Annotated in this window: 190 protein-coding genes, 1 pseudogene and 1 riboswitch (2 of these 192 cut by a window edge); of the genes and pseudogenes, 58 read left to right on the forward strand and 133 right to left on the reverse strand. The window is 39.6% G+C overall.

Annotated elements, in window-relative coordinates; genetic code table 11:
* From R2R35_RS03190 to R2R35_RS03225, 8 genes are all read right to left on the reverse strand, one after another.
* On the reverse strand, positions 1–395 hold the 5' end (the start) of the coding sequence (locus R2R35_RS03190; RefSeq protein ID WP_317733049.1) for a DUF5605 domain-containing protein. The gene continues 1,138 nt to the left of window position 1, outside the view; the window shows 395 of its 1,533 coding nt (coding positions 1–395); its start codon is at positions 393–395; its stop codon lies beyond the left edge, outside the window.
* 15 nt (positions 396–410) lie between these two features.
* Positions 411–1,730 (reverse strand): MGH1-like glycoside hydrolase domain-containing protein, encoded by a 1,320-nt coding sequence (locus R2R35_RS03195; protein ID WP_317733050.1) that lies wholly within the window; start codon positions 1,728–1,730, stop codon positions 411–413.
* Positions 1,727–2,560, reverse strand: coding sequence for a carbohydrate ABC transporter permease (locus R2R35_RS03200; protein WP_317733051.1), 834 nt, complete (start codon positions 2,558–2,560; stop codon positions 1,727–1,729). The genes R2R35_RS03195 and R2R35_RS03200 overlap by 4 nt, the downstream gene beginning before the upstream one ends.
* A gap of 5 nt (positions 2,561–2,565) precedes the next feature.
* Positions 2,566–3,450, reverse strand: coding sequence for a carbohydrate ABC transporter permease (locus R2R35_RS03205; protein ID WP_317733052.1), 885 nt, complete (start codon positions 3,448–3,450; stop codon positions 2,566–2,568).
* 278 nt (positions 3,451–3,728) lie between these two features.
* Positions 3,729–5,105, reverse strand: coding sequence for an ABC transporter substrate-binding protein (locus tag R2R35_RS03210; RefSeq protein WP_317733053.1), 1,377 nt, complete (start codon positions 5,103–5,105; stop codon positions 3,729–3,731).
* Positions 5,106–5,281: 176 nt separating this feature from the next.
* Entirely contained in the window at positions 5,282–6,343 is a 1,062-nt protein-coding gene (locus R2R35_RS03215; protein ID WP_317734736.1) for a response regulator transcription factor, read from the reverse strand.
* Between the two features lies 1 nt (position 6,344).
* A complete protein-coding gene (locus R2R35_RS03220) occupies positions 6,345–8,189 on the reverse strand; it encodes a sensor histidine kinase (protein ID WP_317733054.1) in 1,845 nt (614 codons plus the stop codon).
* A 224-nt stretch (positions 8,190–8,413) separates the two neighbouring features.
* Positions 8,414–9,406: a LacI family DNA-binding transcriptional regulator gene (locus tag R2R35_RS03225; RefSeq protein ID WP_317733055.1), complete on the reverse strand. Its 993-nt coding sequence runs from the start codon at positions 9,404–9,406 to the stop codon at positions 8,414–8,416.
* A gap of 633 nt (positions 9,407–10,039) precedes the next feature.
* Between R2R35_RS03225 and R2R35_RS03230 the strand changes: the two genes are divergently transcribed.
* The 4 genes from R2R35_RS03230 (at position 10,040) to R2R35_RS03245 (ending at position 14,818) form a co-directional block, all read left to right on the forward strand.
* On the forward strand, positions 10,040–11,446 hold the full coding sequence (locus R2R35_RS03230; RefSeq protein WP_317733056.1) for an L-fucose/L-arabinose isomerase family protein: 1,407 nt from the start codon (positions 10,040–10,042) through the stop codon (positions 11,444–11,446).
* A 142-nt stretch (positions 11,447–11,588) separates the two neighbouring features.
* On the forward strand, positions 11,589–12,410 hold the full coding sequence (locus R2R35_RS03235; RefSeq protein WP_317733057.1) for a transketolase: 822 nt from the start codon (positions 11,589–11,591) through the stop codon (positions 12,408–12,410).
* Entirely contained in the window at positions 12,403–13,344 is a 942-nt protein-coding gene (locus tag R2R35_RS03240; RefSeq protein WP_317733058.1) for a transketolase family protein, read from the forward strand. The genes R2R35_RS03235 and R2R35_RS03240 overlap by 8 nt, the downstream gene beginning before the upstream one ends.
* The gene (locus R2R35_RS03245; protein ID WP_317734737.1) at positions 13,334–14,818 is read left to right on the forward strand and encodes an FGGY-family carbohydrate kinase; all 1,485 of its coding nucleotides are present in this window, start codon (positions 13,334–13,336) and stop codon (positions 14,816–14,818) included. The genes R2R35_RS03240 and R2R35_RS03245 overlap by 11 nt, the downstream gene beginning before the upstream one ends.
* Before the next feature lie 165 nt (positions 14,819–14,983).
* On the opposite strand, the gene R2R35_RS24470 is transcribed toward R2R35_RS03245, so the two are convergent.
* Positions 14,984–16,174 carry a pyrimidine/purine nucleoside phosphorylase gene (locus tag R2R35_RS24470; RefSeq protein ID WP_331670211.1) on the reverse strand — a complete coding sequence of 397 codons (1,191 nt, stop codon included), beginning with the start codon at positions 16,172–16,174 and terminating at the stop codon, positions 14,984–14,986.
* A gap of 54 nt (positions 16,175–16,228) precedes the next feature.
* Positions 16,229–16,990, reverse strand: a complete 762-nt coding sequence (locus R2R35_RS03260; protein WP_317733059.1) for a TrmB family transcriptional regulator — start codon at positions 16,988–16,990, stop codon at positions 16,229–16,231.
* 282 nt (positions 16,991–17,272) lie between these two features.
* On the opposite strand from R2R35_RS03260, the gene R2R35_RS03265 reads away from it, so the two are divergent.
* Positions 17,273–18,076, forward strand: coding sequence for a phosphotransferase (locus tag R2R35_RS03265; RefSeq protein ID WP_317733061.1), 804 nt, complete (start codon positions 17,273–17,275; stop codon positions 18,074–18,076).
* Positions 18,077–18,213: 137 nt separating this feature from the next.
* On the opposite strand, the gene dapA is transcribed toward R2R35_RS03265, so the two are convergent.
* Positions 18,214–19,101 (reverse strand): 4-hydroxy-tetrahydrodipicolinate synthase, encoded by an 888-nt coding sequence (gene dapA / locus R2R35_RS03270; protein ID WP_317733063.1) that lies wholly within the window; start codon positions 19,099–19,101, stop codon positions 18,214–18,216.
* 1,096 nt (positions 19,102–20,197) lie between these two features.
* Between dapA and R2R35_RS03275 the strand changes: the two genes are divergently transcribed.
* Together R2R35_RS03275 and R2R35_RS03280 are read left to right on the forward strand one after the other, a co-directional pair.
* Complete coding sequence (locus R2R35_RS03275) at positions 20,198–21,040, forward strand: AraC family transcriptional regulator (protein WP_317733064.1); 843 nt, start codon at positions 20,198–20,200, stop codon at positions 21,038–21,040.
* Positions 21,041–21,207: 167 nt separating this feature from the next.
* Entirely contained in the window at positions 21,208–24,750 is a 3,543-nt protein-coding gene (locus R2R35_RS03280) for a glycoside hydrolase family 2 TIM barrel-domain containing protein (RefSeq protein WP_317733065.1), read from the forward strand.
* Between the two features lie 218 nt (positions 24,751–24,968).
* Here the strand turns inward: R2R35_RS03280 and asnA are convergent, their stop codons facing one another.
* Complete coding sequence (gene asnA / locus R2R35_RS03285; protein ID WP_317733066.1) at positions 24,969–25,973, reverse strand: aspartate--ammonia ligase; 1,005 nt, start codon at positions 25,971–25,973, stop codon at positions 24,969–24,971.
* Between the two features lie 270 nt (positions 25,974–26,243).
* Between asnA and R2R35_RS03290 the strand changes: the two genes are divergently transcribed.
* The 6 genes from R2R35_RS03290 (at position 26,244) to R2R35_RS03315 (ending at position 32,912) form a co-directional block, all read left to right on the forward strand.
* Entirely contained in the window at positions 26,244–26,915 is a 672-nt protein-coding gene (locus R2R35_RS03290; protein ID WP_317733067.1) for a response regulator transcription factor, read from the forward strand.
* A 43-nt stretch (positions 26,916–26,958) separates the two neighbouring features.
* The gene (locus R2R35_RS03295; RefSeq protein ID WP_317733068.1) at positions 26,959–28,230 is read left to right on the forward strand and encodes a HAMP domain-containing sensor histidine kinase; all 1,272 of its coding nucleotides are present in this window, start codon (positions 26,959–26,961) and stop codon (positions 28,228–28,230) included.
* A gap of 109 nt (positions 28,231–28,339) precedes the next feature.
* Positions 28,340–29,158: an AraC family transcriptional regulator gene (locus tag R2R35_RS03300; protein WP_317733069.1), complete on the forward strand. Its 819-nt coding sequence runs from the start codon at positions 28,340–28,342 to the stop codon at positions 29,156–29,158.
* A gap of 1 nt (position 29,159) precedes the next feature.
* Positions 29,160–29,582 (forward strand): DUF2000 domain-containing protein, encoded by a 423-nt coding sequence (locus R2R35_RS03305; protein ID WP_317733070.1) that lies wholly within the window; start codon positions 29,160–29,162, stop codon positions 29,580–29,582.
* Between the two features lie 224 nt (positions 29,583–29,806).
* Positions 29,807–30,565: an ABC transporter ATP-binding protein gene (locus R2R35_RS03310; protein ID WP_317733071.1), complete on the forward strand. Its 759-nt coding sequence runs from the start codon at positions 29,807–29,809 to the stop codon at positions 30,563–30,565.
* Between the two features lies 1 nt (position 30,566).
* The gene (locus R2R35_RS03315) at positions 30,567–32,912 is read left to right on the forward strand and encodes an ABC transporter permease (protein WP_317733072.1); all 2,346 of its coding nucleotides are present in this window, start codon (positions 30,567–30,569) and stop codon (positions 32,910–32,912) included.
* On the opposite strand, the gene R2R35_RS03320 is transcribed toward R2R35_RS03315, so the two are convergent.
* The 7 genes from R2R35_RS03320 to R2R35_RS03350 form a co-directional block, all read right to left on the reverse strand.
* Entirely contained in the window at positions 32,886–33,470 is a 585-nt protein-coding gene (locus R2R35_RS03320; RefSeq protein ID WP_317733073.1) for a histidine phosphatase family protein, read from the reverse strand. The genes R2R35_RS03315 and R2R35_RS03320 overlap by 27 nt on opposite strands.
* Positions 33,471–34,102: 632 nt before the next feature.
* A complete protein-coding gene (gene hcp, locus R2R35_RS03325; RefSeq protein WP_317733074.1) occupies positions 34,103–35,758 on the reverse strand; it encodes a hydroxylamine reductase in 1,656 nt (551 codons plus the stop codon).
* Positions 35,759–35,894: 136 nt separating this feature from the next.
* Positions 35,895–36,305 carry a GNAT family N-acetyltransferase gene (locus R2R35_RS03330; RefSeq protein ID WP_317733075.1) on the reverse strand — a complete coding sequence of 137 codons (411 nt, stop codon included), beginning with the start codon at positions 36,303–36,305 and terminating at the stop codon, positions 35,895–35,897.
* A gap of 71 nt (positions 36,306–36,376) precedes the next feature.
* Positions 36,377–36,799, reverse strand: coding sequence for a VOC family protein (locus R2R35_RS03335; protein WP_317733076.1), 423 nt, complete (start codon positions 36,797–36,799; stop codon positions 36,377–36,379).
* A gap of 109 nt (positions 36,800–36,908) precedes the next feature.
* On the reverse strand, positions 36,909–37,109 hold the full coding sequence (locus R2R35_RS03340) for a hypothetical protein (RefSeq protein WP_317733077.1): 201 nt from the start codon (positions 37,107–37,109) through the stop codon (positions 36,909–36,911).
* 123 nt (positions 37,110–37,232) lie between these two features.
* Positions 37,233–40,439: an ABC transporter permease gene (locus tag R2R35_RS03345; RefSeq protein ID WP_317733078.1), complete on the reverse strand. Its 3,207-nt coding sequence runs from the start codon at positions 40,437–40,439 to the stop codon at positions 37,233–37,235.
* An 11-nt stretch (positions 40,440–40,450) separates the two neighbouring features.
* Positions 40,451–41,125, reverse strand: coding sequence for an ABC transporter ATP-binding protein (locus tag R2R35_RS03350; protein ID WP_317733079.1), 675 nt, complete (start codon positions 41,123–41,125; stop codon positions 40,451–40,453).
* Between the two features lie 654 nt (positions 41,126–41,779).
* Here R2R35_RS03350 and R2R35_RS03355 point away from each other — a divergent pair.
* Complete coding sequence (locus R2R35_RS03355; RefSeq protein ID WP_317733080.1) at positions 41,780–42,613, forward strand: AraC family transcriptional regulator; 834 nt, start codon at positions 41,780–41,782, stop codon at positions 42,611–42,613.
* Positions 42,614–42,911: 298 nt separating this feature from the next.
* The gene (locus R2R35_RS03360) at positions 42,912–43,631 is read left to right on the forward strand and encodes an NAD-dependent protein deacylase (RefSeq protein ID WP_317733081.1); all 720 of its coding nucleotides are present in this window, start codon (positions 42,912–42,914) and stop codon (positions 43,629–43,631) included.
* Here R2R35_RS03360 and R2R35_RS03365 read toward each other — a convergent pair.
* Positions 43,620–44,399, reverse strand: a complete 780-nt coding sequence (locus R2R35_RS03365) for a cyclic nucleotide-binding domain-containing protein (protein ID WP_317733082.1) — start codon at positions 44,397–44,399, stop codon at positions 43,620–43,622. The two genes, R2R35_RS03360 and R2R35_RS03365, sit on opposite strands and share 12 nt — an antisense overlap.
* 128 nt (positions 44,400–44,527) lie before the next feature.
* Here R2R35_RS03365 and R2R35_RS03370 point away from each other — a divergent pair, with 128 nt between their 5' ends.
* Both R2R35_RS03370 and R2R35_RS03375 read left to right on the forward strand, forming a co-directional pair.
* Positions 44,528–44,950 (forward strand): DMT family transporter, encoded by a 423-nt coding sequence (locus R2R35_RS03370; RefSeq protein ID WP_317733083.1) that lies wholly within the window; start codon positions 44,528–44,530, stop codon positions 44,948–44,950.
* Between the two features lie 15 nt (positions 44,951–44,965).
* Complete coding sequence (locus tag R2R35_RS03375) at positions 44,966–45,418, forward strand: DMT family transporter (RefSeq protein ID WP_317733084.1); 453 nt, start codon at positions 44,966–44,968, stop codon at positions 45,416–45,418.
* Positions 45,419–45,512: 94 nt separating this feature from the next.
* On the opposite strand, the gene R2R35_RS03380 is transcribed toward R2R35_RS03375, so the two are convergent.
* From R2R35_RS03380 to def, 3 genes are all read right to left on the reverse strand, one after another.
* A complete protein-coding gene (locus R2R35_RS03380; RefSeq protein WP_317733086.1) occupies positions 45,513–46,934 on the reverse strand; it encodes a phosphoglucomutase/phosphomannomutase family protein in 1,422 nt (473 codons plus the stop codon).
* 41 nt (positions 46,935–46,975) lie between these two features.
* Positions 46,976–49,456, reverse strand: a complete 2,481-nt coding sequence (locus R2R35_RS03385) for a GH36-type glycosyl hydrolase domain-containing protein (RefSeq protein WP_317733087.1) — start codon at positions 49,454–49,456, stop codon at positions 46,976–46,978.
* A 220-nt stretch (positions 49,457–49,676) separates the two neighbouring features.
* On the reverse strand, positions 49,677–50,075 hold the full coding sequence (def, locus tag R2R35_RS03390; protein WP_317733088.1) for a peptide deformylase: 399 nt from the start codon (positions 50,073–50,075) through the stop codon (positions 49,677–49,679).
* A gap of 217 nt (positions 50,076–50,292) precedes the next feature.
* Here def and R2R35_RS03395 point away from each other — a divergent pair, with 217 nt between their 5' ends.
* Positions 50,293–50,640: a YmaF family protein gene (locus R2R35_RS03395; RefSeq protein WP_317733089.1), complete on the forward strand. Its 348-nt coding sequence runs from the start codon at positions 50,293–50,295 to the stop codon at positions 50,638–50,640.
* 226 nt (positions 50,641–50,866) lie between these two features.
* On the opposite strand, the gene R2R35_RS03400 is transcribed toward R2R35_RS03395, so the two are convergent.
* The 10 genes from R2R35_RS03400 to R2R35_RS03445 form a co-directional block, all read right to left on the reverse strand.
* Entirely contained in the window at positions 50,867–51,553 is a 687-nt protein-coding gene (locus R2R35_RS03400) for an ABC transporter ATP-binding protein (RefSeq protein ID WP_317733090.1), read from the reverse strand.
* Positions 51,553–52,662 (reverse strand): ABC transporter permease, encoded by a 1,110-nt coding sequence (locus tag R2R35_RS03405; protein ID WP_317733091.1) that lies wholly within the window; start codon positions 52,660–52,662, stop codon positions 51,553–51,555. Before R2R35_RS03405 ends, R2R35_RS03400 begins: the two co-directional genes overlap by 1 nt.
* 86 nt (positions 52,663–52,748) lie before the next feature.
* On the reverse strand, positions 52,749–53,636 hold the full coding sequence (locus R2R35_RS03410; protein ID WP_317733092.1) for a VIT1/CCC1 transporter family protein: 888 nt from the start codon (positions 53,634–53,636) through the stop codon (positions 52,749–52,751).
* Between the two features lie 440 nt (positions 53,637–54,076).
* Positions 54,077–54,883, reverse strand: coding sequence for an SDR family NAD(P)-dependent oxidoreductase (locus tag R2R35_RS03415; RefSeq protein WP_317733093.1), 807 nt, complete (start codon positions 54,881–54,883; stop codon positions 54,077–54,079).
* 54 nt (positions 54,884–54,937) lie between these two features.
* Positions 54,938–56,053, reverse strand: a complete 1,116-nt coding sequence (locus R2R35_RS03420; protein WP_317733094.1) for a GerMN domain-containing protein — start codon at positions 56,051–56,053, stop codon at positions 54,938–54,940.
* A gap of 156 nt (positions 56,054–56,209) precedes the next feature.
* Positions 56,210–58,312 (reverse strand): DUF6449 domain-containing protein, encoded by a 2,103-nt coding sequence (locus R2R35_RS03425; protein ID WP_317733095.1) that lies wholly within the window; start codon positions 58,310–58,312, stop codon positions 56,210–56,212.
* Positions 58,287–59,189: an ABC transporter ATP-binding protein gene (locus tag R2R35_RS03430; RefSeq protein WP_317733096.1), complete on the reverse strand. Its 903-nt coding sequence runs from the start codon at positions 59,187–59,189 to the stop codon at positions 58,287–58,289. Before R2R35_RS03430 ends, R2R35_RS03425 begins: the two co-directional genes overlap by 26 nt.
* Before the next feature lies 1 nt (position 59,190).
* Positions 59,191–59,556, reverse strand: coding sequence for a GntR family transcriptional regulator (locus tag R2R35_RS03435; RefSeq protein WP_317733097.1), 366 nt, complete (start codon positions 59,554–59,556; stop codon positions 59,191–59,193).
* A gap of 210 nt (positions 59,557–59,766) precedes the next feature.
* Positions 59,767–60,525, reverse strand: a complete 759-nt coding sequence (locus tag R2R35_RS03440; protein ID WP_317733098.1) for a radical SAM protein — start codon at positions 60,523–60,525, stop codon at positions 59,767–59,769.
* A gap of 267 nt (positions 60,526–60,792) precedes the next feature.
* On the reverse strand, positions 60,793–62,793 hold the full coding sequence (locus R2R35_RS03445; protein WP_317733099.1) for a methyl-accepting chemotaxis protein: 2,001 nt from the start codon (positions 62,791–62,793) through the stop codon (positions 60,793–60,795).
* Between the two features lie 312 nt (positions 62,794–63,105).
* On the opposite strand from R2R35_RS03445, the gene R2R35_RS03450 reads away from it, so the two are divergent.
* Positions 63,106–64,680: a helix-turn-helix domain-containing protein gene (locus R2R35_RS03450; RefSeq protein ID WP_317733100.1), complete on the forward strand. Its 1,575-nt coding sequence runs from the start codon at positions 63,106–63,108 to the stop codon at positions 64,678–64,680.
* A gap of 52 nt (positions 64,681–64,732) precedes the next feature.
* Here R2R35_RS03450 and R2R35_RS03455 read toward each other — a convergent pair whose 3' ends face one another.
* The 3 genes from R2R35_RS03455 to R2R35_RS03465 all read right to left on the reverse strand — a co-directional run bounded on the left by R2R35_RS03455 (position 64,733) and on the right by R2R35_RS03465 (position 69,458).
* Positions 64,733–65,716, reverse strand: a complete 984-nt coding sequence (locus tag R2R35_RS03455) for a D-isomer specific 2-hydroxyacid dehydrogenase family protein (RefSeq protein ID WP_317733101.1) — start codon at positions 65,714–65,716, stop codon at positions 64,733–64,735.
* 694 nt (positions 65,717–66,410) lie between these two features.
* The gene (locus R2R35_RS03460) at positions 66,411–67,598 is read right to left on the reverse strand and encodes a serine hydrolase domain-containing protein (protein ID WP_317733102.1); all 1,188 of its coding nucleotides are present in this window, start codon (positions 67,596–67,598) and stop codon (positions 66,411–66,413) included.
* A 603-nt stretch (positions 67,599–68,201) separates the two neighbouring features.
* The gene (locus tag R2R35_RS03465; protein ID WP_317733104.1) at positions 68,202–69,458 is read right to left on the reverse strand and encodes an Nramp family divalent metal transporter; all 1,257 of its coding nucleotides are present in this window, start codon (positions 69,456–69,458) and stop codon (positions 68,202–68,204) included.
* 239 nt (positions 69,459–69,697) lie between these two features.
* Between R2R35_RS03465 and R2R35_RS03470 the strand changes: the two genes are divergently transcribed.
* The 3 genes from R2R35_RS03470 (at position 69,698) to R2R35_RS03480 (ending at position 73,123) form a co-directional block, all read left to right on the forward strand.
* Positions 69,698–70,846 carry an aldo/keto reductase gene (locus R2R35_RS03470; protein WP_317733105.1) on the forward strand — a complete coding sequence of 383 codons (1,149 nt, stop codon included), beginning with the start codon at positions 69,698–69,700 and terminating at the stop codon, positions 70,844–70,846.
* Positions 70,847–70,988: 142 nt separating this feature from the next.
* On the forward strand, positions 70,989–72,389 hold the full coding sequence (locus R2R35_RS03475) for a TrkH family potassium uptake protein (protein WP_317733106.1): 1,401 nt from the start codon (positions 70,989–70,991) through the stop codon (positions 72,387–72,389).
* 89 nt (positions 72,390–72,478) lie between these two features.
* On the forward strand, positions 72,479–73,123 hold the full coding sequence (locus R2R35_RS03480) for a potassium channel family protein (protein ID WP_317733107.1): 645 nt from the start codon (positions 72,479–72,481) through the stop codon (positions 73,121–73,123).
* Positions 73,124–73,127: 4 nt separating this feature from the next.
* On the opposite strand, the gene R2R35_RS03485 is transcribed toward R2R35_RS03480, so the two are convergent.
* The 3 genes from R2R35_RS03485 to R2R35_RS03495 all read right to left on the reverse strand — a co-directional run bounded on the left by R2R35_RS03485 (position 73,128) and on the right by R2R35_RS03495 (position 76,589).
* Complete coding sequence (locus R2R35_RS03485) at positions 73,128–75,197, reverse strand: Na+/H+ antiporter (RefSeq protein ID WP_317733108.1); 2,070 nt, start codon at positions 75,195–75,197, stop codon at positions 73,128–73,130.
* Between the two features lie 247 nt (positions 75,198–75,444).
* On the reverse strand, positions 75,445–75,978 hold the full coding sequence (locus tag R2R35_RS03490) for a hypothetical protein (RefSeq protein ID WP_317733109.1): 534 nt from the start codon (positions 75,976–75,978) through the stop codon (positions 75,445–75,447).
* The gene (locus R2R35_RS03495) at positions 75,969–76,589 is read right to left on the reverse strand and encodes a J domain-containing protein (RefSeq protein ID WP_317733110.1); all 621 of its coding nucleotides are present in this window, start codon (positions 76,587–76,589) and stop codon (positions 75,969–75,971) included. Before R2R35_RS03495 ends, R2R35_RS03490 begins: the two co-directional genes overlap by 10 nt.
* 480 nt (positions 76,590–77,069) lie before the next feature.
* On the opposite strand from R2R35_RS03495, the gene R2R35_RS03500 reads away from it, so the two are divergent.
* Positions 77,070–77,561 (forward strand): DUF1836 domain-containing protein, encoded by a 492-nt coding sequence (locus R2R35_RS03500; RefSeq protein WP_317733111.1) that lies wholly within the window; start codon positions 77,070–77,072, stop codon positions 77,559–77,561.
* A gap of 69 nt (positions 77,562–77,630) precedes the next feature.
* Here R2R35_RS03500 and vanT read toward each other — a convergent pair whose 3' ends face one another.
* The 6 genes from vanT to vanR all read right to left on the reverse strand — a co-directional run bounded on the left by vanT (position 77,631) and on the right by vanR (position 83,861).
* Positions 77,631–78,794 (reverse strand): serine racemase VanT catalytic subunit, encoded by a 1,164-nt coding sequence (gene vanT / locus R2R35_RS03505; RefSeq protein ID WP_317733112.1) that lies wholly within the window; start codon positions 78,792–78,794, stop codon positions 77,631–77,633.
* Positions 78,795–78,998: 204 nt separating this feature from the next.
* On the reverse strand, positions 78,999–80,021 hold the full coding sequence (locus R2R35_RS03510) for an acyltransferase (protein WP_317733113.1): 1,023 nt from the start codon (positions 80,019–80,021) through the stop codon (positions 78,999–79,001).
* Entirely contained in the window at positions 80,011–80,772 is a 762-nt protein-coding gene (locus R2R35_RS03515; RefSeq protein WP_317733114.1) for a M15 family metallopeptidase, read from the reverse strand. Before R2R35_RS03515 ends, R2R35_RS03510 begins: the two co-directional genes overlap by 11 nt.
* Positions 80,769–81,830, reverse strand: a complete 1,062-nt coding sequence (gene vanG, locus R2R35_RS03520; protein ID WP_317734739.1) for a D-alanine--D-serine ligase VanG — start codon at positions 81,828–81,830, stop codon at positions 80,769–80,771. The genes R2R35_RS03515 and vanG overlap by 4 nt, the downstream gene beginning before the upstream one ends.
* A 254-nt stretch (positions 81,831–82,084) precedes the next feature.
* Entirely contained in the window at positions 82,085–83,179 is a 1,095-nt protein-coding gene (locus R2R35_RS24525) for a sensor histidine kinase (RefSeq protein ID WP_317733115.1), read from the reverse strand.
* Positions 83,172–83,861 carry a VanR-ABDEGLN family response regulator transcription factor gene (gene vanR, locus R2R35_RS03530; protein WP_317733116.1) on the reverse strand — a complete coding sequence of 230 codons (690 nt, stop codon included), beginning with the start codon at positions 83,859–83,861 and terminating at the stop codon, positions 83,172–83,174. The genes R2R35_RS24525 and vanR overlap by 8 nt, the downstream gene beginning before the upstream one ends.
* Before the next feature lie 323 nt (positions 83,862–84,184).
* Here vanR and R2R35_RS03535 point away from each other — a divergent pair, with 323 nt between their 5' ends.
* Both R2R35_RS03535 and R2R35_RS03540 read left to right on the forward strand, forming a co-directional pair.
* Positions 84,185–84,499: a DUF6442 family protein gene (locus R2R35_RS03535; protein WP_317733117.1), complete on the forward strand. Its 315-nt coding sequence runs from the start codon at positions 84,185–84,187 to the stop codon at positions 84,497–84,499.
* A gap of 1 nt (position 84,500) precedes the next feature.
* Positions 84,501–84,713, forward strand: a complete 213-nt coding sequence (locus R2R35_RS03540) for a helix-turn-helix transcriptional regulator (protein WP_317733118.1) — start codon at positions 84,501–84,503, stop codon at positions 84,711–84,713.
* Positions 84,714–84,918: 205 nt separating this feature from the next.
* Here R2R35_RS03540 and R2R35_RS03545 read toward each other — a convergent pair whose 3' ends face one another.
* From R2R35_RS03545 to R2R35_RS03570, 6 genes are all read right to left on the reverse strand, one after another.
* A complete protein-coding gene (locus tag R2R35_RS03545) occupies positions 84,919–87,717 on the reverse strand; it encodes a glycoside hydrolase family 3 protein (protein WP_317733119.1) in 2,799 nt (932 codons plus the stop codon).
* A 435-nt stretch (positions 87,718–88,152) separates the two neighbouring features.
* Positions 88,153–88,905: an endonuclease/exonuclease/phosphatase family protein gene (locus R2R35_RS03550; RefSeq protein ID WP_317733120.1), complete on the reverse strand. Its 753-nt coding sequence runs from the start codon at positions 88,903–88,905 to the stop codon at positions 88,153–88,155.
* A 328-nt stretch (positions 88,906–89,233) separates the two neighbouring features.
* A complete protein-coding gene (locus tag R2R35_RS03555; protein WP_033165820.1) occupies positions 89,234–90,259 on the reverse strand; it encodes a LacI family DNA-binding transcriptional regulator in 1,026 nt (341 codons plus the stop codon).
* A 206-nt stretch (positions 90,260–90,465) separates the two neighbouring features.
* Entirely contained in the window at positions 90,466–92,028 is a 1,563-nt protein-coding gene (locus R2R35_RS03560; protein WP_317733121.1) for a DUF3502 domain-containing protein, read from the reverse strand.
* 81 nt (positions 92,029–92,109) lie between these two features.
* Positions 92,110–93,021, reverse strand: coding sequence for a carbohydrate ABC transporter permease (locus R2R35_RS03565; RefSeq protein WP_317733122.1), 912 nt, complete (start codon positions 93,019–93,021; stop codon positions 92,110–92,112).
* 10 nt (positions 93,022–93,031) lie between these two features.
* The gene (locus tag R2R35_RS03570) at positions 93,032–93,967 is read right to left on the reverse strand and encodes an ABC transporter permease (RefSeq protein ID WP_317733124.1); all 936 of its coding nucleotides are present in this window, start codon (positions 93,965–93,967) and stop codon (positions 93,032–93,034) included.
* Between the two features lie 441 nt (positions 93,968–94,408).
* Between R2R35_RS03570 and R2R35_RS03575 the strand changes: the two genes are divergently transcribed.
* The 4 genes from R2R35_RS03575 (at position 94,409) to R2R35_RS03590 (ending at position 103,556) form a co-directional block, all read left to right on the forward strand.
* Complete coding sequence (locus R2R35_RS03575; RefSeq protein WP_317733125.1) at positions 94,409–97,759, forward strand: GH36-type glycosyl hydrolase domain-containing protein; 3,351 nt, start codon at positions 94,409–94,411, stop codon at positions 97,757–97,759.
* 130 nt (positions 97,760–97,889) lie between these two features.
* The gene (locus tag R2R35_RS03580; protein WP_317733126.1) at positions 97,890–100,460 is read left to right on the forward strand and encodes a glycoside hydrolase family 3 protein; all 2,571 of its coding nucleotides are present in this window, start codon (positions 97,890–97,892) and stop codon (positions 100,458–100,460) included.
* A 433-nt stretch (positions 100,461–100,893) separates the two neighbouring features.
* Positions 100,894–101,259 (forward strand): BlaI/MecI/CopY family transcriptional regulator, encoded by a 366-nt coding sequence (locus R2R35_RS03585; protein ID WP_317733127.1) that lies wholly within the window; start codon positions 100,894–100,896, stop codon positions 101,257–101,259.
* Between the two features lie 20 nt (positions 101,260–101,279).
* Positions 101,280–103,556, forward strand: a complete 2,277-nt coding sequence (locus R2R35_RS03590; protein ID WP_317733128.1) for a M56 family metallopeptidase — start codon at positions 101,280–101,282, stop codon at positions 103,554–103,556.
* A gap of 239 nt (positions 103,557–103,795) precedes the next feature.
* Here R2R35_RS03590 and udk read toward each other — a convergent pair whose 3' ends face one another.
* From udk to R2R35_RS03630, 8 genes are all read right to left on the reverse strand, one after another.
* Positions 103,796–104,416 carry a uridine kinase gene (udk, locus tag R2R35_RS03595; protein WP_317733129.1) on the reverse strand — a complete coding sequence of 207 codons (621 nt, stop codon included), beginning with the start codon at positions 104,414–104,416 and terminating at the stop codon, positions 103,796–103,798.
* Positions 104,417–104,698: 282 nt separating this feature from the next.
* Positions 104,699–106,549 (reverse strand): heavy metal translocating P-type ATPase, encoded by a 1,851-nt coding sequence (locus R2R35_RS03600; protein WP_317733130.1) that lies wholly within the window; start codon positions 106,547–106,549, stop codon positions 104,699–104,701.
* Positions 106,550–106,717: 168 nt separating this feature from the next.
* Positions 106,718–107,362, reverse strand: a complete 645-nt coding sequence (locus R2R35_RS03605; protein WP_331670213.1) for a hypothetical protein — start codon at positions 107,360–107,362, stop codon at positions 106,718–106,720.
* A gap of 489 nt (positions 107,363–107,851) precedes the next feature.
* Complete coding sequence (locus tag R2R35_RS03610; RefSeq protein WP_317733131.1) at positions 107,852–108,127, reverse strand: metal-sensing transcriptional repressor; 276 nt, start codon at positions 108,125–108,127, stop codon at positions 107,852–107,854.
* 136 nt (positions 108,128–108,263) lie between these two features.
* Positions 108,264–109,457 carry an MFS transporter gene (locus R2R35_RS03615; protein WP_317733132.1) on the reverse strand — a complete coding sequence of 398 codons (1,194 nt, stop codon included), beginning with the start codon at positions 109,455–109,457 and terminating at the stop codon, positions 108,264–108,266.
* Between the two features lie 457 nt (positions 109,458–109,914).
* Positions 109,915–110,835 carry a GNAT family N-acetyltransferase gene (locus R2R35_RS03620; protein ID WP_317733133.1) on the reverse strand — a complete coding sequence of 307 codons (921 nt, stop codon included), beginning with the start codon at positions 110,833–110,835 and terminating at the stop codon, positions 109,915–109,917.
* A gap of 13 nt (positions 110,836–110,848) precedes the next feature.
* Entirely contained in the window at positions 110,849–111,319 is a 471-nt protein-coding gene (locus R2R35_RS03625) for a helix-turn-helix domain-containing protein (RefSeq protein WP_317733134.1), read from the reverse strand.
* Positions 111,320–111,818: 499 nt separating this feature from the next.
* A complete protein-coding gene (locus R2R35_RS03630; RefSeq protein ID WP_317733135.1) occupies positions 111,819–112,484 on the reverse strand; it encodes an NAD(P)H-dependent oxidoreductase in 666 nt (221 codons plus the stop codon).
* A 346-nt stretch (positions 112,485–112,830) separates the two neighbouring features.
* Here R2R35_RS03630 and R2R35_RS03635 point away from each other — a divergent pair, with 346 nt between their 5' ends.
* A complete protein-coding gene (locus R2R35_RS03635) occupies positions 112,831–113,190 on the forward strand; it encodes a winged helix-turn-helix transcriptional regulator (RefSeq protein ID WP_317733136.1) in 360 nt (119 codons plus the stop codon).
* Between the two features lie 4 nt (positions 113,191–113,194).
* On the opposite strand, the gene R2R35_RS03640 is transcribed toward R2R35_RS03635, so the two are convergent.
* A complete protein-coding gene (locus R2R35_RS03640; RefSeq protein ID WP_317733137.1) occupies positions 113,195–113,539 on the reverse strand; it encodes a cupin domain-containing protein in 345 nt (114 codons plus the stop codon).
* 547 nt (positions 113,540–114,086) lie between these two features.
* Between R2R35_RS03640 and R2R35_RS03645 the strand changes: the two genes are divergently transcribed.
* Together R2R35_RS03645 and R2R35_RS03650 are read left to right on the forward strand one after the other, a co-directional pair.
* The gene (locus tag R2R35_RS03645) at positions 114,087–114,743 is read left to right on the forward strand and encodes a Crp/Fnr family transcriptional regulator (protein WP_317733138.1); all 657 of its coding nucleotides are present in this window, start codon (positions 114,087–114,089) and stop codon (positions 114,741–114,743) included.
* 111 nt (positions 114,744–114,854) lie between these two features.
* Complete coding sequence (locus R2R35_RS03650) at positions 114,855–115,961, forward strand: SLC13 family permease (RefSeq protein WP_317733139.1); 1,107 nt, start codon at positions 114,855–114,857, stop codon at positions 115,959–115,961.
* Between the two features lie 361 nt (positions 115,962–116,322).
* Here R2R35_RS03650 and R2R35_RS03655 read toward each other — a convergent pair whose 3' ends face one another.
* The 9 genes from R2R35_RS03655 to R2R35_RS03695 form a co-directional block, all read right to left on the reverse strand.
* Positions 116,323–117,171 carry an alpha/beta hydrolase gene (locus R2R35_RS03655; protein ID WP_317733140.1) on the reverse strand — a complete coding sequence of 283 codons (849 nt, stop codon included), beginning with the start codon at positions 117,169–117,171 and terminating at the stop codon, positions 116,323–116,325.
* 70 nt (positions 117,172–117,241) lie between these two features.
* Complete coding sequence (locus R2R35_RS03660) at positions 117,242–117,718, reverse strand: hypothetical protein (protein WP_317733141.1); 477 nt, start codon at positions 117,716–117,718, stop codon at positions 117,242–117,244.
* Between the two features lie 64 nt (positions 117,719–117,782).
* Positions 117,783–118,151, reverse strand: a complete 369-nt coding sequence (locus tag R2R35_RS03665) for a nuclear transport factor 2 family protein (RefSeq protein ID WP_317733142.1) — start codon at positions 118,149–118,151, stop codon at positions 117,783–117,785.
* Between the two features lie 65 nt (positions 118,152–118,216).
* The gene (locus R2R35_RS03670) at positions 118,217–118,681 is read right to left on the reverse strand and encodes a metallophosphoesterase family protein (protein ID WP_317733143.1); all 465 of its coding nucleotides are present in this window, start codon (positions 118,679–118,681) and stop codon (positions 118,217–118,219) included.
* Positions 118,682–118,814: 133 nt separating this feature from the next.
* A complete protein-coding gene (locus R2R35_RS03675; RefSeq protein ID WP_317733144.1) occupies positions 118,815–119,315 on the reverse strand; it encodes a hypothetical protein in 501 nt (166 codons plus the stop codon).
* A gap of 191 nt (positions 119,316–119,506) precedes the next feature.
* A complete protein-coding gene (gene pfkB / locus R2R35_RS03680) occupies positions 119,507–120,442 on the reverse strand; it encodes a 1-phosphofructokinase (protein WP_317733145.1) in 936 nt (311 codons plus the stop codon).
* Positions 120,443–120,980: 538 nt separating this feature from the next.
* Complete coding sequence (locus R2R35_RS03685; protein WP_317733146.1) at positions 120,981–123,929, reverse strand: glycoside hydrolase family 9 protein; 2,949 nt, start codon at positions 123,927–123,929, stop codon at positions 120,981–120,983.
* A 169-nt stretch (positions 123,930–124,098) separates the two neighbouring features.
* On the reverse strand, positions 124,099–127,161 hold the full coding sequence (locus R2R35_RS03690) for a glycoside hydrolase family 48 protein (protein WP_331670214.1): 3,063 nt from the start codon (positions 127,159–127,161) through the stop codon (positions 124,099–124,101).
* Between the two features lie 516 nt (positions 127,162–127,677).
* Positions 127,678–128,079, reverse strand: coding sequence for a winged helix-turn-helix transcriptional regulator (locus tag R2R35_RS03695; RefSeq protein ID WP_331670215.1), 402 nt, complete (start codon positions 128,077–128,079; stop codon positions 127,678–127,680).
* Between the two features lie 380 nt (positions 128,080–128,459).
* Here R2R35_RS03695 and R2R35_RS03700 point away from each other — a divergent pair, with 380 nt between their 5' ends.
* On the forward strand, positions 128,460–128,852 hold the full coding sequence (locus R2R35_RS03700) for a pyridoxamine 5'-phosphate oxidase family protein (RefSeq protein ID WP_317733147.1): 393 nt from the start codon (positions 128,460–128,462) through the stop codon (positions 128,850–128,852).
* Between the two features lie 47 nt (positions 128,853–128,899).
* Positions 128,900–129,781 carry an SDR family oxidoreductase gene (locus R2R35_RS03705; protein ID WP_317733148.1) on the forward strand — a complete coding sequence of 294 codons (882 nt, stop codon included), beginning with the start codon at positions 128,900–128,902 and terminating at the stop codon, positions 129,779–129,781.
* Positions 129,782–130,256: 475 nt separating this feature from the next.
* Here R2R35_RS03705 and R2R35_RS03710 read toward each other — a convergent pair whose 3' ends face one another.
* Positions 130,257–130,802 carry a beta-class carbonic anhydrase gene (locus tag R2R35_RS03710; RefSeq protein ID WP_317733149.1) on the reverse strand — a complete coding sequence of 182 codons (546 nt, stop codon included), beginning with the start codon at positions 130,800–130,802 and terminating at the stop codon, positions 130,257–130,259.
* Between the two features lie 252 nt (positions 130,803–131,054).
* Between R2R35_RS03710 and R2R35_RS03715 the strand changes: the two genes are divergently transcribed.
* Positions 131,055–132,482: an extracellular solute-binding protein gene (locus R2R35_RS03715; RefSeq protein WP_317733150.1), complete on the forward strand. Its 1,428-nt coding sequence runs from the start codon at positions 131,055–131,057 to the stop codon at positions 132,480–132,482.
* Positions 132,479–134,596: a GGDEF domain-containing protein gene (locus R2R35_RS03720; RefSeq protein WP_317733151.1), complete on the forward strand. Its 2,118-nt coding sequence runs from the start codon at positions 132,479–132,481 to the stop codon at positions 134,594–134,596. The genes R2R35_RS03715 and R2R35_RS03720 overlap by 4 nt, the downstream gene beginning before the upstream one ends.
* A 233-nt stretch (positions 134,597–134,829) precedes the next feature.
* On the opposite strand, the gene R2R35_RS03725 is transcribed toward R2R35_RS03720, so the two are convergent.
* From R2R35_RS03725 to R2R35_RS03745, 5 genes are all read right to left on the reverse strand, one after another.
* Positions 134,830–135,507, reverse strand: a complete 678-nt coding sequence (locus R2R35_RS03725) for a TetR/AcrR family transcriptional regulator (RefSeq protein ID WP_317733152.1) — start codon at positions 135,505–135,507, stop codon at positions 134,830–134,832.
* 19 nt (positions 135,508–135,526) lie between these two features.
* Entirely contained in the window at positions 135,527–137,128 is a 1,602-nt protein-coding gene (locus R2R35_RS03730; RefSeq protein ID WP_317733153.1) for a xylulokinase, read from the reverse strand.
* 11 nt (positions 137,129–137,139) lie between these two features.
* Positions 137,140–138,303: a class II aldolase/adducin family protein gene (locus R2R35_RS03735; protein WP_317733154.1), complete on the reverse strand. Its 1,164-nt coding sequence runs from the start codon at positions 138,301–138,303 to the stop codon at positions 137,140–137,142.
* A 77-nt stretch (positions 138,304–138,380) separates the two neighbouring features.
* Complete coding sequence (locus R2R35_RS03740; protein WP_317733155.1) at positions 138,381–139,796, reverse strand: aspartate aminotransferase family protein; 1,416 nt, start codon at positions 139,794–139,796, stop codon at positions 138,381–138,383.
* Positions 139,797–140,778: 982 nt separating this feature from the next.
* Positions 140,779–141,714: a helix-turn-helix transcriptional regulator gene (locus tag R2R35_RS03745; protein WP_317733156.1), complete on the reverse strand. Its 936-nt coding sequence runs from the start codon at positions 141,712–141,714 to the stop codon at positions 140,779–140,781.
* 92 nt (positions 141,715–141,806) lie between these two features.
* Here R2R35_RS03745 and R2R35_RS03750 point away from each other — a divergent pair, with 92 nt between their 5' ends.
* Complete coding sequence (locus R2R35_RS03750) at positions 141,807–142,421, forward strand: peptidase E (RefSeq protein ID WP_317733157.1); 615 nt, start codon at positions 141,807–141,809, stop codon at positions 142,419–142,421.
* Between the two features lie 239 nt (positions 142,422–142,660).
* On the opposite strand, the gene R2R35_RS03755 is transcribed toward R2R35_RS03750, so the two are convergent.
* Positions 142,661–144,199, reverse strand: a complete 1,539-nt coding sequence (locus tag R2R35_RS03755) for an ABC-F family ATP-binding cassette domain-containing protein (RefSeq protein WP_317733158.1) — start codon at positions 144,197–144,199, stop codon at positions 142,661–142,663.
* 819 nt (positions 144,200–145,018) lie between these two features.
* On the opposite strand from R2R35_RS03755, the gene R2R35_RS03760 reads away from it, so the two are divergent.
* Positions 145,019–147,679, forward strand: a complete 2,661-nt coding sequence (locus R2R35_RS03760) for a calcium-translocating P-type ATPase, PMCA-type (protein WP_317733159.1) — start codon at positions 145,019–145,021, stop codon at positions 147,677–147,679.
* Positions 147,680–147,835: 156 nt separating this feature from the next.
* Here R2R35_RS03760 and R2R35_RS03765 read toward each other — a convergent pair whose 3' ends face one another.
* A complete protein-coding gene (locus R2R35_RS03765) occupies positions 147,836–148,969 on the reverse strand; it encodes a toxic anion resistance protein (RefSeq protein ID WP_317733160.1) in 1,134 nt (377 codons plus the stop codon).
* 16 nt (positions 148,970–148,985) lie between these two features.
* Entirely contained in the window at positions 148,986–150,335 is a 1,350-nt protein-coding gene (locus tag R2R35_RS03770; RefSeq protein WP_317733161.1) for a 5-bromo-4-chloroindolyl phosphate hydrolysis family protein, read from the reverse strand.
* A 467-nt stretch (positions 150,336–150,802) separates the two neighbouring features.
* Between R2R35_RS03770 and R2R35_RS03775 the strand changes: the two genes are divergently transcribed.
* On the forward strand, positions 150,803–151,408 hold the full coding sequence (locus R2R35_RS03775) for an Ig-like domain-containing protein (RefSeq protein WP_317733162.1): 606 nt from the start codon (positions 150,803–150,805) through the stop codon (positions 151,406–151,408).
* A 15-nt stretch (positions 151,409–151,423) separates the two neighbouring features.
* Here the strand turns inward: R2R35_RS03775 and R2R35_RS03780 are convergent, their stop codons facing one another.
* From R2R35_RS03780 to R2R35_RS03855, 16 genes are all read right to left on the reverse strand, one after another.
* Positions 151,424–152,053 (reverse strand): DUF2812 domain-containing protein, encoded by a 630-nt coding sequence (locus R2R35_RS03780; RefSeq protein WP_317733164.1) that lies wholly within the window; start codon positions 152,051–152,053, stop codon positions 151,424–151,426.
* Entirely contained in the window at positions 152,050–152,292 is a 243-nt protein-coding gene (locus R2R35_RS03785) for a PadR family transcriptional regulator (RefSeq protein ID WP_442872264.1), read from the reverse strand. Before R2R35_RS03785 ends, R2R35_RS03780 begins: the two co-directional genes overlap by 4 nt.
* Positions 152,293–152,680: 388 nt before the next feature.
* Positions 152,681–152,944: a CD3324 family protein gene (locus R2R35_RS03790; RefSeq protein ID WP_317733165.1), complete on the reverse strand. Its 264-nt coding sequence runs from the start codon at positions 152,942–152,944 to the stop codon at positions 152,681–152,683.
* A gap of 399 nt (positions 152,945–153,343) precedes the next feature.
* Entirely contained in the window at positions 153,344–155,956 is a 2,613-nt protein-coding gene (gene xdh / locus R2R35_RS03795; protein WP_317733166.1) for a selenium-dependent xanthine dehydrogenase, read from the reverse strand.
* Between the two features lies 1 nt (position 155,957).
* Positions 155,958–156,770 (reverse strand): selenium-dependent molybdenum cofactor biosynthesis protein YqeB, encoded by an 813-nt coding sequence (gene yqeB / locus R2R35_RS03800; RefSeq protein WP_317733167.1) that lies wholly within the window; start codon positions 156,768–156,770, stop codon positions 155,958–155,960.
* Positions 156,754–157,653, reverse strand: coding sequence for a nucleotidyltransferase family protein (locus R2R35_RS03805; protein WP_317733168.1), 900 nt, complete (start codon positions 157,651–157,653; stop codon positions 156,754–156,756). Before R2R35_RS03805 ends, yqeB begins: the two co-directional genes overlap by 17 nt.
* Complete coding sequence (gene yqeC, locus R2R35_RS03810) at positions 157,650–158,369, reverse strand: selenium cofactor biosynthesis protein YqeC (protein ID WP_317733169.1); 720 nt, start codon at positions 158,367–158,369, stop codon at positions 157,650–157,652. Before yqeC ends, R2R35_RS03805 begins: the two co-directional genes overlap by 4 nt.
* A gap of 94 nt (positions 158,370–158,463) precedes the next feature.
* Positions 158,464–158,799 carry a sulfurtransferase-like selenium metabolism protein YedF gene (yedF, locus tag R2R35_RS03815; protein WP_317733170.1) on the reverse strand — a complete coding sequence of 112 codons (336 nt, stop codon included), beginning with the start codon at positions 158,797–158,799 and terminating at the stop codon, positions 158,464–158,466.
* A 70-nt stretch (positions 158,800–158,869) separates the two neighbouring features.
* Complete coding sequence (gene selD, locus R2R35_RS03820) at positions 158,870–159,949, reverse strand: selenide, water dikinase SelD (RefSeq protein WP_317733171.1); 1,080 nt, start codon at positions 159,947–159,949, stop codon at positions 158,870–158,872.
* Between the two features lie 87 nt (positions 159,950–160,036).
* Positions 160,037–162,637 (reverse strand): xanthine dehydrogenase molybdopterin binding subunit, encoded by a 2,601-nt coding sequence (gene xdhB, locus R2R35_RS03825; RefSeq protein ID WP_317733172.1) that lies wholly within the window; start codon positions 162,635–162,637, stop codon positions 160,037–160,039.
* Positions 162,627–164,084 carry a xanthine dehydrogenase small subunit gene (locus tag R2R35_RS03830; RefSeq protein WP_317733173.1) on the reverse strand — a complete coding sequence of 486 codons (1,458 nt, stop codon included), beginning with the start codon at positions 164,082–164,084 and terminating at the stop codon, positions 162,627–162,629. Before R2R35_RS03830 ends, xdhB begins: the two co-directional genes overlap by 11 nt.
* A gap of 167 nt (positions 164,085–164,251) precedes the next feature.
* Positions 164,252–164,355, reverse strand: a riboswitch (purine riboswitch).
* A gap of 43 nt (positions 164,356–164,398) precedes the next feature.
* Entirely contained in the window at positions 164,399–165,448 is a 1,050-nt protein-coding gene (locus R2R35_RS03835; protein ID WP_317733174.1) for a glycosyltransferase, read from the reverse strand.
* Positions 165,449–165,563: 115 nt separating this feature from the next.
* Positions 165,564–166,166, reverse strand: coding sequence for a TVP38/TMEM64 family protein (locus R2R35_RS03840; RefSeq protein ID WP_317733175.1), 603 nt, complete (start codon positions 166,164–166,166; stop codon positions 165,564–165,566).
* A gap of 534 nt (positions 166,167–166,700) precedes the next feature.
* A complete protein-coding gene (locus tag R2R35_RS03845) occupies positions 166,701–167,195 on the reverse strand; it encodes a DUF6985 domain-containing protein (RefSeq protein WP_317733176.1) in 495 nt (164 codons plus the stop codon).
* Between the two features lie 196 nt (positions 167,196–167,391).
* Positions 167,392–168,576, reverse strand: a complete 1,185-nt coding sequence (locus R2R35_RS03850; protein WP_317733177.1) for an MFS transporter — start codon at positions 168,574–168,576, stop codon at positions 167,392–167,394.
* A 160-nt stretch (positions 168,577–168,736) separates the two neighbouring features.
* On the reverse strand, positions 168,737–169,321 hold the full coding sequence (locus R2R35_RS03855; protein WP_317733178.1) for a TetR/AcrR family transcriptional regulator: 585 nt from the start codon (positions 169,319–169,321) through the stop codon (positions 168,737–168,739).
* A 385-nt stretch (positions 169,322–169,706) separates the two neighbouring features.
* Here R2R35_RS03855 and R2R35_RS03860 point away from each other — a divergent pair, with 385 nt between their 5' ends.
* Together R2R35_RS03860 and R2R35_RS03865 are read left to right on the forward strand one after the other, a co-directional pair.
* Positions 169,707–171,653 (forward strand): oxidoreductase, encoded by a 1,947-nt coding sequence (locus R2R35_RS03860; protein ID WP_317733179.1) that lies wholly within the window; start codon positions 169,707–169,709, stop codon positions 171,651–171,653.
* Positions 171,654–171,791: 138 nt separating this feature from the next.
* A complete protein-coding gene (locus R2R35_RS03865; protein WP_317733180.1) occupies positions 171,792–172,478 on the forward strand; it encodes a DUF6198 family protein in 687 nt (228 codons plus the stop codon).
* Between the two features lie 119 nt (positions 172,479–172,597).
* Here the strand turns inward: R2R35_RS03865 and R2R35_RS03870 are convergent, their stop codons facing one another.
* The 26 genes from R2R35_RS03870 to R2R35_RS04000 form a co-directional block, all read right to left on the reverse strand.
* Entirely contained in the window at positions 172,598–173,437 is an 840-nt protein-coding gene (locus tag R2R35_RS03870; RefSeq protein WP_317733181.1) for an RnfABCDGE type electron transport complex subunit B, read from the reverse strand.
* A gap of 14 nt (positions 173,438–173,451) precedes the next feature.
* On the reverse strand, positions 173,452–174,027 hold the full coding sequence (rsxA, locus tag R2R35_RS03875; RefSeq protein WP_317733182.1) for an electron transport complex subunit RsxA: 576 nt from the start codon (positions 174,025–174,027) through the stop codon (positions 173,452–173,454).
* Positions 174,027–174,779: an electron transport complex subunit E gene (locus R2R35_RS03880; protein WP_317733183.1), complete on the reverse strand. Its 753-nt coding sequence runs from the start codon at positions 174,777–174,779 to the stop codon at positions 174,027–174,029. The genes rsxA and R2R35_RS03880 overlap by 1 nt, the downstream gene beginning before the upstream one ends.
* Complete coding sequence (locus tag R2R35_RS03885) at positions 174,776–175,402, reverse strand: FMN-binding protein (protein WP_317733184.1); 627 nt, start codon at positions 175,400–175,402, stop codon at positions 174,776–174,778. Before R2R35_RS03885 ends, R2R35_RS03880 begins: the two co-directional genes overlap by 4 nt.
* Positions 175,392–176,387 carry an RnfABCDGE type electron transport complex subunit D gene (locus R2R35_RS03890; RefSeq protein ID WP_317733185.1) on the reverse strand — a complete coding sequence of 332 codons (996 nt, stop codon included), beginning with the start codon at positions 176,385–176,387 and terminating at the stop codon, positions 175,392–175,394. Before R2R35_RS03890 ends, R2R35_RS03885 begins: the two co-directional genes overlap by 11 nt.
* A gap of 116 nt (positions 176,388–176,503) precedes the next feature.
* The gene (rsxC, locus tag R2R35_RS03895) at positions 176,504–177,820 is read right to left on the reverse strand and encodes an electron transport complex subunit RsxC (protein WP_317733186.1); all 1,317 of its coding nucleotides are present in this window, start codon (positions 177,818–177,820) and stop codon (positions 176,504–176,506) included.
* Between the two features lie 494 nt (positions 177,821–178,314).
* Positions 178,315–178,956 (reverse strand): V-type ATP synthase subunit D, encoded by a 642-nt coding sequence (locus tag R2R35_RS03900; RefSeq protein WP_317733187.1) that lies wholly within the window; start codon positions 178,954–178,956, stop codon positions 178,315–178,317.
* A gap of 45 nt (positions 178,957–179,001) precedes the next feature.
* Positions 179,002–180,378, reverse strand: a complete 1,377-nt coding sequence (locus R2R35_RS03905; protein WP_317733188.1) for a V-type ATP synthase subunit B — start codon at positions 180,376–180,378, stop codon at positions 179,002–179,004.
* On the reverse strand, positions 180,375–182,093 hold the full coding sequence (locus tag R2R35_RS03910) for a V-type ATP synthase subunit A (RefSeq protein WP_442872284.1): 1,719 nt from the start codon (positions 182,091–182,093) through the stop codon (positions 180,375–180,377). The genes R2R35_RS03905 and R2R35_RS03910 overlap by 4 nt, the downstream gene beginning before the upstream one ends.
* A gap of 77 nt (positions 182,094–182,170) precedes the next feature.
* Complete coding sequence (locus tag R2R35_RS03915; protein WP_317733190.1) at positions 182,171–182,497, reverse strand: V-type ATP synthase subunit F; 327 nt, start codon at positions 182,495–182,497, stop codon at positions 182,171–182,173.
* Entirely contained in the window at positions 182,490–183,413 is a 924-nt protein-coding gene (locus tag R2R35_RS03920; protein WP_317733191.1) for a V-type ATPase subunit, read from the reverse strand. The genes R2R35_RS03915 and R2R35_RS03920 overlap by 8 nt, the downstream gene beginning before the upstream one ends.
* Positions 183,410–184,006, reverse strand: coding sequence for a V-type ATP synthase subunit E (locus R2R35_RS03925; RefSeq protein WP_317733192.1), 597 nt, complete (start codon positions 184,004–184,006; stop codon positions 183,410–183,412). Before R2R35_RS03925 ends, R2R35_RS03920 begins: the two co-directional genes overlap by 4 nt.
* Positions 184,007–184,039: 33 nt before the next feature.
* Positions 184,040–184,522: a V-type ATP synthase subunit K gene (locus tag R2R35_RS03930; protein ID WP_317733193.1), complete on the reverse strand. Its 483-nt coding sequence runs from the start codon at positions 184,520–184,522 to the stop codon at positions 184,040–184,042.
* Positions 184,523–184,542: 20 nt separating this feature from the next.
* Positions 184,543–186,504 carry a V-type ATP synthase subunit I gene (locus R2R35_RS03935; RefSeq protein ID WP_317733194.1) on the reverse strand — a complete coding sequence of 654 codons (1,962 nt, stop codon included), beginning with the start codon at positions 186,502–186,504 and terminating at the stop codon, positions 184,543–184,545.
* On the reverse strand, positions 186,494–186,814 hold the full coding sequence (locus R2R35_RS03940; RefSeq protein ID WP_317733195.1) for a hypothetical protein: 321 nt from the start codon (positions 186,812–186,814) through the stop codon (positions 186,494–186,496). Before R2R35_RS03940 ends, R2R35_RS03935 begins: the two co-directional genes overlap by 11 nt.
* Positions 186,815–187,096: 282 nt before the next feature.
* A complete protein-coding gene (locus R2R35_RS03945; protein ID WP_033165754.1) occupies positions 187,097–187,348 on the reverse strand; it encodes a dihydroxyacetone kinase in 252 nt (83 codons plus the stop codon).
* On the reverse strand, positions 187,349–187,507 hold the full coding sequence (locus R2R35_RS03950; RefSeq protein ID WP_317734867.1) for a hypothetical protein: 159 nt from the start codon (positions 187,505–187,507) through the stop codon (positions 187,349–187,351). It abuts the gene before it with no gap.
* Positions 187,508–187,700: 193 nt separating this feature from the next.
* Complete coding sequence (locus R2R35_RS03960; RefSeq protein WP_317733196.1) at positions 187,701–188,048, reverse strand: hypothetical protein; 348 nt, start codon at positions 188,046–188,048, stop codon at positions 187,701–187,703.
* A 40-nt stretch (positions 188,049–188,088) separates the two neighbouring features.
* On the reverse strand, positions 188,089–189,063 hold the full coding sequence (locus tag R2R35_RS03965; protein ID WP_317733197.1) for an ABC transporter ATP-binding protein: 975 nt from the start codon (positions 189,061–189,063) through the stop codon (positions 188,089–188,091).
* Complete coding sequence (locus R2R35_RS03970) at positions 189,053–190,099, reverse strand: ABC transporter ATP-binding protein (RefSeq protein WP_317733198.1); 1,047 nt, start codon at positions 190,097–190,099, stop codon at positions 189,053–189,055. The genes R2R35_RS03965 and R2R35_RS03970 overlap by 11 nt, the downstream gene beginning before the upstream one ends.
* Positions 190,100–190,110: 11 nt before the next feature.
* Positions 190,111–191,028 (reverse strand): ABC transporter permease, encoded by a 918-nt coding sequence (locus R2R35_RS03975; protein WP_317733199.1) that lies wholly within the window; start codon positions 191,026–191,028, stop codon positions 190,111–190,113.
* 63 nt (positions 191,029–191,091) lie between these two features.
* Positions 191,092–192,048: an ABC transporter permease gene (locus tag R2R35_RS03980; protein WP_317733200.1), complete on the reverse strand. Its 957-nt coding sequence runs from the start codon at positions 192,046–192,048 to the stop codon at positions 191,092–191,094.
* Between the two features lie 89 nt (positions 192,049–192,137).
* Complete coding sequence (locus tag R2R35_RS03985; RefSeq protein ID WP_317733201.1) at positions 192,138–193,925, reverse strand: peptide ABC transporter substrate-binding protein; 1,788 nt, start codon at positions 193,923–193,925, stop codon at positions 192,138–192,140.
* Positions 193,926–194,241: 316 nt separating this feature from the next.
* Positions 194,242–196,899, reverse strand: coding sequence for a translation factor GTPase family protein (locus R2R35_RS03990; protein ID WP_317733202.1), 2,658 nt, complete (start codon positions 196,897–196,899; stop codon positions 194,242–194,244).
* Positions 196,900–197,310: 411 nt separating this feature from the next.
* Positions 197,311–198,681, reverse strand: a complete 1,371-nt coding sequence (locus tag R2R35_RS03995) for an immunoglobulin-like domain-containing protein (protein WP_317733203.1) — start codon at positions 198,679–198,681, stop codon at positions 197,311–197,313.
* The gene (locus R2R35_RS04000; protein ID WP_317733204.1) at positions 198,674–199,162 is read right to left on the reverse strand and encodes an RNA polymerase sigma factor; all 489 of its coding nucleotides are present in this window, start codon (positions 199,160–199,162) and stop codon (positions 198,674–198,676) included. The genes R2R35_RS03995 and R2R35_RS04000 overlap by 8 nt, the downstream gene beginning before the upstream one ends.
* A 394-nt stretch (positions 199,163–199,556) precedes the next feature.
* On the opposite strand from R2R35_RS04000, the pseudogene R2R35_RS04005 reads away from it, so the two are divergent.
* The 7 genes and pseudogenes from R2R35_RS04005 to R2R35_RS04040 form a co-directional block, all read left to right on the forward strand.
* A pseudogene (locus R2R35_RS04005) lies at positions 199,557–199,763 on the forward strand (TnpV protein); the annotation flags it as partial.
* Positions 199,764–199,950: 187 nt separating this feature from the next.
* On the forward strand, positions 199,951–200,541 hold the full coding sequence (locus tag R2R35_RS04010; RefSeq protein ID WP_317733205.1) for a TetR/AcrR family transcriptional regulator: 591 nt from the start codon (positions 199,951–199,953) through the stop codon (positions 200,539–200,541).
* 91 nt (positions 200,542–200,632) lie between these two features.
* Positions 200,633–201,478: an ABC transporter ATP-binding protein gene (locus R2R35_RS04015; protein WP_317733206.1), complete on the forward strand. Its 846-nt coding sequence runs from the start codon at positions 200,633–200,635 to the stop codon at positions 201,476–201,478.
* Entirely contained in the window at positions 201,475–202,158 is a 684-nt protein-coding gene (locus tag R2R35_RS04020) for a fluoroquinolone export ABC transporter permease subunit (RefSeq protein ID WP_317733207.1), read from the forward strand. Before R2R35_RS04015 ends, R2R35_RS04020 begins: the two co-directional genes overlap by 4 nt.
* Complete coding sequence (locus R2R35_RS04025; protein WP_317733208.1) at positions 202,155–202,868, forward strand: ABC transporter permease; 714 nt, start codon at positions 202,155–202,157, stop codon at positions 202,866–202,868. Before R2R35_RS04020 ends, R2R35_RS04025 begins: the two co-directional genes overlap by 4 nt.
* Positions 202,869–203,561: 693 nt before the next feature.
* On the forward strand, positions 203,562–204,227 hold the full coding sequence (locus R2R35_RS04035) for an MBL fold metallo-hydrolase (protein WP_317733209.1): 666 nt from the start codon (positions 203,562–203,564) through the stop codon (positions 204,225–204,227).
* Positions 204,228–204,245: 18 nt separating this feature from the next.
* A complete protein-coding gene (locus tag R2R35_RS04040) occupies positions 204,246–205,181 on the forward strand; it encodes a helix-turn-helix transcriptional regulator (RefSeq protein ID WP_317733210.1) in 936 nt (311 codons plus the stop codon).
* Positions 205,182–205,209: 28 nt separating this feature from the next.
* Here the strand turns inward: R2R35_RS04040 and R2R35_RS04045 are convergent, their stop codons facing one another.
* From R2R35_RS04045 to R2R35_RS04100, 12 genes are all read right to left on the reverse strand, one after another.
* Positions 205,210–206,544: an AAA family ATPase gene (locus R2R35_RS04045; RefSeq protein WP_317733211.1), complete on the reverse strand. Its 1,335-nt coding sequence runs from the start codon at positions 206,542–206,544 to the stop codon at positions 205,210–205,212.
* A gap of 12 nt (positions 206,545–206,556) precedes the next feature.
* The gene (locus R2R35_RS04050; protein ID WP_317733212.1) at positions 206,557–207,420 is read right to left on the reverse strand and encodes a tetratricopeptide repeat protein; all 864 of its coding nucleotides are present in this window, start codon (positions 207,418–207,420) and stop codon (positions 206,557–206,559) included.
* A 53-nt stretch (positions 207,421–207,473) separates the two neighbouring features.
* Positions 207,474–208,103, reverse strand: coding sequence for a tetratricopeptide repeat protein (locus R2R35_RS04055; RefSeq protein ID WP_317733213.1), 630 nt, complete (start codon positions 208,101–208,103; stop codon positions 207,474–207,476).
* A gap of 287 nt (positions 208,104–208,390) precedes the next feature.
* Positions 208,391–209,470 carry a hypothetical protein gene (locus tag R2R35_RS04060; RefSeq protein WP_317733214.1) on the reverse strand — a complete coding sequence of 360 codons (1,080 nt, stop codon included), beginning with the start codon at positions 209,468–209,470 and terminating at the stop codon, positions 208,391–208,393.
* Between the two features lie 510 nt (positions 209,471–209,980).
* Complete coding sequence (locus R2R35_RS04065; RefSeq protein ID WP_317733215.1) at positions 209,981–211,120, reverse strand: alpha/beta hydrolase; 1,140 nt, start codon at positions 211,118–211,120, stop codon at positions 209,981–209,983.
* A 15-nt stretch (positions 211,121–211,135) separates the two neighbouring features.
* Positions 211,136–211,753, reverse strand: a complete 618-nt coding sequence (locus tag R2R35_RS04070) for a TetR/AcrR family transcriptional regulator (RefSeq protein ID WP_317733216.1) — start codon at positions 211,751–211,753, stop codon at positions 211,136–211,138.
* Positions 211,754–211,837: 84 nt separating this feature from the next.
* Complete coding sequence (locus tag R2R35_RS04075; protein WP_317733217.1) at positions 211,838–212,482, reverse strand: 4Fe-4S binding protein; 645 nt, start codon at positions 212,480–212,482, stop codon at positions 211,838–211,840.
* Positions 212,483–212,829: 347 nt separating this feature from the next.
* A complete protein-coding gene (locus R2R35_RS04080; RefSeq protein ID WP_317733218.1) occupies positions 212,830–214,089 on the reverse strand; it encodes an MFS transporter in 1,260 nt (419 codons plus the stop codon).
* A 100-nt stretch (positions 214,090–214,189) separates the two neighbouring features.
* Positions 214,190–216,478, reverse strand: a complete 2,289-nt coding sequence (locus R2R35_RS04085) for a xanthine dehydrogenase family protein molybdopterin-binding subunit (RefSeq protein ID WP_317733219.1) — start codon at positions 216,476–216,478, stop codon at positions 214,190–214,192.
* The gene (locus tag R2R35_RS04090; RefSeq protein ID WP_317733220.1) at positions 216,478–216,981 is read right to left on the reverse strand and encodes a (2Fe-2S)-binding protein; all 504 of its coding nucleotides are present in this window, start codon (positions 216,979–216,981) and stop codon (positions 216,478–216,480) included. The genes R2R35_RS04085 and R2R35_RS04090 overlap by 1 nt, the downstream gene beginning before the upstream one ends.
* A gap of 8 nt (positions 216,982–216,989) precedes the next feature.
* Positions 216,990–217,778: an FAD binding domain-containing protein gene (locus tag R2R35_RS04095; protein WP_317733221.1), complete on the reverse strand. Its 789-nt coding sequence runs from the start codon at positions 217,776–217,778 to the stop codon at positions 216,990–216,992.
* Between the two features lie 456 nt (positions 217,779–218,234).
* On the reverse strand, positions 218,235–219,032 hold the full coding sequence (locus R2R35_RS04100; RefSeq protein WP_317733223.1) for a suppressor of fused domain protein: 798 nt from the start codon (positions 219,030–219,032) through the stop codon (positions 218,235–218,237).
* Between the two features lie 292 nt (positions 219,033–219,324).
* Between R2R35_RS04100 and R2R35_RS04105 the strand changes: the two genes are divergently transcribed.
* Positions 219,325–220,788, forward strand: a complete 1,464-nt coding sequence (locus tag R2R35_RS04105) for an FAD-binding oxidoreductase (RefSeq protein ID WP_317733224.1) — start codon at positions 219,325–219,327, stop codon at positions 220,786–220,788.
* Positions 220,789–220,964: 176 nt separating this feature from the next.
* Here the strand turns inward: R2R35_RS04105 and R2R35_RS04110 are convergent, their stop codons facing one another.
* The gene (locus tag R2R35_RS04110; protein WP_317733225.1) at positions 220,965–222,020 is read right to left on the reverse strand and encodes an ABC transporter substrate-binding protein; all 1,056 of its coding nucleotides are present in this window, start codon (positions 222,018–222,020) and stop codon (positions 220,965–220,967) included.
* A gap of 337 nt (positions 222,021–222,357) precedes the next feature.
* On the opposite strand from R2R35_RS04110, the gene R2R35_RS04115 reads away from it, so the two are divergent.
* The 9 genes from R2R35_RS04115 to asrB form a co-directional block, all read left to right on the forward strand.
* Complete coding sequence (locus tag R2R35_RS04115; RefSeq protein WP_317733226.1) at positions 222,358–223,320, forward strand: helix-turn-helix domain-containing protein; 963 nt, start codon at positions 222,358–222,360, stop codon at positions 223,318–223,320.
* Between the two features lie 219 nt (positions 223,321–223,539).
* Positions 223,540–224,025, forward strand: coding sequence for a MarR family winged helix-turn-helix transcriptional regulator (locus R2R35_RS04120; RefSeq protein WP_317733227.1), 486 nt, complete (start codon positions 223,540–223,542; stop codon positions 224,023–224,025).
* Between the two features lie 118 nt (positions 224,026–224,143).
* Positions 224,144–225,874: an ABC transporter ATP-binding protein gene (locus R2R35_RS04125; RefSeq protein WP_317733228.1), complete on the forward strand. Its 1,731-nt coding sequence runs from the start codon at positions 224,144–224,146 to the stop codon at positions 225,872–225,874.
* 3 nt (positions 225,875–225,877) lie between these two features.
* Positions 225,878–227,722 carry an ABC transporter ATP-binding protein gene (locus R2R35_RS04130; RefSeq protein WP_317733229.1) on the forward strand — a complete coding sequence of 615 codons (1,845 nt, stop codon included), beginning with the start codon at positions 225,878–225,880 and terminating at the stop codon, positions 227,720–227,722.
* Positions 227,723–227,902: 180 nt separating this feature from the next.
* The gene (locus tag R2R35_RS04135; protein WP_317733230.1) at positions 227,903–228,136 is read left to right on the forward strand and encodes an alpha/beta fold hydrolase; all 234 of its coding nucleotides are present in this window, start codon (positions 227,903–227,905) and stop codon (positions 228,134–228,136) included.
* On the forward strand, positions 228,109–228,561 hold the full coding sequence (locus R2R35_RS04140; RefSeq protein ID WP_317733231.1) for an alpha/beta fold hydrolase: 453 nt from the start codon (positions 228,109–228,111) through the stop codon (positions 228,559–228,561). The genes R2R35_RS04135 and R2R35_RS04140 overlap by 28 nt, the downstream gene beginning before the upstream one ends.
* Before the next feature lie 17 nt (positions 228,562–228,578).
* Complete coding sequence (locus tag R2R35_RS04145; RefSeq protein ID WP_317733232.1) at positions 228,579–229,268, forward strand: Crp/Fnr family transcriptional regulator; 690 nt, start codon at positions 228,579–228,581, stop codon at positions 229,266–229,268.
* 68 nt (positions 229,269–229,336) lie between these two features.
* Positions 229,337–230,356, forward strand: coding sequence for an anaerobic sulfite reductase subunit AsrA (asrA, locus tag R2R35_RS04150; protein ID WP_317733233.1), 1,020 nt, complete (start codon positions 229,337–229,339; stop codon positions 230,354–230,356).
* Positions 230,349–230,686, forward strand: the 5' portion of a protein-coding gene (asrB, locus tag R2R35_RS04155; RefSeq protein ID WP_317733234.1) for an anaerobic sulfite reductase subunit AsrB. 490 nt of this gene lie beyond the right edge of the window; only the first 338 of its 828 coding nucleotides appear in the window; the start codon lies at positions 230,349–230,351; its stop codon lies off the right edge, out of view. Before asrA ends, asrB begins: the two co-directional genes overlap by 8 nt.

Below are 230,686 nucleotides of genomic sequence, written 5' to 3' on the forward strand. Positions count from 1 at the left end.
TCAAGGGTTTCCAGCTGCATTGCATCTGGCTGGTGCGTCCATGCATAACAGGTCGTACCCATGGAATAATAAGGTGTTCCGTCCTCGTATGCAAAATGATAGGTATCACATACCCTGACTGGCCCATGATTATTGTCCATGGCTGCCGTAACTTCAAATTGTCCTTCATAGACCGCTTCTGTAAAGCTTCCTTTAACTCTATATGTATAGATACCTTCAAAGGAGGGCATGAATCTGATAACGTATCGGCTGTCTCCGTCATAGAAACCAAACACCTTCTTATTCTCCTGCTCACCGCTAAAGTATCCGTAGATTTCATAGTCTGTATAGGGATTCCCCTCCTCATTTCCTGTGAATACCAGTTCGAAGACTCCCCATTTTTCTATCTTTATCATTTCCTCCCTCATTGGCTACCTCTCTTCACTTCCAAAGAAACATTCATAGTTCCTCATAGGTGCCTTCCCCCTTAACTCATCTGCCATATTTAACACCAGTATGTTCCAGTTGATAAAACCACCGTTCATGATCGGCTCACCGTCAAAGGGATTGTAATATTCATGAAGGCTGCCGGTTTTCGTAATATCCTCACCAAGCAATCTGAGGGTTCTCTCATACATACTTTGTGCTTCTTTCACATATCCGTAATTTAAAAGCCCTCTAAACACAACATAGTTTGCAACCAGCCAGATGGGTCCAAGCCAGTTCGAGGGATTATTGGTAACAGATAAATCAAACATCTTCTCATCTTTTGCAAGAGTAGTGATTCCAAAATCACTATAGAAGGTATCTTTATCGAACATATGCTTCACCAGGCTTTCTGCCTGTTCCTTTGTGGCAAAACCTGCCCACATAGGTAGGAAGCCGGACCAGACACGGATTTTAATCGGCAGGGTATTCCAGAATACTCCTAACCCCTGATGGAACCAATCGAATTTTCTGGTCTTTATATCCACATCGGCTGAATAAAAGAATCCGTCTCTCTTATCATAACACTCTCGTTGTATGGAAGCGATCAGCTGGTCTGCTTTCTGCTGGTACCAGACTGCTCTTTCCTCCTCCAAACCAAGTTCTCTTAGAATCTTTGCTGCTGCCTGCAGTTCAGAAACCATAAAACTATTTAAGAAGATATTTGCAGTAGAGAACTTAGGACGACCAAAGGTAGCGGGGTCATTATCCATTCCTATCATGATGTCATCACACCAGACAAACAGTCCGGGAATTTCAAAAAAGTAATTTTTGTAGTAGCACATAAAATATTTATCCAATTGTTCTACATAAGGTAATATCCAGTGATAATCTTTGATGTAGTCACTGATCAGGCATATCTGGCTGCATAAAAAGGGCTTATGCATGTTCATCATAACACCTTCCTTATGCTTTAAATTCAGGTAGGGCTCTGACCATTTACCCACTTCAATCATCATTGGAATATACCCGTCCTCCAGCTGATGATCCAGGAAGTTATAGATATTTCCTTTGGCATGCTCTACAACCTTATCCTTTACACGGCTATCCTCTTCCCTCTCAAAGAGGTTCAAGAGTCCGTAAACGGACCAGTAGGTATCCCAATCCCAAACATTTCCGTCATAAACTGAGCCGGGATCTATAAAGGGATATTTTATAAAACTCACCGGACTTTTTAACACACCGGGTATATTCTCTGTTATAAAGTCCCTGATTTTTTTTTCGAAATCTGCCATATAAACAACCATACCTTTCTCGTGAATCATCCTTTAACAGCACCTGCTGTCATACCTTCGATAACTGCTTTGTTCAGTATCATATAAACAACCAGCATAGGCAATACGCTCATGGATACAGAAGCAAAGATCGCTCCCCAGTTCTTGGCACCGAACTCATCCTGGAAATACAATAGTCCCGTCTGTATCGTCTTTAACTTTGTATCATTTATAAAAGTCATGGAGAACAACAGATCATTCCATTTAAAGAAGAACTGTAACACCAGTACGGTTACAATGGCATTTTTCATTAAAGGCACTACAATGGTCCACATAAGCTTATAGATTCCGCAGCCATCTACAACGGCAGCTTCCAGGATTTCATCCGGCAGAGATTTTAAGAAACCTGTTACCAGATAAATGGAAAGGGATAAACCAAATGCAATATAGGTAATGATAAGGCTGGTTCTTGTATTTATCAGGTTCATTCCATTGTATATCTGAAAGAGGGGAATCAATGCGGTTGCTACCGGAACCATAATGCCGATTCCAAAATAGGAAGCCACCTTATTTTTATATTTCCATTCCATTTTGGTTAGAGCAAAGCCGATGGTTACAGAGAAAAAGACGATAAATACCAGGGCCGCCAGTGTGTTTATCAAGCTGTTCTTAAAGAAGGTTGCCATGTTTCCTCTGGTCCAGGCATCAATATAATTCTGAATATAAAAGCCATCATTTAATGCATATGCCGGTTTGCTTACGAATTCTGCCGGCTTTTTAAAAGACGCTGTCAGCATCCAGAACAGCGGATAGACCTCCAATATAACAAGACCAGCTGTCAATAATGATATAATAAGTGGTTTTATTTTAATTTTTTTCATAGCCCTTATGCTTTTTCCTTTCTGTCAAAGAGGTTAATTAATCTGGAACCTACCACACATAACAAGAAAATAAATACCGCGATAACACTTCCGTAACCTACCTTACCATAGGTAAAGGATACACTGTACATGAACATGGACAAGGATTTGGTAGCGCTTCCCGGACCTCCTTTTGTTAAAGCAAGAGCAGATTCAAACATTTTTACCGTTCCGGTAAAGCTAAAGATCATACAGGTTATCGTAATGGGTTTTAAGAGAGGCGAAAGCACTCTTCGGAATAAATTAAAGGCATTACAGCCATCAATTTTTGCTGCTTCGATAATTTCACCCGGTATATCTAATAAAGCACCATAAAAAATTACGGAATAGAAACCCATGGCAACCCATATATCCATGGCAGAAAGTGCTCCGAGTGCTGTGGAGGATTGACCTATCCAGGGTTGTACCAGGTGCTGTAATCCGATATTGGAAAGGATGCTGTTTAACAAACCATAGTTAGGCTGAATTTCATAGATCTTAACAAAGAGCTGACCAACCGCTACCGTGGGCAATACAACAGGGAAAAATACTAAGGTACGAACCACATTTTTGAATTTGGTAAGCCAGAATCGGAAGAACAAAGCCAATAAGAGTCCTAACCCTACCTGTCCTATCATAACAATAGCTATATATTTTAAATTCACAATCAAAGCATTATGAAAATTCTTATCGTGAAACAGTCTTTCATAATTCGCAAGTCCTACGAAATTCCATTTCAATCCGGGCGTTCCTTCATAGACGGAATAGTACACCGACCATATTACCGGAAGCATAACAATTATTGTGTAAAGCAGCAGCCCTGGCAGTACAAATAAAGCGATTGCTTTCTTATTTCCTAGTACGTTTTTCATTTTTAACTCCGATCTGCAATTGAATATGCGTAAGTCATCTTATAACCCATGTCTGCCATGACTAAGGTGACATGTAATTTATTCTTAACTCAGGTCATGCAATTGTATATATATTTTCTACAATAATGTGTATATTTCTATTATTATGTTCATTATTTTTATATTCACTGTATTTACATTCGTTTATCTTAATTTGTCAGTCATTTATTTCCAAAAATATGGAGCAATAGAAAAACACTTAACTATTGCTCCATATGTACCTTATAGATTAGAGCCGATTAATACTGGCTTCCGTCGTAAGCATCCTGAATAAACTGCATGTATTCTTTTGCTGTCATATCACCGTTAATCAATGTCTGAACATAATCCTGTGCAACTGTTGATGTCTCGCTGTTCATACCGGCTTCATACCAGGTTGTTGCCTTTGTAACCTTGCCTAATTCATCCGCTACAATCTTGGAATAGGAGCTTAAATCTCCTGCTACATCGTATTTATAACCTTTAACAGCACCAAACTGTGTCATAGCTTCATTACCAAGATTCTGTACCATATATTTCAGCCAGCCAGCAGTTCCTTCATCATACTTATCCTGTGCCAGAGCGAGAATATTTCCGCAGTTCATGGAATATTCCGTGATTGGACTGATGGACTCATCAACTACAGGAATATTAAAGAATCCGATACCGTCTTCACCTGCAGGGTTTGTATCTGCTGTAAGAGCTTCTGTAAACCAGCTGCCATTGTAAAAGATAGCCGCTTTACCGGATAAGAGCATGTTGCCTGCTGTATTTTGATCAACGGTTGTGATACCTTCACCAAAATAACCTTTTGCTGCAAGATCCTGCAGCTTCTGTGCTGCTGCTACATAACCGTCATCTGTATATTTTGCCGTACCATCGGCAGCTTTCTTCATTGCATCACCACCCATGCTTCGTACAACATAAGAATTGACTAAACGTGTAAGAGGCCATTTGTCAGCACCACCTGCAGTCAGAGGTTGAATGCCTGCTTCCTGTAATTTTGCACATACAGCTTCAAAGTCTTCCCAAGTGGTAGGTACTTCTACGCCAGCCTGCTCAAAAAGAGCTTTGTTATACCAGAAACCTTCAACGTTCATACCAAGAGGCAGATCATATAAATCATCCGTTCCGGATAAGGTCTTTAAGAGTGATACAGCACCTTCATCCATCATATCGGACACACCAAGCTCTTCTAAAGCTTTACTGATGTTTACAAGTTTATCATTTTCAATGAGATCCACAATGGGTTTACCGGATTCATATACGAATACATCGGGTAAATCATCAGAAGCTACTAAGGTAGCAATTTTTTGCTTTAAATTATCAGAGGAAACAAGTTCAAATTCATATTTGAAGTTTGGATTAACCTCAGCAATATATTTTTTTGTTAAATCCGTTATTAATTTACCGTTATCTTTATCTTCCGCCCAAATAGATAAAATCTTAATGATTTTAGCAGGCTGTGCATCACCGGTCTCAGAATCTCCGGTTTTTGCTGTATCTGTATCTTTGCTTGTATCTTCTGTCTTATTTCCGCTGTTTGCACCAGCGTTTTCTGCTTTGTTGCCACATCCAGATACCATTGCCATAACCATCACTGCTGCCAATATTACAGCTAATAAACGTCTTTTCATGTCGTTAGACCCCCTGTAATCAAAATCCTTCTTGAGTTTTGTTTAAATCTTATAGAATTTTCCGGAATTCACTCTATATGTATACAATATCACAATCCAGATTCTTTTCTAGTCACATATTTCTTATAAAATGTATACTTTTTTTATATTTCTATAATTTTAGTATAATATTTTAACTATTTCTTGCGGATGGAGCCTTTTAATTCGTTAGGCTTTTTGCCGGTATGCTTCTTAAAGATACTGCAAAAATAATGGTAATCATTGTAGCCAACCATTTCACTGACCTGGGTAACCTTATACCCTTCTGCCAACAATTCTCTGGCATGATTTATACGTAACTGAGTCAGATATTTGATATAGGTCATGCCGACCTCTTCTTTGAAGAGAATACTAAGATAAGCAGGATTCATGTTAACCATATCCGCTAATTCATTCAGTCCGATATTTTCATTATATTTTTCCTGAATAATGGCCAGCAGCTTTAATATGATTCTGTGATTACTGCCGGATTTGACCGCTTCCATCTTTTCTGCTATCTTCCCGGTAATATCTCTTACATACTCATCTACTTCTGCATAGGAAGAAAGTATTTCCACTTCCTTGTAGGATGCCATATCCTCTAATTCATACTGCCTTTTCTTTTCCAGAAAAATTCCGTTTGCTACACAGAGAAATTTATAGCATTCCTGCTTGTATACCGCAAGCGTATAAGACTGTGAAGCCAATGCCTCCAGGATCTTTTCTGTCTGAATCTTAATTTCCCCTGCGGATTCATTCATAATACCTTTGATCAGCCTGTCCACGAACCCATTAACCTGCTGCATTCCCTCGTTCTGATATCCTTCTTTTCTCTCTGAGGCTTCTTCTTCTTTTGTATGCAATTCCTTTTCAATCCGGTTTAGGACCTCCGTAATTTTTTCAATGGTTATAGGTTTATCCAGATAACCTTTTACCCCCAGGGAAAGAGCCCTTTTTGCATATTCAAATTCACTGTATCCGCTGATAACGATGAAGGAAGTCTTTGGTGTAAATTCTTTTGCCTCCTCAATCAGGGATAATCCATCCAGCCCCGGAATACGAATATCTGTAATCACTACATCTGGTTTCGTCTGCTGTATCACTTCCAAAGCCTTAATACCGTCATATGCAAATCCCACAATTTCATAATTCAGTTTTTCACGGCTTATCATTGCCTTAATACCCTCAACAACAATAAACTCATCGTCAATCACCACCATACTATACACTGATATTACCTCCTTTGCTTAAAACTGGAACAACGATTGTTACCCTTGTTCCAACACCAGGCTTACTCTCAAAGGATACCCCATATTCTTCTCCGTAAAATAACCTGATTCGTTCCTTCACATTGTTGACTCCATAACCTTTTTCCAGTACTGATAGATCTTCTATGCCTATTCCATTATCACGAATGGTAAAGTATAGCCTGTCCTCCAAACGTTTGCCTTTTATCGCAATCGTACCTTTCCCGATCTTTGCTTCCAGTCCATGATACATTGCATTTTCCACAAAGGGTTGAATGATAAACGTAATTATCTTTAAATCCTCTACCCCTTCAAAATCCAGTTTAAGCTCGAAGCGGTCATTGTAACGCATATTCTGTATCAGCATATACTCCTGTATCCTTTTTGCCTCATCCCTCACGGTTATGGTATTATCCCCTTTGTTCAGGCTTAATTTGAAAGTATTGGACAGGGCTTCTACCATCCTGGCTATATCATCCTCCTGTTTTATAATAGCCATAAAATACAAGGAATCCAGAGTATTGTATAAAAAATGAGGATTAATCTGGGCCTGCAAAAGAAGCAGCTCTGCCTCTTTTTCATTCAGTTCTGCCGATAATAAACGTTCTCTTAGCTCCAGATTGTTATTTACCATCTCTTTAAATTTATTTCCGATTTCTCCGATTTCACTGTTATCGAACTCTTCTTCTATATGCCGGTTCCCTTCTCCTACTTCCTGAATGGTCTTCTCCAGCTTATTAAGAGGTTTGCTGATTCTGTTGGAAAATAACCTGGAGAAATAAACACTAAAGAGAATCAATATAAAAAATACCAGCAGGATAATCTGTCCGATATACAAACTATCACTGCGAAGCTCCTTCCGCTCGATGACATTTACTGCCATCCAGCCGGTGGATTCATTCAGGTAACTGCTAAACAGATATTTTCCCTTATGGTTACCGTTGATATAGTCTTTTAAAATTGAAGCTTTTGCCCCCATATCACCATTGAAATAAACCCCCGGATAGATGCTGTCTTCATCAATTATCATATAGCGATTGGTGGAGTACCCCTCTTTCAGGGTTCCAAAAGCCCTGTCTAACAGCTTTTTATCAATATTAACTATCATAAAACCCATGGATTTACTGTTTTTGGTATTGATCAGATTTTTTACGTAGGATATGGTATCTCCTTCCAGGTCAGGAATCAGCACATTATAGCCATAAAATACTTCCTTTCCTTTCGCTTTTCTGGCCAGTGTCACCCATTCCTCTTCCAGGATGTTGTCATTGGAATAGTACTTCTTATAATAATCAGATGGGATTCCTCCCTTAGAATAGAATAATATATTGCCTTTTTCATTTACAATGGTGACGCCTTCTATAAGAGGATCGTGAGAAGCAAAATCACCGATTGCACGATTAATAGTAAGGCTGTTGATACTGGAAAAATATCTCCCGCTCTTATTGTTTTCATCATCTGCTATCGCTTTGATAAAATTATGGTTCACCAAAAGGCTCCGCCCCTGCTCGATTATACTACTCAGCTGGATATCGATAATATTACTGGAAACCTGCAGGTTATAAGTATGTGCATATCTGTAATTGTTCTGGATGGTTACCCTCGACACATTGTAGACAGTAACTCCGAGAATTGCAGCAGAAAGCATAGAACCTACCAGCATGGCAAAAAGAATCTGATCCTTTATTTTCAATTGTTTTATAAATCTCATAAGTCTTCTGACCTTCCCCTTAAACCCTGTCATAGCTTTGACCCCTGTTAACATCATAGTTTCTTTTCGTCTTATTACATACTTTCCAGTCTGCTGGCCTGTTGTCATTTGTATTAAGTCCGCCTTATCAATTACCAGTTATTTTAGCAACTATTTAAAACCCCATTCAGTTGTGATAGTATTACATTTATGCATAAGTGTCAACAGATTATGTGTTTTTTTATAGATTAATGTAACATTTTGATATTTCTTGTCTTATTTAAAAGAGAAGCCATATATAAATTGTGAATCATACAATTCATATATGGCATAATAATACTTCTCAAGGAGGATTATTTCACGCTGTTTCTCTCAACAAAAGCAGTACATACCTGTAATTTCGTACGTACGCCATCATCGCCCTTCATCATTTCTATTACTTTTCTTACTGCCATTCTGCCCATTTCCTGCTTGGGAACACGGAGACTTGTAAGTCCCGGGGTTGAGATTTCGCTAAAGGGAAGATCATCAAAACCGATGAGGGAAACATCCTCCGGAATTTTGTACCCCTTCTCCTGTAATGCTTTCATGGCACCCAGAGCTATCATATCATTGTCCGCAAAATAAGCGGTTGGCAAGGAGGGGGTATCCTCCAGATATTTTAACATATCTCGGTAAGCCCCATTCATAGTAGTATCAAGTTCTACACAGAATTCCTTCTTATCTTCCAGTTCATTTTCAACCAGTGCCGAATGATAACCTGACTGCCTCTGACGAAATCCCAATATCCGGAATCGTCCTTTTAGGTAGCCAATCTGTTTATGTCCTTTATGAAAGAGATAATTAACTGCCATTCTGGCGGAATCCGCATTGTTGATCATAACAGCATTGAAATCCATATCAAAGCTCCAGTAGTCCAGTAACAAAATAGGGCTGACCGTATTACGGTATAATTCCAGATCCTCCGCTTCCAGTTCCGTTCCCAGCAGTATTATAGCCGTTCCCGGCTCACTGACCATCTGTCTCGCCTGCTCTTCGTAATCCGGCTGTCTGGCATCGACATTCCCGATAGCCATCTCAAAGCCTGCTTCACGGCACTCTTGTTCAATACCATTTATCAGCAGTGTAAAGAAAGGGGTATCATCAATAATCAGCCCGTTTTTCTTATAAATCAGTAATTTAATTTTTGTAATTTCCTCTGAACCCAAATATCCTATTTCTCTGGCAACACGAAATATCTCATCCGCAGTCTTTTGATTTACACCCTTTTTCTGATTCAGCGCATTGGAAACAGTCGCAGGTGAAAATCCTGTTATTTCACAAATCTGTTTTATTCCTGGTTTCAATTTGTCACATCCATTCTACGTTGTTCTAAAATTTTTATATAAATAATTATATAAATTTTTTAATATATTTTTCCGTTTCCATTTTCAGATTATCTAACGGAATAGTCTCTTTTTCTCCTATTTCATCGGACTTTTCCACCGCTTTAAACTCCTTGATAACACTGGATGTCCCACGATTGCTTGTACCTCTGTATTCCTAGACCTGCAGGAGTCCTGCTTTTTTTATATTAACTGATAATACTTTAGAAATCAATATAAAATTCAAATTTCCTCCCAGATTTTCTGCTTATATTTTTGATTGTTTTTATATTTTATACGAATATTTTATATTTTTACATAAAATGCACTTGTTTTTTTATATAAATAATTTATAATATAGATGTAAATATTTTATTTAATACTTTAAATCCAAATCACAAATCCAAAAAGTACCAAAAAGCAGAAGGTTTCTTCAACAGAAACTTCAGAAGCACAGAAGAATTTTGAAGCGAGTATAACCTACTCATTTCAAGCTCTTCAAATTCCCTATTATGATTACTTATGTTCCCTAACGAGGGGTTACATAGCAGTAATGCACACCAAGTGTTTTCAAGCACTATTTATATGCCGCCAAGCGGCAGATGGAGGTCAGGTATGAAAAAAGTAAGATTAGGCTTTGCTCCAACCAGAAGAAGTATCTTCAGCGCACCGGACGCAATAAAGTATGCTAATTTAACGAGAGAAAGGTTAACGGCGCTGGGGATTGAATTTGTTGATATTACAGATATCAATGAAGAGGGGCTTTTCTATGATGAGCTGGACAGAGAAAAAATAGCAGAGAAATTCAGACAGGAGAAAATTGATGGTCTTTTCTTTCCACACTGTAATTTCGGTACAGAATACGTTGTGGCAAGGCTGGCAAAAGAATTAAATGTTCCTGTACTGCTGTGGGGTCCCAGAGACGAAAGACCCGATGAGAAGGGAATTCGTTTAAGAGACAGTCAATGCGGATTATTTGCAACCGGTAAGGTGTTAAGGCGATTTCAGGTCCCCTTTACCTATCTGACCAACTGCCGGTTAGAAGATGCAGAATTTGAAAAAGGAATCAAAAATTTCCTCGCCGTATGCAATGTTGTTAAGACCTTCCGTCATACAAGAATCTTACAGATTGCTCCCAGACCTTTTGATTTCTGGTCCACGATGTGTAATGAAGGGGAATTGCTGGAGCGTTTCAACATACAGCTCTCTCCTATTCCCATGCCTGAACTGACTGCAGCAGTCAGAAAAGCAAAAGAAGAAAAAGAGGAAGTAGCCGCTGTAGTGAAATACTGCCGGGAAACCATGAACATAAAGATCAAAGACGAGGAACTGGAAAGTGTTGCAGCTTTAAAAGTTGCCATGAAGAAACTGGCGGAAAGCTATGGCTGCAATGCCATTGCCATTCAGTGCTGGAATGCCCTTCAGACCGAAATCGGAATTATGCCCTGTGCTGCCAACTCTCTCCTTAATCAGGAAGGGATTCCAGTAGTCTGTGAAACCGATATTCACGGTGCAATCACCTCTTTGCTGGTAGAAGCATCTACCCTTGACGATACCAGAAGCTTTTTTGCTGACTGGACAGTAAGGCATCCCGATAATGAGAACGGTGAACTATTACAGCATTGCGGTCCCTGGCCCCTCTCCGTTGCAAAAGAAAAACCCACCATCGGTTATCCTCTTGCCTTTGAGCATCCAGGTGCAGTAGAAGCTGAGGCGAAACACGGAGATATGACCCTGTGCCGCTTTGACGGTGACAATGGTGAGTATTCCCTGCTCCTGGGTCATGCAAAAGGCATCGAGGGACCTTATACCAAGGGAACCTATGTTTGGGTGGAGGTCGAGAACTTAAACCGTCTGGAGGAGAAGCTGGTCTATGGGCCATATATTCATCATTGTGTGGGAATACATAAGGATGTTGTACCAGTACTCTATGAAGCTTGTAAATATATCAATGTCAAACCGGATCTTTATGACCCCATTGAAGAAGAAGTAAAAGCAAGCATCCGTGGAGAAATCCGGTAGTCTATAAGAATTCTCCCTTCACACCACAAAAATTACGAACAATGACAGAACATTTTCACTTCGATAGAAGTTAAATAGCCGCTTTCTCCTTTTAACTTCTATCGGATTAAGGCCGATAGAACGGCGGATTGTGAGGTACAAAATGAATTTAACACAGAAATCCTTTCAGCTAAGAAAAGATGTACTGGATATGATTTACCGTGCAGGAACCGGACATATGGGCGGGGACTTTTCAGTAATGGATATCCTGGTAACCCTTTATTATAAACAGATGAATATATCCCCTGAACTAACACAGGACCCTTTAAGAGATTACTTTATCCTGAGCAAAGGTCACTCTGTAGAAGCCCTTTACGCGGTGCTTGCCGACAGAGGCTTCTTTCCGAAAGCAGACCTGCTCTCCTATTCCCAGTTTGGCAGCAAGTATATAGGCCATCCCAATAACAAGATCAATGGAATTGAGATGAATTCCGGCTCCTTAGGCCACGGTCTTTCCGTCTGTGTCGGTATCGCCTTAGGTGTGCAGAAATCCGGCGGCGGCAACCGCGTATATACGGTAATGGGTGACGGAGAGCTGGCAGAAGGTTCCGTCTGGGAAGGTGCTATGGCAGCAGGTCATTATAAACTGGATAATCTTTGTGCAGTAGTTGACCGTAACCGTCTGCAGATCTCAGGAAGCACCGAAAAGGTTATGTCCCAGGATTCACAGGATTTAAGATGGGAAAGCTTTGGCTGGCATGTAATCCATGCAACCGGCAACGACATTACAGCTCTTGACAGCGCCTTTAAAGAAGCCAGAAATACAAAAGGCAAACCTACTGTAATTATTGCAGATACCATAAAAGGTTATGGTGTATCATTTATGGAGAACAATCCTGCCTGGCATCATAAGATTCCCACCAACGAGGAGTATGAAAAAGCAGTAGCAGAATTAGCAGCAAAGGAGGCAGAAGCAAATGAATAAGATTCCTAATAGACAAGCAATCTGTGACGTTTTAGTAGAAAAAGCCGCTGGGGACAAGGATATCTTCGTATTGTGCAGTGACTCCAGAGGTTCAGCTTCCCTGGCTGAATATGCCAATACCTATCCGGAGCAATTCATAGAGGTAGGTATTGCAGAACAGAATCTAGTCAGCATCAGTGCAGGTCTTGCCAAAACAGGCAAGAAAGTATTTGCAGCTTCTCCCGCCTGCTTCCTCTCAACACGAAGTATGGAACAGGCAAAGGTTGATGTTGGTTATTCCAACACCAATGTAACCCTTATCGGCATCAGCGGAGGTATCAGCTACGGCTCTCTTGGTATGACCCACCATTCCAACCAGGATATCGCTTCTATGGGTACCATCCCCAACATGAGAGTCTATCTGCCCAGTGACAGACATCAGACGAAAAGCCTGATAAAGGCACTATTGGAAGATACCAGACCTGCCTATGTACGCGTTGGCAGAAATCCTGTTGCAGACATTTATTCAGAAGAAGAGACCCCTTTTATATTAGATAAAGCGACGGTACTGTCAGAAGGAACAGATCTTGCAATTATCGCCTGCGGTGAAATGGTGAGTATTGCCTTTGAAGCTGTTAAGGCATTAAAAGAACAGGGAATATCCGCAACGCTTCTTGACATGTACTGTATAAAACCCCTTGACAAAGAAGCTCTTTTAAATGCTGCAGCCAATGCAAAAGCTGTAATCACCTTAGAGGAACATTCCATTTATGGAGGATTAGGCTCCCTGGTCAGTCAGCTCATTTCTGCTAACTGCCCTAAAAAGGTAATAAACCTGGCTCTTCCGGATGAACCTGCTATCTCTGGTAAATCCAAAGAAGTATTTGACTACTATGGACTTAACAAAGAAGGTCTCATAAAAACTGCAATGGAGTTAATGAATGATGTCAAATAAATATATATTAAGTATAGATCAGAGTACCCAGGGAACAAAAGCCCTGCTTTTTGACAAAGATGGCAAAGTACTGGGACGAAGCGATTTTTCTCATGACCAGCTGATTAACAGCATTGGATGGGTGGAACATGATCCTGTTCAGATCTTTAACAATACCCTCTCCGCCGTCAAAGCTGTCGTAGAAAAAACAGGTATCAGTAAATCCGATATTTTATGTATTGGTATCACCAATCAACGGGAAACAGCCGTCGCCTGGGATAGGGAAACCGGAAAACCGGTCTGTAATGCCATTGTCTGGCAATGTGCCAGAGGTGCTGGAATCTGCGAGGCATTGAATACCCGGAGAGAGTTCATACAAAGCCGTACAGGTTTGCCACTCTCCCCCTACTATTCTGCAGCCAAAATAGCGTGGATACTTCAGAATGTAAAGGATGCAAAAGAAAAATCCGAAGCCGGAACTCTCTGCTACGGAAACATGGATAGCTGGCTCATATACAATCTTACCAAAACCCACAATTTTAAAACAGACTATTCAAACGCCTCCAGGACTCAGCTTTTTAATGTCAACACCTTAAAATGGGATGAAGAAATCTGCGGATTGTTTGGTTTAAACAGCAAGTGTCTGGCAGAAGTCTGTGACTCTGATGCATTCTTTGGAGAAACCGACCTTTCAGGTTATCTGGATACACCTGTACCTATTCATAGTGTAATGGGCGATTCCCACAGCGCTCTTTTCAGCCAGTTCTGCCATCACAAAGGCATGGCAAAAGCCACCTATGGTACCGGCTCTTCTATTATGATGAACATAGGAATAGAACCCGTCTTTAGTCAAAAGGGGATTGCAACTTCCCTGGCCTGGAAAAGAAACGGTAAGGCTGAATATGTACTGGAAGGAAATATCAATTACACTGGAGCTGTAATAGCCTGGTTAAAGAATGATTTGAAGCTGATACAAGAAACTTCCGAAGCAGAGTCCCTTGCAGTCCTCGCCAATCCTGCCGACCAAACCGTTCTTGTTCCTGCTTTCTCAGGACTTGGTGCTCCTTATATGAAAAACGATGTTTCCGCCATATTCTATGGAATGACCCGTACCACCGGTAAAGCGGAGCTGGTAAAAGCTGCTTTGGATTCCATTGCTTATCAGATTACGGATGTTGTAAAAGTCATTCTGGAGGAATCCTCAATAGAACTCAGAGAACTAAAGGTTGACGGCGGTCCCACCAGAAATGCTTTTCTCATGCAATTTCAAAGTGATATCGCCAACCTTCCTGTCCGTGTATCGGATACGGAGGAATTATCAGCAGCCGGAGCTGCTTATATGGCTGGAAGTTCTTATGGCTTTTATGATTTGAAGGACCTTGAAGAAAAAAGCAACGGAGTGTATTACCTGCCGAAAATGGAGGAAGCAGAAAGAAGCTTGAAATACCAGGGGTGGAAAAAAGCTGTTGATATGCTGTTAAATAGCACAACTTAAAAGCTCGTAAAATCTGTCGCTGCATTTAAACAATGTTGCTGAAATAAGTTTCAAAAATACATACCAATTTTGTGTGCTATAACTGCATAAAATATAGTTTGCTTTTAGCACACAAAATCGGCAACATTTCCAAAGGATCATCCCGCACTGACTGCCAGATTTTTTCTATTTATTCCTTAGGTAGGAACAACAATAGTCAGAAACGTCCTCAACAGTAATTTCGAATCTACAGTTTGCAGGAATCTCAAAGCTTTGCCCTGCTTCATAAGAGGTCCATGTTTCGCTGCCGGGGAGCAGTACATTTATTTTTCCTGCCAATACCTCCATGCGTTCTTTCTCCTCTGTGTTGAATTCATATTTTCCAGGTAAAATAATCCCAAGTGTTTTTCTTGTACCATCCTCAAATAAAACGGTCCGGCTTGTCACTTTTCCCTCGAAATATACATTTGCTTTCTTTACAATGGTTACATTTTTCAGCTTATCCATTTTTAGTACCTCCATAAATTGTTTTGATACCAGACATTCCGTTTGTAAATGATTAGTGAGGGACTGTTGGATATCTTTTGAAATCTCCTGTGTCTGTTTCATCCCTTTTTGCAAGGCAATATCAAGGGGTTCTCCCTCTAACAGGCTATTGGTAATTGCCTCTGTTATTCCCCCTTTTGTAATCATACTGGCGACATAATCTTCTTTCTGAATATTATTCTGAAAACAAGGCAGAATCTTTATAGCCCAAAGGTAAAGTTCAGAAAACAGGGGATATTCTTTCCCAATTTTATCAATAGCTTCCTGTTGCTGCCCTGGGTTTTTTGATGTTAAAATTGCCGCAGGCATACAGACGCCAGCAGTAAAGACATTTAAATCGTCTTCTGTTATTGTTTTAATATGTGTTAAATTCATACATCGCAGCAACATCTCCAAATGTTCATGCTCAGGATAGATGGTCGCTACACCCTTTTCAGACACTATAGTATCTGGACCACTAAACATCATACGGTATACGTTTCTGCCTAATATTTGATACAACAATTCTGTGGATACACCTGCCATACAGGAAACAACAAGTGCTTTTTCCGATATGGGAAAATTCATCAATCCAGTAATATCTTGAGGCCTTATCGTAATTAAAACAATCCCCGCTTTCTGGAATATTTCTTGGTTTGTTGAAAGACATGAGGTTAATCCCTGCGTATTGAGCATTTCATAAGTACGAGGATTAGCTCTGTAGGAAATTAACAGATTTTTCCTCTCGAGTCCCTTGTCAATCAGTGAGTGCGCAATTGCTTGTCCTAAATGACCGCATCCTACAATTCCGATTTTTAAATTATTCAGCATAATCCAATCATTACTTAACAAAATACACAACTCCTTTCATCGAGTATGCATTAAACAGGATATCATTTCATTCCTTTAGCACATTGCATCAAAACGTTCTTTCCCTAATTCGTCGATAAGAGCTTTCCCCCAAATATCATGTTTGATGTATTCTTTCGCAGTCAAAATAATACAAGGCGTGGAAGCCCAAATCCCCAAAGTTTCATTATCCGTTTCCGCCATTTCACCAATTACCACTTCATTTGAATCACATGCTGCGACATTTAACCTTTTGCCAAGACGTTGCTGTGAGCTAACCCCGCAGGATTCCAGATTAATAGTGTGGATACAGCCCGGATTGTATTCTCCAAATATCCCCACAATCACTTGTACTCCCCGATGCTCCGCAGATAGAAGATGTTCTCTTACTTTTTTTGCTTCCTGCGGCCATAGGGATACCAATAAATCCTTCCTGGCGTTTTGAATAACATTTGCTATTTTTTCTATTATAGTTTGGTATCCTGACAGATTCCACGTTAAATCAACATCTGGTAATGGTGCTATATTCGTCAGCAATCCATTCAGACTTTCCATTTTTTCATCAAATTCCTTATAAATTCTTTGAAGAAGTACCTTAGGGTCAATAGGGCAATATTGCACCGGTTCTGATGAGCTGGAGAGGATGGTACCTTTATTTTTTAAACTCGTCAGTGTTTCGTAAATCTTTGCAGTTGGGATTTTCGCAATTTTGCTCACTTCATAGCCGATAGCCGGATTTTTTTGGAGAAGAGCAAGATAGGCTTTTGCTTCATAAGTAGAAAATCCAAACTGTGTTAATTTAAGTATTATATCGTTCATAATAGCTCCTTTAAATATTTATCTATATACTACCTTAAGAGTAAGAAACAAGTCAATGACTACCAATATTAAGTAGAATAACTTTTCTAAATACTCTTATACTTTTTGCATTTACAGTAAAGGCAAACACTACTATAGACCTAAAAACCTGCAAGACGGTCGTCCTGTCTTCCTTAATTTAACAGTAAAAAAATATGGCGTAGTTCTATGTTTTAATTTAATATTAAATATGGAAGAAATTTTAAACCGTATTATCAAAAAATATAACTTGTTGAGGTATTTATGGAAAAGCAGATTGGGAAACTAATAGGAAGCGGCGGTACGTCAGATGTACATGAATGGGGTGATAATGAGGTGATAAAGATTTATAAAACTCATATATCCGATGGTACTATAAATCACGAGGAGTATATAGGAAAATTATTAAATAAAACTTTCTTAAATATCCCAAAACTCATTGATTCAATAACTATAGACGGTAAAAGTGCATTAATATATGAGCGTAAACCAGGCAATATACTAGCCGAACCGCTGTTAAAAGGACTTTATGAGAAAGAATTAGCTCAGAAATTTGCTAAGATGCATTATGATATACATATGGAAACCATAATTGAACTGCCAAAACAATATGAATTCTTTTATAACCGTATTACAGATTTAAGTAGCATTTTAGGATCTAAATCAGATGCTTTATTGGAGCTGCTGGATAGCATTCCTAATGAGACCAAGCTTTGCCATGGTGATTATCAACCACTGAATATCATCGGTGAAGCTGGTGACTATACCGTCATAGACTGGAATGGTGCCTGTTCCGGGAATCCTGTACTGGATGTTGCCTGGACATACCTGACTCTTAATTCTCCTGTGGTCAAGCATCTGCTGGGAAAAGAAGCTTCTGAACTATTTACCCTGTTTGTAGAGGATTATTTATCTCATTATTGTCAACTAGCAGGCATCAATAGCTCGCAAGTCCTAAAGTGCCTGCCTCTGGTTGCCGCAAGAAGATTATACGATAACAATTTAAGTGATACAGATGTATCGAAACTTGAAAAAGACTGGCTGCATCAGCTATTGTCAGACTTTTAAAACAAAAGTGATAGCCTATAGAACTGCATAAAAAACCGCAAACAGCCTATCCATAAGATTAACCTTCTTGTGTCAGACAAAATGAGTCTATTTAAGAGGAGTTAACTTCACTTACTGGTTGTTTGCGGTATATTTTATTAAGCTATTTTTATGGAACTGTCTTTTTTAAACACCTTGTCAATCTTAACCTTTAACTCATCAGAGATTTCTGTTAGGGGAAGTCTAAGTTCAGGAGAATCAATCAGACCGATTTGATTTAAGCAATATTTAATAGGTGCAGGATTAGGCTCTTCAAAAAGCAGTGGAATCAACGGATAGATTTCCTTCCAGGTATTCAGCGCTTCTTCTGCATTATTAGCTTTGATGTCTTTGAATATTTTCACAAACTTTTCTGTATTAGTATGTGCGGAAGCCATAATACCGCCAGCGCCGCCAAGGGTTAAGGTAAGATAAAACAAAAGGTCCTCTCCTGTCAATATAGAGAAATCCTTTGGCGGATTCAGCAAAAGGTTCATAGTCTGCTTAATGTCTCCGCAAGAGTCTTTCAGACCTACGATATTCTTGATCTCAGCCAGCTTATAAAGCGTATCATTGGTAATATTAACACCTGTACGGTATGGGATATTATAGATGATAATATTTAAAGAAGTTTCCTCTGCAAGGCTTTTGAAATGAGCATAAATTCCATTTTGGTTCGGTTTGTTATAATAAGGACAGACGGACAGAATGCCTTCAATCTTATATTTCTCCGCCAGTTTCGCTCTTTTCGCCACATTAGCTGTGCAGTTACCTCCTATTCCGGCGTAAATCGGCAGGCGTCCTCTATTATACTCCAAAGTCTTATCCATCATTTCCTCAAATTCATATTCGCTGATCGTTGGTATCTCACCTGTAGTACCAAAGGGGATAAAACCGGAGATTCCGGTTTCTGCGTAATGATTGATGAGCCTTTCATAGGATTTATAGTCTATCTTCCCTTCAGAAAAGGGTGTTATAATGGGCAGCCATACACCGTTAAGTGACATAATTATACCTCCTGATTTGAATATCGTTAAGTTACTTCAGTTGAAAAAACAAATTACGCTTTCCCATAACCTAATCCTTTCATTCATAAATCACATGGAAAAGTGGCAAAATCTATTTCAACCTATATGTTTATTCTATCGAAATTTTCTGTATGTGTTACTTAAAACAGGTCATTTATTCACCTTTTTATACATTATACAAAACATTATTTTATGAAAATATTATTATAATGCTTTCAATATTGCAGATAGTGCTGTATACTATAAAAAATCATACACTGGGATTATGCCCTTGATTTCTGGTGTCCTTTAACCTATCAATAATGATATATCCTGCTTAACCATACCTATGTATACACGCTATATCCTGTTACGCTGCCTAATCTCTACCTTTATGCTGAAGTTTATACTTTGTAACCAAGCTAACACCATCTACAATAAAATCGTACCACACTAAGGCTCATTGCAAAATCAGAGATTAAGTCCTATAAGCAAAAAATATACATAAAATAACAATAGATATTATAAAAAAGCAATAGATATCATAAAAAGCAATATACATAATAAAAAGCAATATACATAATAAAAAGCAATAGACATCATAAAAAGCAATAGATATCATAAAAAAGCAATAGACATCATAAAAAGCAATAGACATCATAAAAAGCAATAGACATAATAAAAAGCAATAGACATAATAAAAAGTAATAGACATCATAAAAAGCAATAGATATCATAGAAAAGCAATAGATATCATAAAAAAAGCAATAGATATCATAAAAAAAGCAATAGATATCATAAAAAAGCAAGGTGACACTACCGATTTCAGGCAATCTGTGCAAAACAGAAAGGATGAATGCGCCTATGGAAATGTATTAGAAGTCCTTTTCCCGGAATCGTTTGCGCTATATAATCAAGCAGATTGTTTGAGCGCAGCGAGTTATCTGTTTGATTATATGCCAAGCGCAACCGATTCCGGGAATTAGGACTTCTTATACATTGGAATGAAGCATTCATCCTATCTGTTTTGCACAGACTGCCGTCCGTCCCCCCACCCTTCGCTACTGCATATCTCACCCAATAAAGGAGTACAAACATGGGCACCTTCGAAAAGCTAGGATACCTAAACGATGATTTTCGGATCTTCCACCTGATGGACAACGAGAAAAAAGAATTTGATTTTCATTACCATGACTTTAACAAAATAATGATCTTCCTCTCCGGAAACCTTAATTATTCCATCGAAGGCAGGAATTACCATTTAAATCCCTATGATATTCTTCTGGTAAACGCTGGTGAGGTACACCGCCCCGTCTGTCTTGATAATTCCGTTTATGACAGAATTATCGTATATGTATCCACGAAATTTTTAACCTCCTACAGCAGCGAGGAATATAACCTGATGCACTGCTTTGACAAAGCAAAAAAGGAGCATTCCAATGTACTTCGGATTCCCTCCCTGGATAAAAGCAAGCTCTATCATGTCTGCAAAGAACTTGAATTATCCTTTAAAGACAATGACTTTGCAAGAGAGCTGTATCAAAAGATTTTGTTTCTGGAGTTTATGATACAGTTAAATCGCACGGTTATCTCCAATCATGTAAACTACCTGGACAGTGATATGGCAAATGATAAACTCCTCGCAATCCTTGACTATATCAATACCAATCTTACCGAAGACATAACCATCGATACACTGGCAAATACCTTCTTTCTAAGCAGATACTATCTCATGCACTTTTTTAAAGAGCATACGGGATATACCGTAGGCAATTACATCACAGAGAAACGGCTGCTGCTGGCCAGACATTATGTTCAAGCCGGTTACACCTCAACTCAGGCCTGCTATATGAGTGGTTTTAAGAATTACTCCACCTTTTCAAGGGCTTTTAAAAAAGCCTTTAAAACCATGCCTAAAAATGCCCCTTACATAGATTAACATGTAAAATACTATCCCTTTCATGGATTTTCGTATATACCCTTAAGCATTCACTGGAATATCCACTTGAAATCAGTTATGATACTTATAGTTCAGTGTTTTAACTTTCATAAAGTCTTACAAGAGCTTAAGAATATTATGAAATAACAGCAGAAAGGATATCATCAATGAGCCAAAAAGCACTATTTAACGATAACTGGCAATTTATTAAAATGCCGGTACATTCCTCCATAGAGGAACTCCCTAAAAGCGAGGCGAATTTTTCACCTGTCAGTCTGCCTCATGACTGGTTGATTTACAATACCAATGATCTCTATGAAACCGGTGACGGCTGGTATAAGAAAAGTTTGTTTCTGGAAGAGAGTTCGGAAATAAAGGAACTGATAAATCGCAAAACAACAGAAGGAACCCTGCCATCCCATTACCTGTACAAGCCCGGTACGAAATTCTCTCTTTCTTTCGAAGGTGTATATATGGACTCTTCCGTCTATGTAAACGGCACCTTTGCAGGGAATTGGAAATATGGGTACTCCTCTTTTGAATACGATATTACATCATTTTTAAAAGCCGGTGAAAATGAAATCCTTGTTCAGGTATGCCACGAGGCTCCCAACTCCCGCTGGTACTCCGGCGCTGGTATTTACAGAAATGTATGGCTCAAGGCTTCAACTGACAGTCATCTTATAACAGATGGTATCTATGTTTCCACCAAAGAGCTGGGCAGGAACTGGGAGGTAACGATAGATACCGAAGTTTACATATCCCCTGATAACAAACCAGATAAATTTACACTTCGTCACAGCATTATAGATGTTAAGGGTAATATTACTTCTGAAAAGCAGATTGACCTTACTGAGACAGCAGATCGTTCCTGCTGCAAAAGCACCACATCTCTGAATGTAAATGAGCCTGCGCTTTGGGACCTTAATTCTCCAAATCTCTATTCCTTAAGGACTGAGCTTCTCTCAGAAAATATCGTGATTGACACAGAAACCCTGAACTTCGGTTTCTCAACAAAGAAATTTGATACGGAAAAAGGCTTCTTCTTAAACGGAGAACACATAAAAATAAACGGTGTATGTGAACATCATGACCTTGGCTGCCTGGGTGCCGCTGTCAACAAAGCTGCCTTGCGCAGAAAAATCCTGCTTTTAAAAGAAATGGGCGTTAACGGTATCCGAACCTCCCACAATATGCCGGCGGTGGAGCTGATGGAGCTGGCAGATGAAATGGGTATATTAATTGTATCCGAAGGCTTCGATATGTGGGAGCGTTCAAAGACTACTTATGACTATGCCAGATTCTTCCCGGAATGGTCACAGAGAGATGTTGCCAGCTGGGTACGCAGGGATAGAAACCATCCAAGCCTTCTTATGTGGAGCATCGGCAACGAAATCCCTGATACCCATGCCGATGCCAGGGGGCAGGAAGTGACCAGCTACCTAAAAAAACAGGTAGAGAAACACGATTACAGGGGGAATGCTCCTGCTACCATCGGTTCCAATTACATGCCTTGGGAAAATGCAAGAAAATGCGCGGACATCCTAAAATATGCGGGTTATAACTATGCTGAAAAATATTATGAAGAGCATCACAAGGAACACCCGGACTGGTTTATTTACGGCAGTGAAACCTCCTCAACGGTACAGAGCAGAAGTATATACCACTTCCCTCTTTCCCAGCCCATCTTAAATGATGATGACGAACAGTGCTCCTGTCTTGGTAACAGTACTACCAGCTGGGGTGCGAAAAATACAGAATATGCAATAACCGCTGACAGAGATGCAGAATTCTCCATGGGACAGTTTATCTGGACCGGTTTTGATTACATTGGAGAGCCTACACCTTACTCTACAAAGAATTCCTATTTCGGACAGATTGATACTGCCGGCTTTAAAAAAGATACCTTCTATATCTATCAGGCAGAATGGACAGAATACAGAACAACCCCCATGGTGCATATCTTCCCTTATTGGGATTTTTCCGAAGGACAGTTAATTGATGTCAGGGTATGCTCCAATGCACCTTCTGTTGAGCTGTTCTTAAACGATGTTTCACAGGGCATATACCACATTGACCACCAAAAGGGCAAAGAGCTCCTGGGGCATTTTAAGATTCCCTATACAAAAGGCGTGTTAAGAGCAGTTGCATACGATGAACAAGGTAACATTATAGCAGAGGATGTGAAAACCTCCTTTACCGATGCGGCTTCCCTTCAGTTAGACTGGGACAAAAGCGAGATTACCGCGGATGCTGCCGATTTGATTTTCTTAGAAATCTCAGCGGTGGATAAAGACGGAAATTTCGTATATAATGCCAGAAACCGTGTTCAGGTAAGTGTAGAAGGTGCTGGTGTTCTTGCAGGTCTTGACAATGGTGACAGCACCGATTATGACCAGTATAAGGGTACAAGCAGAAGACTCTTTGGCGGCAAACTTCTGGCTGTGATACAGAGTACCTTTCAAGAAGGGGCTATCAACGTAACAATAACATCAGAAGGTCTTCCTGCTGAAACCATAAGCTTTACTTCTCTGCCCGTTTCAGATAAGAAACTATTAGAAGGAGTAAGTGAACCACTTCCCTTTATAAAGAACCAGGAAGAAGATACGTTAAAAGAGATTCCCATACGAAAATTAGAAATCCTTGCGCCAAAGGGTACCCAATTAAACGCAGAGTGTACTGCGATTCCCCTACAGCTTAAAATACATCCTGAAAATGCTACTTACAAGGATATCTCCTGGCGTTTAACTACTGTAACAGGTTCTGATACCAGCATCGCTTCCTTTGTGATTCCGGATGACTCACATCCTGAGTCAGTACTGCTAACTGCACTGGGGGATGGCTTTGGATATATCAGATGCCAGGCAATGAACGGCGGCACCAAAGTTAATCTGTATTCTCAGCTGGAATTTAACATAGACGGAGTGGGTATTGCAAATATCAATCCTTACAGCTTTGTAGCAGGCAGCAATTATTCCTCCGGCAGCAGTAACCTGACAAATGGAAATGAACGTGGTGTAGCAACCACCAGAGAAGAGACCAGTATCATTACTTTTGAAAGACTGGATTTTGGTACATATGGTTCCAGAGAGCTGACTCTCCCCATATTCGCTACCGACCAAGGTGTCTTTGATATCAGTATCTGGTCAGGGATTCCAGGTGAAAGAAGTGCAAGACTCATAACCACCGTTATCTATGACCTTCCGCAGATATGGGGCTTATTCCAGGAAAAGACCTATATCTTACCGGAACTTTTAAGTGGAATACAGACAATCAGCTTTTCCTTTAAGCATCCGCTTCATCTAAAGGGTTTTACCTTTACAGAAGCCAGAAAAGCATTTGACAGATTGGAGTTAGTAAACCATGATTCTATCTATGGCGATTCCTTTATCCTTGGAAATGAGGCCATTGAAAGTATTGGAAATAACGTATCCATCGAGTTCCTGGCTATGGATTTCGGTGAAACAGGCAGCAGCAGCCTTATGATCTGCGGCCACTCTCCTCTGGATATGAACACCATCCACATTCATTTTACTGATGATGAGGGCGACTATACGGAGCTTGTTGAATTCTCCTACTCCGAGGATTACTGTGAGAGGGAATATAAAATAAAACCGGTAACCGGCAAGAAAAAAGTGACCTTTGTATTCCTTCCGGGTTCTAACTTTGATTTTAAATGGTTTCAGTTTTCAGAAATAAAGGATAAATAGCAGAAGGAAGACCAGGGCTTTGTAAGTTAATTTACAGCCCTGGTCTTATATTTTTAGAGTAATTGCAATTTGAAATGCAGGGAACCAGATAATTATGATTTTCTCTGAAGACAAAGCCAGATAAGAATATCAATCAGGGCAGTCAGTAAAATAGCTTCCCTTATAACTATCATTTTACTTTCAATATCAGCGCTTCTAAAACAAATATTGACAGTTTATTATAAAATTACCACACCTTTATCAGCCATATACTCTAACATCTCATCTTCCCATACCGATGCCTGAACCTCACCAATATGTACCTTATCCATAAAATACATACAGATTCTGGACTGTCCGATTCCGCCTCCTATTGTAAAGGGCAGACGGTCGTTAAGAACATCCTGATGATAGGGCAATTTTCTTCTCTCCTCCGCCGCTGCTTCGGTCAGCTGTTTATCCATGGCTCCGGCATCCACCCTGATGCCCATGGAGGATACTTCAAAAGCAATATCCAGCAATTGGTGATACAGAATAAGGTCACCATTTAAATTCCAATCATCATAATCCGGTGATCTTCCGTCATGCTTTTCTCCGCTTTTTAACTTACCGCCTATTTCCATAATAAATATGGCTCCCTTTTCCCTTACAAGGGCTGCCTCTCTCTCTTTGCCTGATAACTCAGGATATAGGTCTGCAAGCTCCTGACTGGTTATAAAAGTTATTTCCTTTGGTAGTTTTGCTTCAAACTTTGTAAATCTGCTTCTTACGAATTCTTCTGTCTCTAAAAACACCTCATAAATTTTATTGACAGCACTTTTTAGAGTCTGAAGGTTTCTGTCTTCTCTTTGTATCACCTTTTCCCAATCCCACTGATCCACATAGATGGAATGAATATTGTCAAGAGTCTCGTCACATCTGATTGCATTCATATCAGTATAAAGGCCTTCACCTACGTCAAACTGATATCTCTTTAAGGCCATCCTCTTCCATTTGGCAAGGGACTGAACCACCTCACATTTTCTGTTCTGGGTTCCGATTCCAGCGAAAGAAACCGGCTGTTCTACACCATTTAGATTGTCATTTAGTCCTGTCTCCGGCAGCACGAACAATGGTGCTGAAACTCTGGTCAGATTAAGTTTTTCCGCCAGGTTTTTTTCAAAATAATCTTTTATCAGCTTGATTGCTGTTTCCGTTTCTCTTAAGGTTGTCTTACTTGTATAACCCTCCGGTATATAGTGCATGTATTACCTCCACCTTTTCATCTTAAAAATTGTATATTTATGTACTATTATAGGTATAAATAAAGATATTTCAAGAACAATTTTAAATTGCCTTATTTCATACCAGTGATTAACCAGATGATTATTGCTGGTTTTCGATGTAGCGAAATCTTTAATCCATATAATCGAGATCTCATAAGGTATTATCATAGCATCGATAATTAGCTATGCTTTCTTATTCTTTTTGTGTTAGAATAAAGTCTAAATCCATTAAACTTGCGGAGGTCCCATATGAAATACGACTGTCTCATAGTCGACGATGAAATTCCCTTATCTGAAAGTACCAGTGAATATTTCAACATGTTTGATATAAAGACTACCTGGGTGGCAGATGCAGCTGCCTGTCTGGCGTTTTTTAAAGAAAACAAGACGGATCTAATTCTTCTTGATATAAATCTCGGAACAGATTCCGGTTTCTCTCTTTGCAAGAAAATAAGAGAGAATTTAGATGTTCCTATTCTTTTTATCAGTGCCAGAAACAGTGATGATGATATTCTGCTGGCTCTTGGCATTGGCGGGGACGACTACATCAGCAAACCTTATTCCCTAAATGTGCTACTGGCGAAGGTTAAAGCAGTATTAAAACGTTATCAGAACAAAGAATCAGAGGAAATAAGCTTTGGAAGGTACACGATTAACTTCCATCTGGAACGAGTTTTCTGTGACGGAAATGACTTAGGTCTTAAAGCCATGGAATACAAACTTCTCTCCTATCTTGTCCGAAACAGCAGCAGGATTATTTCAAAGGAGGAGCTCTTTGACAAAGTCTGGGGTGATTCCATCACCGGTGACGGCACCCTTAATGTTCATATTCGAAGATTACGGGAAAAGATTGAAGATGACCCAAATAATCCCAAATATATCCGTACCATCTGGGGAACCGGTTACATCTTTGAGGCTTAAAGGATAACCATAATCAACTTTATTCAATGGAAAAGAGGATTAAATGAAGATAAAAAGCTTCAGCCTTATCCTGGCTGTGATATTATTACTGGGCATCTCAGGTGCTGTAATTATAGCTGTACAAGCACCGGATAATCAGCTGGATACAGTAGCTGTTAATGATATTGTTTATAATTTAAAAGAAAACTGGAAATCTCTGAAAGCACCGGATTATCCCCTGCCCGGCATTTCTTATGGGATTGATTATACCGTTCTTGATACCGAAGGCAAACTTCTTAGAGCTACCAAACCAGGTATTACAGCAGATGAGAATTCGGCTGTCAGGCACAGAGATACCATACTTTCTATCTATGGCACTGATGACAGTTACCTCGGAAAACTCGTCATCTACAATGATTCCAATAAACACTGGCAAAATTTCAGGAACCGCCTGCTTACGGACTTTCTGCTTATGTGCTTTCTGTTCATATCGGCTTTGTCAGTCTTTCTTCTTATCATTCAAAAGAAAATTTTAAGACCCTTTGAAATCCTGAACAGATTTGCAAAAAATATTGCCGCCGGTAATCTTGATATTCCCCTTTCTATGGATAAAGAGAATGCCTTCGGAGCTTTTACCGAAAGCTTCGATCTGATGAGAACAGAACTTGCCACCGCCAAAGAAAATGAATACAGGGCGAACACCAGCAAAAAAGAGCTTGTGGCCTCCTTAAGCCATGATATTAAGACACCCGTGGCATCAATAAAAGCAATTGCAGAACTTATGTCTGTTACCGCCACAGATAATAAAATGAAAAAACAGCTGGAGACAATCAATGCAAAAGCCGATCAGATAAATCTGCTGATCAGCAATATGTTTCATGCTACCTTAGAAGAACTAAACGAACTAAAGGTTACCAATTCCACCATATCCAGTCATCAGATTTCAGATATGCTCCATCATGCAGATTATCAGAAAACGGCAGATATTGACCCGATACCTGCGTGCCTGATTCTGGCAGATCCTCTCAGGTTATCACAGGTTCTTGATAATATCATCAGTAATTCCTATAAATATGCCGGAACCAGGTTACACGTGACCTTTCATCTGGATGCCGCTTTATCAGTTGATATAACCGATTACGGACCGGGTGTTCTTTTGGAGGAAATACCCCTCCTGACCCAGAAATATTTCCGTGGCACGAATAGCAGGACGGAACAAGGTACAGGAATTGGTCTTTATATTTCTGCGTATTTTATGGACAAGATGGGTGGTTCCCTTGAATTTTTCAACAGCAAAGAAGGCTTTACGGCAAGGCTTCTATTAAAACTCGTGTAATCCGTAAAGCAGCAATGTAGCAATGTGACGTTCAGAGCAATATCATACAAGAATGCCCTTACGGCTTGTGATAAACTAACTTTCAGATTCAGGAAAGGAGACGCAAGTAATGAAGCAGGAAACAAGAACTGTAAAATACGATTCCAGGCTAAAAGTAGAGGCCTATCATTTTCAAGGAATCATGCAGAAATTCCCGAACCATTTTCATGAATACTTTGTAATTGGTTTTATAGAAAAAGGTAAACGTTATCTCTCCTGCAAAAACAGGGAGTATACCGTCGAACCCGGGGATTTGGTAATATTTAATCCTCTTGACAACCATACCTGTGAGCAAATCGATGGAAAGACACTCGATTATCGATGCCTTAATATCCAGCCGGAGGTTATGAAAAAAGCTGTCTATGAAATAACCGGCAACGAGATTATTCCTTATTTTACTACTCATGTAATTTTTCATAGTGAACTGGTTCCATTATTAACGGATCTGCACCAGATGATAATGCAGGAGGAAATGGATTTTAGAAAAGAGGAGCTTTTTCTCTTTCTGCTCGAGCAGTTATTGGAAGAATATACAGAACAGGGTGTATCAAAGCCTGCGGCAGAACCAAGTGCAGAAATAAAGGCAGTCTGTGACTATTTGGAAAAGCATTTTGCAGACAGTATCAATTTAGATGACCTCTGTTCATTAACAGGATTCAGTAAATACTACCTGCTGCGTTCCTTCACCAGGCAGAAAGGGATTTCTCCTTATAGTTATCTGGAAACCATACGTATCGGTAAAGCCAGGAAACTACTAGAACAGGGTATACTGCCGATTGAGGTTGCTCTGCAGACTGGCTTTACCGACCAAAGTCATTTCTCTAACTTCTTCAAGAAGTTTATAGGCCTGACTCCCAAGCAATATATGAATATATTTAAGGAGATTTGAAATGCTTGATACTAATATGAAATGTGTTATGGTTATAGATTCTGAACTTCCCACCGGAATTATAGCTAATACAGCCTCCATTCTTGGGATTACACTTGGGAAACAGTTTCCGGAACTGGTAGGGGAAGATGTTGTTGACGGATCAGACCAGGTACATTTAGGTATCACCACAATACCTGTCAGCATGCTTCGTGGTGATAATATGCTATTGAAAACTTTAAGGAAGCGGTTATATGACTCAGAATTTAACGATCTTTTAGTAATAGATTTTTCCGATGTTGCGCAAAGCTGCAATATTTACAGTGAATATGTTTCAAAAGCAGCTGTTACCGAAGAAGAAAACCATAATTACTTTGGTATTGCAATCTATGGAAACAAGAAAAAAGTAAACAAACTCACAGGCTCCATGCCGCTTTTAAGATAAGCAAGGGATACCTATGCATATTTTTATACGCAGAATTTCCACCCGTGAAATAAGATTCACAGCCTTCCTGGCTGGGTTAAGTAAAATTTAGTCATATACAAAAAAGACACTGTTATTAAGAAAATACTCGTGCCAGAAATTTAAGAACTGGTTAAGGATTGGATAAAGACTGGTTAAAAGTCCATGTGCTATTATAAGAACAGAAATTAACAGGAGGATAAAATATGCAACGGGCTGTTTTGAAAACCAGCAAACTTAGTAAGACCTTTTCCAACGGAGGAATGCAGCAACATATACTTAAAAATCTGGATTTAGAAATATATGACGGAGATTTTACGGTTATAATGGGTTCCTCAGGTGCCGGTAAATCCACTCTTCTATATGCTCTTTCCGGCATGGATAAACCCACACTTGGAGAGATATATTTTGGTAACCAGGAAATAACCGGGCTAAACAATGACAAACTGGCAATCTTCAGGCGTAAGAACTGTGGTTTTGTCTTTCAGCAAATCTATCTGCTGGATAATATGAGTGTAATGGATAATATCATTGCCTGTGGCCTGCTGCTGTCAGACAATAAAAAGGAGATTGCAGAAAGAGCCGGGAAACTGCTGTTGGCAGTGGGTCTGAAGGAAAATGTGTGGCATAAATTTCCTTCCCAGCTGTCAGGCGGAGAAGCACAAAGAGGTGGTATCGTAAGGGCTCTGATCAATACCCCGGGGATACTTTTTGCCGATGAACCCACCGGTGCTTTAAATTCTTCTTCTGGTAATGCCGTTCTTAATGTATTAACAGAAGTAAATGAAAAAGGTCAAAGTATTATAATGGTTACCCACGACTTAAAATCAGCTTTACGCGGAAGTCGTATCCTTTATCTGAAAGACGGTTCTGTCTGCGGTGAATGCAAGCTTGGAACCTACAAGGGAGAAGATGAGAACCGGAATGCAGCCTTACTCTCCTTCTTAAAGAAAATGGGGTGGTAGGATGAAAAAGGTCTTAATGCTCGCTTTTTCTCATATCAGAAAGAACAAGAGTCAGGCAGTAAGCCTTCTTTTGGTTGTATTTCTGGCAGGTTTTCTTCTCAATGCAGGGCTTCTGCTGTTGTTTAACTTCAGCAAATTATTTGATGAAAAAAGTGAAGAGCTCTATGCTCCTCATGCTGCTTTTTTAGAAGTCCCAAACCCTTATATAGAGGAAGAATTGGATTACCTGAAGAAGTATCCAGACGTTACTGCTACCGAAAGCCATGAGCTGCTGGCAGCAAATGCAGATATCAAATTTAATGGTGATGTTATACCCGGTCTGTTTATGATGGTAAAGGTCAGTGAGCAGCAGCTAATGAACCCGCTCAAATTAATAGGCGAATCCTTACCCCTTAACGAGTCCTCTATCTATCTCCCATACATTATGAAAACCGGTGGACTAATGGAACTTGGAGATGATTTTTATGTTACGGTACAGGGTCATGAGTATCATTACAAGGTTGCAGGTTTTACGGAAGAAGCCTATTTCGGTTCAAGTACGATTCAGTGGTACCGCTTTTATCTGTCCGACGAAGGTTATGATAAATTAAAGCAGCTGTTACCTTCGTCAGTATCTGTTCTGCATAGTGTTCGTCTGAAGGATCCGAAATCATCCGGCACGCTCATAAAGGATTATACCAATCGATTCTATTATGAAAAAAGCGGAAATAATAACATCTTCAATAACAACATTTCCTATGAAGCAGTAAAGAACAGCAGAACTTTTCTCTCGAATATAACCTCCATGATCCTGGTGGCACTTGCTGCTGTTATCCTTTCTGTCAGTCTTATTGTAATACGCTTTCGCATACACAGCAGTATTGAAGAAAGTATTGTTAATATTGGTGTACTAAAAGCTATGGGTTATTTAAGCAGGCAGATAATACTTTCCATGATTTTGCAATTCGGGGGAATATCCGCAGTCGGTGTTCTTCTTGGTGTCAGTACCTCTTATTCTGTCCTGCCTGCAATTTCAAATCTCCTGGAACCGCAGACCGCTTTTGTCTGGAACCAGGGATTTGATCTGAGCTCCAGTGGAATTACCGTGTTAATCATTGTATGCGCAGTACTTTTTGATACGGCCTTTACCTCCCTAAGAATAAGAAAGATGCATCCTTTGACAGCACTAAGAGGCGGTATTTCCACCCATAACTTTAAACGCAATCCACTGCCTCTTGACCGGTCCCCCGGCAAGGTAACCCTTCTGCTTGCAATGAAGAATATTTATCATAATCTTAAGCAAATGATAATGGTAGCTGCTGTTATTGCAGGTATAACTTTTGCGGCAGCTTCTGTCCTTTCCATCTATTTCAATGTAGGGCTTCACCCGGGAGCTTTTGCAGGTCTGATTGCCGGTGAAGTGCCGGATGCAACGTTTGTTATGAAGACCCCGGAAGACTCTGCAAAGGTTCTTTCAGATTTAAAAGACTCCGACAAAGTAAGAAAGGCTATCTTCTATTCCTCACGCTCCGTTCTAATTGATGGATACAATGCACAAAATTACATTAGTGAGGATTTCTCTCTGACGGAAGGTAAGCTGTTATACAAGGGACGTTACCCGAGACATGATAATGAGATTGCTTTAAGCGGAGCCTCCTCCCGACAGTCCGGTAAAACCATTGGCGATAAGGTTACTGTGACCTATAACGGGAAGAAGCGGGAATATCTGGTTACAGGTTTGATTCAGAGTCTGAATGATAATGGTTATGGGCTGGCAATGACTACAGAAGGTATGGAACAGCTGTATCCTGCCTTTGTTCCCGACCGTATCTATGTCTATCTTAAAAATACCGGAGATACTGCTAGGCTTATTGATGAATTCAAAGCAAAAGACGGCGCACTCTTTTCCAATATTCTTGATATGCCAAAGCTCATTGAAGTACAGCTGGGCGTCTATGGCTCTGTGTTAGCATCTATTTCGGTGGTCATAACCATCATAACCTTCCTGGTTGTAGTGCTGGTATTGTACCTGGTATTAAAGACCTCCATACTTCGCAGGAAGCAGGAATTTGGTATCCAAAAAGCTGTCGGCTTTACATCCCTTCAGTTAATGAACCAGATTGCAATAAGTTTCACGCCTGCTATTATTTCCGGTGTTGTTACAGGCTGTACCCTGGGCATTGTGGGCTTTAACTCACTGTTTGTAGCTTTGGTGCAAAGCATGGGCATTATGACAGCCTCTATGCCCCCCTCCTATCTCTTCACCAGTTTGCTGGGTGTTGGTATCATTATCTTCTCCTATGTTATCTCTTTGGTTATTGCTTTACGTATAAGAAAGATATCACCTTATATGCTGGTTAGTGAATAGCTGGCGGCTGTCAATTTCAAGAATACAGGTATTCTTAGCTTTAAATTTCCTCATTTCATCAAAAGGTGTATCTGTAAGATAACATTGTAAACACATAATTACACCGCCATGTGTTACCACCGCCGCACTTTCCTTATGGGTGGTGGTAATGCTATGCAGAGCAGAAAGAACTCTCTTCAGCATCTCATCATAGGATTCTCCTCCCGGTGCTTTGGCATATCTGCGGTTTTCAAACCATTGACCATATTCCTGCGGATATTTAAGCTTTACTTCTTCCCAGGTCAACCCTTCCCATAACCCATGACTTATTTCCTCCAGTCCCTTTATGGGTATTACAGGTTTATCTGTAACACTGCCTATCAATTCCGCTGTTTTATATGCTCTTTTCTGTGGGCTTGTATAAATAGTCGATAGTTGAATTTGAGACTCAAGAATCGTTTCTCCTAATTTTTTGGCCTGTTTTCTTCCATTTTCATTCAATTCACTGTCATGACTGCCCTGTATTCTTCCGGCAACATTCCAATCTGTCTGACCATGTCTGATTAGATATAATGTCATTTGATAACCATGCCTTTCTTCCAGCCTGCATACTATGGATAGCAGGCCCAAATCTGCGTGTGGGATATCTTCTTATTCACAAGCACCATATAGTAGTCAACTGGTTACTAAAGAGAAATGCTCTTTTACGAAAATAATTATTCATCTAAAAGTTGTCCGATTACATAATGGTATTCAATGCATTCTACATTTCTTCTGTCCCATTTTACGTTCCTCCATACACCTCCACACAAAATCAATTGGTTGAATTGAAAGCTTATCTTTATTATACAATAACTGGTGGGATATTGCCATTCACTTCACCAATTATTCGCCTCCCTAAACACATCTTCCAAAGCATTCATCCTTCTCTTCTCACCAACTACCCTTTGTATCTTTTGAGTTTATTAGCTGTATACTAAAAAACCTGGCAAGCTCAATGGGTTACCAGGTTTTTCTATGAATCCATATATTGTTGTATAACGCTGAATTTTTTTAAGCTACAGCCTTCTGAAAAAATATTTAAACGAAATACATAATGACAGAGCATAAATCCGAGCTAATATTTTCACCAGGGGTAATGTGACAAGAATATTTTATAGAGATACATTACCTCTAAAGCCTGACTGCTTACACCTGTAAATCTTTCATTTTTATGATACAGCCTGCTTTAAAGCAGATTTCAAATCATCCTCCGGAGTACTGATCGGTCTTATATTAAATGTATCGGCTAAATACTGGAATACATTTGGTGATAAAAAGGCCGGTAAGCTTGGCCCTAAGAATATTCCTTTTACACCCAGAGATAATAAGGCCAGCAGATCTGCTAACGCTTTTTGTTCATACCAGGAAAGTACAATGGTTAGAGGTAAGGCATTTACATCTGTTTCAAAGGCGTCTGCCAATGCCGTGGCAATTCTGATAGCCGAAAAGGTATCATTGCACTGCCCAACATCTAGCAGCCTGGGCAACCCGGCTACTGTGCCGAAATCCAATTTATTAAAACGGTATTTGCCACATGCCAAGGTGAGTATAACAGAGTCTTTTGGTACTATCTGAGCCAATTCCGTGTAATAGCTCCTTCCAGGTCTTGCTCCATCACATCCGCCGATAACAAAGAAATGCCTTATTACCCCATCTTTTACCGCCTTCACAATTTCCGGAGCATGGGATAAGGTCTCATGATGTCCGAAACCAACCAGTATTTCATGTTTCTTTTCATCTTCTTTAAACCCTCCCAGCTCCAAAGCTTTCTCAATAATCTGACTGAAATCCTTGGTTCCATCTGCTTTCAAATCAATGTGTTCTACTCCGTCCCACCCAACTACGCTCGTAGAATAAATTCTGTCTTTATAGCTGTCTCTGGGTTTCATCAGGCAATTAGTGGTCATCAAGATACAACCTGGTATTGCATCAAATTCCTTCTGCTGATTCTGCCAGGCTGACCCATAATTGCCAACCAGATGTTTATATTTCTTGAGTTCCGGATATCCATGGGAAGGCAGCATTTCTCCATGGGTATAGATATTGATTCCTTTGCCCTTCGTCTGCTCCAGAAGCATTTCAAGATCATGGAGGTCATGACCGGATACAATGATAAAAGGTCCTTTTTTTACATTTACATTAACCTTATGAGGGGTAGGATTCTGAAATCTTGAGGTGTTTGCCTCATCTAAAATATTCATGACCTGTACACTCATTTCTCCAATACGCATTGTCATACGGATAAGATCCTCAACTGTCAGCTTGCTGTTCGTCGTTGCTTCCAGACCCAAAAAATAGATATGGTCAACCTGGTCATTCTGATACCCGATAAATCTTGCCTGGTGTCCATATGCACTGATACCTTTTAAGCCATATAGGATGGTGGAACGCAAGGAACGGATATCTTCATCCAGATCCTGGTCATACATAATTCCAGCTTTTACAGAATCCTTCAGCATATCTTCCTTGGAGGCGCTAAGATTATAGGTCGCTGAATCATGATATTGACCTTGGGGGGCCTGCTCTCTGATTGCTTCCTTTATCTGCTGTGATTCCTTAAGGAGTTCCACATGTGACTGCACATCAAAGTTTACATTGGTTAAGGTGGTAAACAATGAGTTCTCTACAAATTTTACTATTGCTTTGTCGATCTTTTTGCCTTCTTCAATTAGAGGCCTGGCATAACAGGAAATTCCTTTTAACTGATAAATCAGCAGATCCTGCAGATTAGCTATCTCCGGTGTCTTACCGCAGACGCCTCCTTTTGTACATCCTTTCCCGCCAAAGGTCTGCTCACACTGATAACAAAACATCAAATTATCCATTCTGATACTCCTTACAAAAATACTATTTTCAACCTAGTATTTCCTGTAATCCATTGGAATATGCTATTTGTTCTTATTGCCAATTGATTTACTGACAGAATCAATATTATTGGATTGTCTATATCTTGTATAAAACTTAAATTCTCTTAAGGAAAAAGTACTCTGAGAATCCGTCGATATCGTTGGTATAACTTCCCACCTGTTCATACCCTAAAGCCAGGTAAAAATCCCTGCCCTGCCAGTCAAAGGTATCCAGACGAATCATATTGGCTCCAAGTGCTTTCGCCTGCTTCTCGGTTTCCTGAAGCAGTGCCTTTCCTATACCTTTTCCTCTATGGGCTTCCTTTACGAACAAAGTGGATACATAGAGGATATGAAACGCCGTCATGCAGGCATCAATTCCACCTATTAATTCATCATCTGCAAAGGCTCCCAGATGAATATCACCATCCAGCTTATAGGTTATGTAGTTTTTATCATAGGACTCAAGGTTATTTTCTATAACCTCAAGCTGTTCCTCGTTTAGTTGGTCGATACTGAACTTCATATTATTTTGCCTCATTTCTTTGTTTGATTAATAAATGCACCTGCTCTAAACAATTTATAATTATATTATTTTTATTTAACTCTGCTGAACATAGGATGCCCTTCTTTGAATTGTACCAAATCCCACAGATTTCCATACAAGTCTTTGAACACTGCAACAATGCCATAAGGCTGTTCCTTGGGTTCTCTGACAAACACAATACCCTTTGAGTTCATTTCCTCATAATCACGCCAAAAATCATCAGTTCCAAGAAACAAATAAATTCGCCCGCCTGCCTGATTTCCGATAAACGGTTCCTGTTCCGGTTTGGAGGCTTTGGCTAATAACAGTGTACAGCCAGTAGAGCCGGGAGGTGCTATCACCACCCAGCGTTTATCCTGTTCCGGCTGGTAGGTGTCCTCAACTAAAGTAAAATGCAGTTTCTTTGTATAAAATTCAATAGCCTCGTCGTAATCCTTTACAACTATTGCAACATGTACTAATGATTGCAGCATAATGTTCCTCCTTATTTCATTAACCAACTTAATATTTCAAGACTTACTCTTACAAAACTGAAAACACCAGGACTAAGATATTAAACTTAGATGTTACGATAAAAACTATCTATTCGTTCTGTTTCTTGCCAGTGTACTCCTTGATTATTTTCTTAACCACATGTTTTACAATTACATGACCTGCAGCCCATACACAAACCATAAGAAGCAGACCTTTTGTATGAAAAACATTAAGCTTTAATTTATCAAATATATACACCATAATACAAAAGCCCCAGGCTTCCAACATATAAGCAATATAATTTTTCATGATACCTCCATATTTCTAAGACTGTCCTGCAATATATGCAAATCAGCTATTTTCCCTGGTGATTCTAAGGTATCAATATTCATTCAGATACCCTGTTAATACCATTTAAATTGGTTACAAATACTATCTTCCAAGACTTCTGATATTATCAACCGGATACTGCTTTGCAATTGCCATAGCAGGAATCAGCTGAAGTATCGTTACCAGCGCAATAAAAATTACACTTACTGCCCCATAAAGCTTCCAGGGATATAACCATAACCTGCCTGCAATTACCTGATTAACAAGTTCTTTCAGATTACGCAGCGGGATATCCGATGTTATCAAAGTAACTGTACCTAATAACAGCAGCATGGCGGCACTGGTAACTATTACGGCGGCAGTTCCTTGAATAATACCCTGGAAGATATATTGTCTTGCAAACTGGCCTTTGGTAACCCCCATGGATTGTAAAATACCAATCCGGTTTCTTTCCTGTTCCATTTTAGATACAGAAGTATTATAAAAAGCGATAAATGCTATCACAGATGATATCAATCCCAATAAACTTATAATCATGGTATTATTCAGTGCCTCTGCCAGCATTCTTTCACTGCTCTCCCTGTAATTGTACAAGGTAAAGCCCTTGTTATTAGCAAATGCCAGCAGTGCCGCATCCAATACCTCCGGGTTCTCCTTATCTTCTGCGGTTATATTCCATAAGGTTCTTCCGTAAGCTGTAGGGTACAGAATCTTTATCATTTCTGTCATTTGCTCCAGATTCACCCGGAATAGTCCCATTTGGGAATTTGGATACATAACCTCCATTCCATCCATAGAACCAATTACAGTGTAGTAAGGGACTAAATCAGAAAAAGGCCAGCTACCGCCCTCCGGGAAATAATGAATGATACCACCTACTTTTACCTCCGCTGTATTAAAGCTGATAATTCTTTCTTCCTCCCCTATCTTTTCCCGATCAGTGGACAAGTACAGAGTATCACCGGGTTTTATTTGGCTTTCTGATAGGTAAAGTTCTTTGTATCTTTTATCCATGGAAGTATAATAAATCTTATTCTTCTTAAGCAGCCAGGACATTCGTTTATCCAACCCAACTGCTGTTTTGACCTTCTCATATTCCGTAAGCCGCTCCGCCGAATCCTTTAACTTCCCTTCCATTGTCAGAGGAACCATCAGAATCACTTCTTCCCCCGTCTTAAACTTCTCTATATCCACAGAACCTTCTGTTACAGCCGCCAGCAGGTTTTTTCCGCTTTCTGATTCTGTATCTACTCCATAATAATAAGAGTAATAAGCGTCGCTGATATACTCCGGCTGACCAGCTGTTCCGGAAACATATTTACTAAAATGCTCCTGTTTCAGCTCATTGGGGAGTTGGTCTTCAAAGGCCTTTAATATAACATCCTCTTTATACCCCTCATACCAGAATAACAATTTCTTGCCAAACTTGAAGTTCTCAACTGCTTTTACTCCTTTTATCTGCATAAGTTCAGCTTTTATATCCGGTAATTTATTCTGATTCTCACCATATACCGCTCTCATGGTATAATCCGGTCTTCCGTTTTCCCGGACACTATCCCGGTACCTGGAAAAGGAATTATAAGAAAGATAGAGAGAGGCAGATAAAATACTTATGATAAACACAGATATTGCAAAAGCAAGCAAACCTCTACCTCTGTTGTTCTTGAAATATCGGAGGGTTATATGAAAGAAATTCTGTTTTACCGGTTTTCTTCGTTTCTGCTTTCCATGGTAGACGGCCTTGCTGTGCTTTTGTTTCTTAGCCAGAGTTCCCGTTAATGGTACATTAACGGCACTGACTGCTGGCAGTAAAACACCAGCAAATAGTGATATACTCCCCACTAATACCCCCAATATCAGGAGCTCAGAAGGAATATCAATCACAAGCCTCTCATTGCCAAAGAGTTTTATTCCGCACAATATGAGAATTGACAGCAGGGAACCGCCCAGTACCCCCATTAGTAGTCCTGTTCTCCATAGATATACTGCTTCCCAGAACAGGATTTGAAACAGCTGTCCTCTTGTGGCACCAATTGATTTTAACAGAACCAGTTTTCGACTCCTTCTTCTGATCTGGGTTAAAAAAATCTGGAATACCGCACATACAGTGGTAACAAAGATAATGCCAAGAACAGCAAAGGTAATCAGGTGTTCTACTGAGTTACTGGTATCCGGATAAGTAAAGCTATTTCTTCTGAAATTAGAGGTAGAATCTTCACTGACCGAATCCTTGGTAAGACCGGTATCCTCCTGGGAGGGCTCAATCTGTAAATTGCTGTAATATTCTTTGATCTTATCCCTGTCCTCCGGTGTAATGACTTTCTTGATATTTAACCATACCCTGTTGTATAATGCTGACACATCGTCGCTTTCTTTCACCGGACTGGGATACTTCTCAGACATTTTACCGACAGTCTCAGCAGTAAGATGTTTCAGGTTAAAAAACAGATCCATGGGAATCTTATAGGCACTAACATCAATAAAGCTATTATTTCTAAAATCCTCGAACAATTTGTCCCCGGCTGCTTCTGTGACAAAAGCACTTGGAACACTGTGTCCTCCCAGATCCCACTTATCCGAATAGGTGTTAATGATACCTGTAATCGTAAATTCTTTCTGGAGCACAACCTCCTGATGCGTGATAAGTCCTTTCTCTTTTATGGTCTTTTCATCGGAAGGCTCACCTCTTCGAAAGTAAAATACATAATCTGTTGAAACAATTACATTGGTATCTCCTATCCTCCTGCTCGGATTATCATGATAGCCATATCGAATAAGGGCATTCGGTTCAGAGTAAGAATTATAATACTCTGTTTGTAATTTGTCGTTGATTTCTTCGTTTATATTCTCATTTATTGTTACCACCGCAATGTCCAGCAGCAGCTTCTGCCCCACTTCAAGCTCTAGTCCAGCACTGCTTAACTGGTTTAATTCTACTGCAATTTCATTATCTGCCTCCGGCAGCGTTCCTTTATAAAGTGAGAAACCTCCCATCCCGATAAAATCCTTGCTCATTGTTCCGATAGTACCAAGTTTGGTGGTGGTTCCTATCTCACTGGTAAAGGTGAGATCCCTGACTTCCTTCTCTTTTTTAAGCTTTTGATAAGTATCTTCGTTACCATCCAGATAGGCCGCCTGCCAGCTGCCATATAACTGCTTTCTCTGTTCTGTTTTTGTTGCTTCCATACTGGCCTGAAATATCAGACCTGCTGTTATGAATGCAAAGGACAAGGATACCACCAGCTTTAACAGCAGGGAATCCCTCTTTCTTCCTTTCATCCCATTTCTAGCAATTTCTCTTATATTCATTGTAATACCTCCTATTCAATTGAGGTAATACTGCCATTACTGATTGTAATAACACGTTCTGCATTGGCGGCTATTTCCATGTCATGGGTTACAAGCACCACCGTCTGACCGAATTCTTTTGCAGACTGTTTTAACAGGCGTATCACTTCTTTTCCGGTATTCTCATCCAGATTCCCTGTAGGTTCATCAGCTAACAGAATTGCAGGTTTTGTAGCAAGTGCTCTTGCTATAGCTACTCTTTGGCGTTCACCACCTGAAAGTTCATCGGGATAGTAGGGAAGTTTTCCTGTTATATCCAGTGTTTCCAACACTTTATTAAGATACTCCCTGTCTTCTTTGCGGTTATCCAGGTGAACCGGCATCAGGATATTTTCGAGTACTGTATGTTCAGACAGGAGATTAAATGACTGAAATACGAAGCCTATTCTCCTTCTTCGAAGGACCGCCAGTTCCTTTTCCTTCAGCTCGAACATGCTCTGCCCCTCCAGATATACTTTACCGCCTGTCGGTTTGTCCAATCCTCCAAGGATATGTAAAAGAGTGGATTTACCGGAACCACTTTTGCCTATAATTGCGTGAAAGACGCCTTTTTCGATTTCTAAATCCGTGGCCTTTAAGGCTTTCGTTTCAAGCTCTCCTTTCCCATAGGATCTTTCGGCCTGTACTGTTTTTAACACTATTTCCACTGTTTACACTCCTTTTTGTTTATTCCTATAAATCGATGTAAATACCTGGTTCAAAAGTAAGAATTTAACACTTGTACTATTTTACATATTAATAGTCTATTTATCAAGTTATATAAAGCAAAATGTTATTTTTTAATCAATCTCTAATAATTTGAGAATAAATGTACATTAAGGCTCCCCCTATACCAGTCCCTGCAGCAGATATTGAGAGGTAAACAGATGCCTGGTTACTAGAAGTGCCTTAAAATTCCGATTGCTTCTTCTCCTGCTTCATTTTTGATACTACCGTATAATTAGAAAGCATTGTACAAAGTAAAACCATATTTATTAGCAAAGGCAAGCAGGGTAACTTCCGATATTTTCTGATTATCGTTATCTGAGGCAGCTTGTTTCATTGATAGCCCAACCCCTTGTACGAAGCCAGAAAGAAATCGAGCAAATGAATGTGCTTTTTATTTTTAGCTCTGTTAGACAATAATATTGATATTAAACAAATATGTAATGTATAATATTACCACATTCATGATTTATAATCGTTTACAAAAATGAAACAAAAAATATATATTACGGTAACTAATCCGTCAATTTCTCTTAGTAGAATAACGGGCAATAAGATATCTAATCTTTTATAATTGTTATCAAGGAGATGCGAAAATGGATTGGGTAGATAGAATGAATAAAGCAATTGATTATATAGAAGAACACCTGACCGAAAAAATTAGTGAAAAAGAAATAAACAACATCACAGCGTGTTCATTCTCAATGTTTCAAGGCTCTTTCACACAAATTACAGGGGTGACTCTTTCGGAGTATTTACGTCGTCGTAAGCTGACCTGTGCCGCATATGAGTTACAAAATACAGATGAAAAAGTAATTGATATTTCGTTAAAATATGGCTACAATTCTGCTGATGCATTTACAGTTGCTTTTAAGCGATTGCATGGTGTTACTCCAACCGAAGCAAGATTTTCAGGTGTAACTCTCACATTCTATTGTCGTATTCGCTTCTCACTTAAAATTGAAGGAGTTGATAAAATGGACTATACCACTATTGAAGGTTCATCATTCAAAGTAATTGGAATAAGACGTACAACACCATATGGCGGTGGTACGTGGGCGGTGGTAAAAAGTGATGGGAGCAACGAGAAAATCAAAGAAATCAGTGGAAAATTTTATGATTTAGGTCTATGCTTTGGATTTGGTGCTGACGGAAGCAATGACTATATGTGTGGTATTGAATGGGATAAAGAAGATATTGCAGGTTTGGATACATATCAATATCCGAGTGTTACTTGGCTCAAGTTTGAAGCTAATGGTTCTATTGCGGGTCAAACTCTTGGCGGTGTATGGAAACGTATTCATGAGGAGTTTTTACCACAAAGCAAGTACAAGCTATCCGGACTGCCTACTATAGAAAAATATGTCAAATGGGATGCTGCGGATGATATGTGTATTGTTGAGATTTGGCTTCCTGTTGCTTTAAAGTAGTATTATTCCTGATAAGCATCAGGCTAAGTTCAATTGGTTTGTTGTCTTTAGAAATTGCATCGCTGCCATTACCTCAATGTAATTTTACAAGTTACAAATGTCATATATCTTTATGTGAAAGTCATGTGTATGGACATTTCTGATATAAGTGTTATAATTTTAAGTAATAAGTTTGATTTAGTGGGCAGAGTACTTTTTCTCTGCTCACTGTTAAACAAAGAATCCACAATAAGTTGGGACAGAGCCTAAAATTAATATCCTGCCAACAACAACTTTATGAAACTGAGGTATATTATCAATGAATCTGATTGAAGAATTGAATGAACTTATAAATGGCAGTAATAATATTGTATTTTTCGGCGGTGCAGGTGTTTCTACCGAAAGCGGAATTCCGGATTTTCGTAGTGTTGACGGTCTCTACCACTTAAAGTATGACTATTCGCCGGAACAGATCTTAAGCAGGAGCTTTTTTCAGAAGAAACCGGAGGATTTCTATCGTTTTTATTATGATAAGATGATTTATCAGGATGCCGTTCCCAATATTACCCATAAAAAGCTTGCAGAATTAGAAGCTGCCGGTAAATTAAAGGCCGTGATTACTCAGAACATCGATGGTCTCCATCAGGCAGCTGGAAGTAAGAATTTGATAGAACTTCACGGCAGTATACTTAAGAATCATTGCACCAGCTGCGGAGCCTTCTACACTTTAGAGGAAGTGTTAAAGAAAGCTCCCCTTCCACGCTGTTCTTGTGATGGTATTATAAAACCCGAAGTGGTTCTGTATGAAGAACCTCTGAAGGAGCGAAATATCAGAGCGGCCATTAAGGCAATTTCTGAAGCAGATTTACTTATTATCGGTGGTACTTCCCTCAGTGTATATCCGGCTGCCGGTTTTATAGATTATTACACGGGAAACAAACTCGTCCTGATCAATAAATCTGCAACACCGATGGATTCCAAAGCAGATCTGCTACTTTCTCTGCCTCTGGGTGAGGTTATGAGTGCTTTACTTGTATAAATCGGCAGACAGCTCCATTAAGGTCCTCTCATCCGTGACGATATAGGAGCTGCCTTCTTTTTTCAGAATACCTTGATCGCATAATTCTGAAAGGGTGCGCAACAGATGTCTGTAACTGGTTCCCAGTAATTCTGCAATCTCCGTTAGATTTTCATGAAAGCAGAGAATTTCTTTGCTGCTAGCATCCCCTTTGCCACTGTTATATTCTATAGCACTTCCATTCTTTCTAATACTTTTCTCTTTCTCCTTTATCCTGCTCTCTGAATTCTGTACTCTCTCTCCCGCTGTATAGATATAACTTGCCAGCCGGTTTTCAAGCGGATATAGAAGATTAATGGAACTGTTCTTTGAACAACGGTTCAGTTTTCCCCCCAGAGAAGTGCAGATATATCGTAAGAATTTAGCATCCTCTAACAGGTACCTTCGGACAGAACGATAGGGTATGCCAACACAGTATGTGTCTGCAATCGCCTGAACATTGGTCAAAGCTTTCACAGAATCCACCGCCTCCAGATCCCCCAGTACCTTGAAGCCCTGATAGAAACATAGCAGCAGAGATTTCCCGTTACTTAACGAGGTAAATACCTTCGCTTTTCCTTCTATCAGGAATAGCAGATAGGATATCTCCTCCCCCTCTTTTGCTATAAATTCGTTTTTTCTAAAATATAATAATTCCATATGCATTGTCATATCTGCTGTAAAGATACTCTTTATGTCATACTGCCTGATATATTCTTTCAGGCGTTCTTCGTCATTTATCCTTACCATCTTTCTCCTTTTATTGCATTTCCACAGAAATCTTATATAATTAAATTATTATGACATATGTCATAGTATATTTCAATTAAAATATGGTACATTTATCAGGAAGCAAAATCTTGTTGCAAGGAGGATGTATGAATTATATTATTTCACTTATTGTGGGGGCCTTGACTTCCATCATGATATTCTTTAATGGCAGTTTGTCGGAAGGGTATGGTAATACCCTGTCTACCATTCTTATTCATCTGGTGGGACTAATTGCTATTGTATTGGTATCCTTTCTGACCCGCTCCAAATTAAAGCTTAAGAAAGGTCTTCCTTTGTATCTATACAGTGCAGGTCTTGTAGGTATTGGAACAGTAATGCTTACTAATATAAGCTATATGAAGCTTGGTGTCTCACTTCCCCTTGCCTTAGGGTTACTGGGGCAGACTATCTTCTCTCTTTTGACGGATCATTTTGGCCTTCTGGGTATGAAGGTTGTAAAAGTTAATCCCAAGAAACTCATTGGCCTTGGGATTATCGGTATCGGTATTTTTATTATGGCATTACAGTAAACAGGAGGAAAAATTATGTTTATAATCTATTTGATAATTTCTGTACTGGCAGGTGTTTCCGTGGTACTGGGCAGAATCCTGAATGCCAAGCTGGCAGAGCAGATTGGTACAGTACAGGCAACTGTAATTAATTATGTTGTAGGAATCTTTTTCTCCATTCTTATTTTTTTATTTCTGGAAAGAGGAATCTCCCTAACAGCACCTTCCATTCATATTCCTATTTGGGCTTATCTGGGTGGTATATTGGGGGTTGTAATTATAATGGTTTCTAACTACACTACTCCCAGAGTTCCCGCCTTCTATCTTACCCTTTTAGTATTCTTAGGACAGCTTGCTGTTGGTATTCTGATTGACTGGCTGGTAGCTAAGGAATTTTCTGTGTATAAACTTATCGGAAGTCTTTTTGTAGTATGCGGGTTCACCTATAATCTGCTCTTAGACCGAAAACCGGCAAAAGAAGTCAAATAAATTGATTGCATTTCTGCCTATCCTGAGCGTATAGGTTAAATTTAAAACAACGTTTACGCATGGACAGGCAGAGGTAATTCAGTCTATTCGTCTGTTAAAGACTCAGATATTCTTCTACCACTTCACAGACTAACCTTGCCTGCCCTGTTTTAGGCATTTCACAGAATATACGCAGTAAGGGTTCCGTGCCGGAGAATCGTATGATAACCCACCCACCGTTCTTAAAGTATACCTTACAACCATCCAGGTAAGATACCTTTTCTATATCAAAGGGCATGGGAGGTAAGCTTCTCTCTACCATAAGGGTATGATAAATTTCCTCTTTTCTTTCCTGGCTGAATTTATAATCCTTCTCATCCAGATAGTAAATTCCGTATTCCTCCTCTATTTCTTTTGCAATTTCTGAGAGCTTTTTACCCGTTACACAGATCATTTCCACCAGCAACGCTGCCGCATAGATTCCGTCTTTCCCGTTAATATGACCGGCTACCGTAAGTCCTCCGGAGGATTCACCGCCTATAATTGCACTGGCTTCCTTCATTTTGGCTGAGATATATTTAAATCCTACAGGTACTTCATAACACTGTTCTCCAAAACTCTCTGCGACACGGTCCAGCATATGAGTGGTTGCAAGATTTCTTACTGCCGGCCCTTTCCAGCCTTTATACCTGACAAGGTAATAATACAGCAATACCAATATATCATTTGGGTGCAGGAATTTTCCCGTATCATCAATTACACCGATTCTGTCTGCATCCCCATCTGTTGCAATTCCAATATCAGCACCTTTATCCAGTACTGTATTTTGAAGACTTCTTAAAGTCATGGCAGTAGGAGAAGGCAGCTTTCCTCCAAAGAGGGTATCATGCCTCTCATGTATGGTACTCACATCGCATCTTGCAGTAAGCAATATGGTCTTTAAGGAGGTTTCACTTACCCCGTACATAGGATCCAGCACTACTCGTAAGCCTCTTTCTCTGATAGCTGCCATATCCAATGTACTAATAATATTATCCAGATATTCATTTAGGGGATTTATTTCCACTGCCATTCCCAAGGATAAAGCATTATCATATTCCAGAGCTTTAAGGCTATTTCCTGCCGCACCTTCCAAACTCTCTATGTATTTTTCAATATCAGCCGTCTGTACCTCATCTGCATCCCTGCCCCCGTAGGTAAATACCTTGATACCGTTATAGATAGCCGGATTATGACTGGCAGTGACCATCATTCCATAATGATACTCATGTTTCATACAATAGTACATAATCAAAGGTGTCGGTGAGGATCTGTTTATTAGAATAGTTTTAATACCTTCCGCAGTTAAGACTTCTGCTGCCCATTTCATCGCTTCTTTTGAAAGAAACCTCCTGTCATAGCCTAATACGATGCCCTCTGAAGCTACCCCTTCGGCCTTCATTTTATCTGCCATTGCATGGGCCAGAATCTGTATATTTGCTTTTGTAAAATCTTCCCCTATAACAGCTCTCCAGCCTCCTGTACCAAATTTTATCATTTTCTCCTCACATTCCACCGCTTACAGCGGCAATACATTTCTTATCCCATCACTACTGTGACATAATTTGTGCTGCCCTTTTCCTGCAGGGGTATTTCCATTCCCTGGTTGCTTTGCATCTCAGAATAATCAGCAGTCTGTAATATTGCCTTTCCGGATATATGATGTTCTATTTCTTCTCCCTGCTGTTTTATGGCAACATCATTGATCCGTATTTCCTTCACTCCTTTCATAACTCCATCAGGGTTCTTAACCGTAATATGATAGAGAGCTCCTCTCCATTCACGGGTCACCTTAAACTCCTTCCAGTCCGCCGGAATACAGGGATCCAGGATTAAGCCATAAAATCCTGGTCTGATGCCCAGCATATATCTGGTGGCAGAAAAGTATGCCCAGCCGCCGGTGCCGGTCATAAAGGGATGTCTTGCCCTTCCAAAGGCAGTATGTTCCTTGCCCATAATAAACTGGCAATAGGAATAAGGCTCTGCTTCTCTGATTTCTATCTTATCATTCTGATTATAGGGAGATAAGGCATCATAGAATTTCATTGCCCTGTCACCTCTTCCAAGACGGCACTCAGCTGCCCAGGCCCAGGGATTGGGATGAGAAAAAATTGCACCATTCTCTTTTACTCCCGGATACACTCTGGTGATAAAGCCGATATCTTCATCGGGAACCGTATAGGAAGGGCCATTAAGCATTATGCCATAAGGTGTGAACAGGTATTTATCCACGGAATCCATGGCTCTTCTTCCCTTTTCACCATCGGCGGCTCCGGATAATACTGCCCAGGCATTGGATTCCAGATGGATTTTTCCTTCTTTGTCCTCTGAGGTACCGATCTTTCTTCCTTTGCTTGTTATTCCTCTGATATACCATTCTTTATCCCATAATACTTCATCACAGGCTTTCTTAACCTGTGCTCTCATCTCCGAGTATTTCTGAACATCTTTCGTTATCTTGAGATAAGCTGCTGCTTCCAGAAAATTACCCAAAGCCCAGTAATGCAAAAAGGATACCATTGCGCTTTCTCCACCGCCTAAATTCAGGCAATCATTCCAGTCAGCTCTTAATCCTTTGCAGATTCCGGAAGCTCCTATCTGCTCATGAGAGAAATCGAGTATGCGGGTCATATGCTCATATACTGTTCCGCTGCCGCCGTCCGCATAGCTTAATTCCTCTGAAAAGAAGGTATACTCACCTGTTTCTTTTACATACTCAACAATGGAACTGACAAGCCACAGCGCATCATCGGAGCAGGCATCTTTTATTCCATGCACGATACTGTTCTTATCCGGTGCCGGTATTACTGTGGGTGATTTAAAAGGCTTAACCTGCGTATCCGGGTCAAACCACTCCGGTTGGAACAGATGCAGTCCGTACCCTGTGGATACCAGACCTCGTAAAAGCTCCACCAGCCTTTGACGGCATTTAGTAGGATTTGAATGCGGAACGGTCATGGCATCCTGGGCAGTATCTCTGTAGCCTAAGCCAGTCCTTCCTCCCACTTCTATAAAGGAGGCAAACCTTGAGAACATTACATTGATTTCCGCCTGATACAGATTCCAGATATTAATCAGTGTATTCATCCCTTCATTGGGTGTTTCAATTTGAAGTTTCTTCCGTTTCATCTCCCAGAAGGCAGCGAGTTCTTGAAAAGCCCTATCAACCTCTGCCAGGTCCGAGTATTTTTTTCTCATACTCCTTCCGGTTTCCCTGTTTCCTTCACCTAGCATAAATATCAGTCTTTTGGATTCGCCGGGTTGTAAACTAATTTTTTTATGTAAGGAACCACAATGATTTCCGCCTTTTTCAAAGCTTCCCTGACATTTGCCCTTTTCAACTGCCAGCGGATTTGTCTCTGTCCGGTATAAACCGATGAATTGATCTCTTAAGCAGTCAAATCCGTCAGGTTCAAAGCTTCCGGTAAAATACTGATATCCATATTCTTCATAGAACAGGTCGTGTTCTATGATTCCGTCTTCATAAGAGGAGCCAGCCGCATAATTGCTCATCTGGTAATTCCGGTTATCCATATCAATGTGGTGATAGGAGAATTCCAGATAAGAAAATACACTTAATTCCCGTACTTCTGCACCGGTATTTTCTATGGTTACATCCCACAGTTCAACACTGTCTTCCAAAGGAATGAACAGCTTTTGCTCTGCTTTGATTCCCTTGTATTCACACTGATATCTGGTGTAGGACAAGCCATGGCGGCAGGTGTAGGCAGCTTCCTCCAAGGGTTTACCCACCGGCTGCCAGGAGATACTGAAATAATCTCCGGTTCTATCATCTCTGAGATAAACATAATGTCCCGGTCTGTCCATTGGTATACTGTTGGCACGAAAGCGTGTAATTCTGTGATATTCCGGTGTTTTGTAGAACATATATCCGCCTGCTGTGTGATTTACCACCGCGCACAAATCCTTTACCCCTAAGTAATTTGTCCAGGATGTGGGTAAATCCACACGCTCAATAACATACTCCCTGTTCGCATTATCAAAATAGCCATACCTCATAAAAACCATACCTCCTGATTTTATTACCTATTATTATATTGCAAGGCTGATGGAATCGGTATTGTCAGGAGTGCGAATATTTGTTTATAATTGTCCAGTATAAAAAGAAAAAAGAAGGATACTCCTATCGGACATATTCCTTCTTCTATGTTTGCTTCATATCTTATAATGTGACATATTCTATTACCTTATCCTGAAAAACAATACCGTCCAGATGATCCTATTCATGACACAGGCATTTAGCCAGTTCCCCCCTGGCTTTGATTTCAATTTCTTCTCCATACTCATTGAAAGCATGTACAATTACTATCTCTGGTCTTTTAAGTTTCCCCCATATTCCCGGAAAGCTCAAGCAGCCTTCAGTCACAAGCTGCTCTCCTTTTTTCTCGGTAATTACCGGATTCACAAGTTTTAATAACCCTTCTCCCATATCAGCAACCAACAGCCTTCGTAGAATACCGATTTGACAGGCCGCCAATCCGCCTCCGCCAGGCGTATGATACATGGTTTCTGCCATATCATCCAGTATTTCTCTGATATGGTCATTTACTTCTGTCACTGGTTTACTGACTTTACGCAGGATATCATCCTCAAACATTCTAATTTCCCTTAATGCCATATTGCTGCCCCCTGCTTATATCCGCTCTTGATTTACGCACACTTTCCTCAAACAAAAATACATTTTCGATTGGCTCATGAAACACCAGCTAATAAGTTTCATTCGTCCAACCTTCAATTGTCTTTTAATGTCATATTTTGTAACAAGGACAAGCACTTAGTCATATTTATAAATAAGAATTGAGATAATTCTAAATCTTTTTCAGGGGGTATTACTTGTGAGTTATAATAATGAAGATTACAGGAGACAGAAACATGTTCATGAAATCCAGGGAAGTGTTGAAATAGCTGAACCCCGCGAAGAACCACACAATCATAGATTTGCAACAGTATCCGGCGAAGCAATTCCTTATGGTGCTGGCGATCATTATCATGAGGTTGCATTCAGAACAGATTTTTATGAAGACCATTATCACGAATTCTGTGGAAGAACCTCAGGTGCTATATGCGTCGGAGGAGGAAGACATGTTCATTTCCTTGAATCCGTAACAACTGTAAACGATTGTCACAGGCATAAATTCAGAGTGGCAACTTTGATAGAGAATCCAATCGGCAAGAACTGTTAATTATAAGACATTAACGAAATGGGCTGTTTTAAAAATGAATGGAAAGCGGTAAGAAGTCTCTTGGTATCCTGTTATACGCAGCCCGAAGACAGGTTGCCGAATTTGTGTGTAAAAATAATGGGTAAAATTATAACACACAAATACAGTAAGGCATGTTTCAATTCGTGTAAAACAAAACCAAGAAGCTTCCTACCGTATCATTTAATATACAGCAGCTTTTGTAATATTATTTCTCTTTTGTAATAATACCATTTTCGATCCGATACACAGAATCCACAAGATCGAGAATCCTTTCATCATGAGTTACCATAAGTGCTGCTTTTTTATATTTTTTTGTTTCTTTCCTGATCATTTCCACTACCTGCCTGCCTCTGTCTTTATCAAGGCTGGCGGTAGGTTCATCAGCCAACAGTACGTCCGGGTGGTTCATAAGAGCTCTTGCAATGGCAACTCTTTGTTTTTCGCCTCCTGAAAGCTTGTCAGGATAATAGGCGGCTCTGTTATTCAGACCAAAGTCCTCCAATAGCTTTGCAGCATGCTCCTCCTGCTCTTTTTTGTCTTTACGGGAAGAAAGCCAGGTAATTAATTTTAACTGGTCCATCACTTTCAAATAGGGAAGTAATTGATGGGATTGAAATACAAAACCGATCTGTTCTCTTCTTACCTTATCCCAATGCTTTTTATTCCTGTCAGATAATAAAGTCTTACCGATTCTTACCTCTCCTGAGGTTGGACTCAGCAAAGCCCCTGCTATGGATAACAGTGTGCTCTTACCTGAACCAGAGGGTCCCACGATTGCGGCAAATTCACCATATTCAACAGAAAGGGATACGTTATTTAATACGATATTTTCTTCTTCCCCATCATGATAACTCTTTGTTATATTATTTAATTCTAAAGCATTATTCCCCATTAATCATTCCCTCCTATTGCTGTAAGCGCATCGACCCTTGCTACTTTTGCCATGGAAAACAGGCTGGTGAGCAGAGATATTAATATAAACAGGACGGATACAAGTGCTGCATTGGCCGGTGCCAGAACAAAAGGCATCGTAGGCGGAAGTGCACTTGCCATCGCAAAGGTAAGAATATTTCCAATTATCATACTAATTCCCGCTAACAACAACACCTGTGCTGTTAATGACCATACCAGCGTACTCATCTTAGCACCTACCGCTTTTAATACTCCGAATTGAGGAATCTTCTGCATGGTAGTAACATAGAAAAATACTCCAACAATAAAAGAGGATATCAATAGCAGAAATACAAGCATCATTAATATGGTGGATTGCTCCTGTGAGTGTCCGGGGATATTGCTTATAATTTCACTTTTTGCTAATACAATGGTATCTTTCAGGTCATTTTCTACGACATCTTTTAATTCCGCCGAATTTATTTCAGAATTGCTTATTTTGATGGCAGCCGCTTGATTGAATATGATATCTCTGCCCGTTGAGAGCTTTTGCAGCTCTTCATAAGTCTTTAAAGAAATAACACCTATGGAAGAATGACCATACATCTGATTCTTAGTAAAACCAACAACCTCCATTTCATAACCTGTTTGTGCATCCTTCAGCCGATCACCTATTTGGAAATCTTCTTCCAGAAACGAATTGTTTAGTACAATCTGACCGTCGCCTGTTATTTTATTTCCCTCAATAACCTCAGGCATCAAAAAAGCTTCTGTATCAATGCCCATATAGGTAATATCAAGTTTCGTTGTATCCTCGTTTCTTGTAGCTGCTGAACGGTTTATATTAATTGGTGTTGCATTGCTGGCAAATTCTTTTATTTTATTGAATTCTTCTTCTGTCAGTGATGATCTGGGTATCAGATTATCAGCTGAGTCCTCCAGAATATAATAATCAGCAGAAGCATTATCTATTGCAGAACTTGTTGCTGCCGACAATCCCTTTGCCAGACCGGATAGAAACAATACCAGGAATATCATCAATGTCAGCAATACCATAATAAGTGCATACCGCACCTTGTTGTGTTTTAATTCTTTCCATGCCAGAAACATTAGGCTCTCCTTCTCTTTAGGTTACGTTTTCTTTTTATACACTCATATCATATTTCATCTTTGTGGCCTCAATATGACCAGACCTCTTATATATCAATTCCAATAAATCTCTTGACCAGCAGTCCGATAATAAAAGAGGCCGCCGCTACGGATAAACTTATGACGCTCATCTCTGTAAATTTCTTTCGGAAGGAAATTGTTTTCGCCACTGAAATATAGTAATTAAATGCTGCAATTATAATTATTACAGCAACCAGCATGATAAACAAAGCAAGGATATACTTATTATCCGGCAGCAGCAGATAAGGAAGTAGTAACAAGACCACCGTAATAAAATAAGCAGCGCCTGTATACAAGGAGGATTTTAAAGGACTTTCTCCTTCTTCATTCTTAACGGAAAGATATTCAGAGGAAGCCATGGATAATGTTGCAGAAATTCCTGTAATAAGTCCAGCTAAAGTAATTAAGCGATTACTCTGCATTGCAAAAGTCCATCCTGCCAGGCTTCCCGTAAATTCAACCAATGCATCATTAAGTCCCAACACCATAGAACCGGCATATTTAAGCTTTTCTTCATCAATCATGGAAATCAGCTCTGTCTCATGTTCTATTTCATCCTCCATCAGTATTTTAATGTCCGGAATCAGTTCTGTCAGATCCTTTTCCAGTTTTTCTCTGGTACTTCCCTTATATTCCGTAAGAGCATTCTCCATCTTCTTTATTATAAAAGTATACCCCAATAACCTGGCAAGTAAGACATACCAGCTGACAAGAAACATATTGACTTTCACATCACGTTTCGTGTATTGCTTCCATATTTCATAATGCTTCTTCTCTTCCTCTGCAATTTTAAGTAAGGTTTCTTTGTCCTTTTTATCCTTTACAAAAGCTACTATTTTGGTGTACACGTAATATTCCATTTTTTCATCAGCCTGAAATTTCATTATTCTCTTCATCAACTGAATATCGCTCATACGAACTCCCTTCCCATTAATTCATTTTAAATGTGTTATTTGATTTATTTTATTGATTTATCTCTTCACATATCTTTTTGATCTGTCTATTCATTTATCTTTTATATTTATCTTTTTCAATTATCTTTTTTCATTTATCTTTTTCAAGTATCTTTTTCAAGTATCTTTTTCATTAATCTTTTTGGTATCTTAATTTGCAATTATCTGTCTGACAAAGAATTCATAAAATCAAAATACATATTTCATGTTTTATTATCATTTTACACAATTTAATTTTACTCTATTTTAATTCAGTGTCAATAGTAAATTGCATTTTTAAGTAAAAAAAAGAGGTATCGCAAGGCTTATGTCCTGCTGATACCTCTAGTTATAGAAAAGCAAATAAAGTTTAAATAGCTGTTACCTGTATTAATTGAACCTTCCCCATGACCGACCGCTGTTTACTTAAGCTGCTCCTTTGCCGGTTTCCCGCTTCTAAGCTTTGACTGGATCTGATTAATCATATTCAGTGCAAGTCCTCTGGGTGAAAGCTTAATGCCTAACACCAGCAGCTTATTTGCGATTCCCTGAACAGCAACCGGTTTTCCTTTCATCAATGCCTTATAGCCATAAACTGCCACCTCTCTTGCTCCTGCTACTTTAAGGGAATGAAAGAGCCTGGAGTTCATAAGCCCGGCTGAATCTTCAAAATTTGTTGCTGTGGGTCCTGGACAAAGTGCCGTTACAGTTATTCCGCTTGTCTCAAGTTCTTTTGATAAAGCCTGAGAGAAGGACAGTACAGCTGCCTTAGAGGCATAATAAACAGACATATTAGGCCCTGGCAGAAATGATGCGGTAGATGCAAGGTTTAGGATTTTTCCTTCTTTTCTCTCATGCATATCCGGAAGAAACAATCTGGTCATATGCATCAGGGCAGTAACATTAAGCTGTATCATAGCAGCTTGTTTGTCCCAGTCAGAATGGAGGAACTCCATATAATCACCAAAACCTGCGTTATTCACAAGGATATCAATTTTTCTGTCCTTTAATTCGTTATATATTTCTACTGGCGCATCTTTTAGGGTCAGATCCTTTTCCAGTATGGTTATATTTGTCATATACCTTTTCGTTAATTTCTTTCCCAGGTCCATAAGCAGCTCTTTACTTCTTGCAACAAGCACCAGGTCATAGCCTTCTCTGGCAAACAGAATCGTCAATTCCCTTCCGATTCCCTTAGAAGCTCCGGTTATCAATACAGTTTTAGACATATATACCTCTTTCTGCAATAAAATACTATCTTGTTCTTATAATATTACTGCTGTTTACCGATTAACCTTTAAGGTCTCTCCTTCTTCCATAAGCACATGGCCGGATTCGTAAGGTTTCTGATTCACTGTCAGGTATACTTCACTGGCATCATAATAACTTCCAAGGGTATCTGCTACTGCTCTCAGAATATAGGACTCAAAAGCTACGCCTGCATTCATTTCCGTAACAAATTCCCCTGAAAAATCCACATAAACAACACCGTCATCCCCCTTATACAGGCTGTTTATTTTCGTATTTTCACTGATTAAGCCCACATTATCCTTATACTTTGCCCTGAACAGCTCCTGCATCTTAAGTCTTGTAATATCATTTGTCTGAAAGCTTATTGATTTGGATTCTTCTATCTGCTCTTTGTCAATATCAGGGTAGTATACCGTGATATTTTGAACCAAAGGTGTTTCTTTTATTTCCTTAAGTACTGACGTTACAGTCATACTGCTATCCGCACTCGTATATACTCTTTTTAACAACCCAATATCTTTTGCATAATACTCTTTGGTAGAACCTTCTGATTCTTCTGTAGTAACCTCAATTGTATTATAATCCCCATAAGGTGTGCTGATATTCTTACCGGTTTCAGAAATAAAACGTTTTCTTCCGTCAGGTAAAGTCCATTCCGTTCCTTTAACAAGTGGCTCTTTTAGCAAAATCTCAGGCTCTTTGTCACTATTGTATTGCAGCAGGTTGTCTCTGTAATAACTTTCTTCCTTCGATGTAATAACAGCCAGTGTGCCATTGCTGATTTCCAGAACCTGAACTACTTCTGTTCCCCCATTGTCAGTACGCAGCTGCAGCCTTTTGCTGTCCTTATCCTGATAATCGGGATAGTTCCAAAAAGAGGCGTACTCATTTCCTTCCCCTTCGTAGAAATACTGCTTATTTTCCCGAAAAGGAAAAAAATCGCTTAGGGAAGCCTCTGTTGCCGGCGCCGCTTCCGTGACCTCCGGAGTTACCGATACTTCCTCCTCGCTGGTTGTGGGTGTTACTGTCTCTGTAACCGTTCCTTCCTGAACCGGATTATTATTATCGTTTCCTTTTCCTTTGCAGGCTGATAATAATACTACCATGCAAAGCAATATGAAAATGATTGAAGTTTTCTTTTTCGTCATATTAAATCACCTGTTTCCTTTCCCTTAACGTGCACTAAAAGATGCGGTTAGAACGTGCGCCTACTGGAGCGTACTATAAAACTAGAGTGGAAAAGCTTCTCCACTCTAGTATTATACCATATTTTATAAATTAAAACACTTAAAGGAATTTTTCTGTTAATTTTTCCCTGACTCTGGATTATAACCGATGTCTTTTGAAATAAAATCCGGTATATTATCTTTGGAAAAATAACTGTAAACATAGGTTTCATTACCGTATTCATCAACACCTAATACTATATTGACCTCCAGATTATATTCCGGCTTAAACATTATACTATAGCTGTTCAAATAATTGGAAGGGATCGCTTTATCCAATATTTCCTGTATTTTTGTTTTCTCTTCATATACGTAAATATTTTCTTCCCCATTGTATGATTGTTCTTTCTCATAAACTTCCTTGGCAGAATCATATCCCTTGGTTCTGTCATATACAATTACTTTCTTCACCTGTTCTGCATTTATTGCTCCGTCTGCCTTAAATCCATGTGCCTCCAGGAATTTAAGTGTTTCGGTAAAGTTAGGGAGTATAAAATAATCAAATTCCCGGTTATTCGTAAATTTTAAGTTAAGAGTCGCTATTGGTTTATTTGCCTGAATATCTTTCAGAGAGAGTGAAGTCAGCTCATTTCTATAGATATCCAATAAATTGTCTATTTCCTCCTTGGTAAGAGTCAGACGCTTCTCCTCCAGAAATGTATTAGCGGAAACACTGGATATAGAAGCACTCTTCCATTGATATATAGGATAATAACCGGTCTTAAACTCTTTATTTGTATAAAGCTCAGAAAGCAATGAAAAATCATTGTCCTGAACGAACTGATAATTACGAGTTACCTTCTTCCCATTTTTCAGTTGGTAGGCAACTTGAACGCTGTAGTTCCCTACTGCATCTGCTGACTGCTCTTCATCAATGCCTTGAATACCAAGTTTTGCTATTTCATAAGCTGCATCAAAGGATTTCATCCGCATATATTTTTGCTGATAGTCAAAATTATTATAGTAATAGTCATAGGTTAACCCGTCTTCATTAATTTGCACATATCCCTTATCACTATCAAGTCCTGAGATCCAAATGCTCATCGATTCAACCTTGTCTTTCTCAGGTAAATAGGTATCATAATGAAATACATCAAATCGGAATATGCATACAATCAGAATAATTGTACCAGCTGCTGCTGCAAGCCCTTTTTTATGTGCGAAGGCCTTCTTTAAGTCAAACTGATAGATAATTTCTACGATTCCACCAAAAACGATGAAGACAAGTATCAGACCAAAAATCAGCCAGCCGTCTGTATTCATACTGGATACCTGCATAAAAATCAGCCCGCCTGCCAAAGTAACAGGTACCAGCATCAGAAATTTTATAATAGGTTTCGCAAGTTCAAAGGCCATTGCCTTTCCAGCTGCTTCAGAGGGGCGTTTCTTGTAAAGGAACAGAGCAAGAGCAACTAACAGCAATATTACGACCATAGTAAAGAATATACTTCGGCCAAAACCATCCGTATCTCCTCTGAGAAGCTGTATTGTCCTTTGAATGTATTTACCGATAGGAGATAAAAACACCAAAATGTTTCTCTCTGACAGATTCTTTTCTATAAAAGTATCAAAGAAACTGCTGTAATACATGCTCCGAACCAACATTAATAGTGGTCCGTATGCCAGAAAAACACAGGTACCAAGTATACTAACCACTCCATTACCAGTCAGCATTACCGCTATAATTGTTATCGTATAGATCAAGAGAAAATAAAGCAGATTCATTCCGAGTGCCTGGAGGCTGTTTATAAACACATCCATCCCCATATAACTTTTTGCAAACAATACAATATAACATAAAAACATATTAAACACATATGGAATCAGATACAATAAAACTCCATCCACAAATTGAACCGCGAAGAATCTCTCTCTTTTTACCGGCATACTGTGGTAAAAATCAACCTTCTTTTTGGAGTGAAGATAGAAAAATCCACTATACGCACAAATAAGCGCACCAATTATAGTAATAAAAAAATGCAAGGCATATCCGGGAGCCATGGATTGCAGAATATATGCTCTGGTGACATATATGTTTGTACTATCTGAATACCCTTCTATGGTTAAAGCCAGTAATACCGGTCCAAGGAGAAAGAACACAAGTAAAGACAAGGCTACCGACCACAATCTTCTCTTAAAATCTTCTTTTTGCAAATTAAAAAATGAGTTTCTTGATATCATAACCTGCCACCTCCGTCTCACTTATAAATATTTCTTCCAGCGATAAAGGAAGAACCTCTGAGAACACCGGATTCTTTCTCTCGATTTTAGCTATAATTTCTTCTCTGTTCCCTCTTGCTGTAATCGTATGAAGGGACCCTCTCTTCTCAGCTTTGATAATTTCAATTTCAGTCAGAATTTCTTCAATAGGTGTTTCTTCCTTAAATACACACTGAATTTTATGAATGCTGAGTTTCATATCAAAGAGGTCCTTCGATAACAGAATACCTCCTTTGTGAAGCACCCCCACATGGTCACAGATATCCTCAAGTTCCCGTAGATTATGGGATGCAATAACAGGTGTCATTCCTCTTTCGGAAATTTCTCTTGCAAACAGGCTCTTGACTGCCTGCCGCATAACCGGATCAAGACCGTCAAAGGTCTCATCGCAGAGAAGATATTTTGTGCCGGAGCAGATACCGCATAAAACCGTAAGCTGTTTCTTCATTCCTTTTGAAAAGGTGTTGATCTTTCTATTTCTATCCAAACCAAATTGATTTACCAGTTCTTCAAAACGAACCGTATCGAAAGCCGGATAAATAACCTTATAGTAATTGCTTAAGTCCTTCGGTGTACTGTTACTAAAAAAGTAAGTGTCATCCGAAATATAGAAAACAAGCCTTTTTGCATCCAGATTTTCAAAAACCGGGTAACCATCGATTTTAATCGTTCCTTCATCCGGTTTAATCACTCCCGCAACCATTCGAAGAAAGGTACTCTTCCCTGCTCCGTTGGTTCCTACCAGACCAAATACTTCCCCTTCCTTGATAACGGCTGTTATATTGTCTACAGCTTTAATGGTATCAAATCGTTTGGTTAGGTTATTTGACTCTATCATTTTATCCCTCCTTATATACTTCTTCAATTTCTGATATTATTTGTTCTTTTCCAATCCCCAAATCCTTTGCTTCTTTCAGAAAAAGATGTAAATCCTCAATAATCTCATTCTTCTTAACATCCAATAGATGTTCCGTATCTGATATAAAGCTGCCTCTTCCCTTAACCGTATAGATAAAGCCCTTTCGTTCCAATTCCATATAGGCTCGCTGTATGGTATTCGGATTTATTGACAGTTCTATTGCAAGATTACGGACAGAAGGAAGCTGTTCCTGGGGTTTTAACCCGCCTTTTAAAATTAAGTCCTGAAATCGTTCTTCCACCTGCTCATATATTGGCCTGCGATCTTTGTAGTCAATAATTATCATTAGGCTCTCCTTTCTTCTCAATTACACCAAGTGTACTATCACTATTAATACACTTAGTATAATTAAATAGAAGCCAGTTGTCAACCGGCTTCTATTAGAATGTATTTTATTATTTTATTTGAGTTTATTTTATTACCTTACTTTATATATCTGAATAAAGTCAAGACACTACTCCCCCACTTTATGAGTAAGCGTTGTTTCTATAAGTACTCAAACCTCACCTGAGTATGATTTTATTATATCCAAAATACAATTTTTATATATGTTTCCATTCAGAACATCTCCGTTAGGTTTAAAACAGAGAGACCAGACATCTCTTGGATCATCACTATACGGATTAACATACTCTATATTTTCATCGAAATACTCACTTAAATACTTCTTTGCATTTCCTTCAGGCCAAATAACATTGCCTGATGACACTGCAAATCCCTTTTCAGTAAAATTCAAAAGAATCTCTCTTGTCCTTTTATTATATAGATTATCATCCTCGTTACTCACAAGCCATGCGGGATGAAGCTTAATCAATATCCCCTCATCTTTTGCGCAATCGGCAAAGAATCTGACAAACTCTAAAGGTATTGTTTCCTCATGGAATGCATCCACCGAAAGCATGATATAATTCAAACCACTTTCAGCCAACATATGTGCAACTTCCTTTATTCTTTCTTTACTTTTGCTAAAGAAACCATTCGTAATCATTTCTCTTTGGGGTATTCCGGCTTCAGTTGCAGCTGCATGAATCTTGCAAACCTCCTCTGGATATAACAACGGTTCTCCTCCAAATGTCATTAAAGATTGTATCTGATAATTAGAACATATATCTCTTATTGCTTTTGAGACACAATCACCCTTAATATGATCTCTAAAAGCACGAGGTTCACCTTGGGAACAATGCTTACAGCGACCTGTACATGCCATTGTTACTACAAACTCAATTCTATTTAAATTCTTAAAATATTCATTCATTATAAACGCCTCACAATCAAAAATATTTTTTTATTTTTATATTCTTGAAGGATGCAGTTCTGACAACATCAGCAAAGCCTACAATTAATCTCGATACAACCTGCTGTCAATTTTAGAACTGCATCGAGTAATTAATTCGTTTTCTCATCTGAATTCTCCTTCTGTATTAATATTCATAAATTAATTATTGCAATATAATACATTATATATCAGCATCCATATATATCCAATACCAAAATGAAATCTTTTTCTTTATTTATCGTACAATTACACCTTAAACTGATTCACCAATTCATTTAACTTCTGCGCCAGATCAGACAAACTGCTTCCGGCTCCAGCGATTTCTTCCACCGAAGCACTCTGTTCCTCCATGGCGGCTGCTGCCTGTTCGCAAGCAGCTTTATTCTCCTGGGCAATACTTTCAAGCTGGTGTATTACGACCCCGATATCTTTTGTTGCGTTATCCATATCTGCTTCCGAAGTCTTTAAATACTTAACAGCTGTTTTGGATTGTTCCATCTCTTCTGCTATGCTGCTGTATTTAAGCCGGTTACTTTCCACACTCTTTTTCTGTTCATCAAAGATTTCTTTGACTTTTGCCATGGTTTTTACCGCATTATCAGTATTGTTCTGGAGTTCCTGAACAATCTCAGATATCTGATTGGTGGAATCGGCTGATTCCTCAGAAAGTTTCTTAATTTCTTCTGCCACTACAGAAAATCCCTTTCCGGCTTCTCCGGCTCTTGCGGCTTCAATGGAAGCGTTTAAAGATAAAAGACTGGTCTGTGCTGCTATCTCCTTGATGACATTACTGGCTTTGTCTATTTTGACAGAGCTCTCATTGGATTTTAGGATTACTTTATAGATTTCTATAAGAGCTTTCGTTGCAGCGGCAGTTATAGCATCCAGCTGCTGTATTTCTGTAACGCCTTCTTCAACCACTTTTGTAATTCTAGCAGAAGTTTGATTAACATTATCAATACTGGTCATTACCTGACTGATACTTGATTTTAATAATTCTGCCTTCTGATTACCTTCTTTGGTAATACCTGCCTGATTGGCTGCTTCATCCGATATATCTTCTATGGTCCTGTTTATCTGCTGTGAGGATGCGGCTGTCTCTTCTGAGGTTGCCATCAATTCCTCTGAGGCAGCGGACATATCCTGCGCAGCAAGATGGATATCCTTTATAACATACCTGAGTCTCTCTCCTATATTTTGCATAGCCTTTGCCAATTTTCCAGTCTCGTCTTCTTTGCTTAATAACTTTGCCGGTACGTTCTGCGTAAGGTCCAATTCTGCAATTCTAGAGGAATATTCAACGGCCGTTATTATCGGCTTTGTTATTGTCTTGCCTATTATATATGATATTACCATACTTACAGCCACGATAACTAAAATGATACTAATCATTAGTTTATATAATAAGGGTAATTCAGCCAGGAAATCACTTTGAGGAGAAGCCATAACAAAGGTCCAGTCCGTACCCTCGATGGCGGCATAACCACTATGTATGATTCTTCCATTGTAAGCATAGGAATCCACTCCTGTCTTATGACTGAGAGCTGTCTGAAAGAAAGCGGCTACCGATTTCAGACTACTATCTGTTTCTGACTGTTTGGCAGGAGTGAATTTATCCTTTACCATACTTTCATCGGGATGTCCTACAATCGTTCCCTGTTCGTTTATAATATAGGCATAACCATTCTCTCCATAGGCTATATCTTTGACCATTGTACTTAATAGTCCACCTTCAGCAACTCCTAAAATGCCACCTTCCGGTTTGCCGGCTTTCATTATAGGAACCAAAACATACAGTAGCTGCTCTCCGGTTCCGGAATCTTCCTGAAAATCAATCTTTCGTTCTCCGGCTGTTACAGCCTTCCCAATGGAACTGTCAGATTCCAGATTAACACCAGAACCATCCTCATAGGTTAGAACGCCGTCTGCTCCAACGATACCAAGTCTGATAAATTCACTATTCTCCTGCTCTTCTTTCAGGTACTCCTGCTGTTCTGCACTGTTCCCATTTATGGCAGGAACTCTGGACATTGCTTGAAGAGATGTTATCAAATTTCCAAATCTGGCGCTTTCTACCTTGGCTCCTTCAACAGCAAGGGCTTCCAGTGACTTTTCGGCCTCTTTGATAATAAGGTATTTTGCCACATTTTCAGCCATGAATCCCAATGTGGTACATGAAATAATAATCAAGATTGTATAATTCAAAATCAACTTTGTCTTGATGCTTTTAATAACCAGCTTTTTCATATGTTGCCTCCTTTTATGTATATTTATCTTGTCATAATAAAAGTATTTTTGATAATTATATAAATTATTTGTAATATTTGGTACTATTTATAACATTTTGTCATTGACCTGGCATTGACAGTTTACCGAACTGATAATAGTATGCCTGTTACTCCCTTGACAAAGAATACCCCAAAGGCTAGAATAGGTAAGGATAATCGCACAGGAATAGAACAACAAATATGCCACCATAACGAAGACTATTCAACCTTCTTATGATGGCATTACTTTTTAAAACAGACGGAATATTTTTTGTTGAAGGAAGGTTTTTATATGACGAATGATATGACTTTTGGCAAATGCCTGAAATCACTACTGGCGGTGTTAGACATCAGTATGAATCGGCTGGCCAAAGCATTGAACGTGGATAGTTCCCTTGTTAACCGATGGGTGCATGAAGTCAGGGTCCCTTCCTATAATACTTTGTATATCGAAAATATTGCAGAATATTTATCCAGATATACAATGAACACAGTTCAACTGGAGCGGATAGAAGAATTATACCAGCAATTTTCCTTCGGCCTGGTTCCTGATATATCAACAAAAGAAAAAATCAAAAAAATGCTTCTGGAATCTCAGGGTGTCAGCCTGGAAAAAAAGAAAAACAATAGTAAGTCAGATAAAACACAAAAGGAAGAGCCACCCTTGTCTCTTAGCAGCAGTACCATCAAGGATCCTACCCTGTCCTTTTCACCGGAAGACAGAATAATAATCGGAACAGAAAATATACTGATAACCATAAGCACGCTATTCGAAAAGGCCAGCAGATCAAAGAAAGCATCTGGAAAACGTATAATATATATAACATTACTAAATAATTTATTTTCCAGTAGAGACACTCCCTACAATGATATTTTATTGGAATTCAGGGAAAATCTGAAAAAAGCAGCATTAAGCGGCTGGCAAATAGTTATATCCTTAAAACTTAGCCTGAATCTGAAGCAAAATACAGACTTTATTCTCTTCCTGTTTCCTGTTATTGCAACGGGAAGAGTACGCCTCCTTTATTCGCCGGTTAATTTGATTTCTTTGGAGCGAGATATGTGTGTTGTTACCGGCATTGCTGCTTTGTCCAGCTTTCCAACCCAAACAGACTCCCTGGTGGAGACTTGTTTTTATTTGGTAAATAAATCAGCTATCGAGATTTATTCTGATTATTGCCATCATCTTGCTGAAAACCGTATGGAAGAGCTGTTCACTTATTACAATGCCTCTCAAACTCCTCAGTTTATGAAACAGTTATATGCTGTCAACAAATATTGCACCCTGTTGTTAAATTATAACTACGGTTTAAGTTTGTTCCTTCCTCTTCCTATACTAAAGAAAATCCTAACTAGAAATAACGTGACACCGACAAGCCGCCAGCAGGTTATAGAACTCTTTACGAATAACCTCAAAGAACGAAAGCAGCTCAATAAAACGATCAGCTACCGTAATATATTTGATGCTGAACTGTTATTACATATTATATCCACCAGAACACTGTGTATTTATACAGAAAACGGAATACTGAAGGCAGAACTGGATAAACAGGATATTCTTCAATTCCTTGAGAATTTTATAGAATTTCTAAGAAAATCGGAAAGTTATGAAATAGCTGTTCTATATGATAAGCCCCTGACTGTTAATGAGAAACCCCTTTATTTTTCTCTGAAAGGGAATGAAACATTATGCTTTGAAATGCCTGGTTCCAAAGACAGCATAAAAGGTATTGTGACGGAACCTCTAATGATTAAATCTGTTGAAATGTATTTTCAAAATTTATGGTCGGAAATATCTCCCCTGAACAAAGACAAAGATACTATAATTGCCTGGCTTCACTCTCATATGAAACAACTCCTTTTGTAAGAACAGGCTAATGGGTTACTTATCCCTTAGCCTGTTCTTATAATTTGCCCTTTTATCCTATTTCCTGGGTGCAGCAGCCGGTCAGGTGTAAGTCTAATATCCCTTCAATTCCCCAGGTCATCATACTATCAATATTAGCTCTGGTATAGAAAGCCATATGCTGAGTCATTACAACATTGGGAAATTGTCTTAAGTACACCATATCCCTATTCTTTAATATATCATTTTTTCTGTCTGCATGATAAATTCCCTCTTCTTTCTCAAAGACATCAAGCCCCAGTGCTCCAATCTTCTGAGATTCAATTCCTTCAGTAAGGGCTTCTATATTCATCAATTCACCTCTTGCCGTATTAATTAAGATAACTCCCGTTTTCATATTGTTTATCGCCTTTTTGTCAATGAAATATCTGTTTTCCTCTGTCAGCGGAACATGGAGGGAGATAATATCAGAAAGTCTGTAAAGCTCCTCAAGCGTTACATATTCCACGTATTTTTTCAGTTCTTCTTTTTCAGTTCGATTATAGGCTATGATTTTACAGCCGAAACCTGACAGGAGCTTTATTACCTCCTGCCCGATACAACCAGTTCCGATAATCCCTACCGTCTGGTTACCAAGTTCCTGTCCGGTAAGTCCCTGCAGTGAATAGTCATTCACATTCTGCCTCCACATGGCAGGTTTGTAGTTTCTTAAAGTCAGAAGCATGAGCATAACTGCAAACTCTGCAACGCCTTTGGGCGGATAACCGGCATTACACATCTTAAGTCCGATTTCTTTCCCATATGCCACGTCAATATGATTATATCCAACCGTTCTTGTGGATATGTATCTGACCCCCAAGTTCTTCAGTCCTAGCAGTAAACTTTTATCTAATTTACTTCTCCCAAGTATTGTTACCCCCTCACAACCGGCTGCCAGCTTTAAGGTTTGCTTGCTTAAGGCTTTCCCTGTAGTGACCAGCTCCAGCCCATGCCTCCCTTTTAAATCCTCCAGCTTCTTTTTCTCATCCTGTCTAAGTTCAAATACTGCTATTTTCATACTAACACCAATTGTATATCCCTGGTAAACAAAGGATACTGCCACAGATAAAAGAGAGTGAAAGAAGCTTTACATGGCAGCCTTTCAATTTTTATTTTCTATCACTCTTAGTCATGTCTTCTCTCCCTCGAAATATTGAGCTGAAAGCATATATTATGTGTAAAAGATGATTCTCTTTACCGAGTTAAAGCCAAAAAGAAAGACGGGCTGTTTTAGCCCGTCTTAATTAAATACAACTGTATTAATTTGTCTCATGGAATAGATCAAAGGAATCACCCTTTATATTTTTTATAACTTCATTATACATGGATTTGAATTTTTTTCAACTTTTTATTTTGTGTATTAAAGTAGGTTATCACAAGGGGACGGCAAATTGTACAAACCAGAAAGAACTCATGCTTCCATTACAAGGTATAAGAAGTCCTAATTTCTCTGAAGATTTTGTGCTTGTCATAATGTAAGACAGATAACTCGCTGTGATACGCTCAGACAATCTGTCTTACATTATAGCACAAAATATTCAGAGAAAAGGACTTCTAATACCTTTCCATAGGCGCATTCATTCTTTCTGGTTTGTACTATTCACCTGAAATCGGATAAAACAAAGTTTTTGATACCTGGTAAACAATACTCGTATAAGAATAAATATGAAATATATTTTCTATATTATCACAAGTGTTTTATAAATAGAATGTTATTCACTGCAGCTGCTTATAATGATATTACGTAATTTCCTTGTAATCTCCATGGTTCCGGCGTCCTTCTTCTGTATCATGAACAGAATCGTCAGATCATCAGCAGGACAATTGCAGAAATAACAGCCAAGCCAGCCATCCCAGCCATATTCTCCGGGACTTCCAATGGTTCCGGCTTTTGTGGTGTCTGTCATTATCCTCATAAGATTTCCATAACTGTGGCCTTCTAAGGTTGTCCAGGGAACCAGCCCCTCATACTGTATTTCGTTCAGGGTCTTGGTGGTGAGATACTCAACGGTTCTTTTTCTTAGTATCCGGGTTCCCTCATAGGAGCCTCCGCTCATTAACATCGCTGCAAATTTTGCGTAATCATCTATTGTTGATACCAGTCCCGCACCGCCGGATTCAAAAGCCGGTTTTCGATCCATCGGCTGAATAATCCCCAAATTATTATCGGTATAAAGGGTTAAGCCGCCTGCTTCATCAGCTCCATATGTACATACCAGCCTGTTCCTCTTTTCCTCTGGTACGTAAAACCCGGTGTCCTTCATCCCAAGAGGAACAAATATTTCTTTCTCCAGAAATTCACCAAAAGGCATTCCACTTACGACTTCAATAACTGCACCTAAAACATCTGCACTGGTACCATAGCTAAAGAAGGAGCCAGGATGATAAGCCAAGGGACATTTGCCGAGTTTATTTGCAATTTCTATGGTACTGAGGGCATTTTCGGTAAATAACTTTTTATCGATTTCAGCAAATACCTTACTGGTAGCTATTCCCGCCAGATTCTCTCCTCCGTAAAGCAGCCCTGAGGTCATATTTAACAAGTCCTTAACGGTAACCTCACTTTCAGCTTTTACAAGAGTTCCATTGTCATCTACCATCTGATTACGAAATCCCTCAAGATACTTACCTACGGATTCATAGAGATCAAGTTCCCCTCTCTCAACTAAAATCATTGCAGCCGCAGCTGTTACAGGCTTTGACATGGAATAAAGTCTGAAAATAGTATCTCTTTTCACAGGACGTTTCTCTTCAATGGAAGCTAATCCGTCTTCATGATAGAAAATCTCCTTACCGCCTTTTACTATTAACAGGTTTCCGCCTGCGATTTCTTTCTTCTCGATTGCTTTTAAGATGGCCTTCTTTACCTGTAAGGTTTCTGCTTCACCAAACATATCCATAATCCTCTTCTCTTCTATTGTTCAGTTTACACTAATAACCAATAAGCTCTGTTAATAAGCTGTAAACCCTTCTGTTACTACATAGAATTATAACTTTGCCTTCTATTTATTGCAACAGTATTATTTACGACAAAATGAAGTATCCGAATGATATTGTCATTAAGTTCCTACCCTATATAACACTCACTCTGACTTAAACCTCTTTAAATAATCAAATCTCCTGTTTACAAGACTTTCATTATTATAGGATTTTTATATCTAATTTCTATAACTAAATAAGAATTCTAATAAAATATCAAGCAGTACTATCAACATAGCTTTAATTAATTTTCAGGCAGTTGTATAAAATAGATAAAATTCATACGCCTATGGAAATGTATTAGAAGTCCTTTTCTCTGATGCTTTTGTGCTATAGTCTCAAACAGATTGTCTGAGCGAAGCGAGTTATCTGTTTGAGGCTATTTCCAGCACAAAAGTATCAGAGAAATCAGGACTTCTTATACATTGGAATGAACGTTTGAATTTTATCTATTTTATGCAATTGCCGTCCCCTTTAAAAAAACTACCCATTATATCCTTACAATCCCCCCAGCAACTTCCCTTTTACAGATAACTAACCAGCAGCATTACATTCAAAACCGTCAGTACGAAAGCAATTAACCACAATACAATATTATTCAGAAAACTGTTCTTATAATTCCCCATAACCTTCTTTGAGGAAGTCAGGTATACTTGTGTAATTACAGTAATCGGCAGCTGAATGCTTAGCAGCATCTGACTATATACCAATCCTTTAAAAGGATCCTTTATCAGAAAAATAACAACCGCCGCCAGTGTCAGTATTCCTGCAACTCCAATTTTGGTATGTCTGTCCCTGATATCATATGGCTCTCCGAACATCCCTGCAAATATGGTTCCCCCTGCCATTCCGGCAGTCATGGTTGATGATATTCCCGCAAACAGTAAGGCTACACCAAATAACACGGCTGCAAAGCTTCCAACCAGAGGTACCAGCATCTGCTGTGCCTGACCAAGCTCAGACACCTTGATTCTCTGGGAAAAGAAAGTAGTAGCGGCAAGTATAATCATTGCACTGTTAATTGCCCACCCGATTATCATGGAAAATAAAGTATCCAAAAACTCATAACGCAGCTGTCTTTTTATAACAGCCTCTTCCTCTAAATTCCACTGCCTGCTTTGTATGATTTCCGAATGAAGAAATAGATTATGGGGCATTACAACCGCACCTAATACTGCCATAATAACGGGCATGGAGCCATGGGGAAATTGTATGACTGTCCATCCCCTGACAGCTTCTCCCCAGCTGATATGTACCACACTTAATTCATATAGAAAGGATATACCGATTATGGATACAAACCCAACAATAACTTTTTCAAGCTTTTTATAGGAGTTGGAGTATAGCAATAGAAGGATTACCGCTAATATGATTACCGCTCCTGCTTTAACCGGAACACGAAATAACAGATTAAGTGCAATTGCACCTCCTAAGATTTCTGCCATGGCCGTAGAGATTGCAGCCACCAGCGCAGTGGTAAGTACTGTCTTTGATAACCAGGGTTTTAAATGCCTGTTGGCGGCCTCTGACAGACAGTCACCGGTAACAATACCAAGGTGAGCAACATTATGCTGCAGCAGAATCAACATTATAGTAGACAAGGTAACCATCCATAATAACTTATATCCATAATCAGAACCTGCTGCTATATTGGAAGCCCAGTTTCCCGGATCGATAAAACCTACAGTAACCAACAGTCCCGGGCCGATATATCCCAGCAATTCCTTTAAACCAAAGGAAGGCTTATGACCTTTTGTATTTAATAAATTCTTAAATTTCATATTTATTACGCCTCTTTTCTAAATGTCACCTGAATCTATGACTAATGTAATCCTCTGCAAAGTTAATGTCAATCCTTCTTCTGTAAGAAAGCCTAAAATTACTCTTGACTATGGCTATCATTAACCTATAATACAGTTATACTGTATATATTTAGCTTTAGTTCTTCCTTTGCTGCGTGTAAAGGATAGTTGGTTTAATTAACATTGAATATCCAAGGATATCAAGAAAAGAGGTAAGCATGCAATACCGTATTAACCCGAAAAACGGAGATGAAATTTCTGTCCTGGCATTTGGCTGTATGCGTTTTAAACGAGACGAAAAAGAAACAGAACAACAGATAATAAAAGCAATTGAAATGGGTGTAAATTACTTTGATACTGCCTACATATACCCTGGCAGCGAAGCCACTCTGGGCCGTATCTTATCAAAGGGCTACCGCGATAAAGTGAAAATCGCAACCAAACTCCCACCTTATCTAGTTAAGAAAAAAGAAGATTTCGACAAAATATTTCATACCCAGCTGGAAAGGCTGAAAACGGATTACATCGACTATTACCTTATACATATGCTTCCCAATCTGGATGTATGGCAAAGGATGATAAGCCTTGGAATTGAAGAATGGATAGAGGAGAAAAAAGCGAAGGGCCTGATTCGAAATATCGGTTTTTCTTATCATGGCGGACAAGAGGAATTTGTTAAAATCGTTGATGCATATCCCTGGGAATTTTGTATGCTCCAGTACAATTACTATGATGAATTTAACCAGGCAAGCAAAAACGGACTGCTCTATGCAGCGGATAAAGGACTTCCTATTATGATTATGGAGCCCTTAAGAGGAGGCAAGTTAGTCAATCTTCCCAAGGAGGCTTTACAAGTATTCGACGAATCCGAAGAGAAGCATTCACCAGCTGAATGGTCCTTCCGCTGGCTGTGGAATCATCCCCAGATATTAACGGTGCTCTCCGGTATGAACTCACAGGAAATGCTTCAGGCCAATGTTGCTTCTGCCTGCCTGGCTCAGGCTGATATCATCACTGACAAAGAAAAAGAACTGTATAAAAGAGTAAAGGATGTCTTAAACCGCTCCTTTTTAGTTCCCTGTACCGGATGTGCTTATTGTATTCCATGTCCTCATGGGGTTGATATCCCTATGTGCTTTACCTGCTATAATGAAACTGCTGTAACCAGAAAAATCTCCGCCCGCTTCAATTATATTGTACGAACAGCCGGACATAATTCCTCCAAATGTGTGGGCTGCGGATTATGTGAAAAGCACTGTCCTCAGAGCATTGCCATACGTAAGGAATTAAAAGCCGTCACTGCTTCCCTGGAGAGCTTTCCCTATAAACCCATGGCCGCCTTTATGAACCGTTTTATGAAGCATTAATTCTCTCGTCTCATCTTAATAATTTTTAAACTTGTTTTAATTATAATATAATGGTAAATAGATATTATGGATTTGACAAATATATTCGCACAACATATAATAACTAACATTGAACAATTGATAAATGATAGGAAGAGACGTAATGAAAATTAAAACACTTGTACTACGGTTTAACAACAAATTATCACCATCACAGACTATTGTTATCAGCTTTGTACTGTTACTGTTGGTTGGTTCAATTTTATTGTATTTACCAATTTCCAGACAAAGCGGTGTCGAGGTATCATATCTGGATGCTCTCTTTACAACCACTTCAGCTGTTTGCGTAACCGGATTGGTAACCCTTACCACCTCTGCCACCTGGAGTATTTTTGGAAAAATAGTTATACTGTGCCTGATACAGTTAGGCGGGCTTAGTTTGATAACCATTTTTACCTTTTTTCTTATTCATATAGGAAAAAAAGTTACTCTAAAAGATAGATTGGCAGTACAATCAGCTTTTAATATTCAGACGCTTAGTGGCATGGTTAAATTTGTAAACCTTGTAATCCGTGGTACATTCATCATAGAAGGAATAGGAGCCGTTTTCTTATTTGTATTTTTCTTACAGCAGAAAATGGTATGGTATCAAGCCTTGGCATTTGGTATTTTTCATTCTGTCTCTGCCTTCTGTAATGCTGGATTTGATATTATCGGAGAGTTAGGTATGATACCTTATGTGGACAGCATCATACTAAACCTTACTATTATGTCCCTGATTATCTTGGGAGGTATTGGTTTTTCTGTCTGGAGAGATATTCACTTAAAAGTCCAAGCTATGCTTTCACGCAATAGCAGAAAAAAGTTATATCTTTCTCTCCATACAAAACTGGTTCTAATCAGCACCGTTACTTTGATTATTGCCGGAGCTTTGTTGATTTATTTCTCAGAATATTCCAATCCGGGAACACTTGGTAATTTAAGCCAGGGTAAGCGAATACTAGCAAGTTTCTTTCAATCTGTTACATTAAGGACTGCAGGATTTGCTACTATTCCTCAGAACGAATTAAACGACACCTCTAAGATGATTTCTTGTATACTTATGTTAATCGGAGGGTCACCTGGTGGAACAGCAGGCGGCATAAAGACAATAACTGTGGCTATCATTATATGTAGTGTCATAAGTACCATAACAGGCTGTAGAAACATTACATTGTTTCACCGTACAATACCAGTTGTTACATTGCAAAAAGCGATAGCTGTAGTCGTAATCATGTTGATACTTTGGCTGAGCGGTACTGTCCTTTTATCTTTCACGGAAAGATATTCGGCTTTTGACCATACACCGATGGATATATTATTTGAAGTAGCCTCAGCACTCGGAACGGTTGGATTAACAACGGGAATAACGCCATATCTCTCGGCTCCGGGAAAGCTTATACTGATTGTATTTATGTTTATAGGAAGACTAGGTCCTATTGCTCTTCTATTATCCATAGCCAGCCGTAATAGTGAGATTAACGGACGAATAAACTATCCTTCTGAGGATATTATGATTGGATAGCTTTGTAATAAAATGATATACATTAGATGGTTTTTAACAACTGATTAACGAATATCTACTTGAGATTGATATTCATGAAAGAGGATATTATGAAAAAATTTAGAATTAGCCATAATACGCAATTTGCTGTTTTAGGCTTAAGCAAGTTTGGAAAAGGACTGACACAAGCTCTTACTGACAACGGTTATCATGTACTATGCTGTGATATAGATGAACAGATTGTGCAGGAAAATCTTCACATAGCAACCCATATTATACAGGCTGATGCCTCTGATAAAGCCGTTTTAGAAAAAATAGGTATCAGCAATTTTGATGTTGTAATTATTGCTTTCGGCAGAGATTTTGAATCTGCTGCAGTTACCGCAACTATACTAAAAGAATTAAAAGTAAATTATATTATTGTAAAAGCCAATGGAATAAGGCAAAAACAGATTTTTGAGTCGATTGGTGTAGATAGGGTAATCCTGCCTGAAAAAGAGATGGGCGAAAGAGTTGCTTATAGTTTAATTACCAATGATTTAATGGATTCCATACATCGATCAGATAAATACGATATCATTGAAATGAAGCCTCTCCCTGAATGGGAGGGGAAAAGTCTTGATAAGCTAAGGCTCAGGCAGACAGAAGCCATTAATGTGATCGCAATTATCAGGGAAAACGAAGTTATGGCAGTTCTGGATGCGAAGACCGTCCTGCTGCCAAAGGACGATCTGATCGTCTTAAAATCCAGGTAAGCCTTTATAAGTCCTGGTTTTTAATCTGTAATTCCATTAAAGCTATATTATTCCGAAGTTTCCTGACGGTATCTCTGGATATCCTCCCTGCTTCAAACATTGCCTGGATACCATCCCTTTCTATTTGAAAGCCTAAGGACACCAGATCTGTCATATCCCCCGCCTCCGAAACAGCAAGCTGGTCCTCGGAGGCGGGCAGTTCTTTCATATGATTTCCTTCTCCTTCCAGCTCCGTTTTATCCATAAATGCTGCTATTTTTTCTAACATCATAGCTTCCAGTCGTTCATACTCTGCAATTAGTTTGTTAATGCTCAGGTTCTTCTCCTGTTTTTTCTTCTCATAAAGCTTTGCCAATACATATTGGCTGTTGAGCTTACGAAGTTTGGCAATCTGCAAGCGGTTCTCATAAATAATTTCTCTTTTCTGGCTAAAGGCTTTCATACGTTTGAAGTTACGTATAAGCTGCCTGAGAAACGCCACCTTAAAGCCTCTTCGCTTTGTGGTATTTCTCTCTTTGATTTCACCTAAAATCTGAAGATATTGATATGCAGTCTTATCTTCTATTACTTTATTCTGAAGTAGCTTATTGGTATTCTCAATTTCCCAATTAAGCACCTGGTCTCTTAACTGTATTTCTTCTTCAAACAGCCCGTTTCCTGCGTAATTTCTATTTCTTAGCTCTTCTGCTCTCAGGATATAATTCCTTGTCACTTTGCTCATTTCAAAACGGTTATTTTCGTCCACCAGATTATTTAGCTGTTTTATTACACGCTCAATAATCTCAAGGCATGCCTCTCTCTCCTCCTCATCGCTTTCAAGGGGTACCTCTTCTTTGAAGAAAAGCGGCAACAGAAAATTTGCTATCAGCAGGGAAAGAAGGATAACCCCCGCTGCCAAAAAGATAATAAGATCTCGTTGCGGAAAATTACTTTCATCCTTAAGGAAAAAGGGTAGCGAAAGTGTTGTTGCCAGCGTTACACTTCCTCTGACACCTGACATACTGATTACCAGGCTTTCTTTTATACTGCCAAGTTTCTTTTCCCCGTTCCCCTCCTCCCGCTGACCTTCGCTTACTATAAAATAAGACCATAAGAAACGAATAAGCATCATCGCTAAAGTTATAACCAGAATGTAGCCAATAATTTTTAAATTATCAAAAGAAATATCATACCAGATGGTATTAATGATTTCTGGAAATTGCATTCCTAATATAACAAAAACTAACCCGTTTAATATAAAGGTCAGTGTGGACCATACACTTTGGGAAGCAATCTTAAGGGTTGCCAGTTCAGGATTTAATCTTCTGCTTTCAATAGAATGGATGACACCGGAAATTACAACTGCAAGGATTCCGCTTACATGAAGCTCCTCAGCAGCCATAAAGATAAGAAAAGGGGTAAGTATACCAATCAGTAGATGGAAGGTAACATTCTCCATTCCCAGTATGCGAACCCACTTTACGATAAGGTATTTTAAACCCGTAAGAACAGCACCTACCATTACTCCCCCGAGCGCTACATATAGGAACTCGATTCCTGCGTGAAGCAATGAGAAGGAACCAGTAACCATAGCAGCTACCGCAAACTGAAAGCTTACGATACCAGAGGCATCATTAATAAGTGCTTCCCCCTCCAGGAGATTCATAATAGAATGCGGTATCTTTATTCTCTTGCCAAGAGAACCAACAGCCACTGCATCTGTTGGTGCCAAAGCTGCTGCCAGTGCAAAAGCTGCCGGCAGCGGAATTGACGGAATCATAAAATGAATCAGATAACCGGCTGCCAGCACTGTAAAGAACACAAGGCCCAGACCCAGCATAATAATTGGCTTTCTTAGCTCCCAAAGTGATTTCTTATCTGCCTGCATACCGTCATGGAACAATAACGGTGCCAGAAACAGTATTAAAAAAAGCTCGGGGTCAAGGGTAAAATGATACACGGAAGGAAATAAGGATATTATTACACCTAATATGATTTGAATTACTGGAACAGAAAAAGAAGGAAGAAATCGATTCAATATATTCGATAACAGTATTGCTCCAAGCATCAGGAGCACACCATAGAATAGTTCCATATTAATACCATGCCTTTCTCACCACGTACAACCCTTCAATATCAGGAATAAAGCCGTGTGTGAAATGTTCTTATGTGCTTGCTTATTTTTCTTGAATCTTTTATGAATTTCATCTATAAAGAAAATTCCCTTTTAAAAATAGTACTTCCCCCATTCATATGAGAGAACAATTTAGATTAAAATGAAAAGAGGCACCTTAGCTGAGCTGCCGCTTCAGGCAGTCGCTCAAGTACCCCATATATCCAGTTTACAGCTTCAGCTTTGTTCTCACTCTTTCCCAGATATTCCCTTGAAAGTATCTGTATCCTTTATCATATAAAAACAAAAGTATCTGTCCGCCAGCAAACATTAAAAGCAGTAATCTGGTGTCAATTTTCCCAGTATAGATAAGGCTTGGAAATAATAACAGCATCGGTATAAAAAGCAGGTTAAAAATCAGATACTTTAAAACCCACAGCAGTTTACCCCGTACTGCCGTACTATTAACCACAAGAAGTTTATCATAGATGCACTCTGCCGCAAGTAAATAGATTGCCATAGCTCCATAAGTTATACAATACAATTTATTGGGAGCCAGAAAGAAACCAAGTGCTATACTTCCGATTAAATACCCAAATCCCATAGCTGCACCGGCTTCTCTTACGGCTATGCCAACCCCAAAGGACGCCGCTGCCAGTAGAAAAAGGGTGTTAAATTCTAATATACCGCTTAATACTATCAGCAATACGGTGACTGCCAGCAGCAGTCCGAGAAAAGTCAATTTCCTCGTGCTTAGAAACATCCGCACAAATCCCCTCCCATACATTCACATAAGGAATCCGCAATACATAAATCACAGCAAAAATTACCGCTGCCACAGCCGCCTCCATAACCGCCATAGGACTGCTGTCTGGTATTGTCATAACGTCTGCCCTGCCAATCCATCTGATTCAGCAGGTTTCTGTATTCTACATTATTCGGTTCCATGTTAACGGCTTCTCTTGCATGATTTAAAGCCACATAATTATTACCCGTCTGGGCATTGGCAATAGCACTGTAATAATACCATCTTGCCGTTCTTGGATAAATATTGCTTAAGGTATTAAGTGCCTCTCTGTAACGTCTTCCGTTCAGATAATTGTATACCGTATTGAGCTCTGCTGAATCACCGGAGCTTCCTTCAGGTCTTCCGTAACCGGAACTGCTGCTGCTGTAACCACCTTCTCTTTCCTTCATGATCTGATCATAGGCAGCCTGCACTTCCTTGAATTTCTCTGCGGCAAGATCTGACAATGGATTGTCCACATTGGAATCCGGATGGTATTTTCTGCTTAATTCCCGGTACGCTCTTTTTACTTCATCATTGGATGCATTTGGAGATACTCCTAAGGATTTATAAGGATCTGTTATCATTTTATTTACACCTGTAGCTTGCTAATAGGAAGCAACCTATTCCTTTGTTTATGATTAAATTATAAGTTTTTATTATTTTACCATTTCAAAGCACATTTGACAACTTTTATGAAAGGCAACATTATTAAATCTTTCTTAACAAGTTTATTTTATTTTTAGAGACACTCACTGGTTTTTTATTATTATATCATGTGTTACTCAATAATTTGTATAATTGTTTTATTGCGTTGACTTATAGTATTTGATACTATATACTATTATTGTTCTTACTATATAAAAGCAATTTAAATAAGCTGAATTCAGTTTATGGTATCATTTCTTACACCGGTTCAATTCCTTTTATAAACAATTAACCCGGTAAAGAATAAACGAATTCAACTTATATATTATGCTATATTTCATGATTTCATTTATGTTAATATATCTTTATTTTATATTGGCATCCATCGCATACTGACCTGCCTGTAAAGGAGTTTGATTATGTTTACTGTAAAGGATATCCTGAATTATCGCTGTCCAAGATGGAAAGAATGGCCAGCCATTGAATTGTATATGGACCAGGTTATCAGCCTTTTGGAGGAGAATGTTTCTTTCTTTTATGAAGATTCTTCCGTTAAGCCCGTTACTTCAACTATGATAAACAACTATGTGAAGCAAAAAATTATTGTCCCATCAAAAAATAAAAAATACCAAAGAGAGCATCTGGCTTATCTTTATGTGCTCTTTTTGCTAAAGCCAGTGTTAAGCCTGACGGATATCAGCCGTAGTATTTCTTTGTTACAGAACAGTGACAATTACGAAGAGGCCTACAACTTATTCTGCGATGAGCTTGAAGCCGCTCTTGCTATGGCTTTTGGCAATAAGGAGGAGACAATTGTTCATAAACCAAATGATATCATACAGACAATGGCTTTGTCCTTTTCTTATACGCTTCTTGCCAGATACTATATCTCTGCCCAGGAGTTAACCTAAGGTTATTTTGCATTCAACTGTCTGTTGGCACTTCGCCTCCCAGTATTCTGTAAACACACGAAATTGTCATCAGGTATATATACGAGGCAGCCTGTTTCCCAGTCTGCTGAGAAGTTCATTTGCAATGGTTCCTGCACTGTCAGCAACTTCATCAGCCGGAATCATTTCATTTGCACTGCCTCCAATAAGTGTTCCTATATCACCTCTCTTAATACCCGGTAACCCTGTTATGTCAATCATAAGCTGATCCATGCAAATGCGGCCGATTACCGGTACCTTTACGCCTTTTATAAGAACCTGTCCCTTACCCTCTGAAAGTTCTCTGGGGTAACCGTCCCCATAACCTACTGCTAATATTCCAATGGTTCTATCCTCCGACGCCTGATAAACTCTTCCGTATCCGACGCATTCGCCTGCCGGTATATTTCGTGTGAGCACCAATCTTGACTGCAGGCTCAATACTGGTTTTAATTCCGGCATTATTACTGTCTTGTCTTTTGCAGAACTTAAGCAGCCATACATTGCAATTCCAATTCTGGCATAGTCACAGGACAGTTCCTGGTAGTTTAATAAGCCATAGGAACTTTGTATGTGAACCGGTACCTTAATTCCTATCGCCTTTAGCTCATTCACAAGCTGATGAAAGCGTTCTATCTGCTTTTCCGTAAAATAAATATCTTCCAGGCTTCTGCTGTCGGCAGCACACAGGTGCGTAAACATACCGGTAACATTCAGGTACTTAAAGGAAAAGATTTCTTTTATTCTTTCCATATCCTTCGCTTCCATTCCCAGCCTATGCATACCGGTATCTATTTTTATATGAACATTTACAGGTATCTTTTTATTTTCCAGTTCCATTCCATAGGTGTAATCAACTACGGTCTGTGTAAGACGGTATTCCTTAAGTTCTCTGGCATAGGAAACATCGGTGTAACCCAGCACCAGAATATCTCCACGGATACCGTTTAAGCGAAGCTCAATGCCTTCGTTTAAGGTGGCTACTGCAAAATTTTTTATTCCGGCATTATTTAATGAAACTGCTGTTTCAACACTTCCGTGTCCGTAAGCATTGGCTTTCACAACTGCCATCATTTTACAGTCACCTTTCATTATTCCCTGAAGCTCCTTTACATTATGGAGCAGATTGTTGGTATCTATGGTAAGCCAAGCTCGGTTCTTCTCAGAAGTCTGCGGTTTCATCACTGAAATTGTATTATTTATACTTACATTCATATATATTCACTCAATGCCCACTACAAGTTTCCCTGTAATAATCACCGCAGGTCTAATTTCTGGAATGCGTTAGCCTGTGGCAAGGCATCCTTTCTGTTAAATTATTCATTTCACTACCGTGGCTCAGTCATATTCCCGTGGCTCAGTCATATTCCAGTTACTGAATATTCGCTGGTATGTGGTATCAGCTGGCATGGTGTTATATTAAGTTGAGGATTTCAAGCGAAGTTTCTGCAAAACATTTGTAATGACCAATCCTGCCAGAAAAGAAAAAATCGCCGTCAGGAGAAAATGAAGCAAGCTGTTATAAACCGTCCACCTTTCAATCCCTGCGATTTTCGATGCACCTCTTATGAGTATGATAATTAAGGGGTGGATAATATAGATGATTAAGGAGATATCACGAAATCCTCGTTTTTGTGTTCCTCTTCGCTGCAAAAGCATTGAGAATAGAAAATACATTAGTGGTACCAGCAGCAGATACATGCTGTCATGTCTCATCAGGTTATTGCTTTTCAGAATTGTTCCCTCTAACGCCATTAGTAACAAACAGACAACAGTAAAGATAAGTGACTTCTTAAATTCACATCGCCGTTTCTTTGACATTGCCCCCAGTACAAAAAACACCGGTGCAAAGAATATTCCATTTCTGGTATAATCCATAACCTGAAACAAATTGTTGTACAATCCATTTAAAGCCGGAATTGATTTGGTCAATCCATAGTAGCTGTCCCCCAGCATTCCAAGAAGGTAAAGAACAAATGTCAGCGCAAAGGCCCCTTGCAGTGACAGGTACTTCAAGGCATAATAAGCGATGATACTTCCTATAACCGCTGCCGGCAGGTACCAGAGATGATACATGGTTCCATCCAAAAGTACATCACGTATAATTTTACTTCCCAGCTTTTCGCTATTAAAATAACCGGAATACCAGTTAATGGGCAAATATAATAGTATGGCTCCCATATAATAAAGCGATGTTTTTTTAAGAAAAGCATTTAGCTTATTTCTTTGTATTATCACTTCATCATATAAAAAGAACCCTGTTACCATAAAAAAGAAGGGGACCGCCACTCTCCCCACTACTCTGGTAAGCAAAAAGTCAGCATAACCATTGTAGGAGGTCAAGGGTGAGGTATGGATAGCAACTACCAGAATTGCTGCCACTATTCGAAAGACATCTATATCCGGGTAAGCTTTCTTGGTATCTGACAATTCATTCTTCACCGTTTTGCTCCTTCCAGAGTGTTATGATTACACTTTTTCGATTACTGCCTGAAATCTGATATATGATATCTTCACGGAGAGTAATTTCCTGTTCCTCTTTCTCCAGTTTGAGGCAGCCAATCTCAAAGCTCTGTTTATTTCCATGAAAGACAAATGGATTTACCCCATAAGGATGCTCCTCCATAAGTTCCATATATTCCTCCAGGGAAAGGTGATTATCCTTCATAATTCTGGAATGAGGATATCCTACATAGCGGAAATGCCAGGGTTCATGACCAATCTTTGTGACGCTTTCCTTCTCTTTCTCATACCGCTGTATAAAACCATAATCTGCCGCTTTATCCCGAAACTTCTGAGGTGTGCCCGCATAAGGAAAATCAGGACAGAGAAAATTAATTTCCTCTGCAGTTTCTCCAAGATCGATGGCATATCCGGTCTGATGCTCACTGCATCCTGGATATGCTACATACTTTTCCGTAAATTCTCTTCCGTTTTCCTGGAGGGAATCTTGAAAGATTTCCTCTTGCTCTTTATAACTGCGGTATCCGCTTACCGCTGTTATATCTTCTTCCCCCCTGATATCCTTTAACAGCTGTGTCAGCATAGCGGCAGCCCTGCTTTCAAGTAACACTCCCTCTACGCCAATATTTATCAGCTTTCCTGAAGTTTCACCTTTTATGGGATGATCTCTGTTAACCAGGATAAGACACCCTTTTTCGGTATCAGACATCGTTATCCTTTTATTATTCATAAGCCCAGCTCCTCTCCTATTAGCCTGTCAAGAATTTCTTCATAAGATAAACCGATACCCTTCATCATACCCGGATACCTGCTGTGAGACGTAAAACCCGGTATGGTATTTACTTCATTGAAGACAATACCTCCCTCTTTTGTTAAAAACATATCAACTCTGGCAAAGCCCTTACATCCAAGGGTTTTGTAAATCATCGCAGCAGCTTTTCTGATTCTCTCCCTGGTCTCTTCGTTAATTCTGGCAGGCATATGGATAACAGCACTTTTTAAGGTATATTTCTCTGTATAATCAAAGAAACCGTCTGCCAGCTGAATCTCATCTACTTCACCAATTAGCAGTTCTTCTTTTCCCATAATGGCACAGCCTACTTCAAACCCCTCAATATTTTCTTCAATCAGAACTTCCGAATCATGTTTAAAAGCTGCTTCAACAGCTTCCATCAGTGCTTCTTTCCTGGTTACTTTGGTTATTCCAAAAGAGGAACCGGCTTTTACAGGCTTTACAAAGAGGGGACAGGTTAGTTCTCCCAGTGCCTTTAATAAATCATCTTCTTTCTCTGCTTTTGTAAGGAGTACTGCTTTTGGCACTGTTATACCTGCTTCCTTGACTAATTTGTGTGCTCTGTCCTTATCCATACAAAGTGCGGAAGCTTCCGTACCGCAGCCAATAAGCGGTATGCCTGCCAGTTCAATCAGTCCCTGAACTGTGCCGTCTTCCCCGTTCTTTCCGTGAAGCACGGGAAAGACACCATGAAGTGTGGTAGTTTTCATTCCTTTTTTTCCGAATTCTATCATACCTTTTACTCTTCTATCCGGTGATATCAGAGCGGGACTTAAAAATTCTGTATTCTTCCTCCATTCATCAGTCTGAAGGTCTTCTAATGGCCCATTATAGCGATACCATTCGCCCTCCCTGGTTATCCCCAGACGAATAATATTGTACTTATCACTATTCTCTAATACCGAAAGAATGGAATACGCAGATTGAAGGGATACCTCATATTCCGTAGAATTACCTCCAAATAATACTGCTATATTTTTTTTGAATTTTAACATTTTCTTCATTCTTAGCTCCTATCTGCATGCTTTTGCACACTACCATATTCAGGAGAGTGACCTGCTTTATTTTCACTTTTCTCCTCATTTGTGCGGTTATAATTGTATTACTATGTCTTACACCCGCAATAAAAAAGCTGTCCGCTTGTCTGATAACATCTTATCAAAACAACGGACAGCTTTTTTTCGTTTTCTATATGAACTTTCCTACTTTTTTATACGGAAATTCTTACAATTTTCTTACATTGATGAACTTATAGCATTGCCGGCATGGTTATTTCAAAAGTAATGACCTCATCTTTACTGGCGGCAGTAATCTTTCCCTGGTGTAATTCTACGATTTCTTTTGCAATCGCAAGTCCTAAGCCTGCACCACCGGTTTTTGATTGTCTGGAGGTATCCAGCCGATAGAATTGCTCAAATATCCGGCTCAGCTTCTCCTCCGGGATTGTATTTCCATGATTGATGAATATAAAGTGTATATCATTTGCTTTCTGTTTCACCGCAATGATTATGGTATCTTCTTCAAAGCTGTAGTTAATGGCATTTCGCAGTAAATTATCAAATACCCTCTGCATTTTACCTACGTCACAGCGAATGTAAATATCACTCTCTGCATTTAGTCTGCAGTTAAGGTCTTTCTCCTTTAAGGCCGGCCCGGCTTCAAATACAATTTGCTCCAGCATCCTGGTAATATTGACCCTACTTAATTCCAGTGTTAAATTGGTCAGATTAAAGCGGGTTATATCAAAGAACTCATTGATAAGCTCTTCCAATTTTTCTGCTTTACTTAAGGATATGGCAAGATATTTTTCTTTCAGGACTTCTGATATTTCCTTCTCATCCCTAAGAAGCGTCAGATAACCGATTACTGAAGTAAGAGGCGTCTTCAGGTCATGAGCCAGATATACCACCAGATCGTTTTTTCTCTGCTCGGCATCTCTTGCTGCACGTTCGTTCTTCCTGTATTCAAGCTTACTCTGGTTCAATCGGTTCTCCAGTTCCTTTAACTCCTCGGGAAGGTTTATAAGCTCCTCTGAAGAACTGTATATCTGACTGGCAGCTTCTGTGACTTTCTCCAGATATCCCAGAGTCTTAAACCAGAAAAAGAGAAAGATTACAATGGCACCAATTACCCAGAGTGTACCCAAAAAAAGCACATCTCTTCTGCTAATAGCCGAAAATAACCGGTACAGCAGGTCATCTGAATACCAGGTCATGCTGCGCAGAATTTCGCCGATTAGAACAAAGGATCCCAGCAATAAAAAAGTATAGACCATCAGCCATATGATAAATCTGGTAAAGATATAAGCAGTCAGCTTCCTTTTGATATCAAATTTCTTATTCAATCTTGTACCCCACTCCCCAAACAGTTTTAATAAACTTTGGATTCTTCGGATTCTCCTGCATCTTTTCCCTGAGTCTTCCGATATGAGCCATCACTGTATTATTATTGTCCAGAAATTTTTCCTTCCATACATTCTCAAAGAGTTCTTCTGAGGATACAACCTTTCCTTTGCGTTCACACAGATACCAGAGAATGGAAAATTCAATTGGAGTCAGGGCAAGTTCTCTGCCAAACAGCTGACACTCATGATTGTCTTTGTTAATGGTTAGCCCTCTTATGTCAATAACAGTGCTTTCCTGTTCTTCTGCATTGTTATATCTCATATATCTTCGGAGCTGAGTCTTAACCCTTGCCACTACCTCCAAGGGATTAAATGGTTTGGTAATATAATCATCCGCCCCCAGTGTCAGTCCCATAATTTTATCCATATCTTCCACTTTTGCCGTCAGCATAATAACAGGGAAGAAATATTTTTCACGAATCTTCTGGCAGATACGAAAACCATCAATATCCGGAAGCATTACATCCAATACCGCCAGACTTAACTTATTAGAATCTACACATTCCAGCGCTTCTTTCCCCGTGTAATATTTGTATACATGAAAGCCTTCATTCTGAAGATAGAACTCCAGCAAGTCGGCAATTTCTTTTTCATCATCTACTATTAGAATTGACTCTCCCATTCCTGTCCTCGCATTTCATAACATATTTCCTTCGCATTGCCGGTCCCTAGCAATGCCGTTTCGATATTTCCCGGTGCCACCTTGTAAAAATACGCACCTAGTAGCATAATATACCAAAATTAAAAAGTGTTCAAGGTGTCATGGCCTAGAAAGAATAAAATGAAAATTATTAATGTGCTAAAAATAAACTAGAATAAATCCTTCTTATCACCAGGCAGATAAATAATTCCAAGTAAACTTTGCAAATACTATTGACAAGTAAACTTGGTACTGTTAAAATATATTTGACAAGAAAACTTGGTATAATCATATGGAGGTATTTCATGAATAAAGAAGCAATACTTGAAAAAAGCAGAAAAGAGAAACCTGATGAGGGGATGTTACTTGCAGAAAATCGTGGAAGGAAGCTTGGAATAAGTGTGTTTTGCGGTTTCTATGTCGTAATTACCGTATTTAATTTATTTACGGATCAATCCAACAATATTCCAACAGCTATGTTCTGGGCTTATATTGCTGCTGAAGCCCTTCCCAAGTACCAATTCACCAAAAACAAAACATATCTTATTATAACGATTTCAGGTTTCATTGCTGCTTTAGCTGCCCTGTTAAACTTTATAATAGAATATTTAGGTAGATAATATGAATGATGAATTAATCTTAAAAAACAATCTCAAAGAAGCACGGGCTGAATTGAAGCTCTCTCAGACTCAATTAGCAGAAATGGTTGGAGTATCGCGCAATACGATTAGCTCTATTGAAGTAGGTCAATTTAATCCCACTGCAAAATTAGCCCTGATATTATGTATTGCCCTGGATAAGAAATTTGAAGATTTATTTTATTTTGAGGACTGACACCTAATACATCTAAGAAAAAAACATCAATATTGCAGTAAGAAGCCGCCTGGCTTTCCACTCCCCACCGGCTGAAAGACCTATTACCCTTCGGTGTGCTATAATCGTACAAAAATCCTTCGCTTTTAGCACATAAATTGGCAGTGTGTCTTTCAGACAATGTATTGCAGGAAACCTGGCGGCTTCTTACCACTTTATATGAAAATTATATTTTCTTAAATTCCACCCATTCAATATCCATACCTTGCTTCAGCTCCTGAAGCTCCAGCTTGTACAAGCCCTCACTCAGTTCAGCTTTTACGAGCCTCTGTTTCATCCAATGACCGTCTGTTCCGCCAGTCTGAATCGTGGCAGCCTGAATATTGTTTATGAACAGACCGCAGGAAGTCTGCGCAAGTTCACTGCCAAAGGACCTTACGCTTATCATGAGTCTGTAAGTACCTTTAGCCTTTACTCTTATGAGTGCCTTTGTATCAGGATGGATTGTAACAAAGGTATCCTCCTCAACAACAATTGCATTATCATCGGCTAAAGTTGAATCTGCTGCAACCACCACAGCCTCTTCCTCAAAGCTTTCTTCTTTGTTAAAGGCAGGAGCCTTTATAAGGAATTTGCAGATATTCTTTGCACAACGCTGTAATTCACCTCTGGTCAAGGTTCCCTGCTCCAGCGCTTCCATGGTAAGATCTTTGTAGGCATTTACTTCCGCTCCAAAGTTACTAACAACCATATAGAGATCATTCTGAGCACTTACCATGTAATGTGTATTCTTTCTGTCCGCAGGGGTACCAGCCTGTCTGCCCATTGCCACATCGTTCATGATAGCCCACCAGTCTGTCATTACAATACCTTCAAAGCCCCATTCGCCTCTTAGGATTGTAGTGTTCAGATCATAATTAGAAGCTGACCAGTGCCCGTTCACAGGATTATAAGAAGTCATAACTCCGTTGGCTCCACCTTCTTTTACTGCTATTTCAAAGCCCTTCAGATAGATTTCCCTTAAAGCACGCTCAGATACTACCGCATCTACTTTCGCACGGAATTTCTCCTGATTGTTGCAGGCAAAGTGCTTTAAGGTTGCATTGGAGCCACCTTTCATAATCCCTTTAACCACCGCACTGGCAAATTTACCGGTAATGAGAGGATCTTCTGAAAAATACTCAAAATTACGTCCATTTAATGGACTTCTGCGGATATTCATACCTGGTCCTAACAGCATATCGATGGAGTTGCTTAAAAGCTCCTTGCCTTCCAGTACATACAGTTCTTCAATTAACTCAGTATCCCAGGTAGCTGCAAGCAGGGTGCCTATTGGTACCTGGGTAGCCAAATAACCGCCGTCCATACGGATACCTGAGGGTCCGTCAGAGGTGCAGGCAAGAGGTATGCCATATCCTGTCAGGCTGTCTGTTACACCGCCAAAAGCAGAAGCAGTTCCAGGTGTAACGAGGGGATGACACATACCTTCTCCTCTAACCAGCGCTGCAAGATCCTCATTGGTAAGCTGTGCTAAAAATTCAGCCATGGTATTCTTTCCGGCTGCTATATCCTTTAGCGTTATACCGTTATTGCCTGTATAGCTGAATTCCTCCGGAAGATTCTTTTTGATTCTTTCTTCTAAGGAGTAGGCACGTGTTGGTACCTCCTCATATGCAATCTCATAAGTACCATTTTCCTTCTTCTTGCCTGGTTTGATTCTTGTAAAACCTTCTACCGGTGCCATAGCCTGCTGCAGACTTTCCACCACAATTAAATCCTGCAGGATAAAGTTCTCATTTCCATTAACCGTAACCAAGGTGGTATTTCTAAGGCTGTTACCGGCATAGATACGGTACTCACCGGCCTCTAAGACATAGGAATAAGCATGTCCGGTAACACCACTGTCATCATAAGCCGCCATAACAGATACAGGCATTGTAATGGTTACCACTTCCTCTTCCCTGGGCTTTAGCAGACCCGTCTTAGCAAAGGCTCCAAGGGCTCTCACAGGACGTCCAAGCTTTCCCTGTGGTGCTTCATAATACACCTGCACAACTTCCTGACCCGCATAGTCTTCTCCGATGTTCTTAACCTTTGCCTGGATGGTAATATAATCCATCCCGTTAATTTTGCTGGTTTCAGCTGTTAAGTCAGAAATAGAAAAATCAGTATAGGATAACCCGTAACCGAACTCGTAATGTACTTTTTCTGGACAGAAGGTCTCAAAGTAACGATACCCTACATAGATATCCTCCTGATACAAATTACTGATTTCACCGCCATAATTTCTGGTAGAGGGATAATCTTCTATGGAGTATGCAATGGTATCTGTCAGCTTACCGCTGGGAACCACATCACCTGCTAGAACGTCAGCTATCGCATTACCGCCTTCCATACCGCCCTGCCAGGAATAGATAACGGACTTAATGGGATATTTGTAATCTTTCTGATCAAGCCAGTTCATATCGATAATATTTGATACATTCAAAACCACGGAAACCTCTTCAAAATGTTCGGTTACAGCCTTAAGCATTGCCAGCTCATCAACCGTCAACTCATAACTGCCAGGTGCGGCGGCATTATCTTTATCCTCTCCCGCAGTACGTCCGATTACGATAATTGCTTTATCGGATACTTTTCTCGCTTGAGCCACCAGTTCACTGGAAAGCGGCATTTCTGTCTGATTCCAGGGCTCTCCTGCCCAAACACCTCCGCCGTTATCAAAAGGGTTACTCTTAATCCAGTTCTCATAGACCGCTGCCAGTTCTTCATTTATATGAACATGTTTTTTACTTCTCAGACCGTCAAGGAGATTGGTGGTATAAGCTACATTTACACTGCCTCCTGACCCTGTTCCGCTTCTGTAATAATTCTTCTGAATTCTTCCGAAAACAGATACTCTCTCACCAGTCTTTAATGGGAGTACTTTTCCTTCATTCTTAATAAGAACGGCTCCTGCTCCTGCTGCCTTCCTGCTAAATTCTGCAAATCCTTCCAAAGGGATTCCGGTCTTCTTCTGACTCATTCGTATTCCTCCTGCTGTAGTAACAATCGTCATTTTATACATTTTCTGTTTTTGAAACCTTGGATTCCACTGCACGAACACCCTTTGCTGCTGCATCTGCTTCCAGCGTTTCCTTGCCATAAATCTTGGTATGATTTATGTTTTTATAACACACACCAGCTTCTGCATGAAGTAATCCAAAGTATTCTTACTTTTAGACTCAACGTTTATAATAATTTATCACTCAAACGAATGTCAATATAAGAAACAAAAAAATTTAAAATGCAGCTTTTTGTCGTTTTCCTTTATCATAAAAGAAGGGTGCTCTTATAAAAGCAAAAGAGCACCCTATTCAAACATGCATCTGTTATCTTAATTCTCTATAAGTAATTTTATCCCTCAAGTTAAATCGCCAATCCCTCCAGCCTTATTCACTGAAAAGTCGAAAACAATTTATCAATACAGTACTACACTTACGGGATAATGATCCGATAAATATACCCCATCCACACAGTCCGTCCATCTGACGGATTCCTTGCAGCAAAAAGCTTTATCCGCAATAATATAATCTATCTTTTCTTCGTCTTTTATTCTGCCATAATCATGAAAAGTACCGCCAAGACTCTCCGTACAGTCATAAAGATTATCATAATTCCTTAATACAGCCAGCTCTTCTGAATCAGGAAGAGCATTAAAGTCTCCGGTCAGAATGAAAGGAACCTCGCCAAGATAATCTGCTTTGGTTATTCTCTCCATAATAAGGCTTAATCCCTGGCTTCTGGCATCACTGCCGATATGATCCAAGTGAGTATTGTATACGCGGAATACTTTTGCGCTTTTGATTTCTTGTAAATATAATACAGTACAGGTTCGTGGACACTCACTTTGATTAAAGTAACGGCTGCCGGGAATATCCGGTGTATCCGATAACCAAAAGACCTCCATCTTCACCATATTAAACAGCTCCTTACGATAGGCAATACAGGTCTGTTCATTTTCAAGTTTACTGTCTCTGCCGCAGCCAATTACATAATAATCTGTCAGATTGCTTTTCAACCAATCAGCCACATGAGGAAGTACCTCCTGAAAGCAGAGTATGTCCGGCTGTTCCTCTTTTATTTTCTTCTCTATCAGATCTTTTCGGTTCACAAAATTATTTTCACCGTCCTGACCATAATCACAACGTATATTAAATGTTACTATCTGCATTCTCGCACCTACTTTTATAATCTTATCAGATTTCTCTTATTATTGATATAAATGTAAAATCGTTAGCGTTCCTAAAGAGTCAGGCAAAGTACTCAAAGCAGGAAAGCAAATGCACCTATGGAAAGGTATTAGAAGTCCTTTTCTCTGAATATTTTGCGCTATATGCTAAAACAGATTGTTTGAGCGAAGCGAGTTATCTGTTTTAGCATATGCCCAGCGCAAAGTATTCAGAGAATCAGGACTTCTTATACCTTGGAATCGAAGCATTGGTTTTCCTGCTTTGAGTACTTTGCCGTCCCCTTGCCAAAAACTACCACCTTACACCAAATCATTTATGCACTACAATACAGGAACCCCTTTTTAATAACGAAGAGTCAAATACCATATGCTTGGTCTCTCCGCCCTGAAGCATATCAAAAAGCACCTCAACACTGGATAATGCCATCTGTTCCGCCGGCTGTGATACCGTATCGATAGAAGGATGATAGAATTCGGCCTCCTCGATACCATCAAAACCAATAATGGAAATGTTTTCCGGTATCTTTAACCCGCTGGTTAGTATTGCTTTTGAAGCACCGATAGCAACGATGTCAGCAAATGCAAAAACGGCTGTCATATCTTTATTCTGTGCCAAGAGCTGTTTCATCATTTTAAATCCGAAATCATAACCTGAAAGGGATGAAAATTCCGATGCCACCAAAGAGGAGTCAAAAGGAATATTATATTGTTCCAACGCCCTTAAATAACCCTTAAAACGCAAAGAGTTTGGTGTCATCTCATCACCGGGGGCATTCATGATAAATCCGATTCTTCTGTGACCTAAGGAAATAAGGTATTCCACTGCTTTAAAGGCTTCCAGTTCATCATTGATACGAACACTGGAATAGCTTTCAAGCGGAATTTCTTCTCCTGCAGAAACCGTCAGAAAAACACAAGGAATCTTTAGAGCTTTGAACTTCGCTTCTGTATAGCTGAAGGAACCTCCCATTATTATTACACCCTGCAGATTTCTGTCTTTTGTTTCAGAAATTGCAATATCAAGCTCATTTTGGAGTCTTGTTACATTTTGGATGATCAGCTGATAGCCACGTAAGGAAACTTTCTGTTCAATCACATTGATCATTTTCTGAAAAAAAGGATTAGTGATTGATTTTACCAGAAGAGCAATACTTTTTGACTGATTGGACTTTAAGTTTCTTGCACTGTTATTGGGAATATAATTGTATTCCCGAACTACTGCCATGACTTTTTCCCTGGTCTTTGGACTTACCGGTCCTGAATTATTTATAACCCTTGATACTGTTGTTATTCCTACCCCTGAAAGCTTGGCAATTTCTTTAATCGTTACTTCCATAATCCTCATCCCATTTTTTATTATTTATCATTTCTAAACGAAATCAACCTAATGCCCACAAATTTTTACATAATTATTAATTATACACAACATTAAAAGCTTTGTCATTAAAAGAATAAATAACTTCTTATTAGATAACAGAAAATCGGCAGGAAGAGCATCCCTGCCTTTTTTCCAGCTATTAACTTTTACGAAGCATAAACCTCTTACTTAGATGCATTGTAAGCAGACCACTGCTTATTTACTTCATCCAGTACTGTATCAATTCCAGCTGCTTTTAACTGTTTCCTGTACTCAGCAACTGCTTCTTTAGGATCTTGTGATGTCTTTCCTAAAAGAATCTGGATACCAAGCTGAGAATCAAGAGTGGAAATAATAGATAACTCTGTTGTTATAGGTGTGCTGTCAAAACTAAATCCTACAAATGGATCATCAATAGCAACTTTTGACCATTCATCATTTAATGTATAACGACGGGGATCTTCAGCAGCCTGAGGAATATTTAAAGCATCTGTACGGAATGCCCATGCAGCAAATCCACCACCATTTTTAGTAGCATCAAAGCCTTCTGGTTGAGTAATCTTACCATCTTCTAAAACATATTGGCTACCTTCAATACCATACTGGAATAAATCATAGCATTCTTTGTCTGTCATTAATTTTTCTATTACAAGTAATGCTCTTTCAGGATACTTGGAGTTCTTGCTGATTGCTGTAGCAGCACCAACACCAGTAGCTTTTACAATCTTTCCACTTTCTTCAGGGAAGCAGTAAAATTCAGAATCAACACCTGGTAATTTTTTTAACTGATTTCCGTAATTACCAGTCCAGTCAGGCTGATGACTGATGTAGCCTGCAGATAAACCGTTATAGAAGTTATCCTTGTCATCCTGTGATGCGGATAAAATATCCTTTGACCAGTAGCCTTTTTTAGCCCACTCATTCATCTTAATTGCAAATGCTTCAAATTCATCTGTAAATGCTGGGTGTATAATCTTACTGGTGTCCGCTTTATCAGCTACTAAGTATAATTCTGAGGTAGGAATTCCTGGTGCATTAAGCCATCCTCCGGTAGTTGCGATAAACATTCTGTATAAATCATTTGCTAAGTTTGAACTTCCGTTTAAAGGAGTCCAGCCGTCAGCTACTGCAGCATCCATGTATTTCTCCATGTCTGCAATGGAGCTGATAGAAGTAACTCCATATTTGTCCATTAAGTCTTTACGGCTTACAAAACCATATGCAGTGTACTCTGAATAATTGTTTGGAACGGCATAGATTTTTCCGTCAACTTTCACATTATTCCATTTTTCTTCCAATTCTTCATTTAAGGCAGGTGTGTATTTAGAAACCAGGTCGGTAATATCATAGAGCGCATCCTGCTTAACAAGTGTTGAATAAGGTACATTTGCAGTAGAAGATACATAAGCCATATCAAACTGCTCTCCTGATGACCACAGTAAGGGATATTTCGTTGCGATATCGCCCCAATCGATATACTTAACTTCAATGGTGGTATTGATGCTTGCTTTTAACTTTTCATTTAACTTAGCAAGTATATCCTTATTAGCAACACCTTCGCCGCCCCATAAGTAAAGAACCAGATTCACTTCCTTTGAGGTATCCACGGTTCCGTTATCTGTTGTTTGTGCCCCATTGTTTTCTGTAGTGCCGGAATTGCTGTTATTGCTATTGCTGTTCTTACCGCAACCTGCAAGCATTCCAATTGACAAAACTACCACTAATAACATTGCAATAATTTTCTTCATGTTATTTCCTCCTAATATTTTTTAAATATATAATAAGCTACTAAAGCAGCATATTATCAAAAATATATCTTTCTTAATGAATTACCCTTTAACAGCACCTATGGTTAGACCACTTACAAAGTATTTTTGTACAAATGGATATACCAAAATTATTGGCCCTATTGCTGCTACTGCTGTTGCCATCTTTATAGATTCCGACGGCAGATCTGCTGTGTTAATACTTAATCCCTGCTGAACAAGGAGCTGAACATTAGCCTGGCTAACTATCTTTTGTAAGAAGTACTGCAAAGGATACTTATTGGTAGACTGTATATAAAGCATAGCATTGTACCATTCATTCCAGTAACCAAGTGTTAAAAATAATCCGATAGTTGCCAGGGAAGGTTTTGATAGGGGCATAAATATCTTCCAGTAAATCCTGAAATCTCCGGCACCGTCAATGGCTGCTGATTCATAGAGGGAATCCGGAATTGACTTCATAAAGTTTCTCATAAGAAAAATCGACCATGGTCCCATAAGTCCAGGTAATATCATAGACCAGATATTATCCTTTAATCCAAGTCCATTTACCATCAATATATAACTTGGGATCAAACCTCCGCTGAATAGTGTTGTAAAGTAAATAAAGAACGAAATCTGATTACGGTATTTAAAATCATTTCGGCATAATACATAACCTGCCATAGACATTAGAAATAATCCAAGTGATGTTCCAACTACTGCAAGGGTAATTGTCGTCTTATAAGCATTCAGAAGGTTTGTTATATTACCACCTAAAAATTCATAGGCGCTGAAACTGATATGCTTTGGTATTAATTTGTAGCCTTCAGTCAGGATTTCTTTTTCACTCATAAAAGAGGAGGATATTAACAAAAGAAAAGGAAACAGGCATACTAAGGAAAAAACTGTGACCAATATATAAAAGACTACTTTCATTACTTTTTCATCTCTACCCATTGGTTTTCTATTGGTTATCTTTTTCGAATCACTCATTTGACACCTCCTAAAACAACGCGCTGTCTGGCTCTATTTTCTTAACGACAGCATTTACCAACAGTACGAGTATCAATCCGAAAATTGACTGGTAGAAACCAACTGCTGCACCCTGGGAGAAATTAAACTGACCTACCAGGCTTCGGAATACAAATGTATCAATAATATCTGTTTGTGGGAATAATACTGAATTATTACCAATCAGGTTATAGAACAAATCAAAGGAACCCTTTAAAATTCCACCTAAACCGAATAGGAAGAGTAATATAACCGTAGCCTTTAATAATGGTATGGTGATATATCGAATCTTCTGCATAGGGGATGCACCATCAAGGGCGGCAGCTTCATAAATATCTGCACTGATACCGGTAATCGTCGCAAGGTATATTATCATACCGTATCCTGTTTGATTCCAAACCTTAAAAAATACAATGATGTATTTCCAGATTCCCTGGTCTGAATAAAAATCATGTTTCTCTAGTCCTATATTCATCAAGAATGTGTTTATAAAACCATGATCATAATTAAATAAGTTATATGCAAAAAAACCTACAATAACCATGGATATAAAATACGGCAACAGAATAACAGACTGTGATATCTTTTTAAACCATTTGCTTCCAAGTTCAGATATCATAATAGCAAAGGCAACTTGGAACAGGTTGCAAAAAGCCAGAAACGCAAGGTTATACACTAAAGTGTTTTTTGTGATTCGCCACAAATCACCTGTCTTTGCCAGAAATTCAAAATTCTTAAGTCCGACAAAATCACTGCCGAAGATCCCCTTACCTATACTGTAGTCAACAAATGCGATGTACGCACCCGGCATAGGTATGTAGGCAAAAATAATAAAGTACACAATAACCGGTAAAATCATTAAGAACAAAATACGCTTACGCCTTAATTCGCGAAAGAAGTTCTTAAAATGGATTGTTAATTTTCCCATATAAAATCCACCCTTCAATTCTTTTTTTAGATATACTTACTATTGTAACCAATTAATCAACGAAAATTACTCCAGGCTTTGTAGCTTTCTTTCATGGAATCGTTTCCATTAACAAGTCAAATTGTAATTTATGTGAAAATTATAATATTACATTTGCTCTTTGTCAATATATTTTGCATTATTATTTTTATAAAATATTTTAGTTTTTATAAGATATTGTTTACACTTTTGGTGTTACTTCATTATAATGTCTAAAAATTTGTATAAATAAAATTATAGAATTGTTGACTTTTCATTGACAATTATACATGTCAACGATATAATATTTTCAACAATCCATTATTTATGGTAACGTTTTCATTTTCAGTGACAACAGCTAATTTTGCTGAAAATTGATCATAATAAATGCAGTAATTGCTTAAGTAGAAAGGACCTGACTCTATGAAGTTATTTGAAAACCTATATGTGTTTCAAAAGGGTAAAACAACCTATCGTTTTCTGCCTACCGGTGATATTTTTGATTTCACCCATCAAGGCACTATGTTAAATGAGTTTCGTGGAAATGCGAAAGATGGCTCACCAAACAACATATATTTGAGAGTCTATAAAGATAATACTGTCAGCGCATATCCTCTTTTAGGAATCCGCTCAAGTTCTATTCTGAAAAAGGGAGAAAATTCCCTTATCCATACAGGCACAGTGGAGGGAATCCATTACGAAGTGACTTTCCATGGTCTTGAGGGAGTTTGGTTCTGGGAAGTTAATCTGAAAGGTAACGGAGAGCTTGTAGACTTATTATATGGCCAGGACATTGGCGTATCTTCTGTAGGCGGTGTTCTGACCAATGAACTCTATGCCGCACAGTATCTTGGTCACAGTATTTTTCACACAGAAAAAGGCTATACCATATGCTCCAGACAGAATCAGGATCAAGGCGGCAAATACCCCTATTTGCGACAGGGATCAGCTGGTGTTCCAATCCTGCATTACGCTACAGATGGTATGCAGTTCTTTAAGACTTCTTACAAAGACACTGATATACCCGAGGCGTTAACAGAAGATCTCCCCGATGTTAATTACCAGTTCGAATTTTCCTATACTTCTCTTCAGACAGAGAAATTCGACTTAACTTCTCCTGTTAAGACTGCTTTTTACGGCCTTGCAAAAGAGGATCATCCAGAAGCTATTGTAGCTGTCGAGTTCGAAGAAGAAATAGCAAATGCATATGACAGCCTTACGGCAGAGGCAGTAAAACCCTGCCCTGTTGTGACCATCAAACCTGCTTTTGGCACTCCCTATTCCTCTCCTTCTCTTACAAAAGAGGAAATAGCTTCTATTTTTCCTGAACGCGTATTAGAGGAATATGAAGAAGATACGCTTCTTTCCTTCTTCACAAAGGATCACAGTCATATTGTAACCAAGGCGAAAGAGCTTCGTACAGAGCGTCCTCACGGAACAATATATATGACCTGCCCAGATGTACTGAAGGAAACTAACACTATTAGCAGAGAAACTGAAATAAACCACAACAACATGGCCAGTACAGCCTATATGTATGGTTTGTTCAATGGACAGACAATTCTTGGAAACACATCCTTTCATAAGCTCCTCTCTACCTCAAGAGGCCTTTTGAATATTCAGAAAAACTGCGGCCAGCATTTGTATATCAAGCTGTCCGGTACTTATCGATTACTAACTTTGCCTGCTCTCTTTGAAATGGGTATGAATTATGCGAGATGGTATTATGTTCTCCCGGATGATATGTTAAGAATAACGTCCTATACAGCTGCCCATAGCCCTAATGTGGTTCTTGAGGTTTTAAGTATTCAGAAGAAAGCCTATGATTTTATCCTGACAAACCAATTGGTATTGGGTGAAAATGAGCACTCCAGAGAGGTAACCTTTGACAAACTTAAAAATGGTATACGTTTTAAGGATATTTCAAAGGAATACCCTGAACTTCACTTTGACATGCTCTTTCAAGGTGCCGATTGGGAAATCAGTAACGATGGTATTTTCTTTCATGACGGGCTTACCAGAGATGAGAGCTTCCTGACCGTAAGCTTAAAAGATACTTCAAACTTTAATTGCATCATAAAAGGTATAACAGACGGTAACTTCACAGAAGAAATACCAAGTCTGTCTTTTGAAGAGGAGAAGGCAGCTACCATAGATTATTACAGTACACTAAACAGAAGTTTTCAATTAACCACTGATAACAAAGAGATTGCTGCACGTGTGGAGATACTGAATCAGACCGCCTGGTGGTATACCCATAATGCCATGATTCATTTTGCTTCTCCGCATGGTTTAGAGCAGCCGGGCGGTGCAGCCTGGGGAACCAGGGATGTCTGCCAGGGCCCCATGGAATACTTCCTTATGACACAGAACTATGAGCTTGCCGGCAAGGTACTTTTAAACATCTTCTCTCACCAATATGCTTCTACCGGTGAATGGCCTCAGTGGTTTATGTTCGACCGCTATAATATCGATGCCGGTGAGTGCCATGGCGATGTTGTATTCTGGCCACTCAAGTGTATAGGTGACTACCTGGAGGCTTCCGGTAATTATGATCTGCTACAGGAAGCCATTCCTTATACAGACGAAAAGACTTCGAAGGACTCTCTGCTCTTACACATAAAGAAAGCATTTGACGCTATTAAGGAACGTTTTATAGCTGATACCGGCCTTATCACTTATGCAGGCGGAGACTGGGATGATACCCTTCAACCGGTGGATCCTGATATGCGCGAGCATCTGGTAAGTTCCTGGACAGTTGCACTCGCCTACCAGACGCTTAGACGCCTTGGCAGGGCACTGGTTGCTGCAGACAGGAAATTTGCTGATGAACTTACAGAAAATGCAGACAGGATTGAAAAAGATTTCAATACCCTTTTGATTAAAGATGAAATTATTCCTGGATTTGTACGTTATGATAACGGAGAGATCAAATACATGCTCCATCCTGTTGATAAAGAAACAGGCATTCAATACCGTCTGCTTCCCATGACTCGCAGTATCATAGCGGAACTGGTTGCCCCTGATCAGGCTCAGCATAATATGGAGCTTATAGGCAGAGAACTGAAATTCCCTGACGGTGTACATTTAATGAATCGTCCCGCCAGCTACAAAGGCGGTGTCAGCAAGCTCTTTAAGAGAGCGGAACAAGCTGCCAATGTAGGAAGAGAAATAAGCCTTTTATATACCCATGCTCATATTCGTTACCTGGAGGCTTGCGCAAAACTTGGCGACGGAACCACTGCCTGGGACAGCTTATTTACCATAAATCCTGTTCTCATAAAACAAGCTGTTCCTTCCGCCTGCTTAAGGCAGAGCAATATGTATTTCAGCAGCTCAGATGGTATGTTTATGGATAGATATGATTTTGCCGAAAACTTCGACAAATTAAAGTCCGGTGATATCCCTGTAAAGGCAGGCTGGAGATTATATTCCAGCGGTCCAGGAATATATTTGAACCAGCTGGTATCCAATATAATAGGTATTCGCTTCCTTCCGGATGCCCTGGTCCTTGACCCGGTACTGCCAGCAGCACTTAATGGTTTAAAGCTTAAGCTTGATTGCTTTGGCAAGGAGATAACATTCCATTACCATATAAATACAGAAAAATCCTCCGATACCAGTTCTTACCAACGCTTAACGGTGTATGCAGATGAAACCCTTATTGCCGGAGAGGAAATACCCAATCCTTACCGTAAAGGCGGAATTAAAATAGATAAGAACGCACTGGAAAAGGAGTTTTCCGAAATTAATATTTTTGTAAGGCTTCCTTAAATCCGAAGTACCTTATACAAGTTGAACAGGTTTTTCTGTCCTTTCAGCTGTAAAAGTCACCAAAGGATAATCCCAAATTTGCAGTTGGAAGGACTAACACAAAATTCAGCTTATATAGAAAGGAAATTCAATGAAAATCTATGATACAAAGGAATCCAGGCTGCTTCTTGCAAAAAAGCTGGCCGCCGAAGGAATTGTACTTTTAAAAAATGATAATTCTCTGCTTCCTCTTAAACCCGGCACTCCCGTTGCAGTATTCGGACGTGCACAGCTGGATACCCTGATTGGCGGAAGCGGCTCAGGTGCCTCTTCCTCAGAAGATACCACACTGATACTCGACGAATTCATAAAAGCAGGTCTTAAAGTCGACTCCCGTCTGGAAGCATTCTACCGCAGTTCCCTGAAAGCCGAAAAAGAGAAAGCCCCTGCGCCCGAAGAAGAACGCGCAAAGTTCACCGAACTCTTAAACAGCGGTATGATATATGAGATATTCGGAAAATATAAGGCTCCTGCTGAGGAATACTCCGTTCCACCGGAACTGATTGCCGCAATCCCCTCCTTTCACACTGCCGTTTTGATTCTCGGCAGAGGTTCCGGCGGAGAAGAATGTGACCGCAGAATTGATGAAGATTATTATCTCACTGCATCAGAAAAAGAGTTGCTGCATAAAGTAGCATCTCATTTTCAACAGGTAGTGCTGGTCTTAAACGTAAACGGTTTTATTGATTTAAGCCAGATTCAGTCCTGCTCTTCTATTAACTCCCTCCTCTTTCTTGGTACTGCCGGAGAACAGGGAGCTGCTGCACTGGCAGAGGTTGTAACCGGAAAAGTGACTCCAAGCGGAAAGCTCCCCTCGACTATGGCCTATTCCTATGAAGAATATCCTTCCGCAGAGCTTTTCTTCACTGATAAGGATAGAGCAGCTACGATTCTGACCTACGAGGATTTTGGACTGTCGGCAGGTGATAATCACAGTACAGGCTTTGAAAAGAGTCCGGTTGCTTTTTACAAAGAAGGAATTTATGTGGGTTATCGCTATTTTGATACTTTTAACGTCCCTGTTATGTATCCTTTCGGACATGGATTATCCTATGCAGCGTTTCTTATAGAGAATACTTATGTAAGCCGTGAGGGTAATAGTTTCCTGGTAAATGTAAAAGTAACCAACCAAAGTGACAGTTATTCCGGTAAAGAGGTCCTTCAGCTCTACGTAAGTGCTCCCTCCCTTCTCCTTGAGAAACCTTATCAGGAATTACTGACATATATTAAAACCGACAAACTTAAGCCGAAAGAAGCAAAGGAGTTTGCCTTAAGTTTCTCCTTAAAAGAACTGGCAAATTATGATGAAGCTTCTGCTGCATATATAATTGAGAAAGGCTCCTACTTTCTTCGGCTGGGTAATTCCTCCCGCAACACACATATTATTGGCAGGATACAGGTAACAGAAACAATCGTAACGGAGCATGTTGCCAATAGACTGGGAATTTCTCCTGTTAATAAGGAGAAGCTTACCTTCTTAAGCAATAAAGAGGCGGCCCCTTATACCTATGAAGGTGAGGCTGAGGAAAAAGAAAAAGCTCCTTGCCTGCTTACACTTAATCAAACGATATTTGATACGAATATATCCGCCCCTGAAAATTCCACTACTGCTAAAGACTCTTCTTTCCTAGAGAATGGGCAAAAGCTTCCTACCTTAAAAGATGTCCGCGACGGTCTCCTTTCAATGGAAGCTTTCGTAAAACTTCTATCTGTTGAGGAACTGGCAGTGCTGCTAAATGGCTATGGACCCGGGCTGCCCTTTGGTGGTATGGGCGGTAAATACTCCTCAACCATTCAATATGAAGATGGCAGTGACATTGGAGTATCCACTCATCCAACCGGTTTTCCAGGTTATATTTCTCCGGCTCTTGCGAAATACGGAATTCCCTCTGTCTTTTATAAGGATGGCCCTGCAGGCGTTCAAATGACTGCCTGGCCCACAGGTATATCCATGGCCTGCACCTTTAACAACGAACTGTTACAGGAATTTGGAGCTGCCTGTGCCAGTGAAGCTTTGGAATTACAGGTTGACAGCTGGCTTGCACCAGGAATCAATCTGCATAGAAACCCCATTGGTGGCCGTAACTTTGAATATTACTCCGAAGATCCAAGACATACCGGCTTTTGTGGACTCCACATTACTTTGGGCGCTGAAGAAGCAGGCGTAACCACCTGTCCGAAACACTTTGCCTTAAATGAACAGGAAACTTACCGGAGAGGCAGTACGAAGAATTCCTTTGATGCACTTGATTCCATCGTAGAGGAACGCGCAGCCAGAGAACTTTATTTAAAACCTTTTGAAATGGTAATTAAAAACAGCAAGGTTTCCACTATTATGACTTCCTTTAATAAAATCAACGGAATTTTTGCGGCCGGAAATAAAGAGCTCTGTGAAGGTATCTTAAGAGAAGAATGGGGTTACGAGGGTATTGTCGTAACTGACTGGGGGGATATGGACATTGTAGTGGATGGTGCGGATGCTATTGCCGCAGGAAACGATATTATTATGCCCGGAGGTCCTCCGGTTATAGACCAGGTAATAAAAGGTTATAAAGAAGGTCGAGTTACCCTGGCAGACCTGCAAACATCAGCTATGAGATTCCTTCGTTTTGTAATGAACAGTAACAGCTGTAAGAAATACTGGGAAGAAACAAATACCTGATTCATTTATTAAATATTTTATTTAAACGCTTTTGTGGTTAAAGATTATTTTGTATTGCCCACAATACTTTATAATACAAATAACTTTTATATGTTTATGCAAAACCCCGAAATATTTTAATCGCTTTATTTTAATCAAGGTAATTTTATTTCATCCGGAAAAATGACCCATAGCATCTTAATGCTTTCTGGGTCATTTTTTGTGTAACCGGCTATTTTTTATAAGATTTATCTACAGTCTAATTTCTCCACTACCTGGTCTCTTCTACTTTGTCTCCACTACTTAGTCTCAACTACTCTGTCCCCAAATAGTGCTTTTCCAAAAATACGTTATTTTACCAAATTACCTTGACCTATGCTGTCTATTGTGATAGACTACATATATAATCAGTCTATCGCAATAGACAAATCATTCATAAAGTGAGGAGAATAAATTGGAAAAAGACTTGAAGCTATATGATGCTGAATACCGTTTCGCCTGTATTGTCTGGGATCATGAACCCATTCAATCGGGGGAACTGGCTAAGCTAACAGAAAAGCTATTAGGCTGGAAACGTACAACTACCTATACTGTATTAAAAAAATTATGTAACCGCAATATCCTTAAAAACGAAAGCTCCATTGTGTCATCCCTGGTTAAACGGGAAGAAGTTGAGCAATATGAAAGCCGTGAAGTAATGGAAAAAAACTTTGGCGGCTCCTTACCCCGCTTTATCTCAGCTTTTCTTGGGACTGGAAGTCTCTCAGAGAAAGAGGCGAACGAAATCAAGGAACTCATAGACCGTTATAAGATGAAATAACCAGAGGAGGTAAGAACTGAATGTCAATTTTTAATGAATCTCTGTTTCACATTATCCTTAATATGTCCATTACTTCTTCTGTTGTAATCTTTTCGGTCCTCTTAATCCGTGTTTTCTTCAAAAAGCTGCCGAAGGTGTTCTCTTATGCTCTATGGTTTATCGTTTTGTTCCGGCTTTTATGTCCGGTAACCCTCGAAAGCTCCGTTAGTATCTTCAGCCTTTTCGTAAAAGAGAACAATACCGCTTCCATCATGGAACCCGTTCCTTACAATATTGGTTATCAGAAAACCCCAGAGGTTAATCTTTATATTCCACCTGTTACTGCTTCCGTGAACAAAAGCCTGCCAGCGGCTACACCATATGCAAGTATAAATCCCATGCAGTTTTTGATGTTTCTTACGGAGCTTCTCTGGTGTATTGTAATTGCTTTCATGCTGCTAACAGGAAGCTGGTCTGCACTGCGTTTAAAATTAACCTTGCGCACTGCCTGCCGTTTAAAGGATAATATCTACACTACCAACGCTTTATCTTCGCCTTTCGTATTTGGCATCATTTCACCTAAGATCTACTTACCAGCTAACCTTTCTGAAACGGAAAAGGAATATATTATCCTTCATGAACAAACCCATATTAAGAGGTTCGATCATGTTATTAAACTGCTATGGCATATTGCCCTGTGCATCCATTGGTTTAATCCATTGGTCTGGATATCCTTTCGGTTTATGGAACGGGATATGGAAATGAGCTGCGATGAAGCAGTGATAAAAATAATGGGTGAGGAAATCAAAGCAGCTTACTCAACCTCTCTTTTTCAGATGAGTAACAGAAAAAAATCCATTAAGACTTATCTTACTCCTTTAGCTTTTGGTGAGACCGGTTTGAAAACAAGAGTAAAGAATATATTATCTTATAAGCGTCCTGTACTTTGGATTACTTCTGTTTCCGTTACAATCATATTACTGATTGCTGTTACTTTGCTAACGAATCCAAAAAATGATACCAAAACAAAGCTCACTAAGAAAACCACCGAGCAATCAGAATATAATCAGAATGCCACTGAGGTTACTGCTACAACTGCTGAACCTTTATCTGATAGCAGTTCTGATATTATAGATAATAATCGAAGTCAGGCTGCTGAGAACAAGCTGGCTTCAAATAATATGGATAACACAGGCAAAACCACCTATCAAATAACAGCTGTCAACAGTTCAGAAGGTGCTCCACCAGCAGATATTACAATATTAAATTCTGATGATACCATAGATTATATAAACCGTTTAATCTTACAGCTATATGCTAGTTCCTATTACAGTCAAGGTACCGACCTAGAACTCCCGGAGCATTATTATCGTATAACTGCAACCTTAGAGGATTCTTCTACGGATTATTACTTTTTTGCAAAGGAAGGCACTGCTTATATTCAAATTGGAAAATCAGGCAGACAGATTCCACTCCCCCTAAAGGACTACATGATTCTTTCTTATCTGCTGCAGCCAAATTTAGAAGCCGCACAAGTGGTAGAGGATAATCTGGAAACTATGCTTGCTGCACCTCTTCCCTACAGTAACACTGCCTTAGTGGTACAAAAGCTTATCGATAAATATTCCTTGGAATATGATAATATATTAAAATGTGGCGATGTAGCTCTCTCCTATATGCTGATCTGCTTCCAAAAAGGTGAAGGCGATAGCTTAAAAGGTGAGCTAATGATGCTGTTATGCAACGAAATACTCGGAGACAGATCAAATTCCGCTGCTGCCAGTCTTACACCAACGGAATGGTTCCGTACACTTACGATTATGCCTGCATCCACACTTCCAAATTATACCTACGAGGGAGAAGATCCCATTCTAAAGCTTGTATATGAATCAGAAACAGAAATACGCAAAAACAAGGAGTTAGGGTTTCTTATCCTTGCTCCATATATTTGGGATTATTATTCCGAAGGTACCAGAATAAAGGTTTTTGCAACCATATACTATTCCTATTATAATCTTTATGGTTTAAATCTATCTGTCAACGGCAGTAGTATCATTCCGGTTGCAATCACTTACCGTAAGAACACTGATGGCAATTATTATCAGGAAAATTATAAGGAAGCTGCAGATGGAAGTTACTTTAACACATCCATCAGAGATTTCTGCACAACCCCCGAATCCAATAAGGAGATACCAGGGTTAGCCGATAAGATTATTAACAACTATAGCGATAATAGTGAATTACAAAAGATTATGGAAGCTAATTTAAAAGAGCATCTTAAGAAATATGGATTAGAAGATGTAACCATACAGCAATAAGAAGGTAAGAAAGGATTAGGAGCCGCTAAACTTCATTCCTTCACCTTGCCTCAGCGAAAATAGCAAGCATTGATTAAACAAGATTTATGCAAGAACGTACCATTATTTACGCAAAGAAATCAGAAATAATAAGCTTTATTTTTTTATGATTTATACTAACCCATCGGATTTATAAGCTCACCCCTTTGTCGTCAGAGGACACAGCTTATAAATCTGATAATATATTTACGGGATTTTAATTAATCCTCCATTGCTATTGCTTCTATACGATGCACCAGCATATCAATTGCTATGTCATTAAGGCCGCCTCTGGGGATGATAATATCCGCATACTTCTTATAAGGTTCTACGAAAAGTTCATGCATGGGCTTCACTGTTTCTGTATACTGTGTTATTACGGAATTAAGGTCTCTTCCTCTCTCATTTACATCCCGCTTGATTCTACGGATCAATCTTTCATCCGCATCGGTATCCACAAATACTTTTATGTCCATCAATTCTCTTAATTTCTCATTTTCAAATATCATGAAACCATCCAGTATAATAACTTTTGCCGGATTAACTCTCTCGGTTTCCTTTAAACGGGTATTCTCAATATAGGAGTAAACCGGTCTGTCAATCCCCTCACCTCTTTTAAGTTTCTTAATATCCTCTATTAAAAGATCTGTGTCAAAAGCATCCGGATGATCATAGTTAATCTTAGTTCTTTCCACCGGTGACAGCTCAGAAAATGGTTTATAATAATAATCGTGGCTGAGAAGTACCACTCTATTGTCGCAGATATTCTGCAAACGGTTAACCACGGTGGTCTTTCCGGAAGCTGAACCTCCTGCAACACCGATAACAACAATGTTTTTCATTTGTTCCTCCAACTAATACATCACACAAACGTGAATAATTCCTTTTATCAGAATATAGTACTACAACCTCCTATATAAAATCAACCTTCTACGGAGAATTTCAATTATTTTCTGATAGCATTATTTACCTGTTTCTGAAAAAAGGTCAGCAGCCTCCCTATACTCATTGAAGTATAGGAACCTATCCCCAAATGAAGCCCTTAACTGCTTGTCAAATACAGGTTGTTTGTTTAAACTGAACATTGTATCAGCTTGTCAGATACAGCTAGTCGTTTGTTTGTATCAGCTCCTCCATTTGAGTAGCAGCGAGGAGCTGGTAATTACTGCAACAGAACCGACATTATGTACTAAGGCACCTAACACGGGATTCAATATTCCTGTAATTGCAAGGGCAATTGCCAGGAAATTAAGTGCCATGGATGCAACCAGGTTAACTTTGATTGTTTTCATCATCTGCTTTGAAAGTTTTAGAAGATGGGGCAACTCCTTTATATCATCACTGATAAATGCCATATCTGCTGCTTCAATCGCAACATCGCTTCCAATCCCTCCCATAGCAATTCCTACATGGGCGGTCTTTAACGCCGGGGCATCATTGATTCCATCACCGATCATACAGACAGGCTCTCCATTCTTTTCATACTCCTTTATAACGGATAATTTATCTTCCGGAAGACAATTGGTATGTATTTTTAAAATCCCCGCCCTGGTTCCCATATGAACTCCTGCGTTTTTTTCATCTCCGGTTAATAGTAAGGTTGTTATCCCTGTTTTATGTATCTCACCAACAATATCTGCTATCTGTGGTCTCAGGGTATCGGATAGAACTATTAGTCCGACCGCTTTCCCTTCTATGGCCAGGTATATAACGGTTCCGCCATTCTCTCTTGCAGCTTCGCTTTCTTTCTTTAAACTCTCCGGCATTACAATGGCATATTCCTTTAACAGGTTCTCATTACCAGCGTAAACACGTTTCCCTTGCCATACAGCCGTGACTCCCATTCCGGTATTCATTCGAAAGCCTTCTGCTTCCGGGGGAGCAGTTTCTGAAAGATGATTGTAATGTTTAACAATCGCTTTGCCTAAGGGGTGTTCTGAACGCTGCTCCAACGCGGCTGCCATTTCCAATAACTCTTTAGCCGATATATCCTCAATTGGCACAACTGCACTTACTGCGGGTTTACCATAGGTTATGGTACCGGTCTTGTCAAAAGCTACGCATTTAACCTTTGAGAGTCGTTCCAGTGCATCCCCTTCTCTGACTAAAATTCCGTATTTTGAAGCATTTCCGATGGCTGCCATAATTGCCGTGGGGGTAGCAAGTACCAGGGCACAGGGGCAGAATACAACCAGTACAGTTACAGACCGAATAATCTCCCCAGTTACAAACCAGGTTATAGCTGCTGATAATAAAGCAATTACAACAATCCAGGTCGCGAAACGGTCAGCCACTCCTACAATTTTAGCCTTCCCGGCATCTGCAGATTCCACTAGCCGCACCAGCCGCTGAAAAGAGCTGTCTTCGCCAACCTTCTCGGCCTTCATGTCGAAGGAACCAAACTGATTGACAGTACCAGAGGATACCTTGTCCCCTTCTTTCTTATCTACGGGCAGGGATTCTCCAGTCATTACAGACTGGTCGATGGAGGTCTGTCCTTTCAGGATAATACCATCGACTGCTATGGTTTCCCCTGGCAGAACCCTTAATATATCACCGGCTAATACCTCAGCTGCAGGTACAACGGATTCTTTTCCATCCTTTAGGCGTCTCGCAGTTGAAGGTGTCATCTTAATTAATCCTTCTATTCCGGCTCTTGCTTTTGCAACTGTACGTTCTTCCAGATAAGCACCAATGGTCATAATAAATGCTACTTCACCTGCTGCAAAGGTTTCCCCTATTATAACAGATGCAACCAATGCAATTGATACCAGTACATCGGCTTTGATATCAAATTCTGTTACGAAACCGGTTACCGCTTCTTTTACAATAGGTATGCCGCATAACAGAACTGCAATCCAGGCAGCATCAAAGGCAAAACCACCAATATTAAAAAAGCTGATAATCAGGGCTGGCAGGGATATCATTAGAAATAAGACAGTTCGTTTCTCCCCATCTTTTAGAATGTTTATCACGGAATTGCTCCTTTCTTTTATATACCCTTAGGGGGTATAAGTATATAAGCATTATACCTATAGGGGTATACCCTGTCAATCATTAATTATGAGCCTTGAAATGTTTATTGCCGGGTTGTGAAATAATACCAACCCGGCAATGATATAGTTGCGTGTTATTTATGCTTTTTAAATTGAGTCCTTAAGGCAGGCATATTGAAAAGGCGGTTGCGTTTGCAGATAAAAACCGTTTCTTACCTGTCCAACCCAGTTCTGGAATATTGATTTCCAATCATTCTGGGAGAAGAAACTTGCTATAGGATCTGATGCAGTTGAATCCCATTCAAGAATTAAAAATGGTCCGATACCAAATGACCAGATTCCATTTTGCTCTACTCCTGTTTCACGAATGAGCAACAGGGGTAATCCATATTGATAAGCCATTGCGGGTTCTATCTGCGCAAAGGGACTGCCCTCCCAGGTAGACCCTACAAGGGGTTGATTTAAGTTATTTATTACAAAATCCACATTACGTTGTCTTAAATTCAAGGCTACCATTCCATAACTGGATAATATCATACGCCTGATATTAGTAAGCGGTGTCTCCGGATACTGCTCTGTTATAGGCAGTGTTCTTGGGAATAACAAAGCTTCTTTGATTTGCAGGATAATATTATCTACAAACAGCTGCTGTACAGAATTCAGTCTGCTGGGATGGCTTAAAAACACAGGAATACGGTATAAAAGGCTGGATGCTTCTATCATTAACGCTGTTGGTTCGGTGTACTCACTATAATCAACTTCTTTTATTTTTTTAGAGCTGTCAACACTCACAGCATTCACCTCCTTTCATATTAATTTATGAAAAGAGGTGAATGTATGTTACATATTTCGACATTTATAAGGAGACAAGAGTGTTAAAGATTAGACTTACACAAAGGGACGGCAGCTTGCAGAAGCCAGAAAGAACTCATGCTTCGATTCCAAGGCATAAGAAGTACTAATTCTCTGAATATTTATGTGCTTGGCATATTATACAACAGACAACTCGCTTCGCTCAAACAGTCTGTTGTATAATATAGCACAAAATTTTCAGAGAAAAGTACTTCTAATGCCTTTTCATAGGCGCATTCGTTCTTTCTGGCTTCTGCAAGCTGCCTGTTTTCATATGAAATTTTGGTGTTGATAGTTAAATCAATTTTCGACTGTTAAAAGTTGCTACTAATAGATAGTTGTATTGTATTGGAAAAGCTATTACCATATAATGAAATTGCCGTATTTGCAGTAGAAGCAGATGCTTCCCTTGCAGATACGGCAATACTATTAAGACATTCTGGAGAAATGCTCCACTGCCTTTGAGAAATTGGCTATGGTCTTATCCGCATCTCCATGTTCTATCCCTTCTTTCACACAGTGATTTAAATGACCCTCTAATACAATCTGCCCTACCTTGTGCAGCGCACTTTTGGCAGCATTGATCTGAATCAGGACATCTTCACAGGGAATATCTTCCTCTACCATTTTATCAATTGCTTTTATCTGACCCATTATCTTATTTAAACGTCGATGCAGATTATCTGAATCCATGCATTGTTTCATAACAACCTCATTTCTGAATATCAAATCTATTATAAATTGACATTCCTTGTCTTCTCTGATACCTATAGGGGGTATCTAAAAGTATAGCATGGAACCTTTTTCCCGTCAAGAAAACACGATGCTGCTCGCTTTCACTTTAAGCACTCTTCTTCTGCTTCTGCATTACCATCAAGATACTATTCAGCACACCAAACCCCAATGCAATTGCGCCTAATACCTGATATCCCTTAAAAATGCTGCGATCTGCATACATACTAAACAACAACCCCACAAATATAGCAACGATTCTTAACATTAGTGAAAAAACTGACTCCATCGTAGCCCTAACACTGCTCTTGGTATGATGCTGAATACATCCGCTTAACAGCGGTTCAACAAAACCATGCCAAATCCCTAAAAAGATGAAAGGAAGCAAAACCAGATAATTTCTCAAATAGCCGATCAGAAGAAAGCCTCCTCCATATAAGAAAGGTATCAGACCAAAAAATAAAGTATAATTTATCTTTCCTTTTATACGCTGCACCATAAGATTACCGGGTATTGTAAAAATACTGTATAGAACCATTATCGCTCCAAAATAAAGAACCGGCACATCTACTTCCTGCATTAGCAGCTGCCAGAACTCATCCACATAATTCCAGCAGGCCCCAAGGACCAAGCCATTCATGCAATAAAGAGACAGCAAACGGTTTTTCTTGAAAAAAGCTCTTACTTCCTTATAGTAATCCCTGAGAGTTCGTCCTTCCTTTCTCTCTTTACTTACTCCTGTTGGTACTTCTGTCAAAAATAACAGCAGAATAAAAGCTGCAAACTTACTGCCAATTGATATCTGATAATTCAGTTCCATGCCTGCATTATATGCTGTAAAAGCCCCAAGAAAAGCAGCTATAACAGAGCCCGCCGTATCTATTGCTCTGAATCTGCCATAAACAGCCTCATAATTATCCTTCGCACCCTCTGCTGCAAGAGAATCATACATGATAGCCTGAAGACTCCCGCTCTCCATAGCTGTACTGATTCCCCCTAAAAATACTGCAGCGGCAAACCACCAATAATCCTGGGCATTATATATTAATATCATTTCTATTACTGACAGAAACCCTGCCGTAGCAAGCAGCTTCTTTCTGCCAAACTTATCCGCAAGCAGTCCTGAGGGTAACTCAAATACTGCTACAGATATTCCATAAATAATCTCTGTAGCAACTACCATAGTGATGGACATTCCTCGTTCCGCCCAGAAAAGCCTTTCAATCATATAAGCCAGTATAAACCCATCAAAAAAGGTAAAGGCATAGAGTAATACTATATTCTTTTTATATTTTCTATTCATTTTTTCCTCCTTTGAAATCCTTCTGATTTAGAAGAATGCTGTAGGAGGCGGTCGTATATCAGGTAAGCCTCTGGCTTATCTGGGAGGTCTTAATATTATCATCTTTTTTCTTTTCCTTTCAATCGGTTCGAAACAATTGGTAATACTGTTTTGTATAAATTTCTTAATATCAGCTGCCGTATCAAAGGAAATCTATACATGGAAGTGAAATACGGCAGTACTATTATTATTGATTATACAATAACCCCCTGAAAAATTCCATGAATTTTACAGAGGGCAAAGATAATAAACTTTTGGAAGATAATAACTTTTTGAAAGATAATATACCTTTTAAAAGATAATATACCGTTTAAAAGATAATATACTGTTTAAAAGATAATATACCGTTTAAAAGATAATATACTGTTTAAAAGATAATATACCGTTTAAAAGATAATATATCGTTGTTAAATGGGAGTTATATCGTCGCTAGTTTTCCGTATATTAGCCTGTCACAATATCTTTCCTCTACCAGATAGTGATCCTTAAGCCTGCCCTCCAGTAGAAAACCATTCTTTAACAGTATCTTACCGGAACCTACATTCTCAGCTGCGACATTGGCATACAGCCTATGAAATTTCAGAGTATTGAATACAAAATCACTGATTAAGGCAATGCTTCTGCTTCCATAACCTTTCCCCCATGCATCTTTTCGGAATACATATCCTATTTCGGCATTCGCTGCTTCCAGCTCCATATGAAAGAGCATTACAGTTCCAATGATCTCACCTGTTTCTCTTAAATAAACAGAAGCATACAATTGGATTAATTCTGTTTCTCTCTTTATCATTGTTTCCACATGTTGATATGTCTCATCCTGACTTTTCATTAACCTCCAGCCAATATATCGTGAAACCTCTGGATCAGAAGCATATTCATGGATAGCTGCTGCATCAGCTGTATTAAGAGCCTTAAAGCCTATTGTATCGTCTCCTAATCCATGAAATTTTCCCGCATTTAATCTGACCGGATTAAAAGCTTGCGTAAATTTATCAATAGCCTCCTCTATTGTGGATAAGAAGAAAATATCCTTACCATTATTGCATTCATAAATAAAATCCTTCAACGGTTTACTGGTATAGCCGGAGTAATCTCCTGTTATTGCCACCTTAATATTATAATTAATGAATTTCTGAAGTATTTCGCCTGCTAGCCGGGTACTTAAGACAAAAAAATCTTCTGTTATGGATTCCTTGGTTATAATCAGATAATTGCTGCCGGTTTCATACCACACAGTAGCAAGGAGATCCAATGCACTCTGGATATCTTTAATAACGATCTCCTTTTCCTGTACGAAAGCTATCAGTAAAGAATTTCTTCTAATTGTTGTTATCTCCATTATTCTGCTCCTTTTAAACAGTTTCGTTCAACATCTTTATAGTTTCCAGCATGTCTTGAATAAAGCTAATACTGCCCCAGAGAAATATCTTTACGCTTCTATCCTGTTCGTAGTATTTAACATTCAGCGTACAGCCTCTCAGCTTAAAGCCTCCTCCATTCATATTAGCCAGGAGGGTATTGGATAATCGCATGAACTGCTCTTTATCCTGTTGTATGATGTCAAGCACTGCTGACACCTTTATGTGATTCTCCGTTCCCTCAGAGGGTAATTCAAAAGAGATATTGTTAAGCGATTCTTTCGGTTCATCTTCCGTACTTTCACCTTGATGAACGAAAGACTGAAGCTCTGCTTCTGTTATTCGCCATTGTTTGCCTACCTTGGAAGCCTTTAGTCTGCCATCTGATATAAAACTCCTGATGGTTTTATGGCTCATTCCCAATTGATCTGCTACCTGATATATTGTATAAAAATTATCCTTCAAAAAAATGTTCCTTTCATTCCTGAAATTATGTCCTTATCATAGCAGATGATTTTCTTTTTGTCAATTTTATTTTGCTTTTTGTATCCGTTTATTACCCTTTGTTTCTTTTTGTATCTTTTTTATACTTTGTGGTTTATACCTTTATTTGTCTATACGCAGGAAATGCGCCAAAGCATGAATCAGATGGATAAGATGGATTAACAGGAGGACAGCCGGAAATCACTGAATCCTGATTTCCAGCAAATATCTTCTTGTTAATAGAAAAAATTTGAATTTTGAAGAGCATGGAACATCAGTGGGAAAACTTAACATAAGAGCTTCCAGGAATAATCGAAAGCTTGCGGGAGCACATGACAAGATCACTAGAACTAGAACATTGAGCATTCAGGTATATTTTTTCATGAATCAAATTTTTAGATAAATCAGAAGTGCAGAAACATATTGCCGAATATGAGAAAAAGCTGCAGGATACAGCAGCTTTTTCTCATCTCTGCTATTCTTACACCCATTGAACAACTTCACTTTGAGGACGTCTGGTCTTAACACCTGGCTCCTGCGCTCTGTAACCAAAACCTGCCATCAAAGATACACCGAAATGTTCTGAATCAAGAATATTCTCTTCTTCTAACAGCTTTTCTACTGCTTCTATGTTAAAACCTTCAATAGGACAGGAATCAATTCCTAAAAATGCTGCTGTTGTAAGCATATTGGCAAGAGCTATATATGTCTGTTTGGAAGCCCAGTCATAAGCAGTCCTTTCATTCTCCAGAAGCTTAAAATCATTTTTCTGAAAATTTCCAAAGAATTCTTTCTTCTGCAAAGCGATATTTTCTGGTAATCTCTGTACCTCAGTCATTATATTCCAGATATAATCTGCATCAGATACCACATCTTTTCCACGACGTGCCAGTAAAATAACAAAATGGCTGGCTCCCTTTAAACTGTTCTGAGCTCCCCAGGCAACAGGTAATAATTTGTTTCTTACTTCTTCCTTCTGTATTACAAGGAATTTCCAGGGCTCAAACCCAAAGGAACTGGGAGATAATCTTCCTGCTTCTAATATGGTATTAAAATCTTCTTCAGAAATAATCCTGTCTTTGTCAAACTTTTTACAGGCATAACGATTTTGGATTGCATCCAGAATCTGCTGGTTCTTATCATTCATTATAATTACCTCTTTCTTTTATGAATATTTTATGAGGACACTATAACACATTCAAATACCATATTGAAGTACGCACATTTTTGATATATAATATACAACAAGTAGCCTTAGTATACTTTTTATACTATTAACATAGAAAGAACAAGTACTGTCTAGCCTATATTTTACTTATTATAAATCAGATGCTTTATCCTGAGGTTCGGCATAGGAACACCTAGTGGATTCCAATACCAAATGATGACAATAAGTATCCGTGCAAATAGCTGATACTTAATCAAGTGAACCGTATGTTTGGCAGTATGTAAGCATTGAGATGTGTGCTTTCGTTCAGAAAAGAGGAGTAAATATGTTGCAGTTTCAAGCCGGGGAATGTTCTGACAGACCCTGCCCTGTAGAAACCACCTTAAATATTATAAGCGGTAAATGGAAAGGAATTATTCTTTTTCGTTTATTGGGGGGTAAAAAAAGATTCAATGAGCTTCAGAAGCTCATGACAAAGGTAACTCACCGCACTCTTACGCTACAACTACGTGAGTTAGAAAAAGACGGTATCGTAAAGAGAACGGTTTATGCAGAAGTTCCGCCAAGGGTGGAATATGAATTGACTGAGCTTGGTTTGTCCATGACCCCGATTATTAAATCCATATATGATTGGGGATTAAACTATCAGAATAATGTAATTCCTTCACCAAGCCCAGCGGACTGATATTTTATTGGTATGGGAAAATTACTGTAAGCAGCATCTTAAATTGTTCTTTGGCATATACGGCATGAGGTATATTGTTTGGCATAACAATGGTCTCTCCGGCAGACAGACTATATTCCTTTTCACCTATTGTAATGAGGGCTTCTCCGGTGAGGATACTGACCATCGCATCTCCAGTGGAAGCATGGGTGCTGATCTGCTCTCCTTTATCAAAAGAAAATAAGGTGACGCCTACAGATTTATTCTGCACCAGCGTACGGCTTACTACCTGTCCTGTCTGATAAGCAACCAATTCTTCCAAGTGCAGTATGTTTTCAAAATCAATGTTCTTTAAATATTGTGCTGACATCGTTATCTCTCCTTCCGCCGCTTTCTGCGGCATAAAACTGTTAAGTTTGCAGCTTCTCAAACTGCTCTATGCTTTTAAGCTTCATTGCGTTTTATTGTGGATTTATATAGTATGTTACTTGTATCTTAATTTAATGATAGACTGTTTTAATATTTGGTCGAACCATTCTCCAGGTAATGATAGTTTACCTGTTGCAAGGAAGCTGTGAGAAAATTTTGATTTACTTACATTTCGATCATATACTACTATTGGAACTACTGTCTGTTGCAATTACAACATAATGCACTCATTTATTAATCTAACTTTGCAAAATCCTTAATAAGAGGATTTATTGTTATCATAGTTTTATTTTTTATGAGAGATTTTCATGAGAGATTTTTTATGAATGATTTTTTATGAATGATTTTTTATGAATGATTTTTATGAATGATTTTTATGAATGATTTTTTATGATGATCTTTATAAAAGATTTTACCTCACTTGGATTAATTTTTATAATAAGCCAACAGACATAGAAATATTTTTTTTAGGAAAGGTTAATTATAGTATGGATAAAATTGAAATATTAAAGCAAAATTCCTTGTTCACGGGTATTGAGGAAAAAGAGTTTGATTCTATGCTTTCCTGTCTCGATGCCAGAGAGAAGGATTATCAAAAAGACGACTATATTCTAAGGGCAGGTAATCCTATTCATGAAATCGGTATCGTTTTAAAAGGCAGCGTTATAGTAATAAAGGAGGATTATTGGGGTAACCGAACTATAATAGGCAGAATGTCGGTATCGGATATGTTTGCGGAGTCCTTCTCTTTTGCAGCAATAACTAAACTACCTGTCAGCGTAGTAGCGGCCGAGAATGCCAGCATACTCTTTATTGACTGCCGCCAAATTCTTCAGACACATACTTCCCCCTGCAATTATAATTCTGTTTTAACCGGTAACATGGTACGGATTCTTGCAAATAAAAACGTAATGCTAATGCAGAAGATCGATCATATATCCAGCCGCTCCATTAGAGAAAAATTACTTTCCTATCTGTCTACACAGGCAATGAATTCAAAAAATCAAGCATTTATCATTCCATACAACAGACAGGAATTAGCAGATTATCTTTGCATTGACAGAAGTGCCATGTCCAGTGAACTGGGCCGGTTAAGAGATGAAGGAATACTGAAATTCCATAAAAATGAGTTTGAATTGTTGTAGCAATAAATATTTCTTGATAGAATCTAAAGCTGGGCTTATAATAATCTTCGGTAATCTATAACCAATATTATATTTTACTAATACTTTTCGCTGACTGGAGAATATTAACCTATGAAAAAGCTTAAAGGCTTCATAAAATCCGAAGCCGTTCTACTAATTTCCGCCCTTGCTGCCTTGATTACTATGTGCTTTGTCCCACCCTCTATAGATTACATATCATACATCGACTTTCGTACTCTTGCACTGCTTTTCTGCTTAATGACTGCTGTGGCAGGCTTAAAAAGCATTGGCTTTTTCGACAGGCTGGCAATGAGTATTATACCGCGTTTCAAAAATTCCAGAACACTTTGTCTGATATTGGTCTTGCTGTGCTTCTTCTCTTCTATGCTGATTACTAATGATGTGGCACTTATAACCTTTGTTCCTTTTACCATAATAATCTTTACCGCTTCTAATCTTACGGACAGGTTGGTTTATACTATTGTATTGGAGACCGCTGCAGCAAATCTTGGGAGTATGTTAACACCCCTTGGAAATCCGCAGAATCTTTATCTGTATTCTTATTTCCACATAAACCCCGGTGAATTCTTTCAAATTACTTTTCCCATCTGCCTGCTTGGTCTGATAATGCTGGTGCTGTTTTCTTTCATCAGCAGGAAACAACCTATAATGCCTGTGGAGAGAGAAGTCCCGGTTATAACACAGAAAAAGCGGCTCTTCATCTACCTACTACTATTTCTGCTCAGTCTTCTTACGGTCTTTCATGTGCTGGATTACAGGCTGACACTGGTGGTATTGCTCCTAATACTACTTTTTACAGATAGAAAACTTATTATGAAAGCCGATTATGGATTGCTGCTTACCTTTGTCTGTTTCTTTGTGTTTGTGGGTAACCTTGAGCATATCCCTTCCGTTCATGCCGTTCTGACTTCATTTATCAGGAAAAGAGAGCTCTTGTCAGGTATTCTTCTCAGCCAGGTTATCAGTAATGTTCCTGCTGCAGTTCTCTTATCAGGCTTTACGGACAAATACCAACAGCTCCTGCTTGGAACCAATATTGGCGGTCTTGGTACTTTAATTGCATCTTTGGCAAGCCTGATTTCCTTTAAGTTTTATGCTGCCCTTAAACCCTCCAGGCCTTTCTATTACCTGGCAGTCTTTACAGCAGTGAATGTTCTGCTGCTGATACCTTTACTGGTATTTGCATTCTTTCTATAATTTCTCCAAGCCACCTGGACTTCATAAGGCGTGATATAGTGAATATTAATTTTTAATTATCTACTTTCATAAACAATTTATTTTTCAAGTCTTGAAATTCGTTTATAATCCTACAGGGCAGTTATATAAACTACCCTGTTTATACTTTGATTTCAATGCTTGAATCTCTTTCTTGTCTGATGTTCATTATCAAGAAAGGCTTCTTTTGCAGGAATTCCTGTAAGCACTTTTAAATTCTCTTACGCTTTCAATTCACTATCTAACCACATTTTTTTATGAATACCGAACTCTTTGCAATCTTTGGGTATAACGATAGGATTTCCAAAAATTAAACGATTTTCCAGCCCTTCGTCTGCTTGCTCTATGAAAGCCGGTAAACAAATGAACTCACGATATCCATAACCTCTTTAGACCAAAATTCTGGTCCTCCATGGTCACTGCCCTCTAGTTCATAAAAAAGAACGTCTTTGTCTGAATTTCTTAATTGATTAAATAATTGTCTGCTATGCTGAATATTAACCTGGCAATCATCTGTACCGTGAATCAATAAAACAGGCGGTATCGCAACATCTCTGGTAATGTACATTTCACATGATGCCTGTTTAGCTAAACCCAGATTCTCATCGATTTGTTTTACTCCCAGCAAATCAGTGGTCGGCCTAAAGTCTTTCGGCATCCAATCAGGTATACCTTCTGCCGCACATAGCATAAGATCAGAGGGTGCTGACTCTGCAATAACCCCTTTTATTTTATAGTCACCGTTAATGATTCCATGTGCTTTCATCAAAGAAGTCATCAGTGCCAGATGTCCCCCTGAGGAATTACCAACAATAGATATATTACTCGTATCAATATGAAATTCTTCTGCTTTTTCCATTAGAAACTGTACAGCATAGTTTATATCATGTACCTGTGCCGGAAAAGGAGCAATTGTCGATTCTCTATACTGTACAACCGCAGTTACTATCCCTCTCTCCGCCAGTTTCGAATAACTTGGAATACTGTTATACATTTCCTGCCTGTACCAGGCCGAACCTGGAATGAATACAACTAACGGGAATTTTTCATTTTCCTTCCAATGATGTCTATACGGAATAAACATTTGCAGATAACGTTTGCAGGTGTCATATTCCTTATATAAAACATCTGGTACATATAACCATTCAAGGTCTTCACAGCTAATATTCATTTTAAAATGATTATGTTCCATATCCGTTATCTTCCAATCATAAATTAAGCTTTTCAAATCACTCAGTACTATATTGTGTTGTTCAACTTGATTATTCTGTAATGTTCAAATAGTAAAACACCAGATTTTTATTTTTCCGTTGACTATTCCATGTATTTTCTATTGCATCTTTAACATTCTTAGCATCCTTGAAAACACTTCCTCTTTTTTTACAATGTTCAGTAAGCAACTCGTCACTTATATCCAGATACACAACCACTTCACACTCCAAAAGAATCAAAGAGAATATAGGATGTCCGGCCTTTACTGTTACTCTTTCTTTCACCAGTCTGTTTGTAAAATCCCCAATTTCTTTTGTCCATGGTTTCGTACAGATATAAGCTTCCTCTTCTTTTGATAATTGCGGCCACAGTACCTCATCCATGTCAATCGTTCCCGGTATTTGTTCCTGTAGTGTGGTCTTACCGCAACAGGTAGTTCCCAGTACACAGATTCTTTCATTTTTATGCTTTTCAAATATAGCATTTAATGCATTTATCGTATCCTGTACCGATGTTATTGCTGCCATTTTCATTAATCCTTTCTTTGTGGATAAATCCTATAACCTGTCTTTTCAACTCAGGTAAGTCAGCTTAGCTTATCACCGTTCCAAGGTTCTTCTCCAGTCTCCATTGCGGTGCGATGCCATCATCACCCCAATATTCATTCATTGCAATTATCTTATCATCCTCTAATTCAATAAAAGATACCACATGACAAGATACCTCATTATCAGTAGAAAAGACCTTTACAGCTGTAATTATCATATTACCTGCCATCTCTGTCCTTTCAATCGTACCCTCCCAAGCTCCGGGGTATTCGCAATTTGCTCTTATATATTCCTCTACCGAAAAATGCTCATTTGTACAATGCCAATTTACATAAGCGGTATCTTTAAAAAAAGATCTCAGTTTTTCCGCCTCTTGTTTCAGCACTGTCTTCCAAAATTCTTTGATATCCATTTACTTTTATACTCCAATCAATTTAAAGTGAATTTTTGGCAAAATCCCTACAACGTCTAAAATTTCTATTTTGAAATTTCCTGAGGAATCGTAACTTTTTCATACTGATAATACCCGGCGTCCACCGTCATACGGCACATCGTGATATCCAAATCAAAACGTCGTTTCCCACAGCTGCCTGGATTGAGAAATAATACGCCATTCATGATTTCGGCCGAATATTTATGGGAATGTCCATAAACTACCACGTCTACATCAGTTAAGACCGATGGAATATCTTTCTTGTTATGAACTATGAAGAAGCTCACGCCTTCAATAGTGACCGTTATACTTTTAGGCAAGTCCTCTGCCCAATCCTTATCATTGTTACCACGTACCACATAGGTCTCTCCAAGCTGCTGCAATGTCTCCAGAAGGTATGGTGTGTTGATGTCACCCGCATGGATGAAGCAATCAGCCGCCACAATTTCCTTTATAACAAACTCCCGCAGCAGACCATGCGTATCAGATATGATTGCAATTTGCTTCATAAGCTCCTCTTCTAGGATGTGTGCTTATAATCCTTATTTCAACTATTTATTCTTAAATTCAGACTAGACTCAGCCTGCGTCCTCCTGTTTGTTGTGAATTATTATAATTAGTTGGCATTACACAATGTTAAATTTAAAAGGAAACATCTTTTTTATTCGTTACATCCACTGCTATATGAAAAATACTAACAACTTTATCTTTTAAACTAACGCCTATTCTTACACCATTTTTTACATATTCCTTCCAACAGCCGCTTTCGGTTGAAATCATAAATCCTTTTTGACTCATAACTTCGTCTACAGCCTCAAGGGAGCATCCAACCTGAAGTCCCATAAAGATGTATTTTGGTGTTTTAATCTGATATCCGGTTACATGATATTTATCTAAACAATCAGGATAACCACTTATAGTAACAGAGACGTCTTCGTTTTCCAGCAAATAACCCCCAAATCCACCTATCCTCGAATATTCCTTTATGTTCTTCAGCGCTGATTCCGGTAATGTCAGTGCAAAGGGTACATTGCAATTTCGATTTATTTCTCTTATAGTCTCATTCTTCTTACTGTGACCAGAAAAGCTGGTCAGACAAACGCATATAAACAGCACAGTAAATGTCACCTTAAATTTTATCACGAAAATACTCCTTCTTTACTTAAGGTAATTGACTGGCTTGATGGATATTACACAAAAGAAAAATGCAGTTTCTATAAGATTATTTTTCTCAACATCAAGTAGAAATATTGAAATTCCCCTTCTCCAGGCAATTTTAATTTTTGTGAACAGTATCCAATATTAATATACCATTATATGGATATTATTACAATTTATTTGTCTAGGAGAAGGGTCTGCTCATCAAAACAACCATCCTTCATTAAAGCGAATACTTCCTCAAGTTTAGCCATCCCATCTGAAAAAGCACTTGCGCTTCCTGAACAAACGCCCATTTTAAATGCTTCTTTATAATCTTTCGTTTTCAGATATCCAGCCAGAAATCCTGCAACCATGGAGTCACCTGCTCCCACGGAATTCTTAACAATCCCCTTAGGCGCATTTGTCTCATAGACCTCCCCGGTTTCTGTAATCATAACAGCCCCGTCCCCAGCCATGGAAACCAGTACATTTTGTGCTCCCATAGCTTTCAGCCTGCCGGCATACTCAACTACATCTGTTTTTGTTATCAATTTTTTCCCAAAGATTTCACCAAGTTCATGATGATTGGGTTTTATTAGAAAAGGATTATAATTCAGTACATTCAAAAGCAGGTCTTTGGTAGCATCTACTACAATTTTAATATTTCTTCCCCTTAAGTTCTTCATAATTTCCATATACAAAGTAGACGGAATCGATTCTGGTACACTGCCGCCAAGTACCAATATATCATTTTCCTGTAATGTCTCTAAGAAGTTGAATAACAATCTCAATTCACCTTTGCTTATCAGTGGTCCTTTTCCATTTATCTCGCTTTCTTGCTCCGAACGCACTTTTACATTGATTCTTGTAAGTCCTTCCTTCACTTGTATAAATTCTGTACAAATACCATATTTTCTTAATCTATTCGTCAACTCTTCCCCTGTAAATCCTGCAATAAATCCAATAGCAGTACTCTCAATTCCCAGGTTTTTAAGTACCAGGGAAACATTGATACCTTTTCCGCCAGGATACAGCATTTCTTCTGTCGTTCTATTTACCATCCCCGGTGTAAATACAGGAACAGTGACGATATAATCCAAGGATGGATTTAAAGTTACGGTATAAATCATATAGTCCTCCATCTGCTGCTTTGACAGCACAAAATATCAGGTATAATGCATTCACCAGGCGAATAACTGGTTAATAATACATCTTGCTCCTTATCAATGCTCTGATTATAAATCACTCTAATTCACATTTCAATTCTTTTCTCTTAGGGTATTTCTGAAATCAGCTTGTGCCAGGCTGGAGGTCCAGTGAAAGCAATTTGCAAAAAACAGCAAGGCACAATTTTGGGGACGTAGTGGTGTTACGTTCCTCAAATTGCAAAGCAGAATACCGAAAAGAAGGCAATCAGAACAGTAATGAGTTTTCAGACACACTTTTACAAATCCGTCCTCTGCAAGACGGTTATATGCCTTTGACATGGTAACGTCTGAGTCCAGGAATAAGAATAAACCTTCAAACTGTTAAACCAGTTCAAAGGTTTATTCCATATCATACCATAGCCTATCTTATACTATACAAGGCATCACTATTACCCGATTAATATAAAATACCTTCAATCGATTTACTATTATATTATTCAAATACTAAAGGGAAATCAATTTAGGGTTCAATTCCCCAAACCAGACTGCCTCCAACATATCCTGTTACCTTATTCCAATCAGTATAATTGGAACCGGATTCCTGGAAGGAATAGTCACCGGTCTGAGTATAATTGGTCCAATCACTTTTTGAGAATCTCGCCTGTACATCAACAGAAGCTCCTGCTGCCAGTGTACCTGCTGCGCTCGTAAATCCAATTTCCAGATAATAATCGGCCCCTGTTTTAGCTGTTGCCAGCTTAGCAAAGGTTCCCGTTACATTGGCAGTTCCGGCAGAAGACCAATCACACCAGAAGTTCTGTGCTTTCTCTCCGTCAATGGTATAATAATATCTTAACTTCACATCGGAGAGATTGATACTTTCGGTTCCGGTGTTTACAATCTTAAATCGGGGAGAAATACCGTTAGTTACAGCCGTATTACTTCCGTTAAACATCTGTACCTTGACATTTCCTGTTACAACGATTGAACTGTCAATAATCGTAACCGTGAGTACCGGATCATTTCCTTTATTAAAATCAAAAGTAAGCTCAAGCTTACCAAGAGGTTTTAAAGCCAGATAAGAGCTTAAAATCGTAACCGTGTTACCAGACACTGTATAGTCTGTTCCGCTTGTCAGCAGCGTATTGCCGTTTCGGATTCCGCTTAAGATATTACCATTGTAAGTAAGATCCACAGCTATATCCTGTTGATTAGGTGTATCCTTATCAAATTGCGCCTGTGTTATGGAGATTGTTCCACTCGGTGAGGAGTCAGTAACGGTAACACTCAGGGTTCTGTCCATACCTGCACTGAAGTCAAATACCAGCTTAGCTGTTCCGGTATTAAGAGTTGACAAATAGGAAGAAGCTATTGTTACGGTATTTCCGCTTACTGTATAATCAGTTCCCTTTACCAGTGCTGCAGTTCCATTTTTAATTGCATTAAGGGTATTATTCTTATAATTCACAGTCACATTAATATTTGACGGAAGATATTTGTCAAAGGCTGCCGTTTCCGGAGTAATTGTGGAACTATCCACTGTATTTCCCGGCTCATTTCCAAATACTTTTACACCAGCATCGTACACAGGAATATAAGAGGTCTTAACCGTACTACCGGATGTTACACCACCTAAATCTGAATAGGAAAAATCGTTGGCATTATTCCAGGTTACTGCCGCGGGAGCAGCAATTCTAAATTGTACTTCTTTTCTATAAGCAGACTGACCGCCAGGATAGATCTTTGTTCCGGTGAAGTCTACATTGATATAATAAATATTCGCTGCTTCATCCCATGGCTGTAATTTAGATACTACCGCACCAGCATTATAATTAGTGGTTACTGTGAAATCAGAAGCCTTATATCCAAGACTTGCAGCTTCGCTGATATCGATAAAATACTTAAAGGACAGCTTGTCTCCCATTCTGGCAGGCCAACCGGAACGGTTGTTAAGCAGGGCCTTAATTTCAATAAAATTACTGCTGGAAGCATTGATTCCGGCCTCAACAAAGAATTCATCGTTGGTCACTGTTTCAACAGCGTTAAAATCAGCTATGGGAGTTCCGCCATATTCATCATATAGTTTGGCAAGAGCACCTACAAATCCTGCATTGTAATCGCATGCAATTTCATTATTTACATAGTTTCCGATATCATCGGTATAGCTGTCATCTTTTCCGGGACCACCAACCAAAGCACCATAAATCGTATGTCTGTGGTAAGTAGGTACCGTCTGACTGTCAGCCCAGGAACTGTGAGCGGTTCTATGGTGCGGTCTTGTAGGTGAATTCTCACCATAACCAACCACAAAACTGCGTCCGGAACTTCCCAATGCATAATCTACCTGCTGTTTGGCAAAAGCCTTATAAGTACTGACTTTGGCAGCAGTGCAGCCTGACCAGTCTGCATATACACTTGCCAGGAAAGCTGTAGTAGTAGCATATCTCAGTGCTCCCCAGGAATCCAGCCAAGCCAGACCCTTCGGTGTATAAGATACTCTATTTCCGTTATAACCGGTAGTCCAGAAATCCAGATGCATTTCTGATGCTGTCTTATAAATAGCCTTATCCGTTATTCTTGCTAGAAGGATTGCAGTACCATAATGTACATCATCCCAGCTATGAGCCCACTTATAGCTTATTGTAGTAGACTGAGGTTCTGTCCCCCAATTGGGTACATAAGATTCTGCTTTATTCAGGTATGCAGTATCTCCTGTTGCAAGATATATCCAGGTTCCTGCCCAGGAAAGTTCATCATAGAAACCACTATATGAGGTGTAGAAACCATCTGCTGCGGTATACCCCTTATCACTCTTTGTAGTATCAGCAAAAGCAAAAAGCTCTTTGGCATGACGGATGCATTCAGCGGCATAGGTGGGATTACTGTCTGCAAATATGGCACCGGCTGCAGCTAAGGCAGCAGCAGCACCTGCAACTACAGAGGAACCGGGATTCGCTAAATCCACCTTATAGGAGGGACGTGCCATCTGCATTACTTCAGCGGGTCCCCACCAGGAATGATCTGTATTGCCGTTACCTACCTGGTAATAGAAAACATTTGCGGAGGGATGGCATTTTATCAGATAGTCTGTTGCCCACTTAATTTCCTCTAACAGATAATCAAGCTGACCGCTCTGACGCAGTGCATCCTCTGATTCATAAACACTCCAGGCTAACATAGCAGCGGTATAAGCCATAGGAAGATTGAATTTCACATGATCCCCTGCATCATACCAGCCGCCTGTCAAATCAAGTCCAACATCTGCTCCGTCAGTCAGACCGGAATCCCCTCTCCAGTTGTTTCTGATCGTATCAGGCAGATCTCCCGAACGTTGGAACTCATAGAACATTACTGCTTTTTGTAAAGCTTCCCCATAATTATAATTCGTTTGCGCTTGCACTGGTTTTGCTGTAACAAAACCTGCTGCTAACAGGCAAACGATAAGAAAGAGACTAGTCAACTTACGCATATCATAACCCCCTTATTATTTTGGAGGCATATCCACAGACTATGTAACCTGTTATAACCAGATTTGCAGATACACCTTTATTCTCTGTTTTTTGCTCCGGGGTAATAACTTACTACCCCGGAACAATTTTAAATCTATATTACTAATAGATAAAAATGATTACAAAAATTTACGGTTCTACTCCCCATTTCAGACTACCAGAAATATATCCGGTTACTTTTGACCAATCTGCATAATTATTAGCTGTTCCATTATACGAATAATCGCCTGTCTGTGTATAGTTCGTCCAGTCACTCTTTGAGAATCTTGCCTGAACTTCAATGGAAGCTCCTGCAGCCAGTTCACCTGCTCCGTTGGTAAACCCAATCTCAAGATAATAATCTGCTCCAGTCTTAGGAGCTGGCAGGGCTACGAAGGTTCCCGTTACATTGCCGCTGCCGGCACTTGACCAGTCGCACCAGAAATTCTGAGCTTTTTCACCATCAATGGTATAATAATATCTAAGCTTAACATCAGAAAGTTTCACATTTGTGCTTCCGGTATTGTAGAGCTTAATTTTAGGTGAAATACCATTTGTCTGTGCAGAAGTGCTTCCATTAAACATCTGTACTTTAATATTACCAACTGCAACAGAGGAATCTGTTACGGTCAGGGTAAGAACAGGGTCTATTCCGGCACTGAGGTCGAAGACAACGCTGTACACTCCGGTCTGTAAGGTGGCTAATGCTTCTTTACGGAGCGTAACTGTGCCTCCGCTTACCGTATAATCCGTGCCGCTTGCTAACACCTTGCTTCCTATCTTAATAGCCGATAGTGTATGGTTTGCCGTGGTTAAGGTTACAACTACATTCGCCTGCTTATCAGGATGTTTATCAAAGCTTGCAGCTGTCGGTGTAATGGAGCCGCTTGGTGTGGTATCACGGATTGTCACTGTAAGGACAGGATCCACCCCTTTGCTGAAATCAAAGGTCAGCTTTAATTCGCCAACTTCTTTTTCTAAAAGATACTCTCTCTTAAGAGTTACAACATCACCTGTAAGGGTATAATCCGTACCCTGTGTCAGATAAGTGCTTCCATCTTTGATTCCTGTAAAGGTATTTCCATTTAAACTCAGGTTAACCGAAATGTCTGCCTGATTCAGTGTATTCTTATCAAATGCAGCTGATACCGGTGTAATTGTTGAATTATCTACCGGCTCACTATCCTCACCAAAGAGGATAGAATACACACCATTAGCAATTGCAATATCGCATTGTGCCCAGAATCGGTGATAATAAAATTCTGGATCTGTTCCATTATTATAGGCATCCAGTACCTTTTGGTAATCCGGATCATCTTTATACTGGGAACGGATATCAAGGAATTTTATACCGGGTTTGATTTCGTCGCCATTGGGCATAGTACCTGTCCAGCCTGCCGGAACAAATACCTCCTGATCAAAGAAGCGGTTATAATCTGCTCTTGACTCCGGAGCTGCCAGACCCTTGTCATCTCTGTACAGATTCCACATACGATCCAAAAGTTCCTTGGCGATTACTCTCGCTTCATCATCGCCGGAGGCCTTGCTGTAATACAATAAGGTATTAGCCAAAGAACCTGCTACACCAAGATCAGTGCCATAACTGGTTATAGTAACATGAAGGTTAGAATTACCGGTATAGGTTCCATTCCAGGTATCCGGCTGACCACTCCAGTCAATATTGCTTGGAATAGCAAAAGTTCCATCACTGTTTAACTGAACAACCGTTTTAATCCAGCTTACCCATTTATCCAGAATAGCTTTTGCTCTGGTATCACCGGTCTTATAGTACAATTCTGCAACACGCTGCATAGACCATGCCTGGAAACCAAACCAGGTATTACTGCCGGGATCAGCATAAACAGGGTTCTCTTCATATCCCATACCGTAGAAGGTTGCTGTTCCTGCCGGCCAGGCTTCGTAACGTCCTTTGTTTGAATTGGTTGCACCGCCTGCAATGGCACCCTCTGAGGACTGCAGCCACTGATAGAATTCCAGCTGCCTGTCAAGGCTTACACCCCAATCCGTAGCACCATTGGCAGAAGCAGGTTTAAAATCAGCTTCTTCTGAAAGAATATAAGCTGCCATCGGATTCTGATAACCGAAATGATTATGACTGCTGCCTATCTTCCAGGCCCAGTTGGAGCTTATTCCACCACCCCATGCATAATACCAGGACAACAGATAATGAGCAGAATCGTAACCAGTTCCTGCCACAGTAGGCGAACCGATCTTTCTAAAATATTTGTCAAACATTGAATATCTTAAATAATCCCCCATTTTACTGGCTTTGCCTTTATAGGAGCCAAGATCTACACCAGCTTCATCTGCCCATTGATCTGCCCAGTAAGTTGCCTGTATGGCACGGGCATCTGCATCGGGTGCATTGGTGTATTTGAATTGTGATGCATAATTGCTGTCTCCGGTAAACAAGTCCAGATAACCATTTCTCCCACCGAAATTCATAGCATCCCAGCTAGGCTGAGGAATGGTTTCCCAGGTGGACTCTTCTCTGCCTCTTTGGAAGGTATTGATATAAGATGGTGTGGATACGCCGTCTCCCCTGCTGCCGTAACCATACCAGTTATCCACATCCAAGAGCCAGTGCATACCGTAAATCGTATTTGTTCCATAGGTAGATACAAGATCATTGTTAATTGGGTCACTTCCAACTGCCGCATTGAAATCCAACTGTGCGGGATAAAGACTTGTTAATTCCCATTCCGGAGCATAAGTTGCCGGTTTGCTGGCATTATATTTGCTCATACTGGAATTAGGCTGGTCTGCTTCCGTAGGAATGAGATATGTCTCTGCTACATCCCAGGCTTTCTTAAAGCCTGAAAAATCTCCGGTGAATTTGCCATACATGGCTTCAAGCCACATATAATAGCTCATTGCTTCACTGGTAGTTACGTGACCGTAATCCGGTGCTTCCACAATCAGCGTCTCAATAGAATGATAAGGAATCCCCTGGGGACTGAAATAACCATTATCAGGATCGCTAATATCTCCCCATAATTCTAAAAATCTATCCTGATAGGTGTCCGTACTTGTTGGCGCTATTTGTGAAGCACTGGTGTAATTACTTGGCATAAAAGAGGTTGAAAGAATTCCAAGAATGGCTGCAGTAACGATAGCACCCTTAAAAAAACTCCTGCCTCTTTTCCCAAGCCAGCGTTGATTACCACGTTCCAATAACTTTTTGTGTAACATACTATAACCTCCTCATCGATTTTTATCTTGCAATTATTCCCCAGACTATTACCTGACTGCTGTAGTTCCCAGACACTGCTCCTTTCTGTACCGAATTACAGTCTAATATACCGTCCTTAGAATAACTGAAAGCCCCTCTAAAAAATTGTGAGTCGTTATGCTGATACCTGTTGTTATTTTTTATGTTTATAATAATTCTGAGCCACTATATGCTCCCCAGCTTGTCCAATGTCTGTGCTCAGTTGTAATACTCTTTTTTACTTCTTTTCGTTATATTGCCAGAATATTCATTCTCTTCCACCATAATATGTAACTAATTACCAACAATATAACATCTTTGCAAAACTCTGTCAATTATCATTTGTTAATAAATTACATTACTTGGTTTATTTATCAAATTATTTCATACCGTTCTATCAACTTCTAATAGTAATAATCATTCCTGAAACATAGGAAAACAAACAAAAACCCATTTTACTCTATCACGTGTAAAATGGGTTTTCTAGTACTTTTTTCCTATTTCATTTCCTTCTGAGTTAAATAATTTATATATTCCTTACCCCAGATTTCAAGTGCATCCAAAACAATTTGAAATTTTTCTCCAATATCACTCATATAATATTCAACCTTAGGCGGAATCTGTACATATTCGTGTCTAATGATAAGGCCTTCTTCCTCTAACTGCTTTAACTGACGCGATAAGGTGGCATGGGTCATTTCTTCCGGTAATCTCCGCTTTAATTCATTAAACCGGACGGGTCCTTCACTTAGTAAATAAAGGATATAGATTGACCACTTGCCTGTCAGGATCTTCTGCGTAGTTGCAAAAGGACATATCCCGAAGATATCTTTGTTTATGTTATCTTTGTTTATGTTATCTTTATTTATGTTATCTTTATTTGCAGTTTCTTTTTTCATAATAACCCCTTTCATGAATATCAAAGCTAAGCTATGATATTTCTGAACTCGTAGTTGAATAGATAGTAATATGCCACATCTGCTGGCAGATATCGTGCTGCAAATCAAGCTGTGAATTGCGCATTTCAATAATACACGCTAACAGTATATGCCTCTAAAAATACATATTCCAATCGAAATTGGTAATTGTATTAACAGCTCATTTAGATTAATCAGCAAAAACCATCCATGTTTCAGTGTTATTTATAGTATCATTTACAATACCGGTATCATATAAAATAGTGGTATCATAAAATATCGTACTTGAATAAATCGATATACTATATATAATAGAACTATAATATTTATTATACCATTAAATAAACTAAGGAGCAACTATCATGAATAACGTTTTAGAATTTTTAAAAGATTGTAAGACCTTTTATCTGGCAACCTGCGAGGGAGATCAACCGAGAGTCAGACCTTTTGGTGCTGTAATGATTTATGACGGAAAACTTTATTCTGTCACCAACAACAAAAAGAAAGTATTCAAACAGCTGCTGGAAAATCCAAAGCTTGAGCTCTCCGGTATGGCAAAGGGTAAATGGATTCGTGTAGAAGGCGTTGCAGTACATGATGACAACAAAGCAGCCAGAGAAAATATGCTTTCAGAATATCCGTCCTTAACTCAGATGTATGCTGCAGATGATGGAATCATGGAAGTATTCTATATCAAAGATGTTACTGCTACCATTTATTCTTTTACTGGTGAACCAGAGGTTATTAAGTTCTAATTATTTAAAACGTTGTTTTGCCATTAAGAAAGCAAAGAGGTATTTATATGTCAAAAATACTAGTTACAGGTGCTACCGGTCACTTAGGCAGCGGAATCATAAACCATCTGTTAGAGAAAGGTGTAAAAGCAGCGGATATAACTGCTCTGGTTCGTTCGGAGAAGGATTCCGAGAAATTTAAGAGCAAAGGTATAGACACCAGAATCGGTTCTTACGAGGATATCTCTGTATTAACACAGGCCTTTAAAGGAATCGAAAAGCTGATGTTCGTATCCTCCCCTGATTTTGATAACACACTACGCATCAATCAGCATGCGAATGTAGTATTGGCTGCACGAAATGCTGGCATCTCTCATATCGTTTATACCGGTATAGCCTTTGCTGAAACGATGAATGTAGCAGGCTTGCAGTATGTCCATCTTGCTACGGAAAATATGATCAAAACAACTGCTATTCCCTATACCTTCTTACGAAACGGCTTCTATCTGGAGAACATTTTCGGTAATACTCTCACTGCTGCTGAGAAAAGCGGCGTTCTTGTAACAGCAGCTGAAAAGGGAAAGTATAACTTTGTTCTGCGAGATGACCTGGCTTTAGCCGCAGCCTCAGTGCTTACTGAAAAGGGGCATGAAAATAAGGAATACGAGCTTGTAAACAGTTCTTTAAACACATTTGAGGATTATGTTACTCTCCTGTCTCAGTTAACAGGTAAAAGCATAAGGCACGAAAGCCTTTCACCAGAAGAAGCAGTGACAAGGCTTGTAAAAGAAGGAGAAATAGAACCTGTTGCTTCTTTTAATATTTACGGGCTCTATCTTCCTATAGCCCAAGGACAGTTCTCAAAGGAATCCACCGCCTTAGAACAGCTAATAGGCAAAAAACCCACCTCTTTGGAGGAAGCACTGAAGCAGGCACTAACTACACAGTAAAAAGACAGTTATTTAGCAGCTTCCTTACTGTCTTTAAACAAGCCACCTGTTATGATAGTTGTACTTGGTGACAACTATTTATAACAGATGGCCTTTCTATTTACACATATACTTCTATTTGCTTCAATTACAACTACAAATCAAGCTCTAAAAAACTGTTTCCATATGGTTTCAGGCGAATTGCAGCAAACAGAAAGAACGAATGTGCCTATGGAGAGGCGTTAGAAGTCCTTTTCTCTGAAGATTTTGTGCTATAATATCAAACAGATTGTCTGAGCGTAGCGAGTTATCTGTTTGATATTATGACAAGCACAAAATCTTCAGAGAAATAGGACTTCTTATGCCTCGGAATTGAAACATGAGTTCTTTCTGTTTGCTGTAATTCGCCGTCCCCTTGTTAAAACCCAACCTTTTTACAAAAATTTATCAGCTAAAATTTAAGTAAAACTACCAACTATTCACTACCACCAGCCACTCACTCCGTCACCTCTCTCAATTCACCGGTAACTGAGTCTATAATCAATCCGTAAACCATAACACTTTCCGGTACCAGGGGATGGTTACGGATCAACTCCACCGAATTCTTAACAGATACATCCAAATCCTTAAAGCCTCCCAGCCAGGCTTCAAAGTCAATACCGCAGTATTTAAGCAGATCAATTTGCTTCTGATCGATATTCTTATCTTTCATCTTCTCAAGCATCTTTGTACTGTCCGTATGTCTTGCTCCGCAATCCGTATGACCGATTACCAGAATCTCTTCTACACCTAATTCATAAATTCCTATGAGCAGACTACGCATAGCACTTCCGAACGGATGGGATATCACGCCACCTGCATTCTTAATAATCTTGGCATCCCCGTTTTTTAGTCCAAGCGCAGAAGGCAATAGTTCTGTAAGTCTTGTATCCATACAGGAAACGATGGCAATTTTTTTATTCGGATATTTACTGGTTCTAAATTTTTCATAATCGTTGTTTTGTACAAATTCCTTATTGAATTTAAGAATCTCCTGAATCATGATAGACACACTCCTTATGCATATCGACGAAAACATCCCAGTTATGTAAGCCAAAATACTGACGGCTCTCATAATATAAAATACACTTACTTTTGAACATACACAAGTATTTTATTTCAGAATATGAATTTCATTCACTTTTATGACAATTTATGATAGAATTGGTGCATAAAGGACAGCTCAAATGCAGGGAGCATAAGGCATGTTATGACATAACAACCATGAATCCGGCTATGACTTTCAGGAGGACATATGAAAAGGAACTTATTCATCAGTATACTGTTATTATCCGTGATATTATTAAATTCTTGCAGCTTGCTCCCAACCAATAAGAAACTATTGAATTCCGATGATCCTATAACCATATCTGTTTGGAATTATTATAACGGAACTGTAAAGGTCCGATTTGATGAACTGGTAGCTCAATTCAACGAGACAGTAGGTGCCGAAAAGGGTATAGTAATAGAAGCTCAAAGCTATGGAGATGTAACAGAACTTGCAGATGCTGTGTATGAAGCCTCCAACAACAGCATTGGTGCCTTACCCATGCCGGATATATTTGCCTCCTATGCAGATAATGCTTTTCGAATCAGCGATTCTGCCAGACTGGTGAATCTGTCCGATTATTTTACCAAGGAGGAGTTGTCAGAAATTAAAAAGGAATTCTTATCAGAAGGGATCTGGGGTAAAGAACAGACCTTAAAGATTCTTCCGGTAGCTAAATCTACTGAGATACTCTTTCTGAACAAGACCTTTTGGGAGGACTTTGCCGCAGAGACGGGTGCTTCTCTTGATACTCTTAAGACCTGGGAGGGATTGGTACAGACTGCTAAGCTTTACTATGAACATACGGGCAAAGCCTTTTTTCGTATAGATGCAGTGGCTAATTTTATGTTGATATCTGCCATGCAGCTAGGGGAAGAATTCTATCAATATGATGATGACATTGCCAGCCTGAATTTCAGTCAGGATACGGCATATCGGATATGGGTTAATTACTACGTGCCTTATCTTAACGGTTATTTTGCAAAGTCAGGCCGGTTCAGTTCTGATGATGCCAAAACAGGAATTATTACTGGATACACTGGTTCTACGGCAAGTGCTTCTTATTTTCCGGAAGAAGTTGCCTGTGAGGATATTGTTGCTCCTATTGAAGTGTTGACTCTTCCTTATCCCTACTATGAGAATTCCAAACCTTATGTTGTACAGCAGGGAGCTGGCATGTGTATTACGAAAAGTGATAAAGCCCATGAGTATGCTGCTTCTGTCTTCCTGAAATGGTTTATAGATATGCCTCAGAATATTGACTTTGCAGTTTCCACTGCCTATCTTCCCGTTAAAAGCCAGTCATTGACCGCGAATGCACTTATGAAAACAAGCAACTATGAGGAAATTTCAAATGCTGCTGTTAAAAGTTCCATTGAAACAACTATCAATATGCTCAGCACTCATACATTATACGGGAATAAACCTTTTACAAACAGCTTTCAATTAAGGTCGATTCTGGAAAACCATCTTTATACCAGGGTCGAAACAGATCTTGCTCTTCTAGAGAAACGTATTATAAACGGCGAAGATCGTACCACTGTTATAAAAGAACTCTGTTCCAAAGAACATTTTTCGTCCTGGTACCAGGCCTTTACCAATGAACTTCAGACAGTATTGAGGACTTCCAAATGAAATATATTAAAGTAGACAGACAATCAATGGTATTCCGGCTTACATCACTGACAGTTATTATTATCCTGGGGCAGGCAGCCCTCTTATCCTTATTTTTGATTATAGGAGGGGTATTAAGCACAGCAGAAGAAAATGCCTTCAGTTCCTTTTCCAGTAAGGTAAACAATCGCAAGGACTATCTCCAGCGAGAAATGAAGCTGCGCTGGACTAATATGGACCCTTATGTTGATCAGATATCAGGTCAGTATAGCATTCAAGAAGCCCCCGAGGAATTTCTTAAAAATATTAGCGAGTCCTTAATCTCTATGCTGCGGGCAACCCAGGTGACCGGTGCTTTTGTTATATTAAATAATCCCGGAGATGAAAAACCAGCATTATACATCAGAGACTATGACCCAATTCTTAATGACTATAATAAAAGGGATTTGTATATGGTCTTTGGTCCCTCCGGGTTAGCCAGGGATTTGCAGATTCCGCTGGATAAAATATGGAAAGACCGGATAAACCTGAATACCATTGATTCGGATTTCTTTGAACAACCTTTAAGCATAGCTGATTTGTCAACAGATTCCAAACTCTTGGGGTATTGGGGTATTCCCTTTAAACTCTCAAAAGAGGATATCTCAATCATTACCTATTCCATGCCTCTTTTTGACAATGAAAATAATCTTATAGGTATCATCGGTGTAGAAATATCTGAGCAGCATTTATTTAAGTATTTGCCTGGGACAGACCTGCAAACCAAAGACTCCTTTGGTTATATGCTTGGAATCCGGAATCCGGATACCGGAGAATTACATACACTGATAACAACAAAAGCAATCCAGAAAAGAATAACGACTGCCAATGAATCCTTGCGTTATACCACCGCAGATGACAATAATTCAATTTATCTTCTGGATAACAGTAATGTTAGCTGGAAGCTCTATCTGTCCATCGAAAACCTGGGACTTTACGGAAACAATACCCCTTTTCAAGATAACCAATGGTATCTTATCGGTATTATGAAAGAAAGTAATCTGTTGGAATATGCCATCAGAATGAAACAACTTTTATTGATTTCCTTTATTGCCTCCGTTATCACAGGTGGGTTTCTTGCCTATTTCGTCAGTTACCGGTTTACCAAACCTATAATCAAAGCAGCCAAGAAGGTAAATGCTACCAAGACAGCACAGGTGATAGAGTTTGAGAATACCGGACTTACAGAAGTGGATGAATTGTTGGATGCCATACAGATAACCAGCAATAAGCTGCTTAAGGCTTCCGGCAGAATGTCTTGTATTATTGGAATGCTGGAATTGCCCATTGGTGTTTTTGAATTCAGCGAAAGTACAGATGCTGTCTTTCTAACAGACAGGATTCCTGAATTTCTAGGCTATGATCCCAAGACAGGCCGCTCTACTGCAGATAAAAAAGAATTTTTTACATATAGATTAAACGAATTGCTGAAGCATGCTGAAGAAGCAGAAGAAGATGTTTACTATCTCGACAGCCCGCCTGGCAAATGGCTTAAGGTAAAATATACTCACAATGACAATTCGACTATGGGCATTATTCTGGATGTTACCGAAGAAATTACGGAAAAGAAACAGATGATGGCTGACAGAGACCTTGACGGCCTTACAGGTATTTACAACCGAAAGGCTATGCAGTTTTACATGGAGGAAACTTTACATAAAATAGATACGAATCTTACAAGTGCACTTTTAATGTTTGACCTGGATAATCTAAAATCCGTTAATGATACTTACGGTCATAAGTGGGGTGATATCTACCTTAAACATGTAACAAAACATCTTTCTAAGATCAGCGAGGCACAGCAGGTTCTGGGAAGACGTTCCGGCGACGAATTCACCCTTTTACTTTTTGATTTTCCTTCAAAGGACGATTTACGGCAATCCCTGGACCAATTCTATCACAAACTGGGCAGTGACCCTATAGAATTTCCAGATGGTACTGTAAAGACAGCTGCAATATCATCAGGTTTAGTATGGATTAGCAGCAAAGAGCGCACTTTTGAAGATTACCTTCATATGGCTGATGAACTGCTCTATGAAGCAAAGCACAGTAAAAAAGGCTATTATGTAGAGCTAGAACTTTCGAAATCTCTTTAAGCGAATAAATTTAACTGTAACTTATAGCCGCTGTTAAAATGAAGGTATGCTGTAAAAAGCCTCTTGCTCTCCTGTAATCCACCCTATAAAAGACATATTACGATTATGTGTGCTGAAAGGCGAATAGTTTTTACACGCTTATGCACAGAATATTGGTAATGTGTCTTTAAGCCGGTGTGTGAGGAAAAAGCAGGGGCTCAAATGCTGCTCTTATGTTTCTTCTAATACTGCTCTTATTTTTCTTCTAATGCTGCTCTTACAAAGCGGACTATGCTCTTCTCTACCCCTTCAAGTTCCGATACATTTTCTTCACCTATGAAAATCTTCAGCCGTTCTTTGTAATAGTCAGAGGATAAGGAGAATTGATACACCATAAATATATTATCAATACAATATGCCAATACTCTTTTATCTATCTTATTACTTACGATACCAGCTTCGATTCCTGCTTCGATAAAATCACAGAGCATCCGGGGTGTAATTCTTTCAAGCTTGGAGGAAAGCCTGACAGAAAGAGGAGCCAAAGCCTGTGTTGTGAGATCAAGATAGAGCTGATTTAATTTGGGATATTTTAAGGAAAACTCCCTGGAGGCAGCCAGCATACGCTCTACGCAGTCATAGATATCCCTGCTGGATTTCCTTACCTCATTTAAGATTTCTTCCATAAGAAAATAAGCGTTATTTATTATGGTCAGAAATAAATCCTCTTTAGAAGCAAAATAACTGTACATTGCACCTATGCTAATTTCCGCATTCTTTGCAATATCATTGATACTGGTTGCATTATAACCGTTTAAGGCAAAAGCATCAACAGCAACCTCCAGAACTTTCTGCCTTCTGTCTTCAGTAGTTTTTTCAAAAGTATCTTTATGAAATTTCAGCTGATTACTTCTTAATATGATCTCTGTCATTATCCCTCCGCTGTTTACCTCAGATTCTTTGATTCAGCCGCCGAAAAGCTCTTTTATTCCTCATATACAAAGACTTAAATACTTCAAAATTCCTGTCATGGATGCTTTTATTCTTAATATCAGGGTGGTATACTTCCCTGACTTTTATTAATGTTTCAGCCTCTTCAAATCCATTAAGAATACCAAGTCCAACTGCTGTTACTACCGCTGCACCTAATGCCCCTGCATTCTGAGGACTTTCTATTGTTTCAATATCGCATCCAAGAACATCAGCCAGGGTATGGCAGGTAAGAGGTGACAATGCACCGCCTCCCACAAAGCGAATTGTCCTAGACGTCTTTATCTTCTTGCTTTGAGCTTCTAACTGCCACCTCAGATGATAACAGATTCCTTCAATAACTGCATGGATCATATCCCTTTTACCGGTTTCAAGCCGTATATTAAAAAACATTCCTCTTGCATTTGGATCCTCAAACGGACATCTGTTCCCATGAAGCCAGGGGGTAAATATAACACCATGACTGCCCGCCGGTACACCTTGTATCTCCTTCATCATAAAATCATATAAATTAACGTAAATACTTTCATTGGTTTCAGATACGCAGATTTTGTCCAGGTAGATATTGATTTCATCCATAGCCATATGATCCTTTACCCATTCCAGGCATTTACCTGCCGTTTCCAGTTCAGCAAAATAATGAAAGGCACCTTCTGCAGCTCCAACTACAGAGGCAATCATAGAATGAATATCCAGTGTCCTGCGATTTACAACCGTTGACACCCAGCCGGAGGTGCCGGAATATATATGCGTACTGCCTGCTTTTACAGCTCCTGCTCCCACACCGATTAAAGAAGCATCACCACCCCCTCCAAATACCGGAATCCCTTCCTTTAGCTTTAGTTCTTTTGCTGCCTTATCTGTAAGGACACCAACCATATCTGTACTGCTAACGATTTGCGGCAGATGCTTCCGGTCAACCCCAAGCATATGGCACATACTCCCGCTGAAGGTATTTCTCCCCTTTCTGCTGTCATAAAGCATGGTGCCAAAAGCACTGTCTCTGGTCATAACAAATCTTCCGGTGCATTGTAAGATGAGATATTCCTTCACATCCAGCCACTTATAAATAAGGCTGAAATTCTCCGGCTCATTCGTCTTAACCCAGTTATATTTCCAGACCGGATCCTTCACACTGGCAGCCACAGCCCCCGTGATGTAGATAGATCGAAGCAGCTTTAATATATTTACACCGGAAATTTTGGGTCCTCTTCCCATTACTTTTCTTAACTCTGCTTCTGCTCTTTGATCCATATAACTCATAGATGGCCGTATTGGCTGTCCGTCTTTATCCACCAGTACTAGTCCCTGCATTTGTGAGCAGAAGGAAATCCCTTTGATATCCTCAGGGGTAATGCCACTATTTTTAGTCACTGCCTCTGTCGTGCCACACATCGCTTCCCATATTTCTCTTAAATCCTGTTCCGCTCCTCCATTCTCCATTATGTATAGCTTATATCCCTTTACAGCAGACGCTACCAGCTGTATGGACTCTGATATTTCATACAGACAGGTTTTAATTCCGGTAGTACCAACATCATAGGTAATAACATGAGAACTCACCGAACCCCTCCTTATAAAGCACTATTCATCTGCCTGGAATATTTCTTCAGATATACAAACCGCATTAGATTTCTATCCAGAAGACTAATAGGTTTCGTTCCCCCAAACAAGACTCCTGCCGTATAGGCCTTACTATTCTTTTCAAGAATCATACTTACCGCTAATGCATCTCCTTTTGTATTACCGCAGCAGAGAGCACCGCTGTTTTTGATAAAAACTGCTGAGGATTTCTTGAGGGCTGTAGTCTTAAGGGGTGAAGCTTTGGTTACATTTCTTACACTGGTTCCTACAAGCTGCGCGAAATCGTCCACCAGCGGGTAAAGTATCCTTTCAGCACAAGATATCGAATGAGTATATGCTGTATCCGTATGCAGGATGTAATTAATTTTTTGATTACTCTCATATATCTCCTGATGAATAGCAGCATCCTCCGGTAATGAATCCAGTAAATCACCATTTTTTATAGAAACACTTTTACCCTCCGGCAGCAGGAGAATGAAACCGTCTTTTGTCCTCTCACTGTTGCAGTAAGGGGGCCTTATTGCCAGGTTGGCATCAAGTTCTTTAATTTTTGACGGGTCAAATACGATATCCGGTTTCATCTGCAGATATCTGGCAGTAATTACAGCTTCACAGGCTTCCTCTAGTTGAGTGGCTGCCATAAAAGCTTCTTCTTCATTTTTTCCAAAGCATAAAGCACCATGATGTTTCATGATAACTGTATTTCCACTGGATTTTCGTAAAGCCTGGGCTATTCCTTTGGCCAACTTACCTGTCCCCGGAAGACCGTAAGCCGCGCAGATTATTTCTTTCCCCAGAAGCGGATATTTTACACCGGGTTTTACTGATTCAAGGCCAAGGGTACTGATTACAGAAGCATTTTCCTGATGGGTATGTATCACAAAATTTATTGCTGAGTTGAATTTATAAACCTCCGCATGGACACCTTTTTCTGAGGAGGGTTTCATAGTTCCTTTATAACTTAAATCCTCTATTGCTACCGTAACAATTTCCTCTGGAGTCAATGACAAATAATCTCTCCCGCTAGGTGTTATAACAAACTGAGTATCACTGATACGGCAGCTGACATTTCCCCAGGTTCTGGCTATAAGTCCTGATTCCACCAGCTTTTTCCCTGCGTTAACAACACTTATTTTAGCTTCCTTCTCCTCCATGACAGTCTCCTTCATCCGCTAACCTTTTACAGCCATATTTTTAAATACCTTTTCAAATCTCGTCAATACGTCATCTATCATTTCCTCTGTGTATGCAGCACTGGTATACAGCCGGCTTCCTGCCAAGGTACAAGCCCTTCCGCCATATAAGCTGCTCCCACATGCTCCATCTCTTTCTTACGCTCCGAGGTTGCATTTAATACGCCCGGAATCGTCCATGGTTTTGACCAGTTGATTGCATAATGGGTTGTTCCAACGGTCTCAAGATGACAGATCGATCCTTGGTTAAAGGTTACAAAAGGCAGGTTGTATTTCGCAATCAGTTGTTTCAAGCCTTCGGTTAAACGGTCACCCATAAGCCCTGCCTTTTGTGCTGCCTGGGTTCTCTCTATTTCGCAAAGAGTATAATATCCTGCCACGCAGCTAAGTGGATTAGCAGCCATGGTTCCCCCTACAAGTGCCTTCTTAACCTTCGGCCCTCCGGCAATTCCTGCTGACAGAAACTTCATATATTCCTTCTTCCCCCCAAGTCCTCCGGCTCCCGGATAACCTCCGGCCACCACTTTTCCAAATATGGTGAGATCCGGACTGACACCAAAATATCCCTGAGCTCCGGACATACCAACCCGAAAACCTGTAACAACTTCATCAAAGATCAGAAGGGCGCCATATTTACGGCAAAGGGCCTCAACGCCTTTGTTAAACTTTCCGTCTACTGGCGTGGTTCCGCTTTCAGGTCCAAGAGGTTCAATCATAACCGCTGCCGTACCGCCGCTTAATGTATTCCGTTTCAGCTTACGTTCCAGGTCGTTTAAATCATTGGGGAAAAATTCCTGGGTATGCCGGAAGATATAGCGTGGCACCCCATGGGCCTGGGTCCATTTAGAGCCCGGTATACGGATACCATAAGCCAGCTGGTCACTCCATCCATGATAAGCACCGCCCATTTTGAGGATATTTTTCTTCCCGGTAGCAAGTCGTGCTACCCTTATAGCTGCCATACAGCTTTCTGTCCCTGATCCAAGCATTCGAAACATCTCAACCGTCTCAAAATTGTCAATAATTTTTTTTGCAATTTTGTATTCATATTCATGAAATAGTCCGGTGGAGGGTCCGCATTCATTTAGCAGCTCTATTACCTTACTCCGTACTTCCACAGGATTACTTCCTAAAACTGTCGGTCCGCCCGCCTGTAAAAAGTCATAATATTGGTTTCCATCGATGTCATAAAGATAAGCTCCTTCTGCTTTTGTAAATACGAGAGGGAAGGGATAATTAAAAGCCAGATTATGCTGTACACCTCCGGGAATTACCTTCGAAGCTTCCTCAATCATATGTTTGGACTTGATACACTTTTTGCTATAGTATTCATCCTCGTAGGTCTTTAAAGCACCGGGCTTTACCGAATAGATCGGTTTTGCTATCAATGCATCCAGCTGGCTGTTTATTTCTGCCGCATCCGGATAAGTGGAAATTGAAAATCTGTTATCCATAGTAACCTCCCAATATGAAATATTCTTTCGAGCGAGTATTCGCTCGTTAAAGTGAACGGAGCAGTACTTTTTAAACCAAATGTTATTGACGTAACAAAAGGTTTTCAGGGACATTGGTATTGGTGTAATGATATAGAATGAATTTCAGCCGGCAGGTAGGCGGAGGTGCAGTGATGTCCTGCGAATAGAAACCGGACCCTATAAATATAGCCTCACGGGAATCAGAACCGAAAGCACTCTATGTCAGCACTCTATGTCAGCACACTTGTCATATTTCATAATATGTAAGTCTGTATTCGTTTTATTACTTCACAACCATATATTATAATAATATCTTAAAGTAAAATTTTCAAAATGCTGAGGTTGCGATTACTACCAGTAGCTTTTACAAAATCCATGAGGCCTCAATTCCATGGATTTTTAACTTTATGGCAAATAGCTCTAATCGGTCTCGTTTTATAACACAAAAAAAGACAGACTAAGGTAGTCCGTCATAAGACAGTAAAAAAATTAAACTGTTAAAGGGTAACTGCCAAGTGAAATGTCTAAAACAATCGTATTGTTCCAAGTGGACGATACGCTTGTTTTTTTCTTTTTCTGTCCCGATAAACAGATACAGATAAATAACTTTATTATGTCGGAGGGCAGATGTTATACCAAAAAGAGAGCGAAATTTACGGCTTCATATCATGCGAACACATGGCAGAAGTAAACAGTCAAAATCAAAGTGCTTTTATTCGCAAGCTGCCCCTTGATGGGTATGCCGTAAATGTTGGCCTTATAAAATTGGTTGCGCTTTAGGACTCGAGCCAAGTTGTCCCGAAGTCAAATAAGGAATGAGCGAAATGACGCAACTTAGCTGGGTTTGGGGTGGCTACCCTAACAAGTAATTTTGAGATTTGACTGCAAGGGAAAACCCTCAAAATGCGCAGGTGTGCTCACTTGCCCTGCTTGCCGTTTTAGCGGAGAACTTAAAACAGGGTTATACAAGATGCTTTCGTATGATTTCTAATCTTTCAATAATGAGGTTTTTCAAACCCTTTGGTTGAATGGATAAAATATTTTCTCCATAAGCAATAAAATAATTTGCAATAAAAGTTTCTTCCCCTTTGTTATAGAATCCCTTTATATAACATCTTCCATTTTCATCACATAGCTCCATTGATGGATAATGCTCTTTATAGAATATATCCAAACCTCTAGCAGAAATCCCAACTTCAAAGTCAATCGCTTCTTTACCCCGAAACATTTCTTTAGATGGAATGAGTAATTCAGAAAGTGCATGGGGGGTATATTTATCGCAAGGCTCTACAGAATGGATTTTATCACAACGAAAAACCTGCGGCTTTTTTTCTTGGAAATTATATGCGGTGGCATACCATTGCCCATAGGCAGAGGTTATATCGAAAAACTGAACATGATACAGCTTTGTGTTCGCTCCCTTTGTATAGCTTACTTCACACACCATTTCTTCAACGGCCAAGTGCAAAATGTCCTCTAAGCAGCTACATTCATTCTTGTTTTGATAACTGCCTAAGCTGAAAATCAATTCCATCTTTCGTAGCCTTTGTATTCGTTCTTCTGATATGCAGCTCTCAAATTTTTGCTTTAATTTGGGGATGTTCAGATGAAAGGGGGTAGACTGATAGGCATTAAGGGTTTGCATGGAAAAATAAAGAGCATAAACCTCGTCGATCGTAAAGACAATGGGAGATAATAAACGGTTAGGAAGAATACCATAGAATCCGTTTCGTCCATGTGTTGAGTAAATTGGCATACCTATTTCTTCTAATGACTGAATGTCCCGGAGTGCTGTGCTTTTGGATATAGAATATTTATCCATTATGCTTTTAAGATTAAAAAATTTTTTATCTTTAAGATATATCATCATATCGTTAAGTCGTTCTGATTTTTTCATGAATAGCCCTCTTTCCAAATAAAAGGTTTCATTAATTGACACCATTATAGATTATACTATAACCAAGACCAAATAGAAAGGATCAATGCTTTATGAAAAAACTTTTTTTAGTATCATCTTTTAAGGATGTAGTTGACATATTCGCAAATTTAGAGAAAGACTTGAACGGCAAAACCGTTACCTTTATCCCTACTGCAAGCAAAGTGGAAAAGGTTGTATTCTATGTGAGCGCAGGAAGAAAGGCTCTTGAAAAACTGGGTCTAATTATTGACGAACTGGATATATCAACTTCCACCCCCGATGAAATCGCCATAAGAATTAAAAAGAACGATTTCATCTATGTGACAGGGGGGAATACTTTCTTTTTGTTACAGGAGTTGAAAAGAACAGGTGCTGATAAAGTAATCATTGATGAAGTCAATGCTGGCAAACTTTATATTGGGGAGTCTGCCGGGGCAATAATTACATCTGCAAACATTGAATATGTCAAAGGAATGGATAGCGTAAAGAAAGCACCGGACTTAGAAAACTTCGATGCTTTAGGTTTGGTTGAGTTTTATACTGTTCCACACTTCACCAATCCTCCCTTTAAAAAAATCGCACACAAAATAGTGGACACCTATTCATCCAAATTAGACTTATCTCCTATTAGCAATAACAATGCAATCGTGGTTAATAACAGCGAAATAGAAGTCAAAAGCAATTAAACTTCGGGTCAACTTGGCCCGCCAAGCTGTTGAATCTCATGGTTCAAAGCGGTGACAACTATGACAAGTAGCGGTACACATGGTAAAATAGAAGTAGACATGAACACTTTGGCAGACTGCCCGAAAAAGGAGGAAATTATGCGGCAGTCTGTCTAGGTTCAGTATTGAGAAGGAGGGAGAATTGATTGCTTCTATTGCCAGACGAATTGAACCTTCTGTGTGTAATTATTCGTTTCCTTTTATCCTATGCTGCTGATGTCAAGTACCTTAGTCGCCCATGACTTGTAAAACGCTTCCTCGTGGGATACCAGCAGCAATGTCCCTGAATATCTGACCAGGGCATTCAGAAGTGCTTCTTTGGCGCTGCTATCCAAATGATTCGTTGGTTCATCCAGTATGAGAAAGTTACTGGGTGATAACATAAGCTTGCATAATTTGACTTTCGCTTGTTCCCCTCCGCTTAAAGAGGCTATCTCCTGGATTGCATGTTCATTGCTAATACCACATCTGGCTAACTGTCGTCTTACCTCCTTCTTATTATATTGAGGATAAGCATGGGATATTATTTCAAAAGGTGTAAGTGAAGGTTCCTCCCAACTCAAATCCTGTCGGTAATATCCGATTTTCACCCAATCCGCAAATTGATAGCTGCCGGACAGCTTCGTTATATTTGCCGTCAGAGTTTGAAGCAGCGTGGACTTTCCGATTCCATTAAAACCTGTTAATACAATTTTCTCACCACCTCTTACGGTAATATTGATGGGCGGCAGCAAAGGATAGTGATATCCCACTTCCAGGTTCCTTACCTTTAATACCTCCTGAATCGTACCGGAACTTTCTTCAAAGCCAAAATCCAGCTTAGTACCACTGTTGACAGGTGCCGTTATCCGGTCCAGTCTTTCCAACTGCTTTCTCTTGCCTCTTGCTATTCTGCTGTTATTACCCGCAATATTTCTTCTGATAAAATCTTCCGTCTTCTTTATCATCTGCTGCTGTTCATTATATCTTCGTATGTGGTCCTCTTTCAAATGTTTTTTCTGCTTTAGATGCTCTGAATACTTTCCATTGTATTTCTTTATAATTCCCGAATCAATATCACAAATACAGCTGCATACCTTTTCCAGAAACTGTATGTCATGTGATACAACTGCAAAAGCATTGGGAAAATCTCTTAAATATTCTGCCAGCCAGTGCACATGTTCTTTATCCAGAAAATTAGTCGGTTCATCAAGAAGTAATACCTCCGGTTTCTCTAACAGAAGCTTTGCAAGAATTATCTTGGCTCTTTGACCACCGCTTAAATGCGATATCTTTCGCTCTTTTCCCAAAGCCTCCAATCCAAGGCCAGTCATAATTTTATCAATTTGCGGTTCAATCAGATAAAAACCCTCGTTCTCTAAAACCATCTGGCAGTCAGCAGCCTTTAGCAGGTCTTTGTCACTACTGTACTCTGTATACCTTCCATACAGGGCATTCATTTTCTTTTCCAGGTCATACATATCTTTATATGCTGTCCTTAAGTATTCTATTATGGTATTTTCACCCGGTATCTCTGCATGCTGGTCCAGATGCCCTATCCTTATCCCGGGCTGCCATACAATTCGCCCATTATCAGGAACCACCTCTCCTGATAAGATCTTAATTAAAGTACTCTTTCCTGCACCGTTTTGTCCAACAATCCCCATATGCTCACCTTTATACAAAGCAAGAGCTTCCTTTTGATACAGGAGTTTGTCTCCATAGGTATGGGTTAATTCATTTATTTCAAATATGCTCATAATTATCTCCGTTAACAATTGTGGGTAACACTGATTATCAGTTTCTTTCATATTTAGTTACTGGGAACAGCTGAGCCTCTTTCTGAAACCACTAAAATCCGCAAACAAAAAGCAGAAGGCTTATAACACAACGGCCTTCTGCTTTGGTTTTACATTCATTCAATTACTGCATGTAAATCCAGTATCCCAGACTGTACTCCTTAGCGGTATACAAAAAGGCCGCAGACAAAACATTGTCTGCGGCCATAAAGATAGCTGAATCTATTCCCGAAAAACAGGTACTAAAAGAAAAGCACATGATTATCCCTATGCTTATCATACCTGTTTTCCGATGAATGGAAAGCTTTATGCTTTTAGTTTCGGCTCCGTACAATGCTTCATCGGCTTCAGTTGTACAGAGCTGTTTTTCCTGGTCATTTCATCTATAATCAAACGTTTCACGGTTAATTCCTCCAAATTAGCAATTAGCAATTAGCAATTAGCAATTAGCAATTAGCAATTAGCAATTCAATTCTAGCACAAGGTCCAGAATTTGTAAAGCCTAACCGAGAGAATATAGTACTTGACACTGTCTTTTACGTGTGTTAAAATTACACGACAATTTAAATTACTCGTGAGGGAGTAGTTAGCGCAGTTTACTGCGTGGTAAGTCAACATACTGACTGTTAAAGTCTGGCTTGCCTTAATTAACGAGACTCATGTATAGCTGCTATAGCCATACATAGGTCTTTTTTTTATGACTCGTGATAGCTTAGGGCTATACGCGGGTCTTTTATTTTGTAAAAATCGACATATTTTTATACTAGGAGGAAAAATGTTGTGAAGGAATTTATGGAAAACAGAGAAAGTCTTGTAAAAAGGCTTAACACAAATTCAACAACAGGACTGCCGGAGGCTCAGATTAATCAAAACCTCCAACAATACGGCAGCAACACATTGACCAGAGAAAAACCGGAATCCTTAATGCGCAGGATACTTGCTGCTGGCAGCGAACCCATGATTCTCATGCTGATTATGGCAGGAATTATAGCACTGGCGGTTAACATTATCCGTGCTACTACCGGTGGTGAGGCTGATTTTCTGGAATGCGTGGGTATATTTGCAGCTATTTCCCTGTCAGTTATTATTACTGTTGTAATGGAAGGCAAGAGTGCCAAGGCATTTGAAGCCCTTTCAAAAATAAGTGATGATACACAGATAAAGGTTCTTCGAAACGGTGATACCTTAATGATAGGTCAAAAGGACCTGGTAGTAGGCGACATTGTACTGCTTTCAACCGGTGATAAGATACCTGCCGATGGAAGGCTTCTTGAAAGTACAGGACTTGCTGCAGATGAGTCTGCATTGACCGGAGAAAGTATTCCTTCTAAAAAAGATGCGGAATTGATAATTACAGATGAAAAAACTGCACTTGCCGACCGGAGCAACATGCTTTATTCCGGTAATTACATAACCAGCGGCTACGGCAAAATGCTTGTTACAGCAGTTGGTGACAGCACAGAATTCGGTAAGATAGCAAAAGAACTTACAAAGACAGACCGAACCTCCACCCCTCTTCAGGAAAACCTTGCAAGACTAGGTAAGACAATTACTATACTAGGTGTTATTGCTGCCGCCATTGTATTTGTCTCAGAGCTTATCAGCTTCTCTTTATCGGGGGGACTTAATTTTGAAGATGTCCTGGATGCTTTCGTAACCAGTATCGTCCTCATTGTTGCAGCCGTACCTGAGGGTCTTCCTACCATAGTGGCTGTTTCACTTTCCATTAATATTATCAAGCTTTCTCATCAGAATGCACTTGTTAAAAAGATGATTGCTTCCGAGACTGTCGGTTGTATTAATGTTATCTGCTCTGATAAGACCGGAACCCTGACAGAGAATAAAATGACAGTTTCTGCTTATTATGATGATAAGTGGCATGACAATACCAACGAGCTCTCCTGTGACTGGATTGTCCACAACGTCTGTCTTAACACTACCGCTGACATTTCATTGGACGGTACCTTTATCGGTAATCCTACGGAATGCGCCATGCTAAACTTCTATGAAAGCTCAAGAGCAAAAGCAGACAGCGGTAAGACCTATAAAGACGAACGCCAGGACCATGATGTATTGTATGCCTTTCCTTTTTCTTCTGAGTTAAAACATATGACAACCATCAGTAAAGTTGACGGTAAAATCATTTCTTATGTGAAAGGAAGTCCTGAATGTGTGTTCGCCATGTGCAGCATCTCAGAGGAAAAACGCAGGGATATTGAAACTTATATCACGAAAGCGCAGGAAAAGGCCATGCGTGTCATTGCTTTCGCCCATAAAGAATTGGATGCCATGATGGACTATGAGGCAGACGACCACCATTCCGAAATGGAGAACAATATGACCTTTGACGGTTTTGTCGCCATCTCTGATCCACTGCGTGCAGATGTATACGAAGCCGTTAAGAATTGCCGCATGGCTGGTATAGACTTAAAGATCCTTACCGGTGACAATATTGTAACCGCAACAGCCATTGCCAATGACCTCCACCTGCTGAACTCAGAACACATTGCGGTAGAAGCAAAAGACATTGTTGATCTGACAGATGAAGAATTACTTCTGAAATTACCCCAAATCAGTGTTATCGCCCGCAGTACCCCTACCATAAAAATGCGTGTAGTGAAGCTTTTGAAATCACAGGGCAATGTGGTAGCAGTTACCGGTGATGGTATCAATGATGCACCGGCACTTAAAAATGCCGATGTGGGTATTGCTATGGGTATCTCTGGAACAGAGGTTTCAAAAGAGGCCAGCGATATCGTTCTCCTGAATGATTCCTTCTCCACCATCGTCAAGGCTATTGCCTGGGGACGTGGCATATACGAGAATTTCAAACGTTTTATACAGTTCCAGCTGACAGTTAACGTATCCTCTGTAATTGTAGTATTTACGTCTATCCTTTTAGGCTTGAAGGCACCATTTACTGCCCTTCAGCTCTTGTGGATCAACATTATTATGGACGGGCCTCCGGCTCTTACTTTAGGCCTGGAGCCTATTTATGACGATCTGATGAGCCGTCCGCCTACGAAACGAAGCGACAATATTGTTTCAAAAGGAATGCTTATCCGAATTGGACTTACCGGCGTATATATCTCTATCATCTTCCTGTGCCAATATGTCTTCAATTTCTTAGGAGCCGCTGAGGAAGAGATGACAACTGTACTTTTTACATTATTTGCACTCTTTCAGCTGTTCAATGCCTTTAACTGCCGTGAGCTTCATGCTGTAAGTATTTTTAAGCACCTTCTGAAGAATAAAATCATGTTATTGGTAATATCCATTACCTTCCTTCTTCAGATATTGATCATACAGTTTGCCGGAGCTTTCTTTGGGACAATCCCTCTGGATATTACAATGTGGGCTAAAATATTCGCACTTTCCTTTAGTGTTATTATCCTGTCTGAGATTTCAAAGTTAATCTTTCGCGGAATAAGAAAAGCTTAATACCTTAAAAAGAAGCATGAGAAATTCGGATTATTGAAGTGACCCCCATAAGTTAGACCTAAAAATCTAACGTATGGGAGGTCAGTTCATATATCAGAACTTCCATGCTTCTTTCATTAACTGCTATTTCTGAACTGTTATACCTTGCAGCAGACTTTATCCTCTCATGCTAAGCAATTTATTCTTCAGTTCATTTTCAATGCGATTCAATTCAACTTCAGCTTCTTTTCTCTTCTGACGGCCTTCTGTCTGAATACGAAGAACCTCGTCTAAAGTAGAAATCAAAGATTGATTGGTAATACGGAGTGTTTCGATATCAACAATACCGCGTTCGGATTCCTTTGCGGTCTCAATAGTAGCCATCTTAAGGGTTTCTGCATTCTTTCTTAACAGCTCGTTTGTCATATCAGTAACTTCTCTCTGGGCTTTGGCAGCCTGTGTGGAATGAGCAACCCCAAGAGCAAGTACCATCTGGCTCTTCCAAAGAGGTATTGTATTAACGAGGGTGGACTGAATTTTCTCGGTCATTAGTGTATCATTTCCCTGAACCAGACGAATCTGCGGAGCCATTTGTATGGATATCATTCTTGTAAGTTCCAGGTCATGTATCTTTTTCTCAAAACGGTTTATTACAGCCACAAGATCATTGACAGCCTGTGCATCCTCAGGTAATCCACTTAAATTTGATTTCTCCACTAATTTAGGCAGCTCTTCTTCCTGTACCTGAACAATCTTCTTTTTACCTGCCAGAATGTACATGGACAGTTCCTTAAAATAGGTTTTATTCAGCTCATACATTTTATCCAGCATGGATATATCCTTAAGCATTTGAATCTGGTGAGCTTCTAATACCTTGCAGATCTTGTTGATATTTACTTCTGCTTTATCATATTTGGCTTTCATTATGTTTAGCTTGTTTGCACTTTTTTTGAAGAATCCCAGGATACCTTTCTCTTCGGTATCCGCATCAAAACTCTTCAATTCCATTACGACATCCGAGAGCATATTTCCTATCTCCCCCAGATCCTTCGTCTTAACATTATTCAAAGCAGATTCTGAAAAGTCAGCGATCTTCTTCTGGGCACCTGCACCATATTGGAGAACCAGGTTGGATTTGGTGAGGTCTATCTTACTGGCAAAATCCTCTACCATTTTCTTTTCTTCCACTGTCAGTGTACTTTCATCAAATTGCTGAACCTGTTGTTTCTCCTCTTGGAGTTTAAGCATTGAGGGTTCTTTTACTTCCTCTTCAAAAGGGTCAAAGGTTAAGGTAGGTGTATCTCCATTCATTCATTTATCCTCCAGTTTATTCATTCGATACAAAATCCTTCTGTGTCAGACCTTCCTGTGCCAGGAGAGTTTCCAATACAGATATATCACTGGAAACATCCATGGTCACATCTTCATAAAGGCTGTCCAGTAAATTCTCAAACGCATGATTTATTGTATTAAGTGTTTCTTCAATCTCATTCTTAGCTGTTGATATATTATCGCCTTCAACTGATAATCTATCAAATTCTTTATAGGCATTCACAAGCTTTAATGTTGTCGGAAGGTAATAATCCATAAACTTCTGGATATCTGTCAACTGGCTGGGATGCTGTTCGATATATAAAAAGATTTTGCCGATGACTTCTTCCAAACGGTCTAAACGTCTGGATATCTCCTCACCGGGAATTGCATCATTTGCTTCTCTGATCTGCTGTATACAGTCTCTGCCGGCTTCAATGGCTTTTCTTACTTCATAATCATTGGTACCGGAAGTTCCTGCTTGTCCCTCCAAGTTATCCTTCTTAACACCAGACATTTCCTGCATACGGACTCTCTTCTGCAGCTCCTGATATTGCTTATAGCTCTCCTGATTTAACATAATGCAGGTCTCCTGCTCGTCAAATCTGCCTTCCGGAAACATACCGATATGAATCATCTTCCGCAAATCCTTTATCACATATTTCCGTTTGAGCCCTAAAGCAGAAGTGAGGTCATTTATAGAGTAATACGGCCGGCCCTTGAATAAATCCGTGTAACGTCTGAATCGTCTCAGCCTTTTCCTTAATGCACCACCTCTGGCAGACATCGTACAGCTTACAAGAAAAAAGGGTATAAAAGAAAGTGCTATGGTAAACAAATTAACTTTACTGTTCATATACCCGACCAAAGCCAGGACAAAAGCTCCGATACCAAAGAGGCTCATTCCGATTGATCCAAATACTGTGTAGAGAATACTTGCTACTTTTCCAACCGGTACCTGAGGGTATTGCTGCTTTTGATTCGTAACCGCGGTATTTGTCTGTTTTGGAGGAACAGAAGATTTATAGGTGTTGTATTGCTGGCTTCTTTTATAGTCTGTCCCTGTACGGTTGTTATTCTCGTAGTTTTTTCTGTAGTTCTGCTCTTTATAGTCTTCTTTATAGTTCTCTTTATTTTCGTTTTTATATTCATTCTGCTTGTCCCGATTCATAGAATCATTTGCATTCCAATGAATATTTCTATAGCTGCCATAACCCGTATTAAGAGCATCCTTCACTTCATCCAATGCACCTTTTACCGTACTGCTTATATCTCTGTTTAATTGATGAAAGTCCCTACTATTCACTGCATTCTGGACTATATTCCTTATTTCCTCACCCAAATCAGTGAAATTCCTTCTATCCATTACAATTCCTCCGCTATATTACTGTCAACATATAACTAGCCATATTATATCGTATTTTCTATGAATTAACAATTTAAAATATGATTGAAATATTATTAAGTTTTTAATCAAATTATAATAATATTATGAAATAAAGGTACTGCATTTACCTTTCTATAGCATAACAATAATAAAGTCGTTTTACAAGTTGTATCTATGAATAAATGAATTAATCCTATGTATATGTGGTGTTTTTTATGATATAATAGAAGCAGAATAAGGATCATCAGGTTTGCTTCTGATTTCTTTCAGAAGAAACAAGCTCATGAGCTTGTTTAAGTTCGTAAGCTTGTTTTAAGCTCGTGAGCTGATGAATAAACTGCAAGAAAATAATCCTTTCAGAGTTCTTGACCTGGGCACCAAAATATTATGAAACGCATTATGCAGTAACCGAAAAGAAAGATTAATAAGATTGAGGAGGTAGACAATTGAAAAAGTTACTACTATTATTGCTTGCAATCCTTCTGTTATTACCTTTTAAGGTAAATGCCGCGGCTGTCTATACCATAAGTTCCGACAATTACACCCTGTATCCCAAAGAAACCCTTGACTTGGAAATCCTGAAAAATTACGAGCCGGTCACAGGTAAAATTAAGTGGACAAGCAATAACAGAAAAGTTGCAACCGTAAACAGCAAAGGAATAGTAACTGCGAAAGCAAAAGGAAAAGCAGTTATAACAGCCACCTATAATAAAAAAACCTATCAGTGCAGTATAAAAGTTACCGCCAGCACAGAAGCAGTGATGATTTTTCAGGATAGCAACGCCCCCGGAGATTCATCAAATTCTGACGATACCGGTAATTCCGATGCTTCTTATATAACCTTAAGCAGCTACAGTTCCCTGACTAACGGAATCAGCTATGCTGAGGCAGTCAAGCTTATTGGCGCAGAGGGAACGCTACAAAACACCACCGGAACCGGAGATAACACCAAGGTTACATATGTTTGGTACGGCAAAAACGGAACCTCAAATGCTGTAATCAGCTTTGTTAAAGATAGACTTGAGAGTAAAACTCAGACTTCACTTCAATAAATCAAAATGCATCACCTATTCATAGGTTTTACTTTCTTCCTTTAGCTGCTTAACCAAAAATGAATATTTCACAGTCGGAATAGCAAATAAGCCGCAAAAAATTAGCAGCGCTGTTCTGAGAAACCATGCCATTACCGAAGAAACTGATACTATATTTGGTATGAATGTCATAGCAACCAATAAGACCATCATAAGAACAGCCCAAGCATATGTTCGTTTGATGGTCTTATAATTATTCAGTTTATCATGTATGTCTGTATGCAATTCAAATGGCTTTCCGTCCCTTTTTTTCTCCAAAATCAAAAGCTCTTTGTTAAATCCGCCGGGGGAAGAAGCAATCTGCCCCATACCCTTTGCGTATGGCCGCCATCTTACTTTTCCATAAGAAAAATTTAAATTGATATTTTTTGTGAAAGTACGAAATCCCATGTTTTCAAGATAGTGCCGATAATTCTTTGCTTTGGAATGCGCCTGATCTCCGACGAATTCTATAACATATTCATATTCATTTGGTCTACATTGATCGAATGTATAAATTATTCTCCCACATTTCTTTAGCCGATATCCTTTTTCAGCCATATGGTTCAGCCATTTTTCCTGTTCCTCCATAATATCGAAAAAATACCGAAATACTGTTTTGCTCATTCGCTTCTATCCTCCTTCATTGTTGTCGAAGCCAGCTTCCAAAGCTCCTCAATACGTTGTAATTCTTCTTCTGCTTTTTGCTTTCCGATATCGGTTATCAGGTATTCCTTTTTCCTGCTGTCCCCTTCCTCACCATAAGGAATAATCCATTGTTTCCTGACAAGGGTATTGAGGGCTCCATACAAAGTTCCTGCCCCTAAAACAACTCGTCCATAGGTCATCTTTTCAATAAACTGCATTATCCCATAACCATGATTTGGTTTATACACTGCTAACAGGACCAGGAAAGTAGTTTCCGTTAATGCCCCACCTTTTATATTATCTCTGATATCTAACCCTCCCTGCCAATATTACGTTTAGTGTAATATTAATATATCACTAAACGTAGTAGTAGTCAATGATAGATTATAATTTAAGTCAACAGGGAAATCTTCTACTTATGGTAAAACTGAACCGCTGGAGCCCGGATAATCATTTCTATATTGTTTATATCCAAAGCATATACTGCCCCATAAAAAGTCCTCCCATAAGGAGCTTTACAATTCATCCGTAACCGTTTGATGCTGCTAAACAATTAGAATTAGTGTAAATCTCTTTATTGGAGGACTTCTTTTATACGACTGCTTTTTATAAGGGTTTATATACAATCTTTCGTATAGTTTCGTAAGCAAGACCAAATTCCACTGCTATCTCTTCAATTGTATATCCCTTTTTGTAATGTAATTTAATCCGACGGTTTCTATTTTCAAAATATTGCCTCGAACCATTTTTTTCGCCCCATTTGGTGCGTTCCTCACCGGCAGGGATATAAATAACCTCTCCGCTGATATGTTTCTGGATTTCTGTTATCAGATAATCCGGTAATACTTCTGCTGCATTGATATATTTCACCTTATCCGCTCCTTATTTATATTTGATAAATAAAGTGCAGAGCTCAGCAGTAGTTGACTTATAGGTTCAGCTTACTTTATTCTATTAGGCAATTGATAAACATCCTCTATCGTCTGGCATAAAGTTATAAAGTAAGGTAACCTGTGACCCATACAGAATAGTTCACTAATGCTTACTCTGCATGGGATAAAGCTTGTTGAAGACCGTTTCGCAAAATTAATTTCATTTTCATTTGCTTGCCACCCCCCAGTTGAATGATATTTGTACCCTTATTTTAACCTTGAAGTGGAACACTGTCTACTATTTGTTAAAACTACGGGATAATTATCTTAACTATAACCTATTATCACTAGTCTCATATTAAGATACAGGATTTTATTCTCCTGTATGACTATACAATTAGTTCTTAGGTTTTCGGTAATAGGTATTCTCAAGGGGATATTCATAACGAAAGATACCGTCTTTTTTATAGTAGGCATTCTGACAGGCAGGTGCTCCCATTACACATACGATTTCCCCTATTCCTTTTGCTCCAAATGCGATGTCCGGATTATTCCTGCCTAGCAGATAAGTTTCAATAAGCGGCATCTGGTTCGCTTTCAATAAACCAAGGGTCCCAAACTTGACTTGGGGGATTCCGTTTTTCAATGGAAACTCCTCTGTAAGCGCATAACCAAGTCCCATAGCTACCCCTCCTTCCACCTGTCCTTCTGCCGACAGAGGGTTTATAGCTTTACCAATGTCATGGGCTGCCGCAACCTTAATAACCTTACCTTCTTTATCAAGGATAAAAAGCTGTGTAGCATAGCCATATGCCACATGACTTACGGGATTTGCTTTCGATGACCCTATGGGGTCGGTTTTGTATTCAAATTCTCCTATATATTCCTTATCCTCAAGATCCCTGAGCTTATTCCCTTTTTCCAGATCCATCTTCAATTTGATTGCTGCTCTTCTGGCTGCTTCTCCGGCAAATACCGTCTGCCGGGATGCAGTTGTTGTACCGGAATCGGGTGTATATCTGGTATCCGGCTGTTCAACTACAATATCAGAAGGCGGTAATCCCGTGGCTTCACAGACCATTTGCAGCAGAACCGTTTGAATTCCCTGTCCGATTGCGCCGGCGGAAGATCTTGCATGTACTTTACCGCCAATTATTTTTAAGTTACAGCGGCCAATATCTTGAACCCCTACGCCTACCCCGGCGTTTTTCATAGCTGAGGCTATTCCCACATAGTATTCCGGGTCTTTTTCGTATCTTTCGAATTCCTCCTTCACTGCCTCCAGGGTTTCAACCATAGCTGTCCCTTCATCGGCAATCTGCCCGTTAGGCAATGATTGTCCAGGTTTAATAGCATTACGGTAACGAATCTCCCAGCCTGTAATTCCCACTGCTTCTGCCAGTTGATTTATCAGACATTCTACTACTGCACAGGATTGAGTTACACCAAAGCCTCGAAAGGCTCCTCCGGGAGGATTATTGGTAAAATAGGCATTGCCTTCAACATCGATATTCTGATAGTTATAAGGTCCTCCGATATGTGTACAGGCTCTTTGCAGTACCGGTCCTCCAAGAGAAGCATAGGCTCCGGTATCCGATGTCAGTCTCGCCTGCATTCCCTGTAAGATCCCATCCTCATCACAGCCGATTTTACAATAGATTTCCATGGCATGCCTTTTGGGATGATAGTTTATACTTTCCTGTCTGCTAAAAAACACCTTAACGGGCCGTTTTGTAAGATAAGCACACAGAGCCGCCTGATGCTGCACACTCATATCTTCTTTTCCGCCAAAACCACCGCCCACAACGGCACTTTGTATGCGCAGCTTCTCCATAGGTATTCCAAGATAGTTACTTATCTCGTGGTATTCATCGTAGATACCCTGGCCGCCGGTTATTACAAGAATACCATCCCCATCGGGAACACCAATGGCAGTTTCCGGTTCCAAAAATGCATGTTCAGTAGGAGGCAGGATAAAGGTTCCTTCTGCAATGTACTTTGCGTTCTTAAGAGCAGTTTCTGCATCCCCTCTTTTCACTTCTTCATGATCGAATAGATTGTTTTCAGGGATAATGAATCTGCCAAACTGCATGAACCCTTCTCCATGAATCTGGTGGGCTCCGGGAGTTTTAGCTTCTAACGCCGTGGAGATTGGTGTTTTTTCCTCGTACACAACTTCCACTGCCTTTACTGCAGCTATGGCCTGTTCCTTCGTCTTGGCAACTACCATAGCCAGTGTATCACCGCAGCATTTGGTTTCTTCTCCCACAGCAATCATTCCAGGCCAATCCTGTGCCAGATGTCCGATATAGCGTTTTCCTGGAATATCTTTTGCCGTATAAACTGCGATTACTCCTGGCATTAACAATGCCTTTGAAGAATCAATTGAAAGTACTTTTGCCCTTGCAAACTTGCTAAAGACATTTTTTCCGTAAAGCATCCCCTCGAAGCTGTAATCATCTGCATATCTGGCAGTTCCAAGGGTTTTTGGAATTGCATCTACGCGGCAGGTCTTCTCACCGACTTTACCGGTCTGAGCTATTTGTGGAATCTCTGAATTCTCTCTTATCAGCTGAGCCGCCAGCAGAATTCCGTCTTCAATTTTCTTATAGCCGGTACATCTGCAGATATTGGTACGAATCGCCAGCTTAACCTCCTCTCTGGTGGGATTTGGGTTCTGGTCAATCAGACACTTTCCGCTAATAAACATTCCCGGTATGCAGAAACCGCATTGTACTGCTCCGCAGGCTGCAAAAGCATAGGAGAATACTGCTTTCTCTCTCTCCGTAAATCCTTCTATGGTCTGAATCTTTTTCCCCTCCAGTCTGGAAAGCTTCTGGATACAGGCCCTTGCCGTCTTTCCGTCAATTATTACCGTACAGGTACCACAGGCGCCTTCCTTACAGCCATTCTTTACAGAAGTAATCCCAAGTACATCCCGCAGATAATCCATCAATGCCATATCAGTATCCCACCGATACTCTTCTCCGTTAATGTTTACTATACTCATATCAGTTCTCACTTTCTTTGTTTAAAAAGTATAGAATTGCTTCTAAAACTCCTCCACCGATGGCACGTGCTTTGTCAGAAATAGAATAACAATATTCGATTTTACATCTCGGATCCACATCTCCGATTTTCAGATTTTTCTTTACCGTCAAACCGTCTGTTATCAACCCGCGCAAAACACCATCAAGCATTGATACAACCGGCTTATTATCAACATAAGCAATGATATCACCGCATATAACATTTGTGCAGATCTCCCGCACATTACGAATCACACCATCAGCCGGTGCTCTTAAGATACGCTGGTAGTCAAAACCGCCGATAACTCCGGGAACTCCGGTATCCGGTTCTGCGCAGCCTTCGTGAAACACTCTGCCCAGGTTATGGCCTCTGTTGGTCTCGATTACTGCATCCACATCCACTCCGGCACAAAATCCCGGACCCAAACCTATTACAACAGGTGCCATATCCCTGAATGTGCCAAGATTTCTTTTTGCTAAAATGGCATCCACTAGAACTTTTGGTTTTAAAGCCGGAAGGTATTCTCCGGCCGGATCTATCAGTATTGGTATAATCCCGGCTTTAAGACATTCCAGGGCTTCTGCAACAGACTTTGTTTTCCTTGCCATAAGCCCCTCAACAGTAGCGGTGCCAGCAAATACAGCTTCCGCATAAGCTACTGTTCGCCTTATTACTGTTGGCTTTTCAATTTCCAGTATTATAACCTGAAAACCACTCATTATCAGCCGGTGTACCACTCCAGAGGCCAAATCTCCTCCCCCTCTGACGACCACCAGTTTATTCTGTCTCTCCATGTAACTCCGATATCCTTTCAGCCCGTACAGCATTGTATTCTTCTTTTGTATCAATATCACGTCCTATTTTCGTATCTGTTACCGGTACTTCCAAAACTTCACTGCTATTCTGCCGGATTATAACGCGCCCGCCGATATCACCTTCCAGCTTCCTTAATTCTTTCATCCATTTGGTGGCGAAGATAACCGGATTCCCTCTGTCAACGCCATACACAGGAACAATAATAGAACCCTTTTTTTCCCGAAAAGCGTCGTTTAGCTTCTTTACTGTGTCTATATTAAGAAAAGGCTGGTCACCAACAAAAAACATGATTCCCTCATCTGATTCACTGTATTTTTTTAAGATTTCTGTATCCAGGTTTTCTATATATCGGTTTTTTATACACTTGTTTTCGATGCATTGATTTTCATTGCTCTGGCTTTCATTGCTTTGGCTTTCATTGCTTTGGCTTTCATTGTCTTGATTTTCCTTGTACTGGTTTTCTTTGTACTGATTTTCCTTGTACTGGCTTTCCTTGTCTCGATTTTCCTTGTACTGGTTTTCCTTGTACTGGTTTTCCTTGTACTGGTTTTCAGGCTCGATATTACAGTTTCCCTTGTCTGTATTTAACTGTAATAATGTTTCCACTGCAAGTTTTATGGAGGTACTTAAACCCTCTTCTGCATGATTGTTATGAACAAACAGGAAATCGGAGGTCCAGGCAGATGCCTGAACAGTCTCCTTCACCTCTTCATCAGAGTACACCAGCAGCTTCTTCTGAAATTCATAAGCTCCGACCAATTCTGCTGTATGGAGAATCATGGGTCTGTCATTGATTTTCTCTAAAAGCTTCTTCCCTCCAAATCTTTTTGATAAACCGGCTGCTAATATTACTGCAATCATACAATTCTACCTTTCATAAGCTCTCTTACAGGCTCTTCTTCTCTGACCGCTCCAATGATTATTCTGTCTATTGTCTCACTTTCTCTAATTATAGTGTGTCCCACTTTCAAAGCTACCTCATTCGTTTTCTCATCAAATACCTTATTAAGCAGCAGTATTTTTTTGGCAGAGACAGGACAATTCTTAAATAGTCCCTGCGAATGCGTAACCAGCTTAAAGATAACTTCCTCATCCACAATACCGTTTAAAGGATTCGTAAGTGCACACAATATTTCCGGCCTGTGTACATTTACTTCGGTAACCTTCTTACCAAATGCATCCATACCAATAACCCCAATCATAATATCCGTAGTATCAGGGATTACCGGTTCATGTTCCGCCGGTGCCTTAATTGGCCGCCCTTTGGAGCCGTCTGCTTCTACCAGTATATAAGCATATTGATTGCCAGTATGGATTCTTGCTGCTTCCTCTTTTGAAATTCCCTTTAATTTACCTTCTGCTGTAACGTGATCACCCAACACAAAGATATTGGGATTATCAATTCCAGCGGGATTATACATAGCCGTTGTAGTCGTAATCAGTACCTTTTTACCTTGCCCTGCCAGTTCATATGCCAGAGTAAAAATTGTTGAGGTTTTACCGCCTCCGCCTACTATGCTAATCGTTCTTGTGTTTCTGTAATTCTGCTTCAGGTCTAATGCTGTTGTAAGTCTCATTCTATACTCTTTTCCGGGGTGTGTCTGAGGGCTGCCTGTACTGTGCCTGAAATTCCACCTTGTGGCAGACAGGCACAAAATGTCTTTTTGGTTATTAAATGGTTATAACCTTTTCAGCCTGCATCAGCAGAGAACAGATTTCCTCCATATTGCTGACTCTTCCTATCTTAATACTATTTTTTAAGTTATAAAAGTCCACACAGGTTCCACATGCTAAGATATCTGCTCCGCTGCTGTAAAGACCATCCATTGCATCCAGTACTTCTGACCCTTCTGCTATTAATTTTACGGCAGAATTATACAATATAATGGTATCGGGTTTCTTCTCCTGTGCCCATAGCTTTCGCAGAAAGACTCCGGTAAGTGTTTTACCAAGCTCATCATTCCCTTTCCCCATAAACTCATTGTTAATAATTATCAATTCGCTCATACTTTTCATCCGTTGCAGATCATTTTGTTATTCTACAATAGTACTGCCAGCACTATTGCCGCTTTACTAATTATTCTGCTTTCCCTTCGTAATAAGTTATATATTTATCTCCCTCAGCTTTTGGTAGGACTTCACCGATTATCTGGCTTCTCAGGGTCTTCCGCTTGGTAAGTTCTTCTACCAAGGCCTCCGCCTTCTCTTTTGGTACGGAAATCAACAATCCACCTGAAGTCTGAGGATCAAATACCAATGCTTTCTTCGTTTCAGAGACATCCCCTTCGAATTCCACCCACTTTTCATAGTGATTTCTGTTATTGTATCCGCCACCCGGTATACAATCCTTTTCTATCAATTCTAATACGCCTGTCATAACCGGAAGCTCCGAGAGATTAATCCTGAGGTTTACATTGCTCGCGGCTGCCACTTCATAGGAATGCCCGGATAAACCAAAACCGGTTACATCCGTACAGGCGTTTACACCAATTTTCTGCGCTGCTTCAGATGCAGCTTTGTTCAGCGTACTCATAGAGGTTATCGATTCTGTCATTTCTGCTTCTCCAATTATATTATTCTTAAAAGCAGTACTGATTACACCAGTGCCGATAGGTTTCGTTAAGATAAGAACATCCCCTGGTCTGGCACCGCCGTTGGTGAGCACCTTATCCGGATGTACATAACCGGTTACGGAAACGCCGAACTTAATTTCATTGTCTGTAACTGTATGACCTCCAAGAACTACCGCACCTGCTTCTGTAACTTTATCAAGTCCTCCCTGAAGAATTTCTGCATATACCTCCGGCTCCAGCCCAGTGGAAAAGCAGCAGATATTTAAGGCTGTTAAAGGTGTCCCTCCCATTGCATAAACATCACTTAAAGCATTGGTTGCTGCTATTGCTCCAAAGGTGTACGGATCGTCTACTATTGGTGTAAAGAAATCCACTGTCTGAATCAGTGCGTAATCGGGAGCAATCTTATATACTCCCGCATCATCACAGGTACCAAAACCAACAATGAGATTGGGGTCATCTTTTCTTTCCTGTAGGTTCATGTGTGCCATGACCTTCGCAAGATTGCCGGGTCCGAACTTTGCTGCACACCCCGCTTTGGTGGACATAGTGGTTAATCGTACTTTGTTATTTTCTTCTTTCATTTCTTTCTCCATTTCTGCATACTTTTTTCTCTTGACAGTCCCGAATAAGGAGCTCCTGCCGGGCTTATGTTGTATTTCGGTTTGAAGCTACTCTTTCCACCTACTTTTGTTGATTTCCCGCCATACCTTTTCCGGAGTTGCCGGTATACTTAAGTCCACAGGATACCTCCCGGCAGAACCAAGTGCATCTACTATTGCAAAAAACACTGATTCGCCGTAGACAAAGGGTGGTTCCCCGATTGCCTTGGAGCGTTTAATACCCTGCTCATTAATACTTCCTTCCAGCAGTTCCACATGAATTTTCTCCGGAACATCCCCTATTGTGGGAATTTTATAGGTCGCCGGTGAGCTGCTTAAAAGCCTTCCTTTTTCATTATACACCAATTCCTCCATCGTCGCCCAGCCCAAACCCTGTAAAAATGCTCCCTGTATCTGACCGATATCGATTCTTGGATTGATGCTGCTGCCACAGTCATGCAGTATATATGCATAATCAAGGCTTGTGTGTCCCGTTAACAGGTCCACTGTTACTTCACTGACTGCCGCACCAAAAACATAATACAAAAAGGGGTGTCCCTGTCCCTTCTCCCTGTCAAAATGGATTCCAGGTGTTGCATAAAATCCATGAGCGGACAGATCAATTCTTTCAAAATAGGCTTTTTTTATCAGTTCCTTAAAAGAAATAAGCGGATTACTATAATCTGTGTGGTTATTTGCAAAAGGGTATATATTCCCATTTGCAAAAGTCAGTTCAGTTGTCGGATAAAGCCTGCCTGCCAATTCCCTTAGCCTTTTCATAATCTCTAGCGACGCATTCTCCACTGCATGACCGTTTAAGTCACAGCCGGAAGAAGCTGCCGTGGGGGAAGTATTGGCCACTCGCTTTGTATTGTTGCTCTCAATACGGATATTTTCCAAAGGTACTCCGAAATTCGTTGCGGCTATCTGAGCAATTTTTGTATTTACCTCCTGACCCATTTCAATCGCACCATGGGTTATAGAAATGGAACCGTCTAAATAAATATGCACCAGGGCACTTCCTTGATTTAAATGGGCTGCTGTAAAGGATATACCAAATTTCACAGGCGTAACACCGATGCCTTTCTTACAGTATTTATTCCTTTTGTTGTACTCCTTTATGTGTTCTCTTCTCTCATCCCATTTGCTGTTTCGCCTTAACATCACAAATACATTTTCAATATGCTCCGCATGAAGAACTTCTTCACCATAAGGTGCAATATCTCCCCGCCGGTATATATTCTTCATCCTGACATCATAAGGATCCAGATTAAGTACATATGCAATTCTTTGTATAACACTTTCTATCGCAAAGATTCCCTGAGGTCCGCCAAATCCCCGAAATGCAGTTGCAGGATGAAGATTGGTTTTGCAGGGTCTTCCGATGATTCGGATGTTGTCAATCCGGTAGCAGTTCTCCGCATGGAGCATGGCACGTTCCAGAACAGAGGTGCTGACATCCGCAACTGCACCGCAGTTGGAATTCAACTCTACCTCATATGCTGATATCTTACCTTCCTCATCAAAGGCAACTCTGTAATAATTCTCAAAAGCATGTCTTTTACCCGTAGACAGCATATCCTCCTCTCTGGTAAGCCTTAATTCTGCCGGACGTCCGGTATGATAGGCTGCAAGGGCAGCAATACAAGCCCATGGTGTAGCCTGTGATTCTTTACCTCCGAACCCTCCTCCAAGTCTTTTAATATCTACGGTGACCATATTCTGGGGTATTCCAAGAACGTTAGCTGTCATTCTCTGTATTTCATTGGGATTCTGGGAGGAGGAATATACGGTTACTCCGCCATTGTCTTCGGGTATTACAAGTGCACTCTGTGTCTCCAGATAGAAATGCTCCTGTCCTTCATTGCAGATAACCCCCTCCAGATAATTGGGACAGTCAGCAAAGACTTCCTTCACATTCCCCCGCTCTATCTTTCTTACAGGACCTATAAACTGATTTTTTTCCAGCGCTTCCTTCACTGTTAATACCGGTGTCTCTTCCTCTATCTCAAGAACGATTAGCTTAAGTGCCTCTTCTGCTATCATGGTACTTTCCGCTGCAACGATGACAACAGGTTCTCCTACGAAATGAACATACCCCTGTGCCAGGCAGACCTCATCCTGGATGATTCCTCCAATCTGATTCTCACCAGGAATATCCTCTGCCGTAATAACTGCATGCACTCCCAAAAATTCCTTTGCTTTCTGTGTATCAAGCTTCACTATCCTTCCATGTGCTATGGGACTTGGCAAAAATTTGACATAGAGCAGATTTCTTGGTTTTGGTATATCATCAATGAACTGAGAACGGCCGGTTACATGGTCACGACCACTGATATGCAGCGGTGAAGTTCCAACCTGACCATATGGATGCTCCCCGTGCTGACACTCCTCATTTTGTAGTTCTTTATTTTTAAGTTCTACCCTTTTAAGTTCTATATTTTTGAGCTCTGCATTTTTGAGTTCTACATTTTTCAGTTCTTCATTTTTCAGTTCTTCATTTTTGAGTTCTACACTTTTAAGTTCTACATTTTTTAGTTCTTCATTTTTGCTTTCTACACTTTTAAGTTCTACATTTTTGAACTCAATATTTTTGAGAGTTATATTTTGAGCCTTGCTCAATTGGAAGTCGTCCCCTCCGGTATTATTCAAATTCCATTCATGCTTCATGACCATCAACCTCCTGACTGCTTTCATAAGCCAGATAATGTTTCATTAAGAGATTCTGTAAAAGAGCTTTTCTGTATTCCGCACTTCCCCTGACATCTCCTATAGGAGTTGCTTCCTCCGTTATCATTTCATAAGCTTCAAGGAAGGTCTTTTCTTTCATCTCCCTGCCCTGCAAGAAACCAGAGGTATTATTCATATATAAAGTAGTTGCTCCGACACCACCAGAAGCTACGTGGGCTTTTTTAATGATACCATTTTCCACTTTCAATGCAATGGCTGAATTGACTGAGGAAATATCCACTTCTTTTCTCTTACTTACCTTTTCAAAATGGATAAAATTATATTCTCCCAACGGAATGGTTATGGAGCTAATCCATTCATCCGCTTGCTTTGCAAGCTTTTTATAGCCTCTGAAGAATTCTCTCACAGGGACAGTCCTTAACCCCCTTGGACCGTTTATGGTAAGTATTGCATCAACAGCCATCAAAAGTGGAACGGTATCCGCAACCGGGGAAGCGTTGGCAATATTTCCTGCAACAGTTGCAATGGAGCGCACCTGCTCAGAGCACATTTTCAACACAGTATCCGAGAATTCGGGAAAGATACCCTGAACAGAATCTATCATTCTTGCTAAGGAAACCCCGCCTCCAAGGGTTATGCTTTTATTGTCAAAGGTAAGCTTTTGCAGGGTCTCTATACGGCTTAAATCCACTAACAGCCTGTAATGCTGCCCATGTTTCTTTACCCCTACCACCACATCGCTTCCTCCATTTATGAATCGTATGTTATTTCCATCTGTAAATTCCGGATGCCCCTTAAGGAAGTCAAGAAGATTAGCTTCCGAAACCGGAGAATAAAAACCATGGACCCCATCGTCTGTATAGATGTCCTCCTGAATAAAGCTCAATTGCTTTTCTTCCGTTTCCGTCAAATACTTTGGTCTGATATCCACAGGACAGACTATAAGTTCTTCCAGGAATTCGGGAACCTTACGGATAGATACATAACCGGTGCACCGACAGAGATTTCCCTCCAGATATCTGCGAAACTCATCTCTTCCAGGATTCTTTCTTTCCAGATATAATGCCAGAATCGAAAGGCTGACACCAGGGGTACAGAACCCGCATTGTGTTGCATGAGCCTTAAGAATTGCTTCTTGAATAGGATGGAGTTTCTCTTTCTCTCCCATTCCTTCTATGGTAATTACATGTTTTCCTTCCAGCTTTGCTGCCAGGTACAGACAGCCTGCAGCAGATTTGTAATGTACCTTTTTATCCCTTACCTCACCAATAACAACTGTACAGGCACCGCAGTCTCCCTCTCCGCAGCCTTCCTTAATACCGTTAAGTTCCAGAGAATTACGAAGCAGTTCCAATACTGTAGTCTCTGCTTTTACCTTGATTTCTCTTAAAGTTCCATTTAGAAAGAAACTAATTGTTTTTTTCATATCGATCGCTCCTTTTTGACAGTATTGATTTACATTCTATCTCTTTCCAAAGCTGTGATGAACCAAAAGAGTCGTCATATACAACTTAAGCTTTTCTCCCGGCTGAGGATATAAAAAAGCCCCAGGCCAAAGAGACACCAACCAGAACCAACTGTTTTTTAAACGTTAGTCCGATCGGTTACTCATGTAGCCTAGGGCAATTTAAGGTCGCCTGGTCGAAACGCTCATACCGTATTAATGAGCTTATACAAAGAGATAATATGCAATACCCCTTTGTATTATTACTACTCATTATACATCTTTTTATTGGTTAGTCAATAAAAAAATGGCATTCCTTTTTCCATAGGTTCCTGCTGTACTGCTGCAGGGTTCAAAATTTCTGTGTAAGTATCCATTAAGGTATTCCCTACCTTAGAGAGACTTTTCTCCTTCACGGTTTTATAACCCTCCTCTGTTAAATCAGGAATATTTTCTTCAAGAATATCCTTTGTTAATACTTTAAATTCTGCCAGTCCCCTTCCTTTATATACCTGTTTGCCATTTTGAAACCAGCTTTCATAGATTGGGATATCACGAATCAGAATAGGAATCTGCATAGCGAGAGCCTCCAGTAATACAATTCCTTCTGTCTCCTCATGAGTCAGAAATAAAAACAAATCACTGCCGCTGTAAGCTGCCTTTAGTTCTTCACTGGATATGTAGCCGGGAAAATGCAGATTAGGTAATTTTGTATTAATAATACTTCTGATATGACATGGTACCAGATTTAAATTTGTATAACCAAACCAGAGGAACTGGTATTCCGGAAGCCTTTCTGCCAGAGCTGCAAAATCTTCTATTCCTTTTCTTTCAATATAATGACCGACTGAAATTACGATTTTATCCTTTTCATTGAAATGATACTTATCCCGAAACTGCTTACCCAGTTCAGCATCTTTTGTATAGTATTTTAAATCAATGCCGTTGGTGAGGCTGATTATTTTTCGGTTGATACCATAACCCTCCAACAGATTTTTTGAATATTCAGTGGGTGTTATAACTACATCCCCCATACTGTAGCATAATTTAATCCATCTTTTAAAGAAGGCTGCAAAGAAATTGGAACCCTTAAAGGAATTCCTGAAATCCTCCATGGTAGAATGAGCATAATATATTACTTTCTTTCTCATTAATTTTGCTATTACAGCGATGAAAAATGAATCCGGAAAAATTGTATTAATCTGCACTATATCATATTTATTATTGAATTTCGTACTATAATCAATTTCCTTCTCCTCAAGGGCTGCCTTTTGATGTTCGAAGGCTTTACCGATACCGCTTTTGGAAATTAACTTTAATCCGCCTTTATATAACCATATTTTCATAACAAGCTCCAATCTGCGTATAGAATACGCCTACAATTTACGGGTAAAAGAACGTTTTATCTATTAAAAATTCCTGTAAGAAATACAGCTGCATCACATACACAATTGGTTACAGCTACTTAAAGAATGGAATTATATATTGGATAAATGCTGTAAATATCAGATTCAGGCCCAAAGAGTAGGCTATAATCGCCAGTGGTTTGCCTGCAAGTATAATAAAAGTAAATTTACGGAAGGATATTTTGGTGATTCCAGCCAGATAACACAGAAAATCATCAGGAGCTACCGGTAGAAAAATAGCTAATGCGAACCATTTATCAAATTTTTCACTATGCAGCCAGGCCCCATATTTTTTTATCAGCTCTGGCTTTGACATCTTCTCCACCATCGCCATGCCATAACGCCTTGCCAGCAGAAAAGCAACCATTGAACCCATACAAATACCGGTATAATTGTAGATAAAGCCTTTAACCGGACCAAATACTACCACGCCTGCCAGACAGCCTACTGACCCCGGAATAATCGGGATTACCACCTGTACTGCCTGTATTAAGATAAAGATCAGATCCGCAAAGATTCCGAACTGCTCCAGAAAATCATGCAAAGCTTCCATTGATACAAATAACTTAGTTTTATAACCATAGTATAGGAACAATAATATCAACAGCAGCCCCATAGCTGTGATACAATCCAAAATTGTAATTTTTCTCTTTCTCATTCAGTCACCCACTGCCTATATCTATTCGATTTATTTATGTAATAATTGGTTTTAAGTATTGCTGTATTGCTGATAACATGTTTCAGTATAAAGGAAAAAGTTAAATATTAACTTTATAAATTACTAAATATTTTCTAAAGGAATGTAAAGTTTATCGTAAAGCGGAATCACCTGAGCACAGGCAATAATTACCCCCAACTGTTCTTATGCAATAAGTATAACGAAAGGTATGCTCTGTTTCCATCGATTAACATTACATATCGAATTCTAAACTTACACTTCTGTCACTTTCATAAATTTTCAAAAGCTGCAAATACTGAAGATTGAAACAGCCTTTCTGCTGCCATTCACTTTTTCTATAAACAAAAACAGCAATACCAGAAGTACTTTCTGGTATTGCTGTTCAGACTGTAAACAAAGTCATTTTTACTATCTGACTTGTTCAGGTATTGTAAAAAATACAAAATCACCAGACAACAGAAGTTATCTAGTGATTTTAATTCGTAACTAAACTGGAATTTTGTCTTTTCTCAATCAAAATGCGATATCCTTATGAGCGATTTCATCAATCTTCTCGTTTAGGTAGCGGACACCGATTCCATTATCATCATAGTCTTCACCACCCCATTTCCTTGAAAAAAGCAAATAGATAATAAGTCTGTCATCATCCATCAAGAAATCATTAGCGACTACGATTGTCTCCAATGTGACTGCCTGCAAGAGAGTTTCTTTCGTTTCAATTTCCGGCCACCATTCAGCGAATTCCTTTTCGTTATCCGGCCCCCAAGCAAAACGTTCTTCCTCATTATAGTATTTGATGAGTGCTTCAATCAGTTCTGTCTGTAACTTTGGCCATTTCTCCATAAAACACTTGAATGCCGTTCTCTGCCTATCGGTAATCTCACAACCATCTTCTCCGTGTATTAATAACTCCACATTATGTATATCTCCACCGAAATCAAGTATCTGCTTTCCAAGCCAATCACATTCATCCTCTGTTTTCAATTCGCCAAATACCGCATCCAGCATCGCTTTTACCTCCCTGTAAATTTTATTTTATAAACTTATAGCACTGATAAATGAAAAAGGACAGTACTGAATAAAAATAAGCACTTATTCAAAAACGTTCTGCTAATTTAACTTTGTCTACAGTCTGAACAGCAATACCAGAAGTACTTTCTGATATTGCTGTTTTAAGCGCTTATCTTATTTTAAGGGAATAAAATCAGGTTAATTGCTTTACACCTGTTTTTCGAAGCAGTCCTATTATAAGAATCACAGGAAATATAGTAGCTGCTAAAATACCGATTTTTAAATTATTATCAAAATAGGAGGAAGCAATCCCAACCACAGTAGGCCCTGCCGAACAGCCCAGGTCCCCTGCAAGTGCAAGAAATGCAAACATAGCAGTACCACCACCCCGTATGTTGGCAGCTGCCATACTAAACGTTCCAGGCCACAGGATTCCAACCGACAGTCCACAGATACCACAGCCAATCAGTCCCAGCACTGGAAGGGTCGATAAGGAGATCAAGAGATAGGAGCCGATGCACAAAATTACACTGTAACGCATAAATTTATTCAGATTGAGTCTTTCTCCATACCTTCCATAAATTAATCTTGAGGTTCCCATCATAATGGCAAACATCATAGGTCCTGTCAAATCTCCCAGTGTCTTGCTGACTCCCAAACCTCGTTCAGCAAAAGCAGAAGCCCACTGACTGACAGATTGTTCACTTGCACCTGCACATACCATGAAGAGCATCAGAAGCCAGAATAATTTATTCTGTACCAGAGCCTTAAATGATAGACCTCCATGCTCTCCGCTATCCAGTGATGCGATTGGAACCCGGGTAAACATGACTGCATTATAAATTGGTATCAAAGCCCATAGAACAGCCAGGTACTTCCAATGCTCCAGACCAAAGAAAGCGAAATAAATGGTGGATAGAAGTACTACTCCTACCTGTCCCCAACAATAAAAGGAATGCAGCATGCTCATAGCCTTTTCTTTGTTATCCGTTGGACAGGCCTCTACTATGGGACTGATAAGTACTTCCAGTAAACCGCCACCGGCTGCATAAATTACAACTGCTGCAAGCAGTCCGGTGAATGGGTCGGGAAAAATATCAGGAAAAATGGTAAGTGCTATTAATCCGGTAGCAGAAAGCACATGTGCAGCTACCGCTGATACCTTATAGCCAATCTTATCAATAAAACCTGCACAAACCATATCCACCAGGAGCTGTAACCCAAAGTTAATCGTAACCAGCAAGGTGATCTTGCTTAATGGAATACTGTAATTTTGCTGTAAGGTGATAAACAGTAACGGTACAAAATTGTTAACGATTGCCTGTACGATATATCCGATAAAACAAGTGCGTATCGTCTTGGTATAATCTTTTTTCATGAATGACTCCTCCTGACAACTTGTAAAGCTTAACACAAACAAATGCCAGAGGCTATGTCTTCAGCTATCTTTCTGATGTATATTATTATAATTATATTAATTGTAAACCGCTGGGATTCCCGTCCGACGATACGCTATATTGGCAGCATAACATCAAGTTCTAAGCTTTTACCTTTGGAACATATCCTAATACGGTTTCAAAAGAACGGCGGCATTCTGCCAAAATATCAAATTCACCGTTTTGCACGCACCAAAGATAGGCTATCCCTGTTAAAGAATAGACAAGGCTAGTATATAATTCTTCATTACTGCTTGCGATATTTGTAATTACATGTCTCTCCCTGGCACGTCGCAGCAAGGTCAGATACAGTTCCTTGGCCATGGCATTTTCGGCACCTAAAATGTGCTTGTCCTGCACCAGATTCTTCAGATACACCATTCTTGTAATCTCAACACCGGCATCTAAAAGTCTTTTATAATACAGTTCAATTATCTGCCACATCTGTTCCAGACACTCATCATCTGCCAGTAAGACCTGCATCATCTGTTCCACATTAATGTCAATGGTTTTAAAAAAATCCTTAATCAGATCTTCCTTGGTCTGATAATGATAATAAAAGGTGCTTTTGGCTACCTCTGACTTTTCACATATATTTTTAATGGTTACATTGTCAAAACCAGATTCTTTAAATAAATCAATCGCACACTCCAATATATGCATCCTGGTGGAGATGGATTCTTTCATGATTACCTCTCATTCCGCCAACGGCAATTTCAATCTTGTAAAAACAGAAAGACACCCTCTCTGTTTCTGATACTATGCCGAATTGCTGGCACTGACTTTGTGATTATAATACCAGATAATCCCTTATAAATCAAATAACTCTTTCAAACCTCTTCTGAAAACCGTTCTTTTTCCATATTATTTCATTTATTCGTACCATGGTACATATATTTATGAACTTATGATTGACATTTTAAATACAAAGTATTAAAATATCACCATACAGATGTTAAATTTTTATCAATGTTTATGATGTATTAATCACCAAGTTACCTCTGTGTGTATTGACACACAAGCAAAGCAATAAGGAAATTTTATTCAATACTAATACAAAAGGAGAATGAATATGAAATACGATTCACTATTTACCCCCTTTAAAATCGGTTCTATGGAGCTTAAGAACCGTATCGTACTCTCCCCTATGGGCACCAATTCCGGCAATATTGACGGGACAATTTCCGAAGATGAAATCAGTTATTTTATAGAAAGAGCCAAAGGTGGAACCGGTTTTATTATAATGGGCTGCCAGTTTCTTAATGAAGAGCTGGCACAAGGTTCTATGGAAGGTGTACTAAAGAATAATTATGTTATACCTAAATTGACCACCCTTTGTGAATCTGTTCATTTATACGGAGCAAAGATAGCAGCTCAGATCAGCTGCGGTACCGGCCGAAATGCATTCCCCAGTATGTATGGTGAACCTCCGGTATCCTCTTCTGCTATTCCTGCTACCTTAAATCCCGATTTAACTTGTCACCCTTTAACCACAGAAGAGATTAAAGAGATTATGGAGCAATTCTTTCATTCTGCAACCATTGCAAAGAAAGCCGGATACGATGCAATTGAGGTACATGCACATGCAGGTTATTTGATTGATCAGTTTATGTCCCCTGTCTGGAATATCAGAGAGGACGAGTATGGCGGCAGCCCCGAGAACCGGATGCGCTTTGCTGTGGAAATCGTTCGTTCCATCAGAAGAGCCGTAGGCAAAGACATGCCCATTCTGTTCCGAATCGCCCTGGATCATCGTTTCGAAGGTGGCAGAACTTTAGATGACAGTATGGAATTATTGAAAATATTAGAGAAAGAAGGAGTAGATGCTTTCGATATCGATGCCGGTTCCTATGAAACCATAGAATATATCTTCCCTCCCAGCTATTTAGGAGATGCCTGCATGGAATACGTCTGTACTCCTGCCAGACAAGCTGTTAAGGTTCCTTTGTTAAATTCCGGTAACCATACCCCGGAAACAGCAGTCAGACTGTTAGAAAGCGGGAACGCCGACCTTGTAATGTTTGGACGCCCTTTAATTGCTGATCCCTACCTTCCTGAGAAATTACAGAAGGGAAACAGAGAGGATGTAAGACCCTGTATCCGTTGCAATGAGGATTGTATCGGAAGAATCGTTACCAGATCCACAAAGCTTAGCTGCTCCGTTAATCCACAGGCTTGTGAAGAAGATCGCTTTACCCTAAAACCCGTAACCGCAAAGAAGAAAGTAGTTGTAGTGGGCGGAGGTCCAGGTGGACTGGAGGCAGCAAGAACTGCTGCACTTCGCGGTCTTGAGGTTGCTCTCTATGAGAAAAATGAGTTTATCGGTGGCCAATTAGCTGCTGCTGCAACTCCAAGCTTTAAACACCAGCTTTCCTCCTTGGTAGCCTGGTACAAAGTGCAGCTGGAGAAATTGGGCGTTCAGGTGAAGCTGGGTACTGAAATTACAGCAGATTCTCCTGTATTGGCTGATTGCGATTATATCGTTACTGCGACCGGTGCCGTACCTTTAACCCCTCCCGTCAAAGGTATTGACAGTGAAAATGTCGTTAATGTAATAGAAGCACATATGAAGGAGGCTAGCGTAAAAGGCAGCAATATCGTTATCTGCGGTGGTGGTTTGTCCGGTTGCGACTGCGCATTGGAACTGGCAATGGATAAGGGTAAAAAGAATGTTACCATAGTGGAAATGAAGGACACTGTTGCTTCAGAGCTGATGTTTATTACTGCTGCCGGTCTTATGAGCAAAATAAACGAATATGGTATAACCTTAAAAACAGGCTGCAAAGTATTGTCAATCGAAAAAGATGGGGTTCAGATAGAGGATAAGGATGGTAATGTTTCATTGCTGCCCGCTGATACCGTGATATCCGCCTTTGGTATGAGAAGTGAAAAACAGATATCCGAAAAAATCAAAGAAAAATATTTCGCAAAAACCCGAATAATCGGTGACTGCAGTCAGGTCAGCAAGGTGGGTTCTGCCATTCGTACAGGATTCTTTGCCGCTATGGCCATTGAATAATTAAGTTGAATTTTGCTGAAATATCATATATAATGAGCTTATAAAAGCATCTTTTCCTGTTTCTATATTAAACAGGGGAGATGCTTTTTTTCAGGGTCTATAGAAAATACCGCTGATGGCGGAGGAATGAGAGAATTCATGAAGAAACCAGTTTTTTATACAGAATTATCTTATATACTAGGAATAATATTGCTTGCTTTTGGTACTGCCATTATGGAGAAAGCAAATTTGGGAGTTTCCATGGTTGTGGCTCCCGCTTACTTAGTATTTAAGAAATTATCACTTATCTATACTTTCTTTACCTTTGGCATGGCTGAATATATGTTGCAGGCAATACTACTCCTTTTTATGGTACTGCTGCTCCGGAAGTTCCGAGTATCGTATTTATTTTCTTTTCTTACTGCAGTTTATTATGGACTTGTACTGGATGTAAGCATGAGATTAATTGCCCGGTTGGATAGACTTACGCCTGTCATGGGGATTGTCTTCTTTTCTGGTGGTTTGCTGCTTTGCGCGGCAGGTGTTGCTTTTATGTTCCATACCTATATATCACCGGAAGTATATGAATTATTTGTTAAGAAGGTATCAGAAAAATATCATATAAAGCTGTCAACTTTTAAAACGATCTATGACTGTACCAGCTGCCTCATTGGTATATTACTTTCCTTTTTATTCTTCGGCCTGTTTGAATTCGAGGGTGTAAAAGCCGGAACTGTTATCTGTGCTCTTATAAACGGCAAGCTTATTGGAATTATCAGCAATCTAATGGAAAAACATCTTGAGTTTAAGGATGCACTGCCTGCAAGGCGGTATTTCGATTATTGATGGTCAGCCTCCATAAAGTAATGTGTGCTTAATGCTGTACAGCATAACAAAGCTGCATGGTTATTGTTCATAATCATGCAGCTTTGATTGATTAATGCTATACTTATTCAGAAATCTGATTATTTGATACGAATCACTTTTACGGGGCACGCAGCTGCGCATTTTCCACAATTGGTACATTTACTGTAATCAATCAATGCCAGATTATCTGTTACATGGATGGCATCAAACTCACACTGCTTTTCACAGAGCTTACAACCGATACACCCGATAGAACACGCTTCTTTTACATCTTTTCCTTTGTTTCTGGAATTGCAGGATACCTGAGTACCTGACTCATATGGAATGATATCAATCAGATTATTCGGACATTCCTTCCTGCACATACCACATGCAGTACATTTATCCTTATCGACAACAGCAATTCCATCCACTATATGCATGGCATCAAAAAGGCAAACCTTCACACAGGAACCAAAACCCATGCAACCATAATTGCACTTCTTATCAGCATTGCCTGGCACTATAGAAGCTTTCTTACAATCCTTGATGCCGTAATAAATATAATTGAGTTTAACTTTATCACAAGTACCGGCACATTTTACAAAGGCTACTTCTTTATCCTTTACTTCTCCGGTTGTCCCCATAACCTCTGCAATCGCATTATAAGCTTCCTGATTGGCAACGGGGCAGACATCAATCTTGGCATTTCCTTCTGCTATTGCCTTGGCACAGGCATCACAGCCTGCATAACCACACCCGCCGCAATTAGCCCCCGGCAGCAGTTCTCTGACCTTTAGCTCCTTTTCATCAACTTCCACTTCAAATTTTTTTGCCGCAAAGCCCAAAAACAATCCAATGAGCAGTCCCGTTCCGCCTACAACAGCCGTGGCAGTTCCGATTAACCCAGGATCTACAGCCAGAATTCCGGCTGTACTTAACAGTACCTGTATATCCATCTAAAACCCCTCCTTTATATGATTCCGGCAAACCCAAGAAATGCAATCGCCATAAGGCCGGCAGCAATCAAAACAATTGGATAGCCTTGAAATGCCTTGGGTATATCATTATGCTGGATTCGTTCACGTACCCCCGCCATCATTACGATTATTACTGTAAAACCAACTGCTGTTCCAAAACCACTGACAATACTGGTAATGAAATCATACTCTTCCTGTACATTAATCAAAGTGATACCAAGAACCGCACAGTTGGTCGTTATAAGGGGGAGATATACTCCAAGTGAATTATAAAGGGAAGGACTATGCTTTTTCAGCACCATTTCTACAAACTGCACCAGGCAGGCTATCAGCAGAATAAAAACAATAGTTTTTAAGTATTCCAGTCCTAAAGGTTTAAGGATAAAACCGTATACAAGGCTGCAAAGAGCAGAGGATAAAGTGATGACGAATATGATAGCCGCTCCCATTCCTGCTGCTGTTCCGGTTTTTTTTGAAACTCCTAAAAAAGGACACAGTCCAAGGAATTGACTTAGTACTACGTTATTTACAAATGCTGCCGCTATTAAAACTAAGACTAACTGAACCATTACTTCTTCTCCTTTCCACCATTGTCATCTGTATTTTTATCGGTTTGTATTATATTCTCTCTACTATTAGTTCCAGCATAGCAATGGCTTCCGCTGCAGCCTGTACAACTGCTGCCACAGGAAAGATTTGAGCTTGAAGCAGAACCATTAGTTGCAGAGGGCAACTTAAATTTATTCTGTAAGGCCGTCAGGATAGACAGAACAAAGAATGCCCCCGGTGCCATTACAAAGATAGATATAGGTTTAAAAGAAGAGGGAGTTACCTGCAAACCAAAGAATGTACCTGCTCCCAATAATTCACGTATACTTCCTATCACTGTTAGCGCAAGGGCAAAACCAAGCCCCATGCCGATTCCGTCAAAAAGTGACAATCCTACAGAGTTTTTTCCTGCATAGGCTTCCGCCCTTCCCATAATAATGCAGTTTACCACAATCAATGGGATATAAATTCCTAGTTTATCATTCAAAACCGGAATATAGGCCTTAAGAATCATCTCAACAATCGTCACCATGGTAGCAATAACTACGATATAAGCCGGTATTCTGACCTTATCCGGTATTACTTTTCGAAGTACTGAAATAAGTAAATTAGAAAACATTAATACAACTGTTGTTGTAAGGCCCATATACAAGCCATTTGTTCCGGAAGTTGTTACAGCAAGGGTAGGGCACATACCAAGCATCATAATAAAGGTAGGATTTTCTTTTATAATACCGTTGATTAATCGTTCTGTGTATCTATTCTGTTTCATTGACCGGCACCTCCTATAACATACTCATTTAAATACCCTATTCCGGCATTTACCGCTTCAATAATACCATTGGAAGAAATTGTTGCACCTGATATGGCATCAACCAGGGTTCCATCACCTTCCTCAAAGGAAAAATGCTCTCCCGTCTTTCCGATATATTGTGTCCGGTATTCATTTTTCAGTTTATCAACACTTTTAGATTCATTGAAGGAGAGATACTCAAAACCGGTAATCTCATACTCAAGGCTATAACCGATAACCATTGAGATGGGAGGATTATAGCCGCCCTTCGTTGTAACTGCTATGATGTAACCAATGATATTACCATTGGAATCTATGGCCTTGCCGATTTCATTCACTTTAACCTTGCGGTAGGAGGAATCTAGCAGGCTTAAGTCCGCAGCGGCTGCAGCTTGTGTAAGTTCATCATCAGGAATGATTTCATTTGCAGCTGTATAAACCTTGGAATATGCCTCCTGTTTTTTCTCAAGCTGTCTTACAGCTATGGGACCTTTTGTCACCTCATTGGTATATGCTAGAGATAGTCCTGCTATCAAAGTAATCACAAATAAAACGAGGGCATCTTTAAACAATGAGGAACGTTTTTTTTGCTTATTTTCCACTAACAGCACGCTCCTTTCCAAAAGGTGTAGGTATCGTAACCTTTTCTATCAAAGGTACAAGGATGTTGCCAAGCAGGATGGCGTAAGAAACACCTTCCGGACTTTTTCCAAAAATACGGAATATTCCTGTTAATACACCTAATAGTACTCCAAACAAAATCTGCCCTTTTGGTGTTGTCGGGCTTGTTACATAATCGGTTGCCATAAAGAATGCTCCTAATAACAGACCACCACCAAGAATTTGCCCCGTTAAATAATTCATATCGGCTCCTTCTCCTGAAAATAAGAGAAGGAAGACAACCACTGTAAGAATATATATGACAGGAATCCTATAAGATATTACCTTTCTGAATATCAGATACAGTCCGCCAAGGATAATGGCCAGAGCGCTGGTTTCACCAATACTTCCCCCTACCGAACCAATTAATTTTTCTAATAGATTAATACTTTCACCGGATTTTAACATTTGTAAAGGTGTTGCCCCTGAAACTCCATCTGCAACTATGGCTCCATGCAATATGTAATCTGTAACTTTTGGGGAACTGATCTGCTTTACAGCAAAATCAGCCATGTTGTCAGAAAAGCTGATTAGCAGAAAAGCTCTGGCTGCAAGAGCCGGGTTCATAAAATTCTGTCCCAATCCTCCGAATACCATCTTAACGACTACAATTGCAAATATTCCGCCTAAAGCTGCCATCCAAAGTGGCAAACCTACCGGAAGGTTAAAGGCTAACAATAGACCAGTAACCACAGCACTGAAATCACTGGTAGTTACCGGCTTTTTCATAGCTCTGCAATAGATATATTCTGTCAAAAGACAGACAGTAACAGTTGTTATCAGAATAAGTAATGCGTTTAATCCGAAATTATAAATGCCAAATAAACTTGCAGGCATAAGTGCAATAACTACATCCCGCATAATATGCTTTGTTGTAATAGGGCTTCTTGTATGAGGTGCCGCAGATACATGAAATAAATCGCTCACTTTTAAATCCTTAAATCACAGGTTCTCCTGTGATATAGCCACTACCTAATAAGTGAAAGAATACTTTCGTGGCATCCTTTCGTAACTATTTTTTCTTTCACTCTGAGGTCCTAAACTTAGGCTCTCTTGCGTTTATCCAGTACTTCCTTTTTCGTCTGTATAATTGCATGGGTCAGTCCTCTTCTTGCCGGACATATATAGGAACAGCAACCGCAGGCACAACACTCCAATCCGTTATACTTAAGATATTCCTCTTCATCCGAACGCATAGCAGCTTCTGCGATTTTATAAGGCATCAGCTGCAAGGGACATTTAGTGATACAACGACCGCATCGAATGCAGGCAGATTCCTCCACCGCTGCCTCATCTTTTAAAAATCCAAGCAAAGAGGAAGTTGTTTTTGTAACCGGTATATCGAGATTAAAGAGCGGAACACCCATCATAGGTCCTCCCAAAATTACCTTTTCTGGTTGGGCGCTGAAGCCCCCTGCTGCCTCCAAAACCTCCACATAACTGGTTCCTGTTCTGACTCTTAGATTTACCGGGGTATTCACTGCATCTCCCGATACGGTTATTATCTTTTCAATAAGGGGTATCTGCCTTGCAACAGCATTATATACAGATATTATGGTGTATACATTATCTACAATACAACCTACATCAGCTGGTAGCTTTTTTGAATTCAATTTTCTTCCTGTTACGGAGTAAATTAAATGACGTTCACCGCCCTGCGGATATTTTGTGGCTAAACTCCTGACCTCTATATTATTTTCCTTTGCAGCCAGCTCCGTTAATATTCTGATAGCCTCCGGTTTGTTATCTTCGATGGCTATTATTCCTTGAGCCTTATTATATAGTTTCAAAAGTATTTGCAGCCCATTGATTATTTTTTCCGGTTCCTCTAACATCAGACGGTAATCTGAGGTCAGATAAGGCTCACACTCCGCACCGTTTACTATCAGATAATCAATTTTAGTTTCCTCTGCACTTAACTTTACATGTGTCGGAAAACCTGCTCCTCCCAATCCGACGATTCCAGCTGCTTTAATCTGATTTCTGATCTCTTCTTTTGAGAGTTTTTCATAATCCTGTTCCACGCCAAAATTTTCAACTGATGTATATGTATGATCATTCTCCACAATAACAGCTTCATCAAATCTTCCAGCGGAAGTCAATCGCTTTTCAATGGCTTTTACAGTACCTGAAACCGAGCTGATTACATTGGCCGAAACAAATCCTGGGGCTTCACCTAAAATCTGCCCAACCAGTACTTTATCACCTTTGGCCACTATCGGTTTGGCCGGAGCTCCTATATGCTGTGCCATGGGAAACACCAACTCCCCTTTGGTTGCATGAACTGTTATGGGTTTATCCATTGTGAAAGCTTTGCCGTCATAGGGATGGATTCCGCCCAAAAATGATTTTTTGCCCATATTAGTATTCCCTCTTTCTCATTATGATTTGAATCATGTTAAAATAAAAACGAAGTTGTTCATTTTTAGCATACAATTTTAATTATAGCACAAAATGTTCAATTTTTACAGTCTTTTAGAGTAAATTTTATAAAAATAAGTCAACTAACTTTTACTTAAATATCTTAAATTTGAATGCCTTGAGAATTAGAGGATTAATAATGAATACTTATTATATTCCTCTGATTTTCTGACCTCTAAAATAATGTCACTACCACATATTCGATAATAATATTACTATTTTTTCCATCCACAAAGCTTTTAGTCTTGTTATTCCTTTAACAAAATATTTATTGTACGATTCTGTAAACTTTAATTAAATTGCGTATACAGTTTGCCAAAAGTCATAACTTCTTTAAATCTTGGCTTTCATATTAAACAGGCTTATATATCAATCTCTAATTTAAAAAAGATGTCTCAAAACCATGAATCCTGTTTTGAAACATCTCTTTCTGTTATTCTACGGCTGCCTGGGATTTTATTTTATTTTTTACTTTAATAAGTCTAACCAGATTACCTCGTTCATTTTCATCCAGCTTCATCTGAATATATCGGATACTCTCTTTAAGCTGTGGAATTGTCATAAATTCAAGGGCATTTACCCTTCTTCGAATTTTCTCAATCTCGTTTGCTAATAATTCACAAGCTTTTTCCATTTCTGCAAGCTTTATAATTTCTTCCATCATGGAATGACATTTACGTATGGAGACATCAAGCTCACTGCTGGTATAAGAGAAGCTGTAAGGATAATGAATATCTTCCTTTGCCAGTGTATAATCAAAGGCAGGAACTCGAACACCCATTATGGATTTTTCAGATGCTTTTAAAGCTGCCATACTCCCGGAAGCCATTAAAGCTTCTTCCAGAAATTCCGGAGAGATTTCTGCTCCTACAAGAGAAAAATCCTGATATAAACCTGTAAATTGCTTTGTGAGTACTAACCGTAGTCTCCTGCTCTCATTTAAAAGTTCAATAAAACGGTGCACAAGTTCATCCTGTTTACCTTTCAGCAGCTCATGTCCCTGTTTTGCCGTCGTAAGTTTCGACCTAAGTTCCGCTAACTCCATCCGGTTCGGATTCACATTCAATCTTTCCATGCCTGCTACACCTCTTTCTTATCTGCTTTCTCCGCTTTTGTTCTCTTAAGAATTTCCGGGTAGGTACTTCTCAATGAACTTTTCTTTTACACGTTTCAGTTCAGATTTCGGAAGCATGGATAACAATTCCCAACCAATATCAAGTGTTTCCTCGATGCTCCTGTTAACGCTGAATCCTTGCGCCACATATTTGCTTTCAAAGGCATCTGCAAATTTAGCATATATCTTATCGGTATCGGACAGGGAGGATTCACCAAGAATTGCCGAGAGCTCCCTGGCTTTCTTTCCCTGCGCATATGCGGAAAATAACTGATTCATGGTATCCGCATGATCTTCACGGGTCTTATCTGCTCCGATTCCTTTATCCTTTAATCGAGACAGGGATGGCAGAACATCTACCGGCGGCCAAATGTTTTTTCGATACAATTCACGATTAAGTATTATCTGGCCTTCCGTAATGTATCCTGTCAGGTCTGGTATAGGATGAGTCTTATCATCTTCTGGCATGGTCAATACCGGTATCTGAGTGATGGAACCCTTTCTGCCCTTGATCTTACCAGCGCGTTCATATAGATTTGCAAGATCTGTATACATATATCCGGGGTATCCGCGCCTTCCGGGTACCTCCTTTCTGGCCGCCCCTACCTCACGAAGAGCTTCACAGTAATTCGTAATATCTGTCATGATAACCAGCACATGCATATCCTTCTCAAAAGCAAGATACTCTGCCATGGTAAGTGCCATTCGTGGCGTTGAAAGACGTTCAATAGCAGGATGATCGGCAAGGTTTACGAACATAACCGTTCGCTGAAGAGCACCGGTATTCTTGAAATCCTGAATAAAATATTCCGCTTCTTCAAACGTTATACCGATGGCGGCGAAAACTACAGCAAAATTTGTATCATTCCCTCTAACCTTAGCCTGTCTTGCTATCTGTGCTGCCAATTCCTTATGAGGAAGTCCGGAAGCTGAGAACACAGGAAGCTTTTGCCCCCTAACCATTGTATTTAAGCCGTCAATTGAGGATATTCCTGTCTGAATAAACTCAGAAGGGTAGTCTCTGGCTACAGGGTTGATTACAACTCCATTGATGTCCATGTACTTATCGGGATGTATCTTAGGTCCATCATCAATGGGCCTTCCCATTCCATCGTAAATACGTCCAAGCATATCCATGGATACACCAAGCACCTGTGGTTTCTCCAGAAAACGTACGGAGCTCTCTTCCATTAGAATTCCGTCTGCTCTTTCAAAGAGCTGAACCACAGCACTTTTTTCATTAATTTCCAGAACACGTCCCTGTCTGATTTCTCCGCTTTGCGTCCTAACCTCAACCATCTCATCATAACGGACATTTTCAACCTTCTCTACTACCATAAGAGGCCCAACAATTTCCGATATGGTACGATATTCTTTTATCATTTCCTGCCACCTCTTTCGTTGATAAGGTTATCCATCTCCAAGTTGATTTGATTCTTGAGTTTCAGAAATTTTTCTGGTTTGCTCTCTGGAATTTCCTTCATACGTCCCAATTTTTCCCTTACCGGAAGTTTCAATATTTCTTTCAGATAAACCCCTGCACTCAATGCCTCCTTTGACAGCTTATAGAACTCAAGGATTGTCTGAAGCATCTTAAATTGCTTGTCGAGAGTAGTATATGCATCTTCTTCAACAAATGCGTTCTGTTGAAGGAAATCTTCTCTAAGGGATTTTGCAACCTCTAGCTTTAACTGATCTTCCTGGGAAAGTGAATCATATCCAACCAGTCTTACAATATCATTCAGCCGGCTTTCTTCCTGCAACAGAGCAAGGGCTGCCATCTGGCATCTTGAATAGTCAGTGTCAACATTTGCATTCAACCAGTCAGTGAGTCCGGAAGTATATAAACTGTAAGAAGAAAGCCAGTTAATAGCAGGAAAATGCCTCGCATAAGCAAGTGATGCATCTAGTCCCCAGAATACCTTAACAATACGAAGGGTGGCCTGGGTAACCGGTTCCGAGAGGTCACCGCCGGGAGGAGAAACCGCTGCGATAACTGTCAGTGTTCCTGTTCTCTTATCCTGTCCCAGACATACAACTTCCCCGGCTCTTTCATAAAACTCTGCCAACCGGGAGCCTAGATAAGCTGGATAACCTTCTTCACCTGGCATCTCTTCCAGTCGCCCGGACATTTCCCTTAAGGCTTCTGCCCATCTGGAAGATGAATCTGCCATCAGCGCTACGGAGAATCCCATATCTCTGTAATACTCAGCTATTGTTATACCGGTATAGATGGATGCCTCTCTTGCCGCAACAGGCATATTAGAGGTATTTGCAATTAACACGGTACGTTTCATGAGGGATTCTCCGGTTTTCGGATCAATCAGCTCTGGGAACTCATTTAATACATCCGTCATTTCATTACCGCGCTCACCGCATCCTACATATACAACAATATCAACATCTGCCCATTTTGCAATCTGATGCTGAACTACAGTCTTTCCGCTTCCGAAGGGACCGGGTACGCAAGCTGTTCCTCCTTTTGCTACCGGAAAGAAGGTGTCAATAACCCTCTGTCCGCTTACCAAAGGCCTCTCCGGCATCATTTTCCGGGCAACCGGGCGTCCTCGGCGAACGGGCCATCTCTGAAGCATGCAGACATTGATGGTGGAACCGTCTTCCTTTTCAACCACTGCAACAGTTTCTTCGATCGTAAATTCACCTGCTGCAATGCTCTTTATGATACCTGCGATACCTTTTGGTATCATAATCTTATGTTGAATAATATTATTTTCCTGAACCAAACCTATAATATCTCCCTGGCGCACCTGATCTCCAATTGCAGCCACAGGTTCAAAGTTCCATTTCTTCGTTTTGTTTAGTGAATCTACATGCACACCTCGATTAATAAAATCTCCGGACTTTTCAAGAATTTTATCCAATGGTCTTTGAATTCCGTCAAACATGGATTCAAGTAATCCAGGCCCAAGTTCAACACTTAAGGGCTCACCCTCACCATACACTGACTCTCCCGGTCCTAACATAGAGGTCTCTTCGTACACCTGAATGGAAGCTCTGTCTCCACGCATTTCAATGATCTCACCAATCAAATGTTTCTCGGAAACAGTTACCATATCATATATTTTAGCAGTATTCATACCTTTGGCTATGACCAAAGGGCCCGCAACACTTGTAACTGTGCCTAATCTCAAATTGTACCGCTCCTCTCTCTATCTTAATTTTCCGGCTGCAGTATATCTACTCCTACTGCACGTTCTACATTCTGTTTCATAAGTTTCTCAGCAATCCCAAGGGCAGCATCCCCGGAAGGTATAATCATTACTGCCGGTAATACTTCCTTTCGATAATGCTCCAAGGTTTCAAGCAGATATTGTGCTGCCTGCTCTGTTATAAGAATAACGGCATACCCTTCTTTTGCCAAACGATTGATAAGCTTCTGATTTTCCAAGGCCTCTGTTACATCAACTCCAAATACCTCTACTCCGAAAGCTTTAAATATTAACACGGATTCACGATCTCCGACTACTGCCATCTTATACATAGCTCTCACCCAGCTTTCTGATAAGTGTCGTATTGGATATCTTTTTTGCCTTACAGGTAAGAAGTAGCCTGATCTGACGAAGTTCATTTTCTTTTGCCATCAGGTATGCGTAGACAATTTCTGCACCATAGGTTATAAGCTTCGCTTTTTTTAATTGTTCTATAAGCGCTCCTTGAAGCAATACTTCCATTTCCGAAAAATTATGATACACTTCATAACTTTCCAATCCCTTTTTTATTTCCTTATTACAGTATTTATAGGTAAAGGCGGCAATTATAGCAGACAGTGGAAGACTGAAGCAGCGTAAAAACAAATCTCTGTCAAGATTTCCACCTTCTATCAGGCATAATTCAAGAAGCGCCAAATCCTTATGCATTTCCCTGACTCTTAACATCGCTTTGATATTATAAAAATCAATCTGCATCCCTATATGCTCCATAATGAGACTACTTCCTATTTTTTGAGCTAGCTGCCTCATATATTCAAACATATGCTTATCAAGGATTATCTCCCGTTTCTGATTATCCTCGGTTGCCTCCAATACCTTTCCCATTATTTCTTTCAGTTCACCAGGTAATTGTATATTATCTGATTGTGTCTGTCCGGTTTTTAGTGTATAACGAATGGCATGAAAGTGATAAGGCGCTTCAATCAGCTCAATCACTTCTTTATGGGGGCTTACCTCATACATCTGTCCGATAACCCTGCTCCACTCATTCTTTAGACACTCTTCTGCCTGATCCAGACTGCTAACTGTAGTCATGCTGTAATCATTGCCTTGGGAAAGTCCTTTCAGGATATCTGAAAAGCTGTCCATTGCCACTAGATTATCCAGTTTAGTTCGTTTCAAAAGTTTATTTTCAAGGGTTCTAATATAACTTGAAGCAGTTATAAAATCGGTATCCTTCAACTTCATTTCCCCTTTCCATATAGAATTTCCAGTACCTCACCTTCTGCGTCCTGCCGTATAATATCTATCCAGGTCTCAAAGGTATAGTTCTCTACCACTCCATTTTTCATCAGGATAAATCCGCCTCCAATAGGCCGGTATTGGATATCTGACAGAACACCGCTGCTTTCGCTGATTTTGTTGAATAATTCCTTTATGGCTTTATCATTTTCCTCCGTATTATATTTTTCAGGAAGAAAGATTTCATAACCTTTTAAATCCTTCCCGGAGAGGGTATGTCTCAAATACTTTATATACTCCTCCAGGCTTAAATCTTTTAGTCTTCTCAATGCTTCATGGAATACATTGTCTAACTGCTTCTGCTTAACGAACAGGTTCTTATCCCTGATTTCCATCTCTTTTTCCGCAATGACTCTGCGGTATATTTCCTCTGCTTTTCTTTCAGCCTCTTGCTTGATTTTCTCACAATAAATATTATTTTTTCCAGCCTCATCTTCAAGCTCCACGCTTATTTTATCCAACGCCTGTTTAATAATATCTTCCGCCTGTAATTTTGCATCCTCTATTATTTTGTGGGTTAAACTTTCTAAACTACCCAATTTTTCACTCCCTTTCAGCACATGGCAGGTTTATTATTTCGGATAGGTAACAAATAACATGATGATAGATGCAACAAAACCTAAAATAGCGTATGTTTCAACGATAGCAGCAAGAATAATACCCTTTGTGTTATGCTCAGGATTTTTTGCAAGAATCTGCATACCAGCTGCTGATACTTTACCCTGTGCAATACCGGATAAAAGACCAGCTAAGCCTACCGGAAGACCAGTAAAGAGTAAATAGAGTCCCTGACCCATCGTCGGTTCATTACCAAGTTGTAAAAGTACAAGAAAGCCGATAATAAAGCCGTATAACCCCTGTGTTCCGGGAAGCAGCTGCAGAATCAATGCCTGACCAAATTTTTCAGGTTCCTCGGTTATAATACCGGCAGCTGCCTGTCCTGCCAGACCGCATCCTTTCATGGAACCAATACCCGCTAATACTACTGCAAATACCGCACCCATAGCAGCAAAAATAAATCCACCGTTTTCTAAAAAATAGTTCGCAATCGTCATTATTTAATCCTCCAGATAAATTATTTTTTAATTGTAATATTTTTATTTTCTATTTTGAACGGACGGTAAGCTTTTCCTCCTCCGTTATAGAATTTACCAAAAAACTCTACGTACTGAAGCCTGCAACTATGAACATAAGCCCCCAGCAAGGATAACCCAAAATTCAGAGACTGACCGAACACTGCTACGACTGTACCAAATAGTATCCTACCTATGGTTCCTGGTATAAGACCGGACAATAAATTAAAGGAATAGGCAATATAAGCACCCGATAAACCAAGAGCTACAATTCTGGTGTAGGATACAATATCTCCGATATAACTACTAAGACCATACACCCCATACAGACCGCCACCAATTTTTCCTCCGATTGATTTACTGCTTCTGCCCTGTGTTGCTGCCAGCCCTACAATACACGCACCAAAGAACATCCCATATATCTTAGCGGTTCCAAAGTTCATAATACCGGCACCTCTTAATAATAACAAGATACCGCTGGACAGTGTTAATATCCATAAAACAGAATCACAGATTATTCCAGCGTAATCCTTTTGCTTATAACAGTTAAGCGCTTTCATGACCAAACCACTGAAAATATGAATCACACCAATAGCCATTGACAATACCAGCATGATTACAATATCAGACTGTGTATCAAGAATCGCCTTATGACCTCCCCCCTTCACCGGAATCGGTGCAAAAAAGGTCAAGCCAAACATACTTCCATATAGAATCCCGCCAAATATGACAGCAATCCCCAGGTAGAAAAACAGCTGAATAGATTTCCTTCTCTTTTCATCCATATCCACAAATTTTAAGATACAAAAGCAGGCAGCTGTCAGCAAGATTCCGTAACCGGCATCACCAACCATCATCCCGAAAAACACAAGGTAAAATACTGCCAAAATTCCTGTGGGATCCAGTTCATTGTATCTGGGTAAACTAAACATCTCTGTAATACTCTCAAAAGCAGCAAATAATCCCTTATTCTTTAGCTTGACCGGAACCTCCAAATCCTCACTGTCAACTTCCTCAACATTTATATAGTATTTACCAGTAATTACCGTCTCAAGGATTTCCTTCAGTTCTTCTAAATTCTCCTCCGGAATCCATCCCTCCATATAAACAATAGCGTTGCTGTTCAGAAAATTATTTACTACTGCATCACGACTCAAACAGGTAGTAATAGCATCTTTCTCAATTAATACTTTATCATAGTCAGCTCCAAACTTTTGCAGTTCTTCCTTGCAAAGTTCGATTTCTTCCTGGATTATATTCATTCGCTCCTGGTTTGATTGTATTAATTCTACCGGCTTTTTCTCATATACAAGGTCGAGGATTGTTATTGCATGCTGATTCAGATAATCTCTAACCTCATTGCTTTGCTCTGCCGAATTAACAAACAAATAAACCACTTCCTGTTTTATTCTGCCTAACTTTTCCAAATAGGCTTCCGGGAACTCTTTTTCCAGTTCTTCTAATTCCTCTTGGTTATCTCCCCGAACGGATAACAGAACCGCATAAAACTTACTCAATTTCTTAAGTTCAGAAACCGGAAATTCCAAGAACGCATAAGGCTCTAACTGTGTATTTTCAGTCTTTCGTTTTGCATATTCCTGAGATAAGCTATCTTTTCTGTCCAATATACTCCTTACTGCTTTATGGAGTTCTTCTAATTCTGTATTATCAAGGTAAGAACAACATTCTTCATAGGTAATCTGGAGCCGCTTATCTGTGAGTTTCTTTTTCGGTACATAAGGATTCAGTGCCTTTATGGTATTCTCAACGACTGTTTTATGTTCTGTCAGTTTCGTTTCCCCTATCGGTACTGCTTTTGACAGAAAAAGATACTCTGTAGGAAGACTACTCAGCTCCAACTCTTTAAAGTGAATGTTTCCTGCTTTTTGAAACTCCTTCAATACAACTTCACGAACATCTTTGAAGGTGATGATCGTTAATTTCTTCATTTTTTCAACTGCCATACGTTAATACCCTCGTTATTATTTGATTAACAGCTTCTTCTACCGCTTCTTTGGGCGGATTGTCCAGTTTTTCATAAACAGATTGATTGCTGGCTTCCAATTGGAGTCCTTTGGCTTCTGCTTCTTGTTCTGCTTTTTTTAATACTTCAACTCTCCTTTCCAATGCAGCTTCCAACAGCTGCATATTTTTTTGCTTTTCGGATGTTCTTTTTTCCTTTACCAGTCTTGCTGCCTCCTGCTTTGCTTCCTCTGCAATGGCAAGTGCCTGCTCTTCCGCTTCTTTGATTGCTGCAAGAGTTTCAATTGACATAGAATCACTCCTTACTATTATTATTGTTTATGGTTAAAAAAAAACTGCATTCTAAGCATCATGAGCTTCTCCCCCTATTAGCTCCGATGACTTGAAAACAGTTTCCTGTCCAACCGATTGATGTCAGTATTATTTGATTTTTCTACTAAATTATAATAATATATTTTTTGTTGTTAGTCAACAAAAAATTCCAAAATGTGCACATTTTCTAAATTTTTCGATAAATACAAAAAATAGAACTGCAAATACTTAATAATCTAATTATTCTTATCCATTTCGTCCTTATCCGTGTAAACCGTCAGCCTGCCGCTTCATATTTTCAATTACTACATCATAGATTTCCCCTAATGAGGCACAATATTCAAGAACTTTCCATGGAGTATTGGTATGAAAATGTATTTTTATCATTTCCTCATCACCAACTGCCAGTAAGCAGTCTCCTTCAATGTTGGCAGTTATATATTCATTGATCTCGTCCTCTGATAAATTCTGTCCTTCTATTAATAACTGAGTATCATATATATATTCAATCATTTAACGACCTCCTTTTATTTCCAATAACAACGGTAGTACAGTCTGTAACAATTCTATCATTAGATAGGTTGAGTAGTCAAGTAATTCCATCTCTTCAAATACGACAAGGCCGCAGGATAAAACCAAGATTATCCCGCCTGTAATCGGATAATGCATCATTTTTTAATCCTTCGATTTCTTTTCCATTTACGATTATGGCCCCGGAATCCAGTGTATAACGGGTATTACAGACGGACGGCGACTTGCATAAGACAGAAAGGTTCATGCTTCAATTACAATATATATAAGCGCATTCATTCTGTCTTATGCAAATCGCCTGTTTATTGGTTGGAAGGAGGTATTCTCACAGTTATTAAAATATATAAAGCAGGCTGTCAATTCCCCCCGCAATAAGAAGTAGGGCAGAAGAAACAGTAAGGATGACACCAAGCAAATTAAAATGGTTAAAATGTGCCCGCCACTCCTTTTCATAATCCTTTGATATACCATTCTTTTTACTTATCAACATGGCAGCAGATATTATAAGTCCCAATGCACCTATGATACATAGAGCTCCTCTGACTGCTGTAAGGCTTGGTAATATTGATCCGCTGTTAACAATTAGTGCTACGATTCCAATCAGTACTATAATAATTCCGCTGGCTATAAGGCCTATGGCCACCGCTTTAAGAATATCCATTAAGTAATTCTTTAACTTCAAGGACTGGTTCCTCCCTTTTGACAGTTGACTGTCTGTAATACTAACTGTACTTATTATATAGATGACATGCCACATAATGATCGTCCCCAATGTTTTGCAGCTCAGGGGTTATTTCTCCGCAAGCAGTTGTTGCATATTTACATCTTCCTTTGAATCTACAGCCTGCCGGAGGATTTATGGGACTTGGTACATCTCCTAGTAATTTGATGATTGTACGAGTGCTTTCAATCTCCGGGTCTGGTATTGGAATAGCTGACAGCAGGGCCTGGGTATATGGATGCATAGGATTCCGGTACAGTTTTTCAGAGGTTGTTATCTCTACGATTTTGCCCAGATACATAACCGCTACTCTGTCTGAAATATGTTTGACCATGGAAAGATCATGGGCTACAAAGAGATAAGTCAGCTTCATTTCTTTTTGGAGTCTTACCAGTAAATTTACGATCTGCGCCTGTATGGAAACATCCAATGCAGAACTCGGTTCATCCAGCACCAGAAATTCCGGCTCTACAGCCAACGCTCTGGCTATACCGATTCGTTGTCTCTGGCCTCCTGAGAACTCATGTACAAATCTTCCGGCATGCTCTCTGTTCAGACCTACCAGGTTAAGATAATAATAGATTTTTTCATCTCTGTCTTTTTTACCCCCAGCCAGTTTATGGATATCGATTCCTTCTGCTACGATATCTGCAACCGTCATTCTGGGATCAAGGGAAGCATATGGATCCTGGAAAATCATCTGTACATTCTTCTTAAAATTCTGCTTTTCTTTTCCTTTTAACGCATGAACGTCCTCTCCCTTATAGTAAACATTTCCTGCTGTTTTATTATATAAGCCTATAGCAGTACGTCCACAGGTAGTCTTTCCGCAGCCGGATTCTCCTACCAGTCCTAAGGTTTCACCCTCCCGGATCTGGAAGCTGACATGATCCACTGCCTTTAGCAGGGAATCACTGTCCAGGCGGAAATACTTATCGAGATGTTTAACCTCTAATATTATTTTATCATCCTTCATGTGTAACCGCCTCCGTTTCTTCTTTTATTCCCTGTAGAAAAGGATTATCCGCTTTCGGTGCTTCGGGGTGATGGAGCCAGCAGGCGGCGGCATGACCTTCCTGAAAGCTTGTCATCTCCGGAATTTCCTCACAGCAGATTTCCATGCAATACTTACACCTGGAAGCAAAAGGGCAGCCTTTTGGCGGAGCAATCAAATCCGGAGGCACTCCGGGTATGGAGTCAAGCTCCTGTTTATTTTCAAGATCCAGCCTGGGGACTGCCTTTAATAAAGCCATGGTATATGGATGCTTCGAATGATAAAAGATGTCCTTGCTGTTCCCGTACTCTACTATTTTTCCGGAGTACATGACCATTATTCTTTTAGCCGTATTTGCTACCACGCCAAGATCGTGGGTAATCAGTATTACGGCTGTGTTTTTATCCTTCTGCAGCTGTTTTATCAGATCCATTATCTGTGCCTGAATTGTAACATCCAGGGCAGTTGTCGGTTCATCAGCAATCAGCAGCTTTGGATTACAGGCAAAGGCTATGGCTATCATTACCCTCTGACGCATACCGCCGGAAAATTCATGGGGATATTGTTTTACACGTTTTTCAGGGTTTGGTATTCCTACCAGGCGAAGCATATTTTCTGCTTCTCTAAGTGCATCCTTCTTCTTCAGCTGATGGTGCATAATCAGGTTTTCAGCTATCTGTTTTCCCACTGTCATTGTAGGATTAAGAGCAGTCAATGCGTCCTGAAAGATAATGGCACTCTCACCACCACGGTAAGCACTCAGCTCTTTCTTTGTAAACTTTAATACATCCCTGCCCTGATATAATATCTTACTGCCGGCTTTTATCTCCATATTCCCGGTACTGCTTAAGCCTAGTATGGTTCTTGCAGTAACAGATTTACCGCAGCCGGATTCTCCAACAATAGCAAGGGTTTCCCCTTCCAATAGGTCAAAAGAAATATCCCTTACAGCCTGTACTTCTCCCGCATAAGTATGATAAGAAACCTGCAGCTTCTCAACTTCTAATAATTTTCCCATAATGTCTCCTCCTACTTACGAAGCTTCGGGTCAAGAGCATCTCGTAAACCGTCACCAAAAAGATTAAAGGCTAACACAATCACACATAACACTGCTGCCGGGAAAAAGAGCTGGTTCGGATGAAAATCCATTGTTGTCTGTCCAAGGGATATCAAAATTCCAAGACTTGTGTTTGGCGCCTGCAGTCCCATCCCAAGAAAACTTAAACCAGCTTCCGTAAAGATATAATCCGGAATACTGGAGGCAAGGTTTAAGATCAACAACCCCAGCGTATTGGGCAGCAGGTGCTTTGTGATTATACGAAAAGGACTTGCTCCCAGGGTAATGGCTGCCATAATATATTCCGATTCCCTCAGCTGCATGATCTGCCCCCTGACCTGTCTTGCGGTTCCGCACCAGGAAGTTAAGCACATTGCCGTTAAAAGGGCAAATAAACTGTTACCCAATACCATCATTACCAGCATGGTAATCAAAAGGGAGGGCAAGGAGGTAATTACCTCAATAATACGCATCATGACATTGTCCGTCACTCCTCCAAAGTAAGCCATAATGCCACCATAGGTACAGCCAATGACTAATTGAATCAGAGTACACACAATAGCTACTATTAAGGAAGCTCTTGCTCCTAACCACACTCGGGAAAATAAATCTCTTCCTAAATTGTCCGTTCCAAACCAATAGGCGGAGGACGGAGCCAGATTCTTATTCTTTGCTACTATTGTAGTATAATCATAACCTCTTATATAGGGTCCAATGATAACCATAACCACAAAAAGTACCAATATTACCAGTGAAGCCAGGGCAATTGGATTTTTACGCAGCCGCCGCCAGGCATCCTGCCAGTATGTTATAGTCGGACGTAGGATAAGGTCACTGCCAAATCTGTCTTTTTCTATTCTCTTAAAACTGTTTTGCGATATAACTGCCATTTAAAACCTCCATGATGCCAATAGAATGGCATCGCAAAATATGTTGGATAATCTCTTTAAGCACTATCTCTCTCCGCCCAGTATACGTATTCTGGGATCTACTACTGTATAGAGGATGTCTGTAAAGTATATTACAATAATATACATGGCAGCCAGGATTACTGTTTGCCCCATTACCACCGTTACATCCCTGCCGGAGACTGCATTTACATAATATAGCCCCAAGCCTGGTATAGAAAATATCTTTTCAATAAAAAATGAACCGGTAATGCACATGGCAATAGACATGGGAAGAAAAGTAATAACCGGAAGAAAGGAATTTCTTAAAACATGCCGTCTGATTATCTGCCACTTGCTTAAGCCTTTGGACTCTGCTGTCAGGATATAGTCCTGACTCATTACCTCCAGCATGGAGGTCTTTAGAAGCCTTGTATAAACAGCAATGTAAGCAAAGCTTCCAGTAACAGTAGGGAGTACCGTATACTGCCAGCCGCCAAACCACTGTTCCCCGCCTTTTGGCCAGCCTATTACAGGAAACCACCCAAGGTTGCCTGCAAACACCTTTTGAAGCAGCAAGCCCAATATCAGATGGGGAACGGATATAAGCAGGATGGACAAAGTGACTACTGTATAATCGATCCAGGTTCCTTTCTTTACTGCTGCTATTATACCAAGTATAAGACCAAGTCCAACTCCCAGTACCAGTTGCCCGAAACCAAGCCTTGCAGAGGCCGGAAGTTTGGCTTTGATTATAGAAGGTACCGTTTCACCTGGAAATATAACAGATTCACCGAAATCACCTGCCACCATCCCCTTCATGGTTATTACATAACGTTCCAGCAATGGTTTATCCAGTCCATATTTCTTGTATAGATTTACTTTTATCTGTTCGGGAAGTCTCTCTGCCCTCTCAGTCAATGCATCTCCCGGTAGTGCTGCCAGCAGGAAAAAGGTCGCCGTAGCAATGATAAACAGGGTAAATAACATTGTAAAGAATCGTTTAATACTATATTTTAACACTTCATTCACCTTTCCTGTTATAATCTCCAGAAGCAAAAGGGGCTGTGTTACCAGCCCCAGAAGGTTTGCCTGCCGTAGTGGCCATTGTACTAGTTATCGCGTCCTGCTATATAAGCTCTGCTGAACTCATAATTCGTACCAAACAAGGGGGTACTTAGATTCTTAACATAGGACTGAATGAAAATCTGTTTGTTTGTATAGTAGAGAGGCAGCACACCAGCATTATCAGCAACCAGGTTCTTCTCCAGTTCGGCATAGATTTGGGTGCGTTGATCTGCATCACTTTCAATTGCCAGACTTTCGAAGATCTTGTCATAATCATCATTATGGTAGCCACCGAAGTATTTTGCATAACCGCTGCCGGTTATCCATAGATCAATAAAGGTCATAGGGTCGTTATAATCACCATTCCAGCCATTTGCCAGTAAATCATAATTATTACCGTCACGTTCCGTTACGAAAGTACTTCTGTCAGCTAAAACATTAATATCAATTTTTATTCCCAGTTTTTCTTCCCATTTCTGTTTGTAATATTCCTGGGTGGATTTCTCCTGTACAGTTGCACCCGTAGTGATAAAGGTTAAGGTTATCTGGCTTAAATCTGTACTTTTGCCTTCTTCTGCAAGGCCTTCCTTAAACAAGGTCTGAAGTTTTTCTGCATCATTATTATATTCTTCGGTAAGTGCTTTTAAAGGTTCCTCCACTACACTGCGGAATTCCGTCTCTCCAACCTGGAGGCTGAAAGGAAGGATTCCGTAAGCTGGAACATTGATTCCGTTAAAGATTAACTCGTTGTATTCTTCTCTGTCAATTGCAAGAGATAAAGCCAGACGTATCTTTGCATTGTTCATCAGACCGGATTTACCGCCGGTATGCTGATTGAAGCCAATAAAGCTTACACTGGGATAGGTTGCTGATACATATGTTAACTGACCTGCATCTGCCAACTGTTTCCACTTATCCACATAATCCGCGGAAGCTTCCGCTACATCCAACTGTTTGGATTCCAGTAATAAGGACTGAGTTGCAGGCTCTTCTGCAGCTGTAAATACCACCTTTTGCAGTTTTACATTTTCGGCATCCCAGTAATCAGGGTTTTTCACTAATACCATGCTGTTTTCCTTTACCCACTCACTGATGGTAAAAGGACCGCTGTAAACCTGTTCATCTATGCTGGTTGCATAAGTTTCACTGCCCTTATCGATTACATCCAGTCTAACTGGATAAAAGCATACGTTTGAGAGCTTTTTAACGAAATAAGGAGTAGGAGAAGTTAAGGTAATCTCAAGAGTTTTATCATCCAGCGCTTTTACACCAACCTCTTCTGCTTTTGCTTCTCCGTTAAAAAATTTCTCAGCATTTAATATATCATATGCCATAAAGGAATAAGCAAATGCTTTTTCAGGGTCTAATAATCTGTGAATGGAATCCACATACTGGTCTGCTGTAACCGCAACGCCATCAGACCATTTATAATCACGTAATTTAAAAGTATATACTAATCCATCCTCGGACACTTCATAGGACTCCGCTCCGGCATTTGATATTACATCGTTGCCGTTTTCATCCGTAAAGGTTCTGAACAGTCCTTCCTGTACCTGGGAGAGAATCTGAAATTCTGAAGAATTACGAACATCACTTACATCAAGGGTAAGGGGTTCATCAAATTTCAGGTTCAGGGTCTGATCTGCATCTAAGGTATCCTCTGCTGACGCATTTCCTGTGCTGGACTCTTTATTAACGTCTACCTTTTCACCAACAGTTTCTGTATTTCCGGAAGTATTGGCTGTATTTTTTGAACTGCAGCCGTAAAGGGCACCCGCTACAATTACTAAAGTAAGCAGTACAGCAAGTAATTTAGATCTTCTTTTTAACATAGATTTTATCCTCCTCTTTTATTCATATTAATTCGTGTATGTAATATAATATTCACGCCGTTTTATATCATTCATACTATTCATACTTATTTAATATGAATTTAACATTGGTTATTCTAGCACCATGTATTTCTTTTGTCAATGCACAAAAAACCCTTTGTATTAAGGATAAAATCAGTAAATATTGCACAGCTTTTTTTACATATACATGTATTATACATGTATCCCACTGAAATTTTACAAACAAATCGGATAATTCATGTGGAATGAAAACAAAAAAGGTGCCCTCACCTCTATGAAAGGACACCTCTGGTTATTATTTATTTTCATTTTCGGATAGTAAATCTTCCATCCGCTTTCTCATCTCAGGTGAAAGGCTATCTAACAGATAACTACGTCCTTTTTGCTGCATCTCTTCATAAGCTACCATCAGCCTTTCATTTGCTCTTACAATTTCTTCTCTTAGCTCTCTTGCGGACAGTAAATCACTGCCGGCACCTCGTATAATAATCTGCTGAAGGCCATCGGAGGTTGCTACGGTTATGCGATATTTGCTTCTGTTGTCATGTGCAAATTTTTCAATATACTGGTCGGCGGTCTGTGCTTCTCTTGTATACACCATATGAATATTATGATAATTTATGATTTCTTCTTTATGACCTGATAACCGGTAGGCATCGAATACAACAATAATTTGACATTTACGTATCCCCTGATAATTGCTCAAGGCCTCCAGCAGTTTAATTCTGGCAGCATCCATATTATCCTCAGCCAGTTCAGCAAGCTCTGTCCATGCATAAATAACATTATAGCCGTCTACCAGCAGATATTCTTCTTTTTTTTCCTTCTGCGTGTTATTGCTGACTGCCGGAGAAGAAGCATAATAGCTTTCTCTTGCGGATTTACGTTTCTTCCATACCGTCTTATTTCCCTGGTTGGCATAGAAAGTGGAATTAATTATTTTATCAATCTCTTCAAGGCTTATAAAATCCTTATCTGCCACTTCATCCTGATTACGGATGCTTCCTTCCTGCAAGGTACTTTTCTTCTGTAAATATCCCTCCAGATGCATATAATCTTTGACTTTGTCCCAGTTTACCAAAAATCCGGCTCCATGGGAGCAGAATACGGAACCCGTGGGATTGTAAAGATCCCTTTCGGAATCATATCCTATATTTTCAATAACTTCTTCCTGGTTATGGCATCTCTCATAACCTTTCAGACTGCAGAACAATCTGCCAAGTCCTTTGGTATATGCATTTACTTCTCTCTGGTAATTACGCATGGTGACTACAGGCGCACTTCCATTTATTACTGTCATGTCTCCATTGGTTTCGGTTATTTCACAGGTTCCGTGCATCTTTTCGATATCATTCATGGCCCTACCTACCATCTTTTCTGGAAGCTCCAGCTGGAAGGCGTAGTAAGGCTCTAATAATATGGAATCTGCTTCTTTTAAACCCTGCCTTACTGCACGGTAGGTGGCCTCTCTAAAATCTCCGCCCTCCGTATGTTTATTATGTGCTCGTCCGGACACAAGGGTAATCTTTAGGTCTGTGATAGCCGAACCGGTAAGGACCCCCGGATGAATTCTTTCCTCCAGATGTGTCATTACAAGCCTCTGCCAGCTCTTTCCCAGTATATCTTCGCTGCAATTTACAGCAAACAGAAGTCCACTACCCGGTTCGCCAGGTTCCAACAGCAGATGAACCTCTGCATAATGCCTCAGGGGTTCAAAATGTCCTACTCCCTCTACTGTATCTGCAATGGTCTCCTTATATACAATTCTGCCTGCATCAAAGGTTACTGAAACACCAAAACGGCTCTCTATAAGGCTCTGCAGGATTTCAATCTGTACCTCTCCCATAATTTGCGCCTGGATTTCCTGCAAAGTTTCATCCCAAAGAATATGCAATTCCGGCTCTTCTTCTTCCAACTGGCGCAGCTTTGGTATCATCATTCTGGGATCACAGCCTTCCGGCAGAATAATCTGATAAGATAATACCGGCTCTAAAACCGGCGTATCAGAGGCTTCTTCTATACCAAGTCCTTCCCCTGGTCTGGTCTGTGTCAACCCCAGAACCGCACAGATACTGCCCGCTTCTATTTCGTTAACTGCTTCATATTTTAATCCGGAATACAGACGAATCTGATTTACCTTCTCCATCCAGCTGCTGCCAGAAAGCATATCTCTGATTTTTAGCCTGCCTCCGGTAATTTTAAGAAAGGTAAGTCTGTTTCCCTGTTCGTCTCGGCTTATTTTGTATATTTTGGCACCGAATTCTGACCGGTAGGAGGGTATAAGAGAATATGCCTTAATTCCCTCCATAAACTGCTCTACTCCTTCTAATTTCAGAGCTGAGCCAAAGAAACAGGGAAATACCTTACGCTTTTGTATTGCTTCCTTTATCAGGGTATTACAGATACCACCGGATTCCAGAAAGGCTTCCAGCATGCTCTCCTGGCACATCGCCAGCTGGTCATAGAATTCTTCTGTCCCCGCCTGTCCAAAATCAATACAGCCATACTCCAGCTCATTTTTAAGTTCCTCTAACAGCTTGATTCTGTCTGTTCCCGCCTGATCCATCTTATTAATAAAGATAAAGACAGGTATCTGATACATTTGAAGAAGCCTCCATAATGTTTTCGTATGCCCCTGGATGCCATCCGCACCGCTGACAACAAGAATTGCATAATCCAATACCTGCAGCGTTCTCTCCATTTCAGCAGAAAAATCCACATGTCCCGGCGTATCAAGAAGAGTTATCTGAATATCCTCAATGTCCAACAGGGCTTGTTTTGAGAAAATTGTAATACCTCTTGCTCTTTCAAGCTCATTGGTGTCAAGATATGCATCTTTATTGTCCACCCTTCCCAGTTTTCCAATTTTGCCGCTTAGATAGAGCATCCCTTCTGATAAGGTGGTCTTTCCCGCGTCTACGTGTGCCAGAATTCCTATTACAAGTTTTTTCATCTATATCAAATCCTTCATTTATTGTCAGTCGTATATTTCTGTATCACAGTTATTTTATCCATAATTGCCTTTTTGTTTTCCTACTCTCGAGGTTAAACCATTGCTTATAGCAGGGCTGAAAATTTTACCTGCCATTGATAATTCAATTAATTAACACAGCATATGAAAAAACTATTCGAAAATAAAGCCATATCTTTTAATACTATACCTTTTATGATACCAATAAAATCGGTTTCTGACAATTAATCATGAAATATTTTATTTTTTTAAGGTAAAAACACAAAAAACAATTTACCGGCTTTCTTGTCACATTCGCACCTGAGGTGTTCTGAGACTTTTAAGCCGGCAAATTGCCTGGTTGTATCATTCTTTGATTTTTATTTCTTATTACTCACAAAATAATTGACAAAATTATTTCAATTCAAATTCTGCATAAAAAGTCTGACCGTTTATATTCTTTACAAGACGGTAGTTTCCTGCATCAAGCGCTGGGTTTAACAGACTTAAATCCACAGTAAATTCTTCTTCTGCTCCCGGAGCCGCTGAATAGGCAATCTCAATAAAAGCAAGCTCACTCACCGCAGGTACTGTTTCCCAATTGCCTTCGTTTAATTTCTCAATGCTGAAATCTGCTCCGTAAAAGATATCTTCACTGCCGTTATTTTTAATAACCGCTTTAAGCTCTTTGCTGCCAACAGGCAAAGCAGTGTCTGCTAAGGTAAAGTCTGCCAAATTACTTACTTCAGTATCTTCATTTGCAGCAGTGTCTTTTGCAGGTTCCGATACGGGCATGGTATCCCAGAAGGCTTGGAAAGCTTTATCATCTACTTTAAAGAATCCAATCTGAGAATCATAAACATATCCACCTTTAACTAGTCGCAAGGAGGTTATTAGTTTATCATTGGTTTTGATATCAATAAATTTCTGACTGTCATAATCCGTATTTTCTAACAGCATATCAGCATCATTTCCAATAGGAACTGAGGCGTTCAAGCTTTCTAAGAAAGCGTTCAGAGCATCGGTATCTGCTGCCTGCTGTACTTCATTGAGACCGTTATTCCAGCTGTTATAGCTCTGCCATTGGTACGCAGCGACATTTTCCTGTAAGTTTAACAAGGTAAAATAATCCGCACCGCTGTTTATGGTCATTCCACCGAAACTATCGTAGAGTTCGCAACCGAAATTACCATCCTGATATTCATAGTAAACCATTAGTCTGTGGTTGCTGTCATATCCTTTAACCGTATATACCTCTCCTTCTCCAATAGTGGAAGCAAATTCTGTTGCATACTCCTCCTGGGTACTCCATTCATCGATACTGCCTTTGGTTTTACCAAGAAAATCGCCTCTTAAAGCCAATACATCCTCTTTGTTTAAAGTACCATCTGTGGTTTCAAAGGAGGTTGCACTTTGTATATAAATATGGCCTTTGTACACAAAGAGGGGTAGCATTCTTGCTGTAACTCCGGAATTATCTGACGTAGGGATTTCCACTGCAGGAACTGTAATTCCCTGGGCCTCTTTTGTTCCTGTATTAAGGGTACTTTCAACCTTTAGATTATTTTCTTTCTCTGTACTTTTGCTGCCTGGCAGATTCAAAGCTGCGGCACTAACAGCAACCAGTATAACCAATCCTGCTGCGGATACTGCAAGCCTTTTAAAAACAACAGTATTTTTAGCCTGTCCTTTATTTGGATTCTTTATTTTCATAGCAGTTTTCTCCTTAAAGTCTTCTGATATTTTAAGTTGATTCATAGCTTTTATATAATCTTCTTTATTCATATTCAAAACCTCCGATTAATTCCGATTTCAATAAGTTACGCCCTCTTGCCAGCCAGGTTCCAATGGTTGCCGGCTTTTTATGAAGGATATCCGCTATTTCATTTATGGAATAATCTTCGTAATAATATAAATGAATAACGGTTCGGTATTTGGGGGGCAAATTCAGCACAGTAATAAGAACTTCGCTTTGTTCTTCCTGCATATAACTGATATCTTCTTCCAGGGGAACCTTGAGTTTGTTCCAGGAGGATTTTAAGTAATTCTTACTTTTATTTATGGTAACTCTTATAAGCCAGGCTTTCTCATGCTCTTCATTGTCGAAGCCGCTTCCTTTCTTAAGAAGGCTTACAAAGACATCCTGTGCTATGTCTTCTGCATCTGCCGTGTTTTTTACATAGGTAAAGGCAAGCTTGATTAGCATTTTTGAATATTTATCTAAAACATGCTGTATAAATTCATCGGTACCAAATGAATTATCCATCGCTTCAACTCCTTTCACTTATAATACAAATGAGTACAAGAAAATTTTTCATAATATCAAAAATATTTTTATTTTTATAATCCCACATCACAGCTCCCATTTTAGAATGAATCTGTTTGCAGGTGTATTACTGCCAAAGGTCAAGACGTGGAAATGTATTTCATGAATTCACACTACTCTTTCATCAGTATTCATCAGTAATAAAATGATATAATAAGTAAGTCTTTATCACATCCAGCTAATCTATACTATTTTACCTCTGCAATGAACTGCTACACTTAATGGTGAAGATTTCAGTTGCCAAAAAAAACGAACAGGGACACGATACAACTGGACATTCTGCAAAGGGCTTGCAAAGTAGCCTAAAATCAGAAAACAAAGGAGTTGTAGCGTATTGAAATTAGTGTATCTGAAAAATGGCGATTACCTCATCCCGAATTTGACATTGAGCGAACAACCACAACAGCCCCTTGGCAAGTATGGGAGAATGAGAAAAACCTACTTACAGGAACACCGCCCTGCTTTGTATAGCCACTTGCTATTGTCTGAAAAGCTCTATCCTCACCTACTGGAAGTAGACCGAGCCGTCAATGAGCGATTAGTTAACCAAAAGTAATCCAGCTATATCGAAAGTGGCAAGCAGGGCAAAGTATATGGGAATTTCCCCTGCTTGCCACTTTTTTCGCAAACAAAGAGCCATATCCTTTCCTTGCGATGGTATTGACTTTTCTATCTGTATGATTTATACTGACTATATAAACACAATTGGTCAAAAGGAGGTGATCCAAATGCCAAAAAGCTATTCTGAACAGGAAAAAGAGCATATCAAGAAACGACTAAAAGAGGAAGCCGCAAAATGTCTTGCTCAATTCGGTATTCGTAAAACAACCGTAGATGAGATTGTAAAGCGAGTTAAAATACCTAAGGGAACTTTTTATCTATTTTATAAATCAAAAGAGCTGTTGTTATTTGATGTAATTTTAGAACAACATGATGCCATTGAACAACAAATGATGATTGCCTTTTCGGATTTTGACCTTTCCTCTGGCTCTACAGAACAGTTAGCAAATGTCCTTTTTGAAGTTTTTAAAATAATGGAGCAAAATCCTATCTTAAAAATATTAAACTCAGATGAAATAGAAGTGTTGGCGAGGAAGTTGCCCGGTGATATATTAGCTAATCATTTGGAACATGACCAGTCTATGGTCGAGGAGATATTTTCACGGCTCCCAGTAAAACCGCAAATTGACATCAATAGTTGTACTGCCGCTTTTAGAGCAATATATTTTGCTACATTGCACAGAGAGGGAATCGGAGAGCAACACTATGATTTATCCCTGCGCTTGTTAATACAAGGCTTATTGATTCAAATGTTTTAACTTAGTCCGACACTATTATGTCGGACTAAAAACAACAATTTATTTGACCGATAATTCATATATGGTCAAATAGTTATTCTTGGAGGTAGAAATGATTAAAGTAACAAATTTAAACTTTAGCTATACACAAACCCCGTTTATAGAAAACGTAAATTTTAATGTTTCAAAAGGAGAAATTTTTGGTTTTCTCGGACCTTCCGGTGCAGGGAAAAGCACCTTGCAAAAAATCCTTACAGGACTTCTTACAGGGTATAAAGGCACTGCCACCGTAGGTGGTGTTGAGGTAAGTCATCACACCAACACTTTTTATGAAAACATTGGTGTGGATTTTGAATTTCCTTCACTTTATGAAAAGTTGACTGCACGACAAAATTTAGAGTTTTTTGGTTCTCTCTATTCTCGTGAGCTACGTTCTATTGAAGAACTATTTGAAATGGTAAACCTCACAAATGATGGGGACAAAAAAGTGGATGATTATTCCAAAGGTATGAAATCAAGGTTGAATTTCATTAAGGCACTCTTGCATAACCCCGAAATCATATTTCTTGATGAACCAACCAGTGGGCTTGACCCCTCAAATAGTTATGATATGAAAAAAATAATCAAAGCAGAACGAGCAAAGGGAAAGGCGATTATTTTAACCACTCATAATATGCAAGATGCAGCCGAGTTGTGCGACAGAGTGGCTTTTATTGTTGATGGTAAAATGAAAGCTCTTGATACACCGCACAATCTCATTATGTCAAAGGGAGCAAATAAACTGCAATACTCTTACTTTGAAAACGGCGAGCAATTAGGCGAGTGTTTGATGTCTGCTTCAGGTGAGGATAAATTACTTCAAAGATTGGTTTCAGAAAATAAACTACTTTCCATACACAGTAGTGAGCCTACCCTTAACGACATATTCCGTGAGGTAACAGGGAGGGTTTTAGAATGAGATTAAAAGGACTATTGCTTGGTGATATGCGGTTTCAAGTGAAATATGGTTTCTATTTTCTTTATACAATAATCACTATTGTTTACATTGCCATACTTGCATTCATACCAATCAAGATAAAATTAAAAGTGTCATCTATCCTTATTTTTACAGACCCTGCGACAATGGGATTATTCTTTATGGGGGCGATTGTACTTCTTGAGAAAAGTCAAAGGGTACTATCCTCCCTTGCAGTATCGCCCATAAAAGTATGGGAATATATTTTTTCAAAGGTTGTGTCCCTTGGTTTGATTTCAACCCTTGTCGGTGTCATTCTTGGCATTTCGAGTGGAATGCCTCATATATTATTGACTGCCATCGGGACATTTTTTGGTGCTGTGCTTTTTTCATTGCTTGGTATTATCGTTGCGACGAAGGTAAACAGCTTAAATCAATTCCTAATTTTCACAGTACCGCTAATGCTTTTTCTAATGCTACCACCATTACCAGAACTTTTCGGATATACTTCTCCTCTATTTATATTTCATGCCGGAAATATTGTGCTAAATCTCATTTATGGTGTTACAGAAAACCCACTTGTCATGCTCCTTGTTTTTATAACTTGGCTTATTGCACTTTACTACTTGGCGGTTAAGTCTACCCAAAAAATGTTAAACAGCTTAGGAGGTGTTACGCTGTGAAACCAATGATTGTTTCGTTTAAGCAGTTTATTTTGCAAATATGGAGCGATAGTATGCTTGCGGTTATTTGCATATTGCCTGCTATTATAGGAATTTTCTTTAAGTTTGGAATACCGATTGCAGAAATATTCTTATGTGAATACTTTGATAAACTCGCAATTCTCTCTCCATATTATTTGTTGTTTGATATATGCCTTGCTGTAATAACCCCATATATGTTCTGCTTTTCATCAGCAATGGTAATATTAGAGGAAAAAGATACAAATATTACAAATTACATATCCGTAACTCCTATTGGCAAATCCGGGTATTTACTATCAAGGCTTGCATTTCCAACAATCATTTCTATTGTGGTTTCGGTAATTATGCTACTCTTATTTTCACTTACCGAAACGAGTGTATTGGTGGCAGCAGTGCTATCCATTTCAACAGCACCAATCGGAATTATTATTGCCTTGATGATAGTTTCACTGTCATCAAATAAGGTTGAGGGGATAGCCATTGCAAAGCTTGGTGGGATAATCATGTTCGGTGTAGCCATACCATTTTTCATAACAGATGTAAAACAATACTTAGGGGCATTTCTACCGTCCTTTTGGATTGGAAAGTTCATGCTTGACTTTGGGGCTTTCAACTTAATTATAGCCGTTGTGGTAGCAGCCATATGGATTTGTCTTTTATCCAAAAGATTTAATCAGAAAATCAACTAGATTTGTCATTATTGGGAGGGAGTAAATCTCATGGTTGTCGGCTCTTTGCCGTATCACAATCTACCTGTGATACCTTAGTTTCATATTGCCAAAACTCACAACAGAATAGGTATGCCTATGCTCGATTGAGATTTTATGAATTTCAGTCGGGCTTTTTTGTGTTTATAGACCCTCGCTGCCGTTCCCCACCGCTGCCGTTCAGACCCCAAAAATCTGAATGGAGGAACGGTTATGGAAATCACCATACAAATCAATGGACAAGCTGTGTCCGTCGAGGTCAGTTATGAAGTCTATGAATGTCTATGTGAAAGTGACCGCAAGACTGAAAACCTATTCCACCATAAGCGACGGCACTGGGATACAAGGGAGGTTGACGAGTACATCATTGCCACCGAGTGCAGTCACATATAAATTCCCACTCCGAGGAAATCTTATGCCATAGAGAAACCACGTGCTTAAAACGTCTTAAAATATGAAATGTATTGACATCATTATACTTATACAATATAAATTAAGAAACAAAATTGTCCACCGCGTGAGAAGACTGACAGGTTTATGTCAGTCTTCTTTCTTTATAATGAGTTATACAAAGAAGGCACTGACATGGATTTTATCCTCGTTGGCATGCAATGATGCTATATATATTTGTGAAGAGCAAGAAAACTAAAAAAGAAAATTAACAGGAGAAAAACTATGCAAATAAGAACAATAAACAGTAGAGGAACCCTATTCACCTTCCAAACTACTGACTGGGACTTAAATATTTACATCATTAAGGGAAGACGCTATAATTACATTATAGATACTGGATTAGGCAATGATTGCATGAAAGCAATTACGGATTATCTGAAGCCTGGTGACAAAAAAACCATTATAATAAATACACATTATCACTGGGACCACATTTGGGGGAATACTGCCATAAAGGATAGTTTACTGATATCACATACGTTATGCTATGACTTGATAATAGCTAATTGGGAGGGTATGCTTGAGAAAAACAGGGCTTATGTTTTTGGTGAAGTTACCATGAGGCTTCCTGAGCTGGTATTTGAGAAGGAACTATATTTTCCTGAAGATAGAATCAAATTATTTCATACGCCCGGTCATACCACAGATTCTATCAGTATTTTAGACGAAGAAGACCAGGTATTGATTATCGGAGATAATATAGGAGACAATATGGAAGAGATTTTTCCAAACCTTGAATGTGGCACAGAAGTATATTATGATACCCTTAAAAGCTATCTTACCTTGGACTATAACACCTGTATAGCAGGACATAACACCATATTGACCAAAGAGAACCTGGAAACCATTATAAACAGGATGCTTACCGATTCTTCGCATCCATCTTAAGCAAAGAGGTCACAGCACTTGAAAAAGATAGAAAGAATGAATGCCCTCGTATATCTGCTGCATGAACACGGTAAATTAACAGCCAAAGATATTGCCAGGCGTTTAGAAGTAAGTGAACGTACAATTTATAGAGATATTGATGCCCTGAGTCAGACTAATGTACCGATAATAACTTTTGAAGGACAGCACGGCGGTTATGAAATTGACTCATCCTATTTCATACCTTCCATCAGACTTTCTGAACAGGAATTACTATATTTTTTCCTCTTATTAAAACTTGGCAAGGAAATGAAAGTTCCTGAGCTCTATAAAGATTATGATTTATTAAGCATGAAACTGCTGAATGCTGTTCCAATGATTAACAGACCCAAAATCAAGAGATTCTTAGATAAATTTAAGGTCAGCATTAACCGTATCAATCCGGATAGTTATGTGGAAAATATCCTGGATTCCGTTATTCAAAGCCTGGAAGAGAATAAGCAAATAAAAATTAGCTATTACACTCCTCTTAAAGATACCGTCACTGACAGAATCATCTCACCCAGCCGTTTTATCTTTGATGAAGGGGGCTGGTACATAACCGGTTACTGTCATCTGAGAGAGGCAAAAAGAACCTTTCGTTTAGATAGAATACGAAGGGTCGAACTCCTTGAAAATACCTGCAGTTTTCCTGCTGATTGGGAATCAGGTGAGAATTTAAAAACTCCTGCCAGGAACTATCAGTTGCAGATTAGCCGAAGTTTCTTTGAGGTTATTAAGCATAATGATTACATGGCGAACCGGCAAATTCTTAAGGAAGGTGAAATATTACTGGTGAATGTCTGTACGGAATACGAAGATTCCCTTCTGGAACTTGCATTAAAAAATCCCACAAATGTTCATATTGTCGGGCCTGAAAGCTTTTATGAACAAATAAAGGAGACAGTGGATAAATTGGGAGAGCTTTACAATTAAGCTTAACACAATCTAAAAAACCGATATCTTACAGATATCGGCTTTTTTTCGAAAGATATTTCTCCACTTCATCATATAATCCGGTTTGGTTGGAGTACTTTACAAAATTACGAATGGTTTTAAGCCATTCGATGGTAGATGGTCTGGTGGAAGCCACAGCTTTTAATAAATCTTTTGTATCGATAGGTCTTTCAATCCCTGTTTTCAGTATCTCTGCAAGGACATTTTCCGTGGCAGTTTCAACAACGTTTTCCAGATCAGCACCTGAATACAGCTCTGTTTTCTCAGCGATGGAATCGTAATCTATCTTCTTTTCCTGCGGCCTGTCAGACATTTTCAGTTCCAGAATTGCAATCCTCGCTTTTTTATCCGGTGGTGGAACAAATATTACCTTATCAAATCTTCCCGGACGCTTAAACGCAGGATCCACATCCCACGGCATATTGGTCGCTCCAATAATCAACATATCCTGGGTGTCTGAATCAATACCTTCAATCTCTGTCAGCAGCTGATCTATTATCGGGCGCATATGCTCTGAGGCTAGTTTCGACCGATTAAATCCAATGGTATCTATTTCGTCAAAGAACAGAACACAAGGTCTCATTGTACGTGCTTTTGCAAATATATCTTTTACATTCTGGGAACTGACCCCCAGATAAGGATCCAGGATATCTGTAATGTGAACAGCCAGAAAGCCGGCCTGGCATTCACCTGCCGTTGCTTTGGCAATATAAGTCTTTCCGCAGCCCGGTGGTCCAAACAGAAGGATTCCTCCGCCGCTTTTTTTCTTGTATCTGCTGAACAACCCCTGGCTGCTAAAAGGTTTGATGATCTTCATCCGTATAATGTCTTTTAGCTCATCATAACCACCCACTTTATCAAAGGTGACTGGACTCCTCTTTTCTGAAACAAAGCTTGATCCTTTGTTGCTTTTACCGCCTTCAACCACACTTAGTCTTATAATATTATCATCCCGGACATCGAAATTATCCTCCTGTTCTTCATCCCAATCCTCGAATTCCTCAGAGAAATCAGCTGAATTATCTTCGTATTCCTCTTTGTCAGCGAACTCTTTTTCTGCTTCTCCCTTTTCATTTCTTTCTTCCAAGGCAGGGGAGACAGTCTTATTTTCATCCCTGGAACGATCTATACTTAAAATATCCTTCTTATCTGTAAGTCTTGCAAGCTGTTCAAATATTTGCGTTTTAAACTCCTGACCACAATAATTTAATGCCTGAGAAAATGCATATAATGCGTCACTCTCATTTCCTGTTTCCACATACTCAACCCCTAACAGATACCAGGCAAGTCCATTTTCCGGATTATTTGCAAGCATGTCTCTCATAATCTCAATTTTTTCCATAGTAACTCTCCATTATAGTAATGCAATTAATAGAACTGCAATTATTACCAGCAATAATACAGGTAGCGCAACAAATATCCGGGTATCCTTTGTTAATCCGGAGTATTTGAATATGATCCATTTTGCTTTCATCGTTACTTTCATTATGGCAAACTGCTTTGCGAGTCTTCGTTTTATTTTCCTCTTCCAATAATAGATAAACCTTGGTTTCCGATTGATCGTATCAAGCATTTTCAGGATAAATTTATTGGTGGGATCCAACTGAAAGGCCTGTCTGAAGTTCTCTTCTGCCGCTTTATAATCATGTTTTTGATATTCCAGTAAGCCTGCCTTCAAAAATCGGTCGCTTTCATCGGTAGAAAGAGCAAAATAATCTTCAATCACTTTTGATTTTATTCCATAGCTATCGTCCATATCCAGATAGTAATAAAACTTATACTGAAGCGCACTCAGATTAACAGCATCAATTTCCAGCGCGTGGTTTATCAGTTGCAGCGCGTCCCTGCTGTTACCGTTACACAGCTTCAGATATCCATAAAATGCGAAGTACTCTGGATTCTGCGGAGCTAACTCCAAGGCAGCCTTAAGAAGTCTTTCTGATTCCTCATACTCATCCTTCTGCAGTAAAATCATACTAAGCAGAAAATAGCCTTCTGCTCTGTCAAAGCCATTGTCAACAGCGGATTTACAGCAATCAATTGCATTATTATATTCTTCTGTTTTATAGAGGCAAAAGGCAAACAGATACAGAAGATAGGCATCGGTTGTCCGTTCCTGTATCGCCGCAGACAATCTTTCTATGGCCAGATTATACCGCCCCATCTCCATGTAATTCCTGATTATCAGTATCTCTTTCTCATAATTTACTAAATCCATACGAAATCTTCCTATTTACCTGCTGCCTCATAAGAAGCATTACTTTTATGTGTTTATGATACCAGTTTATTTGCTTTTTTTATATAACGGCCTGCAGGATACAGCTTCAGATATTGCTCTACTGCGCTTCTGCTTCCCTTCTTCTTATACAGAACTTCACATACTTCCCATATATTGTCCTCTGTCATCTCATTGTCTTCGCCATTGTTTTTCGATTCAATATAATTATCTAATGCTGCTTCATAATTTCCCATGAAAAACTCTGCTACACCAATCTGCCCAACACATTTTCCTTTGCTTTGAGGATACTTAAGAACAATATTTTCATAAGCCCGTTTGCTTCCTTCATAATCTTGATTCAGCATTAATCCTGCTGCTGCATTTATTTCAACAGATACGTCATCTTGTTTGAAATCCTTAAGCATTTCTTCTCTGATTTTCTTAGCCTGTTCAAAATCTGCTTTTCCTTCACCGCTAATATAGGTGTTTACTCCCTTTTCATCTACTGAGAGATTCTTTTTCTCCTCTTCCTTCTCATCATCCGAGCTGCCAAGAATATATAACCCTGCTAAAATAAAAACCACCAAGCTGACAATTCCAATTACCACATTTCCTTTGTAAAAGGAATAGGCTGCAAATCCACCAATAACCAATAAAATCAGTGCTGACACCATTCTTTTCATTTCGTCTTAATCCTCCGTATAATCGTTAATTTATTAACACCATAATATAGTAATTCTCATTATAGTCTTTTTTTCGTCAATTACAAGATGGAATATTCTATAAAGCAACAGAATTTTCTACAATACAGCATATATATGATACCCTTTCATTTAATCATCAACCTTTAACTTATTTCAGGAATAACTTCGCAACCTTTTCTGCACAGTTTTGTTCTTCCTATACAAATTGCCGGAGTTGCAGTTACATGAATATACTATCTTTCATGGTATACAATCCGGCAATACATTTATTTCTCATTTAACTTCATTTCATACATAAACTGCAATTTACGGTAATAATCCATTTCAATTAAATCCGTAGGTTTTACTTCTCCATCCTTTTTATCAAAGTAGGCGATTCCTCCGTAGGTGAGCATCTTCTGAACAAACTGAGAGCAGAACATAATATTGGGTTTATGGGAATACTTCAGTACAAGACCCATCAGATTATAGGCACTGCCGTCTTCATTGATTTCCTTGACTTTATTCAGTATCTTTAACTTCTGCTCTGTAGTACAGGCAAGCTTATATACCATGATGGAGGCATCTTCTTTCTTATTAAAGAAGTCCAGCATTTCATAATTCAAACCCGGCGGATAGACCCGTTCTCCTCCATTATAGCTTATAATCGTTTTCAGTTCAGGGTCAAAGGACAGAGACGCATGGTTATACTGCTTCTGTGTGAAGGTTGATATGATTTCACTGGCCGGACTGCCGGTATTGGATAGAATAATATAAATATTTTCATCCAAAAGCCACTTCTCCGCTTCCGTAAAATACTCCTGTGTAAGCACTCCCTGATTGATATATTCAAAGGAATTGTGGCGATATAGATCATCTTTTAGTTCCAAAAGATTTTCAACTGCAAAAGCTTGTCCTGCTTTTTCAAGTATTTCCATGGTTGATACAATCTTATCACGCCCAGCCTTGATATCGGTAAAGCTGATACTTGCCACATCACTGGCAGTAGGCAGATAAAAGCTGGTATACTTATTGATAGTGACAAACCGCTCCACCAGAAAAGGAAACCAGACTACTGCTGCACCGAAAACCCTTCCTATGAACTGATGTACCTCTGTCTGCCCTGGTTGAAAGGATACCAGTGAAATATAGGTTATCTGAAAAGCCATAATCAAGAGATAAATAAAGGTCAGATAGACTTTCGCTCTGCTTTCCGAAGGAACGATCAAAGTACGGACAATCATTAGGAAACATACAAATATATATGTAAAAACTGCAAAAACGAAGCTTCCTCCTATTATTATGTTTACAAGTAATAGTATAATAATAATCTTAAGTGGGGTTGAATATCTTTTTAAATCGTTCATAGCTGACTCCTGTAAATATTGTATCTTATCTAATCTTACCGTACCAGGATAACTGCTTCCACATTTGATAAAATGCTTGTGTTTTACTGCTATTTCATTCTATTTTCATATTCAGCATAAACCTTCGGGTGACTGATACCATTTAGGAATGTATAAAATTTCCGGTAAATTAGACTCCTATATACTTATATCACATGAACGTAATTTATGGAATGACTAAATCAATATTTTAAGAAAATTAATAAAATCTGGCTGCTGCATACCGAATTAATTTTAGAGAAAACCTGCTACAATTACCCACGGAAAATATGGTCCTTCGCATTTTTCTACCTTCTTATTCTTTCTGCAACAGCCATTAACTTTACATTTATCAAAATACTTGTATTATATGACTTCTATTATTTTATCTGAACGCCATAACATGGCTAATACGTAATTACCCTATCGTATTACATATCAAATTCTCTAGCTGGGGAATTCGTACTTTCATTTATCTCAATATTAAAATATTCAAAGCTTTGAAGCAACCCAGGCAAGAATATAATCCAAAACCAACTGGACATTACCAACTTGACAGTGATGTGACGCATTTTCTTCTTTCTTGAATACTCGTCCGCTTACAGATCTTGCGTTTGTCAGAGCCCTCCTTTGCTTTTCAAAATAAACGGTATAGATGTCCTCCTCACCTGCCAGAATTAACACATCTTGCCGAATCAATGGCGAGAGAGTGATGGTGTTGTAATTCATGATACATTTGTAATAATCATATAGCGTTGTTATATTACCAAAAACATAGCGGCCTTGTTGAAACAGCCAAAGTGAAAATGGATTAGCTTTCATTAATTCCTCTATACTCTTCCATTTTGGACTATCCGGATCTTTTATGATACTGTTTATTAATTTCTTAAGATCCTCCGGCACTTTATCTAATAACGCTCCGTAAAAATCATAAATTAAATCATATAATACAACCCTCTTGATACGTTCCTCATAAGCCGCCGCACGCGCCGCCAGATATCCTCCTAAAGATATGCCGATTAAAGTAACCTCATCTAATTGAAAATAATCCAAAATTATTTTCGTGCATATTTCCCATTCCGGCTTCATCTTCATCTCACATCTGTTTAAAACCTCTCCTTGCCCAAATCCCTCAAACATGTATACATTGTATCCGCAGGAATATATGTACTTCATTAACGGTATAAATTCCTGAAGAAAGGAATCATATCCTCCATGTATGACAATATCACCTTTGCTTCCTTCTGCATGGCACTTGTATATGACGGGGAAATAACCGGCCTCAAAAGGAACACGGACATATGTCAGCCTGGCATCCTTATAAGCTTCCTGGTATTCGTTCATACATCGCTCATAGAGCGGTTGCAGTTGAGTGTTCGCCTCCGTCTCATCGTCAAACATAAAAAACATGGCCGCACGTAAACATGTGGCTGAGGCGACCAAGTCTCCATTCTTGTGAAACGACTCGGCCCTGCCAAGAAACGATTTGGACCAGCTTGCAAAATCTGTTGTCTCCCTGCCTATTTCAGCAACCGTATCATAGCTCAGGCAACCGAATGAATAAAATCTGTTCAGTTGAAAATTAAATACCGTATCCTTATGGAAATCATGATAGCCTACTGGAAAATTCATTGTGATACCTCCTATCTATTGATTTATTTCCAAAAAAACACCATCCAGTGATAAACCCATCTCTGTATCCAGTATCTTTGAAAGAAGTGCTTTAATATGGTTGATTTTTTCATCCATTGACTTTACTTCTACATCGTGTATAATCCCACTCATTCCAAAAAGGATAAATTGACTTAGTAAATGAACATTGGGGACTGGCGCATTCATCGTATCCTTCTCTAAACCTTCCAGAAGTATTTTTTCAAACAAAGGAGCCATTTTTAGCAATGCTCTGGAAAGTAACACTGTCATAATTTGAGGATTTACCTTCTCCGTATACATCTGCTTATATTCGGATATAGAACCTGGCAGACAGGTAAATATTTGATTAAGCTTCTCTTTAAAATTCAGACCGGCAGAGTCGACAATTTCTTTGAAATTTGCAAAATATTTCTCATTGTAACTTTCTAATGCTGCTTCGTATATCTCATTCTTGGATTTGAAGTAGTGATAGAACATGCCAATCTCCCCCTCCGCTTCTTTCAAAATTGAACGGATGGAGGTTTCTTCATAACCATTTTCCAAAAATTGCTTCAAAGCGATTTCTATAAGTTCCTGCCGCCTTACCTCCGGAGCTTTTACAATTCGGGACATATAATTCTCCTTTCGTGTTTACAGAACGATGTTCTGTATTTAGTGTAACAACAGAACATCGTTTTGTCAACTACAAAAAAACTCTTATTTGCCATATCCAATTGCATTTTTAGGACATACCTTCACACATCGACCACATTGAATGCAATCCGGATGGCTCAAAATATTTTCTTTGTATTCATAGGGTACTATTCCCAAAGGACATTTCTTTTCACATATTTTACAGGATACACATGCTGATGATATCTGTAAAACCTTCTTACTTTTTCGTATTCTTGATATTACGGAAGCGATTGTTCCCATAGGACAAAAATGACACCAGGTTCTCTGGTTATAAAAGAAAGACAGGATGATACCTATTATTGTTGTTACAACAATAAGCCGATAGAATACCATGCCGATACCATATAGATTACCCCAGTTTTTATAAATCCCCAAAGCAAACATTGACATCATAAAAACTACCATAAAAGCCCTGAATACCTTGGATTTAAGAAACTTTGGCACTTTTTTATGGCCACTGAATTTTGATACTACATGATCGTAAAAACTTCCTCTTGGACACAAATTACCGCACCAAAATCTGCCTTTAAAGAAAGAAACAAGAATAGGTGCTGCCATACAGACAATAGCTGCAGTTGCAATTCTAAAGTCAAATAAACTTAAGATCACAAAAGCAAATAATACGATAAAAGAGTAGTTTTTCCAAAGGCTTAATAATTTTTTCATTTTTTTCTCCCTTATTTACATTTCTTAGTAATAAGTAATTATATATTTTTTCAAATTAATATCCGTGACAAAATCACATATTCACCTTCAGACTTCTCTTCCATTCGTATACCACAGCAATAATTAATAGAGACAACCATAAAATGTTTCTTAATATAGTAAAGGAGCGGGATTCAAAATCCCGCTCCTTTACTTGCAGAAAGCCAACGCAACAGATACACCGCCAAATATCCGGTACTTATGCATTGCTATAGAACTTACGATACACCTGGAATTTTCATCAGGTGTCTTAGTTCATGATTATTGACAATTTTTTCCGATTATCAATATATTTCAATTATCAGGAATCAATTATCAAAACTCTCCAGTATACTATCTTTTTTTCCCGGCCTTACATCCCCATGCTTTACAAATATCATCGTACATAAGGAAAGCAGGGAAAATATTACGGCATATGGAAACAAGCTTTGATAGGATATATGCTCCAATAAGAAACCGGAAGCAATTGGAGTAATAACCTGAGCTGACATGGAAAAGGTATAGTATAGTCCTGTATATTTCCCCACATCTGAGCCCTTGCTCATCTGAACCACCATAGGATATGAATTTACATTAATAGCAGCCCAGGCAATACCGGTAATTGCAAATAACACATTAATCCAGGGAGAAAACTCTGTAAAGAGCATTCCGGCTGCATACGAAGCAGCCAGTAGAATAACTCCAGCTATAATCATTTTCTTTCTGCCGATTTTACCGGAAAGAAATCCTATGGGTATGTAACTTAAGATTGCAGCTACCGTAGCAACCATCAGGCAATCTGCAAATTCTCCGCCTTTTAACCCCCATACCTTAATGGCATACCTGGAAAAAGCTGTGGTTACGGCATTATATGCCATAAACCATAAGAAAATCGAAGACAGCAGAAATACCAGGCTTCGCTGTACCTCTTTCGTCAGCTTGTTTGTTCCTGCTTCTAATATATCCTCTTCATCCTGCGGTGCTGCAGTTATTTTAATTTTCTTTTCCCTGATGCTGCTCACAAGAATTGCTACGGCAACCAGCATCAGTATGGCAACGGCAAGAAACACTTGTGTATAATCAGGTTTTTCAACCTGTTTAATCAATTTCTTAATCATAATCAGAGAATAGACACCACCTGCCGCTCCCATGAGATTAATCAGTGCATTTGCCTTGCTTCTTAGAGGTTTGGGTGTTACATCAGGCATCAGGGCTACTGCAGGGGAACGGTATGACCCCATCGTTATGAGCAGTATTAAAAGTACAGCCACAAACAAAAACAGGTTTTCCCTCGCATCTGCGATGGGAAGTATCATCATTAATATAACGGCTCCGATGGTTCCAAACAGAATAAAAGGAATCCGTTTGCCGATCCTTGTATCCACCTTATCCGAGAATGCGCCAAAGACAGGAAGTAAAAATACAGCCAGAACATTATCCAGTGCCATTACAGTTCCAGTTACCGTTTCACCAAAATGAAATGTATTTTGCAGGATCAAGGGAATAATCGTATCATATAACTGCCAAAAAGCACAAATTGACATAAAAGCCAAGCTGATTAACAAAGTTCTTCGGTAGTTTAATTTCATTACATTCTCCTTATTCAATTGTATTATGTATCTATTCTATTAATAGCATAATACAACGGAATCTACAAGCAATATTACATAGGTATAACACAAATTTTATTTATATTTTACCTATTCCCATTAATACTTTTTCCGGTGTTATGGGCAATTCTCTGTGCCAGACTCCTGTGGCATTATAAACCGCATGAGCTATGGCAGGCGGTGGTGTATTGATAACCACTTCTCCGATGGATTTGGCACCAAAGGGTCCGCTTTGCTCGTAACTGCTTTCGAATTCCACCCGAAGGCTGCACAAATCCATACGGGTTGGTATCTTATACTGCATAAAGGAATTCTCTCTGATTTGTCCTTTCTTACTATAAGAAACCTCCTCATACAAGGCCATACCAATTCCCTGTGCCAATCCGCCTTCTGTCTGAACTCTGGCAAGATTGGTATTGATGACGGTACCACAGTCAACAACTGCCACATAATCCAGAAGCTCGATGGAGCCGGTTTCCATATCCACTTCGATTTCTACCATACCTACCATATGAGGTGGCGGTGATACCGGAGAGGAATTCGTTACGGTTACCTGTGTAGCTTCTGAATTTCCGCTCATGGATTTGGAGGCAATATCCATAAGTGATACTTCTGTACTGCCATCCGCTTTCCTGATCTTCTTTCCTGTAAAGATGAGTTCCTCCGCCTGACAGTCAAGCAGTACAGCAGCTATCCTGCACAACTTCTCCTTTAATTCCATACAAGCTTTCTCCACCGCTTTTCCGGTTATATAAGTGGTACTGGAGGCATAGGAGCCGGAATCATAGGGTGAACTGTCCGTATCCGCGCCGAAAATTATAATATCCTCTACTTCACATTCCAGACATTCTGCTGCAATCTGTGCTAATATGGTATCACATCCGGTACCCATATCCGCTGCTGCTATGGATAGGGCATAAAAGCCTTCATCATTTAATTTAATCGTAGCAGAGCCCACATCAACATTTGAGATTCCGGAGCTTTGCATAGCCATTGCTACCCCTTTGCTTCGAATCTTGCCATTGCCCATATCCCTGGCATAAGGTTTATTATACCAGTCAAACATTTCACCGGCTTTTTTCATACAGCTGTCAAGAGTACAGGAAGTGTTGTATTCATTATAATAAGCCGGCATGGCCTGACCTTCTCTTACCATGTTTTTCTCTCTGATGGCAACAGCATCCATATTTAACTTAGACGCAAGCTCGCTGATTGCTGACTCCATGGCAAAGATCCCCTGGGTTGCGCCATAACCCCGGTATGCTCCGGCAGACTGTACATTGGTGTACACAACATCATAATGAAAACGGTAAGCTTCCAGATTGTTATTATACAACGATATGGATTTATGTCCCGACAGTCCTACTGTAGTAGGCCCATGTTCGCCATAGGCTCCGGTATTTGACAAGGTGTACAAATCCAACCCACGGATAGTACCGTCCTTCATGGCCCCTACTCGGACGGTCAGTTCCATTTCATGACGGGGCGTAGAAGCTGTCTGGCTTTCTTCTCTGGTATATATCATCTTTGCAGGCTTACCGGTCTTTAAGGTAACAAAGGCCGGGTAAATTTCTGCAACACTGGTCTGCTTTGCGCCAAAACCGCCGCCAATCCGGGGTTTTGAAACACGAATCCTGGATTTCGGAATATCCAGGGCATTGGCCAATATTCGTCTTAAATGAAAGACTATCTGAGTAGAACTGATTACATGAAGCCTGCCGTAAGGATCCAAGGTAGTATAGGTACGAAAGGTTTCCATCATCGCCTGCTGATTGGATTTGGTATGATAGGTATTCTCTATAATCACATCGCATTCAGACATTACTCTGTCAACTTCTCCGTATTCACTTTTATCTGCAGCGCACAGATTTCTCCTGTTGTCAGCTCCAACAGGACATAATGCCTGCCAGTCTTCCTCCGGATGTACCAGTATCCTGTTATCCTTTGCTGCTCTAAGATCAAGAACCGGTTCTAATACTGTATATTTTACCTTGATAAGTTTCAGGGCTTTGTCAACTGCTCTATGGTTATCACCGGCTACTATCGCAACCGCATCTCCCACATAACGCAGCCTGTTATCCAATATCAAACGGTCGTAAGGACTGGGTTCTGGATAGGTCTGTCCTGCCAGGGTAAAGCGCTTTGCCGGTACGTCTTTATAGGTATAAATAGCTTCTATTCCCGGCACTTTTAACGCAGTGTTTGTATCTATAGCTTCAATGACAGCATGGGCATGAGGACTTCTTAGTACTTTTACGATCAGACAGTCCGATGGCGCGATATCGTCGGTGTAAACCGGTTTACCGGTAACCAGTGACATGGCATCTTTTTTTCGGATGGGTTTGTTTATTACCTTAAATTCAGCCATTAAATTACCTCCGATATATTCTGAGCTGCAAGCTCAGCTTTCGCTGCTTTGGACTGCTGGTACTCAAGATATGCCCTTATCCCTCTTAGCTGCCCCTCATAACCGGAGCATCTGCATAGATTTCCAGCCAGATATTCCTTGATTTCTTCATCTGAGGGATTCTGCTTCTCACGAAACATTGCGATGGCATTCATGATAAAACCCGGATTACAGAAACCGCATTGTTCTGCTCCCTGTTCTGCAATGTAAGTACCGAAATCTTCTGCCTCTCTCTGTAAGCCCTCCAAAGTGGTAACCTTTTTGCCATTGACTCTGGCTGCCAGGGTACTGCAGGATAATACCGGCTTCTCATCTACAAAGACCGTACACAAACCGCAATTACCAGTTTCACAGCCTCTCTTCACACTATAACAGCCGTTATTTCTCAGTAAATCTATTAACAGAAGATCCGCTTCTGCTTCTTTTATGACTGCTTTATTGTTGATCCATAATTTTATCTGCATGACTTACCTCACATTTCCTTCATCTGTAACAGAGCTCTTTTGGTTAAGACTCCGGCTAATATTCGTCTATATTCTTCACTGCCTCGCATATTACTTCCTGTCTCAACCTGGCTGCTGATATAATTTCCAAGCTCTGCTGCACTTGCCTCTGTAATTCCATTTTCTAAAATGCCCAGCTCGTCATAAAAACAGACAGCACGTTTGGGTCTTGCTCCTATTACAAAACGGTATTTTCCATCTGTTTTACAGACTGCACAGGTTAATACCGGGAAATCTGTTTTCGTATTACGTTGGGATAGATATACTGTCTTTCTATTCACTTTCTTCACAATCAGATTTAAAAGTAAATCTCTGTCGTACGGCAGTTTTGAAAATTCCTCAAGGCTTATTACTCCTCTGTTATATAATTCCACCTGGGCATCCAGGGCAAGAAATACCGTGAGTACATCCGAAAAACCATATCTACCGAAAATGCTTCCGCCTACTGTTGCCATATTACGAAATTGAACACCTACAATCTGCCTGACTGATTCCGACAGTGCATTGTTGCTGATATCATTTAGTTCTCTTTGCAATTCCAGTTGTCTAAGAGTAACCATAGCCCCAATTAGGAAGCTGTCCTCCGTTTCCTCAATGGTATCCAAACCCAGATCAGATAAATCAATAGCCGTTCCCACGTTACGTTTCTGAAGCTTCAGCCAATGCATTCCTCCCAGAACTGCATTACTTCTCTTCTGATTCAGTTCGTATGCCTGCTGTATGCTCTCAGCTCTTACATATTGACTAATTGTTAGCATTTTTATCCTCCATTGTTCTTTCTGCCAGGCTTGTCCGCTCTCTATACCTGAACTAATCCTATTGCATTTTATAAAAATTTGTATAATGTATAGTTACTTATAAATATTATAAGTATAAATAATAAACAGTAAAAAACAAACCATTTATTACCTTTTATTTTTTCAGAAATCAGTTAAAACACCTTGCTATTCTAGCACGCTGCGAATTTTTTGTCAAAATATATTAGATTTAATAATTGTATATTTATACATTTTCAATAATTAATTAGCCGTTTCAGAGTTACAACCCGGAAACGGCTAAATTATTGATTTTTATTTGTTTTCTTATATTTCGCTTAAAAATATAAAGTAGTAACGTGCGTCTATCATTCTCAAATACATATCACCAAAGCCTTGCTTCTATTCCCCTATAAAATGACCCTGTAAAATGACTCTGTAAGGTACCTGGCAGTTATTCTAAATGCAATCCTCTCTGTTATAATCTGTTAGCGAATTCGAAATCTTACTGTACAACTCTTTTACCTTCAATTCTTTCTCCATAATCATCTTCAATTCCTTATCCGTAGCACCAATTAATTCAATAAAGGTCACCTTCCCATTTGGGGTATCAATGCTTCCTGCCTGTTCATCTTCAGCTGTTATAAATCCAGTGATTTTAGACAGCTGCTCCACATCCATTCCCATTGTCTGACCGGTATAGATATATTCATTGGGATAGAATAATTCGCCCTCTGTATAGGTTATTCTGGCAATTGATTGCAGAATTCCACACATTCCCCTTATTTCTGCTTCTTCCTTCTCATTGTTTAGCTTTTTAAGCTTTAAGGTAAATTCCATTCCATAACCACTGTACTCTTTATCTTCAAATTCTTTCTCGTATATTTCCGATAGTCCGTAGGTAACAAAATGCCAGTAATCTCCTCCATCATAGATGCTTATCCCATCCAAGGGATCGTTTCCTCCTAATTGCCAGGATATCAGAGTTCCATAATGCATGGGATTTTTCTGCCCTGGATAGATATTCTCAAAGACTTCTGTTATAGCATCCCAGCCACTTGTATTTAGCTCAAATTCTGATTCTTCCTTACCTTTACTACCATTATCAGCTTTATTCTCTATTCTCTCAGCTTTATTATCAGTTCTCTCAGCTTCATTCTCAGTTCTCTTTTCTTCCGTTGTTCTCTTTTCATTTAAGATTTCTTTTGCTTCTGAGGCTTCATCCTCTTTTTTCTTAAATTTATCAAAAAAACCCATGTTCCTCTGCCCCCTTATGATCTGTTTTCCTTCTGCACTTGATATGTTTATTTTGTTTCCTGTTTTTATTCTGATATAGCATTCCGAATATAAGGTATGTTCATCGGACTATTGGTAGCCCTAACTACTTTCTTTTTGTAAATTTATTATATTTTACCATATTTAGCGCTTATTAACAACTTTATATCCTCTTTCCATGTATACAGCGTACTTTCTGCAATTTATAGCATATGATGTAGAAAAACTGTATCTGCACCAATAGCGCAGATACTATGGGAAAGAAGGAAAATAAATGGAAGAACACTTTCTGGACGGACTAACCGGGCGAATCGTGCTGCCTACAGATCCTGATTACGATGAAGCCAGACAAGGCTTTAACCATGGCGTACAGAACTATCCGTTCATTATAAATTATTGCTGCAGTGTGGAGGATGTATGTAATGCTGTCAAATGGTCTGTGTGCCATTGCGTCCCTTCACGTATACGAAGCGGCGGGCATAATTATGAAGGATATTCAAATGGTAATTGTGTGCTGGTGATTGATGTAAGTGAGATGAATGCTATCTCTCTTGATGACGAAAGAAATGCTGTTCAGGTACAAGGAGGTGTAACAAACAGCCAATTGTATAATTATCTTGGTGAACTTGGTTATCCCTTTCCAGGCGGCACCTGTCCCACTGTGGGTTTAAGCGGTTATGCCACAGGGGGAGGCTGGGGGCTGTCATGCAGGTACTTTGGTTTAGGGTGCGACAGCCTAACAGACATAGAGCTGGTGGATTATCAGGGAAACATCCTAAGAGCAAATGCTTCCTGTAATGCCGACCTCTTTTGGGCATGCCGTGGTGCCGGAGGCGGTAATTTCGGAGTTATTACTTCAATGACCTTCCAATTGCCTCCTAGGACTGGAAATGTTACCTTAATTGAAATTGATTACCTTAGAGTAGATACCAAAACGCAGGAAACTTTTCTAGAGGTCTGGCAGGATTGGCTTCCCTGCGCGGATATTCGGATGACACTGATTGCCAGGATATATTATTCCGAAACGGATGGGCAGTCCATGCTGGTTAGAGGTATTTTCTATGGAGCTGCCGAAGAAGCCAAAGTACTGCTTGAGCCTTTTCTTTCCTTGCCTAAGGCTGTTTATAATATTGAATCTATGTCCTTTTTAGAAGCTGTTACAATCCTTGGCAGTGCCTATCCTCCCTTCGAGAAATTCCAGGCGGTCAGCGGATTTGCTTTTCGCAAATACTCCCACTGTGAACTTTCAGATTTAACTGCCTTAATAAGTGAGCCTGCTGAAGGTTCCGTTTTCAGAGGTCTGTCCTTGTATGCGCTGGGCGGCAGGGTACGAGAAGCAAACGTTCAGGAAACAGCTTTCTTTTATAGAGAAGCTGATTATATTCTCTGGCTGGAAACCGTTTGGGAAGAGAATCAATATGCAAGTGCGGGCAGAAATTGGATTGCCTGCAGGTATCCGGAATTCGCTGCTTTGACCACCGGCTCTTATATTAATTTCCCTTATTACGGAATCAACCGCTTTCTAAAGGAATACTACGGTGGTCATATCATGACACTGGAAGAAATCAAGTTAAAATATGACCCCTTCAATATCTTTTCCTATCCCCAGGGGCTGTTGCCAGTCAGAGACAGCAATTGCCTGCCCTCAGGCATCTCAGAAAATAAGCTTAAAGATAGATCCGAGGTACAGACAGGAAATCCAAGAGGCTTCAGATATGTAACTCCTTCTGAGAATTAACCTTATATACAATAAAAAAGGGCTATTGTAACAGCCCTTTTTTATTGTCCGCTCAATGCTTGTTCACAACTTCATGCTTTCCTTACTTTAGTCACACCTTCTCCCTCATGCCAGCTGAAAGAGGTCAAAGCTTTTCAATACCTTCTTTTAATGCCTTATGTATATTCGATAAAGAATCAATGCTTTAATATATTAGCAACAATAAATTCTAATTGGGCATTCATTGAGGTAATGTCTGAGAACCAGAACATACCACTGTTGGTTTCAATTAATCTGCCTTCCTTTACGGCAGAAAGTGAGTTAAACACCTGGTTATCTGCTAATTCTTTTATATTTTCATCGGAGAAAATATAATCAGCGGAATATTCTCCCAGTACCTCATAGGAAATATCTATAAAACTTACTCCCTCCGCCTCTATGACTTCTGTCATAATACGGTCTGGTGCATTAAACCCAAGTTCATTATATATTAATTCTCCGCCTCTTCCGTAATCATTACCGAAAGCCCTTAAGCTGCCGTTTTGCTGATTTTCAAGCAGGATAACGGTCTTGTCCAGTTTTCCAGCCTCGGAAAGCTTTTTCTTGCTTTCTGCAACCTTTTCCTTGAAGCCATTGATCAATTCCTGAGCCTTCTCTTCTTTTCCAGTGATTTGTCCGAAGAAAGTAAGCCTTTGGGTGTAGTCCATCGAATAATAATCCATAATAAGGGTAGGTGCAATCTTACTTAAGGTTTCGTACTCGTCCGGATTATTCCAGATAATTAAGTCCGGCTTTAAGGACATAACAAGTTCCGGATCCAACCCCCAGGCATCAATGACCGTTACATCACCCAGCTCCTCCACAAAGACAGCATCATCATTAAAAGTAGTACCCACAGGATTTATCCCCAATGCAAGCAAATCCCCCTGAAAGAAAGCAACCACAATACGTTTTGGGTCAACAGGTATGGTAACATCGCCTTTCAGGGTTGTTATTATCTGAGTAGCTTCTGTATCATTGTCCGCTTCAGGAGCAGTCTGATTATTACCTGCCTGGGAATTTACGGTGGAAGTTTCTGAGGAATTTTCGGTAGAACTTGCCGAGTTATTTTCCACAGAATTTTCTGAGTTATTTTCGACAGAATTTCCTGAGGAATTTTCGTCAGAATTTCCTCTCGGACCACAGGCGGTAAGTCCGAATATCATGGTCAAAACAGTTATTGGAATAATAATTTTTTTGATAACCTTTTTCATAATTCTATCTCCTTGTTATTGTCCGATTAAGTTAGAATAAGCTAACTTTTAGAATTATAGCATCTGTTTTCCTGTCAGTCAATTCACGAAAAGGATATAATAAAAGGTGGTATGAGTAATATAGAGTACGCAGTTCCTTGTAATTACTGTATATAATTATAATCCGCACTTCAAAAGCTGTTAAAAACAAGCGAACAATATCCTGAAAGAAGCGATTGTGGTATTGATTCTCACTATCACAAATGTTATAGTTAAGTCTGGAACAGAACTTATTTACAGACCTGTTTCAGTAACTAAATAACTGATTCTAATATTAATGTGCAGCAGGGGTGATACAATGAATAAATTTTCTGGACTGGAGAACCTGGCAGAACAGTTAGATTTGGAAGTAAAAGAATACGGCAACGGGAAAGCATATTGCTTTCCCACCCAAATAGGAAATGGCTGGATTTATGAAACTCATCCGGTTCAGGGGTTGTTTGTTTCAAGCTGGTGGTTTACTTTATCCTCTTCCGTAACTTACGTAATGGATTGTAAAGAACCAGGCATGCTATTCCTAAGCATTGACTGTGGAGGTATAAAAATCGTGCAAAACGGCACGAAAACCAAAGTTCTAACCTCCAGAAACCACATCTGTATAAATCCTATGTTACCAGTTAAATTCATTTTTGATAAGGACTCTCCTATCTGTTGTACCTGTTTGCTGGTCTCTGAGAGTTTCCTGAAGGATATGTATCACAAAGGTTTCAGGAGCAGCCTTCTAACCCTTGGAGTTATTAAAAAGTGGGAAGATAAGGCTTATAACACACCGGATATTACACTGGTATTGGAACAGCTGAAATGGGAGGTTCGATATTCCGATATTGAATTAACCTATTATGTCTATAAGGTCTTAGAGTTGTTATCATTAATTGAGCATAACGTCTCACAGCATTCAAGAATCACACAAAAAAGGGCGTACCATGTATCCTGGGATGTGAAAAAGAAGATTCTTGCTGCGGTGCAGCTGATACATGATAATATACTGTCGCCTCCTGGTATAGATGAACTTGCCAAAGTGACTGCCTTAAGCGAAAGCAAATTACATAGATGTTTTAAATCGGAGTTCGGCCTAAGCGTAAAGGAATATATTCATGTGGAAAAGATGAAGAAAGCCATGCTCTTACTGGCCGATGACGAATTGGATATTAGCAGTATTGCATTGAAATGCGGTTATAAAAGCCCTGGCATGTTTACCAAAGCCTTTAAAGAAATATATCATGTTACACCAAGCCAGTATAGAAAAGGGTATTATTTATAATTACCGAAAAGAGTCCGTGTCTTCTGATAAGACAAGGACTCTTTTTCTTTTCCTCATCCGCTTCTTTAAGCAGACCTTCTGTTATCCGGATAAATCAAGTTAAGCTTTCTGACAAAATGAATAAAGTATTTCGAATTTTCCGCGTGACAAAATCTTTTGAATGTGTTAGATTATTAATTAGTCCGTAATCGGACTAATATTTTAAGGAGGCATCAATCTATGCAGGAAGATATTAAGAAAGCCATAAAAAGTTATTATGAGATGTACTTCGAAGTCGGTTATGTTTACGAAGAATTGGCGAAAATACACGGACTTACTTCTACCAGCCTTTTTATACTCCAGATAATATACGATTATCCGGAGGAATGTACACAGCATTTTATATGCGAGAAGATTCTCTATCCCAAACAAACGGTAAATACCATTTTAGATTCCTTTGAAAGAAAGGGCTATATACAAAAAGAAGTATCTAAACTGGATAAGCGAAACAAAAACATATTATTTACAGAAGCAGGAAAAAAATACGCGGATCATATTATGTCAGATATATTTCAGTTGGAGGAAAATGCTTTTACCAGTATGTCCGCAGAGGACAGAGAGGCAATGGTCAGGGGTGAACAGGCGTTTCTTGTACAGCTAAAAAGGATCATGCAGACTTTTAAGAAAACTTCTCCCTCACCGTCTGTAAAGAATTCAGATCGTTAAAAATACTGCTATACAGCGATAAACAGTGATGGCAGTGCAGGCATAATGCAGTTTGTATATATTAACTGCTATTAATAAAATATAAGTAATGGGGGATTTTCAAGGAGGATACTTTTTCATGAAATATTTATTACAGTTTTTAACAGCTAATAAAAAAATACTTTTCTTAATCATCTTTTCTTCTCTGCTGCAGGCATTCGGAACCCTTTTGGTTCCTTATTTTGCGGCAAATGTTATAGATAAGGGCATTGTGGAAAAGAATGTGCCAGCTATTATTACCATTGGCCTGCAAATGCTTGCAGCGGCAGGCTTTACGGCTCTGGTCTCTCTCTGGGGCAGTTATCTGTGTGCAGATCTTGCAGCCCTGACAGGAAAGCATCTAAGAGAAATGCTGTTCTCCAAGACACAGCTTCTCTCTGTGAAAGAGTTTAATCACTATAGTACGGCATCCTTAATTACAAGAACCACCAGTGATATCACGATTATACAGCAGACTATTATTATGATTACACAGATGATACTGCCAACCCCGCTTATTGCGGTTGCAGCGGTAATTATGACCGCTGTCATTAGTCCTTCACTGGTATTCATACCCTTAACCGCAATGTTACTATTCTTTCTCGTAATCGGTTTATTGTTCTTAAAGGCCAATCCGGTCTCCAAAACAATTCAGGGTAGAGTGGATACGGTCAACCGGCTTGTCCGTGAATCCATTGTAGGAATTCGGGTAATAAGGGCATTTGACAATTCCAGTTATGAACGTGGCCGGTCTGACAATGCCTTTACGGAATATGCAGACAATGTAATAAAGCTTAACAGAATTTTTGCAGCCTTTAATCCGGTAGTATGGACTATTATGGGCCTGACCATGGCAGCTGTTGTTTGGTTTGGAGGGTATCAGGTACTTCAGCAAAAGATACTTATTGGAAGTATCTCAGCTGTAACCGAATATACCATTCTGATGCTGATATATTTAATGATGTCAGCTATGGTTCTGGTTATGGTTCCTCGAATGATGGCTTGCGTGGATCGTATAAAGGAAATCCTGGATATTGTCCCAGAGATAACCGACCCAGTAGAAAAACTTACAATATCCAAAACAGATAATAAACAAAAAATCGTATTCCAAAATGTCAATTTTTCTTACAAAGGAGCGGAAAGACCAGTATTGGAAGATCTAAGCTTTTGTTGTGAAAGCGGAAAAACAACTGCAATTATCGGAGGTACCGGCTCCGGTAAAAGTACAGTTGCAGGACTGATGCTGCGTTTATATGACATTCAGTCCGGACAGATACTTATGGAAGGAAAGGATATCCGTACGATATCCCAGGAGGAGCTTAGGGAGCGTTTAAGCTATGTTCCTCAAAAAGCATTTTTATTTAGCGGCACCATTGCTGATAATCTGCGCATGGGACATAAAGAAGCGACTGCCGCAGAGCTTAAATATGCTGCGGAGATAGCCCAGGCAGACACTTTTATAGAATCCCTTGAGGCAGGTTATGATAGTCCGGTAGCCCAGGCAGGTACGAATTTTTCCGGTGGCCAGAAACAGCGTTTATGTATTGCAAGAGCTCTGGTGAAAAAAGCACCCGTCTATATCTTTGATGACAGCTTCTCTGCCTTGGATTTTAAAACAGATGCAGCTCTCAGGGCTGCCTTGAAGCAGGAAATGAAGGAGGCAGCTGTCGTTATAATTGCCCAACGAATCAGCACTATCATGGATGCAGACCAGATTATTGTACTGGATGACGGCAGAATCGCAGGTATGGGCAGACATGAAGAGCTATTGGCAACCTGCAGTGTTTATAAGGAAATCGCTGATTCCCAGCTTACGGAAAAGGAGGTGTAGCAAATGAAAAAACAGAAAACACAACAGAGGAAAGAAAACAGTAAAACAGACTATGAAAATGAGGATATGCCAAAGAACAAGGCAGCTGCCATTAAACGGTTGTTTGCACTGTTATTAGAGCAAAAAGCTGCTTTGATAATCATTATCTTCTCAACAATCATGAGTATTGGTCTATATGCCGCAACACCTCTTATACTGGGTAAGGCTATCGATCAGTTGATACAGGGTATAAACGAAAAGGGCTTTGGCGGAAGCTTTCAAGTGCTATACGGCATTATCAAGTGGCCTATATTACTATTCCTTGTATCTTATCTGACCAGCTCCCTCTTTGCCTTTTTTCAGGAATACACCATGGCAGGTGTGGGTGAAAAACTGGTGTTAGCCCTGCGTAAGAAAATGAGTGATAAAATTACCAGGCTTCCCCTGAATTATTATGATACCCATCAGACAGGAAATCTCTTAAGCCGGGTGACCAACGACCTGGACAGGGTAGCTGAGGTTTTAAAGACCGGCTCTCTGCAGTTTATAAATGCTATCTTTAATATTTCCATCAGTATAGTTGTAATGCTGACCCAGAGCCCACTGCTTACAGTAATCATACTGGCGGCTATGTCCATAAGTGTATTTGCTACCAAATGGATTTCAGAGAAGAACTTTGAGGTTGCTGCTGAGAACCAGAATATTTTAGGTATCTTAAACGGAAGCATTGAGGAATTCTACACCGGAAATCTGATTATAAAGAGTTTCAATCAGCATAAGGAGGTAATCAATACTGTCCGTGAAATCAGTGAAAGACAGTATGCAGCCAACAAAAAAGCACAGTTCGTTATGTTTGCTATTTACCCGGCGATTCGTTTTCTGACACAGCTGGGGTTTGTAGTCACTGCCATTGTAGGTGGTATATTTGCTGCTGCCGGAAGCATTACCATTGGTACCATTCAGGCCTTCCTGCAATATGTTAACCAGATATCAGACCCGATAGCCCAATCCTCTTATTTCCTCAATTCACTGCAGGCGGCACTGGCATCGGCAGAGCGTGTCTTTGAATTCCTGGATGAGGAGGAAGAAGTCCCTGATACACATGCACCAAAGCTTCTCACGGAACCCAAAGGTGCCGTAAGCTTTGAGCATGTACGTTTTGGATACCGGCCGGAGGCTGTACTTATGGAGGACATCAATCTGACCGTACGTCCCAACGAAATGGTTGCAATTGTTGGCCCTACGGGTGCGGGAAAGACAACACTGATCAATCTGCTTATGCGTTTCTATGAATTAAATGGGGGCAGAATCTTAATAGACGGTATTGATATCAAAGACCTTCCAAAAAGTGAACTGAGAAAAACTGTCGGTATGGTTCTGCAGGATACCTGGCTGTTCCAGGGGACCATTGCGGATAATATAGCTTATGGTAAGATGGATGCCACCCGTGAGGAAATCATTCAGGCTGCCAAAGCTGCCAGATGTGACCAGTTCATCCGTACTTTAGAGAACGGTTACGATACCGTTATCTCCAGTGAAGACAGTAATATTTCTCAAGGACAGATGCAGCTCTTAACCATAGCAAGGGCAATGCTTGCCAATCCTTCCCTGATGATTCTGGATGAAGCCACCTCAAGCGTTGATACCAGAACCGAAGTGGAAATCCAGAAAGCCATGCATCAGATTATGAAAGGAAAAACCAGCTTTGTAATAGCCCACAGACTATCTACCATCCGCTCCGCAGACATGATTCTGGTAATGAAAAACGGTACCATCATTGAACATGGTACCCATAAAGAATTATTGGCCGCAGATACCTTCTATGCCAACCTGTACAACAGTCAGTTTGCTGCCGGTTCTGCCAGCTAATATTTTGTTTCCAGTATCATTTACAAAACGCCGAGGTAAAATATTTGATACGCTGAGTCTGCATTCTGCTATTTTGTTGCCATCTCTGATATGGTATGTTATATTAAAATACAACCAAACAAATGAATGATAACGTAACTACACCAGCTATAATACGAGAAAAAGATCAAGGAGAAACCTATGCTGCTCGCTATTAATGATACCACGATATTCTATGAACAAACCGGTTCCGGTGCTCCTCTGCTACTGCTCCATGGAAATGGCGGAGACCACTTTATGTTTGACAGTCTGACAAGTAAATTAAAGGAACATTTTACCGTCTATGGCATAGACACAGCCGCAATCATGGTCAGAGTGCTAAGACTGAGGATTATACCTATGAAACCATGGCTGAGGATATTTATCACTTCATAGAAGCTTTGTCCCTTAAAAAAGCAAATATCATCGGCTTCAGCGATGGTGCCATTATCAGTCTGATATTAGCCATTAAACACAGTGAAGTAATAGAAAAAATGGCACTTCTAGGCGTTAATCTGAAACCCGAGGATTTTACGGAGGAAAATTATCAGCATCTGAAGGAAGCTTACGAAACAACAAGTGATCCCTTATGTAAAATGATGTTTGAACAGCCAAATATTGAACTTGAGGAGGTTAAGAACGTAGCGGTTCCCACCCTAATACTGGCCGGGGAACAGGATCTCTTTAAAGCCGAGTCTTTCCAGCTTCTCAAGGATGCCATGCCCAATGCCACGTTAAAGGTTATGAAAGGTCATGGACATGATAGCTATATAACAAATAAGGCTATACTTTACCCGGACTTTAAGGAATTTTTTCTATAAGCAAAGGAGGTGAGTATTTGACTTCCATTCAGGAAGCACTGAATACAGCCGACGTGTTAAAGCAAGCTTCCAAGACCAGTTTAACAGCCATTGCAGCCTTCTCTTCTATTATAAGAGCTGATAAAGGCAAACATCTTTTTCGAGATAAGGAAGAAGTTAAGAATCTGTATATCCTAGTTCAGGGAAGGGCTTCATTATATAAACTAAACAGCCTGGGCGAAAAGAAGGTTATCTTTGTTTATGGAGCGGGAAGTTTGTTAAATGAGGTTATGCTGCAAGATCTGCCGGCCTCTATTAACTGCGAACTGTTAGAAAATTCACTGGTTCTGTCTATCCCCCTTCAGAAGTTCTTCCACGTAATGGAGAAGGATCCAGCACTTTTAAAAGCAGTCTTTGATTCTATGGCTCTTAAGATCAGAAGATTGTACCGGCAATTAAAAAATACCACCAACGATCTGTCAGGAGAAAAACGTCTTGCTGCCAAACTTTATAAGCTCTCAAAGGATTGTGGTATAAAAGAGGCTGATGGCATAAGAATCGATATGAATTTAACAATAACCTTTCTGGCGGAAATGTTAGGCTCAAAACGTGAAACTGTATCCAGACAAATGAAAAGACTGGTAGAGATGGGATTGGTTGTAACAAATAAAACCGGATTTCTGATACCGGATCAAAAAAAGTTAAGCGAATATTTTAAAACACCGTGATTTGTATCACGGTGTTTTTTCTATGCCTGTGATATATTTAACAATATAAAAAGGAAGGAAGGTGAATCATGGGATATCTGCTTAACGAAAATAATTTTAACGATGTGATACAGGAATGGCAGAAAGATTATCTGATTTATGCACCGAAGAAAATGCTCGGTGAAGGCATGTATTCAGATACAGACATTACACGTTATGCTGCTATTAATGATATCAGTGAAATCGAATGGGAAAAAAAATCTGATTTTTCCTTTAAGGAAGTACTTCTACCTTTGTCTGAAACTTTATTTTATTACACAGAAGGGACTGTAAAAGAAGCAGAGGCAAATCGTAAATCGGGAGCTGTCATCTTTCTTCGAAGCTGTGATCTTCATGCAGTGAAGCGCCTGGATGAGATTTATTTAAGGAACGGATACGAAGATTTCTATTATCAGAGGCTTAGAGCCAATGTAAGATTTCTTGTAATAGGATGCAGTGCTACATATGATAATTGCTTCTGTGTTAGTATGGGAACAAATCATATTGATTCCTATGATGCCGGTCTGACAATAAACGATGGCCTCTTTCATATCAACAGCCATTGGGAGGAAATGAATCCGCTGTTCTCCCGCTGTTCACAAAAAGAAGCGGAAGTTGTCATCCCTTTTGTAACCAGTAATCAGATAAATGTAAAAGTACCCGAGAATTTAAGTATTGCAGTAAATAGTGCCAGTCTTTGGAAGGAATACGACAGCCGCTGCATTAACTGTGGCAGATGTAATTTTGTCTGTCCTACCTGTACCTGCTTTACCATGCAGGATATCTTCTATACGGATAACGGGAAAGCAGGTGAACGCAGGCGGGTGCATGCTTCCTGCATGGTTGACGGTTATACGGATATGGCCGGCGGTGGTTCTTACCGTAAAAAGAACGGAGACAGAATGCGTTTTAAGGTAATGCATAAGGTCTATGACTACAAAAAAAGGAATGGATATCACATGTGTGTTGGCTGTGGCAGATGCGATGATGTCTGTCCGGAATACATCTCATTCTCCCATTGCGTGAACCGTCTGGAGGATGCCATGAAGGAGGTAACCGGCAATGAGTAAGAATGAATATACCCCTTTTCTTTCGGAAATCCTGGAGGTTAAGAAACATACGGAGCTAGAATATACTTTTCGTCTGTCTTTTAACGGAGACGTACGTCCCGGACAATTTTTCGAGGTTTCCCTTCCAAAGTTCGGCGAAGCACCAATTTCTGTCAGCGGTATGGGTGACGGATATGTGGAGCTTACGATCCGTAAGGTGGGTAAAGTAACCAATGAGATTTTTGAATTGTATAAAGGGAATACCTTAATGATGAGAGGGCCTTATGGTAACGGCTTTGATGTGGAGGATTATAAGGACAAGGAACTGATTATTATTGCAGGCGGTACGGG

It is taken from the genome of Anaerocolumna sp. AGMB13020, from assembly GCF_033100115.1.
GTDB lineage: Bacteria > Bacillota > Clostridia > Lachnospirales > Lachnospiraceae > Anaerocolumna.

What these genes read in the sequence shown, in the direction of transcription:
- vanR (WP_317733116.1), bottom strand. Translation starts at nt 83,861, where the DNA reads ATGGGAGAGTCAATTCTAATAGTAGATGATGAAAAAGAAATTGCCGAC.
- R2R35_RS03540 (WP_317733118.1), top strand. Translation starts at nt 84,501, where the DNA reads ATGAATGATGAATTAATCTTAAAAAACAATCTCAAAGAAGCACGGGCT.
- R2R35_RS03710 (WP_317733149.1), bottom strand. Translation starts at nt 130,802, where the DNA reads ATGATTCAGGAGATTCTTAAATTCAATAAGGAATTTGTACAAAACAAC.
- R2R35_RS03570 (WP_317733124.1), bottom strand. Translation starts at nt 93,967, where the DNA reads ATGGGAAAATTAACAATCCATTTTAAGAACTTCTTTCGCGAATTAAGG.
- R2R35_RS03990 (WP_317733202.1), bottom strand. Translation starts at nt 196,899, where the DNA reads ATGAAAAAACTTGTAATAGGAATTCTGGCACACGTAGACGCGGGAAAG.
- R2R35_RS03265 (WP_317733061.1), top strand. Translation starts at nt 17,273, where the DNA reads ATGGAAAAGCAGATTGGGAAACTAATAGGAAGCGGCGGTACGTCAGAT.
- R2R35_RS04110 (WP_317733225.1), bottom strand. Translation starts at nt 222,020, where the DNA reads ATGAAAAAGGTTATCAAAAAAATTATTATTCCAATAACTGTTTTGACC.
- R2R35_RS03495 (WP_317733110.1), bottom strand. Translation starts at nt 76,589, where the DNA reads ATGATAACAGATCCTTATAAATCCTTAGGAGTATCTCCAAATGCATCC.
- R2R35_RS03290 (WP_317733067.1), top strand. Translation starts at nt 26,244, where the DNA reads ATGAAATACGACTGTCTCATAGTCGACGATGAAATTCCCTTATCTGAA.
- rsxA (WP_317733182.1), bottom strand. Translation starts at nt 174,027, where the DNA reads ATGGTTCAGTTAGTCTTAGTTTTAATAGCGGCAGCATTTGTAAATAAC.
- R2R35_RS04055 (WP_317733213.1), bottom strand. Translation starts at nt 208,103, where the DNA reads ATGAAAAGAATGGTGTCAGCACTGATTTTATTGGTTATTGGTGGATTT.
- hcp (WP_317733074.1), bottom strand. Translation starts at nt 35,758, where the DNA reads ATGGATAATTTGATGTTTTGTTATCAGTGTGAGCAGACCTTTGGCGGG.
- R2R35_RS04075 (WP_317733217.1), bottom strand. Translation starts at nt 212,482, where the DNA reads ATGAAAAAATTATTAAGCCTTTGGAAAAACTACTCTTTTATCGTATTA.
- R2R35_RS03375 (WP_317733084.1), top strand. Translation starts at nt 44,966, where the DNA reads ATGTTTATAATCTATTTGATAATTTCTGTACTGGCAGGTGTTTCCGTG.
- pfkB (WP_317733145.1), bottom strand. Translation starts at nt 120,442, where the DNA reads ATGATTTATACCGTAACTTTAAATCCATCCTTGGATTATATCGTCACT.
- R2R35_RS03855 (WP_317733178.1), bottom strand. Translation starts at nt 169,321, where the DNA reads ATGAAAGAATCCATCTCCACCAGGATGCATATATTGGAGTGTGCGATT.
- udk (WP_317733129.1), bottom strand. Translation starts at nt 104,416, where the DNA reads ATGAAAAACATTGTTGTTATCGGTGTTGCAGGAGGTTCAGCTTCCGGA.
- R2R35_RS03575 (WP_317733125.1), top strand. Translation starts at nt 94,409, where the DNA reads ATGAAGTTATTTGAAAACCTATATGTGTTTCAAAAGGGTAAAACAACC.
- R2R35_RS03745 (WP_317733156.1), bottom strand. Translation starts at nt 141,714, where the DNA reads ATGAAAAAATCAGAACGACTTAACGATATGATGATATATCTTAAAGAT.
- yqeB (WP_317733167.1), bottom strand. Translation starts at nt 156,770, where the DNA reads ATGGAGAGACAGAATAAACTGGTGGTCGTCAGAGGGGGAGGAGATTTG.
- R2R35_RS03315 (WP_317733072.1), top strand. Translation starts at nt 30,567, where the DNA reads ATGAAAAAGGTCTTAATGCTCGCTTTTTCTCATATCAGAAAGAACAAG.
- R2R35_RS03840 (WP_317733175.1), bottom strand. Translation starts at nt 166,166, where the DNA reads ATGAGAAAGAGAAAAATTACAATTTTGGATTGTATCACAGCTATGGGG.
- R2R35_RS03970 (WP_317733198.1), bottom strand. Translation starts at nt 190,099, where the DNA reads ATGGGAAAATTATTAGAAGTTGAGAAGCTGCAGGTTTCTTATCATACT.
- R2R35_RS04020 (WP_317733207.1), top strand. Translation starts at nt 201,475, where the DNA reads ATGAGATTAAAAGGACTATTGCTTGGTGATATGCGGTTTCAAGTGAAA.
- R2R35_RS03310 (WP_317733071.1), top strand. Translation starts at nt 29,807, where the DNA reads ATGCAACGGGCTGTTTTGAAAACCAGCAAACTTAGTAAGACCTTTTCC.
- R2R35_RS03400 (WP_317733090.1), bottom strand. Translation starts at nt 51,553, where the DNA reads ATGGGGAATAATGCTTTAGAATTAAATAATATAACAAAGAGTTATCAT.
- R2R35_RS04015 (WP_317733206.1), top strand. Translation starts at nt 200,633, where the DNA reads ATGATTAAAGTAACAAATTTAAACTTTAGCTATACACAAACCCCGTTT.
- R2R35_RS03380 (WP_317733086.1), bottom strand. Translation starts at nt 46,934, where the DNA reads ATGATAAAATTTGGTACAGGAGGCTGGAGAGCTGTTATAGGGGAAGAT.
- R2R35_RS03985 (WP_317733201.1), bottom strand. Translation starts at nt 193,925, where the DNA reads ATGTTAAAAAGAAGATCTAAATTACTTGCTGTACTGCTTACTTTAGTA.
- R2R35_RS03645 (WP_317733138.1), top strand. Translation starts at nt 114,087, where the DNA reads ATGGATAAAATTGAAATATTAAAGCAAAATTCCTTGTTCACGGGTATT.
- R2R35_RS03670 (WP_317733143.1), bottom strand. Translation starts at nt 118,681, where the DNA reads ATGAAGCAAATTGCAATCATATCTGATACGCATGGTCTGCTGCGGGAG.
- R2R35_RS03430 (WP_317733096.1), bottom strand. Translation starts at nt 59,189, where the DNA reads ATGATAGAGTCAAATAACCTAACCAAACGATTTGATACCATTAAAGCT.
- xdh (WP_317733166.1), bottom strand. Translation starts at nt 155,956, where the DNA reads ATGAGTATAGTAAACATTAACGGAGAAGAGTATCGGTGGGATACTGAT.
- R2R35_RS03295 (WP_317733068.1), top strand. Translation starts at nt 26,959, where the DNA reads ATGAAGATAAAAAGCTTCAGCCTTATCCTGGCTGTGATATTATTACTG.
- R2R35_RS03630 (WP_317733135.1), bottom strand. Translation starts at nt 112,484, where the DNA reads ATGAATGATAAGAACCAGCAGATTCTGGATGCAATCCAAAATCGTTAT.
- R2R35_RS03835 (WP_317733174.1), bottom strand. Translation starts at nt 165,448, where the DNA reads ATGAAAATATGGTTATATAAAGGCGGATTAAAGTTAATTTCCAAAAGC.
- R2R35_RS03480 (WP_317733107.1), top strand. Translation starts at nt 72,479, where the DNA reads ATGAAAAAATTTAGAATTAGCCATAATACGCAATTTGCTGTTTTAGGC.
- R2R35_RS04105 (WP_317733224.1), top strand. Translation starts at nt 219,325, where the DNA reads ATGGAAGAACACTTTCTGGACGGACTAACCGGGCGAATCGTGCTGCCT.
- R2R35_RS03500 (WP_317733111.1), top strand. Translation starts at nt 77,070, where the DNA reads ATGTTTACTGTAAAGGATATCCTGAATTATCGCTGTCCAAGATGGAAA.
- R2R35_RS03425 (WP_317733095.1), bottom strand. Translation starts at nt 58,312, where the DNA reads ATGATATCAAGAAACTCATTTTTTAATTTGCAAAAAGAAGATTTTAAG.
- R2R35_RS03385 (WP_317733087.1), bottom strand. Translation starts at nt 49,456, where the DNA reads ATGAGGTATGGCTATTTTGATAATGCGAACAGGGAGTATGTTATTGAG.
- R2R35_RS03740 (WP_317733155.1), bottom strand. Translation starts at nt 139,796, where the DNA reads ATGGATAACAGATTTTCAATTTCCACTTATCCGGATGCGGCAGAAATA.
- R2R35_RS03590 (WP_317733128.1), top strand. Translation starts at nt 101,280, where the DNA reads ATGTCAATTTTTAATGAATCTCTGTTTCACATTATCCTTAATATGTCC.
- R2R35_RS03665 (WP_317733142.1), bottom strand. Translation starts at nt 118,151, where the DNA reads ATGGATATCAAAGAATTTTGGAAGACAGTGCTGAAACAAGAGGCGGAA.
- R2R35_RS03515 (WP_317733114.1), bottom strand. Translation starts at nt 80,772, where the DNA reads ATGAATAATAAAAGGATAACGATGTCTGATACCGAAAAAGGGTGTCTT.
- R2R35_RS03930 (WP_317733193.1), bottom strand. Translation starts at nt 184,522, where the DNA reads ATGACGATTGCGAACTATTTTTTAGAAAACGGTGGATTTATTTTTGCT.
- R2R35_RS04135 (WP_317733230.1), top strand. Translation starts at nt 227,903, where the DNA reads ATGCTGCTCGCTATTAATGATACCACGATATTCTATGAACAAACCGGT.
- def (WP_317733088.1), bottom strand. Translation starts at nt 50,075, where the DNA reads ATGGCATTAAGGGAAATTAGAATGTTTGAGGATGATATCCTGCGTAAA.
- R2R35_RS03830 (WP_317733173.1), bottom strand. Translation starts at nt 164,084, where the DNA reads ATGAAAAAAACAATTAGTTTCTTTCTAAATGGAACTTTAAGAGAAATC.
- R2R35_RS03195 (WP_317733050.1), bottom strand. Translation starts at nt 1,730, where the DNA reads ATGATTCACGAGAAAGGTATGGTTGTTTATATGGCAGATTTCGAAAAA.
- R2R35_RS03445 (WP_317733099.1), bottom strand. Translation starts at nt 62,793, where the DNA reads ATGAAAAAGCTGGTTATTAAAAGCATCAAGACAAAGTTGATTTTGAAT.
- R2R35_RS03850 (WP_317733177.1), bottom strand. Translation starts at nt 168,576, where the DNA reads ATGAAAAAAGATTATACCAAGACGATACGCACTTGTTTTATCGGATAT.
- R2R35_RS03655 (WP_317733140.1), bottom strand. Translation starts at nt 117,171, where the DNA reads ATGGAACATAATCATTTTAAAATGAATATTAGCTGTGAAGACCTTGAA.
- R2R35_RS04060 (WP_317733214.1), bottom strand. Translation starts at nt 209,470, where the DNA reads ATGAACGATTTAAAAAGATATTCAACCCCACTTAAGATTATTATTATA.
- R2R35_RS03450 (WP_317733100.1), top strand. Translation starts at nt 63,106, where the DNA reads ATGACGAATGATATGACTTTTGGCAAATGCCTGAAATCACTACTGGCG.
- R2R35_RS03550 (WP_317733120.1), bottom strand. Translation starts at nt 88,905, where the DNA reads ATGCAGATAGTAACATTTAATATACGTTGTGATTATGGTCAGGACGGT.
- R2R35_RS03560 (WP_317733121.1), bottom strand. Translation starts at nt 92,028, where the DNA reads ATGAAGAAAATTATTGCAATGTTATTAGTGGTAGTTTTGTCAATTGGA.
- R2R35_RS03640 (WP_317733137.1), bottom strand. Translation starts at nt 113,539, where the DNA reads ATGTCAGCACAATATTTAAAGAACATTGATTTTGAAAACATACTGCAC.
- R2R35_RS03465 (WP_317733104.1), bottom strand. Translation starts at nt 69,458, where the DNA reads ATGAAATTTAAGAATTTATTAAATACAAAAGGTCATAAGCCTTCCTTT.
- R2R35_RS03260 (WP_317733059.1), bottom strand. Translation starts at nt 16,990, where the DNA reads ATGAACGATATAATACTTAAATTAACACAGTTTGGATTTTCTACTTAT.
- R2R35_RS03230 (WP_317733056.1), top strand. Translation starts at nt 10,040, where the DNA reads ATGAAAAAAGTAAGATTAGGCTTTGCTCCAACCAGAAGAAGTATCTTC.
- R2R35_RS03725 (WP_317733152.1), bottom strand. Translation starts at nt 135,507, where the DNA reads ATGACAGAGATCATATTAAGAAGTAATCAGCTGAAATTTCATAAAGAT.
- rsxC (WP_317733186.1), bottom strand. Translation starts at nt 177,820, where the DNA reads ATGGGCAAAAAATCATTTTTGGGCGGAATCCATCCCTATGACGGCAAA.
- R2R35_RS03235 (WP_317733057.1), top strand. Translation starts at nt 11,589, where the DNA reads ATGAATTTAACACAGAAATCCTTTCAGCTAAGAAAAGATGTACTGGAT.
- R2R35_RS03650 (WP_317733139.1), top strand. Translation starts at nt 114,855, where the DNA reads ATGAAAAAGCTTAAAGGCTTCATAAAATCCGAAGCCGTTCTACTAATT.
- R2R35_RS03940 (WP_317733195.1), bottom strand. Translation starts at nt 186,814, where the DNA reads ATGTCAATTGAAACTCTTGCAGCAATCAAAGAAGCGGAAGAGCAGGCA.
- R2R35_RS03610 (WP_317733131.1), bottom strand. Translation starts at nt 108,127, where the DNA reads ATGAAACAATGCATGGATTCAGATAATCTGCATCGACGTTTAAATAAG.
- R2R35_RS04070 (WP_317733216.1), bottom strand. Translation starts at nt 211,753, where the DNA reads ATGTCCCGAATTGTAAAAGCTCCGGAGGTAAGGCGGCAGGAACTTATA.
- R2R35_RS03355 (WP_317733080.1), top strand. Translation starts at nt 41,780, where the DNA reads ATGGATTGGGTAGATAGAATGAATAAAGCAATTGATTATATAGAAGAA.
- R2R35_RS03470 (WP_317733105.1), top strand. Translation starts at nt 69,698, where the DNA reads ATGCAATACCGTATTAACCCGAAAAACGGAGATGAAATTTCTGTCCTG.
- R2R35_RS04050 (WP_317733212.1), bottom strand. Translation starts at nt 207,420, where the DNA reads ATGGATTTAGTAAATTATGAGAAAGAGATACTGATAATCAGGAATTAC.
- vanG (WP_317734739.1), bottom strand. Translation starts at nt 81,830, where the DNA reads ATGTTAAAATTCAAAAAAAATATAGCAGTATTATTTGGAGGTAATTCT.
- R2R35_RS03300 (WP_317733069.1), top strand. Translation starts at nt 28,340, where the DNA reads ATGAAGCAGGAAACAAGAACTGTAAAATACGATTCCAGGCTAAAAGTA.
- R2R35_RS04130 (WP_317733229.1), top strand. Translation starts at nt 225,878, where the DNA reads ATGAAAAAACAGAAAACACAACAGAGGAAAGAAAACAGTAAAACAGAC.
- R2R35_RS04035 (WP_317733209.1), top strand. Translation starts at nt 203,562, where the DNA reads ATGCAAATAAGAACAATAAACAGTAGAGGAACCCTATTCACCTTCCAA.
- R2R35_RS03280 (WP_317733065.1), top strand. Translation starts at nt 21,208, where the DNA reads ATGAGCCAAAAAGCACTATTTAACGATAACTGGCAATTTATTAAAATG.
- R2R35_RS03750 (WP_317733157.1), top strand. Translation starts at nt 141,807, where the DNA reads ATGAAAAAACTTTTTTTAGTATCATCTTTTAAGGATGTAGTTGACATA.
- R2R35_RS03805 (WP_317733168.1), bottom strand. Translation starts at nt 157,653, where the DNA reads ATGATTGCAGTAATATTAGCAGCCGGTTTATCAAAAAGATTTGGAGGG.
- R2R35_RS03335 (WP_317733076.1), bottom strand. Translation starts at nt 36,799, where the DNA reads ATGCTGCAATCATTAGTACATGTTGCAATAGTTGTAAAGGATTACGAC.
- R2R35_RS03635 (WP_317733136.1), top strand. Translation starts at nt 112,831, where the DNA reads ATGTTGCAGTTTCAAGCCGGGGAATGTTCTGACAGACCCTGCCCTGTA.
- R2R35_RS03485 (WP_317733108.1), bottom strand. Translation starts at nt 75,197, where the DNA reads ATGGAACTATTCTATGGTGTGCTCCTGATGCTTGGAGCAATACTGTTA.
- R2R35_RS03305 (WP_317733070.1), top strand. Translation starts at nt 29,160, where the DNA reads ATGCTTGATACTAATATGAAATGTGTTATGGTTATAGATTCTGAACTT.
- R2R35_RS03860 (WP_317733179.1), top strand. Translation starts at nt 169,707, where the DNA reads ATGAAATACGATTCACTATTTACCCCCTTTAAAATCGGTTCTATGGAG.
- R2R35_RS03920 (WP_317733191.1), bottom strand. Translation starts at nt 183,413, where the DNA reads ATGAAGTTGAAGGATACCGATTTTATAACTGCTTCAAGTTATATTAGA.
- R2R35_RS03720 (WP_317733151.1), top strand. Translation starts at nt 132,479, where the DNA reads ATGAAATATATTAAAGTAGACAGACAATCAATGGTATTCCGGCTTACA.
- R2R35_RS03460 (WP_317733102.1), bottom strand. Translation starts at nt 67,598, where the DNA reads ATGGATATGTTTGGTGAAGCAGAAACCTTACAGGTAAAGAAGGCCATC.
- R2R35_RS04090 (WP_317733220.1), bottom strand. Translation starts at nt 216,981, where the DNA reads ATGCAGATAAAATTATGGATCAACAATAAAGCAGTCATAAAAGAAGCA.
- R2R35_RS03405 (WP_317733091.1), bottom strand. Translation starts at nt 52,662, where the DNA reads ATGTTTCTGGCATGGAAAGAATTAAAACACAACAAGGTGCGGTATGCA.
- R2R35_RS03770 (WP_317733161.1), bottom strand. Translation starts at nt 150,335, where the DNA reads ATGGATAGAAGGAATTTCACTGATTTGGGTGAGGAAATAAGGAATATA.
- R2R35_RS04100 (WP_317733223.1), bottom strand. Translation starts at nt 219,032, where the DNA reads ATGGGTTTTTTTGATAAATTTAAGAAAAAAGAGGATGAAGCCTCAGAA.
- yqeC (WP_317733169.1), bottom strand. Translation starts at nt 158,369, where the DNA reads ATGAGACTTACAACAGCATTAGACCTGAAGCAGAATTACAGAAACACA.
- R2R35_RS03950 (WP_317734867.1), bottom strand. Translation starts at nt 187,507, where the DNA reads ATGATGCATTATCCGATTACAGGCGGGATAATCTTGGTTTTATCCTGC.
- R2R35_RS03690 (WP_331670214.1), bottom strand. Translation starts at nt 127,161, where the DNA reads ATGTTACACAAAAAGTTATTGGAACGTGGTAATCAACGCTGGCTTGGG.
- R2R35_RS03545 (WP_317733119.1), bottom strand. Translation starts at nt 87,717, where the DNA reads ATGAGTCAGAAGAAGACCGGAATCCCTTTGGAAGGATTTGCAGAATTT.
- R2R35_RS03345 (WP_317733078.1), bottom strand. Translation starts at nt 40,439, where the DNA reads ATGAATATAAGAGAAATTGCTAGAAATGGGATGAAAGGAAGAAAGAGG.
- R2R35_RS03910 (WP_442872284.1), bottom strand. Translation starts at nt 182,093, where the DNA reads ATGAATACTGCTAAAATATATGATATGGTAACTGTTTCCGAGAAACAT.
- R2R35_RS03700 (WP_317733147.1), top strand. Translation starts at nt 128,460, where the DNA reads ATGAATAACGTTTTAGAATTTTTAAAAGATTGTAAGACCTTTTATCTG.
- R2R35_RS04045 (WP_317733211.1), bottom strand. Translation starts at nt 206,544, where the DNA reads ATGGAAAAAATTGAGATTATGAGAGACATGCTTGCAAATAATCCGGAA.
- R2R35_RS03755 (WP_317733158.1), bottom strand. Translation starts at nt 144,199, where the DNA reads ATGAGCATATTTGAAATAAATGAATTAACCCATACCTATGGAGACAAA.
- R2R35_RS03735 (WP_317733154.1), bottom strand. Translation starts at nt 138,303, where the DNA reads ATGGAGGAGAAGGAAGCTAAAATAAGTGTTGTTAACGCAGGGAAAAAG.
- R2R35_RS03220 (WP_317733054.1), bottom strand. Translation starts at nt 8,189, where the DNA reads ATGACAACAGGCCAGCAGACTGGAAAGTATGTAATAAGACGAAAAGAA.
- R2R35_RS03685 (WP_317733146.1), bottom strand. Translation starts at nt 123,929, where the DNA reads ATGCGTAAGTTGACTAGTCTCTTTCTTATCGTTTGCCTGTTAGCAGCA.
- R2R35_RS03870 (WP_317733181.1), bottom strand. Translation starts at nt 173,437, where the DNA reads ATGGATATACAGGTACTGTTAAGTACAGCCGGAATTCTGGCTGTAGAT.
- R2R35_RS03320 (WP_317733073.1), bottom strand. Translation starts at nt 33,470, where the DNA reads ATGACATTATATCTAATCAGACATGGTCAGACAGATTGGAATGTTGCC.
- R2R35_RS03475 (WP_317733106.1), top strand. Translation starts at nt 70,989, where the DNA reads ATGAAAATTAAAACACTTGTACTACGGTTTAACAACAAATTATCACCA.
- R2R35_RS03995 (WP_317733203.1), bottom strand. Translation starts at nt 198,681, where the DNA reads ATGAATAAAGAAGATTATATAAAAGCTATGAATCAACTTAAAATATCA.
- R2R35_RS03845 (WP_317733176.1), bottom strand. Translation starts at nt 167,195, where the DNA reads ATGCTGGATGCGGTATTTGGCGAATTGAAAACAGAGGATGAATGTGAT.
- selD (WP_317733171.1), bottom strand. Translation starts at nt 159,949, where the DNA reads ATGAAAGAAGAAAATAACAAAGTACGATTAACCACTATGTCCACCAAA.
- R2R35_RS03535 (WP_317733117.1), top strand. Translation starts at nt 84,185, where the DNA reads ATGAATAAAGAAGCAATACTTGAAAAAAGCAGAAAAGAGAAACCTGAT.
- R2R35_RS04125 (WP_317733228.1), top strand. Translation starts at nt 224,144, where the DNA reads ATGAAATATTTATTACAGTTTTTAACAGCTAATAAAAAAATACTTTTC.
- R2R35_RS04140 (WP_317733231.1), top strand. Translation starts at nt 228,109, where the DNA reads ATGGCTGAGGATATTTATCACTTCATAGAAGCTTTGTCCCTTAAAAAA.
- dapA (WP_317733063.1), bottom strand. Translation starts at nt 19,101, where the DNA reads ATGTCACTTAACGGTGTATGGCTGCCCATTATAACACCCTTTTCTGAA.
- R2R35_RS03915 (WP_317733190.1), bottom strand. Translation starts at nt 182,497, where the DNA reads ATGTATAAGATGGCAGTAGTCGGAGATCGTGAATCCGTGTTAATATTT.
- R2R35_RS03865 (WP_317733180.1), top strand. Translation starts at nt 171,792, where the DNA reads ATGAAGAAACCAGTTTTTTATACAGAATTATCTTATATACTAGGAATA.
- R2R35_RS03615 (WP_317733132.1), bottom strand. Translation starts at nt 109,457, where the DNA reads ATGAATAGAAAATATAAAAAGAATATAGTATTACTCTATGCCTTTACC.
- R2R35_RS03660 (WP_317733141.1), bottom strand. Translation starts at nt 117,718, where the DNA reads ATGGCAGCAATAACATCGGTACAGGATACGATAAATGCATTAAATGCT.
- R2R35_RS04095 (WP_317733221.1), bottom strand. Translation starts at nt 217,778, where the DNA reads ATGCTAACAATTAGTCAATATGTAAGAGCTGAGAGCATACAGCAGGCA.
- R2R35_RS03275 (WP_317733064.1), top strand. Translation starts at nt 20,198, where the DNA reads ATGGGCACCTTCGAAAAGCTAGGATACCTAAACGATGATTTTCGGATC.
- R2R35_RS04065 (WP_317733215.1), bottom strand. Translation starts at nt 211,120, where the DNA reads ATGAATTTTCCAGTAGGCTATCATGATTTCCATAAGGATACGGTATTT.
- R2R35_RS03455 (WP_317733101.1), bottom strand. Translation starts at nt 65,716, where the DNA reads ATGAAAATAGCAGTATTTGAACTTAGACAGGATGAGAAAAAGAAGCTG.
- R2R35_RS03200 (WP_317733051.1), bottom strand. Translation starts at nt 2,560, where the DNA reads ATGAAAAAAATTAAAATAAAACCACTTATTATATCATTATTGACAGCT.
- R2R35_RS03695 (WP_331670215.1), bottom strand. Translation starts at nt 128,079, where the DNA reads ATGAAAAAAGAAACTGCAAATAAAGATAACATAAATAAAGATAACATA.
- R2R35_RS03340 (WP_317733077.1), bottom strand. Translation starts at nt 37,109, where the DNA reads ATGAAAAATTATATTGCTTATATGTTGGAAGCCTGGGGCTTTTGTATT.
- asnA (WP_317733066.1), bottom strand. Translation starts at nt 25,973, where the DNA reads ATGCACTATATACCGGAGGGTTATACAAGTAAGACAACCTTAAGAGAA.
- R2R35_RS04085 (WP_317733219.1), bottom strand. Translation starts at nt 216,478, where the DNA reads ATGGCTGAATTTAAGGTAATAAACAAACCCATCCGAAAAAAAGATGCC.
- R2R35_RS03360 (WP_317733081.1), top strand. Translation starts at nt 42,912, where the DNA reads ATGAATCTGATTGAAGAATTGAATGAACTTATAAATGGCAGTAATAAT.
- R2R35_RS03905 (WP_317733188.1), bottom strand. Translation starts at nt 180,378, where the DNA reads ATGATAAAAGAATATCGTACCATATCGGAAATTGTTGGGCCTCTTATG.
- R2R35_RS03785 (WP_442872264.1), bottom strand. Translation starts at nt 152,292, where the DNA reads ATGCAGTTTATTGAAAAGATGACCTATGGACGAGTTGTTTTAGGGGCA.
- vanT (WP_317733112.1), bottom strand. Translation starts at nt 78,794, where the DNA reads ATGAATGTAAGTATAAATAATACAATTTCAGTGATGAAACCGCAGACT.
- R2R35_RS03965 (WP_317733197.1), bottom strand. Translation starts at nt 189,063, where the DNA reads ATGAAGGATGATAAAATAATATTAGAGGTTAAACATCTCGATAAGTAT.
- R2R35_RS03245 (WP_317734737.1), top strand. Translation starts at nt 13,334, where the DNA reads ATGTCAAATAAATATATATTAAGTATAGATCAGAGTACCCAGGGAACA.
- yedF (WP_317733170.1), bottom strand. Translation starts at nt 158,799, where the DNA reads ATGAGCGAATTGATAATTATTAACAATGAGTTTATGGGGAAAGGGAAT.
- R2R35_RS03330 (WP_317733075.1), bottom strand. Translation starts at nt 36,305, where the DNA reads ATGAAGTTCAGTATCGACCAACTAAACGAGGAACAGCTTGAGGTTATA.
- R2R35_RS03935 (WP_317733194.1), bottom strand. Translation starts at nt 186,504, where the DNA reads ATGGCAGTTGAAAAAATGAAGAAATTAACGATCATCACCTTCAAAGAT.
- R2R35_RS03900 (WP_317733187.1), bottom strand. Translation starts at nt 178,956, where the DNA reads ATGGAAAGATTGAATGTGAATCCGAACCGGATGGAGTTAGCGGAACTT.
- R2R35_RS03440 (WP_317733098.1), bottom strand. Translation starts at nt 60,525, where the DNA reads ATGAATGAATATTTTAAGAATTTAAATAGAATTGAGTTTGTAGTAACA.
- R2R35_RS03205 (WP_317733052.1), bottom strand. Translation starts at nt 3,450, where the DNA reads ATGAAAAACGTACTAGGAAATAAGAAAGCAATCGCTTTATTTGTACTG.
- R2R35_RS03565 (WP_317733122.1), bottom strand. Translation starts at nt 93,021, where the DNA reads ATGAGTGATTCGAAAAAGATAACCAATAGAAAACCAATGGGTAGAGAT.
- R2R35_RS03210 (WP_317733053.1), bottom strand. Translation starts at nt 5,105, where the DNA reads ATGAAAAGACGTTTATTAGCTGTAATATTGGCAGCAGTGATGGTTATG.
- R2R35_RS03780 (WP_317733164.1), bottom strand. Translation starts at nt 152,053, where the DNA reads ATGAGCAAAACAGTATTTCGGTATTTTTTCGATATTATGGAGGAACAG.
- R2R35_RS03715 (WP_317733150.1), top strand. Translation starts at nt 131,055, where the DNA reads ATGAAAAGGAACTTATTCATCAGTATACTGTTATTATCCGTGATATTA.
- R2R35_RS03410 (WP_317733092.1), bottom strand. Translation starts at nt 53,636, where the DNA reads ATGAGCGATATTCAGTTGATGAAGAGAATAATGAAATTTCAGGCTGAT.
- R2R35_RS03490 (WP_317733109.1), bottom strand. Translation starts at nt 75,978, where the DNA reads ATGTTTCTAAGCACGAGGAAATTGACTTTTCTCGGACTGCTGCTGGCA.
- xdhB (WP_317733172.1), bottom strand. Translation starts at nt 162,637, where the DNA reads ATGAAGCATGAATGGAATTTGAATAATACCGGAGGGGACGACTTCCAA.
- R2R35_RS03765 (WP_317733160.1), bottom strand. Translation starts at nt 148,969, where the DNA reads ATGAATGGAGATACACCTACCTTAACCTTTGACCCTTTTGAAGAGGAA.
- R2R35_RS03580 (WP_317733126.1), top strand. Translation starts at nt 97,890, where the DNA reads ATGAAAATCTATGATACAAAGGAATCCAGGCTGCTTCTTGCAAAAAAG.
- R2R35_RS03705 (WP_317733148.1), top strand. Translation starts at nt 128,900, where the DNA reads ATGTCAAAAATACTAGTTACAGGTGCTACCGGTCACTTAGGCAGCGGA.
- R2R35_RS03620 (WP_317733133.1), bottom strand. Translation starts at nt 110,835, where the DNA reads ATGGAGATAACAACAATTAGAAGAAATTCTTTACTGATAGCTTTCGTA.
- R2R35_RS04115 (WP_317733226.1), top strand. Translation starts at nt 222,358, where the DNA reads ATGAATAAATTTTCTGGACTGGAGAACCTGGCAGAACAGTTAGATTTG.
- R2R35_RS03370 (WP_317733083.1), top strand. Translation starts at nt 44,528, where the DNA reads ATGAATTATATTATTTCACTTATTGTGGGGGCCTTGACTTCCATCATG.
- R2R35_RS03435 (WP_317733097.1), bottom strand. Translation starts at nt 59,556, where the DNA reads ATGATAATTATTGACTACAAAGATCGCAGGCCAATATATGAGCAGGTG.
- R2R35_RS04120 (WP_317733227.1), top strand. Translation starts at nt 223,540, where the DNA reads ATGCAGGAAGATATTAAGAAAGCCATAAAAAGTTATTATGAGATGTAC.
- R2R35_RS04000 (WP_317733204.1), bottom strand. Translation starts at nt 199,162, where the DNA reads ATGGATAATTCATTTGGTACCGATGAATTTATACAGCATGTTTTAGAT.
- R2R35_RS03215 (WP_317734736.1), bottom strand. Translation starts at nt 6,343, where the DNA reads ATGGTGGTGATTGACGATGAGTTTATTGTTGTTGAGGGTATTAAGGCA.
- asrA (WP_317733233.1), top strand. Translation starts at nt 229,337, where the DNA reads ATGGGATATCTGCTTAACGAAAATAATTTTAACGATGTGATACAGGAA.
- R2R35_RS03415 (WP_317733093.1), bottom strand. Translation starts at nt 54,883, where the DNA reads ATGTCTAAAACTGTATTGATAACCGGAGCTTCTAAGGGAATCGGAAGG.
- R2R35_RS03975 (WP_317733199.1), bottom strand. Translation starts at nt 191,028, where the DNA reads ATGGCAGTTATATCGCAAAACAGTTTTAAGAGAATAGAAAAAGACAGA.
- R2R35_RS03880 (WP_317733183.1), bottom strand. Translation starts at nt 174,779, where the DNA reads ATGAAACAGAATAGATACACAGAACGATTAATCAACGGTATTATAAAA.
- R2R35_RS04010 (WP_317733205.1), top strand. Translation starts at nt 199,951, where the DNA reads ATGCCAAAAAGCTATTCTGAACAGGAAAAAGAGCATATCAAGAAACGA.
- R2R35_RS03945 (WP_033165754.1), bottom strand. Translation starts at nt 187,348, where the DNA reads ATGATTGAATATATATATGATACTCAGTTATTAATAGAAGGACAGAAT.
- R2R35_RS04080 (WP_317733218.1), bottom strand. Translation starts at nt 214,089, where the DNA reads ATGAAATTAAACTACCGAAGAACTTTGTTAATCAGCTTGGCTTTTATG.
- R2R35_RS03365 (WP_317733082.1), bottom strand. Translation starts at nt 44,399, where the DNA reads ATGGTAAGGATAAATGACGAAGAACGCCTGAAAGAATATATCAGGCAG.
- R2R35_RS03420 (WP_317733094.1), bottom strand. Translation starts at nt 56,053, where the DNA reads ATGACGAAAAAGAAAACTTCAATCATTTTCATATTGCTTTGCATGGTA.
- R2R35_RS03240 (WP_317733058.1), top strand. Translation starts at nt 12,403, where the DNA reads ATGAATAAGATTCCTAATAGACAAGCAATCTGTGACGTTTTAGTAGAA.
- R2R35_RS03555 (WP_033165820.1), bottom strand. Translation starts at nt 90,259, where the DNA reads ATGGAAGTAACGATTAAAGAAATTGCCAAGCTTTCAGGGGTAGGAATA.